Annotated in this window: 216 protein-coding genes, 7 tRNA genes and 1 pseudogene; 126 read left to right on the forward strand and 98 right to left on the reverse strand. The window is 71.5% G+C overall.

What is annotated here, in order from left to right; translation table 11 throughout:
• The 10 genes from dnaA to MON03_RS00050 all read left to right on the forward strand — a co-directional run bounded on the left by dnaA (window position 1) and on the right by MON03_RS00050 (window position 11,443).
• Complete coding sequence (gene dnaA / locus MON03_RS00005) at window positions 1-1,467, forward strand: chromosomal replication initiator protein DnaA (protein WP_175328980.1); 1,467 nt, start codon at window positions 1-3, stop codon at window positions 1,465-1,467.
• A 586-nt stretch (window positions 1,468-2,053) separates the two neighbouring features.
• The gene (gene dnaN, locus MON03_RS00010) at window positions 2,054-3,199 is read left to right on the forward strand and encodes a DNA polymerase III subunit beta (RefSeq protein WP_022904043.1); all 1,146 of its coding nucleotides are present in this window, start codon (window positions 2,054-2,056) and stop codon (window positions 3,197-3,199) included.
• A 70-nt stretch (window positions 3,200-3,269) separates the two neighbouring features.
• The gene (gene gnd, locus MON03_RS00015; protein ID WP_022904044.1) at window positions 3,270-4,157 is read left to right on the forward strand and encodes a phosphogluconate dehydrogenase (NAD(+)-dependent, decarboxylating); all 888 of its coding nucleotides are present in this window, start codon (window positions 3,270-3,272) and stop codon (window positions 4,155-4,157) included.
• A gap of 33 nt (window positions 4,158-4,190) precedes the next feature.
• Window positions 4,191-5,405, forward strand: a complete 1,215-nt coding sequence (gene recF / locus MON03_RS00020; protein WP_242089735.1) for a DNA replication/repair protein RecF — start codon at window positions 4,191-4,193, stop codon at window positions 5,403-5,405.
• Window positions 5,405-5,905: a DciA family protein gene (locus MON03_RS00025; protein WP_022904046.1), complete on the forward strand. Its 501-nt coding sequence runs from the start codon at window positions 5,405-5,407 to the stop codon at window positions 5,903-5,905. The genes recF and MON03_RS00025 overlap by 1 nt, the downstream gene beginning before the upstream one ends.
• A 132-nt stretch (window positions 5,906-6,037) precedes the next feature.
• Complete coding sequence (gyrB, locus tag MON03_RS00030) at window positions 6,038-8,014, forward strand: DNA topoisomerase (ATP-hydrolyzing) subunit B (RefSeq protein WP_022904047.1); 1,977 nt, start codon at window positions 6,038-6,040, stop codon at window positions 8,012-8,014.
• Window positions 8,015-8,145: 131 nt separating this feature from the next.
• The gene (gene gyrA, locus MON03_RS00035) at window positions 8,146-10,782 is read left to right on the forward strand and encodes a DNA gyrase subunit A (protein ID WP_022904048.1); all 2,637 of its coding nucleotides are present in this window, start codon (window positions 8,146-8,148) and stop codon (window positions 10,780-10,782) included.
• Entirely contained in the window at window positions 10,775-11,182 is a 408-nt protein-coding gene (locus MON03_RS00040) for a DUF3566 domain-containing protein (protein WP_022904049.1), read from the forward strand. The genes gyrA and MON03_RS00040 overlap by 8 nt, the downstream gene beginning before the upstream one ends.
• A gap of 76 nt (window positions 11,183-11,258) precedes the next feature.
• Window positions 11,259-11,335, forward strand: a tRNA-Ile gene (locus tag MON03_RS00045).
• A 35-nt stretch (window positions 11,336-11,370) separates the two neighbouring features.
• Window positions 11,371-11,443, forward strand: a tRNA-Ala gene (locus MON03_RS00050).
• Between the two features lie 140 nt (window positions 11,444-11,583).
• On the opposite strand, the gene MON03_RS00055 is transcribed toward MON03_RS00050, so the two are convergent.
• On the reverse strand, window positions 11,584-12,153 hold the full coding sequence (locus tag MON03_RS00055) for a hypothetical protein (RefSeq protein WP_022904050.1): 570 nt from the start codon (window positions 12,151-12,153) through the stop codon (window positions 11,584-11,586).
• Between the two features lie 116 nt (window positions 12,154-12,269).
• Here MON03_RS00055 and MON03_RS00060 point away from each other — a divergent pair, with 116 nt between their 5' ends.
• Together MON03_RS00060 and MON03_RS00065 are read left to right on the forward strand one after the other, a co-directional pair.
• Complete coding sequence (locus MON03_RS00060; protein WP_022904051.1) at window positions 12,270-12,809, forward strand: peptidylprolyl isomerase; 540 nt, start codon at window positions 12,270-12,272, stop codon at window positions 12,807-12,809.
• A gap of 5 nt (window positions 12,810-12,814) precedes the next feature.
• Entirely contained in the window at window positions 12,815-13,666 is an 852-nt protein-coding gene (locus tag MON03_RS00065; RefSeq protein ID WP_175328974.1) for a rhomboid family intramembrane serine protease, read from the forward strand.
• Window positions 13,667-14,019: 353 nt separating this feature from the next.
• Here the strand turns inward: MON03_RS00065 and MON03_RS00070 are convergent, their stop codons facing one another.
• Entirely contained in the window at window positions 14,020-14,274 is a 255-nt protein-coding gene (locus tag MON03_RS00070) for a cell division protein CrgA (RefSeq protein WP_022904052.1), read from the reverse strand.
• Between the two features lie 82 nt (window positions 14,275-14,356).
• Here MON03_RS00070 and MON03_RS00075 point away from each other — a divergent pair, with 82 nt between their 5' ends.
• Window positions 14,357-15,001 carry an anthranilate synthase component II gene (locus tag MON03_RS00075; protein WP_242089737.1) on the forward strand — a complete coding sequence of 215 codons (645 nt, stop codon included), beginning with the start codon at window positions 14,357-14,359 and terminating at the stop codon, window positions 14,999-15,001.
• Window positions 15,002-15,205: 204 nt separating this feature from the next.
• Here the strand turns inward: MON03_RS00075 and pknB are convergent, their stop codons facing one another.
• The 7 genes from pknB to MON03_RS00110 form a co-directional block, all read right to left on the reverse strand.
• A complete protein-coding gene (gene pknB, locus MON03_RS00080) occupies window positions 15,206-16,990 on the reverse strand; it encodes a Stk1 family PASTA domain-containing Ser/Thr kinase (protein WP_175328990.1) in 1,785 nt (594 codons plus the stop codon).
• Window positions 16,991-17,116: 126 nt separating this feature from the next.
• Complete coding sequence (locus tag MON03_RS00085) at window positions 17,117-18,871, reverse strand: protein kinase domain-containing protein (RefSeq protein ID WP_242089739.1); 1,755 nt, start codon at window positions 18,869-18,871, stop codon at window positions 17,117-17,119.
• The gene (locus MON03_RS00090; protein ID WP_242089741.1) at window positions 18,868-20,325 is read right to left on the reverse strand and encodes a peptidoglycan D,D-transpeptidase FtsI family protein; all 1,458 of its coding nucleotides are present in this window, start codon (window positions 20,323-20,325) and stop codon (window positions 18,868-18,870) included. Before MON03_RS00090 ends, MON03_RS00085 begins: the two co-directional genes overlap by 4 nt.
• Complete coding sequence (locus MON03_RS00095; RefSeq protein ID WP_022902557.1) at window positions 20,322-21,758, reverse strand: FtsW/RodA/SpoVE family cell cycle protein; 1,437 nt, start codon at window positions 21,756-21,758, stop codon at window positions 20,322-20,324. The genes MON03_RS00090 and MON03_RS00095 overlap by 4 nt, the downstream gene beginning before the upstream one ends.
• The gene (locus tag MON03_RS00100; protein ID WP_031272569.1) at window positions 21,755-23,101 is read right to left on the reverse strand and encodes a Stp1/IreP family PP2C-type Ser/Thr phosphatase; all 1,347 of its coding nucleotides are present in this window, start codon (window positions 23,099-23,101) and stop codon (window positions 21,755-21,757) included. Before MON03_RS00100 ends, MON03_RS00095 begins: the two co-directional genes overlap by 4 nt.
• Before the next feature lie 6 nt (window positions 23,102-23,107).
• The gene (locus tag MON03_RS00105; protein ID WP_031272570.1) at window positions 23,108-23,653 is read right to left on the reverse strand and encodes an FHA domain-containing protein FhaB/FipA; all 546 of its coding nucleotides are present in this window, start codon (window positions 23,651-23,653) and stop codon (window positions 23,108-23,110) included.
• Window positions 23,650-24,330, reverse strand: a complete 681-nt coding sequence (locus MON03_RS00110) for an FHA domain-containing protein (RefSeq protein ID WP_175328970.1) — start codon at window positions 24,328-24,330, stop codon at window positions 23,650-23,652. The genes MON03_RS00105 and MON03_RS00110 overlap by 4 nt, the downstream gene beginning before the upstream one ends.
• 86 nt (window positions 24,331-24,416) lie before the next feature.
• On the opposite strand from MON03_RS00110, the gene MON03_RS00115 reads away from it, so the two are divergent.
• A tRNA-Leu gene (locus MON03_RS00115) sits at window positions 24,417-24,503 on the forward strand.
• Window positions 24,504-24,669: 166 nt separating this feature from the next.
• On the opposite strand, the gene MON03_RS00120 is transcribed toward MON03_RS00115, so the two are convergent.
• Window positions 24,670-25,695: a LacI family DNA-binding transcriptional regulator gene (locus MON03_RS00120; protein WP_242089743.1), complete on the reverse strand. Its 1,026-nt coding sequence runs from the start codon at window positions 25,693-25,695 to the stop codon at window positions 24,670-24,672.
• 215 nt (window positions 25,696-25,910) lie between these two features.
• Here MON03_RS00120 and MON03_RS00125 point away from each other — a divergent pair, with 215 nt between their 5' ends.
• The 4 genes from MON03_RS00125 to MON03_RS00140 are packed head-to-tail and all read left to right on the forward strand — an operon-like array spanning window position 25,911 to window position 31,185.
• Window positions 25,911-27,941, forward strand: a complete 2,031-nt coding sequence (locus MON03_RS00125) for a beta-galactosidase (RefSeq protein WP_242089745.1) — start codon at window positions 25,911-25,913, stop codon at window positions 27,939-27,941.
• Entirely contained in the window at window positions 27,938-28,852 is a 915-nt protein-coding gene (locus tag MON03_RS00130) for a carbohydrate ABC transporter permease (protein WP_022902984.1), read from the forward strand. The genes MON03_RS00125 and MON03_RS00130 overlap by 4 nt, the downstream gene beginning before the upstream one ends.
• Entirely contained in the window at window positions 28,849-29,799 is a 951-nt protein-coding gene (locus MON03_RS00135; protein WP_022902983.1) for a carbohydrate ABC transporter permease, read from the forward strand. Before MON03_RS00130 ends, MON03_RS00135 begins: the two co-directional genes overlap by 4 nt.
• A gap of 48 nt (window positions 29,800-29,847) precedes the next feature.
• A complete protein-coding gene (locus MON03_RS00140; protein ID WP_242089746.1) occupies window positions 29,848-31,185 on the forward strand; it encodes an ABC transporter substrate-binding protein in 1,338 nt (445 codons plus the stop codon).
• Window positions 31,186-31,408: 223 nt separating this feature from the next.
• Here MON03_RS00140 and MON03_RS00145 read toward each other — a convergent pair whose 3' ends face one another.
• The 4 genes from MON03_RS00145 to MON03_RS00160 form a co-directional block, all read right to left on the reverse strand.
• The gene (locus MON03_RS00145) at window positions 31,409-31,900 is read right to left on the reverse strand and encodes a hypothetical protein (RefSeq protein WP_148286098.1); all 492 of its coding nucleotides are present in this window, start codon (window positions 31,898-31,900) and stop codon (window positions 31,409-31,411) included.
• Between the two features lie 103 nt (window positions 31,901-32,003).
• Window positions 32,004-32,858 (reverse strand): hypothetical protein, encoded by an 855-nt coding sequence (locus tag MON03_RS00150; RefSeq protein ID WP_242089748.1) that lies wholly within the window; start codon window positions 32,856-32,858, stop codon window positions 32,004-32,006.
• Between the two features lie 142 nt (window positions 32,859-33,000).
• Window positions 33,001-33,633: a TetR/AcrR family transcriptional regulator gene (locus tag MON03_RS00155; protein ID WP_242089750.1), complete on the reverse strand. Its 633-nt coding sequence runs from the start codon at window positions 33,631-33,633 to the stop codon at window positions 33,001-33,003.
• Between the two features lie 9 nt (window positions 33,634-33,642).
• A complete protein-coding gene (locus MON03_RS00160; RefSeq protein WP_242089752.1) occupies window positions 33,643-35,193 on the reverse strand; it encodes a PucR family transcriptional regulator in 1,551 nt (516 codons plus the stop codon).
• Between the two features lie 92 nt (window positions 35,194-35,285).
• Here MON03_RS00160 and gabT point away from each other — a divergent pair, with 92 nt between their 5' ends.
• From gabT to MON03_RS00180, 4 genes are all read left to right on the forward strand, one after another.
• Complete coding sequence (gene gabT, locus MON03_RS00165; RefSeq protein WP_242089754.1) at window positions 35,286-36,650, forward strand: 4-aminobutyrate--2-oxoglutarate transaminase; 1,365 nt, start codon at window positions 35,286-35,288, stop codon at window positions 36,648-36,650.
• Window positions 36,647-38,188, forward strand: coding sequence for an NAD-dependent succinate-semialdehyde dehydrogenase (locus tag MON03_RS00170; RefSeq protein ID WP_242089755.1), 1,542 nt, complete (start codon window positions 36,647-36,649; stop codon window positions 38,186-38,188). The genes gabT and MON03_RS00170 overlap by 4 nt, the downstream gene beginning before the upstream one ends.
• Window positions 38,185-39,555 carry a flavin monoamine oxidase family protein gene (locus MON03_RS00175; protein ID WP_242089757.1) on the forward strand — a complete coding sequence of 457 codons (1,371 nt, stop codon included), beginning with the start codon at window positions 38,185-38,187 and terminating at the stop codon, window positions 39,553-39,555. Before MON03_RS00170 ends, MON03_RS00175 begins: the two co-directional genes overlap by 4 nt.
• Before the next feature lie 110 nt (window positions 39,556-39,665).
• Window positions 39,666-39,821 (forward strand): hypothetical protein, encoded by a 156-nt coding sequence (locus MON03_RS00180; protein WP_242089759.1) that lies wholly within the window; start codon window positions 39,666-39,668, stop codon window positions 39,819-39,821.
• Between the two features lie 4 nt (window positions 39,822-39,825).
• Here MON03_RS00180 and MON03_RS00185 read toward each other — a convergent pair whose 3' ends face one another.
• Complete coding sequence (locus tag MON03_RS00185; RefSeq protein WP_242089761.1) at window positions 39,826-40,278, reverse strand: hypothetical protein; 453 nt, start codon at window positions 40,276-40,278, stop codon at window positions 39,826-39,828.
• Window positions 40,279-40,287: 9 nt separating this feature from the next.
• Window positions 40,288-40,881 (reverse strand): TetR/AcrR family transcriptional regulator, encoded by a 594-nt coding sequence (locus MON03_RS00190; RefSeq protein WP_022904100.1) that lies wholly within the window; start codon window positions 40,879-40,881, stop codon window positions 40,288-40,290.
• A gap of 78 nt (window positions 40,882-40,959) precedes the next feature.
• Here MON03_RS00190 and MON03_RS00195 point away from each other — a divergent pair, with 78 nt between their 5' ends.
• The 3 genes from MON03_RS00195 to MON03_RS00205 all read left to right on the forward strand — a co-directional run bounded on the left by MON03_RS00195 (window position 40,960) and on the right by MON03_RS00205 (window position 44,615).
• Window positions 40,960-41,697: an SDR family NAD(P)-dependent oxidoreductase gene (locus tag MON03_RS00195; RefSeq protein ID WP_175327478.1), complete on the forward strand. Its 738-nt coding sequence runs from the start codon at window positions 40,960-40,962 to the stop codon at window positions 41,695-41,697.
• A gap of 137 nt (window positions 41,698-41,834) precedes the next feature.
• Window positions 41,835-43,853 carry a glycogen debranching protein GlgX gene (gene glgX / locus MON03_RS00200; protein ID WP_242089763.1) on the forward strand — a complete coding sequence of 673 codons (2,019 nt, stop codon included), beginning with the start codon at window positions 41,835-41,837 and terminating at the stop codon, window positions 43,851-43,853.
• Window positions 43,854-44,057: 204 nt separating this feature from the next.
• The gene (locus tag MON03_RS00205) at window positions 44,058-44,615 is read left to right on the forward strand and encodes a hypothetical protein (RefSeq protein ID WP_242089765.1); all 558 of its coding nucleotides are present in this window, start codon (window positions 44,058-44,060) and stop codon (window positions 44,613-44,615) included.
• Between the two features lie 29 nt (window positions 44,616-44,644).
• Here the strand turns inward: MON03_RS00205 and MON03_RS00210 are convergent, their stop codons facing one another.
• The 3 genes from MON03_RS00210 to MON03_RS00220 all read right to left on the reverse strand — a co-directional run bounded on the left by MON03_RS00210 (window position 44,645) and on the right by MON03_RS00220 (window position 48,095).
• Entirely contained in the window at window positions 44,645-45,184 is a 540-nt protein-coding gene (locus tag MON03_RS00210) for a hypothetical protein (protein ID WP_242089767.1), read from the reverse strand.
• Window positions 45,185-45,288: 104 nt separating this feature from the next.
• A complete protein-coding gene (locus MON03_RS00215) occupies window positions 45,289-46,671 on the reverse strand; it encodes an NAD-dependent succinate-semialdehyde dehydrogenase (RefSeq protein WP_242089769.1) in 1,383 nt (460 codons plus the stop codon).
• A complete protein-coding gene (locus MON03_RS00220; RefSeq protein ID WP_242089771.1) occupies window positions 46,668-48,095 on the reverse strand; it encodes an APC family permease in 1,428 nt (475 codons plus the stop codon). Before MON03_RS00220 ends, MON03_RS00215 begins: the two co-directional genes overlap by 4 nt.
• Window positions 48,096-48,426: 331 nt before the next feature.
• Between MON03_RS00220 and MON03_RS00225 the strand changes: the two genes are divergently transcribed.
• Complete coding sequence (locus tag MON03_RS00225) at window positions 48,427-49,569, forward strand: alpha/beta hydrolase (protein ID WP_242089774.1); 1,143 nt, start codon at window positions 48,427-48,429, stop codon at window positions 49,567-49,569.
• On the opposite strand, the gene MON03_RS00230 is transcribed toward MON03_RS00225, so the two are convergent.
• Both MON03_RS00230 and MON03_RS00235 read right to left on the reverse strand, forming a co-directional pair.
• Entirely contained in the window at window positions 49,566-50,579 is a 1,014-nt protein-coding gene (locus MON03_RS00230; RefSeq protein WP_242089776.1) for an agmatine deiminase family protein, read from the reverse strand. The two genes, MON03_RS00225 and MON03_RS00230, sit on opposite strands and share 4 nt — an antisense overlap.
• Window positions 50,576-51,628, reverse strand: coding sequence for a nitrilase-related carbon-nitrogen hydrolase (locus MON03_RS00235; RefSeq protein WP_242089777.1), 1,053 nt, complete (start codon window positions 51,626-51,628; stop codon window positions 50,576-50,578). The genes MON03_RS00230 and MON03_RS00235 overlap by 4 nt, the downstream gene beginning before the upstream one ends.
• A gap of 64 nt (window positions 51,629-51,692) precedes the next feature.
• Here MON03_RS00235 and MON03_RS00240 point away from each other — a divergent pair, with 64 nt between their 5' ends.
• On the forward strand, window positions 51,693-52,133 hold the full coding sequence (locus tag MON03_RS00240) for a VOC family protein (protein ID WP_242089779.1): 441 nt from the start codon (window positions 51,693-51,695) through the stop codon (window positions 52,131-52,133).
• Window positions 52,134-52,226: 93 nt separating this feature from the next.
• Complete coding sequence (locus MON03_RS00245) at window positions 52,227-53,045, forward strand: SDR family oxidoreductase (RefSeq protein ID WP_022905117.1); 819 nt, start codon at window positions 52,227-52,229, stop codon at window positions 53,043-53,045.
• A 24-nt stretch (window positions 53,046-53,069) separates the two neighbouring features.
• Here the strand turns inward: MON03_RS00245 and MON03_RS00250 are convergent, their stop codons facing one another.
• The 5 genes from MON03_RS00250 to MON03_RS00270 form a co-directional block, all read right to left on the reverse strand.
• Entirely contained in the window at window positions 53,070-53,723 is a 654-nt protein-coding gene (locus tag MON03_RS00250; RefSeq protein WP_229728111.1) for a hypothetical protein, read from the reverse strand.
• Window positions 53,724-53,829: 106 nt separating this feature from the next.
• On the reverse strand, window positions 53,830-55,176 hold the full coding sequence (locus MON03_RS00255) for a flavin monoamine oxidase family protein (RefSeq protein WP_242089781.1): 1,347 nt from the start codon (window positions 55,174-55,176) through the stop codon (window positions 53,830-53,832).
• Window positions 55,176-56,540 carry an NAD(P)/FAD-dependent oxidoreductase gene (locus tag MON03_RS00260; RefSeq protein ID WP_242089783.1) on the reverse strand — a complete coding sequence of 455 codons (1,365 nt, stop codon included), beginning with the start codon at window positions 56,538-56,540 and terminating at the stop codon, window positions 55,176-55,178. Before MON03_RS00260 ends, MON03_RS00255 begins: the two co-directional genes overlap by 1 nt.
• A gap of 2 nt (window positions 56,541-56,542) precedes the next feature.
• A complete protein-coding gene (locus MON03_RS00265; RefSeq protein ID WP_022905113.1) occupies window positions 56,543-57,973 on the reverse strand; it encodes an aspartate aminotransferase family protein in 1,431 nt (476 codons plus the stop codon).
• Window positions 57,970-58,452 (reverse strand): Lrp/AsnC family transcriptional regulator, encoded by a 483-nt coding sequence (locus tag MON03_RS00270; protein ID WP_031274587.1) that lies wholly within the window; start codon window positions 58,450-58,452, stop codon window positions 57,970-57,972. The genes MON03_RS00265 and MON03_RS00270 overlap by 4 nt, the downstream gene beginning before the upstream one ends.
• Window positions 58,453-58,645: 193 nt before the next feature.
• Here MON03_RS00270 and MON03_RS00275 point away from each other — a divergent pair, with 193 nt between their 5' ends.
• From MON03_RS00275 to MON03_RS00295, 5 genes are read left to right on the forward strand one after another with little or no spacing between them, the layout of a single operon-like run.
• The gene (locus MON03_RS00275; protein WP_175327524.1) at window positions 58,646-60,085 is read left to right on the forward strand and encodes a gamma-aminobutyraldehyde dehydrogenase; all 1,440 of its coding nucleotides are present in this window, start codon (window positions 58,646-58,648) and stop codon (window positions 60,083-60,085) included.
• Window positions 60,086-60,123: 38 nt separating this feature from the next.
• Window positions 60,124-61,311: an ABC transporter ATP-binding protein gene (locus MON03_RS00280; RefSeq protein ID WP_083882214.1), complete on the forward strand. Its 1,188-nt coding sequence runs from the start codon at window positions 60,124-60,126 to the stop codon at window positions 61,309-61,311.
• The gene (locus MON03_RS00285; protein WP_242089785.1) at window positions 61,308-62,519 is read left to right on the forward strand and encodes an ABC transporter substrate-binding protein; all 1,212 of its coding nucleotides are present in this window, start codon (window positions 61,308-61,310) and stop codon (window positions 62,517-62,519) included. The genes MON03_RS00280 and MON03_RS00285 overlap by 4 nt, the downstream gene beginning before the upstream one ends.
• The gene (locus MON03_RS00290; protein ID WP_242089787.1) at window positions 62,516-63,430 is read left to right on the forward strand and encodes an ABC transporter permease; all 915 of its coding nucleotides are present in this window, start codon (window positions 62,516-62,518) and stop codon (window positions 63,428-63,430) included. The genes MON03_RS00285 and MON03_RS00290 overlap by 4 nt, the downstream gene beginning before the upstream one ends.
• Entirely contained in the window at window positions 63,427-64,317 is an 891-nt protein-coding gene (locus tag MON03_RS00295) for an ABC transporter permease (RefSeq protein ID WP_242089789.1), read from the forward strand. Before MON03_RS00290 ends, MON03_RS00295 begins: the two co-directional genes overlap by 4 nt.
• A 233-nt stretch (window positions 64,318-64,550) precedes the next feature.
• On the opposite strand, the gene MON03_RS00300 is transcribed toward MON03_RS00295, so the two are convergent.
• Window positions 64,551-65,735 carry a Fic family protein gene (locus MON03_RS00300; RefSeq protein ID WP_242089790.1) on the reverse strand — a complete coding sequence of 395 codons (1,185 nt, stop codon included), beginning with the start codon at window positions 65,733-65,735 and terminating at the stop codon, window positions 64,551-64,553.
• A gap of 97 nt (window positions 65,736-65,832) precedes the next feature.
• Here MON03_RS00300 and MON03_RS00305 point away from each other — a divergent pair.
• Window positions 65,833-66,891 (forward strand): annotated as a pseudogene (locus MON03_RS00305) (alpha/beta hydrolase family protein).
• A 36-nt stretch (window positions 66,892-66,927) separates the two neighbouring features.
• On the opposite strand, the gene MON03_RS00310 reads toward MON03_RS00305, so the two are convergent.
• Window positions 66,928-67,287: a hypothetical protein gene (locus MON03_RS00310; RefSeq protein ID WP_242089793.1), complete on the reverse strand. Its 360-nt coding sequence runs from the start codon at window positions 67,285-67,287 to the stop codon at window positions 66,928-66,930.
• A gap of 69 nt (window positions 67,288-67,356) precedes the next feature.
• Here MON03_RS00310 and MON03_RS00315 point away from each other — a divergent pair, with 69 nt between their 5' ends.
• From MON03_RS00315 to MON03_RS00360, 10 genes are all read left to right on the forward strand, one after another.
• Window positions 67,357-68,466: a GNAT family N-acetyltransferase gene (locus MON03_RS00315; RefSeq protein ID WP_242089795.1), complete on the forward strand. Its 1,110-nt coding sequence runs from the start codon at window positions 67,357-67,359 to the stop codon at window positions 68,464-68,466.
• A gap of 46 nt (window positions 68,467-68,512) precedes the next feature.
• The gene (locus tag MON03_RS00320; protein WP_242089796.1) at window positions 68,513-70,045 is read left to right on the forward strand and encodes a glycosyltransferase family 39 protein; all 1,533 of its coding nucleotides are present in this window, start codon (window positions 68,513-68,515) and stop codon (window positions 70,043-70,045) included.
• Between the two features lie 59 nt (window positions 70,046-70,104).
• On the forward strand, window positions 70,105-70,821 hold the full coding sequence (locus MON03_RS00325; RefSeq protein WP_242089798.1) for a GntR family transcriptional regulator: 717 nt from the start codon (window positions 70,105-70,107) through the stop codon (window positions 70,819-70,821).
• A 111-nt stretch (window positions 70,822-70,932) separates the two neighbouring features.
• Window positions 70,933-71,931, forward strand: coding sequence for a sugar phosphate isomerase/epimerase family protein (locus tag MON03_RS00330; protein ID WP_175327493.1), 999 nt, complete (start codon window positions 70,933-70,935; stop codon window positions 71,929-71,931).
• Complete coding sequence (locus tag MON03_RS00335; RefSeq protein WP_022905098.1) at window positions 71,928-72,881, forward strand: 3-hydroxyacyl-CoA dehydrogenase family protein; 954 nt, start codon at window positions 71,928-71,930, stop codon at window positions 72,879-72,881. The genes MON03_RS00330 and MON03_RS00335 overlap by 4 nt, the downstream gene beginning before the upstream one ends.
• An 11-nt stretch (window positions 72,882-72,892) precedes the next feature.
• Entirely contained in the window at window positions 72,893-73,654 is a 762-nt protein-coding gene (locus MON03_RS00340) for an SDR family NAD(P)-dependent oxidoreductase (protein ID WP_022905097.1), read from the forward strand.
• A gap of 109 nt (window positions 73,655-73,763) precedes the next feature.
• Window positions 73,764-75,206, forward strand: a complete 1,443-nt coding sequence (locus MON03_RS00345; protein ID WP_242089800.1) for an MFS transporter — start codon at window positions 73,764-73,766, stop codon at window positions 75,204-75,206.
• The gene (locus tag MON03_RS00350; RefSeq protein ID WP_242089801.1) at window positions 75,203-76,930 is read left to right on the forward strand and encodes a dihydroxyacetone kinase family protein; all 1,728 of its coding nucleotides are present in this window, start codon (window positions 75,203-75,205) and stop codon (window positions 76,928-76,930) included. The genes MON03_RS00345 and MON03_RS00350 overlap by 4 nt, the downstream gene beginning before the upstream one ends.
• A complete protein-coding gene (locus MON03_RS00355; protein WP_242089803.1) occupies window positions 76,927-77,421 on the forward strand; it encodes a ribose-5-phosphate isomerase in 495 nt (164 codons plus the stop codon). Before MON03_RS00350 ends, MON03_RS00355 begins: the two co-directional genes overlap by 4 nt.
• Complete coding sequence (locus MON03_RS00360; protein WP_242089805.1) at window positions 77,418-78,176, forward strand: triose-phosphate isomerase family protein; 759 nt, start codon at window positions 77,418-77,420, stop codon at window positions 78,174-78,176. Before MON03_RS00355 ends, MON03_RS00360 begins: the two co-directional genes overlap by 4 nt.
• Here the strand turns inward: MON03_RS00360 and MON03_RS00365 are convergent.
• The 7 genes from MON03_RS00365 to MON03_RS00395 form a co-directional block, all read right to left on the reverse strand.
• Entirely contained in the window at window positions 78,173-78,955 is a 783-nt protein-coding gene (locus MON03_RS00365; RefSeq protein WP_242089807.1) for a response regulator, read from the reverse strand. The genes MON03_RS00360 and MON03_RS00365 overlap by 4 nt on opposite strands.
• Complete coding sequence (locus MON03_RS00370) at window positions 78,952-80,157, reverse strand: sensor histidine kinase (RefSeq protein ID WP_148286311.1); 1,206 nt, start codon at window positions 80,155-80,157, stop codon at window positions 78,952-78,954. The genes MON03_RS00365 and MON03_RS00370 overlap by 4 nt, the downstream gene beginning before the upstream one ends.
• A 280-nt stretch (window positions 80,158-80,437) precedes the next feature.
• Complete coding sequence (locus MON03_RS00375; RefSeq protein WP_242089809.1) at window positions 80,438-81,124, reverse strand: SDR family NAD(P)-dependent oxidoreductase; 687 nt, start codon at window positions 81,122-81,124, stop codon at window positions 80,438-80,440.
• A gap of 124 nt (window positions 81,125-81,248) precedes the next feature.
• Complete coding sequence (locus MON03_RS00380) at window positions 81,249-81,548, reverse strand: hypothetical protein (RefSeq protein WP_242089811.1); 300 nt, start codon at window positions 81,546-81,548, stop codon at window positions 81,249-81,251.
• Window positions 81,549-81,561: 13 nt separating this feature from the next.
• Window positions 81,562-82,002 carry an Hsp20/alpha crystallin family protein gene (locus MON03_RS00385; protein WP_022905087.1) on the reverse strand — a complete coding sequence of 147 codons (441 nt, stop codon included), beginning with the start codon at window positions 82,000-82,002 and terminating at the stop codon, window positions 81,562-81,564.
• A gap of 188 nt (window positions 82,003-82,190) precedes the next feature.
• Complete coding sequence (locus MON03_RS00390) at window positions 82,191-84,320, reverse strand: Ig-like domain repeat protein (RefSeq protein WP_022905086.1); 2,130 nt, start codon at window positions 84,318-84,320, stop codon at window positions 82,191-82,193.
• Window positions 84,321-84,470: 150 nt separating this feature from the next.
• Window positions 84,471-85,730, reverse strand: coding sequence for a HupE/UreJ family protein (locus MON03_RS00395; protein ID WP_242089813.1), 1,260 nt, complete (start codon window positions 85,728-85,730; stop codon window positions 84,471-84,473).
• 158 nt (window positions 85,731-85,888) lie between these two features.
• On the opposite strand from MON03_RS00395, the gene MON03_RS00400 reads away from it, so the two are divergent.
• The 4 genes from MON03_RS00400 (at window position 85,889) to MON03_RS00415 (ending at window position 88,197) form a co-directional block, all read left to right on the forward strand.
• Window positions 85,889-86,608 carry a type 1 periplasmic-binding domain-containing protein gene (locus MON03_RS00400; RefSeq protein ID WP_242089815.1) on the forward strand — a complete coding sequence of 240 codons (720 nt, stop codon included), beginning with the start codon at window positions 85,889-85,891 and terminating at the stop codon, window positions 86,606-86,608.
• A 155-nt stretch (window positions 86,609-86,763) separates the two neighbouring features.
• Complete coding sequence (locus MON03_RS00405) at window positions 86,764-86,946, forward strand: hypothetical protein (RefSeq protein ID WP_031274557.1); 183 nt, start codon at window positions 86,764-86,766, stop codon at window positions 86,944-86,946.
• Between the two features lie 19 nt (window positions 86,947-86,965).
• Window positions 86,966-87,505 (forward strand): MarR family winged helix-turn-helix transcriptional regulator, encoded by a 540-nt coding sequence (locus MON03_RS00410; RefSeq protein ID WP_242089817.1) that lies wholly within the window; start codon window positions 86,966-86,968, stop codon window positions 87,503-87,505.
• 83 nt (window positions 87,506-87,588) lie between these two features.
• Entirely contained in the window at window positions 87,589-88,197 is a 609-nt protein-coding gene (locus MON03_RS00415; protein WP_242089819.1) for a TetR/AcrR family transcriptional regulator, read from the forward strand.
• 12 nt (window positions 88,198-88,209) lie between these two features.
• Here MON03_RS00415 and MON03_RS00420 read toward each other — a convergent pair whose 3' ends face one another.
• From MON03_RS00420 to MON03_RS00430, 3 genes are all read right to left on the reverse strand, one after another.
• Window positions 88,210-89,079, reverse strand: coding sequence for an alanyl-tRNA editing protein (locus tag MON03_RS00420; RefSeq protein WP_242089821.1), 870 nt, complete (start codon window positions 89,077-89,079; stop codon window positions 88,210-88,212).
• A 226-nt stretch (window positions 89,080-89,305) separates the two neighbouring features.
• Entirely contained in the window at window positions 89,306-90,421 is a 1,116-nt protein-coding gene (locus MON03_RS00425) for a Gfo/Idh/MocA family protein (protein ID WP_242089823.1), read from the reverse strand.
• Window positions 90,418-91,233, reverse strand: coding sequence for a sugar phosphate isomerase/epimerase family protein (locus MON03_RS00430; RefSeq protein WP_175327510.1), 816 nt, complete (start codon window positions 91,231-91,233; stop codon window positions 90,418-90,420). The genes MON03_RS00425 and MON03_RS00430 overlap by 4 nt, the downstream gene beginning before the upstream one ends.
• 268 nt (window positions 91,234-91,501) lie before the next feature.
• Between MON03_RS00430 and MON03_RS00435 the strand changes: the two genes are divergently transcribed.
• From MON03_RS00435 to MON03_RS00445, 3 genes are all read left to right on the forward strand, one after another.
• Complete coding sequence (locus MON03_RS00435; RefSeq protein WP_242089825.1) at window positions 91,502-92,818, forward strand: carboxylesterase family protein; 1,317 nt, start codon at window positions 91,502-91,504, stop codon at window positions 92,816-92,818.
• Window positions 92,819-92,956: 138 nt separating this feature from the next.
• Window positions 92,957-93,544, forward strand: a complete 588-nt coding sequence (locus MON03_RS00440) for a nucleotidyl transferase family protein (protein ID WP_148286310.1) — start codon at window positions 92,957-92,959, stop codon at window positions 93,542-93,544.
• Window positions 93,545-93,604: 60 nt separating this feature from the next.
• Window positions 93,605-94,051 (forward strand): NUDIX hydrolase, encoded by a 447-nt coding sequence (locus tag MON03_RS00445; protein ID WP_022905075.1) that lies wholly within the window; start codon window positions 93,605-93,607, stop codon window positions 94,049-94,051.
• A gap of 15 nt (window positions 94,052-94,066) precedes the next feature.
• Here the strand turns inward: MON03_RS00445 and MON03_RS00450 are convergent, their stop codons facing one another.
• Window positions 94,067-94,450, reverse strand: a complete 384-nt coding sequence (locus MON03_RS00450) for a VOC family protein (protein WP_242089827.1) — start codon at window positions 94,448-94,450, stop codon at window positions 94,067-94,069.
• A gap of 37 nt (window positions 94,451-94,487) precedes the next feature.
• On the opposite strand from MON03_RS00450, the gene MON03_RS00455 reads away from it, so the two are divergent.
• A complete protein-coding gene (locus tag MON03_RS00455) occupies window positions 94,488-95,129 on the forward strand; it encodes a nucleoside/nucleotide kinase family protein (protein ID WP_242089829.1) in 642 nt (213 codons plus the stop codon).
• Between the two features lie 148 nt (window positions 95,130-95,277).
• A complete protein-coding gene (locus MON03_RS00460; RefSeq protein ID WP_242089831.1) occupies window positions 95,278-96,111 on the forward strand; it encodes an SDR family oxidoreductase in 834 nt (277 codons plus the stop codon).
• Here the strand turns inward: MON03_RS00460 and MON03_RS00465 are convergent.
• The 5 genes from MON03_RS00465 to MON03_RS00485 form a co-directional block, all read right to left on the reverse strand.
• Entirely contained in the window at window positions 96,062-98,242 is a 2,181-nt protein-coding gene (locus MON03_RS00465) for a glycosyltransferase family 39 protein (protein ID WP_242089833.1), read from the reverse strand. The two genes, MON03_RS00460 and MON03_RS00465, sit on opposite strands and share 50 nt — an antisense overlap.
• Before the next feature lie 231 nt (window positions 98,243-98,473).
• The gene (locus MON03_RS00470) at window positions 98,474-99,727 is read right to left on the reverse strand and encodes an MFS transporter (RefSeq protein ID WP_242089835.1); all 1,254 of its coding nucleotides are present in this window, start codon (window positions 99,725-99,727) and stop codon (window positions 98,474-98,476) included.
• On the reverse strand, window positions 99,724-100,380 hold the full coding sequence (locus tag MON03_RS00475; RefSeq protein WP_175327514.1) for an HAD hydrolase-like protein: 657 nt from the start codon (window positions 100,378-100,380) through the stop codon (window positions 99,724-99,726). The genes MON03_RS00470 and MON03_RS00475 overlap by 4 nt, the downstream gene beginning before the upstream one ends.
• Window positions 100,381-100,497: 117 nt before the next feature.
• Window positions 100,498-101,193 (reverse strand): endonuclease NucS, encoded by a 696-nt coding sequence (gene nucS, locus MON03_RS00480; protein WP_242089837.1) that lies wholly within the window; start codon window positions 101,191-101,193, stop codon window positions 100,498-100,500.
• Between the two features lie 9 nt (window positions 101,194-101,202).
• A complete protein-coding gene (locus MON03_RS00485; protein ID WP_242089839.1) occupies window positions 101,203-102,669 on the reverse strand; it encodes an MFS transporter in 1,467 nt (488 codons plus the stop codon).
• A 147-nt stretch (window positions 102,670-102,816) separates the two neighbouring features.
• On the opposite strand from MON03_RS00485, the gene MON03_RS00490 reads away from it, so the two are divergent.
• On the forward strand, window positions 102,817-103,941 hold the full coding sequence (locus MON03_RS00490) for a LacI family DNA-binding transcriptional regulator (RefSeq protein WP_242089842.1): 1,125 nt from the start codon (window positions 102,817-102,819) through the stop codon (window positions 103,939-103,941).
• A gap of 139 nt (window positions 103,942-104,080) precedes the next feature.
• On the opposite strand, the gene MON03_RS00495 is transcribed toward MON03_RS00490, so the two are convergent.
• On the reverse strand, window positions 104,081-105,397 hold the full coding sequence (locus MON03_RS00495) for an MATE family efflux transporter (protein ID WP_242089844.1): 1,317 nt from the start codon (window positions 105,395-105,397) through the stop codon (window positions 104,081-104,083).
• Between the two features lie 32 nt (window positions 105,398-105,429).
• Here MON03_RS00495 and MON03_RS00500 point away from each other — a divergent pair, with 32 nt between their 5' ends.
• Window positions 105,430-106,092: a GAP family protein gene (locus MON03_RS00500; protein WP_242089846.1), complete on the forward strand. Its 663-nt coding sequence runs from the start codon at window positions 105,430-105,432 to the stop codon at window positions 106,090-106,092.
• 103 nt (window positions 106,093-106,195) lie between these two features.
• Here the strand turns inward: MON03_RS00500 and MON03_RS00505 are convergent, their stop codons facing one another.
• Window positions 106,196-107,533 carry a uracil-xanthine permease family protein gene (locus MON03_RS00505; protein ID WP_242089848.1) on the reverse strand — a complete coding sequence of 446 codons (1,338 nt, stop codon included), beginning with the start codon at window positions 107,531-107,533 and terminating at the stop codon, window positions 106,196-106,198.
• 121 nt (window positions 107,534-107,654) lie between these two features.
• On the opposite strand from MON03_RS00505, the gene MON03_RS00510 reads away from it, so the two are divergent.
• Together MON03_RS00510 and MON03_RS00515 are read left to right on the forward strand one after the other, a co-directional pair.
• Window positions 107,655-109,619 (forward strand): M13 family metallopeptidase, encoded by a 1,965-nt coding sequence (locus MON03_RS00510; RefSeq protein ID WP_242089850.1) that lies wholly within the window; start codon window positions 107,655-107,657, stop codon window positions 109,617-109,619.
• Entirely contained in the window at window positions 109,619-110,581 is a 963-nt protein-coding gene (locus tag MON03_RS00515) for a serine hydrolase (protein WP_022902960.1), read from the forward strand. The genes MON03_RS00510 and MON03_RS00515 overlap by 1 nt, the downstream gene beginning before the upstream one ends.
• 114 nt (window positions 110,582-110,695) lie before the next feature.
• Here MON03_RS00515 and MON03_RS00520 read toward each other — a convergent pair whose 3' ends face one another.
• Window positions 110,696-111,511, reverse strand: coding sequence for a phosphotransferase family protein (locus tag MON03_RS00520; RefSeq protein ID WP_242089852.1), 816 nt, complete (start codon window positions 111,509-111,511; stop codon window positions 110,696-110,698).
• Between the two features lie 212 nt (window positions 111,512-111,723).
• Here MON03_RS00520 and MON03_RS00525 point away from each other — a divergent pair, with 212 nt between their 5' ends.
• Window positions 111,724-112,404 (forward strand): hypothetical protein, encoded by a 681-nt coding sequence (locus MON03_RS00525; protein ID WP_022902958.1) that lies wholly within the window; start codon window positions 111,724-111,726, stop codon window positions 112,402-112,404.
• Between the two features lie 117 nt (window positions 112,405-112,521).
• On the opposite strand, the gene MON03_RS00530 is transcribed toward MON03_RS00525, so the two are convergent.
• On the reverse strand, window positions 112,522-112,935 hold the full coding sequence (locus MON03_RS00530) for a GNAT family N-acetyltransferase (protein WP_242089853.1): 414 nt from the start codon (window positions 112,933-112,935) through the stop codon (window positions 112,522-112,524).
• Between the two features lie 25 nt (window positions 112,936-112,960).
• Window positions 112,961-113,680, reverse strand: coding sequence for a DUF4232 domain-containing protein (locus MON03_RS00535; RefSeq protein WP_242089855.1), 720 nt, complete (start codon window positions 113,678-113,680; stop codon window positions 112,961-112,963).
• 122 nt (window positions 113,681-113,802) lie between these two features.
• Here MON03_RS00535 and MON03_RS00540 point away from each other — a divergent pair, with 122 nt between their 5' ends.
• A complete protein-coding gene (locus MON03_RS00540) occupies window positions 113,803-114,075 on the forward strand; it encodes a hypothetical protein (protein WP_242089857.1) in 273 nt (90 codons plus the stop codon).
• 13 nt (window positions 114,076-114,088) lie between these two features.
• Here the strand turns inward: MON03_RS00540 and MON03_RS00545 are convergent, their stop codons facing one another.
• Together MON03_RS00545 and MON03_RS00550 are read right to left on the reverse strand one after the other, a co-directional pair.
• Window positions 114,089-114,520 (reverse strand): NUDIX hydrolase, encoded by a 432-nt coding sequence (locus MON03_RS00545; RefSeq protein WP_229727963.1) that lies wholly within the window; start codon window positions 114,518-114,520, stop codon window positions 114,089-114,091.
• Window positions 114,521-114,585: 65 nt separating this feature from the next.
• Entirely contained in the window at window positions 114,586-115,905 is a 1,320-nt protein-coding gene (locus MON03_RS00550) for a glutamyl-tRNA reductase (protein ID WP_242089859.1), read from the reverse strand.
• A gap of 48 nt (window positions 115,906-115,953) precedes the next feature.
• Between MON03_RS00550 and hemE the strand changes: the two genes are divergently transcribed.
• The 11 genes from hemE (at window position 115,954) to hemL (ending at window position 126,034) form a co-directional block, all read left to right on the forward strand.
• The gene (gene hemE, locus MON03_RS00555; RefSeq protein ID WP_083882017.1) at window positions 115,954-117,114 is read left to right on the forward strand and encodes a uroporphyrinogen decarboxylase; all 1,161 of its coding nucleotides are present in this window, start codon (window positions 115,954-115,956) and stop codon (window positions 117,112-117,114) included.
• Window positions 117,111-118,520: a protoporphyrinogen/coproporphyrinogen oxidase gene (locus tag MON03_RS00560; protein ID WP_242089861.1), complete on the forward strand. Its 1,410-nt coding sequence runs from the start codon at window positions 117,111-117,113 to the stop codon at window positions 118,518-118,520. The genes hemE and MON03_RS00560 overlap by 4 nt, the downstream gene beginning before the upstream one ends.
• A 97-nt stretch (window positions 118,521-118,617) precedes the next feature.
• The gene (locus MON03_RS00565) at window positions 118,618-118,872 is read left to right on the forward strand and encodes a hypothetical protein (protein WP_031273499.1); all 255 of its coding nucleotides are present in this window, start codon (window positions 118,618-118,620) and stop codon (window positions 118,870-118,872) included.
• Window positions 118,869-119,327 carry a phage holin family protein gene (locus tag MON03_RS00570; protein ID WP_242089863.1) on the forward strand — a complete coding sequence of 153 codons (459 nt, stop codon included), beginning with the start codon at window positions 118,869-118,871 and terminating at the stop codon, window positions 119,325-119,327. Before MON03_RS00565 ends, MON03_RS00570 begins: the two co-directional genes overlap by 4 nt.
• Window positions 119,328-119,397: 70 nt before the next feature.
• Window positions 119,398-119,628 carry a DUF3618 domain-containing protein gene (locus tag MON03_RS00575; protein ID WP_022903643.1) on the forward strand — a complete coding sequence of 77 codons (231 nt, stop codon included), beginning with the start codon at window positions 119,398-119,400 and terminating at the stop codon, window positions 119,626-119,628.
• 95 nt (window positions 119,629-119,723) lie between these two features.
• Window positions 119,724-120,455 (forward strand): hydrogen peroxide-dependent heme synthase, encoded by a 732-nt coding sequence (hemQ, locus tag MON03_RS00580; protein WP_022903642.1) that lies wholly within the window; start codon window positions 119,724-119,726, stop codon window positions 120,453-120,455.
• Window positions 120,452-121,690, forward strand: coding sequence for a ferrochelatase (locus MON03_RS00585; RefSeq protein WP_022903641.1), 1,239 nt, complete (start codon window positions 120,452-120,454; stop codon window positions 121,688-121,690). Before hemQ ends, MON03_RS00585 begins: the two co-directional genes overlap by 4 nt.
• Window positions 121,687-122,778 carry a hydroxymethylbilane synthase gene (hemC, locus tag MON03_RS00590; protein WP_175327986.1) on the forward strand — a complete coding sequence of 364 codons (1,092 nt, stop codon included), beginning with the start codon at window positions 121,687-121,689 and terminating at the stop codon, window positions 122,776-122,778. The genes MON03_RS00585 and hemC overlap by 4 nt, the downstream gene beginning before the upstream one ends.
• A 132-nt stretch (window positions 122,779-122,910) precedes the next feature.
• Window positions 122,911-123,645, forward strand: coding sequence for a uroporphyrinogen-III synthase (locus tag MON03_RS00595; RefSeq protein WP_277927267.1), 735 nt, complete (start codon window positions 122,911-122,913; stop codon window positions 123,643-123,645).
• Entirely contained in the window at window positions 123,642-124,697 is a 1,056-nt protein-coding gene (hemB, locus tag MON03_RS00600; RefSeq protein WP_022903638.1) for a porphobilinogen synthase, read from the forward strand. Before MON03_RS00595 ends, hemB begins: the two co-directional genes overlap by 4 nt.
• A complete protein-coding gene (gene hemL / locus MON03_RS00605) occupies window positions 124,694-126,034 on the forward strand; it encodes a glutamate-1-semialdehyde 2,1-aminomutase (protein WP_242089866.1) in 1,341 nt (446 codons plus the stop codon). The genes hemB and hemL overlap by 4 nt, the downstream gene beginning before the upstream one ends.
• Before the next feature lie 54 nt (window positions 126,035-126,088).
• Here hemL and MON03_RS00610 read toward each other — a convergent pair whose 3' ends face one another.
• The 4 genes from MON03_RS00610 to MON03_RS00625 all read right to left on the reverse strand — a co-directional run bounded on the left by MON03_RS00610 (window position 126,089) and on the right by MON03_RS00625 (window position 129,806).
• Window positions 126,089-126,892, reverse strand: a complete 804-nt coding sequence (locus MON03_RS00610; protein WP_242089868.1) for an ABC transporter ATP-binding protein — start codon at window positions 126,890-126,892, stop codon at window positions 126,089-126,091.
• Window positions 126,893-126,896: 4 nt separating this feature from the next.
• A complete protein-coding gene (locus MON03_RS00615) occupies window positions 126,897-127,562 on the reverse strand; it encodes a GntR family transcriptional regulator (protein WP_242089870.1) in 666 nt (221 codons plus the stop codon).
• A gap of 99 nt (window positions 127,563-127,661) precedes the next feature.
• The gene (locus MON03_RS00620; protein WP_242089872.1) at window positions 127,662-128,642 is read right to left on the reverse strand and encodes an MDR family oxidoreductase; all 981 of its coding nucleotides are present in this window, start codon (window positions 128,640-128,642) and stop codon (window positions 127,662-127,664) included.
• 135 nt (window positions 128,643-128,777) lie between these two features.
• On the reverse strand, window positions 128,778-129,806 hold the full coding sequence (locus MON03_RS00625) for a 6-phosphofructokinase (RefSeq protein WP_242089874.1): 1,029 nt from the start codon (window positions 129,804-129,806) through the stop codon (window positions 128,778-128,780).
• Window positions 129,807-129,907: 101 nt separating this feature from the next.
• Here MON03_RS00625 and MON03_RS00630 point away from each other — a divergent pair, with 101 nt between their 5' ends.
• The 4 genes from MON03_RS00630 to MON03_RS00645 all read left to right on the forward strand — a co-directional run bounded on the left by MON03_RS00630 (window position 129,908) and on the right by MON03_RS00645 (window position 132,981).
• Window positions 129,908-130,873 carry a DNA-3-methyladenine glycosylase family protein gene (locus tag MON03_RS00630; protein WP_022903626.1) on the forward strand — a complete coding sequence of 322 codons (966 nt, stop codon included), beginning with the start codon at window positions 129,908-129,910 and terminating at the stop codon, window positions 130,871-130,873.
• A 74-nt stretch (window positions 130,874-130,947) separates the two neighbouring features.
• On the forward strand, window positions 130,948-131,136 hold the full coding sequence (locus MON03_RS00635) for a zinc transporter permease (RefSeq protein ID WP_242089876.1): 189 nt from the start codon (window positions 130,948-130,950) through the stop codon (window positions 131,134-131,136).
• 160 nt (window positions 131,137-131,296) lie between these two features.
• The gene (locus MON03_RS00640; RefSeq protein WP_022903624.1) at window positions 131,297-131,677 is read left to right on the forward strand and encodes a hypothetical protein; all 381 of its coding nucleotides are present in this window, start codon (window positions 131,297-131,299) and stop codon (window positions 131,675-131,677) included.
• Window positions 131,677-132,981 (forward strand): glutathionylspermidine synthase family protein, encoded by a 1,305-nt coding sequence (locus MON03_RS00645; RefSeq protein ID WP_022903623.1) that lies wholly within the window; start codon window positions 131,677-131,679, stop codon window positions 132,979-132,981. The genes MON03_RS00640 and MON03_RS00645 overlap by 1 nt, the downstream gene beginning before the upstream one ends.
• Window positions 132,982-133,089: 108 nt before the next feature.
• On the opposite strand, the gene MON03_RS00650 is transcribed toward MON03_RS00645, so the two are convergent.
• Window positions 133,090-133,947, reverse strand: coding sequence for an NAD-dependent epimerase/dehydratase family protein (locus MON03_RS00650; RefSeq protein ID WP_242089878.1), 858 nt, complete (start codon window positions 133,945-133,947; stop codon window positions 133,090-133,092).
• 184 nt (window positions 133,948-134,131) lie between these two features.
• Window positions 134,132-134,683, reverse strand: a complete 552-nt coding sequence (locus MON03_RS00655) for an MOSC domain-containing protein (protein ID WP_022903621.1) — start codon at window positions 134,681-134,683, stop codon at window positions 134,132-134,134.
• 78 nt (window positions 134,684-134,761) lie between these two features.
• Here MON03_RS00655 and MON03_RS00660 point away from each other — a divergent pair, with 78 nt between their 5' ends.
• Genes MON03_RS00660 through MON03_RS00670 form a run of 3 tightly spaced genes read left to right on the forward strand, consistent with a single transcriptional unit; the run spans window position 134,762 to window position 136,667 of the window.
• Window positions 134,762-135,460, forward strand: coding sequence for a YceI family protein (locus MON03_RS00660; protein WP_242089880.1), 699 nt, complete (start codon window positions 134,762-134,764; stop codon window positions 135,458-135,460).
• Complete coding sequence (locus tag MON03_RS00665; protein WP_022903619.1) at window positions 135,460-135,972, forward strand: sigma-70 family RNA polymerase sigma factor; 513 nt, start codon at window positions 135,460-135,462, stop codon at window positions 135,970-135,972. Before MON03_RS00660 ends, MON03_RS00665 begins: the two co-directional genes overlap by 1 nt.
• Entirely contained in the window at window positions 135,969-136,667 is a 699-nt protein-coding gene (locus tag MON03_RS00670) for an anti-sigma factor family protein (protein WP_022903618.1), read from the forward strand. The genes MON03_RS00665 and MON03_RS00670 overlap by 4 nt, the downstream gene beginning before the upstream one ends.
• 47 nt (window positions 136,668-136,714) lie before the next feature.
• Here MON03_RS00670 and MON03_RS00675 read toward each other — a convergent pair whose 3' ends face one another.
• Window positions 136,715-137,188, reverse strand: a complete 474-nt coding sequence (locus MON03_RS00675; protein WP_175327972.1) for a MarR family winged helix-turn-helix transcriptional regulator — start codon at window positions 137,186-137,188, stop codon at window positions 136,715-136,717.
• Between the two features lie 119 nt (window positions 137,189-137,307).
• On the opposite strand from MON03_RS00675, the gene MON03_RS00680 reads away from it, so the two are divergent.
• Complete coding sequence (locus MON03_RS00680) at window positions 137,308-140,880, forward strand: proline dehydrogenase family protein (protein ID WP_242089882.1); 3,573 nt, start codon at window positions 137,308-137,310, stop codon at window positions 140,878-140,880.
• 184 nt (window positions 140,881-141,064) lie between these two features.
• Here MON03_RS00680 and MON03_RS00685 read toward each other — a convergent pair whose 3' ends face one another.
• Window positions 141,065-141,388 (reverse strand): hypothetical protein, encoded by a 324-nt coding sequence (locus MON03_RS00685; protein WP_242089883.1) that lies wholly within the window; start codon window positions 141,386-141,388, stop codon window positions 141,065-141,067.
• Window positions 141,385-142,380 (reverse strand): SDR family oxidoreductase, encoded by a 996-nt coding sequence (locus MON03_RS00690; RefSeq protein WP_242089885.1) that lies wholly within the window; start codon window positions 142,378-142,380, stop codon window positions 141,385-141,387. Before MON03_RS00690 ends, MON03_RS00685 begins: the two co-directional genes overlap by 4 nt.
• 92 nt (window positions 142,381-142,472) lie before the next feature.
• Here MON03_RS00690 and MON03_RS00695 point away from each other — a divergent pair, with 92 nt between their 5' ends.
• Together MON03_RS00695 and MON03_RS00700 are read left to right on the forward strand one after the other, a co-directional pair.
• Window positions 142,473-143,123, forward strand: coding sequence for a hypothetical protein (locus tag MON03_RS00695; protein ID WP_242089887.1), 651 nt, complete (start codon window positions 142,473-142,475; stop codon window positions 143,121-143,123).
• Window positions 143,120-143,833 (forward strand): hypothetical protein, encoded by a 714-nt coding sequence (locus MON03_RS00700; RefSeq protein ID WP_242089889.1) that lies wholly within the window; start codon window positions 143,120-143,122, stop codon window positions 143,831-143,833. The genes MON03_RS00695 and MON03_RS00700 overlap by 4 nt, the downstream gene beginning before the upstream one ends.
• Here the strand turns inward: MON03_RS00700 and MON03_RS00705 are convergent.
• The 4 genes from MON03_RS00705 to MON03_RS00720 all read right to left on the reverse strand — a co-directional run bounded on the left by MON03_RS00705 (window position 143,805) and on the right by MON03_RS00720 (window position 146,214).
• A complete protein-coding gene (locus MON03_RS00705) occupies window positions 143,805-144,542 on the reverse strand; it encodes a YqjF family protein (RefSeq protein ID WP_175327967.1) in 738 nt (245 codons plus the stop codon). The two genes, MON03_RS00700 and MON03_RS00705, sit on opposite strands and share 29 nt — an antisense overlap.
• A complete protein-coding gene (locus MON03_RS00710; RefSeq protein WP_242089891.1) occupies window positions 144,539-145,360 on the reverse strand; it encodes a nitroreductase family protein in 822 nt (273 codons plus the stop codon). The genes MON03_RS00705 and MON03_RS00710 overlap by 4 nt, the downstream gene beginning before the upstream one ends.
• A 3-nt stretch (window positions 145,361-145,363) precedes the next feature.
• Entirely contained in the window at window positions 145,364-145,696 is a 333-nt protein-coding gene (locus MON03_RS00715; protein WP_175327965.1) for a hypothetical protein, read from the reverse strand.
• 80 nt (window positions 145,697-145,776) lie between these two features.
• On the reverse strand, window positions 145,777-146,214 hold the full coding sequence (locus MON03_RS00720; protein WP_022902800.1) for an Lrp/AsnC family transcriptional regulator: 438 nt from the start codon (window positions 146,212-146,214) through the stop codon (window positions 145,777-145,779).
• A 243-nt stretch (window positions 146,215-146,457) separates the two neighbouring features.
• Between MON03_RS00720 and ddaH the strand changes: the two genes are divergently transcribed.
• The gene (gene ddaH, locus MON03_RS00725; RefSeq protein ID WP_242089893.1) at window positions 146,458-147,348 is read left to right on the forward strand and encodes a dimethylargininase; all 891 of its coding nucleotides are present in this window, start codon (window positions 146,458-146,460) and stop codon (window positions 147,346-147,348) included.
• Complete coding sequence (rocD, locus tag MON03_RS00730; RefSeq protein WP_242089895.1) at window positions 147,348-148,583, forward strand: ornithine--oxo-acid transaminase; 1,236 nt, start codon at window positions 147,348-147,350, stop codon at window positions 148,581-148,583. The genes ddaH and rocD overlap by 1 nt, the downstream gene beginning before the upstream one ends.
• Window positions 148,584-148,753: 170 nt before the next feature.
• Here rocD and MON03_RS00735 read toward each other — a convergent pair whose 3' ends face one another.
• Together MON03_RS00735 and MON03_RS00740 are read right to left on the reverse strand one after the other, a co-directional pair.
• Window positions 148,754-149,746 (reverse strand): SDR family oxidoreductase, encoded by a 993-nt coding sequence (locus tag MON03_RS00735; protein WP_242089897.1) that lies wholly within the window; start codon window positions 149,744-149,746, stop codon window positions 148,754-148,756.
• Between the two features lie 58 nt (window positions 149,747-149,804).
• Window positions 149,805-150,449 (reverse strand): hypothetical protein, encoded by a 645-nt coding sequence (locus MON03_RS00740; protein WP_242089898.1) that lies wholly within the window; start codon window positions 150,447-150,449, stop codon window positions 149,805-149,807.
• Window positions 150,450-150,644: 195 nt separating this feature from the next.
• Here MON03_RS00740 and MON03_RS00745 point away from each other — a divergent pair, with 195 nt between their 5' ends.
• Entirely contained in the window at window positions 150,645-151,655 is a 1,011-nt protein-coding gene (locus MON03_RS00745) for an aldo/keto reductase family protein (protein WP_022902805.1), read from the forward strand.
• Between the two features lie 226 nt (window positions 151,656-151,881).
• Here the strand turns inward: MON03_RS00745 and MON03_RS00750 are convergent.
• The 3 genes from MON03_RS00750 to MON03_RS00760 form a co-directional block, all read right to left on the reverse strand.
• A tRNA-Phe gene (locus MON03_RS00750) sits at window positions 151,882-151,954 on the reverse strand.
• A gap of 1 nt (window position 151,955) precedes the next feature.
• Window positions 151,956-152,032 (reverse strand) — tRNA-Asp (locus MON03_RS00755).
• 72 nt (window positions 152,033-152,104) lie between these two features.
• Window positions 152,105-152,177 (reverse strand) — tRNA-Glu (locus MON03_RS00760).
• Window positions 152,178-152,479: 302 nt separating this feature from the next.
• On the opposite strand from MON03_RS00760, the gene MON03_RS00765 reads away from it, so the two are divergent.
• On the forward strand, window positions 152,480-153,757 hold the full coding sequence (locus tag MON03_RS00765) for a peptidoglycan DD-metalloendopeptidase family protein (protein WP_242089900.1): 1,278 nt from the start codon (window positions 152,480-152,482) through the stop codon (window positions 153,755-153,757).
• A gap of 34 nt (window positions 153,758-153,791) precedes the next feature.
• The gene (locus tag MON03_RS00770) at window positions 153,792-155,255 is read left to right on the forward strand and encodes a C40 family peptidase (RefSeq protein ID WP_242089902.1); all 1,464 of its coding nucleotides are present in this window, start codon (window positions 153,792-153,794) and stop codon (window positions 155,253-155,255) included.
• A gap of 110 nt (window positions 155,256-155,365) precedes the next feature.
• Here the strand turns inward: MON03_RS00770 and MON03_RS00775 are convergent, their stop codons facing one another.
• The gene (locus MON03_RS00775; RefSeq protein ID WP_022902808.1) at window positions 155,366-155,857 is read right to left on the reverse strand and encodes an inorganic diphosphatase; all 492 of its coding nucleotides are present in this window, start codon (window positions 155,855-155,857) and stop codon (window positions 155,366-155,368) included.
• A 50-nt stretch (window positions 155,858-155,907) separates the two neighbouring features.
• On the opposite strand from MON03_RS00775, the gene tilS reads away from it, so the two are divergent.
• From tilS to MON03_RS00850, 16 genes are all read left to right on the forward strand, one after another.
• Complete coding sequence (gene tilS, locus MON03_RS00780; RefSeq protein WP_242089903.1) at window positions 155,908-156,927, forward strand: tRNA lysidine(34) synthetase TilS; 1,020 nt, start codon at window positions 155,908-155,910, stop codon at window positions 156,925-156,927.
• Between the two features lie 9 nt (window positions 156,928-156,936).
• Window positions 156,937-157,488 (forward strand): hypoxanthine phosphoribosyltransferase, encoded by a 552-nt coding sequence (gene hpt, locus MON03_RS00785; RefSeq protein ID WP_031272831.1) that lies wholly within the window; start codon window positions 156,937-156,939, stop codon window positions 157,486-157,488.
• A gap of 135 nt (window positions 157,489-157,623) precedes the next feature.
• Window positions 157,624-159,609 (forward strand): ATP-dependent zinc metalloprotease FtsH, encoded by a 1,986-nt coding sequence (ftsH, locus tag MON03_RS00790; protein ID WP_242089904.1) that lies wholly within the window; start codon window positions 157,624-157,626, stop codon window positions 159,607-159,609.
• Between the two features lie 6 nt (window positions 159,610-159,615).
• Entirely contained in the window at window positions 159,616-160,611 is a 996-nt protein-coding gene (folP, locus tag MON03_RS00795; RefSeq protein WP_242089905.1) for a dihydropteroate synthase, read from the forward strand.
• Complete coding sequence (gene folB, locus MON03_RS00800; RefSeq protein WP_031273263.1) at window positions 160,608-161,006, forward strand: dihydroneopterin aldolase; 399 nt, start codon at window positions 160,608-160,610, stop codon at window positions 161,004-161,006. Before folP ends, folB begins: the two co-directional genes overlap by 4 nt.
• Entirely contained in the window at window positions 161,003-161,617 is a 615-nt protein-coding gene (gene folK, locus MON03_RS00805) for a 2-amino-4-hydroxy-6-hydroxymethyldihydropteridine diphosphokinase (RefSeq protein WP_242089906.1), read from the forward strand. Before folB ends, folK begins: the two co-directional genes overlap by 4 nt.
• Entirely contained in the window at window positions 161,614-162,102 is a 489-nt protein-coding gene (locus MON03_RS00810) for a DUF3180 domain-containing protein (RefSeq protein ID WP_242089907.1), read from the forward strand. Before folK ends, MON03_RS00810 begins: the two co-directional genes overlap by 4 nt.
• A 16-nt stretch (window positions 162,103-162,118) precedes the next feature.
• Window positions 162,119-162,640: a PH domain-containing protein gene (locus MON03_RS00815; protein ID WP_022903306.1), complete on the forward strand. Its 522-nt coding sequence runs from the start codon at window positions 162,119-162,121 to the stop codon at window positions 162,638-162,640.
• A 9-nt stretch (window positions 162,641-162,649) separates the two neighbouring features.
• A complete protein-coding gene (locus MON03_RS00820) occupies window positions 162,650-164,431 on the forward strand; it encodes a PH domain-containing protein (protein WP_242089908.1) in 1,782 nt (593 codons plus the stop codon).
• Entirely contained in the window at window positions 164,428-165,120 is a 693-nt protein-coding gene (locus tag MON03_RS00825) for a Rossmann-like and DUF2520 domain-containing protein (RefSeq protein ID WP_022903308.1), read from the forward strand. The genes MON03_RS00820 and MON03_RS00825 overlap by 4 nt, the downstream gene beginning before the upstream one ends.
• A 79-nt stretch (window positions 165,121-165,199) precedes the next feature.
• Complete coding sequence (lysS, locus tag MON03_RS00830; protein ID WP_242089909.1) at window positions 165,200-166,726, forward strand: lysine--tRNA ligase; 1,527 nt, start codon at window positions 165,200-165,202, stop codon at window positions 166,724-166,726.
• Window positions 166,727-166,963: 237 nt separating this feature from the next.
• Window positions 166,964-168,184, forward strand: coding sequence for a formaldehyde dehydrogenase, glutathione-independent (gene fdhA, locus MON03_RS00835; RefSeq protein ID WP_175327952.1), 1,221 nt, complete (start codon window positions 166,964-166,966; stop codon window positions 168,182-168,184).
• Between the two features lie 106 nt (window positions 168,185-168,290).
• Window positions 168,291-168,494, forward strand: coding sequence for a hypothetical protein (locus tag MON03_RS00840; protein WP_031273270.1), 204 nt, complete (start codon window positions 168,291-168,293; stop codon window positions 168,492-168,494).
• Window positions 168,495-168,570: 76 nt separating this feature from the next.
• On the forward strand, window positions 168,571-168,768 hold the full coding sequence (locus tag MON03_RS00845; RefSeq protein WP_242089911.1) for a hypothetical protein: 198 nt from the start codon (window positions 168,571-168,573) through the stop codon (window positions 168,766-168,768).
• 74 nt (window positions 168,769-168,842) lie between these two features.
• Window positions 168,843-168,974: a hypothetical protein gene (locus tag MON03_RS17335; protein WP_261976536.1), complete on the forward strand. Its 132-nt coding sequence runs from the start codon at window positions 168,843-168,845 to the stop codon at window positions 168,972-168,974.
• 346 nt (window positions 168,975-169,320) lie between these two features.
• Window positions 169,321-170,391 (forward strand): sigma-70 family RNA polymerase sigma factor, encoded by a 1,071-nt coding sequence (locus MON03_RS00850; RefSeq protein ID WP_022903313.1) that lies wholly within the window; start codon window positions 169,321-169,323, stop codon window positions 170,389-170,391.
• A gap of 171 nt (window positions 170,392-170,562) precedes the next feature.
• On the opposite strand, the gene MON03_RS00855 is transcribed toward MON03_RS00850, so the two are convergent.
• Window positions 170,563-171,495: an NAD(+)/NADH kinase gene (locus MON03_RS00855; protein WP_022903314.1), complete on the reverse strand. Its 933-nt coding sequence runs from the start codon at window positions 171,493-171,495 to the stop codon at window positions 170,563-170,565.
• Window positions 171,496-171,565: 70 nt separating this feature from the next.
• Here MON03_RS00855 and MON03_RS00860 point away from each other — a divergent pair, with 70 nt between their 5' ends.
• Window positions 171,566-172,057 (forward strand): Clp protease N-terminal domain-containing protein, encoded by a 492-nt coding sequence (locus tag MON03_RS00860; RefSeq protein ID WP_175327947.1) that lies wholly within the window; start codon window positions 171,566-171,568, stop codon window positions 172,055-172,057.
• Window positions 172,058-172,242: 185 nt separating this feature from the next.
• The gene (locus MON03_RS00865; protein WP_022903316.1) at window positions 172,243-174,741 is read left to right on the forward strand and encodes an ATP-dependent Clp protease ATP-binding subunit; all 2,499 of its coding nucleotides are present in this window, start codon (window positions 172,243-172,245) and stop codon (window positions 174,739-174,741) included.
• 328 nt (window positions 174,742-175,069) lie between these two features.
• Here the strand turns inward: MON03_RS00865 and MON03_RS00870 are convergent, their stop codons facing one another.
• From MON03_RS00870 to MON03_RS00890, 5 genes are all read right to left on the reverse strand, one after another.
• Window positions 175,070-176,089 (reverse strand): DUF8805 domain-containing protein, encoded by a 1,020-nt coding sequence (locus MON03_RS00870; protein WP_242089913.1) that lies wholly within the window; start codon window positions 176,087-176,089, stop codon window positions 175,070-175,072.
• Window positions 176,086-177,027, reverse strand: a complete 942-nt coding sequence (locus tag MON03_RS00875) for a hypothetical protein (RefSeq protein WP_242089915.1) — start codon at window positions 177,025-177,027, stop codon at window positions 176,086-176,088. Before MON03_RS00875 ends, MON03_RS00870 begins: the two co-directional genes overlap by 4 nt.
• The gene (locus MON03_RS00880) at window positions 177,024-177,482 is read right to left on the reverse strand and encodes a hypothetical protein (protein WP_242089917.1); all 459 of its coding nucleotides are present in this window, start codon (window positions 177,480-177,482) and stop codon (window positions 177,024-177,026) included. The genes MON03_RS00875 and MON03_RS00880 overlap by 4 nt, the downstream gene beginning before the upstream one ends.
• Window positions 177,479-177,952, reverse strand: coding sequence for a hypothetical protein (locus tag MON03_RS00885; protein WP_242089919.1), 474 nt, complete (start codon window positions 177,950-177,952; stop codon window positions 177,479-177,481). Before MON03_RS00885 ends, MON03_RS00880 begins: the two co-directional genes overlap by 4 nt.
• A 225-nt stretch (window positions 177,953-178,177) precedes the next feature.
• Window positions 178,178-178,630 carry an SRPBCC family protein gene (locus MON03_RS00890; RefSeq protein ID WP_242089921.1) on the reverse strand — a complete coding sequence of 151 codons (453 nt, stop codon included), beginning with the start codon at window positions 178,628-178,630 and terminating at the stop codon, window positions 178,178-178,180.
• 171 nt (window positions 178,631-178,801) lie between these two features.
• Here MON03_RS00890 and MON03_RS00895 point away from each other — a divergent pair, with 171 nt between their 5' ends.
• The gene (locus MON03_RS00895; RefSeq protein WP_175327941.1) at window positions 178,802-179,344 is read left to right on the forward strand and encodes an amino-acid N-acetyltransferase; all 543 of its coding nucleotides are present in this window, start codon (window positions 178,802-178,804) and stop codon (window positions 179,342-179,344) included.
• Window positions 179,345-179,395: 51 nt separating this feature from the next.
• The gene (locus MON03_RS00900) at window positions 179,396-180,061 is read left to right on the forward strand and encodes a hypothetical protein (protein WP_242089923.1); all 666 of its coding nucleotides are present in this window, start codon (window positions 179,396-179,398) and stop codon (window positions 180,059-180,061) included.
• 191 nt (window positions 180,062-180,252) lie between these two features.
• Here the strand turns inward: MON03_RS00900 and cspE are convergent, their stop codons facing one another.
• Window positions 180,253-180,459 (reverse strand): transcription antiterminator/RNA stability regulator CspE, encoded by a 207-nt coding sequence (gene cspE, locus MON03_RS00905; protein ID WP_022904520.1) that lies wholly within the window; start codon window positions 180,457-180,459, stop codon window positions 180,253-180,255.
• Between the two features lie 277 nt (window positions 180,460-180,736).
• On the opposite strand from cspE, the gene MON03_RS00910 reads away from it, so the two are divergent.
• Window positions 180,737-181,120 carry an SseB family protein gene (locus tag MON03_RS00910; RefSeq protein ID WP_022904519.1) on the forward strand — a complete coding sequence of 128 codons (384 nt, stop codon included), beginning with the start codon at window positions 180,737-180,739 and terminating at the stop codon, window positions 181,118-181,120.
• A 338-nt stretch (window positions 181,121-181,458) separates the two neighbouring features.
• Here MON03_RS00910 and radA read toward each other — a convergent pair whose 3' ends face one another.
• Together radA and MON03_RS00920 are read right to left on the reverse strand one after the other, a co-directional pair.
• A complete protein-coding gene (gene radA / locus MON03_RS00915; protein ID WP_242089925.1) occupies window positions 181,459-182,820 on the reverse strand; it encodes a DNA repair protein RadA in 1,362 nt (453 codons plus the stop codon).
• Window positions 182,821-182,830: 10 nt separating this feature from the next.
• The gene (locus MON03_RS00920; RefSeq protein ID WP_022904517.1) at window positions 182,831-183,796 is read right to left on the reverse strand and encodes an SGNH/GDSL hydrolase family protein; all 966 of its coding nucleotides are present in this window, start codon (window positions 183,794-183,796) and stop codon (window positions 182,831-182,833) included.
• Window positions 183,797-183,940: 144 nt separating this feature from the next.
• On the opposite strand from MON03_RS00920, the gene MON03_RS00925 reads away from it, so the two are divergent.
• Window positions 183,941-184,030: transfer RNA gene (locus MON03_RS00925), tRNA-Ser, on the forward strand.
• 110 nt (window positions 184,031-184,140) lie between these two features.
• On the opposite strand, the gene MON03_RS00930 is transcribed toward MON03_RS00925, so the two are convergent.
• The 6 genes from MON03_RS00930 to MON03_RS00950 all read right to left on the reverse strand — a co-directional run bounded on the left by MON03_RS00930 (window position 184,141) and on the right by MON03_RS00950 (window position 190,021).
• Window positions 184,141-185,628, reverse strand: a complete 1,488-nt coding sequence (locus tag MON03_RS00930; protein WP_242089927.1) for a hypothetical protein — start codon at window positions 185,626-185,628, stop codon at window positions 184,141-184,143.
• A 146-nt stretch (window positions 185,629-185,774) separates the two neighbouring features.
• Window positions 185,775-186,925 (reverse strand): IS3 family transposase gene (locus tag MON03_RS00935; RefSeq protein WP_242089928.1). Its coding sequence is split into 2 segments (ribosomal slippage): window positions 185,775-186,658 and window positions 186,658-186,925, totalling 1,152 coding nucleotides; the frame shifts between segments, so codons are not numbered across the junction.
• Window positions 186,864-187,082: a hypothetical protein gene (locus MON03_RS17420; RefSeq protein WP_350355099.1), complete on the reverse strand. Its 219-nt coding sequence runs from the start codon at window positions 187,080-187,082 to the stop codon at window positions 186,864-186,866. Before MON03_RS17420 ends, MON03_RS00935 begins: the two co-directional genes overlap by 62 nt.
• 120 nt (window positions 187,083-187,202) lie before the next feature.
• Complete coding sequence (locus tag MON03_RS00940; RefSeq protein ID WP_242089929.1) at window positions 187,203-188,462, reverse strand: glycosyltransferase family 39 protein; 1,260 nt, start codon at window positions 188,460-188,462, stop codon at window positions 187,203-187,205.
• A gap of 218 nt (window positions 188,463-188,680) precedes the next feature.
• Window positions 188,681-189,538 (reverse strand): hypothetical protein, encoded by an 858-nt coding sequence (locus tag MON03_RS00945; protein WP_242089931.1) that lies wholly within the window; start codon window positions 189,536-189,538, stop codon window positions 188,681-188,683.
• 108 nt (window positions 189,539-189,646) lie between these two features.
• Complete coding sequence (locus MON03_RS00950; RefSeq protein WP_242089933.1) at window positions 189,647-190,021, reverse strand: peptidase inhibitor family I36 protein; 375 nt, start codon at window positions 190,019-190,021, stop codon at window positions 189,647-189,649.
• Between the two features lie 1,228 nt (window positions 190,022-191,249).
• On the opposite strand from MON03_RS00950, the gene MON03_RS17340 reads away from it, so the two are divergent.
• From MON03_RS17340 to dapA, 7 genes are all read left to right on the forward strand, one after another.
• Window positions 191,250-191,372: a hypothetical protein gene (locus MON03_RS17340; protein ID WP_022904875.1), complete on the forward strand. Its 123-nt coding sequence runs from the start codon at window positions 191,250-191,252 to the stop codon at window positions 191,370-191,372.
• On the forward strand, window positions 191,372-192,202 hold the full coding sequence (locus tag MON03_RS00955; RefSeq protein ID WP_242089935.1) for a hypothetical protein: 831 nt from the start codon (window positions 191,372-191,374) through the stop codon (window positions 192,200-192,202). Before MON03_RS17340 ends, MON03_RS00955 begins: the two co-directional genes overlap by 1 nt.
• A 386-nt stretch (window positions 192,203-192,588) precedes the next feature.
• Window positions 192,589-193,986: a hypothetical protein gene (locus MON03_RS00960; protein WP_242089937.1), complete on the forward strand. Its 1,398-nt coding sequence runs from the start codon at window positions 192,589-192,591 to the stop codon at window positions 193,984-193,986.
• Window positions 193,987-194,475: 489 nt separating this feature from the next.
• Window positions 194,476-195,723 (forward strand): sialidase family protein, encoded by a 1,248-nt coding sequence (locus MON03_RS00965; protein ID WP_242089939.1) that lies wholly within the window; start codon window positions 194,476-194,478, stop codon window positions 195,721-195,723.
• Window positions 195,720-197,231, forward strand: coding sequence for an SLC13 family permease (locus MON03_RS00970; protein WP_242089941.1), 1,512 nt, complete (start codon window positions 195,720-195,722; stop codon window positions 197,229-197,231). The genes MON03_RS00965 and MON03_RS00970 overlap by 4 nt, the downstream gene beginning before the upstream one ends.
• An 11-nt stretch (window positions 197,232-197,242) precedes the next feature.
• Window positions 197,243-197,599: a hypothetical protein gene (locus tag MON03_RS00975; protein ID WP_242089943.1), complete on the forward strand. Its 357-nt coding sequence runs from the start codon at window positions 197,243-197,245 to the stop codon at window positions 197,597-197,599.
• A 39-nt stretch (window positions 197,600-197,638) separates the two neighbouring features.
• A complete protein-coding gene (gene dapA, locus MON03_RS00980) occupies window positions 197,639-198,535 on the forward strand; it encodes a 4-hydroxy-tetrahydrodipicolinate synthase (protein WP_022904881.1) in 897 nt (298 codons plus the stop codon).
• A 188-nt stretch (window positions 198,536-198,723) separates the two neighbouring features.
• On the opposite strand, the gene MON03_RS00985 is transcribed toward dapA, so the two are convergent.
• Window positions 198,724-199,695: an aldo/keto reductase gene (locus MON03_RS00985; RefSeq protein WP_242089944.1), complete on the reverse strand. Its 972-nt coding sequence runs from the start codon at window positions 199,693-199,695 to the stop codon at window positions 198,724-198,726.
• A 167-nt stretch (window positions 199,696-199,862) separates the two neighbouring features.
• Between MON03_RS00985 and MON03_RS00990 the strand changes: the two genes are divergently transcribed.
• The 3 genes from MON03_RS00990 to MON03_RS01000 are packed head-to-tail and all read left to right on the forward strand — an operon-like array spanning window position 199,863 to window position 202,996.
• Window positions 199,863-201,179 carry a four-carbon acid sugar kinase family protein gene (locus MON03_RS00990; RefSeq protein WP_242089945.1) on the forward strand — a complete coding sequence of 439 codons (1,317 nt, stop codon included), beginning with the start codon at window positions 199,863-199,865 and terminating at the stop codon, window positions 201,177-201,179.
• The gene (pdxA, locus tag MON03_RS00995) at window positions 201,176-202,198 is read left to right on the forward strand and encodes a 4-hydroxythreonine-4-phosphate dehydrogenase PdxA (protein ID WP_042726871.1); all 1,023 of its coding nucleotides are present in this window, start codon (window positions 201,176-201,178) and stop codon (window positions 202,196-202,198) included. Before MON03_RS00990 ends, pdxA begins: the two co-directional genes overlap by 4 nt.
• Before the next feature lie 33 nt (window positions 202,199-202,231).
• Window positions 202,232-202,996, forward strand: coding sequence for a DeoR/GlpR family DNA-binding transcription regulator (locus MON03_RS01000; RefSeq protein WP_242089946.1), 765 nt, complete (start codon window positions 202,232-202,234; stop codon window positions 202,994-202,996).
• Between the two features lie 335 nt (window positions 202,997-203,331).
• Here the strand turns inward: MON03_RS01000 and MON03_RS01005 are convergent, their stop codons facing one another.
• Window positions 203,332-204,249 carry a serine hydrolase gene (locus tag MON03_RS01005; RefSeq protein ID WP_242089947.1) on the reverse strand — a complete coding sequence of 306 codons (918 nt, stop codon included), beginning with the start codon at window positions 204,247-204,249 and terminating at the stop codon, window positions 203,332-203,334.
• Window positions 204,239-205,126 carry a LysR family transcriptional regulator gene (locus MON03_RS01010; RefSeq protein ID WP_242089948.1) on the reverse strand — a complete coding sequence of 296 codons (888 nt, stop codon included), beginning with the start codon at window positions 205,124-205,126 and terminating at the stop codon, window positions 204,239-204,241. Before MON03_RS01010 ends, MON03_RS01005 begins: the two co-directional genes overlap by 11 nt.
• A gap of 86 nt (window positions 205,127-205,212) precedes the next feature.
• On the opposite strand from MON03_RS01010, the gene bla reads away from it, so the two are divergent.
• Window positions 205,213-206,148: a class A beta-lactamase gene (bla, locus tag MON03_RS01015; protein ID WP_242089950.1), complete on the forward strand. Its 936-nt coding sequence runs from the start codon at window positions 205,213-205,215 to the stop codon at window positions 206,146-206,148.
• A gap of 7 nt (window positions 206,149-206,155) precedes the next feature.
• Here the strand turns inward: bla and MON03_RS01020 are convergent, their stop codons facing one another.
• Window positions 206,156-206,767 carry a TetR/AcrR family transcriptional regulator gene (locus tag MON03_RS01020; RefSeq protein WP_242089952.1) on the reverse strand — a complete coding sequence of 204 codons (612 nt, stop codon included), beginning with the start codon at window positions 206,765-206,767 and terminating at the stop codon, window positions 206,156-206,158.
• Between the two features lie 192 nt (window positions 206,768-206,959).
• Here MON03_RS01020 and MON03_RS01025 point away from each other — a divergent pair, with 192 nt between their 5' ends.
• From MON03_RS01025 to MON03_RS01060, 8 genes are all read left to right on the forward strand, one after another.
• Window positions 206,960-207,586, forward strand: coding sequence for a stage II sporulation protein M (locus tag MON03_RS01025; protein ID WP_242089954.1), 627 nt, complete (start codon window positions 206,960-206,962; stop codon window positions 207,584-207,586).
• Window positions 207,587-207,620: 34 nt separating this feature from the next.
• Entirely contained in the window at window positions 207,621-208,562 is a 942-nt protein-coding gene (locus MON03_RS01030; RefSeq protein WP_022904726.1) for a family 43 glycosylhydrolase, read from the forward strand.
• A 255-nt stretch (window positions 208,563-208,817) separates the two neighbouring features.
• Window positions 208,818-210,194: a purine-cytosine permease family protein gene (locus MON03_RS01035; RefSeq protein ID WP_242089956.1), complete on the forward strand. Its 1,377-nt coding sequence runs from the start codon at window positions 208,818-208,820 to the stop codon at window positions 210,192-210,194.
• A gap of 185 nt (window positions 210,195-210,379) precedes the next feature.
• Window positions 210,380-211,936, forward strand: a complete 1,557-nt coding sequence (locus tag MON03_RS01040) for a hydantoinase/oxoprolinase N-terminal domain-containing protein (protein ID WP_175327935.1) — start codon at window positions 210,380-210,382, stop codon at window positions 211,934-211,936.
• Window positions 211,933-213,069 carry an S-methyl thiohydantoin desulfurase family protein gene (locus MON03_RS01045; protein WP_242089958.1) on the forward strand — a complete coding sequence of 379 codons (1,137 nt, stop codon included), beginning with the start codon at window positions 211,933-211,935 and terminating at the stop codon, window positions 213,067-213,069. The genes MON03_RS01040 and MON03_RS01045 overlap by 4 nt, the downstream gene beginning before the upstream one ends.
• The gene (locus MON03_RS01050; protein ID WP_175327933.1) at window positions 213,066-214,181 is read left to right on the forward strand and encodes an S-methyl thiohydantoin desulfurase family protein; all 1,116 of its coding nucleotides are present in this window, start codon (window positions 213,066-213,068) and stop codon (window positions 214,179-214,181) included. Before MON03_RS01045 ends, MON03_RS01050 begins: the two co-directional genes overlap by 4 nt.
• Before the next feature lie 28 nt (window positions 214,182-214,209).
• The gene (locus MON03_RS01055; RefSeq protein ID WP_242089961.1) at window positions 214,210-215,289 is read left to right on the forward strand and encodes a DUF917 domain-containing protein; all 1,080 of its coding nucleotides are present in this window, start codon (window positions 214,210-214,212) and stop codon (window positions 215,287-215,289) included.
• Window positions 215,286-216,827, forward strand: a complete 1,542-nt coding sequence (locus MON03_RS01060) for a PucR family transcriptional regulator (protein WP_242089963.1) — start codon at window positions 215,286-215,288, stop codon at window positions 216,825-216,827. The genes MON03_RS01055 and MON03_RS01060 overlap by 4 nt, the downstream gene beginning before the upstream one ends.
• Before the next feature lie 198 nt (window positions 216,828-217,025).
• Here the strand turns inward: MON03_RS01060 and msrA are convergent, their stop codons facing one another.
• The 9 genes from msrA to MON03_RS01105 all read right to left on the reverse strand — a co-directional run bounded on the left by msrA (window position 217,026) and on the right by MON03_RS01105 (window position 228,721).
• Complete coding sequence (gene msrA / locus MON03_RS01065) at window positions 217,026-217,547, reverse strand: peptide-methionine (S)-S-oxide reductase MsrA (protein ID WP_242089965.1); 522 nt, start codon at window positions 217,545-217,547, stop codon at window positions 217,026-217,028.
• Window positions 217,548-217,629: 82 nt separating this feature from the next.
• Window positions 217,630-218,241 (reverse strand): biotin transporter BioY, encoded by a 612-nt coding sequence (locus MON03_RS01070; RefSeq protein WP_242089968.1) that lies wholly within the window; start codon window positions 218,239-218,241, stop codon window positions 217,630-217,632.
• Window positions 218,242-218,383: 142 nt separating this feature from the next.
• Entirely contained in the window at window positions 218,384-219,076 is a 693-nt protein-coding gene (locus MON03_RS01075; protein ID WP_229727954.1) for a TetR/AcrR family transcriptional regulator, read from the reverse strand.
• 23 nt (window positions 219,077-219,099) lie between these two features.
• Window positions 219,100-220,806 (reverse strand): allophanate hydrolase, encoded by a 1,707-nt coding sequence (gene atzF / locus MON03_RS01080; protein ID WP_242089970.1) that lies wholly within the window; start codon window positions 220,804-220,806, stop codon window positions 219,100-219,102.
• Entirely contained in the window at window positions 220,803-224,477 is a 3,675-nt protein-coding gene (gene uca, locus MON03_RS01085; protein WP_242089972.1) for an urea carboxylase, read from the reverse strand. Before uca ends, atzF begins: the two co-directional genes overlap by 4 nt.
• A complete protein-coding gene (locus MON03_RS01090) occupies window positions 224,474-225,166 on the reverse strand; it encodes an urea amidolyase associated protein UAAP2 (RefSeq protein ID WP_242089973.1) in 693 nt (230 codons plus the stop codon). Before MON03_RS01090 ends, uca begins: the two co-directional genes overlap by 4 nt.
• Complete coding sequence (locus MON03_RS01095; RefSeq protein WP_242089974.1) at window positions 225,166-226,005, reverse strand: urea amidolyase associated protein UAAP1; 840 nt, start codon at window positions 226,003-226,005, stop codon at window positions 225,166-225,168. Before MON03_RS01095 ends, MON03_RS01090 begins: the two co-directional genes overlap by 1 nt.
• 77 nt (window positions 226,006-226,082) lie before the next feature.
• On the reverse strand, window positions 226,083-227,693 hold the full coding sequence (locus MON03_RS01100; protein ID WP_242089975.1) for an APC family permease: 1,611 nt from the start codon (window positions 227,691-227,693) through the stop codon (window positions 226,083-226,085).
• A 206-nt stretch (window positions 227,694-227,899) separates the two neighbouring features.
• Window positions 227,900-228,721 carry an aldo/keto reductase gene (locus MON03_RS01105; protein ID WP_242089976.1) on the reverse strand — a complete coding sequence of 274 codons (822 nt, stop codon included), beginning with the start codon at window positions 228,719-228,721 and terminating at the stop codon, window positions 227,900-227,902.
• Window positions 228,722-228,757: the final 36 nt, after the last annotated feature.

Here is a 228,757-nt window from a genome sequence, read left to right on the forward strand (position 1 = left end):
ATGACGATGCCGGCCGACCCCGTCGAGGACCTCTGGTCATCCGTGCTCGGACTCCTCGCCGAGGACGACCGCATCACGCCGCAGCTGCACGGCTTCCTCAACCTCGTCGAGCCGAAGGGCGTCCTCGCCGGCACGCTCTACCTCGAGGTGCCGAACGACCTCACCCGCGGCATGCTCGAGCAGCGCATCCGCGTCCCCATCACCGAGGCCGTCTCGCGCATCGGCGACGACGCCGTCGCCAACTTCGCCATCACCGTCAACCCGGACATGGCGTCGGAGCCCCGGATGGACGCGCCGGCACCGACGCACGTCCCCGAGTACGCCGAACCCGTCCAGGGAGCGGTCGAGCAGAGCGCGGCGCCCCGGCAGTACATCGAAGCGCCGTTCGTCCCGAGCCAGATCGACTCCCCGGGAACCGGCGGTCGCCCCGAGTCCCGACTCAACCCGAAGTACAACTTCGACAACTTCGTCATCGGCTCGTCGAACCGGTTCGCGCACGCCGCAGCCGTCGCGGTCGCCGAGGCACCGGCCAAGGCCTACAACCCGCTCTTCATCTACGGCGACTCGGGCCTCGGCAAGACGCACCTCCTGCACGCGATCGGCCACTACGCCGAGAGCCTCTACCCGGGGATCCGGGTGCGGTACGTGTCGAGCGAGGAGTTCACGAACGACTTCATCAACTCGATCGCGAACAACCGGTCGAACCAGTTCCAGCAGCGGTACCGCGACATCGACATCCTGCTGATCGACGACATCCAGTTCCTCCAGGGGAAGGACTCCACGCAGGAGGCCTTCTTCCACACGTTCAACACGTTGCACGACCACAACAAGCAGGTCGTCATCACCTCGGACGTCGCCCCGAAGCACCTCACCGGCTTCGAGGACCGCATGCGCTCGCGCTTCGAGTGGGGCCTCATCACGGACGTCCAGGCGCCGGACCTCGAGACCCGCATCGCGATCCTCCGCAAGAAGGCACAGTCCGACCATCTGCAGGTGCCGGACGACATCCTCGAGTTCATGGCCTCGAAGGTGTCGAGCAACATCCGGGAGCTCGAGGGGACGCTCATCCGGGTGACCGCCTTCGCGAGCCTCAACCGGACGGCCGTCGACATGTCGCTCGTGCAGACCGTCCTCAAGGACCTCATCACGCTCGACGACGACAACGTGATCGCGCCGACGGACATCATCAACCACACCGCGGAGTACTTCAAGCTGTCGGTCGACGACCTCTACGGGTCCTCGCGGTCCCAGGCAATCGCGACCGCGCGCCAGATCGCGATGTACCTCTGCCGGGAGATGACCAGCCTGTCGCTGCCCAAGATCGGTCAGCTCTTCGGCAACCGGGACCACACGACGGTCATGTACGCGAACAAGAAGATCACCGAGCTGATGAAGGAGCGTCGGTCGATCTACAACCAGGTCACCGAGCTCACCAGCCGGATCAAGCAGGACCGCCGCTACCGCTGACGACGCGGGTCGCGTCGCGGGACGCGACCGACTGACGGACGGGAGGAACGGCGCGGGCGAGCACCGTGCCTCCCGTCCGCTGCGTCGCTGCGTTGCCGCGTCGTTCCGTCGCGTCGTTCCGTCGCGTCGCTGCGTCGTTCTGTCGCGCAGGTGACACGGCGCATGCACGCGACGCGCCCTCCGATCAGTGTGGATGCAGGCATGTCCACCATCTGAGACGGTTCCAGGCGGCGAGATTCCCACAGTGTGGAAAGCCTGTGGATAACTGTGGATGACACGCGGCCCGGTTGTTCACAGATCGGTACCCACCTGTGGAGACTGTGGATGGAAGTGGATAGCTGAGATTCACTCATCCAGACCTCGTGCACACACCACTCACAACTCACACCTGTGTAGTTCCCTGTGGAGAAGCGGGATGCACAGAGTTATCCACACTGTGCACAGGCGTTAACACCATTGATCCTGGTTAACGATGAATCTCCGCGGGACAACCTTGTGGACGGCGGATGACAAGAATCCGGCGCCCCCTCCGCTGTGCCACAATGGGGCGGCCGGACAGTCCAACCGATCGACAGGGGTCCCAGCTGTGAAGTTCGAGGTCAACCGGGACGTCTTCTCCGAAGCCGTCTCCTTCGCGGTGAAGCTCCTCCCACAGCGCACGACCCTCCCGATCCTCTCCGGCGTGCTGATCCACGCCGACGGCGATCGTCTGACGCTCTCGTCGTTCGACTACGAGGTCTCCGCGCAGACCTCGATCACGGCGCAGATCGACGAGTCGGGCACGGTCCTCGTCTCGGGCCGGCTCCTCAACGACATCGCGAGCCGCCTGCCGAACGCGCCCGTCACGTTCACGACCGAGGACACGAAGATCTCGGTGACCTGCGGCTCCGCGCACTTCACGCTGCTGTCCATGCCGGTCGAGGAGTACCCCACCCTCCCGGAGATCGGACCGCAGACCGGTGTCATCCCCGGGGACGCCTTCTCGGAGGCGGTCTCGCAGGTCGCCGTCGCTGCGAGCCGCGACGACGTCACGCCGGTCATCACCGGCGTGCAGCTCGAGGTCGGCGACAACGACCTCTCCCTCATCGCGACCGACCGCTACCGCGTCGCCGTCCGGACCATCGCGTGGGACTCGGGCCGCGTCGGCTCGGAGCCGCTCCACGCACTCGTCCCGGCCCGGACCCTGCAAGAAGTCGGCCGCACCTTCGGCTCCGCGTCGACGGTGTCCGTGTCGATCAGCGGCACGTCCGACCGCGAGCTCATCGCGTTCCACGCCGACGACAAGACGGTGACGTCCCTGCTCATCAAGGGCAACTACCCGCCGGTCCGCCGGCTCTTCCCCGAGACGGTCGACGACCACGCGGTGATCAACACCGCGGAACTCGTCGAGGCCGTCCGACGGGTCTCCCTCGTCCTGGAGCGCGAAGCAGCGCTCCGGTTCTCCTTCTCGGTCGACGGGCTCACGCTCGAGGCGATCGGGTCCGAACAAGCGCAGGCGTCAGAGTCGATCGATGCGTTGCTGACCGGTGAGGAAACGGTGGTCTCGTTGAAGCCCGCCTTCCTCCTGGACGGGTTGAACGCGGTGCACTCCGAGTTCGTCCGCATCTCCTTCACCAAGACGGAGAACCCCAACAAGCCCGGCCCGGTGCTGCTCACCGGCCAGACTTCGCAGGAAGCACCTGCCACGGACGGATACCGGTACCTGCTGCAGCCCAATCTCCTGCTGCGGTAAGCGCAACAGCCGAACACTGCGCTGACGCGCCCCACCTGCATCAGCGCGACGACGAACAGAAGAGGAAATCATGCACATCGGTCTTGTCGGCCTCGGTCGCATGGGCAACAACATGCGTGCCCGTCTCCGCAACGCAGGCATCGAGGTCACCGGGTTCGACGCGAACCCCGCCGTCTCGGACGTCGCCAGCCTCGCGGACCTCGCGGCCGCGCTGCCCGAGGGCCAGAAACTCGTGTGGGTCATGGTCCCGCACGGCAAGATCACCGACGACGTCATCACCGAGCTCGCCGAGGTCCTCGGCGAGGGCGACCTGGTCATCGACGGTGGCAACTCGAAGTGGCTCGACGACACCAAGCACGCCGAGCAGCTCGGCGCCGAGGGCATCCGCTACATGGACGCCGGTGTCTCCGGTGGCGTCTGGGGCAAGGACAACGGCTACGGCCTCATGGTCGGCGGTGACGTCAAGGACGTCGAGTTCGCCATGCCGGTGTTCGACGCGCTCCGCCCCGAGGGCCCGCGCGAAGAGGGCTTCTCGCACGCCGGCGGCGTCGGTGCCGGGCACTACGCGAAGATGGTCCACAACGGCATCGAGTACGCGATCATGCAGGCGTACGGCGAGGGCTACGAGCTCCTCGAGGCGAAGGACATCGTGCACGACGTGCCCGCCGTCTTCGCCGGGTGGCAGCGCGGCACGGTCGTGCGTTCGTGGCTGCTCGACCTGCTCGTGCTCGCCATCAACGAGGACCCGAAGCTCGACGAGCTCGAGGGCTACGTCGACGACTCGGGCGAGGGTCGCTGGACCCTCGAAGAGGCGATCGAGCTCGCGGTGCCGATGCCCGCGCTCTCGGCTGCGATGTTCGCCCGCTTCGTCTCGCGTCAGGGGAGCCAGTCCCCGACGATGAAGGCCGTCGCGGCGCTCCGCAACCAGTTCGGCGGCCACGCCGTCAAGAAGGCGTAGTTCAGGTCACCACCTGAGCTCGTCCCGGCCCGCGTGCACGTCGACCACCTGCAACTCACCGACTTCCGGAACTACCGGGAGGCGGAGGTCGACCTCGCACGCGGGCCGAACCTGTTCGTGGGCCGCAACGGTCAGGGCAAGACGAACCTCGTCGAGGCGATCGGGTACCTGTCCACGCTCGGCTCCCACCGCGTGCCGACGGACGCCGCGCTCGTCCGGCAGGGGTGCGACGCGGCGATCGTCCGCGCGCGACTGGCGCACGAGGACCGCAGCATCCTCGCGGAGGTGCAGATCAACCGGTCGGGATCGAACCGGGCGCAGGTCAACCGGGCGGCGATCAAGCCCCGCGAGCTCCCTCGGTACTGCACGAGCGTCCTGTTCGCCCCCGAGGACCTCGCGCTCGTCCGCGGCGAACCGGCCGGGCGCCGGCGGATGCTCGACGAGCTCCTCGGGCAGATCGCGCCGCGCATGCAGGGTGTGCTCGCCGACTACGACCGGACGCTCCGGCAGCGGAACACCCTGCTGAAGTCCGCGCGGGCCACCGGCTCCAAGGCCGGGGCGCTCTCCACGCTCGATGTCTGGGACGACCGGCTCGTGTCCTTCGGCGCCGAGATCATCGCCGCCCGGGACCACCTGACGCGGCGGCTCGCCCCCTTCGTGACGGAGGCGTACGCGACCGTCGCCGGCGAACGGCACGAGGCGACGATCACCGGCGTCCTCAGCGTCCGCGGCGGTGACCCGGAGGACGCGGCAGCGACGGACCCCGTGCTCGGGACCCCGGACGAGCCGGTCACGATCCCCGCTGCGGCCGAGGCGTTCAGGAGTGCGCTCGACCGCCGCCGCCGGGACGAACTCGACCGAGGACTGACCCTCGTCGGGCCCCACCGGGACGACGTGCTCTTCCAGCTCAACGGGTTACCCGCCCGCGGCTACGCCAGTCACGGGGAATCGTGGTCCTTCGCGTTGGCCGTGCAGCTCGCGAGCGCCGCGGTGCTGCGTGCCGAGTCGACGCTCGGCGACCCGATCATCATCCTCGACGACGTCTTCGCCGAACTCGACGAGTCCCGCCGGGAACGGCTCGCGAACGCGGTCGCGGACTACGAGCAGGTGCTCATCACGGCGGCGGTGTTCGGTGACGTTCCCGAGCAGCTGGCGGCGCACACCGTGCACATCGAGGCCGGCACGATCGTCGACCGGCCCGCGCCGGCCACGACCGTCGACCCGTCGAGCGCGGACACGGCGTCCTGATGCCGAAGCCCTGGAAGCCCACCGAGCCGTCCCGGTTCTACCGCCACCTGAAGGCCGTGTTCGGCGACCCGTCGCTGCGCACCGTGGACGCCCGGCGCCGCCGAGCCCGCGAAGTCGACGCGGACTCCGTGCCCTACGGCCGAGGCCGCGAACCGAAGGGGCTCGGCGACGTCGTCGGCTCCCTCGCGAACGAGCTCGGCTGGGTCGAGCCGCTCGCCCGCTCCGAGCTGTTCGTCGACTGGCCCGGTGTGGTGGGCGAGGAGCTGGCGAAGCACTCCCACCCGGTGACCATCGACGACGGTGCCCTCGTCATCCGGTGCGACTCCACGGCGTGGGCCACGCAGCTCCGACTCATGCGTTCGACCATCACCACGACGATCGCCGAACGGCACCCGCAGGCAGGGGTCGAGTCGATCCGGGTTTCCGGCCCCGACGCCCCCACCTGGAAACGCGGTCCCAGGACCGTCCAGGGGCGCGGTCCTCGCGACACCTACGGTTGAGGCGGCAATTTCATCCTGCCGGGCGAAAAAAGGCCCGTCAGCGGCCGGATTCCGCCTCGAACGAACGGGCGACGCGGTAGACTGGGGGGTGCAGTGTGCGGGCGTTCCGCGCGCAGGCAGGAGCTCTCTCGAATGACATCAGGATCTGACGACGCACAGAAGAACGAACCGTCCTACGGTGCAGACCAGATCCAGGTGCTGGAGGGCCTCGAGGCCGTCCGCAAGCGCCCGGGCATGTACATCGGCTCGACGGGTCCGCGCGGTCTCCACCACCTGGTCTACGAGATCGTCGACAACTCGGTCGACGAAGCCCTCGCCGGCTACTGCGACACCATCTCGATCACCATCCGGGAAGACGGCGGCATCCGGGTCGTGGACAACGGTCGCGGCATCCCCGTCAGCACACACCCGACCGAGGGCGTCTCGACGCTCCAGGTCGTCCTGACCGTCCTGCACGCCGGCGGCAAGTTCGGCGGTGGCGGGTACGCGGTGTCCGGTGGCCTCCACGGCGTCGGCTCGTCGGTCGTCAACGCGCTGAGCACCGAGCTCGACGTCGAGGTCGCGCGCGACGGGCACGTCTACCGCCAGAGCTACACGGACGGTGTCCCCGTCGCCCCGGTCGTCGAGGGCGAGGAGACCGACCGCACGGGCACCACGATCACCTTCTGGCCGAACGACGAGATCTTCGAGACCGTCGAGTTCGACTACGAGACGCTCCGCACCCGCTTCCAGCAGACGGCGTTCCTCAACAAGGGCCTGAAGATCGAGCTCCGTGACGAGCGCACCCCGGACGAGGGCGAAGAGGCCCGCAAGGACACCTTCCACTACGAGCGCGGGCTCATCGACTACGTCGAGTACCTCAACGCGCAGAAGAAGGCGGACAAGGTCCACGAGGACGTCATCTCGATCGAGTCCGAGGACAAGGAGCGTCAGATCGCGCTCGAGATCGCGATGCAGTGGAACACCTCCTACCAGGAGAGCGTCCACACCTTCGCGAACACGATCAACACCCACGAGGGCGGCACCCACGAAGAGGGCTTCCGTGCCGCGCTGACGTACCTGGTCAACAAGTACGCCCGGGACAACAAGATCATCAAGGAGAAGGACGACAACCTCACCGGTGACGACATCCGTGAGGGTCTGACGGCCGTCATCTCCATCAAGCTCGGCGAACCGCAGTTCGAGGGCCAGACGAAGACCAAGCTCGGCAACACCGAGGCCAAGGGCTTCGTGCAGAAGGTCGTCGGCAGCGAACTCGCGGACTGGTTCGACCGCAACCCCACCCAGGCGCGGGACGTCATCCGCAAGGCGATCCAGGCGTCGCAGGCGCGGCTCGCGGCCCGCAAGGCGCGCGAGACCACCCGCCGCAAGGGGCTCCTCGAGTCGGGCGGAATGCCCGGCAAGCTCAAGGACTGCCAGTCGAAGGACCCGACGATCTCCGAGATCTTCATGGTCGAGGGCGACTCCGCCGGCGGCTCGGCCGTGCAGGGCCGAAACCCGCTCACGCAGGCGATCCTCCCGCTCCGGGGCAAGATCCTGAACGTCGAGAAGGCGCGACTCGACCGCGCGCTGGCCAACCAGGAGATCCAGTCGATGATCACGGCGTTCGGCGCCGGCATCGGCGAGGACTTCGACCCGGAGAAGGCCCGCTACCACAAGATCGTGCTGATGGCGGATGCCGACGTCGACGGCCAGCACATCACGACGCTGCTCCTGACGCTGCTGTTCCGCTACATGCGGCCGCTCATCGAGCGCGGCTACGTGTACCTGGCGCAGCCGCCGCTCTACCGCCTCAAGTGGTCGAACTCGGCGCACGAGTACGTGTTCTCCGACCGGGAGCGCGACGCGCTGCTCCAGGCGGGCATCGCGGCCGGCAAGCGGATCCCGAAGGACAACGGGATCCAGCGCTACAAGGGTCTCGGCGAGATGGACTACAAGGAGCTCTGGGACACCACCATGAACCCGGACACCCGCACGCTCCTGCAGGTCACGCTCGAGGACGCCGCGGCCGTCGACAGCGTCTTCGCGACGCTGATGGGCGAGGACGTCGACGCGCGTCGCCAGTTCATCCAGCAGAACGCCAAGGACGTCCGCTTCCTCGACATCTAGTACCGGCCTGGAGGCGCGGTGCCAGCCGCGTCGACCAGTCCCGACCCCCTGTGGTCGCGCCCGGCGCGACCGACGGAACCAGTGCCTCCCGGCCGACGACCGGAGGGCCACCAGAAAGGTGACCACGCCACATGGCTGACGACAACGAGAACGGCGCCGACGAGCAGCCCGAGATCGTCCACGGCGACAGCGGGGACATCGTCGTCTCCGGCGACCGCATCTCGCAGGTCGACCTGCAGCTCGAGATGCAGCGGTCGTACCTCGACTACGCGATGTCGGTCATCGTCGGCCGCGCGCTCCCCGAGGTCCGTGACGGGCTCAAGCCGGTGCACCGCCGCGTGATCTACGCGATGTACGACGGCGGGTACCGCCCCGACCGCGCGTTCTCGAAGTGCTCCCGCGTCGTCGGCGACGTCATGGGCCAGTTCCACCCGCACGGCGACTCGGCCATCTACGACGCCCTCGTCCGCCTCGTGCAGCCGTGGTCGCTGCGCTACCCGCTCGCGCTCGGCCAGGGCAACTTCGGCTCGGCCGGCAACGACGGCGCCGCGGCCCCGCGGTACACCGAGACCAAGATGGCCCCGCTCGCCCTCGAGATGGTGCGGGACATCGAGGAAGAGACCGTCGACTTCCAGGACAACTACGACGGCCGCACGCAAGAGCCCGCGATCCTGCCGGCGCGCTTCCCGAACCTCCTCGTCAACGGTTCGGTCGGCATCGCCGTCGGCATGGCGACGAACATCCCGCCGCACAACCTGCGCGAGGTCTCCGAGGGTGCGAAGTGGGCGCTCGAGCACCCCGAGGCCACGCGCGAGGAACTCCTGACGGCCCTCATGCAGCGGATCAAGGGCCCGGACTTCCCGACCGGCGCGCAGATCCTCGGCACCAAGGGCATCCAGGACGCCTACCGGACCGGTCGTGGCTCCATCACGATGCGCGCGGTGGTCAACGTCGAGGAGATCCAGGGCCGGACCTGCCTCGTCGTGACCGAGCTGCCGTACCAGGTGAACCCGGACAACCTCGCGATCAAGATCGCGGAGGGCGTCAAGGACGGCAAGCTCGCCGGCATCGCGGACATCCGCGACGAGACGTCGGGTCGCACCGGTCAGCGCCTCGTCATCGTGCTCAAGCGCGACGCCGTGGCGAAGGTCGTCCTCAACAACCTGTACAAGCACACGCAGCTGCAGGAGAACTTCGGCGCGAACATGCTCGCGATCGTCGACGGCGTGCCCCGCACCCTCGCGCTCGACGGGTTCATCTCCGCCTGGGTCGACCACCAGGTCGACGTCATCGTCCGCCGCACCCAGTACCGGCTGCGCGAGGCCGAGAAGCGCGCACACATCCTGCGCGGCTACCTCAAGGCGCTCGACGCGCTCGACGAGGTCATCGCCCTCATCCGTCGCTCGCCCGACGCGGAAGAGGCCCGCTCCGGCCTCATGGAACTGCTCGACGTCGACGAGATCCAGGCGCGTGCGATCCTCGAGCTGCAGCTGCGTCGTCTCGCCGCGCTCGAGCGCCAGAAGATCCACGACGAGGCCGAGGAGCTCGAGCGCAAGATCGCCGACTTCAACGACATCCTCGCCAAGCCGGAGCGGCAGCGCGCGATCATCATCGAGGAGCTCGACGAGATCGTCGCGCGCTTCGGGGACGACCGCCGCAGCGAGATCATGCTCGGGTTCGACGGCGACATGTCGATGGAAGACCTCATCCCCGAAGAGGAGATGGTCGTCACCATCACCCGCGGTGGGTACGTCAAGCGCACCCGGAGCGACAACTACCGGTCGCAGCACCGGGGCGGTCGCGGGGTCAAGGGTGCGCAGCTCCGTGCGGACGACGTCGTCGAGCACTTCTTCGTGACGACGACGCACCACTGGCTCCTGTTCCTCACCGACAAGGGACGCGTCTACCGCGCGAAGACGTACGAGCTGCAGGAAGCCGGCCGCGACGCGAAGGGCCAGCACGTCGCGAACCTGCTCGCCATGCAGCCCGACGAGCAGATCCAGCAGGTCCTCGACATCCGCGACTACGAGGCCGCGCAGTACCTCGTGCTCGCGACGCAGCACGGGCTCATCAAGAAGACCGCGCTCACGGAGTACGACACGAACCGCACCGGCGGCATCATCGCGATCAACCTCCGCGACGGGGACACCCTCGTGCAGGCGCTCCTCGTCGACGAGCACGACGACCTGCTCCTCGTGTCGAAGCACGGCATGTCGCTGCGGTTCACGGCCTCGAACGACGCACTCCGCCCGATGGGCCGCTCGACCTCCGGTGTGAAGGGCATGTCGTTCCGCGACGACGACTCGCTCCTCGCTGCCCGGGTCGTGTCCGACGACGGGTACGTCTGGGTGATGACGGAGGGCGGCTACGCCAAGCGCACCTCGGTCGACCAGTACCGCGTGCAGGGCCGTGGCGGTCTCGGCATCAAGGTCGCCAAGCTGGCCGCCGATCGAGGGGACCTTGTGGGGGCTCTCATCGTCGGTGAGGACGACGAGGTGCTCGTCGTGCTGCAATCGGGCAAGGTGGTAAGGTCTGCCGTGGCCGAGGTGCCCGCCAAGGGCCGCGACACGATGGGCGTCGTCTTCGCGAGGTTCGCGGACAACGACCGGATCATCGCAGTGGCCCGGAACAGTGAGCGGAACCTGGACGACCAGGACGACGCCGAGATCGAGCCCGCGGGCCCGGTGGAGACGGTCAGCCCGACCGAAGCAGCCGACGACCAGCCCGCCGACCGCGAGGCCGGAGAGGATCAGTCAAGCAATGAGTAGTGTCGCCGAGAAGCTCCAGAAGAAGGCGAAGCGGCCCGTCGGCACCCGGCAGGTCCGCCTGCGTCTGGTGTACGTCGACTTCTGGTCGATGGTGAAGCTGAGCTTCCTCATCGCCCTCGCCGGTTCGATCGTCATCGTCGTCGCGACGGCGCTGGTCTGGGTCATCCTCAACCAGACGGGGGTGTTCACCCAGGTGGACGCCCTGCTCAAGGACGTCACGGGGCAGAACAACTACTCGATCATGGACCAGTTCTCGCTGGGACAGGTGCTCGGGTTCTCCATCGTCGTGGGCATCCTCAACGTGGTCGTCGGCACCGTGCTCGGCGCGATCGTGAGCGTCCTCTACAACCTCAGTGTGCGGATCACCGGCGGCCTGCTCGTCGGGTTCACGAACAACTGACACACCCGGGCCGGATGGGTCCGACCGCTCGATTTCGTTCTGCGAGGTCGGTACGGTAGGCTCTCATCTGGTCTGAGGGGCTATAGCTCAGGCGGTTAGAGCGCTTCGCTGATAACGAAGAGGTCCAAGGTTCAAGTCCTTGTAGCCCCACCATCTCCACCCACACCGGATAGCATCATCGGTGTTCCGGGGCCTTAGCTCAGTTGGTAGAGCGCCTGCTTTGCAAGCAGGATGTCGGGAGTTCGATTCTCCCAGGCTCCACTCGCAGAAGCCCCTGGTCGCGATTCCGTCGCTTCCCAGGGGCTTCGTTCTGCGTTCACACGCGCCGCCGCCCCCGCGCCGTCCCGGAGACGACGAAGGGCCCCGGCACGTGCCGGGGCCCTTCGTACGAACCGAGGAGGTCAGGCGGCGGGCTTCTCCGCCGTGTCCGCGTCGTCCGCGACCCAGAGGTCGTCGTCCGCGCGGAGGGTCTGGTAGGCCGCGTAGGCCGCACCGGCGACCGCGACGACACCGACGACGATCAGCGCGACGCCGCCGAAGCCGAGACCCTTCTTCTGGTGCGGCACGTACTTCTCCGCCGACTTCTTCGCCTTCTTGCCCTTCTTCTGGGCCTCCTTGACGATCTTCTTGACGCGCGGGTCGCTCGCGAGGTCCTTGACGCTCAGCACGGAGCCGGCGGTGGCGACGAGGCCGGGGACGACCTCGGTCTGGAACCGGTGCGAAGCGGTCTGCGCAGCGCTCTTCGTCGCGTGCACCCCCGTGGCGACGGCGGGACGGATCCCGTTGTCGATCGCGTTCTGCACCCGGGGTGCGATGTCCTTGCGAGCGGCGTCGGCAGCGTGCGAGCGCGCCTCGGCCAGGATGGCGTTCGCGTGCTCCAGGACCTTGCGCTGCTCACCCAGGAGCGAGGCGGTCTTGCCCTTGAGCTTCTTGATCTGCTTCCTGCGCTTGCGCGGGATCTCGATCGTCATCTGGTACCTCCACAGGATCGGCGTGTGCCCATCCTGCCACCGCGGCGGCTGACAGGTCACGGAGGCTTGCCTGTGCGTACCGTCTGTACGTCAGCAGTACATGCGAGAATCGGAACATGTCTCTGCACACCGCTGTCGCAACGATCCACACGAACAAGGGCGACATCCGCGTCAACCTGTTCGGCAACCACGCCCCCAAGACCGTCAAGAACTTCGTCGACCTCGCAACGGGCAAGCAGGAGTGGACGCACCCCGGCACGGGCAAGGTCTCGACCGACAAGCTCTACGACGGCGTGGTCTTCCACCGCATCATCAAGGACTTCATGATCCAGGGCGGCGACCCGCTCGGCCAAGGCATCGGCGGCCCCGGCTACCGGTTCGACGACGAGATCCACCCGGAGCTCACCTTCCAGAACCCGTACATCTTCGCGATGGCGAACGCCGGCATCCAGGGCGGCCGCGGCACGAACGGCTCGCAGTTCTTCATCACCACGGTGGCCACGCCGTGGCTGCAGGGCAAGCACACCATCTTCGGTGAGGTCGCTGACGACGAGTCGCGCGCGGTCGTCGACGCCATCGAGGGTGTGCCGACCGATGGTCGCGACAAGCCCCTCGAGGACGTCGTCATCGAGAGCATCGACGTCGAGGACGTCTGACCCCGTTGACCGACCCGGCGTCCAACCCGAACACCTGTTACCGGCACCCCGACCGGCAGAGCTTCGTGCTCTGCCAGCGGTGCGGTCGGACGATCTGCCCCGAGTGCCAGACGCCGGCGGCGGTCGGTGTGCACTGCCCGGAGTGCGTCCGTGAGCAGCGGGCGCAGTTCCAGGCGAACCGTCGTGCGTCCGGTGCTCCGAGCGGCCTGACCGTCGCGGGGCGTCGATTCGCCATGCTCGACCAGAAGGCAACGGTCGTCCTCGTGGCGATCAGCGTCGTGGTCTGGCTCCTCGACCAGGTGACGGGTCGAGCACTGACGGGTGCGATGCTCTACTTCGCTCCCGTGGCGGACACGCAGCCCTGGCGGATTATCACCGGGTTGTTCGTGCACTCGTCCTTCTTCCACATCCTGTTCAACATGTGGGCGCTGTGGATCTTCGGGCGGATGCTCGAGAACATGCTCGGGACCTGGCGGTTCCTCGCGTTGTTCTTCCTCTCCGGTCTCGGCGGTGACCTCGCGGTGACCCTGCTCGCGCCGAACACCCCGGTCGTCGGGGCGTCGGGGGCGATCTTCGGGTTGTTCGCCGCGTTCTTCGTGATCCAGCGGAGTCTCGGCTACAACGCCGTGCAGCTCCTCGTGATCATGGGACTCAACCTCGTGGTCGGGTTCCTCCCGGGGACGAGCATCTCGTGGCAGGCGCACGTCGGTGGGATCGTCCTCGGGTTCATCACCGGGTTCGTGTTCACGAAGACGCGGAACGTCCGGCAACGCGGGCTCCAGACGGCGCTGCTGGTGACCGAGGCGGTGGTCCTGCTCGTGGGGATCCTGCTCGGCGCCACGGGCGTCTTCGCCTAGGCGGTCCACCCCACGCCCTACTCCGGTCCTGAACGCCCCGTCGCTCCGTGCGGCGGGGCGTTCTGCACGTGCTCTGCAGGTCTCCCGCTGCCGGTCGTCCACCGGTTTCCACAGGCGAGCCCCGTACTTGTCCACAGCTGTGGACAGATCGGTGAGTTACACCGGTGTGATTATCCCCACTGTGGATTCACCTGTGGAAAACTCCGGGGCCAAGGTGTGGAGAGTGTGGAGAACTGTCGACAGGCGGTGGAGAGCTCGCTGCGGAGCCACCGAGGCCGTGCCGACCTTGTGGAGAAACGACGACGCCCGCCGTACCACGGGGGTACGACGGGCGTCGACGGAGACGGGCGTGGTCAGCGCCAGCGCGTGGTCATCAGGAAGCCGATGAACATGATGCCGAAGCCGATCAGGATGTTCCACGAGTCGAGCGACGGAACGGGCAGCGAGCCCTGGGAGATGTAGAACACGATCACCCAGGCGAGGCCGACCAGCATGAAGCCGAACATGACCGGCTTGAACCACACCGGGTTCGGGCTGTCCCCCGCAGTGTCGACCGAGTCGGCTCGGGTCCTCCGGGCGGGCTTGGTGCGGTCCTTGTCCTTGGCCATGGCCGGTATCCTACCGTCAACACAGGTGTGCAGAGGCCTCGCACCGACTGTGCAGATGCCCCAGGAGTACGGTGGACCGCTCATGACCAAGATCCTCGTCGTCGACAACTACGACAGCTTCGTCTACACGCTGAACGGGTACGTCCAGCAGCTGGGCGCCGACACGGACGTCGTCCGGAACGACTCGTTGCCGGAGGACGAGATCGCCGAGCGCATCGCCGACTACGACGGCGTGCTGCTCTCCCCGGGCCCCGGCACCCCAGCGGACGCCGGAGTGTCGATCCCCACCGTCCGAGCGGCCATCGCCGCCGACAAGCCACTGCTCGGCGTGTGCCTCGGGCACCAGGCGATCGCCGAGGCCCTCGGCGCCACGGTCACCCGCGCGGACGAGCTCATGCACGGCAAGACGTCGCAGGTGGACCACGACGACAGCGTCCTCTTCGCCGGCGTCCCGCACCCCTTCACCGCGACCCGCTACCACTCCCTCGCGATCGTTGACGGCACGGTCCCCGACGAGCTCACGGTCACGGCACGCACCGGCGGCGGAGTCATCATGGGCGTCGAGCACCGGGACCACCCGGTGTACGGGGTCCAGTTCCACCCGGAGTCCGTCCTGACGGAGGGTGGCTACCGGATGGTCGGCAACTGGCTCGAGACGACCGGTCTCGCGGGAGCGGCAGACCGCGCCACGGGCCTCAACCCCCTCATCGCAGCGCACCGTCCCTGAGTCAGGCCCACTCGGGGTCTGGCCTGTGCAGGGTCAGGCACACTCGGGGTCGGGCACACACGCGTGGTCCACGCCGGCGGGCCGGACCACGCCCGGCGCCCCGCGCCCCGCGCCCGGCCCGCACGTCCGGGCACGTGCGCTGACTCGGGAAACCGCCCCGGGCCTCCAGGGCGGACACTGCGCGCCTGCGTGGCCAGCCGTGCGTCAGCCGTTGTTGCGCTTGCGGTCCCGGTGGTTGCTGTCACCGGAGGGCGTCGGGTTGTCCGTCTGCGTCGAACCGGCGCAGTAGGTCAGCGTGACGGTGCTGCCCTGCGCGATGTCACCAGCAGGCTGGTCCTGCTGGGTCACCAGGCCGCCGGTGCAGGAGTACGACGGGTTCTGCCCGACCGTCAGTCCGAGGTTCGTGAGCGTCTGGTTGGCCTGGGTGAACTGCTGGTTGGTGACGTCCGGGAGCTGCACCTTGCCGTTGGAGACCGTCAGGTTGACGACCGTGCCCTTCGTGGCCGTGGCACCACCCGCCGGGTCGGAACTCAGGACGGTGCCCTCGGGGACCGTCGCGGAGTAGTCCGAACTGACCGCGCCGAGTTCGAGCCCGGCCGTCTGGAGCGCCTGCTGCGCCGCGTCCTGCGTCTGGTTCGCGAGGTTCGGCACGGTGACCTTCGCGGGTCCGGTCGAGATGACGACGTCGACCTTGTAGTTCCGCGGGACCGTGTTGCCCGAGCCGCCACCGGGTTCCGTCCGGATGACGAGGCCACGATCGACGTCGTCGGACGCCTCGGTCACACGGACCGGCGTCAGCTCGCTCTTCTTGAGGGTCGCGGAGGCCGAGGACCAGGTCGCGCCGACGACGTTCGGCACCGTGACCGAGGACGACACGGGCGCCTTGCCGGGCTGCAGGTTGGCGACGAAGAACACGGTGGCCGCGATGATCGCGACGATGAGGACGATCCCGACCCAGATCCACGCGACCGGGGGGCGGTTCTGCGTGCGCTGCGGACGGTGCTCGGCGGTGTCGTCGTCGAGCTCGCGGAACGCGACGGCCGGGTTGGACGTCGTGCGCGGGTTGACGCCGAAGAGCATGGTCGAGGCGTCGCTCGCGTGCTGCTGCTGCAGTTTGCGCGTCGACGACGGCACCTGTCCGGCAGCCGCCTGCTGCAGGTCCGTGCGGAACTCCGCGGCGCTCTGGAAGCGACGCGTCTTGTCCTTCACGAGGGCGTGCAGGGTGACGGCGTCGAGCGCGGGCGAGACCTCGGACGCAATGGTCGAGGGAGCCGCGGGCTGCTCGCTGACGTGCTGGTAGGCGACCGCGACCGGGCTGTCACCGATGAACGGCGGTCGTCCGGTGAGGAGTTCGAAGAGGACGACGCCGGTGGAGTACAGGTCGGTACGCGCGTCGACGGTCTCACCGCGTGCCTGCTCCGGCGAGAAGTACGACGCGGTCCCGAGGATCGAGGTGGTCTGCGCGACCGTCGCCGAGGTGTCGGTGATGGCCCGGGCGATGCCGAAGTCCATCACCTTCACCTGGCCGGTGTGCGTGACCATGACGTTCGCGGGCTTGATGTCGCGGTGCACGACGCCGGCGCGGTGCGAGTACTCGAGGGCGGTGAGGATGCCTTCGGTGATGCGCACGGCCTCGGCCGGGGCGACCGGCCCGTCCGAGATGATGTCCGAGAGCGGACGCCCCTCGACGTGCTCCATGACGATGTACGGGACCTGCACCTCGGCGCCGGAGGGCTCCCGGACGGTCTCCTCGCCCGCGTCGTACACGCGCACGATCGTCGGGTGGGCCATGCGGGCGGCCGACTGGGCTTCCTGCCGGAAGCGCGTGCGGAATGCAGGGTCGTTCGCGAGGCTCGGCTTCAGCAGCTTCACCGCCACCTTGCGCCCGAGCCGGGTGTCGTTGCCCAGGTGCACCGTGGCCATGCCGCCACGACCGATGACGTCACCGATCTCGTAGCGGTTCGCGAGGAGCGTGATCCCCGCGGTCACACCTTCTGGCACGTACTCCTCCGTCTGTCGTCCGAGCAAGTGTACGGCAGCAGGACCTGGTGAGACGCTGGTGGCGGGGGCTCGGACCGAACCGTTACGGAACGGTGTCGAGCCCCCGAGCGGGGGTCAGTCCTGCGGCCCGGAGGTCGGGTCGATGCCGGCGCTGGGGTCGGTCCCGTCGCCCGGGTCGGTCGTGTCCCCGACCGTCCACGTCGCTGTCGCCGCGTCGGACCCGGGGGACTTCGCGAGGTTGCTCCCGCCGGCACCGCACGTCACGGAGTACTTGAACGTGACGGGCTGGTCGGGCTCGTCCGCCTGGATGTTCACCGCGGTGGAGGAGATCGTGCCGGACGTGGCGCCGGACGAGTCCTTCCCGCCGGTCGCGATCCACGTGTAGGTGGAGACGGTGTAGCCGGTGGGGCAGGTCGCCTCGGCCCAGCTGAAGGTGACCGCCCCCGTGTCGGAGACGTCACCGGCCTCCGGCGCCGCCGGCTTCTCGACGGAGGGCGGCGTGGTGAACTGCCGGATCGTCACCGTGGCGCCCGGCTGCAGGCTGCCGGTCGGGTCGAGGGACTGCACCGTGTTCGGCTGGTCCGTGCCGGTCGCCGCGTCGCCGTCCACGACGTTCGTCGCGAGCCCGAGCTGGCTCAGTTCGGCCTGGACCTCGCTGGTCGGACGGCCGACGTAGTCGGACGAGTCGATGTCGATCCGGCTCACCGTCGGGGTCGCACTGGGCGTGCTCCGGGTCTGCGAGGGGCGGGGCTCGGAGCTGGTCGACGCGGACGGCTTCGGGTCGGAGGACCCGTTCAGCGCGAGCGCACCGACCACGGCCGCGATGGCGAGCAGGACGACGACGCCGACCACCCACCAGATCCAGGCGCGCCGCTTCTTCGGCTCCTCGTCCTCGACGGGCGACGGCGGGGTCCGGGGACCACCGACCGCGGCACCGGCCTGTGTGCCGATGAGGGCCGTCGCGGCATTGTCGCCCCGTTGCTGCGGCGGGTTGAAGGCGACCGTCCCGGCCTCGGCGAGCATCGGGACCGCGACGGTGGCGGCGGCGACGTCACCGCGGCGGAGTGCCTGTGCCGCCCGCGCGAGGTTGGCGGCCGTGGCGGGACGGTCCGCCGGCTTCTTGGCGATGCACGACATGACGAGCGCTGCCACCGGCTCCGGGACGTCGGCCGGGAGCGCCGGCGGCTGCTCGTTGATGTGCGCCATCGCGATCGCGACCTGCGACTCGCCGGTGAAGGGACGTCGGCCCGCCAGGCACTCGTACGCGACGATGCCGAGCGAGTAGATGTCGGTCGACGGCGACGCCGGGTGGCCGCTCGCCTGCTCGGGCGAGAGGTACTGGACCGTGCCCATCACCTGGCCGGTCGCCGTCAGCGGAACCTGGTCGGCGATCCGGGCGATGCCGAAGTCGGTGATCTTCACCCGACCGTCGGGCGTGATGAGGAGGTTGCCCGGCTTGATGTCGCGGTGCACCAGACCGACCGCGTGTGCGGCCTGGAGGGCGTTCGCGGTCTGCGCCACGATGTCGAGCACCTTGTCGACCGGGAGCGTGTGCTCGCGCTCGATCATCGTGGACAGGGCCTCGCCGGGGACGAGCTCCATGACGAGGTAGGCGCTGCCGTCCTCTTCGCCGTAGTCGAAGACGTTGGCGATGCCCTCGTGGTTCACGAGTGCCGCGTGCCGGGCCTCGGCGCGGAACCGCTCGAGGAACCCGGGGTCCCCGAGGTACTCGTCCTTGAGGATCTTGAGCGCGACGGTGCGGCCGATGACCAGGTCGGTCGCCTGCCACACCTCACCCATGCCGCCGATCGCGACGCGAGACGAGAGCTGGTACCGCCCACCGAAGGTGAGCCCGCTGGTGGGTCTCATTTGTTCAGCACCGCCTCCATGACCTTCTTCGCGACCGGGGCCGCGACCGTGTTGCCGACCCCGGACTGCCCGAGACCGCCGCCGTTGCCGACCACGACGGCGACAGCGACCTCCGGGTCCTTCGCCGGAGCGAAGCCCGTGAACCAGAGCGTGTAGGGATCGCCCGTCCCGCCCTCGGCGGTGCCGGTCTTCCCGGCGACGTCGACCCCGTCGATCTTGGCATTGGTGCCGGTCCCGGAGTTGACGACGCTCTGCATCGCCTCGGTCAGGTCCCCCGCCTCGGACGAGGACAGCGGGCTGCTGAACTCCTTCGGCGAGAACGACTGGACCGTCTTGAGGTCGCTCGTCGTGATCGAGTCGACCAGGGTGGGCTGCATCACCGTACCGCCGTTCGCGATGCCCGCGGACACCATGGCGATCTGCAGCGGAGTGACGCGGACGCTCGCCTGCCCGAACGCGCTCAGCATGAGCTGGGCGGTGTCGTCGCTGACGTCGGGGTACTGGCTGGCCGTGGCCTGCATCGGGACCTCGATCTGGTCGCCGAAGCCGTACTTGTCGGCCATGCTCTTGATCGCGTCGTACCCGAGCTTCTGCCCGAGCTCGGCGAACGGGATGTTGCACGAGTTCTGGATCGCTGTGCGGAGCTTGACCTTGTCCCCGCCACCGCAGCTGCCGCCCTCGGCGTTGTTGATGTAGGTGCTCGTGCCCGGCAGCTGCAGCCGCGACGGGTTCGGGAACGTCGAGTCGAGCGTGTACTTGCCGCCCTCGAGCGCCGCCGACGCGACGATGAGCTTGAACACCGACCCGGGCGTGTAGAGGTCGCCGGCGATCGCGCGGTTCTTGAGCGGCTGTCCGGCGTCCGCCTCGAGCGCCTTGTACTTCTCGACCACCTGCGACGTGTCGTGCGAGGTCAGGACGTTCGGGTCGTACGACTGCTTCGAGACCATCGCGAGGATCTTGCCGGTCTTCGGCTGGATGGCCACGACGGCGCCGGTGTTGTTCCCGAGGGCGTCGTACGCGGCCTTCTGCACGTCGGGGTCGATCGTCAGGTTGACGTTGTCGCCCTGGACGTCCTGGCCGGTCAGGATGGCGTTGAGGTTCTGGAAGAACGAGGCGTCCGAGTTGCCGGACAGCACGCCGTTCTCCGCACTCTCGATGCCCGCGTTGCCCTGGCCGATCGTGAAGTAGCCGGTGACGGCCGAGTAGAGGTCGCCGTTCGTGTACTTGCGCTGGTACTGGTACTGGTCGTCCGACGGGGTGGACTCGGCGATCGGGCTGCCGTCGACGAGGATCGCGCCGCGCTTCGTGGAGTAGCTCGCGAGGATCGTCCGGGAGTTCCGCGGGTCGGCGCGGAGTTGCTCGGCCGAGAAGAACTGGATCGAGGTCGTCGACACGAAGAGGGCGACGAACATGAGCACGATGACGGTGGACACACCGCGGAGTTGTCGGTTCACCGCGCGCGCTCCTTCCTGGTCGCCCCTCGTCCGCGTGCGGCCGGGATCGCTCCCTGCTGCACGCGCTGTTCCGCCGGGATCGAGTCGGTCAGTCGCAGCAGCATCGCCGCGATGATCCAGTTCGCGATCAGCGATGACCCGCCCGCGGCCATGAACGGCGTCGTCAGACCGGTCACCGGGATCACCCGGGTGATGCCGCCGACGACGACGAAGACCTGGAGCGCGATGATGAAGCCGAAGCCGACGCCGAGCAGCTTGCCGAAGTCGTCCTGCGCCATGAACCCGACGCGGATGCCGCGCGAGGCCAGGACGATGAACAGGGCGAGGATCGCGAAGACCCCGATGAGGCCGAGCTCCTCGCCGAGGGACGCGATGATGTAGTCCGCGTTCGCCACGGGGGTGATGTACGGGCGCCCCTGGCCGAGGCCGGTGCCGGTGATCCCACCGTTCGCGAAGCCGAACAACCCCTGCACGAGCTGGTAGCTGGCCTGCGTGTCGGCGTTGTAGATCGTGTTGTCGAACGGGTTGAGCCACTGCTCGAACCGGCCGTGCACGTACACGAGGACGGACTGGGCGACGAGGGCACCGCCGACGAAGAGGACGAGGCCGATGAGCACCCAGCTGAGCCGGGCGGTCGCGACGTAGATCATCACGAGGAACAGGCCGAAGTACAGCAGTGCGGTGCCCAGGTCGCGTTGGAACACCAGGACGCCCATCGCCGCCGCCCAGATGATGAGGATCGGGCCGAGGTCACGGGCGCGCGGGAGCGTCATGCCGAGGACCTTGCGGCCGACGATCGACAGCGAGTCGCGGGCGGTGACGAGGTACCCGGCGAAGAACAGCGCCATCGTGATCTTCGCCAGCTCGCCGGGCTGGAAGGTGAACGACCCGAGCTTGATCCAGACGCGCGCACCGTTCACGTTGAGGCCGATGATCGGCAGCATCGGCAGCAGGAGCAGCACGATGGTCAGCAGCATGAAGATGTAGCGGTAGCGCTGCAGGAACCGGTGGTTCCGCACGACGAGCAGGACGACGATCGCCGCCGCCATCGCCAAGATCGTCCAGACGATCTGCTTGACGCCGACCGCGGCCCACCCCGTCAGCCCGTTGTGGACGTCGATGCGGTAGATCTCGGCGATGCCGATGCCGTTGAGGACCAGGGCCACCGGCAGCACGAACGGGTCGGCGTTCTTCGCGACGACGCGCAGCACGACGTGCATGATGAGCGCGAGGCCGAGGATCGTCGCGCCGGTCCAGAGCACCGACGTGTCGAACAGCCGGCCCTTGGTGCCGAGCTGCACGAGCACCATCGCGCCGGCGCAGATGCCGCAGGCGATGACGAGGAGCACGAGCTCGAGGTTCCGGGCCCGCGCGGGTTCGCGCAGCTTGATCGTGATCGCCTGCGTGAAGGACTGGGCGGTCGCGTTGCTCATCGCTTCGTCCCGCGGGTGGGCGTCGGGGTCGGCGAGCTCGTGGCCGAGGGCGTGGCCGACGGCGACGACCCGCCGGTGCCTGCCTGGTCCTGCCCGGTCTCGGCGGCCTTCCGCAGCCGGTCGACGATGTCGCGTGCGTCGGAGAGGGACTGTGCGTTGATCGTCGAGCGGACGTTCTCGCGGGTGTAGTCGGGCAGGCCGCTGACGCGGATGTCGGTGTCCTCGTAGACGTCGGAGAGCGCGATCGGCCCGATCGACTGCTGGACGCCCTTGTAGATCGCGACGGTGCCACGGTCGGACCCGACGTAGTAGTGGTCCTGCGTGATGCGCCAGCCGAGGAAGACCGCGCCGACCAGGGCGGCGATCGCGACGACGAGCGCGATGCTCCAGGCCACCCGGCGACGGACACGGCGTCGGCGGTCCTCGGCGATGAGCTCGGCGAAGTACTGGTCGGACTCGGGCTCGAAGTGGGAGTCCTCGGGAGCCGTCGTGACCTTGAGCGGGTGCAGGAGGATCGTGGGGAGCCGGATCGGCTTCCGGCCGGTCGACGCCTCGAACGTCAGCGGCGCGGCCGCGGAGCCGACGGTCGTGGCCGCGTCGTCCTCGTCGACGACGTCGCCGTCGGTGACGTCCATGACGACGACCGTGACGTTGTCCGGGGCCCCGTGGTCGAGGGTCTCCTTCACGAGCCGCTGCGTCGCCTGGTTCGCGTCCATGTTCGACGCGAGCGCGTGCCGGATGCGCTCCTCGGCGAGGTACGACGAGAGGCCGTCGGAGCAGAGCAGCCAGCGATCGCCCGGCTGGATGTCCATGACGGCGGTGTCGACCTCCGGGGCGGCGTCGACGTCGCCGAGCACGCGCATGAGCACCGACCGCCGGGGGTGGACCGCGGCTTCCTCGGGGGTGATGCGGCCGCTGTCGACGAGGCGCTGCACGAACGTGTGGTCCGACGTGATCTGCTGGAGCTCGCCGTCGCGGTAGCGGTAGATGCGGGAATCGCCGATGTGTGCGATCGCGATCTGGTCGCCGACCCGGATGAGCGCGGACACCGTGGTGCCCATGCCGGTGAGCTCCTGGTGCTCGAAGACCGTCTCGGTGATGAGCTGGTTCGCGGCGATGAGCGCGGACTGCAGGGCGAACTCGGCGTCGTGCGCGGAGGGGAACTCGCGGTCGACCTCACGGATGCGGCGGATCGCGATCGCCGACGCGACGTCACCGCCGGCATGGCCCCCCATGCCGTCCGCCACCGCGAACAGGTGCGCCCCAGCGTAGCCGGAGTCCTGGTTGTTCGCGCGGATGCGCCCCACGTGGGACACAGCGGCGCTCAGCGTCCGTGCCGTCATCCGCGCCTACCGCCGCAGCTCGAACGTCGTCGTCCCGATCGTGATGGGCGTCCCCTCGGCGACGAGCACCGGGGCGGAGACCTTCTGACCGTTGACGAACGTGCCGTTGGTGGACTCGAGGTCGGTCACGACCCAGCCCTCGGCACGCAGATCGAGTCGGGCGTGGTTGGTGGACGTGTAGTCGTCGCGGATCACGACGTTGGACTCGCTGGACCGGCCGATCGTGATCGGACCGCCGCCGAGCGGCATCTCCATGCCCTCGCGCGACCCCTCGGTGATGACGAGACGGGTGGCGACGGGCGTGTTCGGCGCCGTGCTGCCGCCCTGGTTCAGGAGTTCGGTGAAGGCGCTCCCGGACGCCGACGCGGTGGCCGCGGTCGGGATCGACGGGGTGGTCGGGCCGGACGGACCCGCCTTCGGGTCGGTCGGGATGGTGCGCACGCGCTGCCCGAACAGGTCGCTCCGCAGGGCGAACACGATCACGAACACGAACAGCCACAGCACCGCGAGGAACGCGAAGCGCAGGACGAGCAGGGTCAGCCCCGTGGTCATCGAGCACCTCCGTCGTTGTCCGGGATCACCCGGAACACCATACGGGTACGACCGATCTCGATGGTGGAGTCCGGCTCCACGATCGCCTGCTGGAAGCGCTCGCCGTTCAGCTTCGAGCCGTTCGTGGACCCGAGGTCGTTCGCCTGGGCGTGCTTGCCGTCCCAGATCACCTCGACGTGCTTCCGGCTCGTCCCGGTGTCGGCGACCGTGATGTCGGCGTCCGACCCGCGTCCGATGACGGTGCGGCCCCGGTGGAGCTTGTGGCGCTGCGAACCGATGTCGAGCACGGCCACCCAGGCGAGGTCGCGCTGCACGGTCGAGGAGTCGATCTGCAGGATGCCGGTGGAGAGCGTGCCGTCCTGCTTGAGGGTGATCGACACCGGTCCGGAGAACGAGTAGTTCTGCGCGACCGCGTGCTGCTGCACCATCTGGCGGAGCTCGTCGATGAGCGGCTGGCCGATGTCCGTCATGCGCGTGCAGTCCGGCGGCGAGAGGCGCACGGTGAACTCGTTGGGCACGAGGATCCGCTCGCGGGAGACCACGGCGGCCTTCGTGTCGAGTTCGCGCCGGAGGGCGCTCGAGATCTCGACGGGCTGCACGCCGGAGCGGAAGGTCTTGGCGAACGCGCCGTTCACGGCACGCTCCAACCCTCGCTCGAAGCTGTCCAACAGGCCCATCGGTCTCCAGTGTTCTCGGTCACGGACCTCTGCATGGTAGTGGTTGGCGCCTGGCACCGTCTGTGCATGGTAGTGTTCTGGGGCTGGCGCGAGTGGCGGAATTGGTAGACGCGCACGGTTCAGGTCCGTGTGCTGGAAACGGCGTGGGGGTTCAAGTCCCCCCTCGCGCACCAGGCGAACGAGAGGCCCCCGGAGTGATCCGGGGGCCTCTCGCGTTCCGCCCGCGCCTTCGACACGTCGGCCGCGGCGCAGCCCCTCACCCGGCCTGGAGGCACGGCTCGGCCCCGCGGCGTCGGTCGCGTCTGCCGCGGCGCACCGTCGGCCCGACCGGGCCGCGCGTCAGGCGCTCGCCCGCCACACCACCTCGGTCGGCAGGACGAGCCCGTGCGGACCCTCGTCGTCGGTGCCGGCGATCTGGGCGAGGACCTGCCGGGCCGCCTGTTCCCCGAGGGTCTTCGCCGGCTGCCGGACGGTCGACAGCGGCGGGTCGCACCGGAGCGCCCAAGCGCTGTCGTCGAACCCGACGACCCCGATGTCCCGCGGCACCGAGCGGCCGGTCCGGTGGAGCACGTCCATCGCTCCGGCGGCGACGGCGTCGGAGGCGGCGAACACCCCGTCGACGTCGGGTGCCCGGTCGAGCAGCTCGCGCATCCCCTCGACCCCGGCGGTGTAGCTGAACAGGGGGTTCCCCGCGACGAGCGCGGGGTCGAAGCGGTCACCGAGCGCCTCGGTGAAGCCGGCGAGGCGGTCCTGGCCGGAGTCACGGTCGAGCCCGGAGGCGAGCATCCCGATCCGCTGCCGACCGGTCTCGACGAGACGACTCGTGATGGCGAAGGCCGCTGCGCGGTTGTCGATGCCGATCCACGACGTGTTCGCGGCGTCCGTCGGGTGGCCGACGAAGCACGCCGGGAGCCCCATCTCCTCGATCGCCCGGGTCACCGCGTCGCCGTCCCGGGCGGACAGCACGATGGCGCCGTCCACGAACCCGCCCCGGAGGTACTCGACGACGCGCTCGTCGTCGCGCGCCGAGTCGACCATGATCGTCACGAGCTGCTGGTCGGCCTCGGACAGCACGGCGTTCGTGCCGATGAGGATGTTGCCGATGTTGGGGTCGTCGAGCACCTGGACGGACGGTTCGTGCACGATGAGCGCGACCGCACCGGAGCGTCGCGTGACGAGGCTGCGGGCCGCGGCGCTCCGGACGTAGCCGACGCGGCGCACGGCTTCCTGCACGGCTTCGCGGGCCTTCGGGGAGACGTACGGTTCGTCGTTGAGCACCCGGGAGACCGTGCCGCGGGAGAGCCCCGCCTCGTCCGCGACGTCCTGGATCGTGGCGCGGGAGCGGGCGGTACGGACGTCGGACATGCGGCCACTGTAGCCGTCGGGCAGCGGCATCCCTCCACACCGGGCTTGACAACGGCCGTCGGACGGCGTTGACTCTGGGAGCGCTCCCAGACAGCTCCGGCCCCGCTCGGCTCGAGCAGACTGGGAGCGCTCCCAGAACACTGGGCTGCCTTCATCGTCGAAGGGTCTTCGGACGCAGACGGTGGCCGCCGCCCGCGACGGACGAGGACATCGACGTGACCACCACCCTCCCGGCCCCCGCCAGCACGGCGCTCGGCCTCGGCTCGACCGGCCTGGCGTTCGGGTGCGACTACAACCCCGAGCAGTGGGACCCCGAGGTCTGGGTCGAGGACGTCCGGCTCATGCGCGAGGCCGGCGTGAACCTCGTCGCGATCAACGTCTTCGGCTGGTCGCACGTCGAGCCGCGCCAGGGCGAGTACGACTTCGCCGCGCTCGACCGCGTGGTCGAGCTGCTGCACGACGCCGGCATCGGGATCGACCTCGGGACCGGCACCGCCTCCACCCCGCCGTGGCTCACGACCGCACACCCCGAGGTGCTGCCCGTGGTCGCGGACGGCACCACCCGGTGGCCCGGCGGCCGCCAGGCGTTCTGCCCGAGCTCCCCGGTCTACCGCGAGCACGCCCTCGCGCTCGTCCGCGCCACCGCCGAGCGCTACGGGGACCACCCGGCGGTCAAGCTCTGGCACGTCTCGAACGAGCTCGGCTGCCACAACGCGCACTGCTACTGCGACGTCTCGGCCGAGGCGTTCCGCGGCTGGCTCCGGGCCCGCTACGGCACCGTCGAGGAGCTCAACGCCGCCTGGGGCACCGCGTTCTGGAGCCAGCGCTACTCCGCGTGGGAGCAGGTCCTCCCGCCCCGCGCCACGCTGTCGTCCACGAACCCCGGCCAGACGCTCGACTTCGACCGGTTCTCGTCCGACGAGCTGCTCGCCCACCACCGCGCCGAGGCGGCGGTCCTGCGCAGCCTGAGCGACAAGCCCGTGACGACGAACTTCATGGTCGCCGCGCACATCACCGCGATGGACTACTGGACGTGGACCGGCGACATGGACGTCATCGCCAACGACCACTACCTCGACCACCGCCTGCCCCGGCCGCACGTCGAGCTCGCCTTCGCCGCCGACACCACGCGGGGCCTCGCCGGCGGCGCTCCGTGGCTCCTCATGGAGCACTCGACCGGCGCCGTGAACTGGCAGCCGCACAACGTCGCGAAGGCACCGGGGGAGATGCTCCGGAACACCGCGGCGCACATCGCCCGCGGTGCCGACGGCGTCTGCTTCTTCCAGTGGCGCGCGTCCGTGCAGGGCAGCGAGAAGTTCCACTCCGCGCTCCTCCCGCACGCCGGCACGGCGTCCCGGACCTGGCGCGACGTCGTCGAGCTCGGCGCACTCGTCGAGCGCCTCGGTGAACTGCGCGGCTCCCGCGTCGCCGCGGACGTCGCGCTCGTCTTCAGCTGGGAGAACCAGTGGGCGGCCGACCTGGAGGCGCACCCCACCACCGCGCTCCGCTACCTCGAGCAGGTCCACGCGTTCCACGGCGCGCTGTGGGACCTCGGCGTCACGGTCGACGTCGTGGCGCCCGGCGCGCCGCTCGACGGCTACGCCGTGGTGCTCGTCCCCGAGCTGTACCTCGTGCGTGACGAGCACGCCGCCGTCGTCGCGGACCACGTCGCCGCCGGTGGCCGGGCGGTCGTCACGTGCTTCAGCGGCATCGTCGACGAGCGCGACCGGGTGCGGACCGGCGGCTACCCCGGCGCCTTCCGCGACCTCCTCGGCGTCCGGGTCGACGAGTTCCTCCCGCTCGCCGCCGGTGGCGAGATCGCCCTGTCCGACGGGTCCGCGGGCACCGTCTGGAGCGAGCCCGTGGCCCTGCACGGTGCCACCAGCGTGCTCGACTACGCCGCCGGCCAGCTCGCGGGTCAGCCGGCCGTCACGCGGAACGACCACGGCGCCGGCGCCGCCTGGTACGTCTCCACGGTCCTCGCTGCCGACACCCTCCGCACCCTGCTCGGCGACGTCCTGGCCGAGGCCGGGGTCACGCCGGACGCTGCCGCACGGCCCGGGCTCGAGGTCGTCCGCCGCCGCGACGACCAGCACGAGTGGGTGTTCCTGCTCAACCACACGGACCAGCCCGTCCAGCACCACGAGGCGGGCCACGAGCTCGTCGCCGACCACGCCGTCGCCGGCACCACCACCATCGCCCCCGGTGGCACCCAGATCATCCGCACGGACAGGAAGCGTTCATGACCACCACAGCCCAGCGACCCCGGGTCGCACGACGTCGGCCCGGCGGGGGCTTCCGGTACCGCCGCGCGATCGCGGTCTTCATCGTGCCGTTCGCCGTGCTCTTCACCGCGTTCTACCTCGTGCCGATCCTCTACGCGGTGTGGGAGTCGCTGCAGAAGATCGAGCGTCAGGGCACGTTCGGCGCACCCACGCAGGTGTTCGGCGGGCTCAGCCAGTACGTGCTCGTGTTCCAGAACAGCGAGTTCTGGGGCTCCGTGCTCCGCGTGCTGCTGTTCGGCATCGTCCAGGTGCCGGTGATGCTGCTCCTCGCCCTGGTGTTCGCCCTGCTGCTCGACTCCCCGCTCCTGCGCGGCAAGCGCTTCTTCCGCCTGGCGTTCTTCGCGCCCTACGCCGTGCCCGGCGTCATCGCCGCGATCATGTGGGGCTACCTCTACGCGCCGAACCTCTCGCCGTTCTCGGCGGTCACGAGCCGGTTCGACCTGCTCGGTGGCGGCACGGTGCTGTGGGCCGTCGCGAACGTGGTCACGTGGGTCTACGTCGGCTACAACATGCTGATCATCTACTCGTCGCTCCTCGCGATCCCGACCGAGATCTACGAGGCGGCGAAGCTCGACGGCGCCTCGCAGCTGCGCATCGCCCTGTCGGTCAAGATCCCGATGGTGATCCCGGCGATCGTCCTGACCGCCGTGTTCTCGATCATCGGCACCCTGCAGCTCCTCACCGAGCCGACGGTCTTCCGCCAGTTCACGTCGACCATCTCGTCGACCTTCACGCCGAACATGCTCGTCTACTCGACGTCGTCGGTCCCGAACTTCAACCTCGCCGCGGCGTTCTCGGTCGTCCTCGCCGTCGCCACGTTCGTCCTGTCGATCGGGTTCCTCCGACTGACCCAGCGGAAGGAAGCCCAGTGACCGTCAACGCCCCCAGCCGACGCGACCTCGCGGGGGAGGCGGGCCGACCGCTCGAGCCGAACCGCGCCTCCCGGCCGCACCAGCGCGGAGCGCGGGGACCGCGCGAGAGCGTCATCTCCCGCTCCGCAGCCATGCTCGTCATGGGTGTCTTCACCGTCTACTTCCTGCTGCCGATCTTCTGGCTGCTGGTGTCGTCGACGAAGACCGCGACGAACTTCAACACGACGTTCGCCCTGTGGTTCAGCGCGTCCTCGCTGCAGGACGTCGTGACGAACCTCGGCCAGCTGTTCACCTACCAGGGCGGCATCTACCTGCGGTGGATGGCGAACAGCATCGCGTACGCGGCCGTCGCCGGCCTGATCGGCACCGTGCTGTCCGCGATGTGCGGGTACGCCCTCGCCAAGTACCGGTTCCGTGGTCGCGAGGCCCTCTTCAACCTGTTCCTCGGCGGTGTCCTCGTGCCCGCCACCGCGCTGGCCCTGCCCCTGTTCCTCATCTTCAGCCAGGTGGACCTGACCGACACGTTCTGGTCGGTGTTCCTGCCGAGCATCGTCAGCCCGTTCGGCGTGTACCTGTCCCGCCTGTTCGCGGCGTCGAGCGTGCCGGACGAGATCATCGAGGCCGCGCGCATCGACGGCTCGGGCGAGGTCCGCACGTTCTTCACCGTGGCCGTGCGGCTCATGTCGCCCGCGCTCGTGACCATCTTCCTGTTCCAGTTCGTCGCCATCTGGAACAACTTCTTCCTGCCGCTCGTGATGCTCCGCGACTCGTCCCTGTTCCCGGTCACGCTCGGCCTCTACACGTGGAACTCGAACGTGAGCCAGTACCCGGACCTCCGGACCCTCGTGCTCATCGGGTCGTTCCTCTCGATCATCCCGCTGCTCATCGCGTTCCTCTCCCTCCAGCGCTTCTGGCGGTCCGGCCTCGGTGCCGGCGGCCTGAAGTAGCCACCGACCCTCCTGACGCACCACCTCTCACTCCCGAACGGAAACAGCATGAAGACAACGAAGTTCCTCAGCGTCGCCGCCGTGGCGGTCGCCGCGACCGTGGCCCTCGCCGGCTGCAGCGCCGGCGGCAGCGGCTCCGGTGGCGGTTCCGACCCCGCGGCTGCGAGCTGCAAGCCGTCGAGCGGCAAGGTCACGCTCGACTTCACCACCTGGGTCCCGAACATGGACAAGGTCGTGGCGATCTGGAACAAGGAGAACCCGGACATCCAGGTCAAGGTCTCCATCGTCGCCAGCGGCAACAGCGGCACCTACCAGAACTTCTTCAACCAGCTCAAGGCGAAGCAGGCCCCGGACATCGGGCAGGTCGAGTACGACTCGCTGCCAGCGTTCCGCGTGCAGGACGGCCTCGAGGACATCGGCGCGTGCGCCGGCGTCGCGGACGCGAAGAAGGACTTCTCCGAGGGTCTCTGGAACCAGGTGACGTTCGGCGACTCGAAGTCGGTCTACGCGATCCCGCAGGACTCCGGCCCCATGGCGCTCTACTACCGGAAGGACCTCTTCGAGAAGGCCGGTCTGTCCGTGCCGAAGACCTGGGACGAGTACGCCCAGGACGCCGTGAAGATCAAGGCACTCGGTGGCAACATCACCAACTTCGCCAAGGGCGACGTCAACCAGTTCGCCGGGCTCGTCTCGCAGGCCGGCGGGCAGTGGTTCTCGAACTCCGGCTCCGACTGGACCGTCAACCTGACCGACGGCGCGTCGAAGAAGGTCGCGAACTACTGGCAGGACCTCATCGACAAGAAGCTCGTCAACACGCTGCCGAGCTTCTCCGACCAGTGGAACAGCGCCTACGACAAGGGGCAGGACTGGACCTGGGTCTCCGCCGTCTGGGGTGCGAACACCATCTCGAGCGGTGCGCCGTCGACCTCCGGCAAGTGGGCCGTCGCGCCGATGCCGCAGTGGACCTCGGGTGAGACGAAGTCCGCCGCCTGGGGTGGTTCGTCCAACGTCGTCTTCAGCGGGAGCAAGCACCCGGCCGAGGCGTCGAAGTTCCTGGTGTGGCTGAACACGTCGAAGGAGGCGCTCGCCGCCCTCAACAAGCAGGCCAACCTCTACCCCGCGTCCACCACCGGCGCCGACCTCCCCGCACTGACCGAGGGCCTGCCGTTCTACGGCGACCAGAAGATCTACGAGGAGTTCGCCACCGCCGCGGAGAACATCCAGCCGTTCACCTGGGGTCCGACGATGACCCAGACGTACTCGGACATCTCGGACGGGTTCGGCCAGGCGGCGTCCGGACAGGGCACGCTCCTCGAGGCGCTCGAGTCGGGGCAGTCCAAGACGGTCGCGGCGCTGAAGGCGCAGTCGATCCCGGTCAAGGGCTGACGCGCTGACGCGCTGACGGACGGGAGGCACGGTGCCAGCTGGCACCGTGCCTCCCGTCCGTTCTGTGGTCCCGTCACGCGCTGCGCCGCGCGGCTGCGGCTGCGGTGCTTCGCAGCGCTGCTTCCGGCTCCGTGCGAGGTTGTGCGCACCGTGCGAGGGGAATGCCCTGCCACCGTGTGCGGAACCTCGCACCGTGCACGACGCCGTGCCCACTGCGGTGGCGTCAGCCGATCCGATCGAGGTCCGGCTGCCACCCCCGGCGCGTGATCTGCGCCGACCAGAGCGCCCGGCCCGACCGGTCGGACGTCTCGGCGTCGAGCTCGATGCCGTCCACCCTCCGGTCGACGGTGATCGGGAGTCGCGCCGTCGCCCCGCACGGGACGTCCCGCTCCGCGAGGGCCTCCCCGGGGTGCAGGTCGTCGCCCTCACCGTCCTTCGTCGAAGTGAAGGCACGGACGCTGATCCGCACGGTCGCAGTGGATCGACAGACGGCGAGCACATCGTACGATCCCGGCGACACCGAGGACAGCGCGGCTCCGGCGAAAGCGCGTCCGTCGTCGCCGACCGTGAGCCGGCCACCGGCACCGCCCTGGCCGTGCGCATCGCTCAGGGCGGACGACATGCGGTCGAGCCACGCCTGGCCGTAATGGTCCGGCGCCGGATCGTGCTGCGAGCAGCCCGTGAGCAGGAGTGCGGTGGCTACGACGGTCCCCACGAGAGCGATGCGGGCGGGGACGCTTGTCAGCACGTCCCGAGCATGCCCGTCGTCGAACCCGTACCGCAACGCCCCGTCCGGGGCCGTCGCAGCTTCCGCGACCTCAGCCCAGCGGGTCGTCCTCGTGGACCTCGAAGGCCTCCAGCCGGGGGTCGCCGAGGATCGCCTCGACGAGGGCCCGTGATCCGGCGACCATCGTCGAGTCGAGGTCGATCTCCGTCGCCATCGCCCACGCACGGTCTCCGGGCCACAGCAGCTGTGGCGTGTGCCGCAGCGGGTGGCCGTCACCGACCGTCGCCCGATCGGTCCAGGTCGGGTCGGCGAGCTCCGAGGCGTTCGTCGCGAAGCAGATGAGGTCTCGCCCTGGCCACTGCAGGCGCGGCCCGGCGAGCGCGGCCACGAGGGCGTCCTGCTCGGCGCGGCGCCGGTCGGCGTCCGCCTGTATCGCGACACGCTCGGCGTGCGTCGGCCCCGGTTCGTCGTCGGACCGCTGCCAGCCGACGACCAGCATCCCACTGCCGTCGAGGTCGCCCCACCCGTCCCAGATCCCGGCGACGAGGTCGTCGGGCGTCGACGTGGCTGCCGCCAGGTGACCGATGAGGACCGCGAGCACGGACGGGTCGAGCCAGCCCTCCTGCGGGGGTTCAGCACGCCAGCCGTCCGGGAAGGGAAGGTCCGACTCGTCGTCCAGGCCCGTCAGTCGGTCCCAGCGCGTCCGCGCGTCGACGGTGCCGCCCGTGCGCGCCGCGACGTCGGCCCAGCGCCACGTCGCCGTCTCGAGCACGGGATGCTCGCCCCACCGATCGGTGGTGCTCCGGTCGTCGCGGTGCGCGGTCACCGGGTGGAGCACCCGCGCGCACGCGGTGAAGCCCGTGCCGACGACGCCCCCGATCGTCGACCACGCACCGGCCCGCCGGACGAGCCAGTCGCCGCGGCGGACGTCGGTGAGGAGTTCCACGCCGCGAGCGTAGCCGTCCGGTGCGGCTCCCCGCGCGCTGCGGCTCCCTACTCGGTGCGAGGTTGTGCGCACCGTGCGGGGCGAAGGCCCTGCCACCGTGCGTCGAACCTCGCACCGAGTGCGCGGCGGGCACGAGCGCGGGTCAGGCGTCCGGGCCAGGTGCGTCGAGCGCGCGCGGGTCGAGGCCGACGGCGCGGGCGATCGTGTCGCGCACGAGGCCTTCACGCGTGGGGCGGTCGAGGTAGTCGACGAGGGCGTACCCGTTCGTGGCGTCGACGAGGGCGAACAGCAGCCGGCCGATCCCCGCCGGGTCCTCGGTCCGCATGACACCAGCGTCGACGCCGTCCGCGACGACCCCCGTTGCGAGGCGCTGCCAGTCGTCCATGACGTCCCGCGCGGCAGTGGCGAGGACCTCGTTCGTCCGACCCAGGCTCCACGCGTCGGCCCAGAGCACCGCCACGTCGTCGCGCGCCGGGTCCGCGATCGCGGCGAGCAGCACGGACAGTCGTTCGACCGGGTCGGCCCGGCGCTCCACGAGCCGACGGATCTCCGCGACCTCGGCCTCGGCGATCGCGCGGAAGGTGTCACCGACCAGGACGTCCATCGACGGACGGTAGTGCGCGACGAGGGACGGTGCGACGCCGACGGCCGCGGCCACCCCCCGCAGCGTGACCGCGGCGAGCCCGTCCGCGCGTGCGACCGCCGCGGCCCCGGCGGTGATCTGCGCCTCGCGCTCGGCGGGCCCGAGGCGCCGGCGGGCGGGTGGGGTCGGCACGGGCACAGCCTAGAGGGCGGTCGCGCCCGGGCCGCCGTCGACGACGAAGGCGGCCCAGAGGTCGGCTCGGGTGGCGAACGCGGAGAGGTCCCGCTCGAGCAGGCGTCCGGCGTGCTCGACCCGGGCGCGGGCGGTGTGCCGGTGCACGCCGAGGGCCTGGGCGGTGCGGTCGTACTCGCAGTTCTGCTCCAGCCAGGTGCGGACCGTCCGGGTGAGCTCGGTGCCGGCGGCCCGGTCGTGGTCGAGCAGCGGGGCGAGGAACGCACGGGCGACTGCCCCCGCGTCGACGTCGACGTGCGCGAGGTGGGCGAGCACCCCCTCACGGGCGAGGTCGCCGAACTCGGTGGTGCCGGGACGGCCCTCACGTCGACGGTCGAGCGCCTGCACCGCCTCGGTCCGCGCCCGGCCGAAGTACCGGTACGTCGCGCCGTCCGAGAGCCCGGCGTGCAGGTCGAAGCGCGCGACGAGCTCGTCGACGACCCCGGTGTCCTCGGCGCCGATGCAGAGGAAGACGGCGTCGTCCACGGCGAAGAAGAGCCGCCCGGGACGGTCCTGGACCCACAGTTCGAGCAGGTCCACGACGGTGTCGAGGTCGTGGTCGGGCACCTCGACCGCGGCGATCCGGACGGGCTCCTCGGGCAGCGGCCCCCACACCTCGCGCGAGGTCGAGTCGACGACGGCCGGGTCGCCGACCGAGAGCATCGTCAGGAGTCCGGTGCGGAGGAGTCCGCGGGCCCGGGCGAGCTCGCGGTTCTGCTGCAGTGCGAGTCCGGCGAGTGCGATGACGGCCGTGACGACCTCGCGGCCGGCCCGGTCGAGCGCGCCCCCGTTCGCGATCGCGAGGACGCCGCTGAGGTGTCCACCGCTGCCGAGGGTCTGCAGGGTGTACCCGGTGCGGTGCTCAGTCGTGACCGGCAGGCTGGCCCGCTGTCCTGCGCGCAGGAGCCGCAACGCCTCGGACCGGAGCACGTCGAGGTCGGCCTCGGGGACCGCGCCGTCGGGGTGCCCGCGGTCGAGCCGGCCGGAGAGGTCGAACAGCCCGACCCAGCCGTCGAGTTGCCGCGAGAGCTCGGCGATCGTCGCGCCCAGCCCGTCCGGACGCATCGCCGCGAGCGAGATCGCCCGCTGGGCCGAGAGCGCCCAGGCGTTCCGGGCGTTCGCCTCGCGGGACACGGCGTCCGCGTTCGCCTGCGCGACCGCGATGAACGACGTCTCGTAGGGCACCTCGAAGAGCGGCAGCCCGTGGACGCCGCACGCGTCGACGAGGGACGCCGGGGTGCCGGCACGGACGACCTCGGTCCCGAAGCCGAGTGCCACCACCCCGCGACGCCGGAGTCGTGCGACGTAGGCCTCGGCGACGGTCGCGCTCACCTCGTCCTCGTCGAACTGGGTGCCGGTCGTGAGCAGTCCCTGGCCGTCGGCGAGGAACGGCGTCGGGTCCTCGAGGTCGGAGCTGTGCAGCCAGGACAGCGGGGCGTCGAGCGCGTCGGCGTCGTCCCGGGTCAGCAGCCGGAGGTGCAGGTCGGCGCGGTGGAGCAGGGAGCGCAGCGTCGCGGGCATGCACGGACTCTATCCGCTGTGGCGATCCGGAGCAGGGCTGCTGTACGTGAGGGACAGTGGGGGTCGGGGTGGTCGGCTCCTACGATCGCCGCATGACCTCCACCGTCGCCCCCTCGACCAGCGCCGCCACGGGTGGCCCCTCGCTGCCGCAGGAGCGGCGGCTCGTCACCGAGGTGCCGGGCCCGCGCTCCCGCGCGCTGCTGGAACGGAAGGCCGCAGCGGTCGCCGCCGGCGTCGGCGTCGCGGTGCCGGTCGCGGTCGTCGCGGCCGGGGGCGGGGTCGTCGTCGACGCGGACGGCAACTCGCTCGTCGACCTCGGCTCTGGCATCGCCGTGACGAGCGTCGGCAACGCGCACCCCCGCGTGGTCGAGGCCGTGCAGCAGCAGGTCGCCGCCTTCACGCACACGTGCTTCACGATCGCCGCGTACGACGGGTACGTCGAGGTCGCCGAGGCCCTCAACCGCCTCACCCCGGGCGACCACGCGAAGAAGACCGCCCTGTTCAACTCCGGCGCCGAAGCCGTCGAGAACGCGGTCAAGATCGCCCGGAAGCACACCGGCAAGCAGGCCGTCGTCGTGTTCGACCACGCGTACCACGGCCGCACCAACCTCACGATGGCGCTCACGGCGAAGAACCAGCCGTACAAGAACGGCTTCGGGCCGTTCGCCCCCGAGGTCTACCGCGTGCCGATGTCGTACCCGTACCGCGACGGCGGGCTGTCCGGCGCCGAGGCCGCCAAGCGTGCGATCACCCAGATCGAGAAGCAGGTCGGCGCCGAGAACACCGCCGCCGTGCTCATCGAGCCGATCCAGGGCGAGGGCGGGTTCGTCGTCCCGGCGCCCGGGTTCCTGGCCGCGCTCTCGGCGTGGGCCACCGCGAACGACGTCGTCTTCATCGCCGACGAGGTCCAGACCGGCTTCGCCCGCACCGGCGCGATGTTCGCGAGCGAGCACGAGGGCATCGTCCCCGACCTCGTCACCACTGCGAAGGGCATGGCCGGCGGGATGCCGCTGTCCGCCGTGACCGGTCGCGCCGAGATCATGGACTCCGCGCACGTCGGCGGCCTCGGCGGCACGTACGGCGGCAACCCCGTCGCCTGTGCCGCAGCGCTCGCCGCCATCGACGCGTTCGAGCACGACGGCCTCGTCGAGCGGGCGGCCGCGATCGGCGACCTGCTGCTCGGACGCCTCCGCGCCGCGCAGGCCGAGGACCCGCGCATCGGCGACGTCCGCGGTCGCGGCGCCATGGTCGCGGTCGAGCTCGTCGACCCCGCGACCGGCGAACCCGATGCCGCACTCACCGGGCGTGTGGTCAAGTACGCGTACGAGCACGGCGTCATCGCCCTCACCGCGGGGACGTACGGCAACGTCCTCCGCTTCCTCCCCCCGCTCGCGATCGACGACGCCCTCCTCGGCGAAGGCCTGGACGTCGTCCTGGAAGGACTCGCCGCAGCATGACCGACACCCAGACCGACCACAGCGCGACCGACACGCAGCAGGCCACCCGCACCGCCGCCGAACGCGCGCTCCTCGCGAAGGTCCCCACGGGCCTCCTGGTCGACGGCACCTGGCAGCCGGCGGCCGACGGCGCGACGTTCCCCGTCGTCGACCCGTCGACCGGCGAGACGCTCCTCGAGATCGCCGACGCAACCCCCGAGGACGGTGTCCGAGCCCTCGACGCCGCCGCAGCAGCCCAGCAGGCGTGGGCGACCACCCCGCCGCGGCAGCGTGCCGAGGTGCTCCGGAAGGCGTTCGACCTGCTCCAGGAGCGCCGGGCGGACTTCGCGCTCCTCATGACGCTCGAGATGGGCAAGCCCCTCGCCGAGGCGAACGGCGAGGTCACCTACGGCGGCGAGTTCCTCCGCTGGTTCTCCGAGGAGGCCGTCCGGATCGGCGGCTCCTACGGCACCAACCCCGAGGGATCCGGTCGGGCGATCGTGACGCACAAGCCCGTCGGGCCGACCTTCCTCATCACGCCGTGGAACTTCCCGCTCGCGATGGCGACGCGCAAGATCGCCCCGGCGCTCGCCGCCGGGTGCACCGCGGTCGTGAAGCCGGCCGAGCTCACCCCGCTCACGACCCTGCTGTTCGCGGACCTCCTGCTCGAGGCCGGGGTGCCCGCCGGGGTCGTGAACGTCGTCCCGACGAGCCACGCGGGAGCGCTCTCCGAACCGATCATCAGCGACCCCCGACTCCGGAAGCTGTCGTTCACGGGGTCGACCCCGGTGGGCCGGACGCTCCTCGCGCAGGCCGCGCAGAACGTCCTCCGGACCAGCATGGAGCTCGGCGGCAACGCCCCGTTCGTCGTGTTCGAGGACGCCGACCTCGACCTCGCGGTCGAGGGCGCCCTCGCGGCGAAGTTCCGCAACACCGGACAGGCCTGCACCGCGGCGAACCGGTTCATCGTGCAGGAGTCGGTTGCCGAGGAGTTCGCCCGGCGGCTCACCGAGCGCGTCGAGGCGATGACCGTCGGCCGCGGGACCGAGGACGGCGTGACGATCGGCCCGCTCATCGACCAGCGGGCGGTCGACAAGGCGCACCGGCTCGTCACCGACGCGCTCGACCGGGGTGCCACTCTCCGCACCGGCGGGCAGCCCGTCGACGGCCCCGGGACGTTCTACGCGCCCACGGTGATCACCGACGTGCAGCCCGGCAGCGACCTGCTCCGCGACGAGATCTTCGGACCGGTCCTCGCGATCCGCACGTTCGCGACCGAGGACGAGGCCGTCGCCGCCGCGAACGACACCGAGTACGGCCTCGTCGGGTACGCGTTCACCGAGGACCCCGCCCGCGGCCAGCGCCTCATGGAACGGCTCGAGACCGGCATGCTCGGACTGAACACCGGCATCGTGTCGAACGCGTCCGCGCCGTTCGGCGGCGTCAAGCAGTCCGGCCTCGGGCGCGAGGGCGGCGGCGAGGGCCTGCACGAGTACCTCGAGACCATGTACACGCTGACGCCCGACCCCTTCGGGCGCACGAAGGGAGCGCAGCGATGACGATCGAGAAGGACGTCGTCGTCATCGGGGCCGGCGTGACCGGACTGATCGCGGCGAACCGCCTGGTCGCCGAGGGCCACACCGTCGCCGTGCTCGAGGCCCGTGACCGGGTCGGCGGGCGCACCTGGACGAACGACATCGAGGGCGTCACGCTCGAGATCGGCGGCCAGTGGGTCTCCCCGGACCAGACCGCGCTGCTCGAGACCCTCGACGAGCTCGGCCTCGAGACCTACGACCGGTACCGGGAGGGCTCGAGCGTCTACATCGACCAGCACGGCTCGCGCACGGAGTACACGGGCGACATCTTCCCGCTGCCCGAGGCGACCGCGACCGAGATCGAGCGGCTCGTCGCCGTCGTGGACGAGTACGTCGCGAAGGTCGATCCCGACCGTCCGTGGGAGACCCCGGACGCCGCGGCGCTCGACGAGCTCTCCTTCCGCGAGTGGCTCCGTCGGCTGAGCGACGACCGGGTCGCGACCGAGAACGTCGAGCTGTTCATCGCCGGCGCCATGCTGACCAAGCCCGCCCACACGTTCTCGGCGCTGCAGGCGCTCCTCATGGCGGCGTCCGCCGGGAGCTTCTCGAACCTCGTCGACGCCGACTTCATCCTCGACAAGCGCGTCGTCGGCGGCATGCAGCAGGTCTCCGAGCGACTCGCGGCGAAGCTCGGCGACGACGTCCACCTGAACGCTCCGGTCCGCACGCTGCGCTGGGACGACGAGGGCGTGGTCGCGATCGCCGACGGCGGGGTCGAGGTCCGTGCCCGGCAGGCACTCGTGGCCGTGCCGCCGCCCCTCTACTCGCGGATCTCCTACGAGCCGCCGCTGCCCCGGCGTCAGCACCAGCTCCACCAGCACCTGTCGATGGGCTTCGTGATCAAGGTCCACGCCGTGTACGACCGGCCGTTCTGGCGGGGTGCGGGACTCTCCGGCACCGCGTTCAGCCCGTACGAGCTCGTGCACGAGGCGTACGACAACTCGATGCACGGCTCCGAGCAGGGCACCCTCGTCGGGTTCGTCTCCGACCAGCACGCGGACGACGTCTTCGCGCTGTCGGCCGAGGACCGCAAGGCCCGCGTGCTCGACTCCCTCGCGCACTTCTACGGTGACGAGGCCCGCCGCCCGGTCGTCTACTACGAGAGCGACTGGGGCACCGAGGAGTGGACCCGCGGCGCCTACGCCGCGAGCTTCGACCTCGGCGGACTCGTCCGGTACGGCGCCGACCAGCGCGCTGCGGTCGGGCCGCTGCGGTTCGCGTCGAGCGACCTCGCCGGGCACGGGTACCAGCACGTGGACGGGGCGGTGCGGATCGGTCGCGAGGTGGCCGCCGAGATCCTCGCGGACCTGCCGCAGCCGGCGGTGCGGTAGACGGGACCGGACGACCGCCTGGAGGCGCGGTGCCGGCCCGCACCGCGCCTCCAGGCCTCTTCCTGGTCGCCTGGGTGGGTGCGACGCTCGCTGCGCGTACCGTCCCGGCCATGAGCGACACCACGAGCAGCCAGCCGTCCGACGCGGAGCGCGAGTACACCGAGGACCTGCCGGACGGTTCGCCGTCGGGCAACGCCACCGAGGACCCGTCGCAGGACAGCGACCACGACTCGGGCGGCGAGCCCGCGGAGCCCGCGGCGGACTAGTCCGTCACTCGCTCGCGCGGACGGGCTCGCCGGTCTCCGGGTCCCAGCCGACCACGCGCGGCTGCTGCGCCTTCGGAGCGCGCGGGGGCCGCGGCGGGAACCAGGCGCGCGCCGGCGGGAGGTACGGGAGCACCCCGGCGAGGGCCGCGGCCACCCGCTCGGCGGTGGTCAGGCCGTACGGCGGGACGACGGCGCCGAGCAGCCCGAGCGCGGCGAGCACCGCCAGCCAGAACCGTGCGCGGCCGGAGCCCCGTGCCAGTCGGACAGCGCCGAAGACGACGAACCCGATGAGTCCGAACCCGACGACGTACACCACGACGAACCACGGGCCGTACAGTGCAGCGGTCCGGCCGATCATCAGGGCCTGTCCGACGAGCTGGACGGCGCACACGACGAGCCAGAGGACGACGGCAGCGGTCACGAGGGCGGGACGGGAGCGCCGAGCACCGGTGGTCATGAGCCGATCCTAGAGCCGTGCGTCCGGGATGCCGAGGACCCGCACGGCAGCGCTCCGGGCCGCCGCGGCCCAGGGACGTCCGGGGTCCGCCTGCGCGCTCGCCATCGCGCCGTCGTAGAGCAAGCAGAGTTGGAGTGCGGTCGCCTCCGGCCCGGGGTCGCCGGCTTCGGTGAGGAGAGACTCGAACAGCCCGCGCACCCATTCCCGGTGCTCGAGGGTGACCTCGTGCGTCGGGTGTCCGGCGCCGTACTCGGCTTCGACGTTGATGAACGGGCACCCGCGGTAGCCGGGCTCGTCGAACCACTCGCCGAGCAGGTCGAACACGGCCAGCACGCGCTCGGCCGGCGTCGAGCCGCGCCCGGGGAGCTCGCGCGCGACGTGCTCCTGCCAGGACGCGCTCCGACCGCGGAGGTACCCGAGCACGAGGTCGTCCTTCGTGCGGAAGTGCGTGTACAGGCTCGCCTTCGAGATGTCGGCCTCGGCCGCGACCTGGTCGACCCCGACGGCGTGGATGCCCTGCTCGTAGAACAGCCGGTCGGCGGTCGCGACGGCCCGCTCGTACGCAGGGCGCCGTCGCGGGCGGGAGGCGGGTGCGTCGGACATGGTTTGACTTTACTGCACCGATCTGTACAGTTACCAGCGCAACGCTAACCGTACCGATCTGTTCAGTCAGGAATCGCCATGACCACCACCACCGCACTCGTCACCGGATCCACCAGCGGCATCGGCCGCGCCACCGCCGAACTCCTCGCCGCCCGCGGCGTGCACGTCGTCGTCTCCGGGCGGAACGCCGAGCGCGGCGCCGCGGTCGTCGACGGCATCCGAGCCGCCGGCGGCACCGCGGACTTCGTCGCAGCCGACCTGCGTGACGCCTCGAGCGCCCGCGGACTCGCCGCCGAGGCCCTGCGCATCGGCGGGGGCCGGGTCGACGTCCTCGTCAACAGCGCGGGCATCTTCCCGTTCGGCGCAACGGCCGACACCACCGAGGAGGGGTTCGACGAGGTCTTCGACATCAACGTGAAGGCGCCGTACTTCCTCGTCGCCGCGCTCGCGCCGGGGATGGCCGAGCGCGGGACGGGTGCCGTCGTGAACGTCACGACGATGGTCGCCGAGTTCGGCGCCGCCGGCATGGGCCTCTACGGCTCGACCAAGGCGGCACTCGTCCTCCTCACGAAGTCCTGGGCGGCGGAGTTCGGTCCGTCCGGCGTCCGCGTGAACGCCGTGAGCCCCGGCCCGACCCGGACCGAGGGGACCGCTGCGATGGGCGAGGCACTCGACCAGCTCGCCGCTGCCGGCCCCGCCGGACGGCCGGGCACGGCCGAGGAGGTCGCCGAGGCGATCGTCTTCCTCGCGACCGATGCGGCGTCCTTCGTGCACGGCGCGGTCCTGCCCGTCGACGGTGGCCGGATCGCGGTCTGACGCGGCCCAGCACCGGACGGGAGGCGCGGGGCGGGCCCGCACCGCGCCTCCCGCCCGCACCGCCCCGCCGGGGCGCACCGTCAGCCGGGGTACGCACCTCGGCGCAGGTCCCAGCGTCCGACCGGTACAAGGACGACATGACCACTTCCTCCCGGACCCCGCTCGGCGTGACGCTCGTCGACGGCGGCGCGAACGTCGCACTCTTCTCCAGCACCGCCGAGCGCGTCGAGTTCTGCCGCTTCGACGAGGACGGCACCGAACACCGCACCGAGCTCCGGAACCGCACCGGCTACACCTTCCACGACGTCGTCCCGGACGTCACCGTCGGCACCCGCTACGGCTTCCGCGTCCACGGCGTTTGGGACCCGGCGAACGGCCTGCGGCACAACCCGGCGAAGCTGCTGCTCGACCCCTACGCCATCGCCGTGGACGGCTCCTACGAGTGGGGGCAGGCGCTCTTCGGGCACGACATGGAGCACCCGGACCAGCGCGACGACACCGACTCGGCGGGCGCGATGCCGAAGTCCGTCGTCGCGGACCGTGACTTCGACTGGGGCGGCGACACCCGACCGGCGACCCCGCTCACCGACACCGTCGTGTACGAGGTCCACGTCAAGGGCTTCACGAAACAGCACCCCGACGTGCCCGAGGAGATCCGCGGCACCTACGCCGGCCTCGCCCACCCCGCCGCGATCAAGCACCTGACGGACCTCGGCGTCACCGCCGTCGAACTCCTGCCTACGCACCAGTTCGTCCAGGACTCGACGCTCGCCGACAAGGGCCTGCGCAACTACTGGGGCTACAACAGCATCGGCTTCTTCGCCCCGCACGACGAGTACTCGTCCTCGGGCACCGCCGGGCAGCAGGTCGCCGAGTTCAAGGAGACGGTCAAGGCCCTGCACGCCGCCGGGCTCGAGGTCATCATGGACGTCGTCTACAACCACACCGCCGAGGGCAACCACATGGGCCCGACGCTGTCGTTCAAGGGCATCGACAACCAGGCCTACTACCGGCTGGTCGAGGGCGACGAGGCGAACTACTTCGACACCACCGGCACCGGCAACAGCCTCAACGTGTCGCACCCGTCCGCGCTCGGGCTCATCACCGACTCGCTCCGCTACTGGGTCGAGGAGATGCACGTCGACGGCTTCCGCTTCGACCTCGCCACCACGCTCACCCGCCAGGACGGCGAGGCCGAGAAGCACTCCGCGTTCCTCGACATCATCCACCAGGACCCGGTGCTCCGTGAGGTGAAGATGATCGCCGAGCCGTGGGACACCGCGGGGTACCAGGTGGGCGGCTTCCCGGCCGACTGGTCCGAGTGGAACGGCAAGTACCGCGATGACCTGCGCTCGTTCTGGCGCGGGGACGAGGGCACCCTCGGCGACGCCGTGCAGCGCACCCTCGGCTCCCCCGACGTCTACGAGGGCTCCCGGCGCTCCCCGCTCTGCTCGGTGAACTTCGTCACCGCACACGACGGCTTCACGCTGGCCGACCTGACGATGTACGCCGAGAAGCACAACGAGGCGAACGGCGAGGACAACAACGACGGCGAGAGCAACAACACCTCGTTCAACGGCGGCATCGAGGGCCCGACCGACGACGGCACGGTGAACGACTACCGCGACCGCCAGCGCCGGAACTTCCTCGGCACGCTCCTGCTGTCGGCCGGTGTCCCGATGATCCTCGGCGGTGACGAGATCGCACGCTCGCAGGGCGGCAACAACAACGCCTACTGTCAGGACGACGAGATCTCCTGGTTCGACTGGGCCGCGGCCGACCAGGACCTCCTCGCGTTCACGACGGCGGCGATCGCGTTCCGTCGCGAGCACCCGGCGCTCCGGCCGGAGTGGTACCGGACCGCGCCCGGGGACTCGGAGTCGACCGTGCAGGTGCTCCGTGCCGACGCGCAGGGCTTCGAGGACACCGACTGGGCCGACGGTGGGAACCGCGCCGTGACGCTCGTGCTCACGCAGGGCGACGACACGGTCGCGGTGCTGCTGAACGCCTCGGAGACGACGGTGGAGTTCACGCTGCCGGAGAAGCCGGGCGGGGGCAGCTGGTCGCTCGGGCTGTCCAGCGACCAGGAGCAGGCGGTCGGCGGCGACGCCGCGTCCGTGCTGGTGCGGGACGCGTCGTTCACGGCGTTGGTCTAGACGGCAGGACGGACGGGAGGCGCGGTGCCAGCCGGCACCGCGCCTCCCGTCTCTCTGCGCCCGAAGCGTCCCTCTGCTCAAGGTGCGGAGGTCGAGCGTCGGCAGGTGCCACGAGGAGCGACCGGGGGTGGTTGGCGAACCACCCATCCCATGTCCACTATGTTAACGGTGGAATGTCAGCATGGCGCTGGCGGGGAGGAGATCATGTTCACCAAGGGGTTCATCACGGCGATCGCGGCCGTCGGGGGCGCGGTCCTGGTCGGTGCCGTCATGGCCACACCGGCGAATGCCGTGTCCGGAACGTCACACGGAGTGGGACACCCTGGGCGATCCGTAGAGGAAGCGGCAGACCCGTCCGGATCAGGCGCGACGGCGCGGGGTGGCTTTGCGTCCCGGCCGGTCGGCTCCTTCTCGTGGAGTTGGAAGGGCGCGACCATCAATGTGCCAGCAGGGTGCTTCTTGAACCTGTCCGTCCGCGGCAGTGGCTTGAGTCTGACCGGAACGACAGCAGGTGTCGACTGCATCGGGCCAGCGGCGATCATCCCGGGCATGTTCTGCAACTGGAGTGGGCGGTACCAGTTCAAGGACACGTCGAACCGTGTCTACGCGACAGAGACCACCGCAGTGCGATCCGGATGCGGCCAAGCGTCGTTCCACATCCCGGGCGCGAAGAAACGCACCATGCGGACGGGGAGTATCTGCCTGCAGTTCCGGAACAACGGTGTCGTCCGCGGCACGACCTGCATGGCGGTGTTCAAGTAGCAGGTGCGGGGCCGGTGCTGGCGGACGCGTCAGCTCCGCCCCCGCATCATGACAGAACGAGTCGCGATCAGCAGGGCGACGAACACCCCGGCGAGGACGCTTCCTTGCACGAGGGCGGAGAACCCGACGCTCAAGTCGCCGGCTCCGAACACGACGCATGCTGCGGTGATCGCCGACAGGCCGAACGATGCGGTGACGGTCTCGCGTCGAGCTCCGCACCGATCCGCTGTGACCCCGCACGCGAGCGACAGGATCGGGCTCACCGCGAGCACTGACAGCGACCCCGCGAACACGAACGCTCCCGCCACTGCGCCGATGAGGATCGTGATCGAGAGTGTCGCCCAGCGGCCGGCTTCCCACGGTGCTGCAGAGAGCCGTCGGACGCTGTTCCGAATCGTCAACGTGGCGGTGACGATGACGGACGTCGACACCAGGGCAATGCCGATTCCCCACCACGACGCAGCGCTCGACCCCGCCAGGGACAGCCCGAGCACCGCGAGTCCGATGATCTCCGGGCGGTACGGGGACGGGCCTCCTGCTCCTCGAGCTGCGAAAGCGCCTGGTGCCATGAAACGAAACATACCGGACATCAGGCCCGCAAGGCGACGGAAGACGGGAGGCGCGGTGCCAGCCGGCACCGCGCCTCCCGTCCGCTGCTGGTCCGGTCGGATCGTCAGCCGATGCGGATGAGCTTCTTGTTGACGAACTCGTCGGCCCCGAAGGGGCCGAGCTCCCGGCCGAAGCCGCTGGCCTTGACACCACCGAAGGGCAGCTCGGGGCTGTCCGCTCCGACGATGTTGACGTAGACCATGCCCGCCTCGATCCGATCCGCCACACGCAGCGCCTGCTCTGCATCGGTCGTGAACAGGTACGAGCCGAGGCCGAACGGGGTGTCGTTGGCGATCGCGATCGCGGCGTCCTCGTCGGCGACGCGGTGGACGGCGGCCACCGGGCCGAAGAACTCCTCGCGGTACGCGTCGTTGTCCGGGGTGACATCGGTGAGCACCGTCGGCGTGAAGGCGTTGCCGCGGCGCTCGCCGCCGGTGACGACGCTGGCGCCCTGGTCGACCGCGTGGCGGAGCTGCTCCTCGAGGCGGTCCGCCGCGGTCGGGGAGGAGAGCGGACCGAGCTCGGCGCCGGAGACGCTCGGGTCGGTCGGCTCGACGGCGGACATGGCGGCGGTGAACTTCGCGAGGAAGTCGTCGTACAGGTGGTCGGCCACGAGGAAGCGCTTCGCGGCGTTGCAGACCTGGCCGTTGCCCTCGAGGCGGGTGGCGACGGCGGACTCGACCACGGCGTCGAGGTCGTCGGTCGAGAGCAGGATGAACGGGTCCGACCCACCGAGCTCGAGCACGACCTTCGTGAGGTTGCGGCCGGCGATCTCGGCCACCGCGGCACCGGCGCGCGCGGAGCCGGTCAGCGAGACGCCCTGCACCCGCGGGTCGGCGATGACGTCGGCGACCTGGTCGTTCGTGGCGAAGACGTTCGTGTACGCCCCCGCGGGGAAGCCGGCGTCGTGGAAGACCGCCTCGATCGCGAGCGCGGACTCCGGGCACTGCGGCGCGTGCTTGAGCAGTACCGTGTTGCCGATCACGAGGTTCGGGCCGGCGAACCGGGCGATCTGGTACGCGGGGAAGTTCCACGGCATGATGCCGAGCAGCACGCCGACGGACGACTTCCGGACGAACGCGCTGCCCTCGCTGCCCTCGGCCAGGGTGATCGGCTGGTCCGCGAGGAACTCCTCCGCGTGGTCGGCGTAGTAGTCGTAGATGTCCGCGCAGAAGTCGACCTCGCCGTAGGCCTGGTCGATCGGCTTCGCCATCTCGCGGACGATCGTCGTCGCCAGGGCCTCCCGGCGTTCGCGGTAGAGCTCGGCGACGCGGTGCAGGAGCGCAGCCCGCTCGGCGACGGTGCTCGACCGACCCCAGGCGGCGTGCGTGTCGTCGGCCGTGGCGATCGCCTGCCGCAGCTCGTCGTCCGTGATCGTCGGGAAGGTGGCGAGGACCTCGCCGGACGCCGGGTCGGTGACCGCGTAGGTGGTGGCGGTGTCGTTCATCGTGTCTCCTGTCCGTGCTCGTCGGTGAGCTGCTTGTTGACGCCCGTGACGGGCTGGTTCTCGTCGAAGCCCTTCGGCTGCACCCGGAAGCCCTTCGTGATGACCAACAGGTACACGAAGCCGATCGCGGCCCAGACCCCGCCGGCGATGAGCGCGTCGGCGTGCAGCTGTGACCAGAGAACACCCGTCAGGAGCATCGCGACGCCCGGCAGCACGATGTACGTGACGCAGTCGCGGACGGTCCGGCGGCGGCCCTCACGCCATGCGAAGTGCACGATGACCGTGAGGTTGACGAAGGTGAAGGCGATGAGGGCGCCGAAGTTGATGTACGACGAGATGGTGTCGAGCGAGAACGTCATCGCGAGGAGGGTCACGGCGCCGACGATGACGATGTTCGGGATCGGCGTGCGGGTCTTCGGGCTGACGTAGCCGAAGACCTGTTTCGGCAGGACGTTGTTCCGTCCCATCACGAGCAGCATGCGGGCGACGCTCGCGTGCGAGGCCAGCCCGGACGCGAGGGCGGCGACGAACCCGGCGGCGACGAGGATCGCCTGGAACACCGGGCCGCCCACGAGCAGACCGATCTGGGGGAGCGGGTCGTCCGTGAACTCGCCGAAGGGCGCGTTGGTCGGGAAGCGGAGCTGCGCGAAGTACGAGGACACGAGGAAGATCAGTCCGCCGAGCAGGACGGTCATCAGGATCGCCTTCGGCATGATCTGGATGCTCTTGGCCTCTTCCGTGTACATCGTGACGGCGTCGAAGCCGATGAACGAGAAGCAGACGACGGTCGCACCGGTGAGGAGTGCCGTCATTGTGACGCCGTCGTGGACGAACGGCTCGGGACTCACGATCGTGCCGGCACCGGCGCCGCGGGTCAGCTCGATCACGGCGAAGACGACGAACGCGATCATCGCGAGGATCGCGCCGACGAGCAGCACCATGTTGAGGTTGGAGGTGCCGCGCATCGACAGGCAGATCACGGTGGTGACGAACAGCGTGTAGACCACGACAGTCACCCACGCCGGCAGTGCCGGGAAGACCTGCTCGAGGTAGAGCCGGATGATGAGCGCGTTCACCATCGGCAGCAGCAGGTAGTCGAGCAGCGATGCCCATCCGACCATGAAGCCGGCGTTCGGGTGGATCGACTCCCGCACGTACGTGTAGGCCGAACCGGCGGCGGGGTAGACGCGCACCATCTTCCCGTAGCTCACCGCCGTCAGGAGCATGATCACGAGCGCGACGAGGTACGCGCTCGGCACCGCACCGTTCGTCTCGTCGGACACGATGCCGAAGGTGTCGAACACGACGGTCGGGGTCATGTAGCCGAGGCCGAGCCCGACGATCGCCCAGAGGCCGAGGTTCCGCTTCAGGGACCCGCCCCGCGCGGTGGTGGGCGGCGCGGTGACCAGGGTGGGTGTTGCCAAGGGAGTTCCCTCCTGCTCGCGGCACTGCCGCGGGGCCGGGGCCGGGGCGACGGTGCCCCGGCCGGTGCGGGTACCGGCCGCCCGTCGGGTGGTCCGGTTCGCCGACGATACCGACGTCGAGGCACCCACCTGACTCGACGCCGAGTACACCGTGCTGACGGTGCTTGTACGTCATGTCGCTTGCTCGGAGGACGCCAGACGGTCGCTGTGAGCCGGATGGGGAGGACGCTCAGCCGTTCGGTCCCGGACGGCAGCCGGTTCCCGGACCCGATCCCTACGCTCGCGGCCGAAGCGGACCGTTGCCGGAACGCACGGAGGACGAGGACGACCGATGGCACGCACACCCACCACACCCCGCGCACGACGTGGCGGAGCACTCCTCGCCGGGGGGCTCGGCATCGGGCTCGTCGTGGGGCTCGCCGTCGGGGGGCTCGCCGTCGTCGGGCTCGGCGGCTGGAGTGCGAGCCACGCGGTGGCGGTGTCGGGCGGGCAGGCAGCGGCGACCTCCACCGCGCGGGCGCAGTCCTCGCCGCGACCCGTCCCCACGTACACACCCGTCCCGACCTCGTCCCTGGGCATCCCCGCGACCGAGTCACCCGCGGGGTCGACGGCTCCCGGCAGCGTCGACCTCGCGACCACCTGGACAGCGCCCGCGGACATGCCCTCCGCGGGGCGGTTGCTCCACGAGACGATCCCGGCCACCACCAGCCACTTCGTCGCCCGCCAGGCCCTCGTCTACCTGCCCCCGGCCGCGCTCACCGCCGACCCGCCGCACCTGCCGGTCGACGTCCTGCTGTCCGGGCAGTCGCGCGGTGCCGGCCCGAACGACGTCCAGAGCGGCGGGCAGATCGAGCAGACGATGAACGCGCTCGCGACCGTCGACCGCGGTCTCACGCCGATCGTCGTGGTGCCCGACCAGCTCGGCCCCCGGTCGGCGAACCCGATGTGCGTGGACGGCGAGCTCGGGAACAGCCGCACGTACCTGACGAAGGACGTCCCCGCGTGGATCACGAGCCACCTCACGGTGCAGACCGCCGCGTCGGCGTGGACGATCGGCGGCTTCTCGCAGGGCGGCACGTGCGCCATCCAGCTCGGCGCCGGTGACCCGTCGCGGTTCGGCAACCTCATCGACGTGTCCGGGGAGGACGGTCCGACGCTCGGGAACACGGCGGAGACGATCGCCGACGGGTTCGCCGGCAGCCGCGCCGCCTGGCTCGCCGCCCAGCCCGAGGCGCTGCTCCGCGCGAACGCCCCGTACCGGGACACCAACGCGTTCTTCGCGGTCGGGCAGCTCGACACCACGTACGGGTCGGTCATGCCCGTCCAGGCGGCACGTGCCCGGGCAGCAGGCATGCACGTCGCCACCTGGGTCGTTCCCGGCGACAAGCACAACTGGACGACCGCGCGGGCGGCACTCGCGGCGGGACTGGCGTGGATGCAGTCGCGGATCGGGTTGGCGCCGGCCGACGGTTAGCGGTCCCCGACGCTCGGCTGCTGCTGGGTGATGCAGTGCAGCCCGCCGCCCCGGGCGAACACCTCCCGCGCGTCCACCGACCGCACCTGGCGCCCCGGGTACACGTCGGCGAGGATGCCCCGAGCCCGATCGTCCGCCGCCGGTTCCCCGAAGGCGCACGCGATCACCGCACCGTTCACCACGACGTGGTTGACGTAGTTCCAGTCGACCGGGCCGTCGTCGTCGGTCAGGGTCGGCGGCGCCGGGAGCTCGACGATCGTCGCGTCCGTCGCCTGCTCGAGCGCCGCCCGGACCTGCGGCATGACGAGGTGGTCGGGGTGGCCGGCGTCCGGCTGGGCGTGCAGCAGCACGACGTCCGGGGACGCGAAGGTCGCCACCATGTCGACGTGCCCGCGCGTCCCGAGGCCGTCGTAGTCGCGCGTCAGGCCACGGGGGAGCCACACGACGTCCGACGCCCCCACCGTCCGCGCGAGCTCCTCCTCGACCCGTGCGCGGTCGGCGTACGGGTTGCGACGAGGGTCCAGCTGCACCGTCTCCGTCACGAGCACGGTGCCCTCGCCGTCGACGTGGATCGCACCGCCCTCGTTGACGAGCAGCGACGGGATGCGTTCCGCCCCAGCGGCCTCGGCGACGACCGCGGCGATGCGGGCGTCGCGGGTCCAGGTCGACCAGGCGTTCGCGCCCCAGCCGTTGAAGACCCAGTCCACCGCGCCGAGGCGCCCGTCGTCGAGCACGAACGACGGTCCGGTGTCGCGCATCCAGAAGTCGTCGAGCGGTGCCTCGAGCACGTCGACGTCGCCGGACAGGAGCCGGGCGGCGTCCGCCCGGGCGACCGGGTCGACGACGACCGTGACCGGCTGGTGATCGACGATCGTGTTGGCCGTCGTCGCCCACGCTGTCCGTGCGGCCTCGGCGCTCGCCGCGTCGTCGCCGAGGGTCGCGCCAGGACGCGGGAAGGCCATCCAGGTCCGGGCCTGGGGTGCCGTCTCCGCCGGCATCCGCCAGCTCATGCGCCGGCCGCCGCGGTCTGCGGGCCGCCGGCCCGGTGGGTGGTCGACGCATCCGCCAGGGAGGCACGGATCGCCTCGTCAGCGCCGTACCCGTCGCGCAGACGGTCGACCGGCGCGGTCAGGGTGGCGTAGAGGTCCGGTCTGCGGGTCACGTAGAACGGGAACAGCCGGAGCCACTCCGCGCGCGCGTCGAGGTCCAGGTCCGCCACGAGCACCGCGTCCGCGTCCCGCGGAGCCTCGACGAGGACCCGGCCGAACGGATCCGAGATGAACGACGAGCCGTAGAACGTGATCGCCCCCTCGTCGCCCCAGCGGTTCGGCACGACCATGAACTGTCCCGCGGTGATGCCGTTCGCGACGATGACCTGCCGCCAGATCGGCGCCGTGTCGAAGTCGGGGAAGGTCGGCTCGGAGCCGATCGCCGTCGGGTAGGCGAGCACCTCGGAGCCGGCGAGTCCGTAGGCCCGGGCGACCTCGGGGAACCACTCGTCCCAACACGTCGGCAGGCCGACCCGGGCACCGAGTCCCGCCGGGTCGTGCACGGGGAAGGGGTCCGTGTCGGGTCCGGGGCGGAAGTAGGTGTCCTCGTAGTACCCCGCGCTGATCGGGATGTGGGTCTTCCGGGTACGGCCGACCAGCGTGCCGTCGGGAGCGACGAGCACCGCGGTGTTGTACCCGCGCGGGTCCTCGGGCTGGTCGTCGTCCGCGGGGCGCTCGTACAGCGACGCGTGCACGAAGACGCGGTGGCGCCGTGCCTGATCGCGGACGAAGCGCATCGTGGGGCCGTCCTCGATCGACTCCGCGCCGTCCTTCGGCACCCCGCCGGCGGGGGTGTCACCGGGGTACCGGGAGAGCGTGAGCTCCTGCAGGAACACCGCGGTGGCCCCGTTCGCCGCCGCAGAGGCGATGCCGTCGGCGAGTGTGCGTTCGTGCTCGTCGGGGTCCTCGTGCCAGCGCGTCTGGACGAGCGCGACACGGACCCGGCGGCGAGCCGCGCCGGTGTCCTGGTGCAGGGGGGACGGCTGGTCTGCGGCGGTGATCACGTCCATCCCGTCATTGTTGACCATACGATCAACGATGACAAGAGCGCCGAGGTCCGAGTTGTATCGAGGCATGACCGGAGCGATCGTGAACCCCCTCGGCTTCTCCCACGTCCGGCTCACCGTCACTGATGTCCGTCGGAGCAAGGCGTTCTACGAGCTGCTGTTCGGGATGCCGCCGGGGAGCGACTTCAGCGACGAGATCGACGACCCGACCATCCACGACGACCCGTGGCGCACGTACGGCGGCTGCTCGTTCACCTTCGGCGGACAGACCCTCGGGCTGCGACCCGTCGCCCCGGTCGACGACCGGTTCGACCCCGATCGGGTGGGTCTCGACCACGTCAGCTTCCGTGTGGCGAGCGCGGATGACCTGCATGCGGCGGTCGACCGACTCGACGCCGCTGGGATCGAGCACGGTCTGGTCACCGACCTTCCTCCGTTCGGGCTCGTCATCCTGTCCGTCCGCGATCCGGACGGCATCAACCTGGAGTTCGCGGCGCCGCGTCCCTGACTGTCCGGAGTCCGCGCACGTCCCCCGGACGTCCACGCGGCGCGGAGCCGTCCGGGCGTTGTGTGGTCCGGTCACGACGCAGGAGGAGACATCATGAGCAAGACCTGGTTCATCACCGGAGCATCGAAGGGCTTCGGCCGCGAGTGGGCGGAGGCGGCGCTCGGACGCGGTGATTCCGTCGCCGGCACGGCCCGCAACCCCGATGACGTGCGTGACCTCGAGGAGCAGTACCCGGAGACCTTCCTCGGGCTGCGACTGGACGTCACCGACCACGACGCCGACACCGCCGCGGTTCGGCGCGCAGCCGAGCACTTCGGCTCGCTGGACGTCGTCGTCAACAACGCCGGGTTCGGCCACTTCGGCATGGTCGAGGAACTCACCGAGGACGAGGTGCGTGCACAGCTCGAGACGAACTTCTTCGGGGCGCTCTGGGTCACGCAGGCCGCACTGCCGATCATGCGCGAGCAGGGCTCCGGCCACATCGTGCAGGTGTCGAGCATCGGCGGGATCAGCGCGTTCCCGACCGTGGGCGCCTACCACGCCTCGAAGTGGGCGCTCGAGGGCCTCTCGCAGTCGCTGTCGCAGGAGGTCGCGGACTTCGGCATCCACGTGACCCTCGTCGAGCCGGGTGGGTTCTCGACGGACTGGTCCGGACCCTCGTCGAAGCGGAGTGCGGAGCTCGACGCCTACGACGACGTCCGCGAGGCAGCATCGAAGCGTCCGTCCGCCGCGGACCCCGGCAAGCCCGAGGCGACCCGCTCGGCGATCCTCGCGGTCGTCGACGCAGACGAACCACCCCTGCGCGTGTTCTTCGGCAAGGCTCCGCTCGGGATCGCGGAGCGGGACTACGAGTCGCGGCTGGCGACGTGGCGCGAGTGGCAGCCGGTCGCCGAGCAGGCGCACGGGTCCTGATCGCCCGTCCGTCACGACTCCGGGTCAGTTGATGATGTTGACCGCGCGCGATATGACGAGCGCCAGCAGGATGAACCCGCCGACCGCCTGGTAGGCCATGATCATCTTCGCCCGGACGGTCAAGGGCATCGTGTCCGTCGGACTGAACGCCACCATGTTCGTCATCGCCACGTAGAGGTAGTCGAGGTAGACGGGTCGCCACGACGCCTTGCTCGGATCGGACTCCTGCGGGAACAGGAAGTCGGCCTCGTCGCTCGCCCAGAGTTCCGGCTGCCGACGCGCGACCGGGCCGCCGCGGTCCAGCTCCCAGTACACGAGGCCGAACGCGATGATGCTGCTCACCCAGACCTGCAGCGCCGTGAGGAGCACCGCGCCGCCGTCGGGGTGACCGTGCAGGAGTTGGTCGACCGTTCGCACGACGGTCGACTGGTTCGCCACCGTGAGCAGGACGGCGAGCCCCGTCGAGAGCCAGCGCGACCAGGTCGTCTCGCGGGTGAGGCGTCGGGGGTTGAAGACGATGAGCGGTGTCAGGAGCAGGACCCCGAGCAGCGGGACGACCCACGACGGGAAGAACAGCACCTCGTCCGGCAGGAAGAGGCTCAACGCCAGGTTGACCAGCACGGCGACGGCGACCGGTGCGCGGTGCTCGTGCTGGTGGAGGGGCCGCGTCGTCGTCACGGTCCGAGTGTGGCACCGCTGCAGAGGTCGGCGGCGGTGCCATCCGTGCGGACCCTCTCAGCCGACCGCCCTCCACTCGCCGGGGCCGGGGACGGGGACGGGGACGTCAGACGCGGAGCGGCCCGGCGAGGGACGCCGGCGTGACGTCGTGCCCGAGCAACCGCCCGGCAGCCCGCAGCCCGGACAGCAGCGCCCCGTGCACTGTCGCAGGGTCGTCGCCCCAGGTGGCCTCCCCGGCGAGCTGGACCCGGCCGCACCGCCCGCCGAGCCGATCGTGGTCGTCCGTGGAGGCCCCGACGCGCAGGAACGAGTACGACCCGAGGGCGAACGGGTCAGCCGCCCACCGGGTGACGCGCACCGCCTCCGGCTCCGGGACCGACGGGCCGAACATCCGCCGCAGTGCGGCCAGCCCTTCGTCGACGATGATGGCGTCCGGCAGCGACTCGATGCGCCGGGCGCCCGCTCCGCCGAGCAGCGCCGCGAGCACCGGTTCACCGGTCACGCGGGACATGTCGTACCAGGAGTGCCAGTCGACCCCGGCGGGCCCCTGCTGGCGGACGACCCAGTCGTCGCCCCAGAACCGCTCGGGGAAACGCAGGAACACCTTGTCGTAGACCCCCATCCCGAGCCGGCCCATCGCGTCGAGGACGTCCGGCTCCAGCGGCGGCTCGAACGTGACCGAGCCGGCCTGCAGGACACCGAGCGGCACGGTGACGACGACCTCGGCAGCGGTGACGACCGTGCCGTCGGCGAGCTCGACGGCGGCGCCCTGCGGCGACTGCCGGACGGCGCGCACGACCGCGCCGAGCCGCACGTCGAGCCCGTCGGCGAGGGCCCGCGCGTACTGGCCGTACCCGCCGGGGAACACGACCTCGTCGCCGGGCACGTGCTCCTCGTCGAGCCCGTGCGCGTCGAGCACCGTGACGGGTGCGCCGCAGAGGTCCTCGGAGCGGTGGGCGGTGTACTCGCGGACGCGTGCGGCCCGGTCGCCCTCGATGTGGAGGTCGCGCAGCACCGTGTTCACCGCCACGGCGTACGTGGCCGGGGGCGGGGCGTGTCCGACGACCGCGGGCAGCGCGGCGTCGAGGGCGCGCAGGTCGGCGACGAAGGACGCTGCCTCGGCGTCGGTGAGCCGGCGACCGGACGGCGCGTGCCACCCGATCGGCCGACCGTCGAACTGGAAGCTGCCGACGGTGAACTCGACGGTGTCGATGCCGAACGCCGGCGCGAGCTCCCAGAGCGGGTTGCCGTCGACGCCGTGGATCCACGAGGCGCCGAGGTCGACCGGCACGCCGAGCTCGTCGTCGGTCCAGGTGCGGCCGCCGATGCGGTCGCGGGCCTCGAGGACGACGACCCGCTTCCCTCCCTGCGCCAGGGCACGTGCCGCCGCGAGACCGGACACGCCTGCCCCGACGACGACGACGTCGGCACCCGGACCAGGGACGTCGGACATCAGTGCCCTCCCGTCAGGGGCGCCATGAGCCGCGCCGCGAGGCTGGGCCGGCCGGTCAGCGCTTCCTCGCGGTCGGCGAGGTCGGTGGCCACGAGTCCGGCGTTCGTGCCGAGGAACCGGAGCGGCTCGGGCTCCCAGTCCGGCGACCGGTGGTTCACCCACGGCAGCGCGGTGAGCGGCGAGGCGACCCCGCGCACGAGGTCGGCGAGCGTCCGCCCGGCCAGGTTCGTCGTGGAGAGTCCGTCACCGACGTAGCCGCCGGCGGTCCCGACGTGGCCGTCCCAGGTCACCGAGGCGCACCAGTCGCGCGGGACGCCGAGCGGGCCGCCCCAGGTGTGGGTGATCGGCGCGTCGCCCACGGCGGGGAAGAGGTCGACGAGGGCCTTCCGGAGGTGCTCGAACACGCGGGGCACCCGGTCGTGGCCGGGCTCGATGGACGACCCCCAGTGGTAGCGGGCACCCCGTCCGCCGAAGGCGATGCGGTCGTCGGCCGTCCGCTGCCCGTACACGAGGAGGTGCCGGTAGTCGGAGAACGTCTGCCCGTGCTCGAGGCCGATGCGGTCCCACACCCCGGCGGGCAGTGGTGCGGTCGCGATCATGAGCGAGTACAGCGGGAGGATGCGCCGTCGGGTCTGCTCGAGCTGCGCGCCGTAGCCCTCGACGGCGATGACGACGGCGCCCGCCGTGACGGTCCCGCGTGACGTGACCACGCGGCCGCGGTCCCAGGACGAGGCGGGCGTGTGCTCCGCGATCCGCACGCCCCGTGCCTCCAGGGCGGCCGCCAGGCCACGGACCAGCGCGGCGGGCTGCACCCGCGCGCAGTCGGGGGTCCAGGCGACGCCGGCGGTGCCCGCCGCGTCGCCCGGACGCGCGTCCCGGTACGTCATGTCGTCGCCCCAGGCGACGGAGGCGGCGACCTCGTCGCGTGCCGCGCGCTCCTGCACGGCGGAGCGCGCGTACAGCACGGTCCCGCCCTTGACGAAGTCGCAGGCGACGCCCGCCTCGGCCGCGGCACGGCCGACCTCGTCGACCGTGCCGCGCATGGCCGCGCGGAGCGCCAGGGCTGCGTCCCGACCGTGCCGTTCGGCGATGGACGCCGCGGACGCCGGGAAGAGCGCGGAGCACCAACCGCCGTTCCGTCCGGAGGCGCCGAACCCGGCGATCTCGCGTTCCACGACGACGATCCGGAGGCCCGGGTCGGCCTGGTGCAGGTACCACGCGGTCCAGAGACCCGTCAGTCCACCGCCGACGATCACGACGTCCGCGGTCGTGTCGCCGTCGAGCGGAGCCCGGGGCGTGAGGTCGTCACGCCCGCCGGCGACGAGCGCGTCGAGCCAGAACGAGACGCCCCGGTACCCCGACATGGTCAGATCTTCGTCCAGGCCTCGGTCAGGACGCTCCGCAGGATCGACGTCATCTCGCGGAACTCCGGCTGCCCGATGGTCAGCGGCGGCGCGAGCTGCACGACGGGGTCCCCGCGGTCGTCGGCGCGGCAGTACAGCCCCGCGTCGAAGAGCGCCTTCGACAGGAACCCGCGCAGCAGGCGCTCCGACTCGGCGTCGTCGAACGTCGTCTTCGTCGCCTTGTCCTTCACGAGCTCGATGCCGTAGAAGTACCCGTCGCCGCGGACGTCGCCGACGATCGGCAGGTCGCGGAGCGTGTCGAGCTCGGCCCGGAACAGCGGGGCGTTCTGCTGCACGTTCTGCAGCAGCCCCTCCTCCTCGAAGATGTCGAGGTTCTCCATCGCGACGGCGGCCGACACCGGGTGCCCGCCGAACGTGTACCCGTGGTAGAAGGTCGTGTCGCCCTTGGAGAACGGCTCGAACAGCTTGTCGCTGATGATCGTCGCGCCGATGGGCGAGTACCCCGAGGTCATCGCCTTGGCGCACGTGATCATGTCGGGCACGAAGTCGTAGGTGTCGCACGCGAACATGGTGCCGATCCGGCCGAACGCGCAGATGACCTCGTCGGACACGAGCAGCACGTCGTACTCGTCGCAGATCTCGCGGACGCGCTGGAAGTACCCGGGCGGCGGGGTGAAGCAGCCGCCCGAGTTCTGCACCGGCTCGAGGAAGACCGCGGCGACGGTGTCCGGACCCTCGAACTCGATCATCTCGCGGATGCGCTCGGCCGCCCAGAAGCCGAACTCCTCCTCCGAGCCACCGGCGAAGCCCATCTCCTCGGCGCGGTAGTAGTTCGTGTTCGGGACCCGGAAGCCACCGGGCGTGAGCGGCTCGAACATCTGCTTCATCGCGGGGATGCCGGTGATCGCGAGGGCGCCCTGCGGGGTGCCGTGGTACGCGACCGCGCGGGAGATCACCTTGTGCTTCATCGGCTTGCCGCGGAGCTTCCAGTAGTACTTCGCGAGCTTGAACGCGGTCTCGACGGCCTCGCCGCCGCCGGTCGAGAAGAACACCTTGTTGAGGTCACCCGGGGCGTGGTCGGCCAGCCGGTCGGCGAGCTCGATCGCCGCCGGGTGCGCGTACGACCAGATCGGGAAGAACGACAGGGTCTCGGCCTGCTTGGCGGCCATCTCCGCCAGGCGCTTCCGACCGTGCCCCGCGGCGACGACGAACAGGCCGGAGAGCCCGTCGATGTACTGCTTGCCGTGGCTGTCGTAGACGTGGTGCCCCTCGCCGCGGACCATGATCGGCACGTCGGCGCCCGCCTGGTTCGCGCCGTGCCGGGCGAAGTGCATCCAGAGGTGGTCGCGCGACTTCTGCTGCAGCGCGGCGTCGTCCACCGGGGCGAACGGATCGTAGGACCCCAGGCGTGCACGTGGTTCGGAGATGGTCATCGCGTTCCCCAGTCGTAGAGCTGTTTGCGGAGTTGCAGGTAGACGAAGGTCTCGGTGCCGGCGACGCCCGGGATCGCCCGGATCGTGCCGTTGAGCAGTTCGATGAGGCCGTCGTCGTCCTCGCAGACGACCTCCACCATGAGGTCGAAGCTCCCGGCGGTCATGACGAGGTAGTCCACCGCCGGGAGCCGTTCGAGTGCATCGGCGACGGTTCGGGTGTCGCCGCTGACCCGGATGCCGATCATCGCCTGACGGTGGAACCCGAGCTGCATGGGGTCCGTCACCGCGACGATCTGCATGACGCCGGTCTCGGTGAGCTTCTGCACACGTTGACGGACCGCCGCCTCGCTGAGACCGACCGCCTTGCCGATCTCGCCGTACGGGCGGCGTCCGTCTGCCTGGAGTTGCTCGATGATCCGTTTCGAGGTCTCGTCGATCGGTCCCGGACGTCGTGGTGCTGCCGCCATGCCGGACAGCATGGCAGCGGCATCCCGACCGCGCAAGGGATTTCGTTGTGAACACGATGTTTCGCGACGATTTCCGTTGTTACGGTTCTCCACAACCCGCGGAATCTTCTTCCGGAGCAGCGCATTCCGTGCCAGTATCGCCGCCATGCTGGACAGTGACACAGCCTCCCCGGGCCGCGCGACGGCGGTCTCGGGCGCTGCCGCGATGGGCGGGACGGCCAGGGGCGTGCTCCGGAACGTCATCGGGGGCGAGCAGGTCGACGCGCGCGGCGACGCGACCATGGACCTCGTCGCACCGACGGACGAGCACGTCTACGGCACCTCGCCGGTCTCCACCGCCGAGGACGTCGACGCCGCCTTCGCCGCCGCGAGCCGCGCGTTCGACGGGTGGCGGCGCACCACCCCAGCGGAGCGGCAGCTCGCCCTGTTCCGGATCGCCGACGCGATGGAGCAGCGCGCCGAGGAGTTCGCCGACCTCGAGGCCCTCGACACCGGCAAGCCGCGTGCGACCCTCGTGCAGGACGAGATCCTGCTGTCCGTCGACCAGATCCGCTTCTTCGCCGGGGCCGCACGGAACCTCGAGGGTCGCAGCGCCGGCGAGTACACGCCGGACCACACGTCGTTCGTCCGCCGCGAGCCGATCGGCGTCGTCGCCCAGGTCACCCCGTGGAACTACCCGCTCAACATGGCGGTGTGGAAGGTCGCCCCGGCGCTCGCCGCGGGGAACACGACCGTGCTCAAGCCGAGCGACACCACGCCGCTCTCGACGCTGCTGCTCGCCGAGGTCGCTGCGGAGTTCCTGCCGCCCGGGGTCCTCAACGTCGTGCTCGGCGACCGGACCACCGGCGCCGCGATGATCGACCACCCGACACCCCAGCTGGTGAGCATCACCGGCTCGGTCCGGGCCGGCATGCAGGTCGCCCGCGCCGCCGCGTCCGACCTCAAGCGGACGCACCTCGAACTCGGCGGCAAGGCCCCCGTCATCGTGTTCGACGACGCCGACGTCCCGTCCGCCGTCGCCGGCATCGTCGCCGCGGGGTTCTTCAACGCCGGCCAGGACTGCACCGCCGCCACCCGGCTGCTCGTGCAGGACGGCATCCACGACGAGTTCGTCGCGGCCCTCGTCGCCGAGGCCCGGACGAACGCCCGGACCGGCCCGGACGTCGCGGACCCGTCGTTCGGGCCGGTCAACAACGCCGGCCAGCTCGCCCAGGTCCGGTCCTTCGTCGACACCCTGCCCGACCACGCCACGATCGAGACCGGCGGGCACCGCATCGGCGACCGCGGCTTCCACCACGAGGCGACGATCGTGTCCGGGCTCCGGCAGGGCGACCGCGCCGTGCAGCAGGAGATCTTCGGCCCGGTGCAGACGGTGCAGCGCTTCTCGACCGAACAGGAGGCGCTGACCTGGGCGAACGACGTCGAGTACGGTCTCGCGAGTTCGGTGTGGACGACCGACCACGCCAGGGCCATGCGCTTCGCCCGAGACCTCGACTTCGGATGCGTGTGGATCAACACGCACATCCCGATCGTCGCCGAGATGCCGCACGGCGGCTTCAAGCACTCCGGCTACGGCAAGGACCTGTCCCAGTACGGGTTCGACGACTACACCCGCATCAAGCACGTCATGTCCTACATCGGCTGATCCCGACCCCGACCCGCGCACCAGCAGCAGGAGGCACCATGGCAATGACCGGCACGTTCGCCGAATCCGGAGCCGATCTGCGGCTCGAGCAGATCACCAAGGCGTTCCCGGGTCACACCGCGGTCGACGCGCTCGACCTCACCGTGCCCGCCGGCTCGTTCTTCGCCCTGCTCGGCCCGTCCGGCTGCGGCAAGACGACCACGCTCCGCCTCGTCGCCGGGCTCGAGGAGCCGACGAGCGGGACGATCACCATCGGCGGGCGCGACGTCACCGACACCAAGCCGTACCAGCGGCCGGTCAACACCGTGTTCCAGAACTACGCGCTCTTCCCGCACATGAGCGTGCTCGAGAACGTCGCGTTCGGCCTGAAGCGGCGCCGTATCCCGGACCCGATGACGAAGGCGACCGAGGCGCTCCGGCTCGTCGAGCTCGAGGGATCCGCATCGAAGCGTCCGGCGCAGCTGTCCGGCGGCATGCAGCAGCGCGTCGCCCTCGCACGGGCGATCGTGAACCGCCCCGCGCTCCTGCTCCTCGACGAACCGCTCGGCGCCCTCGACCTCAAGCTCCGGCACCAGATGCAGTTCGAGCTGAAGTCGATCCAGGCCGAGGTCGGGCTGACGTTCCTGCACGTCACCCACGACCAGGAAGAGGCGATGACCATGGCCGACACGGTCGCGGTCATGAACGGCGGCCGGATCGAGCAGATGGGCAGCCCGCAGGAGCTCTACGAACTCCCGCGCACCGCCTTCGTCGCGAACTTCCTCGGCCGGTCGAACCTGCTCGAGGGCGAGGTCCGCGGGACCGACGGCGAGCTCCTGGTCGTCACGACCGGTGCCGGGACGCTCGCGGTCCCCACCGCTCGAGCCGTCGCCACGACCGGTCGCGTCGTGGTCGGCGTCCGACCCGAGAAGCTCAAGATCCGCACCGCGGAGCCGACGCCCGAGGCCGGTCGGAACATCCTCGGGCCCGGCCGCGTCGTCGACGTCTCGTTCTCCGGCGTGAGCACGCAGTACCTCGTGGACGTGCCCGGCGCCGGGCACGTGTCCGTCTTCGCCCAGAACTCCAAGGGCGGCCCGCGGATCGCCCCCGGGACCGAGGTCTGGCTGACGTGGGGCGTCGACCACGGGTTCGGCCTGGAGGCGCACCACGCGTCCGACGCGACCGTCACCACCCAAGCCGGTCCGGGCCTCCAGTCCGAGCCGGCGACCGCAGGAGCGGTCGCGTGAGCAGCCGCCCCGACCTGGTCCGCGGACTCACGTCCGCGCGCGTCAGCCGGCGCGGGTTCCTCGCCGGCGGCGGGGCCGCCGCGGTGGCCGCACTGCTCGCCGGCTGCAGCATCAAGGGATCGGCGGCCTCGCTCGCGGGCACCGAAGTCGACTGGAAGCGGTTCTGGGCCGACGCGACGGCCACGAAGCAGCTCAACTTCGCGAACTGGCCGCTCTACATCGACTCCGACAAGGGCAAGTCCGAGTCGCTCCGGCTGTTCGAGAAGGCCACCGGGATCACCGTCGACTACCAGGCGGTCATCCAGGACAACGCGACGTTCTACGCGACCGTCTCGCCGATCCTCCGGGCACAGGGCGCGACGGGCTACGACCTCGTCGTGATGACGAACGGGTTCGAGCTCACGCAGATGATCAAGAACGGGTTCGTGTGCGAGCTCGACCACTCGCGCCTGCCGAACTTCGCGAAGTATGCCGGCGACTCGGTCAAGGACCCGACCTACGACCCGGACAACAAGCACTCCGTGGTCTGGCAGACCGGCTTCACCGGGATCGCCTACAACCCGAAGTACATCGACCGGGAGATCACGTCGTTCCAGGACCTCCTCGACCCGGCGTTCGCGGGACGGGTCGGGCTGATGAGCGACAACACGGAGCTCGGGTCGCTCGGGCTGCTCGCCACGGGCGCCGACCCCGAGACCTCCACGCCGTCGGAATGGTGGACGGCCCAGGAGTGGCTGCGGAAGCTCCGGCCGAGCGTCACCGGGTTCTACGACCAGAGCTACATCAACAAGCTCGAGAACGGCGACACCTGGATCACGCAGGCCTGGTCGGGCGACGTGTTCCAGGCACAGCAGTCGGGGTTCGAGCACCTGAAGTTCATCACGCCGGAGGAGGGGCAGATGATGTGGCACGACAACCTCATGATCCCGAGACAGGCGGCGAACCCGGTGTCGGCGCTGGCCTGGATGGACTTCTACTACACGCCGGAGATCGCCGGGATCGTCGAGGACTACGTCAACTACGTGTGCCCGGTGCCCGGCGCCCAGGACTACGTCCGCGACGTGCTCGACGACCCGACCGTGGCGGACAGTCCGCTCGTCTTCCCCTCGACGGACGTGCTCGAGCGGTCGCACGAGTTCCGCGTGTTCCAGAACTACGACGAGTACTCGGAGTGGAACGGCATCTTCAACGCGGTGGTGCAGTCGTGACGGCCGTCGGGACCGCGGCGATCGCTGGCGTCGGCGCCGGACCGGGCCGTCGTCGGTTGCGGGTGCCGTTCCTGCTCGGGATCGTCGGCACGGCGTACCTCTGCGTGTTCTTCGTCATCCCGCTCGTGTCCGGGCTCATCGTCTCGCTCATGTCGGGCAACCCGGACGACGGCTACACCTTCACCTGGAACTTCGGGATCTACTCATCGCTCTTCGTCGACCCGCAGGTGCCGTACCTCACGTTCCTGCTCCGGTCGCTCTGGTACGGCCTGGCCGCGACCATCGTGACGATCGCGGCCGGGTACCCGGTGGCGTACTTCATCGCGTTCCGGGTGTCGCCGCGGTGGAAGAACCCGCTGCTCATGCTCGTGTTCATCAGCTTCCTGGTGTCGTTCGTCATCCGCACCGACATGTGGGCGTTCGTGCTCGCGTCGCAGGGGCCCGTCGTGACGACCCTGCAGGCGATCGGGCTCGCGGGGAAGGACTTCCACATCCTCGGGACGTCCGGCGCCGTGATCTTCGGCAACGCGTACAACGACCTGGCGTTCATGGTCCTGCCGATCTACGCCGCCCTCGAGCGCATCGACCCACGCCTCGGCGAGGCCGCGCACGACCTCTACGCCGGGCGGTTCCGGGCGTTCTGGCACACCACGCTGCCGCTGTCCCGGTCCGGCATCTTCGCGGGCGTGCTGCTCGTGTTCATCGACTGCGTGGGCGACCCGGTGAACTCGGCGCTCCTCGGCGGGACGAACACGTACACGATCGGCCAGGCCATCCAGGACGCCTACTCGGGCAACCAGCAGTACAACGTCGCCGCCGCGCTCTCGACCGTGCTCATGGTCGTGCTCGGCATCATCCTGTTCATCTACGCCCGGGTGTCCGGCACCGACGACCTCGAGGACCTCGTATGACCGCCGTCACGCCGACCCGGGCCGGGTCGACCGCCCCCGTGTCGCCCCTCGCCGCCGGCGCTGCCGAGCGGCCCGTCCGACGCCGTCGCGGCGGCGCGACCCGGCGCGGGCCGTGGCTCGCGATCGTGTACTGGGTGGTCATCGCGATCACCCTCGTGCCGATCGTCTCCATGATCGCGTACTCGTTCAACGACGCCCCGACGAACCGGCTGACCTTCGCGTGGCGGGGCTTCACGACGTACTGGTACCAGAACCTCTGGAACGTCTCGGGGCTCGGTGCGGCCTTCGGCACCTCGGTCGCCGTCGCGTTCCTCGCGGCGATCGTCTCGGTGGCGATCGGTCTGCCGTTGGCCCTGGCACTGGAGCGGTACCGGTTCCCCGGCCGCGGGGTCGTCAGCTCGATCGTGTTCGCCGACATCGCCGCACCGTCGATCGTCGTCGGCTCGGCGTCGCTGTCGTTCTTCCTGTCGATCGGGCTCGGCACCGGCTTCTGGACGATCCTCCTCACCCACGTGGCGTTCGACGTCGCGTACGTCGTGGTGGTGCTCCGAGCGCGGATCGCGGGGACGTCGAAGGTGCTCGAGGAGGCGGCGAGCGACCTCGGCGCGACCCCGTTGCAGGCGTTCCGGCTCGTCACGTTGCCGCTCCTCGCCCCGGGCATGCTCGCCGCCGGGCTGCTGGCGCTCGCGATGTCGATCGACGACTACGTCATCACGTCGTTCGTCGCCGGACCCTCGGTCACATTCCCGCTCTTCGTGTACGGCGCCGCGAAGGCCGGGATGCCGCCGCAGGTGCTCTGCTTCGGGACGCTCGTGTTCGCGGTGGGCCTGCTCGTGGCGTTGCTGAACGGTGCGCTGAACCGGCGGTTGGCGCGCACGCGGGGGTAGGCCCGGTCGCCGCGGTGGAAGAACGCGGCGCTTCGACGTCGCACGCGTCGATCGACGCGTGCGACGTCGGAACGCGCGCGTTTCCACCCCTGGTCGGAGCCCGCTGGTCTCGAAAGTCGATTGTTCCTCGGCGGCACCCGGACACAGACTCAATGTACGACGTCAAGTAGCGGGGAGACACGAGCGGGCTGGTGGCTCCGGACACCACGCCCGCTCGCGTGTCGACGAGCGGGTCAGGCGGTGGGGACCTGGCGACGCCCACTCCGCGCTGCGAACGCGTCCAGTGCCTCCACGACCTCATCGTTCACCCACACCCGGTTCCGCTGCTTGGAGTTCGCAGGTCGGAGGACACCACGGTCGACGAGTTGCGCGAACCCGTTCGCGACGGCTGGTGCACTCGACCCCGTCCGTTCGATCGCGAGGCGCGCGTTCAGTACCGGGTGCTCGATCGAGAGCCTCGCGATGCGGCGTGCGGTGGCGTCGGTCCTGAGGCCGGCGAGTCGCCCTCCCCACTGCTCCTGCAGCCCGCGGATGTCCGCTGCCAGGGTGCTCGCGTTCCGGAGTCCGGCGAGCGACGCCGACGAGAACACGTCGATGATCGGCTCGACCTTGCCCGCGCGGTAGGCGTCGAGGGCGCCGAAGTAGCCGTCGACGTCGGTGAGGATCCCACTGCTGACGGGGATGGTGAGGTGCCGCAACAACCCACCCCGACGCAGGATCGCCTGCACGAGCGCACGACCGGTGCGGCCGTTGCCGTCCGGGAACGGGTGGATCGTCTCGAACTGCGCGTGCGCGATCGCGGCCAGGACGAGCAGGGGGAGGTCCGTCCTCGACGTGAAGGCGATGAGGTCGTCCATCGCGGCGGGCACCAGCTCCTGGTGCGGCGGGACGAACGCGGCCAGGTGTGGCAACGAGCCGCCGATCCAGACCTGCTGGTCACGGAAGCCGCCGACGAGGTGCGGCGTCTGGTCGCGCAGCAGTTCCTCGTGCATCGCGATGATCGTCTCGATCCCGAGGTCGTCCGCGAGTGCGACGGCCGCTTCCATCGCCCGCACGTTCCGGACGATCGACGAGGCGTTGCCCTGCACCCGTTCGTCGATCTCCGCCTCGGCGATGGCACGCGCCCCGGCGGTGAGGTGCTCGATCTCCGAGCTCGATGCCGACTCACTCCGCAGGAGCACCGCCGCGAACGGGACCGGGAAGGAGGCGTACTCGGCGTCGAACCGCGCGATCGCCCTCGTGGCGTCGTCGGCGTCGGAGAGTGACCGGGAAGCGATGGTGAACTCGGCGGCCGCGATCTCCGGAGGGACCGCCGCCCGGTACGGTTCGCCGCGCAGCGCTCGGATCCGACGGGAATCGAAATCCGGGTTCTCCGGCCGGGGCAGCCAGCGTTCCTCCCAGTCGAGTCTCGTCGGCACGCGCGCACCCTTTCGTCCGGTTCGTCCTTGTTGAAGTTTACGGCACAACCTTCAATGACGGCCCACGAGAGCGAAGCTTCGCCATCGTGTTACGAGCATGAGTCAGTCGGGGCGGCGGTGCGCCTCGTCTGGAACGTGGACTGCCGCGCACGACGCGTCGCGGACCCCGGTTCCGGACCTGCCGGGCGCCGTCGTCACCGACCCCGTGCTGAGCCGCGACGGCCGGAGCGTGCTGCTCGCCGTCGAGGGCCCGACCCGTCCGCGTGAGCTCTGGCGGCTCGACACGAACGCGCTGACCTGGAGCCGCGTGACCGGCGTGCCGGAGCTGCCGGACGTGCCGCTCGTCGAACCGACCCTCGAGCGGTTCGCCGCACGCGACGGACTGGAGCTGACCGGCTGGCTGTCCCGGGCCGTGGAGCCGACCGACCCGTCGGCGGACGCCGATCCGTCGACGCGCTCCGTGCCTCCCGGCCCGCGCGCAGCGCTCGTGCACCTGCACGGCGGACCGGAGTCACAGGAGCGACCGACGTTCTCGCCCCAGCACCAGGCGCTCGCCGCTGCGGGCGTCACCGTGTTCGCGCCGAACATCCGCGGGTCCTCCGGCTCCGGCCACGAGTTCGTGCACGCCGACGACCTCGCGCTGCGGTGGAACGCGCTCGCCGACGTCGTCGACTGCGCCCGGTACCTCGTGGCGAACGGGTACGCCGAGCGCTCCCGGGTCGCCGTCGAGGGTCGCTCCTACGGCGGGTAGGCGACGCTGGCGTCGCTCGCGTTCACGCCGGACGTCTTCGTCGCCGGGGTCGCCGTGTGCGGCATGAGCGACTTCGCGACGTTCCACCGCGACACCGAGCCGTGGATCGCGGCCGCGGCGGCGACGAAGTACGGACACCCGGTCGAGGACCGGGCCCTGCTCGCCGCCCTGTCCCCGATGCGGGCGGTGGACGAGATCGCGGCGCCCCTCCTGGTCGTGCACGGCGAGCTCGACACCAACGTGCCGATCGGCGAGGCGCACCAGGTGGTCGCGGCACTGCGGGAACGGTCGCACGACGTCGAGTACCTCGAGCTCGAGGGCGAGGGGCACGAGTACCGGCGGACGTCGTCGCGGGCGCTGCTCGTGCGGCGGATGGTCGAGTTCCTGGTGGCGCGGCTGGGCTAGCCGGATCGGGCTGCGTGTTCTCCGGGCGCGCGGGGACTAGCGCCGGGTGAAGAACGGGCGCGCGGCCGGGACGAAGAGGAGGACGGCGGCGGCCGCGGAGAGCGCCGTGAGCAGGAGCGTCGACGGCCCGTTGCCCAGGCTGAGCAGCGCCCGTGCGACCGCCACCACCACGAGGACGATGCGTGCCGTCGCCGAACCCCGCGAGACGCGGAGGACAGCCCACGCGACGAGGCCCCAGACCACCAGGGAGAGGACGACGGAGACGACCGTCACCAGGACGCTCGACGGGAACTCGACGAAGCCGACCACGGACGCGAGCACGCAGCCGACGAGCCACACGAGCCAGAGCACGACCGAGATCGTCACGATGCGGGGCCGGGGGTTCGCTGCGGTCACGCGAGCAGCGTAGCCGTCACGGTCCGCAACGATCCGTCGGACACCGCGCCGGGGTCGGAGACTGGGGGCATGACCACCTCGCCCGTCACCGTCGTCCGTCGCTCCGCCACCGCCGACCCCCGGGTCGAGCGGTGGACGCACGACGACCAGGGCGCGGGCGACGGGCCGGGCGACGCCGTCGCGTCGGGCGCGGTCGACGGGCGCGGCGACGCCGTCGTCTCGGGTGCGGTCGTCGAGTCGAGCGCTCCGGGTGCGCACCTCAGCGCACTGACCCGCCCCGGCGAGGTCGAGGTCCGAGCCGGGGTCGACGCTGTGGGACCGGCGCTCGGCGACCTCGTCGACGCCGCCGTCGACGCCGCGACCGTGCGCTTCGCCTCAGCGGTCGTGGTCGACACGGCCGGCCTCACGGACGGCGTCCGACGGCTCCTCGGGGAACGGGGGTTCGTGCCCGACGCGCGCGGTGCCACGGTGCGCACGCTCGACCTGACCACCGCGGAGGACGGCACGCCGACGCGCATGCTCGACAACCCCGCCCTCGCCTCCCTGAACGGTGTGCACGCCCGCTTCGCCGAGCGCCGTGGCGAGATCGTCCGGTACCGCCCCGACGTCTCGGTGTGGACCGGAGTCCCGGTCCACCCCACGGAGCAGGACTGGGCGGACATCGCGGCCCTGCTCGGCCCGGGCGCCGGCTTCCGGGTCGATCCGTCCGCCGCCCTACCACCGGGGTGGAACGAGCTGGACGGTGCTGCCGGGGAGCAGCTCACGGGCGAAGGGGTGGCGGGAGCACCGGATCCGGAGGCGGTCGTGCTCACGGCCGACGACGTCCCCGAGATGCTCGACCTCGTCGCCAGGACGAAGCCCGGACCGTTCCTGCCCCGGACCATCGAGCTCGGCACCTACCTCGGCATCCGCCGCGAGGGCCGACTGGTCGCCATGGCCGGGGAGCGCCTGCACCCGCCGGGATGGACCGAGATCAGCGCGGTGTGCACGGACGACGGGTACCGCGGGCAGGGCCTCGGTCGGCGCCTCGTGCTCGCGGTGGCGCACGGGATCAGGGAGCGCGGGGAGGTCTCGATGCTGCACGCCGCCGCGACGAACACGGGCGCGATCCGGCTGTACGAGCACCTCGGCTTCCGGCTCCGGGAGCGCGGGGCGATCCGGTTCGCCCAGGTGCCCTGACGAGCGGCGGCCCGCGGCGCCGTCCCGGTCCCATACGCTTGCGGGCATGCACGTCGACGTCCGCCGGACCAGCCGCGGGAGCGCCAGGTGGTTCGTCGCCGGGGCCGCGACCCTCTTCGGCACGCTGATCAGCCTCGTCGCGATCACCCACCGCACCGTCTGGTTGGACGAGACCGCCACCATCGCGGCGTCGACGCGCTCGTGGGACGCCCTGCAGGACCTGGTCGGCCGGATCGACCTCGTGCACGCGGCGTACTACGTCGGGATGCACGTCTGGTTCGACCTGGTCGGGTACAGCCCGTTCACGCTGCGGTTCCCGTCCGCCGTCGCGATCGGGCTGGCCGCAGGACTGCTCGTGCTGCTGGCCGAACGGTTGTTCTCCATCGCCACCGCGACGGTCGCGGCGATCGTCATGCCGCTCCTGCCCGTGGTGGCCGCCGCCGGCACCACGGGCCGATCGCCCGCGTTCGAGTTGCTGCTCGCCGTGCTCTCCACCGTGCTCCTCGTGCACGCGCTCGACGTCTCCGATGCCCGGAGACCGCCCCTGGTGGTCGTCGCGTGGTGGCTGCTGTACGTCGTCGTCGCGTACCTCTCCGTGCTGGTGTTCCTGTGGGCGGCACTCGTCCTGGTCGCGCACGCCCTCAGCGTCTTCCTGCGGTTCGTCTCGGCGCCGGGGCGACGGTGGGTCGGTCTCGCCGCCGCTGCGACGGCGCTCGTGGTGGTCGCGGCGGCGTCGCTGCCGTTCGTGCAGGCCGCGATCCCGCAGTCACGCCAGATCGCGTGGCTGCAGGCCCCCTCGCTGCGCGGCGCGATCGAGAGCTCGTGGCGGCTGCAGTTCTTCGACTTCGCCCTGGTGGACACGACGCGGACGTTCGTGACCGCGGTCGCGGTGGTGTCGTGGCTGCTCGTGCTGCTCGCCGTCGGGTCCGCGCTGCGGCGCCGTTCGGAAGCGCTCGTCGTGCTGCTGCCCTGGCTGGTGCTGCCGACCGTGGTGCTGCTCGCGGCGTCCCACTTCGGCAAGCCGGTCTACAGCGGCCGCTACCTGACGTACTCCGCTCCGGCGCTCGCGATCCTGGTCGCCGCTGGCATCGTCGCCCTGCTGCCGTACGCCAAGGGCGTCATCAGCGGCATCCTGCTCGTCGCGTTCCTGGTGCCCGCCGGGCAGGTCTGGTGGAGCGTCCGGTACGCGTCGCCGAAGACGACCGACCTGGCCACGGCCGCGCAGGAGCTCACCGACGCACGGCAGGACGAGGTCGGGCCGGCCGGGCTCATCCTCGGCAAGATGCGGCGGCCCGCCGACCAGCTGACGATCGCCTACCCGTCCTCCGTCGCCGGCCTGCGTGACCTGTGGACGAAGACGGACTCGGTCGGCATGAACTACTTCTTCGCCCGGATGCACGGCGCGGTGAACGCGGCGAAGGAGACCGACGGGCTGCGCACCGTCTGGTACGTCGGTGACGATCCCGCGGAGCTCGACCAGGTCGCCGCGGTCCTGCGTGCCGACGGCTTCGACGAGCGCACGCCCCTGCGGTTCGGCGGTGGCGGGGAGCAGAACGTCATCGTGGAGTTCACGCGTTGACTCGCGGGTCGGCGGGCATCCGCCCGGGTCGGTGATCGTCGATTCTCTATGATCGGACCATGACGAGCACCATGGCCGGGTTCGGCAGCGAGCGGATCACGCAGCTCGGACTCCGCGACCGGGTCTACGACCGCGTGCTCGAGTTCCTCATGGGTCACGATGTCGAACCGGGCATGCGCCTGTCGATCGACGGACTGGCGCGCACGCTCGGGGTCTCGCCGACGCCCGTCCGCGAGGCGCTCGTGCAGCTCGAGCGGACCGGGCTCGTCACGCGCGAGGCGAACAAGGGCTACCGGGTCGCGCCACCGCTCGCCGGCGACCAGCTCGAGGCGCTGTTCGACGCCCGGCTCATCGTCGAGAGCGGCGCCGTCGAACTCGCTGCCCGCGGGGACGTCGACGCCCTCCGGGAGCGGTTGGACGCGGCGCTCGCGGTGCAGGCCGAGGTCGCCGCCGAGGTGGCCGCGATCGAGGTCGGAACCGTGCCGGACGAGCTGATGGCCCGGTTCTTCCGCAGCGACTGGGACTTCCACCAGGTGCTCTTCGACGCGACGCACAACCCGTTCCTCGAGGAGATGTCCGAGATCATCACCACCCGGGTGCACCGGATGCGGCAGATCCTCGGGGGCGGGGACGACGACACGTCGCGCGCCGTGGCCGAGCACCGGTCGATCCTCGACGCCCTCGCGATCAGCCCGTCGGCCGCGGTGTCCGCGATGCGGGTGCACATCGACAACGTGCGGGTGCGGTCCCGGGCGGACGCGTCACACGGGGCCTGACCGCAGCCTGATCACGCGGACGGGTTGCGCTCCGGCCGTTTCCGAGTATCTTTCCTATAGGAAAGAGGTTCAGGGCTGAACCGCACCGCACGACTGCGAAGGAGCATGCACGTGGCATCACCACAGGACTGGGTCACCCAGGATTGGGACCCGACGACCTGGACGGACGAGACGTGGCCCATCGCCGCGTGCCTGCACGGCTTCGCCCAGGTCACCCGCGAGGGGACGGCGTTCCACGATGCCCCCGCCGAGGTGTGGGACGACGTCTTCGCGCAGATCGCAGCCGCGGGCTTCTCGCTCGCCGAACTCGCCGACAGCCACATCCGCCCCGCCGACCTCGAACGCTCCCGCCGTGACGAGCTCTTCGCGATCGCCGCGGCGCACGGCATCGGCATCCCGTCCGTGCACCTGCAGCGGAAGAGCGTCATCCAGCCCGGGCACGAGGAGGACAACCTCGCGTACGCCCACCGCACGATCGACGCCGCGGCCGAGTGGGGCATGCAGGTCTTCTCGACCGGCTTGCACCAGCCCTTCACCGAGGCGCAGCGGAAGGCCCTGTGGTTCTGGACGGCGCCGGGCCCGAAGGACCCGGACGACCCGGAGGTCTGGGACGCCGCCGTCAAGCGGCTGCGGGAGCTCGGGGAGCACGCCGCCAGCGTCGGCCTGCCGATGGCACTCGAGCTGTACGAGGACACCTACCTCGGGACCGCCGACAGCGCGGTCCGCCTGGTCGAGGAGATCGGCCTGGACACCGTCGGGCTGAACGCCGACGTCGCGAACCTCATCCGCCTGCACCGTCCGGTGGAGGACTGGCGGGAGCTGTTCGCGAAGACGCTGCCGTACACGAACTACCTCCACGTGAAGAACTACACGCGCGACGAGGCCGGGGACGGCTCCTGGGCGACGAGCGCGCCGAGCACCATGGAGACCGGGCTCATCAACTACCGGCAGGTGCTCCGTGACGCCGTCGCCGACGGGTTCCGCGGGATCGTCATGACCGAGCAGTACGGCGGGGACAGCCTCGGCGTCTGCGCGACCAACCAGCAGTACATCCGATCCGTCCTCGCCACCTCGGTGGTCGGGGCGACGAAGCAAGGAGCAACTCGATGAGCACCCTCGACATCGCCGTCGTCGGGTCCGGCTACATGGGCGGCGGGATCGCCCAGGTCCTCGCCCTCGCCGGCCACACCGTCCGGATCGCGGACGTCTCGGCCGAGATCGCTGCGTCGAACCGCGCCCGGCTCATCGCGGAGACGGAGCAGTTCGTCGCGGACGGCCTGTTCCCCGCGGACGCCGTCGCCCGCGTGGACGCACACCTCAGCGCTGCAGCGTCCATCGAGGAGGCGGTCGCCACGGCCGACTTCATCGAGGAGGCCGTTCCCGAGAAGATCGAGATCAAGCACGCGACGCTCCGTCGGATCAGCGAGGCTGCGCGACCCGACGCCGTGATCGGGTCGAACACGTCGACGATCCTCATCGAGTCCCTCGCGGAGGCCGTCACCCGCCCCGAGCGGTTCCTCGGGGTGCACTTCTCGAACCCCGCGCCGTTCATCCCCGGCGTCGAGCTCATCCCGCACCCGACCACGAACGAGCACGCGATCGAGGTCGGCGAGGCCGTCGTCGCCGCGACCGGCAAGCAGTCGGCCCGCGTCACGGACTCGACGGGGTTCGTCCTCAACCGCCTGCAGTACGCGCTGTTCGAGGAGGCGACGAAGATCGCCGACGAGGGCATCGCCACCCCCGACGACATCGACACCATCGTGCGCACCACGTTCGGCTTCCGCCTGCCGTTCTTCGGCCCGTTCGCGATCGCCGACATGGCCGGGCTCGACGTCTACGCGTTCTGCTTCGAGTCGTTGCAGACCCGTTGGCCGGAGCGCTTCGCCACACCACCGTCGCTGCAGCAGCACGTCGACGCCGGCGAGCTGGGCACGAAGTCCGGTGCCGGCTACCTGGACGTGCCGGCCGACCGCACACCCGAACTCGTGGCCTACCGGAACAAGGCGTACGTCGCGATGCAGAAGCTCCTCGACGAGCTCGGCCCGGCGCCGATCCACTGAGGGGACACGTCATGAGCACCGAACAGCAGACCGTCGTCCTCACCGGCGCAGCATCACCCCGCGGCATCGGCCGCGCCACCGCCCACCACCTCGCCGAGCAGGGGTGGAACGTCGGCGTCATCGACCTCGACCAGACCGCGAGCGAGCAGGTCGCCGCGGAGATCCGCGAGCAGCACGGCGTGCAGGCGGTCGGGGCGGGCGCGAACGTCGCCGACGAGGCAGCCGTCCGCGCCGCGTTCGACACCATCGAGGCCGCGCTGCCGCCGATCGCCGCCCTCGTGAACCTCGCCGGCGTCTCGTCCGCACACGCCTACCTCGACCTGCCCGAGGGAGAGTGGCACCGCGTGCTGAGCATCAACCTCGACGGCGTGCACTTCGCGAGCCTCCGGGCGGCGCAGTCGATGGTCCGGAACGGCTACGGCCGCATCGTGAACCTGTCGTCGGTGTCGGCGCAGCGGGGCGGCGGGACGTTCAGCAAGACGCCGTACTCGGTCGCGAAGGCCGGCGTCGTCGGGCTCACGCGGGGCATGGCCCGCGAGCTCGGACACCAGGGGATCACGGTCAACGCGATCTCCCCCGGCCCGATCGACACCGACATCATGGGCGGCACGCTCTCGGAGGAGCGCAAGACCGCGATGGCCGCCGACGGCGTGCTGCCGCGCATCGGCACCCCGCGGGACATCGCCGCCGCGATCGCCTACCTCATCAGCGAGGACGCCGGGTTCGTCACCGGCCAGACCCTCAACGTCGACGGCGGCCTCTACATGCACTGAAGCGCCCCGGGCCCAGCCCCACGACCAGAGCGAGCCGACGTGCTCGTCGCGTGTCGTGCCTCCAGGCCGTGCACCGGCCACAGACCAACCCGATCGCGAAGGAGCGACCGTGTCCGCAACCAGCCCCGCCCTGGGGTCCACCCACGATCCCGCCCTCAGGTCGGCGATCGGCAAGGCGACGAAGCACCTCATGCCGATGCTCGTCATCCTGTACTTCGTCGCCTTCCTCGACCGCACGAACGTCGGCTTCGCCGAGGAGGCCCTGAGCGTCGACCGGAACATCTCCGACGCCGCCTTCGCCCTCGGTGCCGGGATCTTCTTCATCGGCTACGCGATCTTCGAGATCCCGTCGAACCTGCTGCTCAAGCGGTTCGGCGCCCGCTTCTGGCTCGCCCGCATCGCCGTCACGTGGGGCATCGTCGCCGCGCTGTTCTCGTTCACGACGAACGACACGATGTTCATCGTCCTGCGGTTCCTGCTCGGCGTGACCGAGGCTGGCCTGTTCCCCGGCGTGATCATGTACCTGTCCGAGTGGTTCCCGAACAAGGTCCGCGTGCGGATGTTCGCGATCTTCTACCTCGCGCAGCCGTTCTCGCAGATGATCGGCGCTCCTCTGTCCGGCGGGCTCATCAGCGTCGGCGACCAGGTCACCCCGTTCCACGGTTGGCAGGTCATGTTCTTCGGCGAGGGCATCCTGGCGGTGCTCGCCGGGATCGCCGCGCTGTTCTTCCTGACGAACAGCCCGCAGCAGGCGAAGTGGCTCGACGACGGGCAGAAGGCGTCCCTCACCGCGGCGATGGCCCGCGAGGACCACGCGCGGAACGAGGACGGCCCGAAGGGCATCTGGAAGGCGATGGCGAGCGGCCGCGTCTGGTACTTCACGATCATCTACTTCTGCCTGCAGGTCGCCGTGTACGGCACCACGTTCTACCTGCCGCAGCAGGTGTCGTCGCTCCTCGGGCAGGACGTCGGCTGGCAGGTCGGCCTCGTCGCCGCGATCCCGTGGCTCGTCGGGCTCGTCGCGTGCTACCTCGTCGGCTCGAAGGCCGACACCGTCGGACGCCGGCGCCGCTGGGGCACGATGTTCTACGTCACCACCGGACTGTCGATCCTCGGGTCGGCGTGGGCGGGCGCGAACGGGCAGCCGATCCTCGGCATCCTGTTCATCACGCTGGCCGTCGCGAGCTTCCTCGCCGTCGGACCGATCACGTGGGCGTACCCGACGGCGTTCCTGACGGGCGCCGCGGCGGCCGCGGGCATCGGCCTCATCAACTCGCTCGGCAACCTCGGCGGGTTCGTCGCCCCGATCATGCGGACCGCGATCAACGAGGTGGTGCCGACCGACAGCGGCGCGTTCGGCATCGTCTCGCTCGGTGTCCTCGCGTTCGTGGCGGCCGTGATGATCTTCTGCACGAAGTTCTTCCGCGGGGCGAAGGCGGACGAACTGCTCGACACCTCCCACGTGGCGACGACCCGGCCGCGCGGGGCTGCGGAGCGCGCGGAGGACCCGCACGCCGCCGCGACGCGCTCGACGAAGGAGACGAACGCATGACCAGGCTCTTCAACGACCCCGCGGACTTCGCGGACGAGGCGGCGGACGGCTTCGTCCTCGCCAACCAGCGGTGGGTCCGCCGCGTGCACGGCGGGGTGGCGCGTGCGACCACGAGCCCCGACGGCACGGTCGCGGTCGTCATCGGCGGCGGTTCCGGGCACTACCCGGCCTTCGGCGGCCTGGTCGGGCACGGCCTGGCCGCCGGAGCGGCCATGGGCAACCTGTTCGCCAGCCCGTCCGCGCAGCAGGTCGCCGGGGTGGCCCGCGCAGCCGAGCACGGTGGCGGGGTGCTGTTCTCCTACGGCAACTACGCCGGCGACTGCCTCAACTTCGACGCGGCGGCCCGCACCCTCGAGGCCGAGGGCATCCCGGTGCGGACGATCCGGGTCACCGACGACGTCGTGTCCGCCCCGGCCGACCGTGCCGCGGAGCGCCGCGGCATCGCCGGTGACCTCTGCGTCTTCAAGGTCGCGGGTGCCGCCGCTGAGGAGGGCCGCTCGCTCGACGACGTCACGGCCGTGGCCGCGCGGGCCAACGACCGCACCCGCTCGTTCGGCGTCGCCTTCTCCGGCTGCTCCCTGCCCGGCGCGGCCGAACCGCTCTTCGAGGTGCCGGAGCGTCGCATGGCGATCGGTATGGGCATCCACGGTGAACGCGGCATCGACGAGACCGACGTCCCGACGGCCGAGGGACTCGCGTCGCTGCTGGTCGCGCGCCTGCTCGACGAGGTGCCCGACGGCGTCGACGCGGCGGGAGCGCGGGTCGTCCCGATCCTCAACGGCCTCGGCAGCGTCAAGTACGAGGAGCTCTTCGTCGTCTACCGCTCGGTCGCCCGACTCCTCGAGGAGGCCGGTGTCGTCGTCGTCGAGCCCGAGGTCGGGGAACTCGTCACGAGCTTCGACATGGCCGGCGTCTCGCTCACGCTGTTCTGGCTCGACGACGAGCTCGAGCGGCTCTGGGCAGCGCCCGCCGACACCCCGGCGTTCCGGAAGGGCGGCGCGGTCGTGTCCGAGCGGTTGCCGGAGTCCGAGCTGGAGGCCCCCGACGGCATCGACGTCGGCACCGGTTCCCCCGAGTCGAAGGAGGTCGCGGCGCGGATCGCCGCAGCGCTCGCCGCCGCCCGCCGCGTCGTCGACGAGCGCGTCGACGAGCTCGGGGAGATGGACGCGGTCGCCGGCGACGGCGACCACGGGATCGGCATGCAACGCGGGGTGCACGCCGCTGACGCGGCCGCCCGGGAGGCGCTGGGTCGCGACGTCGGGGCGGGCGGACTCCTCGCCGTGGCGGCCGACGCGTGGTCGGACAAGGCCGGCGGCACGTCCGGTGTGATCTGGGGCGCCGCCCTGGAGGCACTGGGTCGCGTCGTCGGGGACACGTCGCGTCCGTCGTCGGCGCAGGTCGCGGAGGCCGTGCACGCTGCCACGTCGGCCGTCCTCGCCTTCGGCGCGGTACCGGGAGACAAGACGATGGTGGACGCCCTCGTGCCGTTCGACGAGGCCTTCGGGTCCGCCGTCCGGGACGGCGCGTCCGTCGCCGACGCCTGGCGTGCCGCCGCATCGGCAGCCCGAGCGGCCGCGGACGCGACCGCCGACCTCGTGCCCCGCAAGGGACGCGCGAAGACCCACGCCGACCAGGCGGTGGGGACGAGGGACCCGGGAGCGGTGTCCTTCGCGTTGATCGTCGAGACGGTGACGGAGGTCATCGAGGAAGGAGCAGCACGATGACGCTGCGACTGGTGGTCGGGTCGGACGATGCCGGCTTCGAGTACAAGGAGGCCATCAAGGCGGACCTGGCCGGTGACGACCGGGTGGCCTCGGTCCACGACGTCGGGGTGGATGCGGACGGGCACACCGCCTACCCGCACATCGCGGTCGACGCCGCGCGCATGGTCGTGAACGGGGAGGCCGACCGGGCGATCCTCATCTGCGGGACGGGCCTCGGGGTGGCCATCAGCGCGAACAAGGTCCCGGGCATCCGAGCGGTGACCGCCCACGACAGTTACAGCGTCGAGCGGTCGGTGCTGTCGAACGACGCCCAGGTGCTCTGCATGGGGCAGCGGGTCATCGGCCTCGAGCTCGCACGTCGGCTGGCGACGGAGTGGCTCGGGTACGAGTTCGACACCTCGTCCGCGAGCGCCGAGAAGGTCGCGGCGATCTGCGGGTACGACGGTTCCGCGGCCGAGGGCCTCGACGCGTCGGGGGACGACCGCGCATGACGCTCGTCGGGGTGTCGCTCAAGATGTACTTCTCGCACGGCCGGACCCTGGCGTGGGTGCGGGACGTGGTGGGCATCGCCGAGCGGCACCCCGCCGTCCGGTCCGGCGCGGCCACGCTGTTCGTGGTCCCGACGTTCCCGGCGCTCGTCCCCGTGCGCGCGCTGCTGGACGGGTCGCCGGTGCTGCTCGGGGCGCAGGACCTGGCGTGGGCGGACGAGGGGGCCTTCACGGGGGAGGTCTCCGGAGCCGAGCTGCGCGAGATCGGGGTCGACCTCGTCGAGATCGGCCACGCGGAGCGGCGTTCCCTGTTCCACGAGACGGACGACGAGGTCGCGGGGAAGGTGCACGCGGCGTTCCGCAACCACCTGCGGCCCCTGGTCTGTGTGGGGGAGGCGACGCTCCCCGCCTCCAGTGCGGACGCAGTGGCCGAGGTGACCGCGCAACTGGACCGGTCGCTCGCCACCGCGACCGCGGACGGACTCGCCGGGCCGCTGATCGTGGCGTACGAGCCGGTCTGGGCGATCGGCGCTCCGGCGCCCGCGCCGGACGACCACATCGTCGACGTGCTCGCCGGGATCGAGGCGCACCTCGCCACCCGCCCGGAGCTGGCGGGCAGCTCCGTGATCTACGGCGGCAGTGCCGGACCAGGGCTCCTCACCCGGGGGCATGGGCGGATCGGCGGCCTGTTCCTCGGGCGGTTCGCGCACGACCCCGCGGCGATCGCGACGATCCTCGACGAAATCGGGCCCGCCTAAGCGTCGTCGCGCGCGCCGGCGAGCCCGTGGTCGTGCGCGTAGACGACGAGCTGCACCCGGTCGCGCAGCTGGAGCTTGCCGAGGATGCTCGAGATCTGCGTCTTCACGGTCGACTCGGTGACGAACTCCTTCGCCGCGATCTCGGCGTTCGACAGACCCCGTGAGGCCCACCCGAACACGATGCGCTCCCGGTCGGACAACGACTGGAACTCCGTCGGCTGCGGCTTCGGCGCACGCTCGACGTCGGCGCCGAAGAGCTGTGCGAGGTCGTTCGGGGCGATGACCGAGCTGCCCTCGTGGACGGCCCGGATGGCGGCGAAGAGGAACGGCGGGGTCGTGTCCTTGAGCAGGAACCCGCTCGCACCGAGGCGGATCGCGGTCGCCGCCGCCGGGTCGAGGCCGAACGTCGTGAGCACGATGACGCGGGGGACCGGGGCGGGGAAGCTCCCGGAGAAGAGGTGTCGGACGGTCTCGACCCCGTCCATGCCGGCCATCCGCATGTCGAGGAGCACCACGTCCGGGCGGACGGCCGGGATCGCGGTGAGGGCCTCCGCGCCGTCCGACGCCTCGCCCACCACGACCATGTCGTCCTGCGCGTCGAGCACCACGCGGAGGCCGGCTCGGAAGAGCGCCTGGTCGTCGGTGAGGAGGACGCGGATGGGGCGCGGGGTCGCGCCCGCCGGGGCGGCTGGCTGGTGGACGTCGTCGGTCGGTCGTGCCGGGTCGGCGCCGCCGGTCGGGCGTGCCTGGTCGGCTGGCTCGTCGGTCGTGTTCGTCATCGGTTCCCCCCTGGGATGTCGATCGGGATGCGGGCGCGGGCCACGAACACGTCGTCGAGGACTGCGGCGTCGAAGGAGCCGTCGAGCGCGGCGAGCCGGGAGCGCATGCCGTCGACCCCGCGGCCCGAGCCGCCGGTCGCGCCGCTGCCGACGACGTTCTCGACCTCGAGGACGAGGTCGGCGGACCGCCACGTCTCCCGGACGGTGACGGGCATGCCGGGGGCGCCGTGCCGGAGCGCGTTGGTGAGCATCTCTTGCAGCACCCGTCGGGCGGCCGTCCCGGCGTCGTGGCCGAACGGTCGGGGACCGCCGCGGACGGCGTGCTCCACCGGGACGCCGGCGTCGCGGATGCCCTGCACGATCTCGTCGAGCGTCGCCGGGCCGGAGTCGCCGGTGCCGTCGATCTGGCCGAGGACCTGCCGCACCTCCATGAGCGAGCTCCGGGCCGTGCTGGCGATCGTGGCGCTGACCTCGCGGACCCGTGCCTCGTCGGCGAGGAACGGCACCGAGTCCGCCTGCGCGATGATCACCGCGAGCGAGTGTCCCACCACGTCGTGCACGTCGCGGGCGATCGCCGCACGGATGCGTTCCGACTCCGCGACGTCGATGGCGCGGGTGGCGGTCGCCTCGGCCTCGGTGGCCACGGCCTCGGCGCGGGAGCGGGCCTCCTCGGCGTGGGCGCGGCGCTCGGACTCGCGGTCGCGGGACCGGAACGCGCGGACCGCCAGGCCGCCCGCCCACACCGCCAGGAGTGCCGCGGCCGGTGCCGCCATGGCGAGGAAGGCCTGGTCGCGGGGACCGTTCACGAGCACCGCGAACCGGAACCCGGTGACGGTGAGGTAGAGCGTCGCGCCCACGCCGGCGACGAACGCCAGCAGTCCGGAGAGGACGACCTCGGCGCGGGTGCCCACGATCGCGCTGGTGCCGATCACCACGAAGATCGCGAGGTCGACGAGGGACGGCCGTTCGCCGCCGGCGACCTGGACGAAGCCGAGCGTGACGACCAGGAGCATCGCGACCGACGGCGAGATCCGTCGCACCGCGATGGCACCGGCGGCGGCGACCACGGCGAGGATGCTGGCGTGCTCGAGCTCGAGGTCGACCGGGGCGAGGAAGGCGAGCGCCGCGACGACCGCCCAGACCACGTCGACGACGATCGAGCGCGTGGCGAGCGGTCGGATGAACGTGCGCCCTTCCGTCACGGCTCCGATCATCGCACGGGGTCGTGCGCCGCTCGGCCGTGGGCCGCGTCGCTCCCGGTGCTCACGCCACCGGGGACATCGCGATGAGTGCCCACGCGGTGACGGCGACGATCCCGGCGCAGACCGACAGGGTGGCGATGACGTGCTTGATCGAGGAGTCCATGGTGTCAGCCTGGGGGACCGACCACCCGTCGGGCATCGGGCGGGCGGCCGAAGCGCATCCGTCCCGAGGACGAACGGGTCGTCCCCCCCGCCCGCCGTCGTGGGACGCGCCCCGGGGTCAGACCACGACGGACCCGAGCATCCGGTGGGCGATCGAGACGGACTCCCCGCTGAGCGCCGACAGCGGGGACGAGAGGAACGCGACGAGGTCCGCGATCTGCTGCGGGCTCGACTCCCCGCCCGCACCGTGCTGCACCTGGGCCGCCGGCTCGTCGGTCACGGTCCCCGGGTTCACCACGTTCACGCTGACGCCCGACCCGGCGAGTTCGTCGGCGAGGTTCTTCGCGATCACGTTCGCGGCCGTGTTCCGGAGCGACGCGGTGATGTTCCCCGAGATGTAGGCGTTCTGGCCGCTCACGACGACGACCCGGCCGAAGCCGGCCTCGCGCTGGTGCGGGACGACGGCGTTCGCGACGCGCAGGAAGCCGAGTGCCTTGCCGTCGATCGCCGCGGCGACCTGCTCGGGGTCGGACTTCCGCGCGGGGTCGAGGGTCCGTGCACTCGGAGCCGCCGTCACGACCAGGACGTCGATGCGCCCGTGCCGCTCGACCACCGTCGCGACCCCGGCGTCGACGGACTCCTGTGACGCGGTGTCGATCACCACGCCGTCCTCGTCGTCCCCGGCGCTGCGCGAGGCCACGACGACGGTCGCCCCCTCGGCACGGAGACGGTCCACGACCGCGCGGCCGATGTAGCCCTTCCCCCCGACGACGAGCGCGACACGATCCGAGAGCTGCAGGTCCATGCGCTGCACGCTAGCCGAACAAGGAGGAGTCGTCCCACGGAACGCGCGCGTCCCGTGCTCCCGTGCAACGAACGGACTGGAGGCGCGGTGCCAGCCGGCACCGCGCCTCCAGTCCGTCTTCCGGTCACCGCCTGGTCGTCGCGACCGTCCCGGTGTCGTCCGCCGGTTCCGGCGGCGGCGCGAAGACGCCGTCGTACAGCCGGACCGCGCTCCACCCGGCCACGAGCGCCGCGGTCCCGAGGACCGACGCGACCCAGGGCACCGCACCCGACCACGCGGCCGGGGCGGCGACCCAGGCGAGGAACGACCCGACCGTGCTGCCGGTCGCCCCGAGCACGAGCGCGACCCGGCGGTCGAGGCTCGTCACCGTCAGGCCGGCGGTGACGACCGCGATCGCGAGGAGCGCGTTGAGCAGTCCTGCCATCGCGCCCCCGGGCCTACTCGGAGGTGCCGCCGGCGACGGCGAGCTGCTGCGAGCCGGTGCCGACCGCGACGTCGATCTTGCGCGGCTTCGCGGACTCCTTCACCGGGATGGTGATGCTCAGCACGCCGTTGTCGTACGCGGCGGTGATGCGGCCGGCGTCGAGGTGGTCGCCGAGCGTCAGCTGCCGGACGAACGTGCCGGGCTGCCGCTCGCGTGTGATCCACTGCGAGCCCTCGGGAGCGCCGAGGGTGCGCTCGGCACGGATGGTGAGGACCGAGCCGTCCACGTCGACGTCGACGCTGCCCGGGTCGATGCCGGGCAGGTCGACGTCGAGGACGAAGTGGTCCCCGGTGCGGTACAGGTCCATCGGCATCGAACGCGGCCCGCCGGCGCTCCCGAGCAGGGAGCCGGCGAGGCGGTCGAGCTCGCGGAACGGGTCGAAGTTCATCGTCATCGTCGTCAACTCCTTCGTGGTGTTCTGTGTTGAGTCCCCTCGACTCAACTGCTTCTGTTCTAGCACTCGAACCCAGAGAGTGCCAACAGATCGCTCAGTGTCAGCTGGGAGTCCGGCGGAGAGCGACAGCGGATGCGGAAGGCCCCGCGACGGCTGTCGCGGGGCCTCCGGTCGTGCGGGGGTCGGGTCTACTTGACGACGACCGTGACGTTCGGGCTCGTGCTGGTCGTGAGCTGGTCGGTCCCGGCGAAGACGGCGTGCAGCGTGTGCGTGCCCTTCTGCAGCGGCAGCGCCACCGTCACCGTGCCGGACTTCACCGTGACCGTCGCCAGGCGCTTCGAGCCCTGGTAGATCCGAGCGGTGCCGTTCACCGTGACCCCGGTCGCCTTGACCTGCACCGTCGCCTTGCCGGCGCTGTACTTCACGGCCGTCCGCGACGGGGTCTTGGCGACCTCGAACGCGGTCGCGCTGGTCGTGGCGGAGGAGGCCCCGGCGAACGCCGAGGTGCTCGTGAACGTGGCGGAGAGCGCGTGCTCGCCCAGTGCCAGCGAGGCCGGCAGGGTCAGCGTCGCCGAGCCCGCCTCCAGGTCGACCGTCCCGAGTGCCGTGCCGCCGTCCGAGAAGGTCACCGTCCCGACCTGGGTGCCGATGCCGCCGTCGACGGTCGCGGTGACCGTGGCGGGCTTCGCGGTGCCGAGGGTCTGCTCCGGGGCCGAGACCGAGAGCTTCGTGGTCGTGGCCGGCAGGGCCGCGTCGAGCTGGAAGCGGTCGACGGTCGACCCGATCGGGGCCGGGTCGGCCGAGGCCGTCGGCTGGAGCGTGACACCGCAGTCGGACACCTTGCCGTGGGTCACGGCGGCGTTCGGCGCGGAGCAGTCTCCGGCGCGGATGTCGTGCACGTCGAGTGCGTCGTCCGTCACCGAGACCTTGACGTACGTCCGCACGTGCTCCTGGTTCTCGACCGAGTTGGCCCAGTGGCGCTTGCCGGTCGGGTCGAGCGGGTCCGCACCGTAGCCGCCCTTGGTGGCGTCCGGAGCGGTCAGGTCGTAGTACTTCGAGCCGGATGCCGAGTTGGCGGTGATGTAGATCACGCCGCCGGGGCCGGAGAAGACCTCGGGGGCCGCCGGCTGCTCGTCAGGGTTGGCCTTCTTGCCGTTCTTGATCGCGTAGCTGCGGGAGTACGAGTGGTCGTGGCCCTGCAGGACGATGTCGACGCCGAGGTCCGAGAACGCCCGCGTGAAGTCGAACCGTCGCTGCTGGTTGTCGGCGTCGTTCGCGTGGTCGGCGGGCGAGTAGATCGAGTGGTGGTAGACCAGCGCGGTCCACTTCGCGTCGTCGCCGTAGCGGTTGATGACGTCGCGGACGTACGACACGTGTGCCGCGTCCGAGCCACCGGCGTAGGCGTTCGAGTTGATGTCGATGAACAGGACGCCCTTGTAGGTGTACCAGTAGTCACCGCCCGAGTTCGCGGTGCTGTTGCCGCCCGGGTAGAAGTCCGGGACCTTGAGCGAGTTCGGGACCTGGTTGTGCTGCTCGTACGCCTTGCCGCCGACGTCGTGGTTGCCGATCGTCGAGGCCCACGGGTACTGCTTGAGCACGTCGCTGCTGTCGGCGAACGCGCCCCACTCGTACTCGTTGTTGGCGTGCTCGACCTGGTCGCCGCCGGAGACGAGGAGCTCGGCCGCGGGGTCGTTCCGGGTCGCGTACTCGAGCGTGTCCGCCCAACCCGCGCCGTCGTCGTCGACGAAGCCCGACGAACCGATCTGCGGGTCGCCGAAGAACAGGAAGTCGAAGTCGCCGCTGAAGCGCTTCGTCGTGAAGGTGTACGTCGACGACCACGCCGAGCCGTCCGCCGCACCCACGTGGTACGTGTAGCTCGTGTTCGGCTCGAGGTCGCTGATCGTCGCGTGCGCGTTGATGTAGCCGGACTCCGCGGCGATGCCGGCGATGCTCTTGGTGTCGGAGTCGGTGGTGCTCGTGTCGGCCGCGGTGTTGGCGGCCTTCGAGGCGGCGATGGTCTTCTTGGCGCTGGTGAAGGCGCCGTCCGCCAGGTCGGCGGTCTTCTCGATCTCGAGCGACTGGTCGACGTTGGTCGGGAAGTACCAGGAGGCGATGCGCTGGCTCTCGGTGGCGCCGACGCCCAGCAGGACGTGGATGGGGCCGCCGGTCGAGATGTTCGTGGTCGGGGTCGTCGGCGCAGCCGTCGCCGTACCGGTGCCCGTGAAGGCCGCGCCGGCGACGAGCGCGGCACCCAGGACGGCCCCGCCGAGGCGGAGGGTCGTGCGACGCCGTGCGGGCGTGCTGGACAGGAGACTCATGATCGTGATCCGTTCAGGAACGAGAGGAACGTGCACGGGAGACTCTGGGCGCGCCGTGGAACCCCTCGGTGAACGCTGTGTGTACGGACAGACCCGGTTTGCTGAGGACCGTCACAGGGTCGCGACGACGGCGCTGAGGCTGCCGCTGCCTCAGCCGGCGGCGAGGCGCTGCACGAACCAGATCATGCCCATGACGAAGACGCCGGCCGTGATCGCCCCGGTGACCCAGAGGGACGCGATGTGGGCTCGGCGACGCAGCAGCGCGAGCGGCGGGAACACGATCGCGATGATCGCGAGCTGCACCGCTTCGATCCCGACGTTGAAGATGAGGAGCGACACCAGGAGCTGCCACGAGAACGCCTCGTGGATGCCGAGCGCCCCGGCGAACCCGAGCCCGTGGACGAGCCCGAACGCGAACACCACCGCGAGCCGGGACCAGCCCGAGCGGTCGAGGGCGAACCGGCCCTCGGTGCCGACGGCGAGCTCGTCCGCGCGGGAACGGCGACGCCAGAGGCGCCAGAGGTACCAGCCGGCGACCGCGGCGATCGAGAGCGCGATGAGTGGCTCGACGACGATCGACGGCGGGCTCACCACCCCGAGGGCGGCGAGGATGAACGTGATCGAGTGCGCGACGGTGAACGCCGAGGCCGTGTAGACGACCTCCCGGAGTCGCCGGGACCCGGCGATCAACGCCACCAGGAACAGGATGTGGTCGATGCCGGTGAGCAGGTGCTCGGCGCCGAGGGTGAAGAACTCCCAGAACCGCTGCCCGGCGGACTGCTCGGTGGAGAACGACGGGCTGTCCGTGGCCAGTGTGGCGGAGCCCTGCTTGCCGTCGACGTCGTACGTGACGATCGTCTTCGTGCCGGTGACGAACGACTCGTGGTCCGGGAAGAGCGTCGAGGACACCACGTGCCCCGAGTCGGTGCGACCGGGGTCGGGGCAGGTGAAGTCCGCCGTCACCTCGGCGTACGGGACCTCGTCCTGCATGTCGACCGTGACCGTCGGCTCCAGTTCGCCCACGCACGCCCGGCCGCCGGAGGTCACGGTGAACCGGTCGAGGACGTACGCGCCGAGTGACTCGAGGTGGGCCTCGGCGGTCTTCCGCATCCCGGGGAAGTCCCCGTCGTCCCACGCGGCCTGGCCCGCCCGGTAGAACGGGTCGTCGTGCTCGCTCGTCCCCACGGACACGAGCATGAGGTCGTACTCGAGGCCGAGCCGCGCGCGCACGGTCCCCGCATCCCTCGAGTCGACGTGCGCGTAGACGACCGAGCTGAAGCCGTGCGCCGACGCCGGGCCGCCGAGGGCGAGGAGGCCGACGACGGCGACGACGGCGAGCAGCACCGCGGCCACGATCCGGTGTCGGAGGATCGGGGTGCGGTGCGGGGAGCGGGTGGTTCCGGGGGTCACCGGGCAGACGATCTCCGGTCGAGGCAACCGGCAGGTGAACAGTCGGCGACCGGTTGCCGACCGACCGCGGATCAGCGCGCCCACGCCTCCCGCAGGTGCCGCGCGTCGTGGTTCCATGGTCCGGCCCTGCTCGCCCCGTCATGCCCGGAGGCCCCACCGTGAACCGCATCCGCTCCCGGACGCCCGTGCTCGCGTGTGCGCTCGCCGTGACCGTCGCGGGCGCGCTCCTGCTGACGGCGTGCTCGTCCGGTCCGAGCGGGGAGGCCGGAGGGGTCCCGACCACCCGGTCCTCGTCGTCGGACGCCGCCGGCACGCTCGGCGCCGGCTTCGTCGACCCGAGCAGTCCCCCGTCGCCCGAGGCGACGATCAGTCCGGCCCCCGGCTCCTGGGACGGCACCCACCCGCCGGCCGACTACGACGTCGTGCTGCTGTCGCCGGGGGAGTACGGCGCGGGTGACGATGCCCAGACCGCGACGCTCGCATCGGCGGTCCGGAGCTGGGCAGCCGCCGAGGGGGTCACCGTGACCGACGTCCAGCCCGCATCCGCCGACGGCATGACGGACGCCGTGCTCCAGGCGGTCGCGGACCGGGCCGACCTCGTCATCAGCGTCGGGAACGCGATGGTCGACCCCGTCGCAGCGATCTCGCCGAGCGCGCTCCACCAGCAGTTCCTCGTGCTGGGCGCGGAGATCGCCGAGCCCACCTCGAACGTGACCGCCGCCGACTGGACCGGGGCGGGGTTCCGCGGCGAGGGGCTCGGGGCCTCGAGCCACCACGACCCCTCGACCTTCACGCCCGAGCGTGCTGGGCGGGCACTGCGCGCGGGGGTCGCCGCTCTGCAGCACGACCTGAACGGCACCGTCGTCTGGGTCGACTGACCGGACCCCGCGAACCGTCCGAACGGTTCAGTGCGCGAAACGTCCAAAGTGCGAACAGTTCGTTGCGCGAATCGTTCACGTCGTGAAAGAGTTCGGAACGTCCACGAGGACGACGTCCACGAGGATGCAGGGATCGACGGAAAGGCGGGTCTGACATGCACAGCACGTACACGGGGATGCCGCGGCAGGCGAGCGTCGGCCGGAGCCACCCGCGGGTGGGCCTCACGGACCAGGCGGTCATCGACGCTTTCGTGCAGCGCCGCATCAACGACCCGTCGCTCCTCTCGACGCGCTCCGAGCCGTCGTACGCCGACTTCTTCACCGCACCGACCGCTTGACCCAGGAGCGCATGACCACATGCCGTTGACCATCGTCCGCCGAGAGCACAACCACCTCTACGCCCGCCAGCCGCGGTCCGCCGCCGCACGGAGCGCCGTCGAGTCGATCCTGCGGCTGCAGCACGCCGAGGAGCAGCAGGTCGAACAGGCCCGGATCGAGAGCGGGTTGACCAAGAACGAGTCGCTCGCGCTCCGGTACCTGCTCCAGGCGGAGCGCGACGCCCGGCCGATGGGGCCGAAGGACCTCGCGGTCATGCTCACGGTGTCGAACGCGTCGGTCACGAAGATCGTCGACGGTCTGGTGGAGAACGGTGACCTCGTGCGCGATGCCCACCCCACCGACCGGCGGCAGCAGGTGCTGCGTCCGACCCCGCAGGCGGCGGCGAAGATCGACGGGTCCTACGCGCGGTTCCACGAGGCCGTGGTCGGCGTGCTCGACAACCTCGACGACGCCGACAACGAGGTCGTCGCCCGGGCGCTGTCGTCGATCGTGGATGCGCTCACGGCCGGGATGCCCACCCCGGTCGACGAGTACACCGTCGCCGCCGGGCAGGCCTGATCGCTCCACGGACCGGCCCTGTCGTCGTGTGACCGGGGGCTCGGGTGCTCGCGCGGAAAACCTTCCAGCGGTAAGTTGGCGGGATGACCTCCCCGCCGGACGACGACACGGCCCCGCAGCGCCGTGGGTACCGCAAGGGTGCCGAGCGTCGGGCGCAGATCCTCGACCAGGTGATCCGCATGGTCGCCGAGCAGGGCGTGGACGCGTCGTCCCTCCGCTCGGTCGCCGAGTCGCTCGGCATCACGCACGCCGCCCTCCGGCACTACTTCCCGAGTCGTGACGAGCTGCTGCTGGCGGTCTACCACGAGCACGAGGTCCGCGAGCAGGGCGCTCCTGACCGGGTGAAGTCCGCGGTCGGCGACATGCGTGACAGCGCGGTCCGCAACCGCGCCGTCCCGGGGCTGGTGCAGCTGTACACGACCCTCTCGGCCGACGCGGTGCAGGAGGGACACCCGGCGACGCGCGAGTTCGTGCGCGAGCGGTTCACGGGTCTCCGGGCCGAGCTCGCCGAGTCCATCGCGTCGGACCAGGCTGCGGGCCGCATCCGCCCCGACCTCGACGCGGTCGACCTGGCGAGCCTGTGCATCGCGGCGTCGGACGGTCTGCAGGTGCAGTGGTTGCTCGACCCCGACGCGGTCGACGGCGAGCGGGTGCTCCGCCTGCTCGAACGGTTCGTCCCGCCGGTCGACTGAACCGGGTGCGGCTCAGCGGGGGGTGAGCGTCGTCGTCATCGTGACCACGCGAGCCCCCGGGACGTCCTCCACCGAGATCGCGACCGTCGGGTCGACGAGGTCCGAGAGCGCGTCCGGGTGCGTCCCGCCGCACGGGATCTCCGCCACGCCGTCGGGCAGCTCGCACCGCCACTGCCGACGAGCGGACAGCCGGGAGTCCTCCGCCACGACGTGGATCGGACCCCCGGTCGCCGTCCACGCGCGGAGCAGCCCGGTCACGCGGTCCGCGATGCCGTCGGCGTCGTCGAAGGCGCCCGGGTCGAAGCCCTTCTTCCGGAGCGACTTCCCGATCCGGTAGACGTCCTCGGAGCGGTACTCGCCGATCGACGACCGCACGATCGCGAGGGAGTCGAACGCCGGCCGGCCGAGCGAGTCCTCCGGCACGGGCTTCGACCAGCGGTCCGTGAGCACGGCGTCGAGGGCGAGGGCCGCGAGGTGGCAGGCGCTGTGCGCGACGCTGAGCGCCGTCCGGAACCCCCGGTCGACCGTGACCGTCGCGCGGTCCCCGAGTGCCGGCGGGTCCGCGTGCACGACGTGGGCGACCGCGAACACCCACCCCTCGGTGCCGGTGCGCACCGGGAGGTCGTCACCGACGTGGACCGTCCCGTCCTGGACGCCCGCGACCCGGACCTCGACGCCGTCGTACTGCGCGTCCGGCGTCGAGAGCGTGACGCGGTCTGCCGGCTGGTCCGGCCAGGCGGTGTCGACCGGGTGAGCTGCCGTCCGGTCCAGGAAGACCGCCCAGCGGTCGCCGCCGACCGGCTCGACGTGCACGACCGTGCCCTCGCTCGTGACCGCCCCGGCGGGGTAGGTGACCTCGGTGTCGATCGTCGGTGCTGCCATGTCCGTCCTCCTGCCGCACCGTACCGCTCGGGCGGCCAGTCGCGCTCCCGCGGACCAGCGCGTCGCCGGGACGCGCACGCGCGGTCTCGCTGGGCGCCCGTCGCTGACACCGCGGCCCGCGGTACCGAGCCGAGCCGCGCCTCCAGGCCGGGACGGCGACACCGTCGCCGGACGCACGAGCGGGGCCGGGCCCTGTCGGGACCGACCCCGCTCGGTGGCAGCGTGGCTACGCGGTCACGCCCTCCGCGAGCACCGCCGCCGAGGGGTCGAAGTCCTCGGGCAGCGGTTCGGGCTTGGTGATGCGCGAGGCGATCTCCACGGGCTGACCCGACTCGGCGGCGTCGCGGATGCCGAGCATGACGTCGAGCGCGTGCGACGCGACGGCGCCGGAGGCGCGCTCCGGCCGACCCTCGGCGATCGCGCGGGCCAGCTCGACGACACCCGTGCCACGGCCCCAGGTCGAGCCCGTGTGCGTGAGCGTCGTCGGCTCGTCCTCGCCGAGCGTCCACAGGGTGCTGTCGCCGTCGAAGACGTTCGGGTCCGGCAGCACGATGGTGCCCTCGGAGCCGTTGATCTCGACGAAGCCGTTGCGGGGCAGGGCGTGCTGGAACGACAGGGTCGTCTGCGCGGACTGGCCGTCGGCGAACGAGATGAGCGCGGCGTGGTGCGTGGGCACCTCGACGGGGAACTCGGTGCCGGCGCGGGGACCCGAACCGATCACGCGGGTCTCGCGCGACTTCGACGACACGGCCTGCACGCGCGAAGCGGAGCCGAACGCGTGCAGCAGCGTCGTGACGTAGTACGGGCCGATGTCGAACAGCGGACCGGCGCCCCGGGCGTACAGGAACTCGGGGTCCGGGTGCCACTGGTCCGGTCCGGGCACGTGGAACATCGTCGTCGCGGTGAGCGGCGTCCCGATGTCACCGCGGGCGATGGCGCGGATCGCGGTCTGGATGCCCGCGCCGAGCACGGTGTCCGGCGCGGTCGCGTAGCGGACGCCGGCGGCCTCGGCGGAGGCGAGCAGGTCCTGCGCGTCCTCGGCGGTCGTGGCGACGGGCTTCTCGCTCCAGGTGTGCTTGCCGGCGGCGATGATCTGCTGGCCGACCTTCGCGTGCTCGGCCGGGATCGTGATGTTCACCACGATCGAGACGTCGTCACGGGCGAGGAGCTCCTCGACCGTGCCGTACGAAGCGACGCCGTACTTCTCGGCCTGGGCCTTCGCGCGCTCCTGGATGAGGTCCGCGACGAACAGGACCTCGACGTCGGCGAACTGCGTGAGGTTCGTCAGGTACTGGTCGGAGATGTTGCCGGCACCGATGATGCCGACGCCGACGCGGCTCACGCTGCGCCCCCGGCGGTGTCGTTCTCGCGCAGCCACTGCAGCGACTCGGTGATGCCCTCGAAGACGTCCCCGGCGTAGGCGTCGAACTCGACGACGCGGATGGCCTGCGGCGCGGCGGCGAGGATGCCCGCGACGTCGACGTCGCCCTGGCCGGCCGGCTTCTGGTTCTCGAACGCCCGCTGGAGCGCTTCCGGGACGATGAGGGCGCTCTCGGCGGAGGGGAGGGCGGTGAGGATGTCGCCGTCGACCTTGCCGTCCTTGACGTGGATCGCGACGACGCGGTCGCCGAGCGAGCGGAGCACTGCCGGAGCGTCCGCGCCGCCGACGGTGGCCCAGAAGGTGTCGACCTCGAGGACGGTCTCGGGGTGGAGCTGCGCGACGAAGTGGTCGTAGACCGTGCGGCCGTCGACCTTGTTCGTGAACTCCCACTGGTGGTTGTGGTACCCGAACTTCAGGCCGTGCCCGGCGGCTTCGGCGGTGAGCTCGTTCACCCGGTCCGCGATCTTCTTGACGTCGTCGGCGGTCTGCCAGCGGTCGGTCGGGATGAACGGGTCGATGACGGTCTCGATGCCGAGGCGCTTCGCGGCGTCCCAGATCGGGGCGGTGTCCTCGGCGTCGATCACGGCGACGTGACCGGAGGGCGCCGTGAGGCCGTTGGCCTGCAGTGCCCGCTCGAGGTCGTCGACCCGCTCGACGAACGCGTACGGCTCGACGTTCTCGTAGCCGATCTCGCGGACCCGGGCGATGGCCGTGTCGAGGTCTTCGGCGATGGCGTCGCGCAGCGAGTAGAGCTGCACAGAGGTGGTGGGCATTGCGGAGTGCTCCTTCGGTCCTGACTGGTGTCGCGGCACTGGATGTCGCAGCCCGTCGAGGAGCGATGCTCCACGGCGAGATCGATGACGACGCTACCGGAGAAACCACCCGCTGTGTAGTTTTCGACGCCGTGTTGCGTTCCTCGCACCGCGGAAGGCTGCGCCGGCGGGGTCGTCATCGGGCTCCGGGCCCGTCCGCGCCCGGGGGCACAGCCCGTCATCGGGCTCCGGGCCCGCGCCCGGGGCCCGGCCCGCTAGCGTGGACGGCATGCCCGACCTGCGCGCGTTCGACACCCCGGTCGGCACCGTCCTGGCCCGCGTGGACGGCGACGTCGTCCGGGCGCAGGGCATCCCGTACGCGACCGCCGAACGGTTCCGTCGGCCGCTGCCGGCGCCCGCGTTCGCAGAGCCCTTCGCCGCGGTCACCCCGGCCCCGGTGGCGCCGCAGCCCCCGGCGGCGTTCGTCGACGAGCTGCTGCCGCCGATGCAGCACCTCGCCGTCGACGAGGACTGCCAGCGTCTGACGATCACCCTGCCCGCGGACGCACACCCCGACGAGCGCCTGCCCGTCATGGTGTGGGTGCACGGCGGCTCGTACGTCATCGGCGGCGGCGACCTCCCGATCCACGACGCCCACGACCTCGTGGCGGAGCAGCGCGTGGTCGTCGTGTCGGTGACCTACCGCCTCGGGGTGCTCGGCTTCCTCGGCGACGGCGAACGCGTCCCGGCCAACCTCGGGCTGCTCGACCTGGTCGAAGCGCTGCGGTGGGTGCGGGCGAACATCGGGTCGTTCGGCGGCGACCCCGACACCGTCACCGTGTTCGGGCAGTCCGCGGGCGGGGACGCGATCGCGCACCTCATGATCAGCCGTGGCGCAGAGGGCCTCTTCCGACGGGCGATCATCCAGAGCGCACCGCTCGGCATCTCCCGACGGCGCGCCCGGATGAGCCGCGCGGTGCTCCGAGCCGTCGGTGCCGTCGACGCGGCGACCCCGCTCGAGGACGTCCTGGCCCGGCAGCTGGCGGGGACGCGGGCCGGAGCGCCGTTCGGCCTCCGCGGCGGGATGCCGTTCGGCACGCAGTACGGGCAGGACCCGCTGCCGACGGAGTCCCGTGCAGCCGACGCGTGGCGTGCGGTGGCGCCCGACGTCGACGTGCTCATCGGGTCCGCGGTCGACGAGGCGGCGATGTTCGTCCGGTCGGTGCCCGCGATCGCCGCCGTCTCCCGGACGCGGGTGCTGCGGCCGCTCGTGCGCTGGTGGCTCGTCCGCCCGCTGTCCGAGGTGGTCTACGGCCGTGACGTCCGGCGGTTCCGCGACCGGCACCGGGCCGCGGGCGGGCACGCGACCTCCTACCGGCTGCTGCGGGGCACGACGGCGCGGCCGACCGGCGCGGTGCACATGAGCGACCTGCCGATGCTCCTCGGCGGGCGGGCCGCCTGGGCCGGCTCGGCCTTCGTGCCCGAGCGCGACTGGCCGGCGGTGGACGAGCGCGGGCGGCGCATCCGCACAGTGTGGGCCGAGTTCGCCCGGACGGGTCGCGTGACGGCTCCCGACGACGACACGATCACGTTCGACCGGGGCTGAGCGGTGCGGGCCCGCTACGCGTACCGCACCGGCACCGGCACCGGCACCGGCACCGGCATGGTCGGGACCGCACCGGCCCCACCTCGTCCCCCGGACTGGGCGGTGCCCCGGCTCCGCCGCCGCCCCAGAATCGACGGCATGTCCGATTCCGATGCCGAGCTCCGCTCCCGTGTGGTGACCGGTGCGATCGCGGCCTACCGTGCCGGCGACTTCCACAGCGTCGGTCACGTCGAGATCGCCCGGGCGGCCGACCTCGACGTCGACGACGTGCGGCGCGCCTACCCCATCTGGGACCTCCTCGTCGTCGCGGTGATGGACCGCTGGAACAACGGGAGCCGCCGGGCGCTGTGGAGCGTGGCCGAACGGGACGGCGTGGTCGCGTACCTCCGAGCGCGCCTGCAGGCCGGGCTGGACGAACCGTCGCTCGTCCGGCTGCGGATCGCCCTCCTCAGCGCGGCGTCGACGCCGGGCCACCCGGCCGAGGGCTGGTTCCGTGCGCAGTACGACCACTCGTTCGAGGACATCACCCTCGGCCTCTCCCGCGACGTCGTCGCCGGTCGTGAGCCGGAGGGGACGTCCCCGCGGCACGCCGCCGAGCAGCTCGTCGCGCTGTACGAGGGCCTGCAGCTCCAGGCCCTGCTCCGTGACGACACCGAGGTCATCGGCGGGTTCGACCGTGCGGTGGCGCGACTCCGGGTCGGCTGGCGGTCGAGCGCGACGGTGTGACGGCCGCAAGGCGCGGCGCGGCTGAGCGGGTCGCGCTCGCGTTCCTGGCATGGTCGGGTGATGGAGTACACCGACTACGACACCCGACTCGCGGCCTACGCCGTGGTCACGGAGGGCGACCGGGTGCTCCTCGCGCGACTGCGCTTCCCGGAGTCCGGCACCTGGACCCTGCCCGGTGGCGGCGTCGAGTTCGACGAGACCGTCGAGCAGGCGGTCGTGCGGGAGGTCCGGGAGGAGACCGGACTCGAGGCCAGGGTCGGCGCCCTGCTCGGTGTCCGCCACCACGTCGTCCCGCCGGAGCGCCGGATGCACGCGGGCGCGCGGGGTCGGCCGATGAAGGCCGTGCAGGTCGTCTTCCGCGCGACGATCGTCGGCGGGGAGCTCCGCGACGAGGTCGACGGCTCCACGGACGAGGCCCGTTGGGTCCCGATCGCGGAGCTGCCGCACCACCGGCACGGCCTGCTGGTCCCGATCGCGCTCGGCTGGGCGGGCGCGCTCACCCGCTGACGGGGACGTGGCGGCTCACCGGCTCGGGCCGGACCCCTGCTCCACGATGCTCAGCACGTTGCCGGACGGGTCCGTGAACCAGGCGATCAGCGGTCCGCCGTTCCGGTTCACCCCCCGCTCGTCGGTGACGCCGTCGTACTGCAGGAACCGCACGCCCGCGGCGGTGAGCTCGTCCACGGCGGCGTCGACGTCCGGCACCGGGAAGTTCAGCACCGTGAACGACGCCGGCTCGTGCGCGGGACCCTTCGGGTAGACGAGCACGTGTGTCCCACCCACCTGCAGGGAGAGCATGCCGTGCTCCTCGGTGACCGGGACCCCGAGCACACCCTCGTAGAACGCCCTGGCCTCCGGCACGTCCCGGACCGAGAACCCGCTGAACGCCGTCGTCGCATCCACCATGCGGCCAGTGAACCACCGGGCCTGCCAGGATGGCACCGTGTCCCAGCCCCGGATGAACGTCGACGAGGCCGTCGCGCGCGCCGTGGACCTCGCGTCCGGCCCCGACCGGGTGGTGCTCGGCATCGCCGGGGCCCCGGGAGCAGGCAAGTCGACCCTCGCCCGGCGCATCGTGACGGCCGTGGACGACCACGCCGGACGTGGGACGGCGGTCCAGGTCCCGATGGACGGCTTCCACCTGGCGAACGCGGCCCTCGACGCCCTCGGACGGCGCGACCGCAAGGGCGCGATCGACACGTTCGACGCGGGCGGCTACGTCGCACTGGTCCGTCGCCTCGCGGTCGCCGACGAGCCGGTCGTCTGGGCACCCGACTTCGACCGTCGGGTGGACGAGCCGGTCGCGGGCAGCATCCCGGTGCCGCGCAGGACCCGTCTCGTGGTGACCGAGGGCAACTACCTGCTCGACGAGGACGCCCCCTGGGCGGACCTGCCGTCGCTGTGCACCGAGACCTGGGCGTGCGTCGTCGACGACGCCGTGCGCGTCGACCGCCTGGTGGGCCGGCACATGCGGCACGGCCGCGACCACGACGCCGCGCGCGCCTGGGCGCTCGAGGTGGACGGCGTGAACGCCGCGAGGGTCGCTGCCACGGTGATCCGTGCCTCCCGGACGGTCGCGACGTGACCACCCGCACGGCGCGACCCGGCAGACGTCGTCACCCGCACGGCGCGACGCGGCACGCGGTCCCGCCCGGACGACGCGACGGTCCGGACGTCACCACCCGCACCACGCGGCCCGGCAGGCGGGTCCGCACCCGACGGAAGGACCGACCATGACCATCGCCGTCACCGGGGCCACCGGCAACATCGGCGGCGCGGTCGCCCGGGCGCTCGCCGCCGACGGCGTGCCGTTCCGCATGCTCGTCCGCGACCCGGACCGCGCCCCGCGGTTGCCGGGCGCCGAGGTCGCGGTCGCGACCTACGGCGACGCCGGGGCGAGCCGCGCCGCGCTCGACGGCGTCGACCTGCTCCTCATGGTCTCCGGAGCGGAGGCCGAGGACCGCCTCGCGCAGCACCGCGCGTTCGTCGGCGCCGCGGCGACCGCCGGGGTCCGGCACGTCGTCTACACGTCGTTCATCGGCGCCGCGGCCGACGCGACCTTCACGCTCGGGCGCGACCACTGGGCGACCGAGGAGGCGATCCGTGCGACCTCGATGGCGCACACGTTCCTCCGTGACTCGTTCTACCTCGACTTCGTGGAGGACCTCGTCGGCGAGGACGGCGTGATCCGTGGCCCGGCCGGCGACGGCGCGATGGCGGCGGTCGCCCGGGCCGACGTCGCGCGGGTGGCGACCGCCGTGCTGCGCGGACCGTCCGCGCACCTGGACCGCACGTACGAGCTGACGGGCCCCGCTGCGATCACGCTCGACCAGGCTGCGGCGACGGTCTCGGCGGTGCGCGGCACACCGGTGCGGTACCACCGGGAGACCGTCGAGGAGGCGTACGCCTCACGGGCGCGGTGGGACCCGGAGCCCTGGCAGGCGGACGCGTGGGTCAGCACCTACACGGCGATCGCCGAGGGGGCGCTCGCGCGCGTCTCGGACGACGTCGAACGGGTCACGGGGCGGCGACCGCTCTCCTTGCGTGACGTCCTCGAGCAGGGCTGACCAGCACCTGCACGGGGCCGTGCCCGTCGGCGGGGTGCACGAGCACCCGGCCGACCGAGGGACCGGGCAGCCCGCACCGCCAGACCGACCACGCCACCGGCGGGACGCGCCCGGCACGGCGTCCGAGCAGGACCGTGTGGTGGTGGCGGAGCGTCGGCGAGCGGTGTGCGACGACCATCCGGCAGCCGCCGTCGAGCGCGGCACGGAGCACCGGGTCGTCGCGGTCGCTGCCGGCCCGGATGACGAGCACGTGCAGACCGTGTGCGATGCGCTCACGGACGTCCTGGGCCGTGAAGACCGGCACCCTCCCCGAGAAGCCGCCGTCGGTCAGGACCGGCAGCCCGGTCGCGGAGATCACCAGTGACGAGATGCGCCAGGTGTCGGTGAGGAAGAGCGGCAGGCCGGGGGCCTGGTGCGCGTCGAGGCGCTCGGCCTCCGCGACGAGCCGACGGACGTCGGTCGGGTAGTACGTCGGCTCCCCACCGCGCCACTCCGGGGCGGACACCGCGAAGGGGGTGTCCGGTCGGTGCCGCCCCACCGACGCGTCGAGACCGCTGCCGTCGCGTGCCGCGTCGAGCGCCTGCAGCGAGAAGGCGGCCGGTCCGGCCACGACGGCCAGTCCGGTGACGACCGCGACGACCGCCCGGGAGGCACGGAACGGGTCCGCCCCGCGTGTCACCACCGAGCGTGGCGGCAACACCACCGCGACCAGCGCCGCGACGACCGTCGCCGTCGCGATCGTCGTCGCCGGGCGGGTGAGGACCGCGGGCGCCTGGCTGCCCTCGGCGAGGTACTGCCACCACCAGGCCTGGCCGACGGCGAGGACCACCGGCACGGCTCGGACCCAGACGACGTGCGACCGCGCGAGGGCGACAGCGGCCCGCCACCCGACCGCGCCGAGGACGGCGAGCTGCACCCCGACGGCGGCGAGGTACGCGGTGTGCGGGATCCGCGTCACGGAGAGGACGCCGGCCGCGGTGACCAGCCAGACGGTGACCACCACGAGGGTGACGGCGCCGGTGCGGGGGGCAGCGGCCGCGCCGGTGGTCGTGCCGGTGCCGGCCGTCGTGCCGGTGCCGGCCGTCGTGCCGGCGCCGGTGCTGAAGAGGCCGCCGAGTGCGTCGGCGGCGAGTCGACGACCCAGGCAGAGGACGACCACGCCGACGAGGACGGCGAACACGGCCGCGGGCAGCATCCACGAGACCTGCGAGCCGAGGTGCGGTTCGAGCAGCTTCGTGATCCGCCCCGGGTCCCCGGCGGACGAGGCGGCCGTGGTCGGGCGCACCGCCACGGACCCGGGCCAGGCGCCGGCGTGCAGCCGATCGAGCCCGTTGTAGCCGAACACCATCGCCCAGGGGTCGTCGTCGGTGGAGCCGTCGACGTACGGCCGGGCCCCGACGGGCGTCCGCGCCAGCCCGACCACCCACACGAGCGACGCGGCGCCGGCCACGACGCCGAGCACCGTCGTCCGCGCGAGGCGCCACCACACGCCCCAGTGCCGACCACCCGGGCGGGCGGTGGCGAGCAGGGTCCCGAGGAGCAGCGCCGGCAGCACGAACCACGCCTGCAGCATCTTCGCCTGGAACCCGACGCCCACCGCGAGCCCGGCGGCGACGAGCGGCCACCACCGTCCGGTGATCGCGGCCCGCTGCCAGCAGAGCAGGGCGACGGCGAGGGCGGCCGTGACCATGCCGTCCTCCATCGGGTGCGCGAACATCGAGACGAAGACCGGCGTCGTCGCGGCGGCCAGGGCGGCGACGAGGCCGGTGCCGACCCCGCCCCACCGGAGCCCGACGACCGAGCAGGCCCACACCGTGACGAGGCCCTCGAGGAGTTCGGGCAGCGCGATCGCCGTCGTGGAGTCCCCGAGCAGCCGGATGCTGAGCGCCTGCGGCACGAGGAACCCGGCGAGCTTGTCGAGGGTCACCGTCGCACCGGGGTCGAAGGCGCCGGACAGCATCGCGGGCCACGACTCGGACATCGACCGGGCGGCCGCCGCGTAGAAGGGAGCGTCGCCGCCGCGGGCGAGGTTCCAGCCCAGCAGCACGGTCGCACCGAGCAGCACGAGGAGCAGTGCCAGCCGCGCTGCGAGGTGTTGGTCGGCCCAGCGGGCCGGTCGTCCGGTGTCCACACCTGGACCCTGGCCGTCCGGGATGACGGTGCACCGCGATCGAGCCGCCAGCACGCCCCGAACACACGACCTCCGCTGAGCCGACGTGCGGCTCGTCCGGTCATCGTCCAGGACACGCGCAGCCAGGACCGAACAGGGTCTCAGGCGTTCCCGAGGTGCGAGGCCCCGGCCGACCTGCTCGCGGTTGCCCCGCGGCGGCCGGAGGTCCTGGTGGGCGCGGTCGCCCCGGGGTCAGTCGACCCGACGCGCGGCGATCGACCCGACCACGCCGAGGACGAGCACCGCCACGAGCACGACGAGCAACGGTGCCGTCCAGTCCCCGGTGGCCCCGTGCAGCGTGCCGGCGACGAGCGGTCCCGCGCTCCCGATGAGGTACCCGCCGCCCTGCACGAACGCGGACATCCGTCGGGCGTCGGCGTCGCTCGACACGATCCGGACGATCACGATGAACACGATGGTGATGCCGCCGCCCTGCGCTGCGCCGCCGAGCACTGACCAGAGGAGCCACAGCTGCGGCGCGAACAGGAGTCCGAGCGGCATCGCCAACCAGAAGAACGCGACGAGCGCGATGATCGCCCGGGGTCGCCACCGCGCCGCCAGCACCGGGACGCCGAGCGCGCCGATGACGGCGAGGATCTGGAACACCGACGAGCTCGCGCCGGACGACTCCTTCGAGAAGCCGATCTCGTCGTGCAGGAGCGTCGGGATCCAGGCGGTGAGGGCGTAGTACGAGAACGCCTGCCCGCCGAACGCCAGGGTGAGCCCCCACGTGATCCAGCGGCGGGCTGGCGCCGGCGTCGGGGCGGTCGCCTTCCGCTCGTGGTCGGTGTCGAGCACGAGGTCGATCGGCCCGGTGTGCGGGACGGGCTCGACCACGGACGGCCGACGCCAGGCCGCACGGGGACCGACCGTGAACGTCCAGCCGATGCCGGCGAGCACCGCCAGGACGCCCCACACCGCGATGGCGACCGGCCAGCCCCAGACGGCCGCGATCGGCGCGGTGCCGAGCGAGGTGATCATCGACCCGACGTTGAGCGCCGACGTGTAGACGCCCGTCACGAGCCCCACGCGCTCGGGGGCGGTGTCACGGCGGATCACCACGGGGATGACGACGTTGCCGATCGTGATGCCGATGCCGATCACCGCGGTGCCGACGAGCAGCGCCGCCGACGAGGGCAGCGACCGGACGACCGTGCCCACCAGGACGACGACGAGCGAGAGGGACACCGCGCGTTCGGGGTCGGCCTTCGCGATCACCCAGCTCGCGAGCGGCGTGGCGAGGGCGAAGCACAGCACCGGGATCGTCGTGAGGAGCCCCGCGATGCCCGCGGTGAGCCCCAGGTCGGCGCGGACGTCCCCGATGACGGGAGCGGTCGCGACGATCGGGCCGCGGAAGTTCAGTGCGATGAGGACCACCGCGGCCGGCAGCAGCCAGGCGGCGTCGCGCAGGCGAGCGGTCCGGCCCGTGGCGCCCCTGGCGGTCACGGCAGCAGGATCGGCAGGAGGTCCAGCGGGGTGGCCGCCTGCGCGACGGTGCCCTCGGCCTCGGCGGGGGAGCCGTAGCCCCACGCCGCGAAGATCGTCGGCACCCCGTGGACCGCGGCGCCCTCGACGTCGTGCTTCCGGTCGCCGATGAGCACCGGACGGCTGACGTCGAACCCGCGGGCGTCGAGCCGGCGCAGCGCCTCCGCGACCACGTCGGCCTTCGAGCTCCGGACCTCGTCGTCGCTCGCGCCGGTGATGATGTCGATGTCGCCGGTCAGGCCGTAGTGCTCGAGGATGTACGTCGCCGGGGTCTCGGGCTTGCTCGTCGCGGTCGAGATCGGCAGGCCGGCCTCGTGCAGGGTGTGCAGCACGACGTCGATGCCGGGGAACATCGCCGAGTCGAGGGCGCCGTGCGAGAGGTAGTGCTCGCGGTAGACGGCGAGCGTGTGCTCGGCCTGCGCGGTGTCCATGCCCATGGCGTCGTGGAAGGTGTCGAGGATCGGCGGTCCGACGAACGACATGAGCGTCGCGTGGTCCGGCACGGGGACGCCCACCGTGGTGAAGGTGTGCGTCATGCTCTCGAGGATGCCCGGAGCGGAGTCGCTGATGGTGCCGTCGAGGTCGAAGAGGATGGCGGTGAACGGGCGCGTCATGTCCTGCCCAGCCTAGCCGGGGCCGTGGACGCGCCCGTCCGGGTGCCGCGCCGGCGGGACGGAGGCGACCCGGGCCTCCCGACCGTGCGCGTTCCGACAGCCGGCCCGGCCCCCGCCTCAGAACAGGCGGGTGTGCCCGCCCTCGATGCCCCGCATCGCGTCGTAGTCGAGCACGAGGACGCGGATCCCGCGGTCCTCGGCGAGGGTCCGGGCCTGCGGGGCCACCGTCTGCGCGGCCAGCACGCCCTGCACCGGGCGGAGCAGCGGGTCGCGGTTCATGAGCTCGAGGTACCGCGTCAGCTGCTCGACCGCGTCGATGTTGGCGTTGCGCTTCATCTCCACCGCGACGCTCGCCCCCGCGTCGTCCCGCGCGAGGATGTCGACCGGGCCGATGGCGGTCATGTACTCGCGGCGGACGAGGGTGTGGCCGTCGCCGAGGAGCTCGATCTGCTCGGCGAGGAGCTGCTGCAGGTGTGCCTCGACGCCGTCCTTCACGAGCCCGGGGTCGACGCCCAGGTCGTGCGACTCGTCCGCGATCACGTCGTACAGGCTCACGACGAGCTTGTCCTGCGTCTTCTTCTGCGTGACCGTCCACACCTGCGTGATACCGGCCTCGGCCTGCTCCTGGCTCGGCTCACCCATCTCGATCGAGCAGGGCGGGCTCATCCAGTTCAGCGGCTTGTAGCTGCCGCCGTCCGAGTGCACGAGCAGCGAGCCGTCCGCCTTGAGCATGAGCAGGCGCGTGGCGAGGGGGAGGTGGGCCGAGAGTCGCCCCGCGTAGTCGACGGAGCAGCGGGCGATGACGAGACGCACCCGGCGATCCTAACGGTCGGTGCGTGCCCCGGTCGTGTCGGCGCCGGCCCGGTCGGTCGACGCGGCGGTGTCGGTGCCGGCCCGGTCGGTCGGCCCCGCGCTGTCGGTGCCGGCGCGGGCGGTCGACGCGGCGGTGTCGGCGCCGGCGCGGTCGGTCGACCCGGCCTGGAGGCGCGGTGCGGCCCCGCCGTCCGTCGTCGCGTCCTGCGGGTGGTCGCCACCACGGCCGGTGTCGGCCGCACGGGCACGTCGTCGCCGCAGCGTCTCGGCGGCTGCGCCGGTCTCGCGGGCTGCGCCCGACGCGAGCCCGGCGCCGATGATGAAGACGAACACCACGAGCAGGGCACCGAGCAGGCCGATGTGCTCCCCGAGGAACCCGATGAGCGGCGGTCCGGCGAGGAACGCCACGTAGCCGATCGTCGCGACGGCGCTGACCTTGAGCGCGGCCGAGCGTGGGTCGTCCGCCGCGGCCGACATGCCCATCGGGAAGCCGAGGCTCGCACCGAGTCCCCACAGCACGACGCCGACGATCGCGATCGGGATGACGTCCACGAAGATGAGCAACCCGAGGCCCACCACGGCGACGGCGGCGCTGACCCGGAGGACGGGGACGCGGCCGAACCGGTCGATGAGCGGACTGCCGGCGATCCGGCCGGCGGTCATCGCCGCGAGGAACACGGTGAGCACGGCGGACCCGGCCGCGTTGTCGAGGCCGTGCCCGTCGATCATGGCGAGCGGCAGCCAGTCGTTGGCGGAGCCCTCGGCCAGCGCCATGCCGAGCACGATGACGCCGATGAGCAGGGTCGACGGCTGTGCCCACACCTGCCAGCGGGTGAGCTGCACGGGGGTCGGGCTGGTCGTGGTGCTCTCGTGCTCCTCGTACCGGTGCTCGTCGCCGAAGCGGGCGGCGGCCGCGAGCATCACCAGGCAGGTCACGACCCCGAGGGCCGCGAAGTGCAGGACGACCGGGACCTCGAGGGCCTCGGTGAGCGCGCCGATCCCGGCACCCGCGAGGGTCCCGACGCTGAACGCGGCGTGGAACAGCGGCATGATCGTGCGGCCGCCGGCCTTCTCGGCGGCGGCGCCGGAGACGTTCATCGAGACGTCGACCAGGCCGTTGCCGAAGCCGAACGCGACGAGGCCGACCCAGATCGCGGCGAAACCCCATCCGAACGTGACGGCGAACCCGGCGAAGACGATCCCCGCGGCCAGGCAGAACGCGGCGACCTGCACCCCGCGCCGGGCACCGACCTTGGCGACGATGTGTCCGGCGAAGGTGAGCCCGCCGATCGAGCCGACCGCCATCCCGAGCACGAGCAGCCCCATCTCGAACGTGCTCGCGCCGAGCGAGTCGCGGACGCTCGGGATGCGGCCGAGCCAGGTCGCGATCGCGAGGCCCGACATGGTGAAGGCCACGAACACCGCGGTGATCCAGCCCCGGGTGGTCGGGGCGGTGCGGGCGGACGTCGTCGTCATGCTGCTCTTCCGGTTCTGCGTGTCGGTTCTCGGTGACGGTGCTGCGCGTCGGTCTTGCGCGTCGGTTTTGCGCGTCGGGCGCGTTCTCGCGTGTCGGGCGAGCGGTCGAATCGATTCGACCGCGGGTGACAGTTACGCTAACGGGCGATGGACGAACCGGCAACCGCGAACGGCGCGGCGCGACCCGACACGGGGAGCCGTGCCGCACGCCCGACCCTCGCCGCGGTCGCGCGGGCCGCAGGGGTCGCGCCCTCGACCGCCTCACTCGCCTTCAGCGGGGCCGGCCCGGTCTCCGAGGAGGCCCGTACACGCGTGCTCGCCGCCGCCGCGGAACTCGGTTACGGCGGTCCCGACCCGCGTGCACGGTCCCTCCGCCGCGGTCGGTCCGGGGTCATCGGGGTCGTCATGGACGAACGGCTCAGCGACGCCTTCCGGGACCCCGTGAACGTCCTGACGCTCGACGGCATCGCCGAGGTCGCCGGCGAGGCCGGCACCTCCCTGCTCCTCGTCCGGAGCCCGCTCGACGACGCCGGGCTCGTCGGACCGCTCGTGGACGCCCCGGTGGACGCGGTCGTGCTCATCGGGTGCAACGTCCGGATCGACCCCGCGGTCGCCGTGCTCCGTCGACGGAACATCCCCGTGGTCGCGATCGAGGCGGACGAGATCGAGGGCGCCGTGCCCGTCCAGCTCGACAACCGCGAGGCCTCACGGCGCGCAGCCGCGTTCCTCCGCGATCTCGGGCACACCGAGGTCGCGGTCGTGACGCTCCCGCTCGACGGCACGCACCAGCGCGGTCCGGTCAGCGCCGAGCGCGAGGCCGCTGGCATCGCGCACACCTCGCTCGAACGACTCCGCGGCGTCCGGGGCGTCTACCCGTCCGCGCCGGCCTGGGAGGCGGCGGGCAGCTCGGTCGAGGAGGGCCGGATCGTCGGCGCCGCGCTCTTCGCTGTCGACGCTCCGCGTCCCACGGCCGTGGTGGTGCAGAGCGACGTGCTCGCCGTCGGGGTGATCTCGGCCGCGTTCGACGCCGGGCTGCGCGTGCCGGAGGACGTCAGCGTCGTGGGGTTCGACGGCATCCCGGTCGACGACAGCCTGTTCCACCGCACGCCGATCCGGCAGCTGACCACGCTCGTGCAGCCCTTCGTGCAGAAGGGGCAGGCGGCGGCCCGGGCGGCGATCGCCATGCTCGAGGGTGCTCCGGCGCAGCCCGCGGCCTTCCGGTCCGAGCTGCGCATCGGCGACACGACGGCGCCGCCGCCGGCCGCGCGCTGACGCGGCCGCGCCGCCCGCGCCCCGAGTCTCGTGCTGAGCGACAGTTCTCGCGGCTGATCGCGCGAGAACCGTCGCCCACGCCGAGTCTCGCGCCCGCTTGGCCGAGTCTCGGGCCCGCCTGGCCGAGTCTCGCGCCCGCTCAGCGCGCCAACGCCGCCGCGATCCAGCCGCGCCGGTGCGCCCGCACACCGAGCGTCACCGCCCGCACCCCGATGTACCCGAGGGCGAAGGCCGCCCACAGCCCCGTGAGGGTCCCGCCCGCCCACCACAGCAGCGGCAGGTACACGACCAGGTTCACCCCGCCCGCGATCGCCAGGTACCGTGCGTCCCCCGCGCCGATGAGCACGCCGTCGAGCACGAACACGTACCCGGCGACCGGCATCCCCACCGCGACGATGAGCAGGACAACGGGCAGCGCGTCCTGCACCGCCGACGCGTCGGAGAACACCGGACCGAGCACCCCGCTCACCGACGCCGTCACCAGCCCGAGGAGCACCCCGCCCGCGATCCCGAGCAGCACCAGCCGACGCGTCACCAACCGCACCCGATCGGGGTCCCGCGCCCCGAGCCCGTGTCCGACGAGCGCCTGACCGGCGATCGCGAGGGCGTCGAGCGCGAACGCGAGCGTGGAGAACACCGTCAGCCCGACCTGCGTGGTGGCGAGCCCGGTCGTCCCGAGCCCGGCGGCGACCGACACGGTGGCGAGCATCGCGACCCGGAGCGACGCCGTCCGGAGGAACAACCACGCACCCGATCGCAGTGCGCGTGCGACGCCCGAGGCACCCGGTCGCAAGGGCGCACCCGCCGCCCGCGCTGCCCGCACGGCGATCACCACGTAGACCGCTGCCATCGCCCACTGCACCAGGACCGTTCCCGCCGCCGACCCTTCGACGCCCCAGCCGGCACCGTAGATGAGCACCGCGTTGAGGAGCCCGTTCGCGACGAAGCCGACGGTGGCGACGACGAGCGGGGTCCGCGTGTCCTGGAGCCCACGGAGCAGCCCGGTCGAGGCCGTCACCACGAGGATCCCCGGCAACCCGACCAGGGAGAGCGTCAGGTACGCGGTCGCCGCCCTCGAGACGTCCTCGGAAGCGCCGAACGCGTCGACGAGCGGCGCGGCGAGCGGCCACCCGACGAGCGCGAGCACGACCCCGAGCACGAGCGCCAGCCACATGCCGTCGATGCCCGCGTGCACCGCACCCCGTCGGTCACCGGCTCCGAGGGCCCGCGCGACGGCCGGAGTCGTCGAGTACGCGAGGAAGACGAGCAACCCGGTGACGGTCTGGAGGACGGCGCTCGCGATGCCGACGGCGGCGAGCGGCGTCTGCCCGAGATGCCCGACGAGCGCGGTGTCCGTGAGCAGGAAGAGCGGCTCGACCACGAGTGCCCCGAGCGCGGGGACGGCGAGGCGGACGATGTCCCGGTCGACGCGGCGGGTCTCGGAGCCGTGGGTCACCGGTCCATTCTGGCGGCGGTATCCTCCGGGCTGTGGACGCCCTCGCGCTCGTGCCGGCGGCCGTCGGCATCGCGCTGAGTCCGTTGCCGGCGGCCTCGGTCGTCTTCCTGCTCGGCCACCGGCGTGGTCCAGGGTCCGCGGTCGGACTCGCCGCGGGGTGGACGGCGACCATCGCGGTCGGCCTCGCCGTCGCGGTGCTGCTCGGCGAGCGTCTGCCTCCGGAGACGTCGGGCGGCACGACGGTCGAGGCCGTGATCGCACTCTGCGCCGCGGTCCTGCTGTTCGCGCTCGCCGTGTGGCAGTGGGTACGACGTCGACTCCCGGACGGGTCACCTGCGAGCTCGCGGTGGGCCGACCGCGTGGATGCGATCGGCAGCGCGCACGCCGTCGGGCTCGGCGCCCTCCTGACCGTCAACCCGAAGGTCGTCGTGCTCGTGCTGTCGGCGGGCCTCGTCTTCGGCGAGGCAGACCCCGCTGCTGGCTGGACCGTCCTCGCCGGCGTGTGCTTCGTCCTCGTCGCGGCGCTCCCCACGGTGCTCCCGATCGGGATCGCGGTGGCGCTCGGCCGTCGCGCGCAGCCCGTGCTGGACACGCTCCGCGAGTGGATCGCCCGCTGGGGATCGCTCTCGCTCGTGGTCGTGCTCGTGGTGCTCGGGACCGTCCAGCTCGTGACGGGGCTGGCCGGCCTGCGCTGACGGTGCGGCACCGCGCCGGCCGGGAGGCGCGTGGCGGGCCCGCACCGCGCCTCCAGGCCGTCACCTGGAGCGTCCCGCGCGTCGGGACCCCGAGGACCGTCGTTCAGTCGGCGCGCGGTTCCGCGGGGACCGCCGCGGTCGCGGCGTGCGCAGCGTCCGACGCTGCGGGCGTCGCCGGATCGGTGCCCCGCGCCCGACCGATGAGGTCCATGACGTGGAACACGACGATCGCCGCGACCGTGCCGACGATGATCCCGCCGAAGGTGGCGCTGCCGAAGGAGAACGTGAAGTCGGCGATGCCCATGATGAGCGCGATGCCGGCGGTGAGCTGGTTCTTCGGCTTCGCGAAGTCGACGCGGTTCTCGACCCAGATGCGGATGCCGATGATCCCGATCAGGCCGTAGAGCGCCGTGGTCGCTCCGCCCAGCACCCCGGCAGGGACGGACGAGATGATCGCGCCGATCCTCGGCGAGAGCCCGAGCAGGACCGCGACGATCGCTGCGACCCAGTAGGCGGCGGTCGAGAAGACCCGCGTGGCAGCCATGACGCCGATGTTCTCGCCGTAGGTCGTCGTGGCGGAGCCGCCGCCCACACCGGCGAGCACGGTCGAGATGCCGTCGGCGAAGAGCGCGCGACCGGTGAGCGGGGTGAGGTCCCGGCCGGTGAGCTGCCCGACGCCCTTCACGTGGCCGACGTTCTCGGCGACGAGCGCGAGCACGACCGGCACGAAGCCGAGGTAGATCGCGAGCTGACCCGCGTCGAACGCCGGCGCGGTGAACGTCGGCAGGCCGACCCACGGCGCCGCAGCGACCTTCGAGAAGTCGACCTCGCCCGCGAGGACGGCGGCGACGTACCCGACGACGACGCCGATGACGATCGAGAGCCGCCCGATGAGCCCCTTGAAGAGGACGGTCACGAGGATGATCGTGAGCAGGGTGATCAGCGCGACCGCCGGCGCCTTGACGAAGTTGTCGCGGGCGGCGGGCGCGAGGTTGAACCCGATGAGCGCGACGATCGCACCGGACACCACCGGCGGCATCACCCGGTCGATCCACCCAGCACCGGCCAGGTGCACGACGAGCCCGACGATGGCGAGCAGCGCTCCGACGACGATGATCCCGGACAGGGCGAGCGGGATGCCGCCGATCTTCGTCGCTGCGCCGATCGGGGCGAGGAACGCGAACGACGAGCCGAGGTAGCTCGGCAGCCGGTTCCCGGTGATGAGCAGGAACAGGATCGTCCCGATGCCGCTGAACAGCAGGGTGGTCGACGGCGGGAAGCCCGTGATGAGCGGGACCAGGAAGGTCGCGCCGAACATCGCCACGACGTGTTGGACACCGAGACCGACCGTCCGCCCCCAACCCAGGCGCTCGTCGGGGGCCACGATCGTCGTCGCGGAGACGGTCCGGCCGTCACCGTGCAGCTTCCAAGGGAGTCCCATGCCGGAAACGGTAGTGGCACCGGGACTCGCGTGACGAGGCCCGGGCCCGACCTGTGGACGACCGCGAGGCCGTCCACAGGTCGGGGACGGCACCCGGGCAACGGTGGCTATCGTGGACGCCATGACCGACGTCGCAAGCACTTCCGGCATCCACACCGACGAGCTCGACGCAGGTGTGCGCCCCCAGGACGACCTGTACCGCCACGTCAACGGCACGTGGGTCGCCGCCACACCGATCCCGGACGACAAGGCGCGGTACGGCGCGTTCACGATCCTCGCGGAAGAGGCCGAGCTCGCCGTCCGGGACATCGTCGAGCGGTCCCAGCAGGCCGCGCCGGGCACGGAGGAGCGCAAGGTCGGGGACCTCTACACCGCGTTCACGGACGAGGAGCGCCTCGAGGCGCTCGGCACCGGGCCCATCGAGCCGCTGCTCGCGGAGATCGACACCGTCGACTCGGTCGAGGACGTCCTCCGCACGGTCGGACGCTTCGAACGCCTCGGTCTGCCGGGCTTCCTGCAGCTCTTCGTCGACAACGACCCGGGTGACCCGGAGTCCTACGTCGTCTTCCTCGAGCAGAGCGGCCTCGGGCTGCCCGACGAGTCCTACTACCGCGAGGACCGCTTCGCCGACATCCGGACGAAGTACCGCGAGTTCGTCGCCGCCATGTTCCCCCTCGCCGGGTTCGACGATGCCGGCGCCCGCACCGACGACGTCATCGGGCTCGAGACCGCGCTCGCGGCGCAGCACTGGGACAACGTCACGACCAGGGACAGCCAGAAGACCTACAACAAGCTGCCCTGGTCCGAGGTCGCCGCGCTCGCCGAGGGCATCGACCTCCGCGCCTGGTGGGAGGCCATCGACGCCCCGGCCGGTGCGTTCGAGACCGTCGTGGTCCGCGAGCCCTCCTTCATCACCGGCTTGGCCGCGCTCCTGGTCGCCGAGCCGATCGAGGCGTGGAGGAACTGGCTCCGCTGGCAGGTCGTCCGTGGATCGGCCGCGTACCTGACGAGCGCGTTCTCCGCGACGAACTTCTCGTTCTACGGCACTGCGCTCACCGGCGCGCCGAAGCAGCGCGAGCGCTGGAAGCGTGGCGTCTCCCTGGTCGAGGGTGCGATGGGCGAGGCTGTCGGGCGCATCTACGTGCAGGAGCACTTCGACGAGACCTCGAAGGCGACGATGGACGAGCTCGTGGCGAACCTCGTGGAGGCCTACCGGCAGAGCATCACCGGCCTCGACTGGATGACCGACGAGACCCGGGCCCGCGCGCTCGACAAGCTCGACAAGTTCACGCCGAAGATCGGCTACCCGGTGCGGTGGCGCGACTACTCGGCGCTCCAGGTCTCCGCGGACGACCTCATCGGCAACGTCCGGGCCGTCGCGAGCTTCCAGGTCGACCGCGAGCTCGGCAAGATCGGCAAGCCGATCGACCGCGACGAGTGGTTCATGACGCCGCAGACGATCAACGCCTACTACAACCCGGGCTTCAACGAGATCGTCTTCCCGGCCGCGATCCTGCAGTTCCCGTTCTTCGACGCCCAGCGCGACCCTGCCGCCAACTACGGCGCGATCGGTGCCGTCATCGGCCACGAGATCGGGCACGGCTTCGACGACCAGGGTTCGCAGTACGACGGGGACGGTCGCCTGGAGAACTGGTGGACCGAGGCCGACCGTGCGGCGTTCGAGGAGCGCACGAAGGCCCTCATCGCGCAGTACGACGCGCTCGTGCCCACCGAGGTGCCCGACGGTCACGTCAACGGCGCACTCACGATCGGCGAGAACATCGGTGACCTCGGCGGTCTGTCGATCGCGTGGAAGGCGTACCTGCTGTCCCTCGACGGTCAGGAGCCCCCGGTCGTCGACGGGCTCAGCGGCGCCGAGCGCTTCTTCCTGAGCTGGGCCCAGGCCTGGCGGATGGCGATCCGTCCGGAGGAGGCCGCACGCCTGCTCAGCATCGACCCGCACTCCCCGAACGAGTTCCGCTGCAACCAGGTCGTGCGGAACATCGACGGCTTCTACGACACGTTCGGCGTGACGGAGGGCGACTCGATGTACCTCGACCCGGCCGAGCGCGTCGCGATCTGGTGATGGCCGAGCCGGACGCGGCTCTGCCGTCCCGGCGTCGCCGTCCGGACCGGAGCGGCGTCGGCGGTGCGGGCGACCGCCCGCGCGGCGGCGGTCGCGACCACGGGCGCCACCGCGGCGGTGCGGACGACCGGTTCGGAGCCACCCTGGAGGCACTGGGCGGCCTGGCCAGGGACGGTGCGGCGGTCAGCGCCTCCGTCATCGACACGTCGTCCGGCAAGGCGCTGCTCGCGGTCGACGACACCCTCGTGCAGCCGGTCGCGAGCCTCGGGCGGGTGCTGCTGCTCATCGAGGTGGCGGCGCAACTCGAGGACGGTGGCCTGCACGGCGACCGCCTGCAGCGGATGGCCCGGGACACCGCCACCGGTGCCGGACTGTGGCAGTTCCTGCAGGAGTCGACCATGCAGGTGTCCGACCTCGCGACCCTGGTCGGTGCCACCGCAGACGCGTGGGCGATGAACGCGCTGCTGTCGACCGTCGGCATCGACGCCGTCCGGGAGCGTGCGGAGTCCTTCGGCATCGAGCGGACGGCCCTCATCGACCGCGTGCGGGACCGACGGGGTCCGGACGACGCCCCGGATGCCTCCGTGGCGGCGACCGGGGAGCTCAGCTGGCTGTTCCGTGGCCTCGCGCTCGGCGAGGTCGTCGACGAGGCGGTCTCGAACCGGGTCCTCGGGTGGCTGTCCCTGTCGAGCGACCTGTCCCTGGTGGCGGGGTCCTTCGCGCTCGACCCCTTGGCCCACCGCTCGCTCGACCACGGGCTGCAGGTGGTCTCGGTCACCGGCTCGTCGCTCGGCGTCCGGGCCGAGGCGGGCATCCTGCGCGGACCGGCGTCGTCGGTGAGCTACGCCGTCACGGTGACCTTCGACGACGCCACGCTCCAGCGGCGCCTCGCCGTGGTGGACGCCCTGCGGACCATGGGCACCGAGGTGCTCGAGGCCGTGCACCAGCCCGCGCGCCGCTGACCGCCCGGCGCGCCGTTGACCGTCCAGCGCGCTGCTGACCAGCCCGCGCGCCGCTGACCAGCCCGCGCGGCCACGGCCGGGCGCGCGCCGCTGCCCGTGCCGCGAGACCCCCGCTCAGCCGAGCAGCAGCCGCACCCACGCGTCGAAGCGCTGCCGGATGACCCGCGCCGTCACGTCCGGCCGCCCGATGCCCGCGTAGTTCGGCTCCCAGGTCTCCACGTACGGGTCTGCCCGTGCGGCCGCGAGCACGTCCCACGCCCACACGTCGCCCACCCGCACACCGGAGTGCTCCTCGTACGCAGCGAGGAACCGGTCCGCGGCGTCCGGCGCCCCGAGCAGCACGAGGTCCTGCCGGCACCACGCGACGTCGACCCCGCGTGGGGCGGACACCGCGCCGGACCAGTCCACGATCCCGGTCAGCCGGTCGCCCTGCCACACCGCGTTGCCGGTCCAGAAGTCACCGTGCGTGAGGACGCGTCGCTGGTCGGTCGTCGGCCACGCGCCGGCGGCAGCACGTGCGAGCCGCCCGGCGGCGCGGTTCGGTGCCCGCCCCTCGTCGGGCAGTCCGACGGGGTCGAGCGCGTGGACCCGGGCGAGTGCGGCACCGAGTGCGGCCGCGGCGGCGTCGAGGTCGAGGTTCGCCGGCGGGGTCGTCCCGGGCATCGCGGTCGTGACGATCGTCGGGACGCCGGCGACGGTGCCGTGGGCGAGCAGCCGCGGTGCGAGGTCACCGAGCGGTCCGAGCCGTTCGAGGACCGCGGTCTCCCGGTCGACGGCGTCGTCACCGCGGGGGAAGGTCCGGACGACCACGGGCCGGCCGTCGTCGTCCGCGAGCGCCGTCCGCGCGTGCTGACCGCCGGACAGCGTCCGGACGAGCCGCAGCGGTCGGCCGAGGAGGACGCTCCCGGCGTCGACGGTCCCGTGGTCCACCAGTGGAGCGTATTGAGCGTGTTTGTCACGGAACGGTAACGGCACTGACTTCACCCAAACCAGTTCGGCACGGGTGCCGAATCCCCTGCACAGACCGGGAACCACCCGGAGCGCTCACCAGCCGCAGCTGCTGGTTCTCTCCACCCGTCATCGGGTGGGTTCGGCGCGCCATCGAACGCCGCGCCGAGCGCGACACAGCAAAGGAACTCATCATGCGCAAGAGCCTGAAGACCACGATCACCCTCGCCACGACCGGCGCGCTCGTCCTCGGTGGCGCCGCGTTCGGTGTCGGCGCCGCGAACGCGTCGACCCCGGCGGTCCACACCGTCTCCTCCAGCTCGTCGAAGATCCCGGCGCCGGTCGCGTCGGTGCCCGAGGTCCTCGGTGGCACCACGGCCGTGAAGCTCGACTCGGGCTTCACCGACGCGCTGACCGCGCTGAAGCTGACCCCGGGTGTGTCGGGCAACGCCAAGCTCGCCGACGGGTCGGTGTCGTTCCCGATCACGGCCGGTTCGGTGACCTACTGGAACCCGGAGGGCAACTACCGTCCGTACGTGCAGGGGCTGCTCAACCACGACGACTCGGGGCTGACGCTCAAGGCCGGTGACACGACGGTGACGCTGGAGAACTTCGTGGTGAACCCGGGTTCGTCCAAGCTCTACGGTGACGTGCTGGTCAACGGCAAGGTCGCGGTCGCGAACGCGTACCTGTTCGAGCTCTGGGGTGGCACGCTCAAGCCGCTGCAGCTCGAGGGTGACAACGCGGTCCTGACCGGCACCACGGTCCACATCTCCGAGGACGCTGCCGGCCTGCTGAACAAGACCTTCGGCACCGACGCCGTCAAGCGCGGCCTCCTCGTCGGCACCGCCACCATCACCGCCAAGATCAAGTAACACCCCGCGGACACCACCCGCACCGCACGCACGAAGCGCCGCCCCGCACGATGGGGCGGCGCTTCCGTGTGCGACGGGACGCAGCGCAGCAGCAGCGGACCCAGCGAAGCGGGACGCTCAGCGCAACAGCACGAACGAGCGCAGCGGATCCGGTGCCACGTCGCGCGCCTCCGCGAACCCGAGCGATTCGTAGAAGGCCCGCTGACCGGGCTCGTCGTCCGTGAGCAGCACGGTCTGCCGGACGTGCGCGTACCGGCGGAGCACCTCGCCGAGCAACGCCCGGCCGACGCCGGTCCGCTGGTGGTCCGGGTGCACGAGGACGTCCTGCACGTACAGGATCGTCGCCCCGTCGGACACCGTCCGGGCCAGGCCGACGAGGACGCCGTCCTCCCGGGCCGTCACGACACCGTGCGAGCCGGCGACCGCCGCGACGAGCAGGTCCGGGTCGCGGGTGTACGCCGACCAGCCGACGGAACGGTAGAGCTCGACGAGTTCGTCCGGACCCGGTACGGTCCACGCGATGGTCACCACCGGGTCATCGTGGCAGACCGGACCGTCAGGAGGTCGCCTGGCCCTCCGGCACGAACGCCTGGACGCTGAGCAGCGGCGCGTCGGCCGCCCGGCAGGCCTGGTGTCCCGAGTCCTTGAGGAACAGCGACGTCTTCGAGCCCGGCGGGTAGACGCGGAAGCCGTCCGGGGTCACGGGCGAGCAGTCCGCCGTCGAGTAGTTCCCGGCTTGCCCCACCTTGAGCGGTGCCACGGCGACCTGACCCGGCTTCAGTGTCACGGTGGGGTGCGGGGCCGACCGGTCGAGGGTCGCCGCTGCACCGATCTGCTTGCCCGTGCCACCACCGACGAACGAGACCCCGGGCCAGCCCTGCAGCGTGCAGGTCGTCGACCCGGTGTTCTCGAGCGTGATGTGGAAGACGGTGCTGCCCGCGGCGCCCCCGCTCCCGGGCTCCTCTCCCACCGCCAGGGCGGACGTCGCGCACCGAGCCGACCCGGCCGCGGACGACGACCCCGACGACCCCGATCCGGACGAGGACGACCCCGACGACCCGGACCCCGACCCGGACGAGGACGACCCCGACCCGGCCGACCCCGAGGCCGACGGGCCCCCGGACGCACTGGTGGGCGCGGTGGTCACGGCGCCCGTCGACACCGACGTGGCGGTCGGACCCGTCGTCGATCCACCCCCGGCACACCCGGCGAGGACCCCGACGGCGAACACCCCGACGGCGACGGACACGAACGAGCTTGCTGTCCTGCGCTGCATGGACCAACGCAACCACCGCCCGGCAGCCCTGTCTCGGGCAGTGTCCAGGCACCGCGAGCACACTCGCGGGCACCGGCACGGGGAACCGTGCACCACCAGCACCACGGACGACGGAGACCGCCATGACGGACAAGCACGAGCAGGCACGCGGCGACGAGGGTCGCGCGGACGGTGTCGAACCCCGCGCCGGAGCCTTCACGGACAGCGAGATCCCGGGCGAGGAGCACGTGGCCAGCAGCGAGCCGGTGGGGGAGTTCGTCTCGAGCGACATCCCGGGCGAGGACCGTCCGACGCCCGACGGTGAAGAGGGCGAGTACGTCGAGAGCGACATCCCCGGCGAGCCGGAGCCCGCCGGTCCCGAGGGCGTGGGTCACTACGTCGACAAGGACGAGTGACCTGAGCAGACGTTCAGTCGACGAGGTCCGCGGCGACCAGTCGGCGGAGCGTCTCGACGCCGGCGGGCGGACAGCGGTCCGCGTCTGCTGAGGTGACCCACTCCACCTCGTCGACCTCCGCGGAGGCGACGGGCGTGGCGGAGTCGAGCGTGCCTCCCGGCCGGACCAGGAACAGCGCCATCGCGACCATCGTGCCCGGCGCCTGCCCGTGGGCCGGTTCGAGGACGGTGCCGAACGGTTCGACGTCCTGCTCCGTCAGCCGGAGGCCGGTCTCCTCACGGGCTTCGCGGAGTGCGGCCTCGACGTCGGTCTCGTGCGCCTCGGCCTTGCCGCCGGGCAGGTAGAGCACGTCGCGCCCGCGCGCGCGCACCATCAGCACACGGCGGTCACGGACCAGCAGGAGCGCGCTGACCCGGAGCGTCACCGGGTCGGACGGAGGGCCCACGCGCCCCGGTTCCGCCGCGCCGCGGAGCTTGCGGAGCGGCGTGGCGGCCGAGGGCGTGGGGCGGCTCAGCTCGCGTCCGCCTCGTCGGTGCGGTCGGCGTCCTCACGGACGGGCGCGGCGCGCTCCGCGAGCGGCACGACGGGGCTCGGCACCTCCGCCTCGGGGGCGGGCTGCACCCCGTACAACGCGTCGAGCGCGCCGACGAACTCCTCACCGCGTCCGGCGCGACCGAGTTCACGGGCACGGACCGACGGACGGTGCAGCAGCACGCCCACGAGGTGCCGCAGGGCACGCTCGGTCTGCTCGACGGACTCGGGGTCCGGGTCGCGACGCTTCGCGCGCTCGATCTCGTCGTCGAGGATGTCGAACACGTGCTTGCGGAAGGCGACGAGGGCGGGGGTGGTCGACTGCTCGAGCGCCTGCGCACGGAAGCGGGAGACCGCGTCGTCGACCATCGCGCGCGCCTCGGACTCGGCGTTCAGCTCGGAGATCGGGGCGTGGATGCTGATCGTCTCGAGGTCGAGGAGCTCCACACCGTCGACGGCGGCGGCGGCGGGGTCGACGTTGCGGGGGAGTCCGAGGTCGATCACGATGCGACGGACGCCGTCGTCGAGGTCGGCGGGCGCGACGACCGGGACCTCGCTCGAGGTGCAGGTGATGACGACGTCGCTCGAGCCGATGGCCTGGCGGAGGTCACGGGCGGCGACGAGGTCGTGCTTCGCGGCGAACCAGGCGGCGCGGCCCGAGGGCGAGAAGACCTGGATGTTCACGGCGCCGCGGTCGCGGAGGGCCGCGATCGTGGTCGCGGCGTAGCTGCCGGTCCCCACCAGGAGCACGCGGGTCTCGGCCCAGTCGGTCACCCGGGAGGACGCGAGCTGCAGACCGAGCCGCACGAGCGACCGGCCGGCGGCGCCGATGCGGGTGCGGGTCTTGACGCCGCGCGAGGTGTGCGCGGCCTCTTGGAACAGGCGTTCGAGGTCGGAGGTCGTGGTGCCGTTCGAGCGGGCGTCCTCGAGGGAACGCCGGACCTGCCCGGAGATCTCGGTCTCACCGACGACGACGGACTCGAGCCCGCTCGACACGGCGAAGAGGTGCTGCACGACGTCCTTGCCACCGAGGACCCGGACCGAGTCGCGGAGCTCGGCGGGGGCGAGGTCGCTGGCGGCGGCGACGGCGTCGACGGTGGCCGAGACGGCGGAGTCACGGTCGTCCCCCGCGATGTCGAGGTAGGCCTCGAAGCGGTTGCACGTGGCGAGGACGACGGCTCCGTCCAACACGTCGGAGTCGGTCACGAGACGGCTCGCGGCGGTCGGTGCGCCGATGCTCAGTCGCTCCAGGAGGTCGAAGCTGGCGTTGCGGTGCGACGCCGTGAGACAGATGAGCACGTGTTCCATGGTAACCCGCGCTCGGTGTGCCGGCTGCTGGCTGCACGGATGTGCGGGAACCGTCCGGTCAGCCGGTGCGAGAATCGTCCGGTGACCGACGCCACCAGCACCGCCCTGCCCGGGACGCACCCCCTCGCCGCCGGCCTGACCAGCGGTTCCCCGCTCGTCCGCGCGCTCCGGGGCGACCGCCCCGAGACGCTGCCCGTGTGGTTCATGCGGCAGGCCGGACGGTCGTTGCCGGAGTACCGCGAGCTGCGGGTCGGCACCGCGATGCTCGACGCCTGCCTCGACCCGGCGCTCGCGTCGGAGATCACGCTGCAGCCGGTACGTCGGCACGGGGTGGACGCCGGCATCTTCTTCAGCGACATCGTCGTGCCGATCAAGCTCGCCGGGGTGGACGTCGAGATCGTCCCCGGCCGCGGGCCGGTCCTCGGGTCCCCGATCCGGAGCGCGGCGGACGTGGACGCGCTCGGACAGCTCGACCCGTCCGCACTGGCGCCGATCACCGAGGCCGTCCGCCGAACGGTCGCCGAGCTCGGCAGCACCCCGCTCATCGGCTTCGCCGGGGCGCCCTTCACGCTCGCCGCGTACCTGGTCGAGGGCGGCCCCTCGAAGGACCACATCCGGGCGCGGACGCTCATGCACGCGGACCCGGAGACCTGGTCGCGCCTGCTGGCCTGGGCCGCTGACGTGTCCGGGGCGTTCCTCCGGGCGCAGGTGCTGGCCGGGGCCTCGGCCGCGCAGCTCTTCGACTCCTGGGTGGGTTCGCTCTCGCGGGCCGACTACCTCGAGCACGTCGCACCGCACTCGGACCGTGCGCTCTCCCACGTGGCCGACCTCGGTGTCCCGCGCATCCACTTCGGCGTCGGCAGCGGTGAGGTCCTGCATGACATGACGACCCTCGGCGGCGAGCGGGTTGTGGTCGACGGCGTCGGCGTCGACTGGCGCATCCCGCTCGACGAGGCCGTCCGTCGCGTCGGCACCGGCGTGACCGTGCAGGGGAACATCGACCCGGCGATGCTCTCCGCTCCGTGGCAGGTCCTCGAGGACCACGTGCGCGACGTCGTCCGTCGCGGCGGTGCTGCCCGGGCGCACGTCGTGAACCTCGGGCACGGGGTGCCGCCCGAGACCGACCCAGCCGTCATCACGCGCGTCGTCGAGCTCGTGCACTCCCTCGGCTCCGGCCGGGACGCGGGGGAGCCGGCGTGACCGACGTCGTCGTGGTCGGCGGCGGTGTCGCCGGCCTCGTCGCCGCCCGTGACCTCGCGAAGGGCGGCGCCAACGTCGTGCTCGTCGAGGCGTCGGGCGTCCTCGGCGGCATGGTGCGCCGGCACACCGTCGCGGGGATCGACCTCGACATGGCGGCCGACTCGTTCGCGACCCGCACCGACGCGATCAGCAGGCTCGCGATCGAACTCGGGCTCGGCAACGACGTCGTGACCCCGGACCAGCGCGGCGCCTGGCTGATGACCCGGGACGGACGGACCTCCCCCATCCCGGCCACCGGTCTGCTCGGGATCCCCGGCACCCCGATGGCGGCCGACGTCCTCGCCGTGGTGGGACAGAAGGGAGCGCTGCGCGCACAGATGGACTCCCTGCTCCCCGGTCCCGTCGGGTCGAAGGCCCCGTCCCTCGGTGAGCTCGTGCGCCGGAGGATGGGGGAGCGGGTCCTCGACGACCTCGTGGTCCCGATCGCCGGCGGCGTGCACTCGACCCACCCGGACCGCCTCGACCCCGACCGCGTGGCGCCCGGACTCCGCGCCGCACTGCTCCGCGACGGGTCGCTCGCCCGCGCCGTGCTCTCCCTGCGGTCCCGCGCAGCGGCCGGCTCCGCCGTGCAGGGCATCCGCGGCGGCATCGTGCGCCTCGTCGACGAGCTCGTCGCCGACACGGAGACGTACCACGTGGACGTCCGACTCCACACGACCGCGACGGCGGTCGAGGAGCACGCGGTCGAGGTGACGGGGCCCGACGGTGTCACCGAGCGACTCGTCGCCGACCACGTGCTGGCGTCCACGCCCGACCCGCGGCGTGCGTCCGCCGCCGACCGGACCGGGATCGAGCTCGTGACCCTCGTCGTCGACGAACCCGCCCTCGACGCCGCGCCCCGCGGGACGGGCATGCTCGTGCACCCGGACGCCGAGTCGGTGGCGGCCAAGGCCCTGACGCACGCGACCGTGAAGTGGCCGTGGCTCGCGGAGGCGGCGGACGGCCGGCACGTCCTCCGGCTCAGCTACGCGACCCCGCCGGACGGTCCTGCGGGGGCCCGGGCAGACGGCGCAGCGGGGTCCGGGCCGCACGGCGCGGCGGGAGCGGTGTCCGACGCGGGCGGTCCGGCGGGCGTGGCCACGAGCCTCCCGGTCGATCCGTCCGACCCCGTCGGGGTGCGCGCCCTCCGCGACGCCAGCACCCTGCTCGGCGTCCGGATGGGCACGGACCGTGTGCAGGGTGTCGCACGCGTGCGCTGGTACGGACCCGACACGACAGCGGCGGGTCTGGCGGACGGCGTGGTGGGCATCGGGGAGGCGTCCACCGGCCGGGGGCTCTCCGGCATCGTCGCGGGAGCCCGCGCGGCCGCGGAACGCATCCTGGAGGACGCCGACCTGGGAACCTGAGCGGACCCGGCGGTGCCCGAGGGCTACTGTTGTGGAGACGCCGGACGTATTCCGCTCGGCGCATGACCACTGCACACTGACCCACGGAGGATCGCACATGCGAGGCAAGCTCCTGTTCGTCGCCGGCGCCGCACTCGGGTACGTCCTGGGATCGCGAGCCGGACGGGCGCGGTACGAGCAGATCAAGACCGTCAGCGGCAAGGTCTGGAACAGCAACGGCTTCCAGAAGGGTGTCCACAAGGCGGAGGACTTCATCGCCGACAAGACGCCGGACGTCGCCGAGTTCGTCGGCGAGCAGACGAAGAAGGTCGTCCGGAAGGTCGGGCAGAAGAAGGACGCCCACACCTCATGACCGACACCCGCGACCGCAAGTCGCGTTCGCTGTTCGGCCTGCTCGGTGACGTCCCGAAGCTCGTCAAGGAGCTCGTGACGGGCGAGCTGAACCTGCTCAAGGCGGAGATGCTGGCGAAGGTCAAGGTCTTCGCGCTCGCAGCCGGTCTCCTCGTGGCGGCGCTCGTGATCGTGCTCTACGCGATCGGCGTGCTGCTGACTGCGGCGGTCATGGGCCTCGCGACCGTGATGCCGGCGTGGCTCGCCGCGCTGGTCGTCGCCGTCGTCATGCTCGTCGTCGCGGCGATCCTCGGCCTGGTCGGGTGGAAGCGCTTCAAGAAGGGCCTGCCGATCACCCCGAAGCGGACGATCGACAGCGTCAAGAACGACGTCAACGCGGTGAAGGGCCTCGGCAAGAAGCCCACACCGACGCAGCGCCACGGCAATCGGACTCCGGACGTCAGCGGACGGTTCTGACACCGTCCCTCGTGACGACCCACGCACCAGCACAGCCGGATCCGGCACCAGCACCACCGACGGAGGAACCGTGACCGACCAGCACGACGAGATGGCCGACCGCGTCGCGGCGACCCGCGCGCAGCTGTTCGACACCCTCGACGCCATCGAGGACAAGCTCAACGTCCCCAAGCAGATCGGCATCGCCGCCGCCGGGCTGAAGCGCCGCGCGGACGAGAACCCCGTCCCCTACCTGGCCGGGCTCGCAGCGGGCGTTGCGGTGGTCGGGGGTATCGTCGTAGCGGTGCTCCGACGGCGGTGACCGGCCGACGCCACGCCGCCGTCCGGGTCCTCCACGTCGGGCGCTCTTCGGCAGGGGCCGAGGTAATCCCTGGCAACCGATAGGACAAAGGACCCATGAGTTCCACCGTGCCCGCTGCGGGCGACGCACACGAGACCGACCCGGCCTCCGGCATCGACCCGAACCTCCTGACGGCCTACGCCCTGTGGGCCGTCTTCCGACGTCCGGTGGGGTCCGTGCCCCGTGCCGGTGACGACGCCGTCGCCGAGCTCGACGCCGTGGTCTCCGCGGCTGCGGAGCGCGGTGTGACCACCCGCGGCTTCTACGACGTCTCGGGCTTCCGCGCCGACGCCGACGTGATGATCTGGCTGCACGGCGACGACGCCCAGGCGATCCAGGCAGTGCTGCGCGACGTCCGCCGCACCGCCCTGTTCCAGGATGCCGAGCCGGTCTGGCACGTCATGGCGATGCACCGCGAGGCCGAGTTCAACAAGCGTCACACCCCGGCCTTCCTCCGCGGCAAGGACCCCGAGGCGTGGATCACGGTCTACCCGTTCGTCCGTTCCTACGAGTGGTACCTCCTGCCGGAAGAGGAGCGCTCGACGATGCTCCGCGACCACGGCATCGCCGGTGCGAAGTACCGCCGTGTGCTCACGAACACCATCGCGACCTTCGCCCTGAGCGACTACGAGTGGATCCTGCCGCTCGAGAGCCCGGACCTGGTCGACCTCGTCGACCTCATGCGCGACCTGCGCTACACCGAGGCACGCCTCCACGTCCGCGAGGAAGTGCCCTTCTACACGGGTCGTCGCGTGACGACCGCCGAGCTGCCGGAGGTGCTGTCGTGACCGACACCAGCAACATCACGAACGGACGCGGAGCCGTCCTCGCGGCGACGCCCGCCGCGGTCGACGGGCCCGAGCACGTCGAGGTGCCGACCGCGTACGACGCGATCCTGCTCGCCGGCTTCGGCGGACCCGAGGGCCAGGACGACGTCATCCCGTTCCTGCGCAACGTCACGCGCGGTCGGGGCATCCCGGACGAGCGGCTCGAAGAAGTCGCGCACCACTACCGGCACTTCGGCGGCGTCAGCCCGATCAACGCGCAGAACCGCGCGCTGAAGGCCGCGCTCGAGGCCGAACTCGCGAAGCGCGGCATCGACCTGCCGGTGCTGTGGGGCAACCGCAACTGGGACCCGTACCTCGAGGACGCGTTCACGGAGGCCGCCGACCGTGGCCTGACGAACCTCATCGCGATCGCGACGAGCGCGTACTCGTCGTTCTCGAGCTGCCGGCAGTACCGCGAGGACTACGCCCGCGTGCTCGACGCCACCGGCCTGATCGACACCATCAAGATCGACAAGGTCCGACAGTTCTTCGACCACCCCGGCTTCGTCCGGCCGTTCGTCGACGGCGTGCGCGACGGCCTCGCGAAGGCGATCGCCGAGAACGAGGGCCTCGACGTCGCGACCGAGCTGCACGTGCTGTTCTCGACGCACTCGATCCCGTCCGCCGACGCCGCCCGCTCTGGCCCCGACTTCCGCGGGTTCGACGAGCACGGCGCGTACGAGGCGCAGCACCTCGCCGTCGCCGAGGTCGTGCTCGACCAGGCGTGGAGCGAGCTCCTCGAACAGCCCGAGCACGCGCACCTGCAGGGCACGTCGAAGCCCGCGTGGAAGCTCGTCTACCAGTCGCGCTCGGGCCCTCCGACGCAGCCCTGGCTCGAGCCGGACATCAACGACTACATGAACGAGGAGCTCCAGGGCGGTCCCACCCGCGCCGTGCTCATCGTCCCGCTCGGCTTCGTGAGCGACCACATGGAGGTCATGTGGGACCTCGACGAAGAAGCCACCGAGACCGCGCAGGAGCTCGGTTTCTGGTCGGTCCGCACGCAGACGCCCGGCGTCGACCCGGCCTACGTCGCCGGGTTGATCGACCTGGTGCTCGAGCGCGTGAACGGAGTGCCGACGTCGGAGCGCCCGCACCTGACGGACCTCGGCCCCTGGTACGACGTGTGCCGTCCGGGGTGCTGCGAGAACGTGCGCGCCGGGTTCAAGCCCGCGGCTGCCGGTCTGGCTCCGTGACCGAGCAGCAGCGCACCGAGCAGGACGGTCCGGCGCCGATCCGGCTCGGCACCCGCGCCAGCCGGCTGGCCGTCGCGCAGTCGCAGGACGTCGCCGACCGCCTCGCGAAGGCGTCCGGCCGTCCGGTCGAGCTCGTCGAGGTCACGAGCGAGGGCGACACGAACCGCGCCTCGCTCGCGAGCCTCGGCGGCACCGGGGTGTTCGCCAGCGCCCTGCGCGAGGCCCTGGTCGCCGGTGAGGTCGACGTGCTCGTGCACTCCCTCAAGGACCTCCCGACCGCTCCGTACCCGGGGCTGTCCATCGGAGCCGTCCCGAAACGCGCCGACGCACGTGACGTCCTGGTCGCCCGCAACGGCGCCACGGTCGACTCGCTGCCCGAAGGAGCGAAGGTCGGCACCGGGTCACCCCGACGTGTCGCCCAGCTCAAGGCGAAGCGTCCCGACCTCGACGTGGTGGACATCCGCGGGAACATCGACACCCGGCTCGGCCGCGTGGACGACGACCTCGACGCCGTGGTGCTCGCCGCCGCGGGGCTGACCCGCATCGACCGGCTCGACGCGGCGACCGAGCTGCTCGACCTCGGCTTCTGGCCGAGCGCGCCCGGCCAGGGTGCCCTCGCGGTCGAGATCCGCTCGGACGAGACGGACAGGAACCTGCTCGCCGCGCTCCGCAAGCTCGACCACGCGCCGACCCGCCTGACGGTCACGGCCGAGCGCGAGGTCCTGGCGAAGCTCGAGGCGGGCTGCTCCGCACCGATCGGCGCGACCGCCGTCGTCGACGCCGAGATGCTCCTCGTCTCGGCGACGGTCTACCGCCCCGACGGCTCCGAGTACCGGACCGCCTCGCACGCGGCGGTCCTGGACGGCTCCGCACAGGACCGTCTCGACGAGGCGCTGGCGCTCGGTGGGCGGGTCGCGGCCGAACTCCTCGAGAACGGCGCGGCCGACCTCGCGGACCTCGCCACGACGGTCGCCGAGGCACCGGCCGACGGCGACCACTCGGCCGGGCCCGGCCTGGCGACCCCGGCTGCGGCGCAGCCTGCCGACGACGACTCGACGGCCGCGCCGCGGACGACGGGCACGGACTAGGCGGTCACCACGGACGACACCGCTCCCGCGCGGGACGAGGCCCGGCTCCCGGTCGTCCTCGTCCCGCGCGGCGGTGCGTGGGGCGCCGCGGTCGCGGACGCCGCCCGGGCACGCGGTCTCGACCCCGTCGTGGTGCCCCTCATCACCGATGCACCGCCGGAGGACCCCGCTGCACTCGACGCGGCGCTCGGGCGCCTCGTTGGAGCGGCCGGGAGGCACGTCCCGGCACCCGGGGACGGGCCCGTTCCCGGCGGGGCCGGGTCGACCGCCCCCTGGCTCGTCGTGACCAGTGCGACGGCCGTGCGGGCCGTCGCCGGACGCGCACCGCGCCTCCCGGCCGGTGTGCTGGTGGCGTGCGTCGGCCAGGCGACCGCACGCGCCGCGCGGCAGGCCGGGTGGCGGGTCGACCTCGTGCCGGAGGTCGAGTCGGCCGCCGGCCTCGTGTCGGCGTTCCCGGGCACGACCGGCCGTGTCCTCTTCCCGCGCTCGGAACTCGCCGCCCCCACCCTCGTCGAGGGGCTCCGCGCCCGCGGGATCGACGTCGAGGACGTGGTCGCGTACCGTACCGTGGGGACCGGCGACGAGCCGGTCCGCCTCGACCGGGTGCCCGACGCGGTGCTCGTCACGAGCGGCAGCGTCGCCTCCGAGGTCGCCCGCCGGCTGGCCCCGCTCGATCCCCGCACGCGCATCGCGTGCATCGGTCCCGGCACCGCCGCGGCCGCGCGCGAGGCCGGTCTGCCCGTGCACGTCGTCGGGCGCAGCCGCTCCGCCGAAGCCCTCCTCGACGCCGTCGCCGAGGCCCTCCACCCCGAAGCACCCGAAGCACCCGAAGCACCCGAAACACCACGATCAGGAAGGTCATCGTGACCGGACAGTTCCCCCAGGTCCGCCCCCGCCGTCTCCGCGCCACCCCGGCGATGCGTCGGCTCGTCGCCGAGACCCGCCTGCACCCCGCCGAGCTCGTGCTGCCGATGTTCATCCGCGAGGGTGCGACCGAGGCCGTCCCGATCTCGAGCATGCCCGGGGTGGCGCAGCACTCGCTCGACTCCTTCCGCCGGGCGCTCGTCGAGGCGGCGGAGCAGGGCGTCGGCGGCGTGAACCTGTTCGGGGTCCCGACGTCGAAGGACGCCGAGGGCTCCGGTGCGACCGACCCGGACGGCATCCTCAACGTGGCGATCCGCGTCGCACGCGAAGAAGTGGGAGACGCCCTCGTCGTGCAGTCCGACCTGTGCCTCGACGAGTTCACCGACCACGGACACTGCGGGGTCCTCGCGGCCGACGGGTCGGTCGACAACGACGCGACGCTCCTGCGGTACCGCGACATGGCGGTCGTGCAGGCCGAGGCCGGCGCCGAACTGGTCTGCATGAGCGGGATGATGGACGGTCAGATCGCTGCCGCGCGCGACGCCCTCGACAGCACCGGTCACGCCGGCACCGCGTTGCTGGCGTACTCGGCGAAGTACGCCTCGGCCTTCTACGGCCCGTTCCGGGAAGCCGTCTCGTCGTCGCTCCAGGGCGACCGCCGGACGTACCAGATCGACGCGGCCGACGGGCGGCAGGGCCTCCGTGAGGTCCTGCTCGACATCGAGGAGGGTGCCGACATCGTCATGGTGAAGCCGGCGATGAGCTACCTCGACGTGCTCGCCCGCACCGCGGACGTCGCCGAGGTGCCCGTGTGGGCGTACCAGATCAGCGGCGAGTACGCGATGATCACCGCGGCCGCGCAGAACGGCTGGATCGACCGGGATGCCGCCGCGATGGAGGCCCTGGTCGGCATCAAGCGCGCCGGCGCTGATGCGATCCTCACCTACTTCGCGGTCGACATCGCCCGGAAGCTCAACCAGGAGGCCGGCCTGCGCACGTCCGGCAGCACCGCGGCGGTGTCCGGCGTCGCCTCGACCGGGAAGGCCCCCGAATGACCACCACGACGACCAACGAGCAGCTCTTCGGACGCGCGAAGAACAGCATCCCCGGCGGCGTCAACTCGCCCGTCCGCGCCTACGGCTCGGTCGGCGGGACGCCCCGGTTCCTGACCGCCGCGAAGGGCGCGTACGTCACCGACGCCGAGGGGCGCGAGTACGTCGACCTCGTCGCGTCGTGGGGGCCGGCGATCCTCGGCCACGCCCACCCCGGGACGGTCGAAGCCGTGCAGCAGGCGGCCTCGCGGGGCCTCTCGTTCGGGGCGTCGACCCCGGGGGAGACCGAGCTCGCCGAGCTCGTCAAGCAGCGGGTGTCGGTCGACGGTGACGGACCGATCGAGAAGATCCGCATGGTGTCGACGGGCACCGAGGCCACGATGACCGCGATCCGGCTCGCCCGCGGGTACACCGGTCGCGACCTGCTCGTGAAGTTCGCCGGGCACTACCACGGTCACTCCGACTCGCTCCTCGCCGAGGCCGGGTCCGGTGTCGCGACGCTCGCGATGCCCGGGTCGGCCGGCATCACCGCCGAGACGGCCGCGCAGACGCTCGTGCTGCCGTACAACGACCTCGACGCCGTCCGTCGCGCGTTCGACGAGCACTCGGAGCGCATCGCCGCCGTGATCGTCGAGGCCGCCGCGGCCAACATGGGCGTCCTCGCCCCGGAGCGCGGGTTCAACCGTGCCCTGTCGCAGATCACGTCCTCGCACGGTGCGCTCCTCATCGTCGACGAGGTCCTGACCGGCTTCCGCGTCGGCAGCGCGGGGTGGTGGGGCCTCGAGGCGTCGAAGGTCGTCCCCGACGGTGCCGGATGGAAGCCCGACCTCGTGACGTTCGGCAAGGTCATCGGCGGTGGCATGCCCCTCGCCGCGCTCGGCGGCCGCCGCGAGGTGATGGACTTCCTCGCGCCGCTCGGTCCCGTGTACCAGGCCGGCACGCTCTCCGGGAACCCGCTCGCCGTCGCCGCGGGCATCGCCACGCTCCGTGCGGCGACGCCCGAGGTGTACGCGCACCTCGACCGGACGGCGGCGACCGTCGCGACGGCGACGAGCGAGGCGCTGTCAGCGGAGGGCGTCGCCCACACGGTGCAGCACGCCGGGAACCTGTTCTCGTTCGCGTTCACCGACGTCGCCCCGCGGAACTACGACGACGTGCGGGCGCAGGAGACCTTCCGCTACGCGCCGTTCTTCCACAGCATGCTCGAACAGGGCGTCACCCTGCCGCCGAGCGTGTTCGAGGCGTGGTTCGTCACGGCGGCGCATGACGACCGTGCCGTCGGGCGGGTGCTCGACGCGCTGCCGGCGGCAGCGAAGGCGGCAGCGGCCGCCACCGCGTAGCGCGCGTTGCCGTCCGCCGGCGCGCGCCCGGGACGGCCTGGAGGCGCGGGTCGCCTACGCCGCCCGGCGTGCGTGCCAGCGTCCCTCGGACCGCACGATCGCGAGCGGGAAGTCGAACGCGTGGGAGATCGCCGACGACGTGATGACCTCGTCCGCGGTGCCCTGCGCCACGACCGCCCCGTCGCGGAGCAGCATCGCGTGCGTCGTCGAGGCGGGCAGGTCCTCGAGGTGGTGGGTCACCATCACGCTGCCGAGCGCGGGGTGCCGGTGGCGGAGCGCGTCGACCGTCTCGAGCAGGTGCTCGCGGGCGGCGACGTCGAGTCCGGTCGCGGGCTCGTCGAGCAGCAGCAGCCGCGGTTCCGCGATGAGCGCCCGAGCGATGAGCGCCCGGCCGCGCTCACCCTGGGACAGCACCGGCCAGCGGGCGTCGCGTCGCGCCGTGAGCCCGACGTCGGCGACGTGCTGTTCGGCGGCCGCGACCTGCTCGGCCGTGGGGGTCCAGCGCAGCATGAGGTCGGTCGTCCCGGTGACGCCGGTGAGCACCGTCTCGAGCACCGTCAGCGGGGAGAGGACGCGGTGCCGCGGGTCGACGTGACCGATGCGTTCGCGGAGTTCCCGGACGTCGACGCGCCCGAGCCGCCGCCCGAGCAGGTCGACGGTCCCCGCACTCGGGTGCCCGGTCGCACCGAGGACCGCGAGGAGGGTGGACTTGCCGGCGCCGTTCGGCCCGAGGAGCGCCCAGTGCTCGCCCGGCCGCACGGTCAGGTCGACGTCGCGGATGAGGTCGCGTCCGGACCGGGTGACCCGGACGCCGGTGGCGGCGACGAGCGTGTCCGCCGACCGCGCACCGGCGTCCACGGGCTCAGTTCCCGCTTCGGAGGCGCTGCAGCAGGTCGGTGAGGGTGACGCCGAGGGCGCGGATCACGGCACCGCCGGCATCGCCGTCGCGCGAGCGCACGGCCGCGATCAGCGGGTCGATGGAGAACCGCCCGTCCCAGAACGTGAACCGGCTCTCGGCGAGGGCGATGAACTGCAGTCGCGGGATGATCGCGTGCGAGAGCGTCTCGAGGAGGGAGTTGTCCGAGTACCGGATCGCGGCTTCGACGAACTGTCGGACATCGGTGTTCATCGCCTTGTCCTCGGCTTCGGCGTGCATCCGGACGCGCTCCAGGATCTCCACGAGCTCGGCGACACCGGCGTCGTCGAGCTTGGGGAGGGACCACCGGGTGGCGAGCTCGGCGATCCCGGTGAAGACCTGGAGGGCCTCATCGAACTGCTCGGCGGTCGGAGTCGCGACGCGCGTGTAGCGGTTCGCCTCCATCTCCACCAGGCCGTAGTCGACGAGCTTCGCGATCGCCTCGCGGATCGGGGTGCGACTGACGCCGAGCCACGCGACGAGTTCGTCGTCGTTGAGGCGTTCGCCGGCCTGGAGCGTGCCGTCCTGGATCGCGGCGAGCATCTTCTCGAGGACGACGTCCCGCAGGAGCTTCCGCGGCGAGTTCTCGACGGTGGACTTCGGGACGGGCATCGGCGCTCCTCACGGATCGGGCGTTTCGTACTCCAATCCTAGGGTGTTCAATGTGCAAACGTTTGTGAAATGGTGGTGTAGCAATATGTCGGCACCGTCTCACGCGGTGGCGACGTCCACCACCGTCCGGCCGTGCACCCGTCCCGCGACGACCTCGGCGCCGACCTCGATCGCCTCCGACAGCGACACCGTGCGGGTCACCTCGGCGAGCAGCGCGGGGTCGAGGTCGGTCGCGATCCGGTCCCATGCCCGCTGCCGGAGGGCGTGCGGGGCGTCGACCGAGTTGATGCCGAGCAGCGACACCGCTCGGAGGATGAACGGCATCACGGTCGTGGGCAGTCCGGCGTCCTGCGCCAGCCCGCAGGCGGTCACGGCGCCACCCCACCGGGTCGCGGCGAGGACGTTCGCGAGGGTGGCGCCGCCGACGCTGTCCACCGCCCCCGCCCAGCGTGCGCGCTGCAGCGGCTTCCCGAGCTCGGCGAACTCCGCGCGGTCGACCACCTCGGCGGCCCCGAGTCGTCGGAGCGCGTCGGCGTTCGTGGTGCGGCCGGTCGACGCCGTCACGGTGTAGCCGCGGGCGGCGAGCAGGGCGACGGCGACGCTCCCGACCCCGCCCGAGGCGCCGGTGACGAGGACGGGGCCGTCGTCCGGCGCGACCGTCCGCTCGAGCGCGAGCACGCTCAGCTGGGCCGTGAACCCGGCGGTGCCGACCGCTGCGGCGAAGACGTCGCCGACGCCGTCCGGCAGGACCACGAGGGCGTCCGCGGGCACCACGGTGCGCACCGCCCAGCCGCCGTGCCGGGTCTCCCCGAGTCCGGCCCCGTTGCACGTGACGCGGTCGCCGATCGCCACGTCGTGCACACCGGGGCCGAGGGCCGACACGGTGCCGACGACGTCGATGCCCGGCACGAGGGGGTCGACCCGGGCCACCCCGGGGTTCCGGGCGAGCGCGAGCCCGTCCTTGTAGTTGACGCTCGACGCCGTGACGTCGACGAGCACCTCGCCCTCGGCGGGGTCGGGGAGGTCGACCTCGGTGACGGCGGGCGGTGCGGAACTGGAGACGAGGACGGCGCGGGTCACGCGTCGGACGCTACCCCGTGCCTCCAGGCCGTGCCGCGAGGCGAGTCTCGCGGTCAGCGACGTTCCTCGCGCCGGACGGCGCGAGAGCCGTCGCCCAGCCCGAGTCTCGCCGCCGCACCCGCGCCCCGCGGCGCCTCAGCCGAACATGATGGCGGCCTCGTCGTACCGGGCCTGCGGCACGGTCTTGAGCTCGCCGAGCGCCTCCTCGAAGGAGACGTGCTCGATCTCGGTGCCGCGCAGCGCGACCATCCGTCCCCACCGCTCCTCGACGACCGCGTCGATCGCCGCCAGCCCGAGCCGGGTGGAGAGCACCCGGTCGTACGCCGTCGGGGTGCCGCCGCGCTGGATGTGGCCGAGCGTGGTGGCCCGCGTCTCGATGCCCGTCATCTCCTCGATGAGCGGCGCGAGGCGCTCCCCGATCCCGCCGAGGCGCGGCCGCCCGAACGCGTCGAGCCCACGCTCGGTGTGCGCGTTGTCCTCGTGGTCGGGGACGAAGCCCTCGGCGACGACGACGAGCGGCGCCCGGCCACGGTCGTAGGCCGCCCGGACCCACGCGGCGATCTGCTCCATGCTCGTCTTCTGCTCGGGGATGAGGATCGCGTGCGCGCCGGCCGCCATGCCCGAGTGCAGGGCGATCCAGCCGACGTGCCGGCCCATGACCTCGGCGACCATGCAGCGCGAGTGCGACTCGCCGGTCGTGCGGAGGCGGTCCATGGCCTCGGTCGCGATGGCGACGGCGGTGTCGAAGCCGAAGGTGTAGTCCGTGGCGCCGAGGTCGTTGTCGACGGTCTTCGGCACGCCCACGATCTTGAGACCGGCGTCGGTGAGTCGCTTGGCCGCCGCGAGGGTGCCCTCGCCGCCGATCGCGACGATCGCGTCGATGCCGTGCCGCTCCAGCGTCTTCTCGATGTTCTCGACGCCGCCGCGCTCGCCCTCGAACGGGTTCGTGCGGCTCGTGCCGAGGATGGTGCCGCCCTGCTTGGCGATGCCCTGGATGTCCTTGCGGCCGAGCGGGACGATGTCGCCGTCCACCACGCCACGCCACCCGTCGCGGAAGCCCACGAACTCGTGTCCGTAGATCGCGATGCCCTTGAGCACGATGCCGCGGATGACCGCGTTCAGGCCGGGGCAGTCGCCGCCGGAGGTCAGGATGCCGATGCGCACGGGAACAACTCCATCGTCGGTGGGGTGGACCACGGTGGTGGGTCACGGTGGTGGGACACGCCCATCATGACTGACGGTGGTTCCGCATTACCATCCTGCGTGTGTCCCTCGCTGCGCCCGCCTCCGCCGACGGTCGCGTCGACGACGCGGCCACGCGCGTCGACACGGTGTACCGACCGGGAGGCCCGGTGGACGTCCGCGCGACCCTCCGGCCGCTGCAACGCGGCTCCGGCGACCCCGCCTTCCGGGTGGTCGGCGCCGACACGTGGCTCACGGTGCGCACACCGACGGGTCCCGCGTCCGTGCTCGTCCGCCGCGACGGGTGCGACGCGATCGCCGTCTCTGCCTGGGGCGACGGTGCCGAGTGGGCGGTCGCGCACGCGCCCGAGCTCCTCGGCAGGGGTGACGACTGGTCGGACCTCGACGTCTCGGCGCACCCGTTCCTCGTCGATGCGCTGCACCGGCAGCCGGGGCTGCGGTTGCTGCGGACGAACGCCGTGTTCGCCGCGCTCGTGCCGGCGATCATGGAGCAGAAGGTCACCTCGCGGCAGGCCTGGCGTGCCTGGCGGTACCTCCTGCGGCGGTTCGGTGAGCCCGCTCCCGGTCCGGCGCCCGCCGACACCTGGGTGCAGCCGACCGTGGCCGGCTGGGCCGCGATCCCCAGCTGGGAGTGGCACCGGGCCGGCATCGAACCCGGTCGGTCGGCCACGGTCATGCGGGCGGTACGGGTCGCACCCGCGCTCGAACGCACGCTGGCGCTCGGTCGCGGCGGGCCTCGCGTCGCCGAACGGCTGCAGTCGGTCCCGGGGATCGGGAAGTGGACCGCCGCCGAGACCGCCCAGCGGGCCCACGGCGACCCGGACTCGCCGAGCGTCGGCGACTACCACGTGCCCGCGCTCGTCGGGTGGGCGCTCACCGGCGGCCCGGTCGACGACGACGGCATGCTCGAGCTCCTCGAGCCGTACCGGGGGCACCGGGAGCGGGTCGTCCGACTCATCGGCGGATCGGGGTTCCGGAAGCCGTCGTTCGGTCCGCGCATGACGATCCAGGACCACCGGCACCACTGAGCGAGGACACAGCTGCCGGACACGCGCCGCGCGCTGCCGTAGCCTCTTGTTGAGAACCGATCTCAGGAGGAATCATGACCGACAGCACCCCCACTCCGGCAGCCGACGACGCCGAGCACCGTGTCGCCGAGCACGACGTCACCGAGCACGACCACGAGCACGACGGTGGCGAGCACGAGACCGTCGAGCACGGCGACCACGTGGACTTCGTGCACGACGGCCACCGGCACGCCCGTCACGAGGACCACTACGACGAGCACTGAGCGTCGCTGACGCGACCAACAGATGGTCGGAAGGCCCGTGGCGCCGCCGCCACGGGCCTCCCGACCGCGTCCTGCGCACGCGCGGTGTCCGATCCGCTGCCCGCAGCCAGCGGCGGATCCGTCGTGCCGCGGCGCTCCCGACGGCCTAGTCTCGACGTTCGTGAGTTCCGATCGTCATCGTCGTCGCGCGTCCCGGGTCGTCTCGATCGGCGTCGTCGCCGCGCTCGCCGCATCCCTCACCGGCTGCGGCGAGGGATCGGGTGTCGACGCTGACTACGCGAAGATCTGCCGTGACAACAGCACGCAGAAGCGGCTCCCGGACGACGACTGCAACAACCACGGCGGCCACGCCGGCTGGTACTACCTGCCCGTGAGCAGCAGCCGGACGACGAAGGTGCCCGCCGTCGGTGACACCGTCGCGGGCGGCCGGAGCTCGCTGCCCGCGGGCAAGACCGCCCAGTCCGGGCTGTCGTCGCGCGGCAGCTCGGTGTCGAAGGGCGGGTTCGGCGGTTCCGGCGAGCACGGCGGGTTCGGCGGCTGATGGAGCGCGTCGAGTTCACCGAGCGGCCGGACTGGCGGCGGCGGATCCAGCAGACCGGTCTGGTGTACTCACGGTCGGTCCGCGAGGACGGCAGCGAGGTCGAGTACTGGAACGACGGGGCGGCCTACGTCTTCACGCTGCCCGAGGTCGAGGCGCTCGAGCGGCAGACCGAGGAGCTGCACCGCATGTGCCTCGAGGCCGCCCGGTACCTGGCGTCCGGCGAGCTCGGCACGCTCGGGCTCACGCCGGACGGCTTCGAGCTCGCGTCCTGGTCACTGCGGCACGACGAGCCCGACGTCTACGCCCGCTTCGACCTCGCGTACGCCGGTGACGGGTCGCCCGCCAAGCTCCTCGAGTACAACGGGGACACACCCACGGGGCTGATCGAGGCGTCGGTCACGCAGTGGCACTGGTTCCGCGAGCGCGTCGAGTCCGGCGAGCTGCCCGCCGACACCGACCAGTGGAACGGTATCCACGAGGCGCTCGTCGCCCGGTGGCGGACCCTCCTGCACGCGTCACTGCGGGCGGAGGACGGCGGCCGACTGTTCGTCGCGCACTCCGACCTCGACACCGCCGGCGAGGACTGGGACACCGTCGCGTACATGCGCGACCTCGCCGGCGAGGCCGGCTGGGAGCACACCGGCATCGAGATGAAGGACATCGGCTGGCACGCCGCGGCCCGGCAGTTCGTCGGCAACCAGGAGCCCGCCGGGTCCTCCCGGAGCGCCTTCACCCTGCCCGGGGACGACCCCGGGACGCAGTGGCCGGTCATCCGGAACATCTTCAAGCTCTACCCGTGGGAAGACCTCGTGTCGGGCGACGACCGTGCCTCCGGCGACCAGGAGTTCGGCGCGTTCCTCGTGCGGGACCGGGGCCGGCTCGGGCACTGGTACGAGCCCGCGTGGAAGATGTTCCTGTCCAACAAGCTGCTGCTCGTCGCCCTCTGGCGGCTGTTCCCCGGTCACGAGAACCTGCTGCCGTCGTACGCCGACGGGCCGAACGGCATGACGGACTTCGTCGTGAAGCCGGTCTTCGGCCGCGAGGGTGACGGCATCGCCGTGCACCGGGCCGACGGCTCCGTGACGACCAACGGCACCGAGTACCGCCGCGCGGGCACGAACGGCGAGCGGGTCTGGCAGCAGTACCACGAGCTGCCCGACTTCCCGGGGCGGAACGGGCACAACCACCCGGTGCTCGGGTCCTGGGTGGTCGACGGCGAGTCCTTCGGTGTCGGCATCCGGGAGTCGGACGGGCCGATCACCGACTACTGGTGCCGGTTCGCCCCGAACCTCATCCGGGCCTGACCGGCGTCACGCGACCCATCGGGCGGTCGGGAGGCCCGTGGCGGCGCCGCCACGGGCCTCCCGACCGCGTCCTTGCGGGGCGATCGCTCGGCCCGCGGTCTCGCGCGGTCAGGGGTGGCGGGTGCCCTCGCCCGCGAGCACCGCGCGGTACCCCTCGCGGAAGGTCGGGTACCGCGGTGCCCATCCGGTGGAGCGGAGGAGGGCGTTCGAGAGCCGCTTGTCGCCACCTGCCTGTCGTCCGTCGCCGTCACCCCGCACCGGCTCGTCCACGCCGAGCTCGTGCGCGAGGAAGCGGAGCACGTCGTCGAGGGGCACGGGCTCGTCGTCCGTCCCGAGGTACGTCGGCGCGGGGTCCACCAGCGTCGCGAGGTGGACCAGTGCGGCAGCGGCGTCGTCCCGGTGGATGCGGTTCGTGTGCGGTGACCGGCCGGGGGCGAGCCGGGCGCTGCCCGACCGCACCTGGTCGACGAGCCGCTCGCGTCCGGGGCCGTACACGCCGCTCAGCCGGAGCAGCACCGCACCCGGCGCACGGCGGCGCAGCAGTTCCTCGGCCTCGACGAGCACGGCCGCGGTCGGTGTGCTCCCGCGCACCGGGGTGGCCTCCGTGACCTCGGACCCGTCGTCGACGTCGTACACCGCGGTCGAGGAGACCACGACCACCCGCGGTGTGGCGGCGGAGGCGTCGATGCCGACGAGGACGTTCCGCAGCCCGTCGACGTAGGTCGCGCGGTACTCGTCGACGTCGCGGTTGCCGGCTGCCGTCGCGACGACGACGACCGCGGTGTCGTCCGGGATCGTCGGGACGTCGTGGCGGAGGTCGGTGCTCCGTCCGGTGAGCGGTGCAGGCAGGAGTCCGGCGCGGCGACGCAGACCGATGACGGGGTGGCCGAGGGCGGCGAAGCGGAGACCGGCCTCGGTCCCCAGGTCGCCGCAGCCGGCGACGACGACGGTTCCGTGGTGCTGCACGCTCCCACTGTGCCAGCGCGCGCCGGCGGCCGCGCGCCGGCGGCTGCGCACGCCGAGACTCGGGCAGCCAGGCAGCCAGGCAGCCAGGCAGCCAGCAAGCCAGCAAGCCAGCCAGCCGGCCAGGCAGCCAGGCAGCCAGCGAACCAGCCAGCCAGCCAGCGAGCCGCCCGGCCCGCTCGACCGCTCAGACGGGCTGCAGCGGCTCCGGCGCCCCGGCGGGCAGCTCGACCCGCACGGCGTCACCCGGCCGCACGGCCCCGCCGGTGAGCACGACCGACATCACGCCGCCCTTCCGCTCCACGGACCCGTCCTCGTCACGGCCGAGCACCGCCTTGAGGAGCCCCGGCTCGAACCCGTTGATCTGCTGGCAGGGGTTGCGGAGGCCCGTCACCCGCACGCTCGCCGACTCCCCGAGGTGCAGGACGGTGCCGGTGGGCAGCCCGAGCAGGTCGATGCCCCGCGTCGTGACGTTCTCGCCCATGTCGCCGGGACTGACCGCGAACCCGGCCGCGGCGACCTCGTCGAACAGCTCGGCGTGCAGCAGGTGCACCTGCCGCAGGTTCGGCTGCGAGGGGTCCCGCGCGACCCGGGACCGGTGTTGCACCGTCGTGCCGGCGTGGGCGTCGCCCTCGATGCCCCACCCCGCGACGAGCACGACCTCGTCCGCGAGCGGCTTGCTGAAGTGGTGGCCCTCGTCACGGGCCACGGCGACGACGACCGACGGCTGCGCTTCCACACCCCGAGCCTGGCAGAGATCGACACGCCGGGCGAGCCCCGCGGTGAACGATCCGGCCCGCTGTCTCGTCGTCAGGGCATGGGACTCCGCACACGCACCAAGGTCATCATCGGCATCGCCTCCGGCGTCGTGGTCGTCGGCGCCGCGGCCGCGATCGCCGGCCCGGTCATCTACGCGAACACCGTCAACGGCCAGGCCGCGGCAGCGCCGTCGGTCAGCGCCGGGACGTCGGGCGGCGCCGGGAAGCTCAGCGCGTCCGAGGCCGACGGCACCTGGACCTCGACGGGGGACTCGTTCGCCGGGTACCGCGTGCACGAGGTCCTGCAGGGGCAGGATGTGAACGTGGTCGGACGCACGAAGGACGTCGAGGGCACGGCCGAGGTCAGCGACGGCTCCCTCACCAAGGCGACCGTCACCGTGCAGGTCGCGAAGATCAGCACGCCCGAGGCCGCCCGTGACGAGTACTTCCGCAACACCGCGCTGCAGACCGACCAGCACCCGACGGCCACGTTCACGCTGACCGAGCCCGTCGACGTGTCCGGCGCCCTCGACGGCTCCACCCAGGACGTCACGCTGACCGGCACGATGGACCTGCACGGCGTCGAGAAGCCCGTCACCGCCGACGCCCAGGTCGCCGTCGGGAAGGACGGCACCGTGCAGGTCGCCGGCAGCATCCCGATCACGTTCGAGGACTACGGCGTGCAGGCACCGTCGCTCGGCTTCGTCACGGTGGACCCGAAGGGCTCCGTCGAGTTCTCGCTCGACCTGGACAAGTGATGGTCACCGGCAGGGGAGCCGACGAACTGCTCGCCACGCTCTACCGCGAGCACGGCGAGGCGCTCACCCGCTACGTCCGGCACCTCACGCGGGACGGCCACACCGTCGAGGACGTCGTGCAGGAGACGATGGTCCGCGCCTGGCAGCGGCCCGCCGTCCTGGAGCGGACACCCGACAGTGCCCGCGCGTGGTTGTTCACGGTCGCGCGGAACCTCGTCGTGGACGAGGCCCGGTCGGCCCGGAACCGCCGCGAGCACGGGACCGAGCACCCGGTCGACCGCGCGGAGGCCGACCGCACCGACGCCGTCCTCGACCGCATCGTCGTCGCCGACGCGCTCGCGTCGCTCAGCCCGGAGCACCGCCGCGTCGTGGTCGACGCGTACTGGCTCGGCCACACCGTGCCCGAGATCGCCCGGCGGCACGACGTCCCGGAGGGCACCGCGAAGTCGCGGCTGCACTACGGTCTGCGGGCCCTCCGGCTCGCACTGCAGGAACGAGGAGTGACCCGATGAGCGAGGACCGCTACGCGGAGTGGGACGCCGCCTACGTGCTCGGCTCGCTGCCGGCCGACGAACGGCTCGAGTACGAGCGGCACCTCGAGACCTGCGACCGGTGCACCGCGGCGGTGGCCGAACTGGTCGGCCTGCCGGGCCTGCTCGCGAAGCTGCCCGCCGACCAGGCGATCGAGATCGCGGAACCGGACGGGAGGCCCGACACGCGTCCCGAGAGCTCCCTCGCCTCCGTCGCGCACCGCGTCCGCACCCGTCGTCGTCGCCGTCGGGTCTGGGTCACCGCCACCGCGGCGGCGGCCGTGCTCGCGGCCGTCCTCGGCGGTCTCGCGGTGGGCACGGCCCGGGTCGACCCCGCCACCGTGCCGGCTGCCTCCGCACCGACCGCCGACCGGTACGCGCTGGTCGGCGACCGTGGCCTCGACGTCGACCTCGCCGTCAGCGGCGAGCCGTGGGGCACGCGGTTCGACTGGGGCTGCTCGTACGGTGGGAGGTCCTGGTCGCCGGACGGCTCCGTGATGTACGACCTCGTCGTCGTGCGCGACGACGGCACGGCGGAGACGATCGCGTCCTGGTCGGCCGCCGGGGAGGACGCCCGCGGACTGTCGGCCTCGACGAACGTCCCGCGGGAGGACATCGCGAGCGTGCAGGTCCGGCTCCGCGGCGACGACCGCGTCCTCGCGGACGTCGACCTCTAGCGGTCCTCGACCACCGGCGGTCCCCGGCGGTGAGCGGTCCTCGGCGGCTAGCGGTCCTCGCCGTCCGGGTCCACCGGACCGATCGCGGTGTGGACGCGCGCACTGACCGACCGCAGCGTGTCCGCGTCCGTGCCCACGGGCCTCCAGAACAGGTCCTCGAGCGCACCCGTGTGCGCACGGATGCCGGACAGCACCGCCCGGCGGCCGTCCGGGGTCATCGACACCCAGCTCCCGCGGCCGTCCGTGGGGCAGTCCGCCCGCTCCACCAGACCGCGCGCCACCATGCGCGTGACCTGGTGGCTGACGCGGGACTTCTCCCACCCGATGCCTGCCGCGATGTCCCGGACACGGAGTCGGTGGTCGGGGTCGCGGTGCAGTCCGATGAGGATCTCGAACTCCGGGATCGAGATCCCCGCCCCGGCCTGCACGGCGTGGTCGAGGGCGCGGTCCAACCGCCGCCAGGCGTCGTGGTAGGTGTCCCACGTGACCCAGTCGTGCCCCTCGTCGTCCTGCGTCGCCATGCTCGACAGCGTATCCACGCCACACCCGGCCCGACGCCGGTTCCATCCCCGGGACGACGCTCCGCGAACGCACGGCGCGCTCCGAGGGAGCGTCGGTGCGGCAGCATACGATCGGAGGCATGCCCACCCCCCGCATCGCCGACTGCACCGACGACGCCGTTGCGCTCGTGCGCCGTTGGCTGGCGGCCTCGGCGGGGTCGAAGCCGGACGCCGGTGCCGTGCGGCTGGCGGGCGTCCTCCGCGACGAGCAGGGGCTCGACTTCACGCGCGGGTTCGTCGACCGGGTGATCCGACCGGAAGACCCGCGGGTGGCCGCGCGCAACCTCGAGAAGCTCAGCCAGGACGTCCCCGAGTTCCTCGCCTGGTACCTCCGCGGAGCCGTGACGCTGGGCGGCGGGTTCGCCACGATGGCGCCGTGGGCGGTCATCCCCACCGCACGCCGGATCCTCCGCCGGATGACCGGGCACCTCGTCATCGACGCGACCCCGGCCAAGCTCGGTCCGGCGCTCGCCCGGATCGGGGGCGAGGGCACGCGCCTCAACGTCAACCTCCTCGGAGAAGCCGTGCTCGGCAGTGCCGAGAGCGACCGCCGGCTGCAGGGCACGACGGACCTCCTCGCCCGCGACGACGTCGACCACGTCTCGATCAAGGTGAGCTCGGTGGTGCCGCAGACGTCGCCGTGGGCGTTCGACCAGACCGTCGAGCGCGTGGTCGAGCGGCTCGTCCCGCTCTACCGGCTCGCGGCGGCCCCGCTCGCCGACGGTCGACCGGCGAAGTTCATCAACCTCGACATGGAGGAGTACCGCGACCTCGACGTCACCCTCGCGGTGTTCACGACGCTCCTCGACCGGGACGAGTTCCTCGGGCTCGAGGCCGGCATCGTGCTGCAGGCGTACCTCCCCGACGCTGCCGGCGCCCTCGACCGGCTCACGGCGTGGGCGCAGGAGCGACGTGCTCGCGGTGGCGCTCCCGTGAAGGTGCGGCTCGTCAAGGGCGCGAACCTGGCGATGGAGCACGTCGACGCGATCCTGCACGAGTGGCCGCTGGCAACGTGGGGGACCAAGCGCGAGACCGACTCCGCCTACCTCCGGATGCTCGAGACCGCCCTGGTCCCCGAACGCACCGACGCCGTCCGGATCGGCGTCGCGGGCCACAACCTGTTCGACCTCGCCACCGCGTGGGTGCTCGCCCAGCGCCGCGGGGTCACCGACGCGGTCGACGTCGAGATGCTGTTGGGCATGGCGTCCACGCACGCCGACGCCGTCCGCGCCGACGTCGGACGCCTGCTCCTGTACACCCCGGTCGTGGCGCCGGAGGAGTTCGACTCCGCGATCGCGTACCTCGTCCGCCGCCTGCAGGAGAGCGCCAGCCCCGAGAACTTCATCTCGGGCGCCTTCGACATCGACCGGGACGCCAGCGTCTTCGACCGCGAGCACGGACGCTACCTGGCGTCCGTCGCGGCCCTCGACGAGCCCGTGCCCGCCACCCACCGCACGCAGGACCGCCGCCGGCCCCTGGGCGAGGCCGAGCACCGCGACGGGTTCCGGAACGCGCCCGACACCGACCCCGCCGTCGCGGCCAACCGGGCGTGGGCGCTCGACGTCCTCCGCCGGGTGCCGCGCTCGCAGCTGGGCGCGCAGACCATCCGCCGCGCCCGGGTCGTGGACCGCTCGATGCTCGAGCGCATCGTCGCCCGCACCGCCCAGGCCGGCGTGAACTGGGGACGGCAGGACCCGCACGACCGCGCCGAGCTCCTCGACCTCATCGGGCACGAGCTCGAGACGCGCCGCGCCGACCTGATCGAGGTGATGGCCGCCGAGACGGGCAAGACCCTGACCGAGGCCGACATCGAGGTGACCGAGGCCGTCGACGCAGCCCACCACTCCGCCGAGAGCGCCCGGCAGCTGGCGGCGATGGACGGCGACGGCGCCCGCTTCGTCCCGCCCCGGCTGACCGTGGTCGTGCCGCCGTGGAACTTCCCGGTCGCGATCCCGGCCGGAGGGGTGCTCGCGGCGCTCGCCGCCGGGAGCGGCGTGGTCCTCAAGCCCGCTCCCGAGGCCAAGCGCTCCGGAGCGCTCCTCGCCGACGTCCTCTGGGACGCCGGGGTGCCGCACTCCCTGCTGCAGCTCGTCGACCTCGACGAGGACGACCTCGGCCGTGAACTCGTGGCGCACCCCGCCGTCGACCGGGTGCTGCTCACCGGCTCGGCCGACACCGCACGGTCGTTCCGCTGGTGGCGCGCCGGACTCCCGCTGACCGCCGAGACGAGCGGGAAGAACGCGATCGTCGTGACGCCGAGCGCCGACCTCGACCTCGCCGTGCAGGACATCGTGCAGTCCGCGTTCGGGCACGCCGGGCAGAAGTGCTCGGCCGCCTCCCTGGTCGTCCTGGTCGGGTCCGTCGGCGAGAGCGAGCGGTTCCGTCGGCAGCTGGTCGACGCGACGCGGACGCTGCGGGTGGCCTGGCCGGACGACCCCGCGGCGCAGATGGGTCCTCTCATCGCCGAGCCCTCCGGCAAGCTGCTCGCCGGGCTGACCGAGCTCGGGCCGGGGGAGTCCTGGCTCGTGCAGCCGGCTCCGCTCGACGACTCCGGCCGGCTCTGGTCGCCCGGCATCCGCGACGGCGTCCGGCCCGGCAGCGACTTCCACCAGACCGAGTACTTCGGGCCGGTGCTCGGCATCATGCGCGCCGAGACCCTCGACGAGGCGATCGCGATCCAGAACGGCACGGAGTTCGGGCTCACGGCCGGCATCCACTCGCTCGACGTGGACGAGGTCGCGGACTGGCTCGCGTCCGTCCAGGCGGGCAACCTGTACGTCAACCGCGGCACGACGGGTGCGGTCATCGGCCGGCAGCCCTTCGGCGGCTGGAAGCGATCGTCGGTCGGTACCGGCACGAAGGCGGGTGGTCCGATGTACGTGGCCACCCTCGGGCGGTGGGAGCGCACGGAGCGGCAGGTCCACAAGAGCATCCAGCTGCACGGGCTCCCACCGCGCGTCACCGCCCTGATCGAAGCGGCCCGGAGTGGTCTCTCGTTCGAGGAGTTCGACCAGGTGCGTGCCGGGGCCCTCAGCGACGTCCGAGCCCGCGAGTCGCACTACGGCCGCTCACGTGACGACTCCGGGCTCGTCGTGCAGCGGAACGTCCTGCGCCACCGTCCGCAGTCCGTGATCGTCCGCCACGCCGAGGACTCCGCGACCGGGGACCTCGTGCGTGTGCTCGCCGCCGCGACCGCCGCCCGGGCACACGTCATGCTCAGCACGGCTCGGCCGCTGCCCGGGCCGCTCACCCAGCTCTTCGCCTCCGCTCGCTCCCCGCTCGACGTCGTCGACCACCTCGTCGAGAGCGACGATGACTTCCTCGCGCGTGCGGCGTCCGGCGCCGTCTTCGACCGTCGGTGGAGCGACGCGGACGACGAACCGCAGGACGCACTCGAGCAGGTGCTCGCACAACCCGACCGGCCCCGGCACACCGCGTTCGGCGGTCCCGGCAGCCGCATCCGGTTGCTCGGCGGCGACCCGCTCGCGCTCGAGGAGGCCCTCGGAGCGAGCGTCGACACCGCCATCCACGACGCTCCGGTGGTGGAGTCGGGACGCATCGAGATGCTGCCGTTCCTCCGCGAGCAGTCCGTGTCGATCACGGCGCACCGCTTCGGCGACCTCGACCCCGACTTCCAGGAGCTCCGGGTCTGACGACGGCGCAGTCCTCGTCGACGGCCTGTCACCGGGCGAACGGGACGACGGCCGCGGGCGGGTACAGGTCCGCGGTCGGGGGCCGCGATCCTGGGCCTGCGGTGCCGGGCGGTCCGGGCTCAGGTGGCCCGCCTGGAGGCACGGCGCGTGTTCCGTGCGGACGTCGCCTGACCGGCGGGCCGGGTCAGCCGCGACCGCGACCGCGGCCGCGGCCGACGGCGGTCACCTCCGCGACGGCGAGTGCCGCCGCGAGGACCACCTGCACGGCGGCGAAGCGGCGCAGGCGTCCACCGAGCAGCGCGACCGGGACCATCGACACGCCGTGCAGCACGTCCACGACGGCGCTCGCGGTGTGGGCGTCCGGCGAACCGGAGCGTGACACCAGCACCGCCTGCGCCGTCTGTCGCACCGCGAGCACCGCGTCGAGCACCGGCGTCCTGCGCGGTTCGAGGAGCCGGACCGCGTGGCCACCGGCGACCGCGAGCCGCAGGACCTCGACCGTCCTCACTTCCGACGCCCCGCCGCGAGCGCCACTGCCCCTGCGACGCCGAGCACTGCACCGATGATGCCGTTGCCGAGCCGTCGGTGCTCGACCCACCAGGTCTGCGGCGACCAGGCGTGCGCCGAGTCGTCGAAGACGCCGTGGGCGCCGTGGTCGCCCGGGATCGGCTCGGAGAGGTTGACGCCGAGCGCGGCGCCGTCCTTCTGCGGCGCCTGTTGCCCGGACACGAGCGTCTTGGCGGCGTACCAGTCCGCGAGCCGTGCGCTGATCCGGTTGCCGAGGATCGTGTACACGGTCGACTCACCGACCCACGTGCGGCGTCGGGGCCGCTCGGCCGTCGCGGCGATCGCTCGTGCGCCCACCTCGGGCTGGTAGATCGGTGCGACCGGCTGTGCCTGGTGCGGCAGCTTCGACTTCACCCACTGGAACTGGATCGTGTTGAGTGCCGGCATGTCGACCCGGGAGATCGCGACCCTGCTGCCCTGCTCCTCGAGTTCGGACACGACCGACTCGGTGAACCCGACGATCGCGTGCTTGGCGCCGCAGTACGCGGCCTGCAGGGGGATCCCGCGGAAGCCCAGTGCCGAGCCGACCTGGATCACCTGGCCGCGATCGCGGGGGACCATGCGGGACAGTGCCGCTCGGGTGCCGTTCACGCAGCCGAGGTAGGTGACCCGGAGCGCCCGCTCGAAGTCGTCGGGGTCGGTGTCGAGGAAGCGCCCGAACACCCCGACCATGACGTCGTTCACCCAGAGGTCGATCGGCCCGAGCTCGGCCTCGACCCGGTCGGCCGCGGCCTCGACGGCCTCGCGCTCCGAGACGTCGACGAGCACGGCCAGCCCGCGGCGTCCCGCTGCCTCGACCTCGGCGACCGCGGCGTCGACACCGTCCTTCCCGCGGGCGAGGACGGCGACGTCCCAGCCCCGGGCGGCGAGTTCGCGCACCGTCGCCCGTCCGAGCCCCGCCGATCCACCCGTCACCACTGCCACACGTGTCATGACCCCGTTCTACCGATGCGAGCACGGACCCTCACCCAGCCGGTGTCCCCTGGAGCGGCGCGCGGGAGGCCGGCGACGAGGGTGATGGCCCCGTGGACACCCGAGCAGAGGACACGGTCGACGAGGCGCCGCCGCCCGGCTGGGTCCTCGACACCCCCACCCGACACCGCGAGGTCTGGACGCTCCCGGCCTGCGCGGCGGCCCTCGCCGTCCTCCTCGCCCTGCTCGGCACGCAGTTCGGTGAGACGCTCGGCCTGGTCGTCTGCACGGCGAGCGCGGTCGTCGTCGCCGCGGGCGCGGTCGCCCTGGCCGTGGCCGGGCGGACGGCCTACGCGGAACAGACGGTCGCAGCGACGTGGCGGCTGCACGTCGTCCGCGTGGTCGTCGGGGTGACCACGACGTCGACCATCGCGGTCGGCTCCCTGGTCGTCGGGTTCCCGCTCGGCTGGTTCTTCGGGGCGGCGGCGTGGGTACCGATGTCGTTCCGACTGGCCCGGTCCGTCCCGCGCACCGACCGGGTGATCGTCGCCTGGGCCTCGGTGTCCCTGGCGGTGGCGTGCCTGACCCTGTCCGTCGTGGGCTTCACGGTCCACGACCTCCCGCAGCGCTTCTCGGTGACGTGGATCGGTCCGGGCGCGATCCTGGGCGCGCTGGCCCTGGCGATGGCGGTCGTGCAGTTCGCCCTCGCCGAGCGGACGCCGCCGGACCCGTTCCTCGCCGAGCAGGACGGAGCCGACACGTGACGTCCGATCGTCGACCGGCCGACGACGACGCCCGCGCCCGCGACGACGCCCGCGCGGACGACGACGCCCATGCCGACGACGACGCCCGCGACGACGCGGAGCTCGAACCACGGTGGGTCCGCCGGACACCGATCCTGCCCGAGCAGTGGTGGGCCCCTCCCGCCGGGCTGGCCGTCGCAGCGCTGGCGGTCCTGGCGATCGGCGTCTGGCTGCGCCGCGCCGCGCTGCCCCTGGCAATCGTCGTCTGCGTCGTGGGCCTGGTCGGCGCGGTCGTGCTCGCCGTGGCCGGACGGCACGCGTACTGGTCCCCGAGTCGGGCGGCGGCCTGGCGTCTGCACCGCACCCGGGTCGTGGCGTGGAGCTCCGCCGGCGTCGCGCTCGTCGTGTTCGGGCTCGCGATCGGGGCGCAGGTGGTTCTCATCGGCCTCGTGGTCGCGGGGACGATGGTGCACACCCTGCGGCGCGACGACCCGACGCGCTTCGAGCTCCGCGGCCGGGCGGTGGCATCGGTCGCCGTCGCGGTGGCGTCGGCAGTCCTCGCGATCGTCGCACTGACGGTCCCCGGCATCGACGACCGGTCCGCGGCCCGGTGGTCCGGATGGGGGCTCCTCGTCGTGCCGGCCGCCGCGGTCGTCGCGCTGGTCTCCTGGCGCGCTGCCGGCCGCCGCGACGACGACCCGCTCAGCGCCCCAGACCGAACCGCGTCGTGACCTTCGGCGCGTAGAGGACCGAGTCCGGCTCGAGCTCCGTCAGCCCGAACGGCAGCCCGGCCGCCCCGGCGAGGTCGTCCCGGAGGTGCACGATCGTCGCCCGGTGCAGCGGCCACGGCTCGTGTTCGTTCGGCCAGAACCGGGTCCGGCCGGCGCGGCGCACGTGCATGCCCCAGCGGGCGGTGAGGAACGTCTCGAGGGCGGTGGGCTCCGCGATCGGCGAGCCGATCCGCACGTCGACCATCGACCGGGTGTGCGTCCCGTGCCGCCGCATCGCGTAGGCGGCGCGGTCGGGCTCCGGACGACGGAACTCAGCGTGCGCCCACCAGTACGGTAGCGCGGTCGCGACCCGGGCCCCGATGGTGGGCAGGAGCTTCCCGGCGTCGAGCGACAGGAACACGACACCGTGCCGCCCCTGGTCGTCGACCGTGTAGACGCGGATGTTCACCTCGACGAAGTCACCGACCCGGCCGACGCGGACCGGCGGGAACGCCGTGTCGGTGAAGCGGAACGCGATGAGTCCCACCCACGTGGTCGCGCCGTCGTCGACCCCGTCGGCCCCGAGCGTGTCCGGGCGGGTGCCGCGCGGCAAGTGTGGTGCGACCGCCGAGACGTCGACCCGCCAGTGCACGAACACGACGTCGCGCCAGTCCTGCTGGATCCACGGGCGGCCGGTCAGCCCCGGGGCGGCCGCCGAGATCGCGGTCATCGGAGGTCCTCCCCGCCGGCGGGCGCGACGTCGTCCCAGCCCTGCTGCGGTGTGTCGCAGGTCCCGCGGAAGACGTACTGGGACGGACGCTTCCGTTCGCTCGAGGTCCAGTCGATCGCCGGACGCCGACGCTCGGGCGGCAGGTACCCGATCCGGTAGACGGCCATGAGCTCGAGGGACGGCGGGACCCGGAGCAGCCCCTCGATCTCCTCCCACGCGCCGGGGGTCTCCATCGGGAACGAGACGAACTGGATCCCGAGGCCGAGCTCGGTCGTGGCGAGCCAGACGTTCTCCATCGCCGCTCCCATGCTGAACACCGAGTAGAAGCCCGACAGCTCCTCCTTCCGGTACTCGTGCCGGTCGAGCATCACGCCGAGCAGCAGCGGCGACCCGGCGACGAGCTTCCGGTTCTCCTCACCGAGGGTGTGCGGCACGCGCAGGGTGTTCATGAGCAGCTGCCCGCGCTTCGTGAAGACCTGCTTCGTGAACGGCTTGAGCGGCCCGGGCAGCTTGTCGAACAGCATGCCGTCGCGCCGCTCGTCCATCTCGGCCTGCGAGAACCGGAAGTACGGCTTGTACCGCTCGAAGAAGGTGCCCTCGGCCATCGTCCGCGTCATCGAGGACCCGCTGATCTGCGCGACGCGATCGATCGTCGAACGCTCCTCGACGAGCACGAACCGCCAGGGCTGGCTGTTCAGCTGCGACGGCGCACGCCCCGCGAGCTCCATCAGCACCCGCTGGTGTTCCTCGGAGACGGGGTCGGGCAGGAACGCCCCGTTGGTCGTGCGTCGGCGTCGGATCGCCTCGAAGAGCTCCACAGCTCACCTCTCTCGTCGGCCGCGCGCGAGCAACGCCCCGAGGTAGGACGGCGCAGCGGCGACCGCGACCCTCCAGTGTGCTCCGGCACGGGGATCCGTCCTCGGAGCGACGGCCAGCGGGACGAGCGCGGGCAGCAGGAACAGGGCACTCCGGTCGCGCGTCCAGGCTGGTGTCGTGGCCGCCACCCCGGTCAGGGTCGCGGTCACGACGAACAGCCCGTGGTGCACCACCCGGAGCTTCCGCGTCCGGATGAGGCGCACGGCCACGGCCGTGCCCCAGAGGCAGTTGGCCGCGTACGCGGCGCAGGCGGCGGCGACCAACCGCCGGGCCGTCACCGACCGTCCTGGAGGCGCGCCGTGCCTCCCGGCTGTCGTCGTCCGTCCCACAGGGGCGAACCTACGCGCCGGGGGCGGGCTCAGGCCGAGTCGCGGGTGACCAGCTTCGACAGCACGATCGCGGACCGCGTGTGGTCGACCTGGGGCGCGAGCCGTACCCGGTCGAGCGCCTCCTCGAGCGCGGCGAGGTCCTTCGAGCGCATGTGCACGACCGCGTCGGCGCTGCCGGTGACCGTGCCGGCGTCGATCACCTCGGGCACGCTGTCGAGGAGCGATCGGAGCTCGTCGGGGGAGACCGTGCCGCGGCAGTAGAGCTCGACCCACGCCTCGGTGCCGCGGTCCTCGACGGCGGGGTCGACCTTGATCGTGAAGCCCTGGATCACCCCGTCCGCGACGAGTCGGTCGACCCGGCGCTTCACGGCCGAGGCCGAGAGTCCGACCACCGACCCGATGTCGCCGTAGCCGGCGCGGGCGTTGTCCCGGAGCTGATCCAGGATGCGGTGGTCGAGCGAATCCATTGCGCCAATGCTACGCGTGCTTCTTGCACGCCCGGTGGCTGCGGCGCACGAAACGTGCGTGCCCACAACGGGTGCCAGGCCGTGACCACCTCGTGACTGCACTGAGCGGACGGTGTGTGCAAGACTCTCGATCGGCGTCGACCTGGTCCGCTACGGCGAGTGAGCCTGCATCTCGCCGGAGCTCTGCAACTCGTCCAGTGGTGGTTCCTGGCAGGCTCGGGCCCCGGTCCCCCAGGAGGACTGATGTCGAACACCGCTCCCGAATCCCTCGCCACCCCGGCCCGTGTCGCGACCAAGCGCACGATCCTCATGTGCAAGCCGACCCACTACACGGTCAGCTACCGGATCAACCCGTGGATGCACCCGGAGGACCCGACCGACACGTCGAAGGCCGTCCAGCAGTGGCAGTCGCTCGTCGACGTCTACGAGCAGCTCGGCTTCGACATCTCGTACATCGAGCCGATCGAGGGCCTGCCCGACATGGTCTACGCGGCAAACGGCGGCTTCGTGCTCGACGGTGTCGCGTACGGCGCCAAGTTCCAGTACCCCGAGCGCCAGCCCGAGGGCCCCGCGTACATGGACTGGTTCCGTGGCGCCGGCCTGACCGTGGCCGAGCCGGAGGAGACCAACGAGGGCGAGGGCGACTTCCTGCTCATCGGGGACACGATCTTCGCCGGCACCGGCTTCCGCTCCGACAGCAGCTCGCACGAGGAGCTCGCGCGGATCTACGGCCGCGAGGTCGTCACGCTCAAGCTCGTCAACCCGAGCTTCTACCACCTCGACACCGCGATCGCCGTGCTCGACCCCGAGCCCGATGCGTCCGGCCGGAGCAACATCGCCTACCTCGAGAGCGCCTTCGACGAGGCTTCGCTCGAGATCCTGCGCAAGCGCTTCCCGGACGCGATCATCGCCACGGAGGAGGACGCCGCGATCCTCGGCCTGAACTCGTACTCGGACGGCTACAACGTCGTGATCGCGTCGCGCGCCGAGCGGTTCGCGGAGCAGCTGCGCGAGAAGGGCTACAACCCGATCGGCGTCGACCTGTCCGAGCTCCTGCTCGGCGGCGGCGGCGTCAAGTGCTGCACGCTCGACCTGCACCCGGTCGGCACCGGCAACTCGGTCGCGCGGTCCTGATGGCCACCGCGATGTCCGCGTCGCTCGGTGCGGCGACGGCCGCCGCGCTCGCCGTGGAGGACCGCTCCCTCGCCCACAACTACAGCCCGCTGCCCGTCGTCATCGCGTCGGGCGACGGGGCGTGGGTGACGGACGTCGACGGCAAGCGCTACCTGGACGGCCTCGCCGCGTACTCCGCGGTGAACTTCGGCCACGGCAACCAGCGGCTGCTCGACGCCGCCCGGACCCAGCTCGACCGGGTGACCCTGACGAGCCGCGCGTTCGTCAACGACCGGCTCGGGCCGTTCGCCGCCGCGCTCGCGGACCTGACAGGCACGGACATGGTGCTCCCGATGAACACCGGGGCCGAGGCCGTCGAGTCCGCGATCAAGGTCTCGCGCGCCTGGGGCTACCGCGTCAAGGGCGTCCCGGCCGACCGGGCGACGATCATCGTCGCGTCCGGGAACTTCCACGGCCGCACGACCACGATCGTGTCGTTCTCCGACGACCCGACGGCCCGGAACGACTTCGGACCGTTCACGCCCGGGTTCCGCACCGTGCCGTACGGCGACGCGGACGCCCTCCGCGCCGCGATGGACGAGACCGTCGTCGCCGTCCTGCTCGAGCCGATCCAGGGCGAGGGCGGCGTGGTCATCCCGCCGGCGTCCTACCTGCCCGCGGTCCGGGAGGTCTGCGACGAGTTCGGCGCCCTCCTCGTCGCCGACGAGATCCAGTCCGGCCTCGGACGCACCGGCCACACCCTCGCGGTGCAGCGCGTCGGGGTCACGCCGGACCTGATCACGCTCGGCAAGGCGCTCGGCGGCGGCATCGTCCCGGTGTCCGCCGTGGTCGGTCGCCGCGACGTGCTCGGCGTCCTGCGTCCGGGCGAACACGGCTCGACGTTCGGCGGCAACCCGCTGGCGGCGGCCGTGGGCTCCGAGGTCGTGGCGATGCTCGCCGAGGGCACGTTCCAGCAGCGGGCGCTCGACGGCGAGCCCGTGCTCCGAGGCCTCCTCGAGGACCTCGTCGGTCACGGGGTCGTCGCGCACCGCGTCGCCGGACTCTGGGCCGGGATCGACATCGACCCCGCGCTCGGGACCGGCAAGGAGATCGCGCACGACATGGCCGACCGGGGCGTCCTCGTGAAGGACACCCACGGGTCGACGATCCGCTTCGCGCCGCCGCTCGTCGTCACCGACGACGAGGTGCGGCACGCGATCGGCGCGCTCGGTGAGGTCCTGCGCGCCCGCAGCTGACCGGGCGGGCGCACGCCGTGCCTCCCGGCCGGTGATCCTGTTCGTATCGCCTCCGCACAACCGAAATCACCCGGAACCACGCGATCACGTGGTTCCGGGTGTCTTTCGTTGTGCGCCGTCGCGTGGCGCGGCCCGCGCGCCGCGGTCCGCGCGCCGCGGCGCAGCGCGCGCTACACCGCCCAGCGCTCGGCGAGTTCGTCCATCAGCCCGTCGAGCCGCTCGTCGACGACCTGCTCCTCCGGGTGCGCCTCGTACCAGGCGATGACCTCGCGCACACCCTGCCGGTAGGGGATCCGCGGCCGGTACCACGGCACCAGGGACCGCACCTTGCTGTTGTCGAACACGGAGCTGTTCGCCTTGTCGCCGAGGAGCGCCGCACCCCACTCCGGGTCCACCGCGTTGATCGCGTCCGCGGGCACGTGCACGATCTTCAGATCGTCGACGCCGGCAGCCGCCGCGATCTCGTGGGCGATCTGGTTCCAGGTCGGCGCCTCGTCGCTCGTGATGGTGAAGGCTTCGCCGATCGCCGAGGCGTTGTCGAGCAGCCCCGTGAAGCCGACCGCGAAGTCCCGGCTGTTCGTGAGGGTCCACAGCGACGACCCGTCACCCGTGATGATGACCGGCTTGCCCGCACGCATGCGTGCGACCGCGGTCCACCCGCCGGTCAGCGGGAGCTTCGTCTCGTCGTAGGTGTGCGACGGTCGGATGATCGTGACCGGGAAGTCCTGCTCCCGGTACGCCTGCATGAGCAGCTCCTCGCACGCGATCTTGTCGCGCGAGTACTGCCAGTACGGGTTCTTCAGCGGCGTCGACTCCGTGATCGGCAGGTGCGTCGCCGGGGTCTGGTACGCCGAGGCCGAGCTGATGAAGACGTACTGGCGCGTCCGGCCGGCGAAGGTCTCGACGTCCGCCTGCACCTGGTCGGGCGTGAACGCGATCCAGTTGATGACGACGTCCCACCGGCGGTCGCCCAGCACCTCCGCCAGTGCGGCGCGGTCCGACACGTCGGCCTGGAGGCGCGTCACCTGATCCGGGATCGGCCTGCCCCCGGTGGTCCCCCGGTTGAGCACCGTCACGTCGAACCCCTGCTCGACGGCTTCGCGGACACATGCGGCGCTGATCACCCCGCTGCCGCCGATGAACAGCACGCTCGCTCCCGACATGGACGCTCCTTCGCTCCCGGCGGTGCCGCTGTGCACCGCGCCCCTGCGATCCTGCACCTCATGCGCTGGGTCGGGTGGCGAGGACCGCGCGGAGCGACGTCGTGCACGCTGCCCACTCGGCGGCGACGGGGCTGATCCAATCGAGGAGCTCGATGGCGTAGTCGTGGTCGCGGTGCAGGTCGCGAGCGTGGATCGGCTCATGGTGCGCGGCGCGGTTCCGGACGAAGTGCAGCTGCTGGAGTCGCCGTGTCACCTCGCTCCGCCGCACGCGGAGGTTGTCCGGCCCGTGGGGGAAGGCCCTGTGGAGATCCGGTACCCAGAGCGAGGTGTGGTGCCGCGACTCGACGAGGTACCGCCAGAACCCGAAGGTGAGTTCCGCGATGACCCGGCCGTGGACTTCGTCGAGACGTGCGTTCCGACCTGCACGCGCTCGAGCCTTCGCCAGGTCTGCAGTGCCACGGGCGTCGGGCGGAGCCACGTCGAACCACGGTCGCCCGGAGCGGGCGGCCGCCCAAGCGCGAAGTTCTCGGTCGAGTGCGTTGCGGGCAACGACCTCGACGACGCCAGCGAGTTCCATGACCGACGCTGAGGCTCGCATGTTCCACGTGGACAGCCCCAGCGCACCGGCCGACGATCCCGTCACCTCGGCGTACGACCGGAGTCGTTCGGCCGTGAGCAGACGCTCGAGCACGTCCTCCCGCATGATTCCCCCATCTGCTACCGTTGATCGCGAAGACCCCGGAACGATCCCTGGCCCAGGCCACATCGCCGGGGTTTCGTCTTTGCCGGCCCATTCGTGAAACATCAGCGTACAGTCATCCGCTCGCACGGAGCTCGCGAAGACTACCGTCACGGTTCGGACCGCACCGACGCGGCCCACGACAGGAGTGACACGCACATGGAGTACCGCTACCTCGGGAACTCGGGCCTCAAGGTCTCCGAGATCACCTACGGCAACTGGCTGACCCACGCCTCCCAGGTCGAGAACGACGCGGCGATCGCCTGCGTCCGGGCAGCGCTCGACGTCGGCATCTCGACGTTCGACACCGCCGACGTCTACGCGAACACCGGCGCCGAGACCGTCCTCGGCGAGGCCCTCAAGGGGGAGCGCCGGCAGTCGCTCGAGATCGCGACGAAGGTGTTCGGCCCCACCGGGCCGAAGGGGCACAACGACACCGGTCTGTCGCGGAAGCACATCCTCGAGTCCATCGACGGATCGCTCGAACGGCTGCAGACCGACTACGTCGACCTGTACCAGGCGCACCGCTACGACTACGAGACGCCCCTCGAGGAGACGATGCAGGCGTTCGCGGACGTCGTCCGCCAGGGCAAGGTGCTGTACGTCGGCGTCAGTGAGTGGACCGCGGACCAGCTCCGTGCCGGCGCGGCACTGGCGAAGGAGCTCGGCTTCCAGCTCATCTCGAACCAGCCGCAGTACTCGGCGCTCTGGCGGGTCATCGAGGGCGAGGTCGTCCCCACCTCGAAGGAACTCGGCATCTCGCAGATCGTCTGGTCGCCCATCGCCCAGGGCGTGCTGACCGGCAAGTACCAGCCGGGCCAGCCGCTGCCCGAAGGGTCCCGTGCCACCGACGACAAGGGCGGCGCGAAGATGATCTCCCGGTTCATGAACGACGAGGTGCTCTCGGCCGTGCAGGACCTGAAGCCCGTCGCCGACGAGCTGAACCTGTCGATGGCGCAGCTCGCGGTGGCGTGGGTGCTGCAGAACGAGAACGTGGCGTCGGCGATCATCGGGGCCTCGCGGCCGGAGCAGGTGCACGACAACGCGGGCGCCGCCGGGGTCACCATCCCCGCCGAGCTGCTGACGCGGATCGACGACGCCCTGGGTGGTGTCGTCGAGCGCGACCCGGCGAAGACGAACGACAGCAGCCCGAAGGCGCGCGAGGCGTAGTCGCGGGGGCCGGCGCGCCGGTTCGACCTGCGTTCGCACAACCGGAGTCAGTCGGAACTGCGCCGAACCGCGGTGTGTGCTGACTTTGGTTGTGCGAGCACGGTCGGCAGCGCTGACGCCCCGCGCGTCCGGGGACGCGACGAATCCGGGGGACGAGGCAGCCCGGGCACGCGGCAAGTCCGGGAACGCGAAAAGGCCCCCTACCGGAGTAGGGGGCCTTTCACCGTGGCTGGACACGGCATCGATCCGTGGACCTTTCGATTTTCAGTCGAACGCTCTACCAACTGAGCTATCCAGCCGTGGCGACCCTGACGGGACTTGAACCCGCGACCTCCGCCGTGACAGGGCGGCACGCTAACCAACTGCGCTACAGGGCCATGTGTTGTTGTGGGTACTGCGTTGTGTGTACTGCTCGGTGGTGCTCTGCTTGCCTGCTCACTCACGAAGAGTGACCCCAACGGGATTCGAACCCGTGCTGCCGCCGTGAAAGGGCGGTGTCCTAGGCCACTAAACGATAGGGCCGCAAGCGGTGCAGTGCGCTACCGATGGACAAGCATACGGATGCCCCACGGGTTTCACAAATCGAGCCCCCTGAGCGCGTCCTCCCCGGCGTGTCGCGCCTGCCCCAACCGGCGGCGGGCCTTCACTCAGCGTGGGGCACCAGGCCCCGATTCGTGCTGTCGATGCCCGGGTGCGAGCATCGTCGTCGCCACTGGCTGCCCCTCGCACGAGGGGTGACCGGTTGCGACACCTGTTGTTACTGTTGCGTCTGTTAACAGTGTTACGTGCGTGAGCCTTGCCGCGCTGTTACGAAATCGAGACACATGTCGACCTCACCAACGCTGTCCCTCCGCCACCGCAGCCGCGTCATCGCCGCAGCGGTCGCGGTCGTGCTCGCTGCCGGTGTCCTCGCCGCGCTCACGCCGAGCGGCCCGGCCAGCGCGACCACGTACCCCAGCTGGGACGACGTCCAGAACGCCAAGTCGTCGACCCAGGCCCAGCAGGACAAGGTCAGCGAGATCAAGTCGCTGATCTCCTCGCTGCAGGCCGAGGCGAAGGCGAAGCAGCGGGCCGCGCAGTCCGCCGGCGAGGCGTACCAGGCCGCACAGTCGAAGTACGACGAGGCGACGCTCCGGCAGAAGTCGCTCCAGGGCCAGGCCGACGACGCGGAGAAGACCGCGAGTGCGTCCGAGGCGCAGGCGGGACAGCTGGCGGCCCAGCTCGGGCGCGCGAGCTCGAACACCGTCACCACGGACCTCCTCTCGCACCCGTCCGACTCCGGTGACCTGCTGTACGAGCTCGGCGCGATGTCGAAGCTCAGCGAACAGGCCGACGGCATCTACGCTCAGGCCTCCCAGGACCGTGGGACGGCCCAGGGCCTCGCGGACAAGGCGGACGTCGCGAAGCAGGCGCTCGGCGCACTGGCCGCGACCGCGCGCTCGAAGATGCAAGAAGCGCAGGGCGCCGCCGAGGCCGCACAGGACGCCGTCAGCGCGCAGACGGACAACCAGACGCGACTCGAGGCCCAGCTGACGCTCCTCACCACGAAGCAACGGGGGGTCGAGGCCAGCTACAAGAAGGGCGTCGAGGAGGAGAAGAAGCGGCAGGCGCGCATCGCCGCCGCTGCCGCCCGTGCTGCCGCTGCCGCCGCCGCGACGAGCCAGGGTGGGACCGGGGGCGGCTCCCCGAACGCGTCGGGCTGGGTCCGACCCGCCGGCGGCTACCAGACCAGTGGCTTCGGCATGCGCGTCGATCCGTACACGCACGCCGTCGCGCTGCACGCCGGGGTCGACCTCGCACCCGCCTGCTACGCACCGATCTACGCCGCACACGACGGCACCGTCGTCTTCGCCGGGAACGGCGGCGGCTACGGCAACGAGGTCGTGCTCGACAACGGCGGCGGCATCTCCACGGCCTACGGGCACATCGTCGACGGCGGGATCCTCGTCGCGAACGGCCAGCACGTCTCGGCCGGGCAGCAGATCGCGAAGATCGGCTCGACCGGCTGGTCGACCGGGTGCCACCTCCACTTCGAGACCCGGATCAACGGCGCCGCCACCGATCCGGTCCCCTTCATGGCAGCGCGGGGGATCTCGGTATGACCACGAGCGTCGCCAGGAGGCGTTGACCCGACCCATGAAGCAGCCCGCTCGCACCCTCACCTGCACCGCGGTGGTCGCCGTCGTCGGCATCGGCCTGTCGATCGCCCTCGCCGGACCGGCGCAGGCGGCCCCGTCGGCACCCAGCTGGGCCGACGTGCGGGCGGCGAAGTCGAACGCGGCTGCGGCGCAGCGGACCGTCGACGAGCTCGGGACGCGTCTCGATGCCCTGCAGACCAGTGCGGACCGGGCCTCCATCGTCGAGCAGCAGGCCGCGCAGACCTACGCGCTCGCCGCGTCCCAGCAGCAGCAGGCGCAGGCCGACCTCGACGACCTCGCGGACCAGGCGAAGCGCGCGAAGGCGACGGCTGAGGCCTCGGCGGGGCAGGTGGCCGGGCTCGTGGTCGAACTCGCCCGCACCGGTGGCGGGGACCTGTCGACGTCGATGCTCGTGGACGCCCGGGACTCGAAGGACCTGCTCTACCGGGTCGGGACGATGTCGCACCTCTCCGAGCGGTCGGCGAACGTGCTCGCGAAAGCCCAGGCCGACCAGAACACCGTGGACTCGCTCGCGGCCCAGCAGCGGCAGGCGACGACGGCGCTGGCCTCGGCGACGGCGACGACGAAGTCCGCGCTCGCCGACGCGAACGACGCCGCGTCCGCCGCGCAGGGTCGCCTGCAGCGCGAGCAGGACCAGCAGAGCCAGGTGCTCGAGCAGCTCGCGTTCCTCAAGGGCACCAGCGTGGCGACCGAGACGGCCTACTGGAACGCCCAGCAGGCGAAGCAGGCCGAAGCGGCCCTGGCGTCGCACACGGGTGGGACCACCTCGTCCGGGCAGAACGCGTCCGGTGGGAGCGCGTCCGGCGGGAGTGCAGACGGCGGGAGCGCGTCCGGTGGCGGCACGTCCGGTGGGAGCACGTCCGGCGGGAGCGGATCCGGCGGGACGACCACCACGAACCCCGGCACCTCGACCAACCCGAGCCCGTCGAAGCCGAGCCCGAGCAACCCGACCCCGTCGCAGCCCACGCCGTCGAAGCCGAAGCCGACGACCCCGTCCCCGAAGCCGACCACCCCGACGCCGACCCCCACCCCGGTCCCGAGCAGCCCGTCGAAGGCCGCGGGCGCGATCGCCTTCGCGAGGGCCCAGCTCGGTGACGCGTACGTCCTCGGCGGCGCCGGCCCGAACACCTGGGACTGCTCCGGTCTCGTGATGATGGCCTACGGCTCGCAGGGCGTCGCGACCGGTGGGCACAACGTCGTCTGGCAGTACAACTACTTCGCCTCGATCGGCCGGCTCGTCCCGCTCTCGCAGCGCCAGCCCGGCGACATCCTCTTCTACTCGAGCAACGGAACCGCCAGCGGTGGGTACCACGACTCGATCTACACCGGGAACGGCCAGATGGTCGAGGCCGCGCGACCCGGCGTCGGCGTGGTCGAGCGTGCGGTCTGGCTGCCGAACCAGCTCCTGCCGTACGTCGCCCGCCCGACCGGCTCGCTCTAGCGCGACGCCGTTTCGCGCCCCACGACGAAGAACGCGCCCCGCAGCAGCGGGGCGCGTTCTTCGTCAGGGGGCGCGACCGCGGTCTCGTGTCCGCGGTCCGGTGCCCGTCGTCAGTGACCGGCGGGCACGTACGCCTTCTGGCCGGCCTGCACGATCTCCTCGGCCTCGGCGGCGTCGCCCCAGCCGTCGGCCTTGACCCACTTGCCCGGCTCGAGGTCCTTGTAGCGCTCGAAGAAGTGCGCGATCTCGGCCTTCGTCTGCTCGTCGACGTCCGAGATGTCCTGGATGTGCTGCCAGCGCGGGTCCTTCGCGGGGACCACGAGCACCTTCGCGTCGCTGCCGGCCTCGTCGCTCATCTTGAAGACGCCGACCGGGCGGACCTTCACGCCCACGCCGGGGAACGCCGGGTACTCGAGGAGCACGAGCGCGTCCACCGGGTCGCCGTCCAGCCCGAGGGTGTTCTCGAAGAAGCCGTAGTCGGTCGGGTAGACGAACGACGTGAAGAGCACGCGGTCGAGGTAGACGCGACCGGTCTCGTGGTCGACCTCGTACTTGTTGCGGCTGCCCTTGGGGATCTCGATGACGACGTCGTACGCGGCCATGTGCACTCCTGGTCTGTCGGTGGTTCGGTGAGCGCGGCTAACGTTACCGGGTGAACTCCCCGCGTCCCCGGTTGGACCCTGCGACCGCCGAGACCCGCCGTGCGGTGCGGGTGCTGCTCGAGACGGCCCGTGCCGACGGCGTCGTCACCGAGGGGGACCTCGTGCTCGTGGCGCTCAGCGGCGGCGCGGACTCGCTCGCGCTCGCGGCGGCGACCGCGTTCGAGGCGCCGAAGCAGGCGCTGCGCGCCGGCGCCGTGGTGGTCGACCACGCGCTCCAGGAGGGCTCCGCGGAGGTCGCGATCCGCGCCTCCCGGCAGGCCGCGTCGCTGGGTCTCGACCCGGTGACGGTCCGCAGGGTCGCGGTCGGTTCCGCAGGCGGTCCCGAGAACGCCGCCCGGGAGGCACGGCACACGTCGATCGCGGAGGTCGCGTCCGCGACCGGGTCGCCGCTGGTGCTGTTCGGGCACACGCTGGACGACCAGGCCGAGACGGTCCTGCTCGGGCTCCTCCGCGGGAGCGGGCCCGACGCCCTGTCGGGCATGCCGCCGCTCGCGCGCCGCACCGTCGGACCGGCCTACGGACGACCGCTGCTCGGCGTCCGCCGCCACACCACCCGCGCAGCCTGCGTCGCCGCGGGCCTCGCGCCGTGGGACGACCCGCAGAACGACGACCCCGCGTACGGCCGCGTGCGTGTCCGCACCGCCCTGATGCCCGCGCTGGAACGGGAGCTCGGCGCCGGTGTGCCGGAGGCCCTCGCCCGCACGGCCGACCAGCTGCGCGAGGACTCCGCCGCGCTCGACCACTTCGCCGAGGAGATGGCGGAGGACCTCGCCGAGCACTCCGAGGCCGGCATCTCGCTCTCCGTGCGGCAGCTCGCCGCGAACCCGCCCGCCCTCCGGCAGCGGCTCGTGCGGCTCGCGGTCGAGAGCGAGTTCGGGGTGACGCTCTCGCGCGTGCAGACCCTCGAGGTGTGCCGCCTCGTCACCGACTGGCACGGACAGGGGCCGATCGCCCTCCCCGGGGTCAGCGCGTCCCGCGACGGCGACCGCTTGGCCTTCGCCGCCGGTTAGAGTGCTGTGGTGGAACTCTCCGACGTCCAGGCAGACCTGTCCGAAGTGCTCTTCACCCCCGAGCAGATCGACGAGAAGCTCGCCGAACTCGCCGCGGTGGTCGACCGTGACTACGCGGGCAAGGACCCGCTGCTCGTCGGCGTGCTCAAGGGCGCCGTCATGGTGATGGCCGACTTCTCGCGCCACCTCAAGATGCAGGCGCGGATGGACTGGATGGCGGTGTCGTCGTACGGCTCCGGCACGAAGTCGTCCGGCGTGGTGCGGATCCTCAAGGACCTCGACACCGACCTGCACGGCCGCGACGTCATCATCGTCGAGGACATCATCGACTCCGGGCTGACGCTGTCCTGGCTCAAGCAGAACCTCGAGTCCCGCGGTGCCGCGAGCGTCGAGATCGTCGCGCTCCTCCGCAAGCCCGAGGCGGCGAAGGTCGAGGTCGACGTCAAGTACGCCGGCTTCGAGATCCCGGACGCCTTCGTGGTGGGGTACGGCCTCGACTTCGACGAGCGCTACCGCAACCTGCGCGGCATCGGCGTGCTCGCGCCGCACGTCTACTCCTGAGCGCGTTCGGCTGACCCCGGCGGATCGTGGAGTTCGCCCGCAGAGGACACCCATTCTCGCCACAGAATCGCGGCCGTATGCTGACCTGCACGCAACTTCGGCAGAGAAAGGTGTCGGGCGTCCTGCCCGGATCACATGGACTTCAAGCGAATCCTCCGCGGGCCGTACATCTACATCCTGATCGCGCTCGTGGGGATCTGGATCGGGTGGGCGGTCATCAGTCAGGCCGGCACCCAGCAGATCGACACCCAGAAGGGCCTGCAGCAGCTCGCCGACGACAAGGTCTCCTCCGTCGTCGTGAACTCCACCGAGCAGCGGGTCGACCTCAAGCTCAAGGACGGCGCGACCGAGCAGTTCTACTACGCGACCCCGCGTGGTGAGGACGTCATCAAGGCCGTCGACGCCGCGAACCTGCCGGACGGCTACACCGACCGCGTGCAGCAGGGGAACTGGTTCCTGTCGCTGCTCAGCGTCCTCCTGCCGTTCCTCATCATCGGCGCCCTGTTCTGGTTCCTCCTCGCGAACGCGCAGGGCGGCGGCTCGAAGGTCATGCAGTTCGGCAAGTCCCGCGCGAAGATGAACAACAAGGAGAACCCGCAGGTCTCCTTCGCGGACGTCGCCGGCTCGGACGAGGCGATCGAGGAGCTCCACGAGATCAAGGAGTTCCTGCAGGAGCCGGCCAAGTTCCAGGCCGTCGGCGCGAAGATCCCGAAGGGCGTGCTGCTCTACGGCCCTCCCGGCACCGGCAAGACGCTGCTCGCGCGTGCCGTCGCGGGCGAGGCCGGCGTGCCGTTCTACTCGATCTCCGGTTCGGACTTCGTCGAGATGTTCGTCGGTGTCGGTGCGAGCCGTGTCCGTGACCTCTTCGACCAGGCGAAGCAGAACGCCCCGGCGATCGTCTTCATCGACGAGATCGACGCCGTGGGTCGTCACCGCGGCGCCGGCATCGGCGGCGGCAACGACGAGCGCGAGCAGACGCTGAACCAGCTCCTCGTCGAGATGGACGGCTTCGACGGCAAGACGAACGTCATCCTCATCGCCGCGACGAACCGTCCCGACGTGCTCGACCCCGCGCTCCTGCGCCCGGGCCGTTTCGACCGCCAGATCGGCGTCGACGCCCCGTCGCTCGACGGCCGCAGGCAGATCCTCGAGGTGCACGCGAAGGGCAAGCCGCTCGCCGCGAGCGTCGACCTCGGGCTGCTCGCCCGCAAGACGCCCGGGTTCACCGGTGCCGACCTCGCGAACGTGCTGAACGAGGCCGCGCTGCTGACGGCCCGCTCGAACGCGCAGCTCATCGACAACCGGGCCCTGGACGAGGCCGTCGACCGCGTCATGGCCGGTCCGCAGCGCCGGACGCGCATCATGTCCGACCAGGAGAAGCTGATCACGGCGTACCACGAGGGTGGTCACGCCCTGGCGGCCGCCGCGATGCGCCACACCGACCCGGTGACGAAGATCACGATCCTGCCGCGCGGCCGGGCCCTCGGCTACACGATGGTGCTCCCGCTCGAGGACAAGTACTCCGTCACGCGCAACGAACTGCTCGACCAGCTCACCTACGCCATGGGTGGCCGCGTCGCCGAGGAGATCGTCTTCCACGACCCGACCACGGGTGCGTCGAACGACATCGAGAAGGCCACGTCGACCGCGCGCAAGATGGTGACCGAGTACGGCATGAGCCGTGCGGTGGGTTCGGTGAAGCTCGGGTCCGGCTCCAGCGAGCCGTTCGTCGGTCGTGAGATGGGCGGCGGATCGGGGCGCGACTACTCGGAGAACATCGCCGAGACGGTCGACGCCGAGACCCGCGCGCTGCTCGAGGCCGCCCACGACGAGGCCTACCAGGTGCTCAACGACAACCGCGACATCCTCGACCGCCTCGCCGGTGAGCTCCTCGAGAAGGAGACGCTCGACGCACCGGAGCTCGTCGAGATCTTCAAGGACGTCCGCAAGCTGCCCGAGCGCCCGCAGTGGCTGTCGAGCGACAAGCGGCCGGTGTCGAACCTGCCGGCGATCGAGTTCCCTGGCCGGGCGGCTTCGACCGCAGCCGAGCCGAGCGACACCGAGTCGTCGACGAAGCCCCGTCGTCGTCCGTTCGGCAATCCCGGTATCGCCCCCGCGTAGGCCGGCATGACCGACCTGCCGACGAGACGCTCGCGTCGCCTCGCCGAAGCGGACCGTGCGCGCGCCGAGGAACACCGGGCGCGCGCCGCCGCGGCGGAACCGCCGACGGTCGCGATCGACCTCCGTGCACCTGCCCCGGTGCCGGAGATCGTGACCGGCGGCCGGCGCGACCGCGAGCGCACCCAGACGCCGACCGACGGCACGCGGGTGATGGGCATCCTCAACGTCACCCCGGACTCGTTCAGCGACGGCGGCCTGCACCAGGCCTACGACGCCGCGCTCCAGCACGCGCGGGACCTCGTCACCGCCGGCGCCGACCTCGTCGACGTCGGGGGCGAGTCCACCCGCCCGGGTGCCGAGCGCGTCCCGGTCGAGGTCGAGCAGGACCGCGTGCTCCCCGTCGTGCGCCAGCTGGTGTCCGAGGGCATCACCGTGAGCGTCGACACGATGAACGCCTCGACCGCCGAGCGGGCCGTGGAGGCCGGAGCCGCGATCGTCAACGACGTGTCCGGCGGGCTGGCCGACGACGACATGGCGCGGGTCGTGCGCGACACCGGTGCCGGCTTCGTCGTGATGCACTGGCGCGGGCACAGCGACCGGATGTACCGGAACGCGGAGTACGCGCACGCGGTGGACGAGGTCCGCCGCGAGGTCGAGCACCGCGTCGCCGAACTCATCATCCTGGGCGTGCGTGAGGAGCAGGTGGTCATCGACCCCGGCCTCGGGTTCGCCAAGCAGGGAGTGCAGAACTGGGAGATCCTGGCGGGCTACGAACGCTTCGCCTCGATCGGGTTGCCGGTGCTCGTCGCCGCCTCCCGCAAGCGGTTCCTCGACGGGGTCGGCAGCGCTGCCGGGGCCCCGCCGCGCGACCGCGACCTCGCCACCGCCGCCATCAGCCTGCTCGCCGCCGAACGCGGCGCGTGGGGGGTGCGCGTGCACGACCCCGCACCGACGCGTGCGGTGCTCGACGTCTGGGACGCCTGGAGGGCAGCACGATCGTGAACGACACCATCCGACTGACCGGGGTCCGCGCCCGGGGAAACCACGGCGTGTTCGACCACGAGCGCGCCGACGGGCAGGACTTCGTCGTCGACGTCGCCGTCGAGGTCGACGCCCGGGTCTCGTCCGGTTCGGACGACCTCGCCGACACCGTCCACTACGGCGTGGTCGCGGAGCAGGTGGTCGCCGAGATCGAACGCGACCCCGTCGACCTCATCGAGACGCTCGCCGAGCGCATCGCCGCAGCCGTGCTCACGCACCGAGCGGCCCGCGCGGTCGAGGTCACGGTGCACAAGCCGCAGGCGCCGATCACGGTGCCGTTCACGGACGTGTCCATCACGATCCGGCGGACCCGGGGCGGTGTACTGCCCGACGACCGCACCGAGGAAGAAGAGTGAGCCGCGCCGTCATCGCGCTCGGCGCCAACCTCGGCGACCGGGGGAGCACCCTCCGCGCAGCCGCGTCGGCGATCGCCGCGCTGCCCGGCGTCCGGCCCGTGGCCGCCAGCCGTGAGGTCGAGTCCGTCGCGGTGACGCTCGCGGGCCGGGACGAGTCGAAGCCGCGGTACCGCAACGCCGTGGTCGTGGTCGACACCGACCTGGAGCCGCAGGCCCTCCTCGACGCCCTCCACGGCATCGAGGACGAGCACGGCCGTACCCGCGAGGTCCGGTGGGGCGACCGGACGCTCGACCTCGACGTGGTCGCGATCGACGACCTCGTGCTCGACACGGACACCCTCACGGTGCCGCACCCGCGCGCGGCCGAGCGGGCGTTCGTGCTCGCACCGTGGGCGGACGCGGACCCGGAGGCCGTCCTGCCGGGTGCCGGACCCGTGGCCGAGCTGCTCGCCGCGCTCGGCGACGACACCGAGCGCGTCGACGAGCCCCGGCTCTTCGACGAGGTGACCGGGCCGGCCGACGCGACCCGCGCGAACGACGCGATCGGGCCGGACGACGCGACCCGAGCGGTCGACCCGACCCGCGCCTCCCGGCCGGAGACGCGACCGTGAGACCGACCCGCGCCTCCGTCCTCGCGAGTGTCGCGGCCGTCGCCGCCGTCGCGGGCTTCGCGGTCGACGCCGTCCTGGCCTCCCGCGGGGCACCCACGCTCCTGCTGTCCGTCGCCCTCGGCCTGACCCTCGCGTTCATCGGCATCGCCGTCGTGCTCATGGCGCGTCCGGTCCGCCGCCACGCGAAGGAGGGCGTGCTGCGGCAGCGCCCGGTCGACCCGCTGTACGCCACGCGCGTGGTCGTGCTCGCGAAGGCCTCGAGCATCGGCGGCGCGCTCTTCGGCGGCTTCGGTGCGGGCCTGCTGGTGTACCTCCTGACCCGGAGCGTGACGCCTTCGCTAGGCTCGACCCTGCCGAACGCCGTGGCGTTCGGCGGCGCCGTCGTCCTGACGGTCTGCGCACTGGTCGCCGAACGCATGTGCATCGCTCCTCCGGGCGACGACGACCGCGACGACCACGGCGGCGGCTCGACGGCCACCAACTGAGGGAGCGGAGCCCGCGATGCCGAGAGAACGACTCGACGAGCCGGGCCTCGGCCTGACCGGGACCACCTGGACGAGGGTGTCGCCCAAGCTCGTGTGGACGGAGCTCGTCACCACGGTGCTGATCGGCGTCGTCGTCACCGCCGGCTGCGTGCTGCTCGGTGTCGTGAACGGCGGCTTCGGCCGACCTGCCGGGGTCGTCTGGACCTCGGTCGCGATCGTGATCGGCGTCGCAGCCCTGGTCACGGTCGTCCTGACCCCGCGCCGGGTCCGGTCGATCGGGTACGCGCTGCGCGACGACGACCTGGTGTTCCGGCGCGGCCTCATGTGGCAGCGCTTCACGGCCGTGCCCTACGGCCGCATGCAGCTCGTGGACGTCGCCCGCGGTCCGCTCGACCGCGCGCTCGGCATGAGCGAGCTCAAGTTCGTGACCGCGGCCGCCGCGACGAACGTCCGCATCCCGGGCATCCCCGCGGCCGACGCCGACGAACTCCGGGACCGGCTGGTGGAGCTCGCCGAGTCCCGCCGCGCCGGGCTCTGAGGTGGTGTCGTGACCTTCCGCCCCGGCCCTGCGCTGCCGACCCCGCCGGGTCAGGTGGGCAACGCCGCCGCCGCCGCGCCCCTCACCGACGGCGAGTGGCACCGCCTGCACCCGCTGACCCCGCTGCTGCGCGGTGGCATCTTCCTCATCGTCGTGCTCGGGTACGTGCTCAACAGCCTGCGCGACCAGCTCGTCGAGTTCTTCATCCCCGGGGGCGGTCCGCAGGACGACGGCGACCCGGTGCGCTACGTGTACGAGCACGGCGCGGTGGGCTGGGTGCTGCTCGGCATCGTGGTGCTGCTCGTGGTGCTCATCGGGCTCTTCTACCTGTCCTGGCGCATGCACGAGTTCCGCGTCACGGGCGAGATCGTCGAGGTCCGTTCGGGCGTGCTCTTCCGCAACCACCGCAAGGCCCGCCTCGACCGCATCCAGGGCATCAACATCTCCCGGCCGATCGTGCCCCGGCTCCTCGGCACCGCGAAGCTCGAGATCGCCCAGGCCGGCAACGACGCCAACGTGCAGCTCGCCTACCTCGGGTCGAAGCCCGCCGAGGACCTCCGGCGGCGGATCCTGGTGCTCGCCTCCGGTGCGAAGGAGGACGACCAGCAGGGTCCGGAGCGCGCCTCGTACGGTGTGCTGCAGGACCGGCTCGAGGAGGTCTTCTCGCCCGAGCTCGACCCCGAGGCCGTGCGCGCCACCCGGATCGTCAAGGTGCACCCGGGTCGCCTGATCGCGTCGATGCTGCTCTCCACGACGACGGTGTTCCTCGTGCTCCTCGTCGTCGCCATGGTCGTGAGCATCTCGGTGACCGGCGAGTACGGCATCCTCCTCGCGCTGTTCCCGGCGGTGATCGGTGCCGGCGGCTACTACGTCCGGAAGTTCTCCCGCTCGCTGCAGTACACGATCGCCGAGACCCGTGACGGCATCCGCATCGGCTTCGGCCTGGTCTCGACCTCGAACGAGACGCTGCCGCCGGGCCGGATCCACGCCGTGAGCGTCGCCCAGCCGCTGCTCTGGCGGCCGTTCGGCTGGTGGGACATCCGCATCAACCGGGCCACGAACGCCGGCAACGGCCAGTCGACGAACCAGCAGGCGTCGTCGATCGTGCTCCCGGTGGGCCGCGCCGAGGACGTCCGCGAGGTGCTCGACATCATCCTCCCCGGGCTCGTCGGCACGGCCGTCGCGGGACCGCGGGCGTCGCAGGAGCAGCTCCGCGAGGGCTCGGCCGAGGCCGTTGGGGTCGTCGACGACAGCCTCACGACGTCCGGCGACCGCGGCGGCTTCGTGCACTCGCCCGGTCGCGGCGCCTGGTTCCGGCCGCTCTCGTTCCGGCGCAACGGCTACCGCTTCGTGCAGGGCGCGGTGCTGTTCCGGCTCGGCGCCGTGTGGCGCTCCCTCGTCATCGTGCCGCTGCCGCGGGTGCAGAGCGTGAAGGTCTCCCAGGGCCCGCTGGAACGGGTGCTGCGGCTCGCCTCCGCCCACGTCCACACCGTCCAGGGGCCGGTCAGCGCGCACATCGGCGCGCTGGACGCGCGCGACGCGCAGCAGCTGTGGTCGGAGACCGCTCGGCGCGCGGTCGAGGCGGCCGCCGTCGACACCTCCCACCGGTGGCGCGAACGGGAGGCGCGGCTCGCGTCCGCCACGGCCGCGGCGGGCGTCGACGGGGTCGCCCCCGGCGCCGCCCCGGCCACCGGCCCCGGAGCACCCGCCTGGCGGGCGCAGGACGGGCCTCCCGGCTGGGACGGGCCTCCCGGCTGGGACCACGCACCGGACCCCGGAGCGGTCCGGTGAGGGCAGGACGGCTCGGCGTCGGGATCGTCGGCGCCGGACGGGTCGGCCCGGTGCTCGGGGCCGCGCTCGCGAACGCGGAGCACGCGGTCGTCGGGGTGACCGCCGTGTCGGACGCGGGCCGCGACCGTGCCGAGGCGATGCTGCCGGGCGTGCCGGTCCTCGCGACGCCGGACCTCGTCGAGCGGAGCGAGCTCGTGCTGCTCGCGGTGCCCGACGACCAGCTCGCCGAACTCGTGCAGGGCCTCGCGGACGCGGGCATCTGGCAGCCCGGGCAGCTCGTCGTGCACACGAGCCCCGACCACGGCACCGAGATCCTCCGACCCGCGCTGGCGGCCGGCGCGATCCCGCTCGCGATCCACCCCGCGATGGTCTTCACGGGCACCAGCGTCGACCTCACCCGGCTGCGGGACGCGTACTGCGCCGTCACCGCGCCCGGGCCGGTGCTGCCGATCGCGCAGGCGCTCGTGGTCGAGATGGGCGCGGAGCCGTTCGTCGTCAGCGAGCGGGACCGGCCCGCCTACGCCGACGCCGTCCGGGCCGCCGCGAGCTTCTCCACCGCGATCGTCGAGCAGTCCGCCGGGACCCTCGACGGCATCGGGGTCGAGCACCCCGGCCGGGTCCTCGGCGCCCTCGTGCGGAGCGCCGTCGACAACGCCCTCGCCGCCGCGGACGGTCAGGCGCGGCTGTGACGGGAGCGGTTCCTGTCGGGACGCCGGCGCCGGGTAGCATTTCCGCATCCCCCACGACCCCACCGGAGCCGCACCCTTCATGAGCGAAGCAACCGCCGCCGACGCCACGTCCGCAGACCTCGCCGCCGACCTCGAGGCCGCCGAGACCAGCGAGCAGCGGCAGGTCCGGCTCGACAAGCGCGCGAAGCTGCTCGACGCCGGGGTCGAGGCCTACCCCGCGGCGCTCCCCATCACGGCGACCATCCCCGAGGTCCGTGCGCAGTACGCGTCGCTCGAGACCGGCGAGGAGACCCAGGACGTCGTGGGCCTCGCCGGACGGATTGTGTTCTCGCGCAACACCGGCAAGCTCTGCTTCGCGTCGCTGCAGTCCGGCGACGGATCGCGAATCCAGGCGATGGTCTCCCTCGCCGAGGTGGGCGAGGACTCGCTCGCGCGCTGGAAGGAGTTCGTCGACCTCGGCGACCACGTCTTCGTGCACGGCCGGGTCATCTCCTCCCGTCGCGGCGAGCTGTCGATCATGGTCGACGACTGGCAGATCGCGGCGAAGGCGATCCTCCCGCTGCCGAACCTGCACAACGAGCTGAACGAGGAGACGCGGGTCCGCCAGCGCTACCTCGACCTCATCGTGCGCGAGGACGCCCGCAAGACCGTCCGCGCCCGTGCGGCCGTGATGGCCTCACTCCGGCAGACGTTCGCGTCCCACGAGTACCTCGAGGTCGAGACGCCGATGCTGCAGACCCAGCACGGCGGGGCCTCGGCGCGGCCGTTCGTCACGCACTCGAACGCCTTCGACACCGAGCTGTTCCTCCGCATCGCGCCCGAGCTCTTCCTCAAGCGGGCCGTCGTCGGCGGCATCGACCGCGTGTTCGAGGTGAACCGCAACTTCCGCAACGAGGGCGCCGACTCCACGCACTCGCCCGAGTTCGCGATGCTCGAGGCCTACCAGGCGTACGGCGACTACGAGCAGATGGCCGACCTCACGCAGGAGCTCGTGCAGAACGCCGCCCGCGCCGTGACGGGCGGGTCGCTCGAGGTCACCTGGGCCGACGGCACCACGTACGACCTCGGCGGCGAGTGGCCGCGCATCGACATGTACGGTTCGCTGTCCGAGGCGGCCGGCCGCGAGATCACCCCGGAGACGCCGCTGTCCGAGCTGCAGGCGCTCGCCGACGCCGAGGGTGTCGAGGTCGCCCACGCCACGCACGGCAAGTACGTCGAGGAGCTCTGGGAGCACTTCGTCATCGACTCGCTCGACCGCCCGACGTTCGTCATGAACTTCCCGGTCGACACCTCGCCGCTGACCCGGGAGCACCGGACGCGTCCGGGCATCGTCGAGAAGTGGGACCTCTACGTGCGTGGCTTCGAGCTCGCGACCGCGTACTCCGAGCTGGTCGACCCGGTCGTGCAGCGCGAACGGTTCGTCGAGCAGGCGAAGCTCGCGGCGGGCGGCGACCCCGAGGCGATGCGGGTCGACGAGGAGTTCCTCCGCGCGCTCGAGCACGCGATGCCGCCGTCGGGTGGCATGGGCATGGGCATCGACCGCCTGCTCATGGCCATCACGGGCCTGGGCATCCGCGAGACGATCCTGTTCCCACTGGTCAAGTGACCGCGAGGAGCGGGGGCCGCTCGCGGTGCGGTCTCCGCTCCCGGAGCTCCCGGAGCTCCCGGTCCGGCTGCCGTTCCTCGCGGTCCTGTTGCCGGTTCCCGCGCACGGAGGCCACACACCAGCGTCGCGCGTAGTGTCCGGGACACCGCCCCGTCGGAGACCACTCCCACGACGGCGTGGGTGCGACCGCTGGTCGGTCGTCGGCCCCGGGGCGCCAAGGGATCGAGGAGGATCACCATGGCAACGAACCACGCGGTCGCCTACAAGGGGCCCGGACAGGTCGAGGTCATCGAGACCGAGTACCCGACCTTCGAGCTCAAGGACGGACCCGGGGTCAACCCCGCGAACGTCGGGCGGAAGGTGAACCACGGCGCGATCCTGCGCACCGTGGCGACCAACATCTGCGGCAGCGACCAGCACATGGTCCGTGGTCGCACGACCGCGCCGTCCGACCTGGTGCTCGGGCACGAGATCACCGGTGAGGTGGTCGAGGTCGGTCCGGACGTCGAGTTCATCAAGGTCGGGGACCTCGTCTCCGTGCCCTTCAACATCGCCTGCGGGCGCTGCCGGAACTGCAAGGAGCGCAAGACCGGCATCTGCCTGAACGTCAACCCCGACCGGCCCGGGAGCGCCTACGGCTACGTCGACATGGGCGGCTGGGTCGGCGGCCAGGCCGAGTACGTCCTCGTGCCCTACGCCGACTGGAACCTGCTGAAGTTCCCGGACCGCGACCAGGCGCTGGAGAAGATCCTCGACCTCGCGATGCTGTCCGACATCTTCCCGACCGGGTTCCACGGCGCAGTGACCGCCGGGGTCGAGGTCGGCTCCACCGTGTACGTCGCCGGCGCCGGCCCGGTCGGCCTCGCCGCGGCCACCGGTGCCCTCCTGCTCGGCGCGAGCGTCGTGATCGTCGGGGACATGAACGCCGACCGACTGGCCCAGGCCCGAACGTTCGGCTGTGAGACCGTCGACCTCACCAAGGGCGACCCGGCGGACCAGATCGACCAGATCCTCGGCGAACCCCTGGTGGACTGCGGCATCGACGCGGTCGGCTTCGAGGCGAAGGGCCACGGCGCCGGATCGGACCACGAGGCCCCGGCAACCGTGCTCAACTCCCTGATGGACATCACGGCGGCCGGCGGCGCCCTCGGCATCCCGGGGCTCTACGTCACGGGGGACCCGGGCGGCATCGACGAGGCGGCGCAGAAGGGTGCCCTGTCGCTGAGCCTCGGGACCGGCTGGGCGAAGTCGCTGTCGTTCACGACGGGGCAGTGCCCGGTCATGAAGTACAACCGGCAGCTGATGATGGCGATCCTCCACGACCGCACGAGCATCGCGAAGAACGTGAACGCGAAGGCGATCGGTCTCGAGGACGCGCCGCGCGGCTACGCGGAGTTCGACCAGGGCGCGGCGACGAAGTACGTCCTCAACCCGAACGGACTCATCCCGGCTGCCTGATCGACGGCATCCGTCGGACGACGCAGCCGCGTGCCCGCGCCGTCCGACGGACCACGGCCCCACCGGGGACACCGTGCTCCACGGGGAGGGGCGTTAGGATGCTGCCGTGCCGCATGGAGTCGTGACCGGGATCATCTTCGCCCTGACGCCGACCGTCATCGTCGGCCTCATCTTCTGGTTCGTCATGCGCGCCATCATGCGGGCGGACCGCACGGAACGAGCCGCCTACGCCAAGGTCGAGGCGGAGGAGCGCGCCCGCTTCGAGCGTGAACACGGGCGCCCCGCGCCGTCCCCCGCCTCCGCCGAGTAGCGATCGGGTCGCTCCGCGCGCCGACCCGGCCGGGTCGGTTCACCGGTGGTTCACGCGCCGGTGCTGCACTGACGGCATGACCGCCGTCACGCCGGGCCCCGCCGACCGCGAGAACACCGACCGCCGTTCCGTCGTCGACGCGAACGACCTCGGCGCCGACGTCGGCGATCTCGACGCGGTCGAACCCGAGGACGCGTTCGGCCACCCGGTGCTCGGCGACCCCGTGCGGGACGAGCCGTGGGCGGACGGCGACGAGGACGACGTCGACGTCTGACCGTCCGGGCATCGTCACCCGCCGTTCACCGGCCCGATGCGCGGCGGTCGCGTCCCGGGGCGACGATCGTCCGCATGCCCAAGACCCAGTTCCCCCTCGGCCGCAGCCTCGTCGGCGACATCGAGAGCGAGTACGACGAGTTCGACCGCGACGCCGACCTCGAGGTCTCGAAGCGCCGGGACGGGTGGCTCGAACCCTCCTGGTGAGCCCCATCTGATCGCTCTTCGGGGTACGACGTCCGGATGTCCACGATCCGGAACGCCGTACCCCTTTTCCGTGTCCACTGGGCGCTGCCGATCGGGGTACACCCTCGGAAACGGGGAAGAAACACCACTGCAACGGCGGAAACATCGCGCAATGCCCTTGATCTGGGGCCATCCGCCGGGCCAGACTGGCTTCACGCTGTACCCCGTGGGGGACGGTTCCGATGGCCAAGCACGGAGATCCCTGGGAATCGTTCGGATCGATTTGTGGGGTACACCTCGCAACCGCTTTACTCATCAGCACCCCCACCGAGGCCCCCATCACCGTCGAACGCAGGGAGAGAGTCAGATGACGATCGCAACGGCAGCACCGACCACGAACGGCACCAGCGCCCGCCGCAGCACGACGAAGAAGGCCGCAGCAGCGAAGGCCGCCGACGCGACCGTCGAGACGACCACCCTCGACACCGAGGTCGAGGCGGACGAGCAGCTCGCCGGTGTCCGCGGTGCATCCGTCGACCAGGTCGGCGACTACCTCCGGCACATCGGCCGGCTCTCCCTCCTCACCGCGGAGGAAGAAGCGCAGATCGCCCGCCGCATCGAGGTCGGCCTCTTCGCGGAGGAGAAGCTCACCACCGAGCCCGGGCTCGACAAGACCCTGCAGCGTGAGCTGCGCTGGCTCGTCCGCGACGGTGAGCGCGCCAAGGAGCGCATGATCACCTCGAACCTCCGCCTCGTCGTGAGCATCGCGAAGCGGTACTCGCAGCGCGGCCTCCCCTTCATGGACGTCATCCAGGAGGGCAACCTCGGCCTGGTGCGCGCGGTCGAGAAGTTCGACTTCACGCAGGGCTACAAGTTCTCGACCTACGCGACGTGGTGGATCCGCCAGGCCATCTCGCGTGGTCTCGCCGACAAGGCGCGCACCATCCGCATCCCGGTCCACACCGTCGAGCTCATCAACAAGATCAGCCGCACCGAGCGCGACCTCACCGTCGACCTCGGCCGCGCCCCGATGCCCGACGAGGTCGCCGCGGAGCTCAGCATGAGCGTCGAGGAACTGCTCGACCTCAAGGGCCGCTCGCACGAGCCCGTGTCGATCCACACCGTCGTCGGCGACTCGGACGACAGCGAGCTCGGCGACTTCATCGAGGACGAGGACGCCGCGAGCCCGAACGAGCTCACCGAGACGACCCTGCTGCACCGCGACATCCGCTCGATCGTCGCCGAGCTGCCGAGCGACGAGGCGAACGTGATCCGCATGCGCTACGGCCTCGACGACGACAAGCCGATGACGCTCGACGAGATCTCGAAGATCGTGCACACGACCCGCCAGGCCGTGAGCCGGGTGGAGTCGCGCGCCAAGCTGCGCCTGTTCGCCAAGGCGGTCTCGCAGGACATGCAGCTGTACCTGACCGACTGAGGTCAGTGGACTTCGGCCGGGGCGACAGCTCCGGCTCGGGGAACCGGGTCGTCCTGTGGGAAGGCGGCCCGGTGGGGTGATGGGAAGGCCCGTCCCGGCGATGCCGGGGCGGGCCACTCGTCGTTCCGGGGCGTCGGAGGCTCCGACCGTCCCGTGGTCACCCCGCTCGGCTCACTCCTCGAGGTCGTGCGACAGCTTCTGCCGGAGGTCCTGCGGGATGAGCTCGATGAGCTGGTCCGGCCGCACGGGCAGGTCGAGCAGGCTGAGCTTCACCCGACCGGTCCGACCGTGCCGTGCCGCGTCGAGCCGGACGACGCTCGACGCGTCCTTGCGCAGTCTGACGTCGATCTGGGCGCCCGTCGCGACCTCGCCCACCACGAGCCCGTCGACCTCGAGTGCCGCGCTCCGGGTGCCCTCGGCGATGTCGAGCCGGTAGCGCTCGCGCGCCGCGAGGACCACGGACCGGTCGATGCCCGCCATCGGAGCGACCGGCGTGACGACGGACCCGGACAGCGCGGGGGAGAGGACCGGGCCGCCCGCCGCGTAGTTGTAGGCGGTGGAGCCGGCCGGGGTCGACGCCACGATCGCGTCCGCGCGGTAGTAGCCGTACCCGAGCCCGCCGACACTGAGGTCCGCCGAGACCTGCCCGGCACCCGGGCGTCGGACCACGGTGAGGTCGTTGAACGCCAGGTACTCGGTCCGCGCACCGCTCCACGACAGCTTCGCCTCGAGGGCGTGGTGCGGTTCGAGCTGGTAGTCGCCGGCGGACAGGCGTTCGAGTGCCGCCTCGAGCTCCGGCGGCTCGATCTCCACGAGGAAGCCCACGTTGCCGTAGTTCACGCCGAGCACGGGGACCGGCCGCCGGGCCACGAGACGCATCGCGCCGAGCATGGTCCCGTCGCCGCCGAGCGCGACCACCAGGTCGACCCGATCGGTGAAGTCGTCCTCGTCGACGACGTCGATCGTGCCGCCGAGGCGCCCGGCGTCCGCCCGTCGCGCGATGAGCTCGCCGCGGCCGGAGGCGTTCCAGCGACGCAGGGTCTCGACGGACTCCTGCACGTTCTTGGTCGGGTGGACGACGAGGCCGACGACGGGCTGCTCCATGCCCGGATCGTACCGGGCGCCGCTGTCGGGTCGGCAATGCGATCAGTCGCTATGATATTCTAGATACATCATGTCGATCACGCTCTCGCCGCCCCAGCTGTCCGTCGCGCTGCCGACCGTCCGCCGGGGGCGTGAACTCGTCCTGCTCGCCGACCTCGAGGCGCACGAAGCCGGGTCACCCGTCGTCGACGTCGAGCACCTCCTGCTCGCCGCGGTGGTCCTCGCCCACGGCATGCCCCACTTCCGGCCTGTCCTCGACCGCTTCGGCGTCACCCCCTCGGCGGTCCGCGCGCGGATCACCGTGCCCGTCGCGGCACGGCACGCGTGCCCCGCCGAGCACGACCGGATCACGTGCACGGTCGCGGTCGAACGACTGCTCGCGCGCGCGACCGTGCTCGCCAGCCCGATCGACCGCGTCCGTCCGGTGCACCTCCTGCTCGCGGTCCTCGACGGCGACTCCGGGGCGGCGCTCCGCGCTCGGAGCACCCTGCTCGTCGAGCACCGTCGCTTCCGTCGCGCGCTGCGTCGTGCCGCCCGACGAGCGGGCCACACCAGCCGCTGACGGCCGGCGCGCCGCGGGGCGGACGGGAGACACGCGGCGGCCCCGCCACGCGCCTGGCGTCCGCCCTGCGCGCACGAGCGCAACCGAGGTCACGCCCACGGCGAACAGGGGCAGACCACTCGGGGTCGGCTGGTTAGTCTCGATGTACGTCACCGGGCCAGTACCGGTCCGGCAAGGGAGAGCACATGTTCGAGAGATTCACCGACCGAGCCCGTCGTGTTGTCGTCCTCGCTCAAGAAGAAGCGAAGATGCTCAACCACAACTACATCGGCACCGAGCACATCCTCCTCGGCCTCATCCACGAGGGCGAGGGCGTCGCCGCCAAGGCGCTGGAGTCGCTCGGCATCTCGCTCGATGCCGTCCGCGAGCAGGTCCAGGACATCATCGGGCAGGGGCAGCAGCAGCCGACCGGGCACATCCCGTTCACGCCGCGCGCCAAGAAGGTGCTCGAGCTGTCCCTGCGCGAGGCGCTGCAGCTCGGCCACAACTACATCGGCACCGAGCACATCCTCCTCGGCCTCATCCGCGAGGGCGAGGGCGTCGCCGCCCAGGTGCTCGTCAAGCTCGGCGCGGACCTCAACCGCGTCCGTCAGCAGGTCATCCAGCTCCTGTCCGGCTACCAGGGCAAGGAAGCCGTCGCCGTCGGTGGCGAGCAGCAGCAGAACGCGCAGCAGGGTTCGCAGGTCCTCGACCAGTTCGGTCGGAACCTCACCCAGGCCGCGCGCGACGGCAAGCTCGACCCCGTCATCGGGCGCGAGAAGGAGATGGAGCGGGTCATGCAGATCCTCTCCCGCCGCTCCAAGAACAACCCCGTCCTCATCGGTGAGCCCGGCGTCGGCAAGACCGCGGTCGTCGAGGGCCTCGCCCAGGCGATCGTCAAGGGCGACGTGCCCGAGACGCTGAAGGACAAGCAGCTCTACTCGCTCGACCTCGGGTCGCTCATCGCCGGGTCCCGCTACCGCGGTGACTTCGAGGAGCGCCTGAAGAAGGTCACGAAGGAGATCCGCACCCGCGGCGACATCATCGTCTTCATCGACGAGATCCACACGCTCGTCGGTGCCGGCGCTGCCGAGGGCGCGATCGACGCGGCCTCGATCCTCAAGCCGCTCCTGGCCCGCGGTGAGCTCCAGACCATCGGTGCCACCACGCTCGACGAGTACCGCAAGCACTTCGAGAAGGACGCCGCACTCGAGCGTCGCTTCCAGCCGGTGCAGGTGAACGAGCCGTCGCTGCCGCACGCGATCAACATCCTCAAGGGCCTCCGCGACAAGTACGAGGCGTTCCACAAGGTGTCCATCACCGACGGGGCCATCGTCGCCGCGGCGAACCTGGCCGACCGCTACGTGCAGGACCGCTTCCTGCCGGACAAGGCCATCGACCTGATCGACGAGGCCGGCGCACGCCTCCGTCTGTCGATCCTGTCGGCGCCGCCGGAGCTCCGCGAGTTCGACGAGAAGATCTCGACGGTCCGCGGGTCGAAGGAAGCCGCGATCGAGGAGCAGGACTTCGAGAAGGCCGCATCGCTCCGCGACGAGGAGAAGAAGCTCCTCGGCGAGCGTCTCCGCCTCGAGAAGCAGTGGCGTGCGGGTGACGTCGCCGCGTCCGGCACCGTCGACGAGGGCATCATCGCCGAGGTCCTGGCGCAGGCCACGGGCATCCCGGTGTTCAAGCTCACGGAGGAGGAGACCTCGCGTCTCGTCTTCATGGAGAAGGCGCTGCACGAGCGCGTCATCGGACAGGAGGAGGCCATCTCGGCCCTCTCGAAGACGATCCGCCGCACCCGTGCCGGCCTCAAGGACCCGAACCGTCCCTCGGGCTCGTTCATCTTCGCCGGCCCCACGGGCGTCGGGAAGACCGAGCTCGCCAAGGCGCTCGCGGAGTTCCTCTTCGACGACGAGGGCGCGCTGATCTCCCTCGACATGTCGGAGTTCGGTGAGAAGCACACGGTCTCGCGACTCTTCGGTGCCCCTCCCGGGTTCGTCGGGTTCGAGGAGGGCGGCCAGCTCACCGAGAAGGTGCGCCGCAAGCCGTTCTCCGTGGTCCTCTTCGACGAGATCGAGAAGGCCCACCCGGACATCTTCAACTCGCTCCTGCAGGTCCTCGAAGAGGGTCGCCTGACCGATGGTCAGGGCCGCGTCGTCGACTTCAAGAACACCGTCATCATCATGACCACGAACCTCGGTTCGCAGGGCATCGCCGGTGGCCCGGTGGGCTTCCAGGTCGAGGGTGACTCGGGCGTCGGCTACGACCGCATGCGCTCGAAGGTGAACGAGGAGCTCAAGAAGCACTTCAAGCCGGAGTTCCTCAACCGTGTCGACGACACGATCGTGTTCCCGCAGCTCTCGCAGGACGAGCTCCTGCAGATCGTGGACCTGTTCGTGAAGCGTCTGGCGGACCGCCTGCTCGACCGCGACATGACGGTGGAGCTCACGCTCGCCGCCAAGGAGCAGCTCATCAAGGTCGGGTTCGACCCCGCCCTCGGTGCTCGCCCCCTGCGTCGCGCGATGCAGCACGAGGTCGAGGACCAGCTGTCCGAGCACATCCTGCAGGGTGAGCTCAACGCCGGCGACCACGTGAAGGTCGACTTCCACGACGGTGCGTTCCAGTTCGAGACCGGGCGTCAGCCGGGTCGCGAGGAGGTCCTCACCGGCGCTGCCGAGCCGGCCGGCGAGATCGAGTCCTAGGACGCGACCACCTTCTCTGACGGGAGGCGCGGTGCCAGCTGGCACCGTCCTCCCTCGCAGGCTCGGTCGGCGCGCCCCGCGCAACGCTTCGCGTTGCAGTCGAGCGGGGCGCGCCCGTCCGTCCGGCCGGTCACGGCCAGTCCGTATCCCGTCACGTCCTGTGGATTCATCGCCACATCGGACCTCCTGGCGCGGTACGGTGGTTCCACATCCGAGGCGTTCCCCCCAGCTCCTCGGATGTGTGCGGTTCGACTGTTCCCCCCAACGTGTCGAACCGCTGACGGCCCCGGTCCTTCGGACCGGGGCCGTCCTCCGTTCCGGGGCGGCCTCAGGCCGGCAGTGACTCGGCGAAGGCGCGCACGGCGCCGTCGAAGCGCTCCGGGTCCTCGTTCCACTCGAGCGTGTGCGGCGCGGTGCGGAACGACACGACGGTCGAGCCCCGTTCCACCGCGTCCGCGACGTCGGCCGCGGCGACGAACGCATCGGCCGTCGAGCGGATCAGCAGTGTCGGGGTCCCGGACGGCTGCCACGTCGACGTCCGCACGGGCGACGCGGCACCGGCGAGGCGCGACAGGGTCGGCGTGGTCGCGATCCGGGCGGCGACGCTTCCGACGAAGCGCGGGAGACGGAACGCCCCGACGGCACCCCGGAGGGCGGACCGGACGTCGAGCAGCGGCGCGACGCCGACGAGTCCGTCGACGGGGATCCGCGCTGCGGCGATCGAGCACGCGAGCGCACCCGCGGACCAGCCCTGGAGCACCACCCGGCGGGCGCCCCGCTCCCGCGCCGCGCGGACCCGGGCGACGATGCGGTCGGCGGCTCCGGGGTCGAGGGAGCGGAGCGGCAGGTCGGTCGTGTCCACGATCTCGGACGACGCGCCGAGGCCCGACCAAACCGGGACCCCGCGAAGGACCTGCCGGGGGCCGAGGGACTGCCCGTGCACGTGGACCACGTGCGTGTCCGCGACCGCCTCGTCCGCTCCCGTGGCGGGACCGGGGAGGACCTCCGCGACGATGTCGTGCATGAGGGCGTCCCACGCCCAGGCGCCCGCGGCCGGCTCGGGTCCGTCGACCAGGGCCCGACGGACGGCATCCGGCGCCGACCCGTCCCCGAGGACCGCGCCGACCCGGACCGACGTGCTGCCGCGGGTGATCCGGTACGTCCCGGGGAGGCGCGTGTCGCGGGTGGGGGCGAACACGACCTCGGTCGGGGCGGCCGAGCGGACCGTGGCCGTCGCGGTGTACGGGGACGGGAACAGCAGGCGCCGGGCGACGAGTGCGCCGAGGCCGAACGTCCCCGCGGCGCCGACGGCGGTCCCGACGGCGGTGGTGCGTGCTCCGGTGGTCATCTCGCTCCTGACGTGTCGTGTTCGGCGGCCGCCGGGACGCTCAGGCCGGCCTCGCGGGCACGGTCCTCGATCTCGACGGCCAGGCGGTGCAGACGGCTCCGCCACTGGCGACGCTGCCACACGATGGTGAAGTACAGGCCCTGGTTGCCCGAGGCGGACTCGAGCCGATGCAGCTCCGGCTCGAGTGCCCGGAAGCGCCGACGGGCACGGCGCCAGTCGCGGAACTCCCGGACCGCGTCGGGCAGCACCCCGCCCGCCGAACCGAGTGCGAGCAGCACCATCGACCCGAGGAACACCGGGGTGTACACGACGGACAGCGCGCCGACCACGTCGTCCTGTCCGAGGACGTGCATCGCGTCCATCGCGACCGCGATCACCGCGAGCAGCACCATCGCGGCCGCTCCGACGACGAAGAGCCAGTACATGCGACCCATGTCCTCGCCCCGGCGGAACGCGGCGAGGACGGCGACCGCGGACCGGGCGATGACGACCGCGATGTAGGTCATCTCGACGGCCGAGTAGACCGCGGTCGGGACCTGGTCGCCGTAGACGACCATGAACTGCGCCGTCGGGTGTGGGGCGTCGATCAGCGAGAACAGCACCACGAGCGTGACGAGGACCGCCACGCAGCCGATGATCCGGACCGGACGCAGCAGCCGGGCCGAGCGGGCTGCGGCCTCGACCGACTGCGCGAGCGCGAACATGCCGCAGACCATCAGGCATCGTCCGATCACGTCCGCGATGTTCGGGACCCCGGTGGCGCCCGCCAGCACCGCGAGCACGTCGGGCTGGTTGATCGAGAGGCCGACGGCGACGAAGGCGCAGCAGACCGTCAGCCACGTCACGCTCGCGGACTGCGTGCGGACGACCCAGAGCCGCGCGAGCAGCACCACGAGGACGGCCCACACCGGCAGCGATCCCCAGACGTGCAGCGTCACCGGAAGATCCCGGGCGCACGCTCGTCGGGGTCGAGCAGGCCGATGTGCAGCGCCAGCTCGTCGGCGACGAGCTCGACCGTCTGCTCGTGCGGCGTGTCGAGGGACCGGGTGAACGCCGTCCGGCCGGAGAGGAGCCCCGTCCACGCCTCGTGGTCGCAGCCGTGGTCGGCGAGGAAGACGTGGGCGAGCTCGTGCAGGACCGACGCCGTGCGCGACCGGTCGGACAGCCCCGTCCGGGTCTCGAGCAACGCGTGGTCCCGGCGCTGGATGAGCCGCGCCGAGAGGTCGCCCGGGAGGTCGGCCGTCCGGACCTCGATCCGCTTGCCGAGGGTCGCCTCCGCGCGCTCGACGAGCTGCGAGAGGGTCAGTCGCCGCGGGAGCCCGAGCTGCTGCACCCGCCGCCGGGCGTCGGCCTGGAGCCGGAGGGTCGCCGCCCGGTCGCGCGCGGTGCTCACGACGTGACCCCCGGGCCGTCGAGCGCCCGCAGGTGCTCGGTGAACTCGCGGATCTCGTCCGCGGAGGCGAACTCGCCGAGCCGTCGGGTCGCGAACGCCACGACCTCGCGCTTGCGCAGCTCGAGCACGAGTTCGAGCTGCGCCTGCACCCGCGCCGGGACGTCGGTGCTGCCCGCGGCGTCGGTGAGGTACGCCGCCGGCACGCCGAAGAACACCGCGAGGGCCTCGAGCAGTCGCCGATCACGGACGGCCGGCCCGTTCCCGCCGAGCATGTAGCCCCAGCGCGGTCGGCTCATCGACGCGCCCTGCGCCTCGATCTCCGCCGCGATCTCCTTGTACGACGGCCGCTGCCCCGAGTTCGCCTCCACCACGTCCATGAGGAGCTGCAGTTTCCGCGACAGCTCGCGACGGTGAGCGTCGTCGTCCGTGTACTCGATCACGAAGTCCCCTCCCATGCCTGTCTCAGACATGGTAAAACGGTCTCGGAAGGATCGACCGCTCGTTCTACCCTGCCACGGACGGCCGGTCCTGTCAGGTCGGCATTTCGTGGGGGGATGCCGAGCCGACCAGCGGACGGACGGGAGGCACGGTGCCAGCTGGCACCGTGCCTCCCGTCCGGATCGTGGTCGCGTCGCGACCCGCTGAGCCCGTCGTGGCCCGCCGGTCCCGTCGCGCCCGCCGGTTCCGTTCCCGGATCAGGCCGGGACGTCGCCGCGCCAGCCGGGCTCCGTCGGAGCCGACTCGACGCGCTCCTTGAAGTTCTGCAGGTCCTTCTTCACCGCGTGACCACCGACGCCGACCGCCGAGCCGAGCTTTTCGAGGAGGCCCGACGGCTGCCAGTCGATCTGCGCCGTCACCCGGGTCGTCGTGTCGGAGAGCTTGTGGAACGTCACCGCGCCGGCGTGGTCGGTGTCGCCGTCCTTGACGGTCCAGGCGACGCGCTCGTCCGGGTGCTGCTCGGTGATGACGGCGCGGAAGTCGCGCTCCTGACCGGCGACCTCGACGGTCCAGTCCGTGGTGGTGTCGTCGACCTGGACGATCTTCTCGACCTCGTCGAGGAACTCCGGGAACTCCTCGAAGCGGGTCCACTGGTCGTAGGCCTGGCGGACGGGGACGTCCACGTCGACGGTCTCGATGATCTGGGGCATGGTGCTCCTTCTCGTGTTCGGTTCCGATTGCCCCCGTGACGGTATGCGGGAGCCACTGGGTGTCCGTCCGGGTTCCGCGTCCCCCGGTTCGCTGCCCGTTCGGTGGTCGGGCCGCTCGCTGCCCGTTCGGTGGCCGGGCCGCTCGCTGGCGGGGCCGCTATCGTGAGGTGGATGAGCGAACACGGCCGGCACGCCTTCCACGAACGCGACGAGCACGGGATCCTCGTGCGACCGGCCGTCGCCGCCGACGTCCCGCACATCCAGCGCCTCATCGCCCCGTACGTCGACCGCCGCATCCTCCTCGGCAAGGAGAACGTCGCACTGTACGGCTCGATCCAGCAGTTCCGGATCGCCGAGGGCCCCGACGGCGTGCCCATCGGGTGCGGTGCGCTCGCCGTGTTCTGGGACGACATCGCCGAGGTCCGCACCCTCGCGCTCGACGGCGACTGGATCCACAAGCGCGTCGGGCACCGGATGCTCGAAGCGCTCGAGCACGACGCCCGGGAGCTCGGGGTCGCGCGCATCTTCTGCCTCACGTTCGAGGTCGACTTCTTCGCCAAGCACGGGTACCTCGAGATCGGCGAGAGCGTGGTCTCCCCGGACGTCTACGCCGAGCTCGTCCGGTCGTCGGACGAGGGGGTCGCGGAGTTCCTCGACCTCGCCCGGGTGAAGCCGAACACGCTCGGCAACACCCGCATGCTGAAGATCCTCTGACGCGTCGCGCGGCATCCCGGCGCACGGGGCGGCCCGCCCTACCCTGTGCGCATGTCGTCGTTCCGTCACCCCGTCGGACCCGAACGTCCCAGCGTCTACTGGCGCCGTCGAGCCATCGCGCTCGGCGCGGTGATCGTGGTCGTGGTCGTCGTCGTGCTGATCGTCGTCGGTCGGGGGAACGGTGCCACCCCCGTGGCCGCGCAGTCGACGGCTCCGGCCGCACGGACCTCGGACCGCGCCACGGCCGCGCCGTCCTCGTCATCCGCCCGTCCGTCGCGCTCCCCGTCGCCGTCCGCGTCCGCTGCTGCGGACGGCGCGACGTGCACGAAGGACCAGATCGACCTCGAGCCCGTCGTCGACAAGACCGCGTACGGTCCCACCGAGGACCCGAAGATCGCGATGTCGATCACGAACACCGGGTCGAACTCGTGCCACATGGACCTCGGGTCTTCGCAGCAGGTGCTCACCATCAGCTCGGGCGAAGAACAGTACTGGACGTCGAAGGACTGCCAGACGAACGGCACGAACCAGGACGTGACGATCAAGGCCGGGCAGAAGCTCACCACGCCGTCGATCGCCTGGGACCGCACCCGTTCGTCGACCGCCACGTGTGACTCGTCCCGGCCGTCGGTCACCGGCGGGGGAGCGAGCTATCACCTGCAGGTCGCGGTGGGGAACATCGAGTCCGCGAAGTCGGTGCAGTTCATCCTGCAGTAGCGGTGCATCGGGTGCATCGGGTGCATCGGGTGCTCGGGTGCCCGTGCTGGTGCGCGTGGTCTCGTCTCCGTGCCGGTGCCGGGGCCGGTGCGGGGGCCGTGGCGTGCTTGCAGCCGGTCGCTGCACGCTGCCCACATGCAGAACGGGCCCGCCGTCCGGAGACGACGAGCCCGTTCAGGGTGTTTCGGTGATCAGCCGATGACCGAGATGTTCTCGGCCTGCGGGCCCTTGCGGCCCTCGGTGATCTCGAACTCCACCTTCTGGTTCTCTTCGAGCGACTTGTAGCCGTTGCCAGCGATCGCGGAGAAGTGGGCGAAGACGTCAGCGCTGCCGTCGTCCGGCGCGATGAAGCCGAAGCCCTTTTCGTTGTTGAACCACTTGACGGTCCCAGTTGCCATGATGGCGTTTCCTTACTTTCTTGCGGGGCGACAATTTCTGCCGCTGATCCGCCGACGGTCGTCGTCGGATCGATGCGTCCCGCGGGCATGGGCCGGCGGAACGGGTTCGGGGCCAGGCGACCTGGGAAGGTCAGTGACCGATGGCGCTCGAGGTGCGCTGCGCACCGGAAGAACGATGGACTCCCGCCGAAGCGGTTGGTACCAACTTACCGTGCTCTGGCCACAACGGAAGAGCAGAGGTCGCAATCGGACCCATGAATCTGGTGGACTAGGGGTGATGGCAGACAAGGAACAGCGCTTCCGGAGCGAACAGCTCGAGGAAGCCCTCGCGAAGCAGGACGTCGCAGCGGTGGCGTTCGCGCTCCGGAACGACATCGTGATCGTCCCCCGGCTCGTGACCGGCAAGAAGGACATGCAGGTGCGGGTGTTCGGGCGCGAGGGGTCCGACAAGCGCATCCTGCTGCTCTTCTCGTCCGCCGACGCGTACACGGCGATGGTGCCGAACGAGAAGATCCGGCAGGTGATGGTCTACGACGGCGCGCGCCTGGAGGCGTTCATCGCCGAGCACCTCGACTCGCTCGAAGGCGTGTTCTTCGACATCGCCGGGCCCAACACGATGCAGTCGACGCCGGAGGACCTGCTCGCCGCGCTGCGCGCCTAGCGGATCACCCGGCCTGGAGGCGCGGTTCGCCTCCGCCATGCCGCTCGCCTCCGCGATGGCATTCGCGGTCCGGTCCGGCCCGGCGGGGTGTGCTCGCGTCACGCGACGCGGTGGGGTCGCGGGACAGCGTTGCGGCGCGGTCGCGGTGCGTCGGAGCGTGGCCCGGCCGTGTCACGGTGCAGTGCCGTCGAGTGAAGCGGCGGCGGGGTGGCGCGACGTGGTGCGGTGCGGTGCGGTGCGGTGCGGTGCTGTCGCGTCGCGCGTTGCGCGTTGCGCGTTGCGCGTTGCGCGTCACGCGTCGCGGTGCGATCGCGACGTGGGGCGGTCGCCTGACAGCGTCAGAACGCGCGATCGAGCTCGCGCTCGCGCGCCGACTTCGTCATCGAGAACGCCACCCGGAGCGCTTCGCGGAGGTGCTCTGCGCCGGAGCCGAGCACGGTCGTGAAGCCGAGACGCGAGGCCTCGCCCGCCCGCTGCTTCGCTCCCGTCGCCGGACGGATCTCGCCCGCGAGGCTGATCTCACCGATCGCCGCCAGCGTGTGCGGGTACGGGCGGTCCCGTGCGGCGCTCGCGAGGGCCAGCGCGATCGCGAGGTCGGCGCCCGGCTCGGTCAACTTCATCCCGCCGACCGTGGAGACGTAGACGTCCGCGTCGGACAGCTTCAGCCCCGCACGGCGTTCGAGGACCGCGAGCAGCATCGCCACACGTGAGGCGTCGACCCCGTTCACGACCCGGCGTGGCTGCGGCGCCGAACTCGGGACGACGAGCGCCTGCACCTCGACCGGAAGTGCACGCCGGCCTTCGAGTGCCACCGTCACACACGTCCCGGACACCGGCGCGCCGTTCCGGGACATGAAGAGGCCGCTCGGGTCCGGGACCTCGTGGATGCCGTCGCCGCCCATGTCGAAGCAGCCGACCTCGTCCGTCGGCCCGAAGCGGTTCTTGAGCGCCCGGACGAAGCGGAGCGCCGTCTGCCGGTCGCCCTCGAAGTGGCAGACGACGTCGACGAGGTGCTCGAGGAGCCGAGGCCCGGCGATCGTGCCGTCCTTCGTGACGTGGCCGACGATGAGCACCGGGAGCGCTCGCTCCTTCGCCACCCGGATCAGCGTCGACGCGACCTCACGCACCTGCGACGTCCCGCCCGCGATGCCGTCGATCGCGCCCGACGAGATCGTCTGCACGGAGTCCGCGATCAGGAGGTCGGGCTGCACCTGGTCGATCTGCCCGAGGATCACGCCGAGGTCGACCTCGCTCGCGAGGTAGAGGTCGTCGTGCATGGCACCCGTCCGCTCGGCCCGCAGCCGCACCTGGTCGACGGACTCCTCGGCACTGACGTAGAGGACCCGCTTGCCGGTCGCCGCAGCCCTGGAAGCGACCTCGAGCAGCAGTGTGGACTTGCCGACGCCCGGCTCGCCGGAGAGCAGGACGGCCGCGCCCGGGACGACCCCACCCCCGAGGACACGGTCGAACTCGCCGATGCCGGTCTGCCAGCGCTGGACGGACGTGCCACGGGCCTCCGTGATCGGACGTGCGATCCGCGCACCGGCGACCGCAACTGCCGCGGTGCCGCGGGAACTCGCCGACGCGGCCGCAGTGTCCTCCACCGTGCCCCACGACTGGCACTCACCGCAGCGGCCGACCCACTTGATGCTGGTCCAGCCGCACTCGGTGCAGCGGTAGAGGGACTGGGGGCGCGCCATGGAGGTCAGGCTAGGCCGAGCCGCCGACATCGCCGGCGTGGCGCTCGGCATGATCCGGGAGTGGGACGGAGCCGGTCATGCGGCGTCGGAGGCGGTCCACGCGACCCGGGCGGTCGGCGTGGTCCAGCTCGCTGGCGTCGTCGGTGTCCTGCTCGGCGCGAGCGGCCGCGACCGCTCCAGCACCGGTGCCGAGCTCTTCCGCCTCGCGCGCGGAGAGGTACTGCCGGATCGCGGCGACCGTGTCCACCCGGGCGTCCACCGCCGGTTCGAACGCGCTCGCCCAGATCTCGTAGCCCCGGTCGTTCGGGTGGAAGAGGTCGCCGTAGCTGTTGAAGAACGTCCGTCGGATGCCCACGCGCTTGGTGATGACGTGCAGCGGCGCGACGGTCAACCCGAACTCGGCGGCCACCCGGTGCACGATCTCGTTGGCGACCGCGACCTTGCGCTCCCGGTCCGGCACGAACATGCACGGCAGCTCGGCCACGATCGCGTGCGACGGCACCGCGCCGTAGATCTCACGGATGTTCCGCTCGAACTTGTCCGCGTCGAACTCGGCGATGTCGTTCGCCCCGATCGACACGGTGCAGATGTCGGGGGAGTACCCCCTCAGCTTCGGGAGCTGGTCCTTCTTCGCCGCCCACGTCGTGGCCCCGGACACGCTGAGGTTCACCACGCGGACCGTCATCCGCGACCGGTGCCGGATGCGTCGGGCCAGGAGCCCGACGTACCCGCGGTTCGGGACCGTCGCTCCGACCCCCTGTGCCGCGGAGTCGCCGATCGCGAGGTAGGTCAGCTGTCCGTCGTGCTGCAGGTGCTCGCGCCACCACTGGGCGTTCACGGGCAGCATGTCGACCACCCGCTGCGAGGCGGCCCGTTGCCCGCGGATCCCGGCCCGGGCGCCGAACAGCCCGGCACCGACGACCGTCATTCCGCCGAGGATCGACGAGAGCAGGGCGACGATGGTGCGTGATTTCATGCCGTGGACGGTACGCGGGCCCGTTCGACCGTTCTCGGTGCGATGGCTGAACAGTGGACGAGTCCACCCGATCAGTCACCTGTGGAGGACGGGCGGACCTGTCGGTGGTGCGGCGGGCCTCCCAGATCGTGTAAACTCTATCCCGGTACCGTGTCCGAGCGGCCGAAGGATCATGTCTCGAAAACATGTGTGGGGGCAACTCCACCGTGGGTTCAAATCCCACCGGTACCGCCAGAGGGCCGTTTGCGAATCAGAGCAAATCTGTTTGCGAAACTCAGCCCTATAGAAGAGCCCCCAGCATCCGCTGGGGGCTCTTCTTGTTGTCACGTGTTGCCGCGGTTGGGTTACGGCTTCGGCGGCGTGCCGACGGTGGGGACCTTCTTGGCGTTGCGGCGGTAGTTAGACCAGCCGTTGCGGTCGCGGCTGCGGAGCTTCTTCTCGGTGGGCTTGGCCTTTTTTGGTTCGCGGACGGGAGTGGTACTGATGTTGTTCGAGTTCGGCACGGTGACCTTCACGTCGGGGCGGATGGGGGTGATGATTGCGCGTCGTTCTGCGCGGTCTGCCTTCCGGAGCTGGTCGCGGGCGTAGTCGGCGATGCGCTTGTAGTTGAGCGCTGCGACCTTGAACGCGAACACGTACTGGTTCGCGGCGAGCCCTCGCATGCGTCGGTCGCTGCTGACGTCGATGTCGAAGTCGGCCTTCAACTTGTCGTTGACCGACTCGATGGTGTTCCGGTCGGTGCGGTACACGGCGAGCCACTCATCGGAGCCGTATCGGAGCATCTGGGTCTCCTCCAGGAACTCGTTCGGGTCGATGGTGACGGAGTCCTGGCAGCACACGGCGGTGTTCTGCCACCGCTTCGGCACGTTCACGTCGAGGACCTGGCCGGGTTCGGTCTTCCCACGGAACGCCTTCGGGTGTGACTTCCGCACCGGGCAGACGACGGTTGCGGACGGGCCGAGTGCGGGGCAGCTGAGCCGGACCTTGCCGTTCGGCTTGACGTCCTTGAGGTGCAGGGCGAACTTCCACCGTTCGGAGAGGTCCGCTCGCCATGCGTTCTCGCTGATGTCGCCCTTGGCTCCGTCGTAGCGGACCGTGGCGTCGAGGTGTTTGGGTGCGGTGACGGGGCAGTAGTAGTCACCTTCGACGAACTTGGTGCCGCCGACGCCGTTGGTGATGCCCTTCTGCTCTTCGCGGTAGTCCTGCACGTTGGGGATGCCTCGGTCGAGGAGTCCCTTGTGGAATCCACCGGACATGGCGTGGTTGTAACCGCGGTCGAAGGTGAGGCGGGTGATGTCGTAGCCACGCCGCTGCATGGAGTCGAGCAGGTCGAGGGTTGCCTCGCCGACGCGCTTGTTCGGAGTGCCGAGGCTTGCGGCGCGGATGAGCAGCGGTGGTTCGTCGGTGTGGTCCACGGTCGGGTCTTCGCGGGTGTCCACGATGATGTTCGCGACGAACGCCATCTCCCATTCGGAGACGACGAACTTGTCGACGCCGCTGGGGTCCTTAACTGCGGCGCCCTTCGCCTTCGGGTAGAGGCCCGCTTCCAGTTCAAGAACCGGGCGGGCGATTTCCTCGCCGGTTTCCTTGTTCCAGCGGCGGAGCTCCTCACCGGTCTTCTTGTCGCGCGGCCACGGGCGGCGCTGGCTGCCGGCGCGGACGGAGGTCTGGTCAACGGACAGGGACACGCTGGTGCGCTGGTGCTCTTCGGGCTGCATGCTGATGATGAGGTCGAGGAGGATGGCGGTGAACTGTTCGCCGCGGGCTCGCTTCTTCGCGGTGTGCGCATCGTCGCGGCCCTCCTTGATGGCGGTGCGCTCGTCCAGCAGCATCAGCTGCTTGGGTGCGACCCAGCCGTCGATGAGGTCGATGATGCGGTGCAGCCCTCGGTAGGCGATGTGGTACCAGTCGCGGTCGCGGCTGTAGAGGTGCGTGATGCCGAGGACGGGGCTGCTGTCGATTCGGTTGACTCGTTGATTTAGGCCGCGAGTGCGACCTGTGGGTTGATGATTGCTTCGTACTCGATGGGCGTCAACTTCCCGAGCCCGCGTTGCCGACGTTTCCGGTGGTAGGTGCCCTCGATCCAGTGCACGGTCGCGAGGCGCAGCTGCTCCCGCGACGCCCACCGGCGCCGGTTGAGGACGTTCTTCTGCAGGAGCGCGAAGAAGGACTCCATCGCCGCGTTGTCCGCGCACGCGCCGACCCTGCCCATCGACCCCAGGAGCCCGGCGTCAGAGAGCGCCCGAACGAACCGTTTGGAACGAAATTGACTGCCCCTGTCCGAGTGGACGACCGTGCCGGACGGGTTCCGGCGCGAGATCGCCATTTGCAGCGCCGCAACCGCGAGGGAGGACCGCATCCGGGCGTCGATCGAGTAGCCGACGATGCGGCGGGAGCAGGCGTCCTTGACGGCGCAGAGATATAGCTTGCCCTCGGCCGTGTTGTGCTCGGTGATGTCGGTCAACCACAGCCGGTCCAGGTCCGGGGCGGTGAATGCCCGCCGGACCCGGTCATCGTGCACCGGCGGGCCCGCTTTCCGAGTCAGTCCCCGTTTCTTGGCATGCAATGACCAGAGCCGCTGCTGCGAGCACAACCGCCACACGCGTCGCTCCGAGACTCGGTGGCCGGCGGCGGCGAGGTCGTCGGCGATGAACCGGTACCCGAACGTCGGGTCGTCACGGTGCGCATCGACGGCGGCGTTGGTCAGGTGCGCGTTCTCCCAATCACGACGACTCACCGGGTCCCTTCGCCAGGCGTAGTACGCCTGCTTCGAGAAGCCCAGCACCCGGCAGGTCACCGCGACCGGGATCCGGTCGGCGGCGAGTTCACGGACCAGCGGGTACATCATTTTGGGAGGTGCGCTTGGGAGAGATACGCGGCGGCACGGCGGAGGATCTCGTTCTCCTGCTCTAGCAGCCGGTTCCGTTTCCGAAGCTCTCGCAGCTCGACGTTCTCGGTCGTCGTGGTCCCAGACCGAACCCCGTCGTCGATGTCGGCTCGACGCAGCCAGTTCGTCACGGTCCCCTCGGAGATCCCGAAGTCCTTCGCGACCTGCGTCAACGGGATCTCACCCCGTCGCGCGACCGCGATCACGTCGCGTCGGAACTCCTCCGGATAAGGCTTGGCCATGATCGACATCCTTCCAGCGAGGACCACGTCCCCCCAGGTCAGGAGTCAACCGAACCGACAGCAGTCCCGACAGTCGGCTCAAGCCAGCGGACAGTCGGCTCAAGCCAGCGGACAGTCGGCTCAAGCCAGCGGACAGTCGGCTCAAGCCAGCGGACAGTCAGCAGGGGATTCTGCGTGCCGGTGTCCGTCGTCACCTTCACGGGCTTCCGTCGCATCGTCGCGTTTCAAAGGATGACGACGGCCGGTCACAAACGAATCGTCCTCCGTCACCGGAGACTCAGGCGCGAACCCACTCGAGAACCTTCATTTCGCCAAATCGTTTCACTCGCACGTGGAAGCCCTCGGCTCGAAGAACAGAAACCGGAGCGCCGGGCATGACTCTGTCCGCCCCGACTACGACCCACACGCGTTCGTGCTTCAACTCCGCGGCAGCAACAGCCTGTTCCGGCTTCAACCGGTCGCTGTAGCTACCAGTCTCCGGCCATGGGTCCCGCAGCGCGATGTCGTCGAGGTGTTCAAACTGCCGCGGGTACGCGGCGAGAGCGATCCGAGGGCGAAGAGAGACGGTACCGGAGGCGCCAAAGAGTATGGCGTCTCCTGGGGTCGCATGCTCCCCAATGAATCCGGCGACTTCCCGAAGGGGCTGGCCGCCTGGCTTACCGTCCTCGCTTCGTGCCTGCAAGTACGACGGTAGTGCGGCGACGACGAGTGTTACCGAGACTGCCGTTCGCCATTGCCTGCGTAACGTTGCTATCGAAAGTCCGACGAGTGCGCCAATAGCGGGGGACACGAAGCTGAGGTACCGCGGCGTGAATAGGGGACCCGCGATCAAAGTAGCAAGAAGGATCGAGACGACAGGAATCGCGGTCCATAGGAGGAAAAGGAGCCAGGGAGATCCTAGGAGGGTTGAGCGCGTCATCATTGCGCCGACGAGGATGAGCGCGAGAACTGCTCCTGCAAGCCACCAGGCGTTGGCGAAGAAGCTCTCAATGCCGATCGTGTAGGGATTCACCTGTTGATTACGAAGCCAGGCCACCTGTCCGCGTTGAGTGGAGGCGAGGATCGTCAAGGGAGATGTAGCGAGAAGCGCGGTCGCCGACGCCGCAATGACTAGCGTGAGCAGGCGCACTCGCCGCGCCTGGTCGAGGAGAACCCAGGCGGCGAACACTAGTACCATGAGTGCTGAATAGAGAAAGAGTGCTACCGCAAGAGCAAGAAGGATGGTGAACAGTGCCCACCACCGTCGGCTGGCAGCGGGGCGCTGCGCTAGAAGAAACACGAGCACGGTCGCAGTTACGGCCGCGGTAGCGAAAGCGAATGAGCGAGCATCGATTCCCATCGCGGTTACGCGGGGGAGAAGGAGGAAGGCGACCGCAGCAGGGACCGCCGCTCGCCAGGATCCTATGACACGTAGGATGCTGAAGAGGGCTGCGGCGGTGATTCCCACGGCCACCGCGGAGGGGAATCGGACCGCGAGTTCGCTTTCCCCAAACGCTGCTATCCAATAGTGCATGAAGAAGGCGTACAGCCCATGCACTGCGTCTTTCTCTTGAAGAAAGTGCAGAAGAGCGTCGGGTGTTAAACGAGCAAGCTGCAGCGTCGCGGCTTCATCGTTCCAATACGACGGACGCCACGCTCCCCCTAGCGTGACCGCAGTTCCTCCCGCAGACAGGAGAACCACGCCGAGCCAGCGCCGACTAGTTGCCGCACGCCGAGTGCCCGCTCGCGGTTCTGTTTCAACCTCCGACTTGGCGATCATTCATCCTTCCCGTCGAGTATGAATGCGGCCTTCGGGGCCGCGTCATCCACGATCGACGATGCGCGCTGGATTTGCTCCTGATGATCTCGAAGCCACGTCTGAGCGGTTTCGTACAACGCCGAGTCAAGGGTACTGCTCAACTTCGCACGGGCCTGGCATCCGGCGTCTTCAGCCGCCAACTTCGACTCATGACTCGAGGGCGCTTCACCCGGTTGTCGGTACTGGCCGAGCGATGCTCCGACAGTCTCGGCCGCGTTCAGCCCGGTGACACCCACTCCCCGCTGCGCCATGCAGCGCTGGTACTGCGGCAGCCGCTCCCGTAGCGCCCGTTCGATGGCAGGATTCGTGGCGAGCATGAGGATCTCGTTTTGGATCACCTCCACACGCAGTTCGTCCTTTACGGAGCCGTAGACTGCTTCCAAAGCCCTTCCCGAGCAGCCGCCGCTCGGCTTCGACGCGGTCGCGCCATTGCTCAGCGTGATTTTTACGACATCCTTCGGGTCACCGAGGAGCGCGCGGTCAAAGCGCTTCCGATCCTGCCCTGAAAGGGTGGCCCGATAGCTGTCTAACGGCGCAGCTGAGGGCGCCTTGATAGTCGTGCCATACCCTTCGCGTTTCGCCTCCGCGGTTGACGTGAAAAGACCCGTGTACCCGGTTATTGAGGGCCTAACCTCATATACAGGTGCCGCTACCGTAGGGACCTTAAATCCGTCCTGATCCAAACACTTGGCAGTGAGCAGGTCAGTGGCGGCGGTGAGCTCCTCTCGCGGTGTGGCCGCATTCTTGGTCGCGACCCGTAGCGACTCCGACACGCCCGTCGAGTCCGCAGCGCAGCCGCTCAAGAGGGTAAGCACGGCGAACGCCGAAGCAGCTCCGAGCAATGATCGAAAAGTCAAAGGTGACCTCCAGGGGCACTACCGGGCAGGCAGTGGGGAGTGAGCCAGCTCCCCACTGCCGATGGATCAACAGGTCCCGGCGGTTCCAGCCCAGAAGAAGTCGATGGTGTCGTTGTACGGCGAGAGGTCTGCGATGTTAGTGTTCGCCTGCCAGCGCGAGCGAATGACGTTACCAGTCCCCTCCACGTTCACACCGCACCACTTCCGGTTCTGACGGTTCTGACCGCTGGCAACGCGGTTGTCGGCGACGTCGACTGTGGCGTTCGCGGTTGTCGAGCTGTCAACCATCACGCTTCCGGCGTAGTTCCGTCCGTCGTACGCGCAGAAGTGCCCCGAACTGCACGCTGCGGAAGCGGCCTGCGCCGATACCACGCTGCCGCCGAGGATAGCGCCGGCCACTGCGACGGTCGCTGCAAGGCGGCGAAGGTTCATGTTTTTCATTTGTTTCCCCTCAATTCACTGAGTGAGCATCACTTCAGCTCGCTTAAGGTATTGCTGTTCGCAGTGCGTTGAAAGTCCGTACCTTGGGGGACCCTCCATGTACCCCCTTCGGAGGGGCTCGGGAGGACGACAGGTCGGTCCGGCCGTCAGTCACGACCACGGCAATGCACGCGGCGGTCGAGTTAACGGTTGTACGAGCAGTGCAGGTCCTCGTGCTGGTGCCCGGCCTGTCTTCGGATGCTCACCATCGCCTGAGCTGCCGATATCGACCGCGCCAGCGGGTTGCGAGTGTCCCGTAGGAGGGGAGTTGGTTGTGACCTGACGGGTGTGACAACTCTCGCGGTCGGCGACCTCTCTTGACATGAAGTTCTCGCAGAAGAAGTAGGCAATCGCGGGCCTCCGATACGCCCGGATGGCGGAAACCAGTAACGCCGATGTCTTGCGAGGCGTAGGCATCACCGAGTGCGCGCTCGTCCGTTGCGCCAGCGTTGCCCACCGCACGCGAAACAGCCGGGCCGTTTCCCCTGAAATGCACTTCCCCCGCATGGCGAACCTGAGTCAAGCGGTGCTGGGCGGACTTCTGCGATGGCTCGACCTGGGGCCGAGAGCACGAACGAGCTGCGCAAGATGTCTGCTGAACAGGGCTTTCGGCGGTGGGGGGAATGGCTCCGGTTGGCGGGGGAAACCCAAGTCTCGATGACCAGAAGTAGCCGTGCGCCACATGGCAAGCAGAGGAAGCGCAAAAAGCCCACCAACGCGAAGAGCCCCAGATCCCCGTAATTACGGGGATCTGGGGCTCTCTTGTTTCACTCCGGCGGATCTGCCAGTAACTAAGCGGTAACGGAGCTTCTCGCAGCAGTTGTGAGCAACCGCCACCACAGGTCGCTCGATCGCGGGGGTCGAACCGACCGCGTCGACATAGAAGCCCGCTTGCCGGGCGCCAGATGCGCCCCCAAAGTCGACCCCGAGCAGTAGGTAGCTCCCCGCCGCAGGGGTCCCGTGCAGGAGCCAACCCCGTACAACGCTGGACGCCGGGCTTGTCTCCGCGCAGAAGACGGTCGAACGGAAGGGTGTGCTCCGCGGCAGATTCAGTCCGCCAGGCGGATTCCGATAGCAGGGTGCGGATCGCCAGAACCAGGGCTGAGCCGGATCGAGCCACAGCTCGTTCCTGTCGCTAGTTCCCACTGCGGGCGCATCCACCGCCTCACCTGACCCTCAAGGAGCAGCCGTGCAGATCACCTTGTCGACCGTCGAGATCAACCGAGACCTGACCACCCTCGTGCCGCAGATCATCGTCAATTGGACGTTCTTCCAGTCGCGCTTCGACCGGAAGAAGGCCACGCTGAATTGATGGGCACGACCACGCGCACCGACAAGGAAGTCCGTTCCCGTGCCGGAAGCCTCTGGAAGGGCATCGAGCGGGGTGCCGATGCGCTCGCGGCCGAGATCCGCAGCAGGGATCTCGATTGGGACGGGCAGATCGATCCAGACTTCGTGCTGTCGCAGATGACAGCGATGAACCTGTTGGCGGTCGGCGACCATGCGCGAACGATGAAGACCCTCATCCTGAGTCCGAAGCTCGGACCGTCGTCGGCCACGATTGCCCGGGGCGCAGTCGAGTCGCTGGCACGGATCCGCTGGGTCACGATCGGTGCGACGGCGGACGAGGTGCGTGTGCGTGCGCTATCGGTTCTGCACTCGGACGTGAACAAGTCAGCGTTCGCGACTGAGTTCGTCGGTGTCGAGGGGGAGCTTGATCGCCGCGAGTACCTCGACCTCGTGACTGCGCAGAAGCGAGCGATCAACGCAACAGCCCCAAGCTGGGCGCTCAGCACCGCGGTGCGCGAAGCTGCGGCGGACGCGTGGGGCAACGCGGACCTGGACGAATGGACCCCCTACTCGCAGCTCTCCTCATTCGCCCACGGCATGATGCCGGCGCTCGGCGCGCTCCTCGCAGATGGCCAACTGCGGCTTCCGCGCCAGGAGATCGTGAACCATGCGGCGTTCGTTCTTGGCATTGCAGATCGCGCCGTCCACGTTTTGGGACGCTGTCCGCTCCCGCTCCTCCCTGAGGGGACCGTGGCACAGCTCTGGGAATCGATCACTTTGCGGCTCGAGCCACTCCGTCGCCAGCTTGCCGAGGAGGATAACGGGGACCGTCCGTTCCGAGTGCAGGGCTGACCTGGCAGCCCTAGCCCTCCTCGTGCCCGGCGTCGTGCTGAGTGCACGACGCACCGGGGTAGTTGACGCGGAGAGGCCAACTCCAGCCCCGCAAAGTTGCGATAAGGGCCATTACCGTCGGTGTGGGTCACACCCCTTGAAGTGCCCTGATGCTGCCTTTGTCTGCGGATCCGGACGGGTCGTCGGTTCCAGGGCAAGTTGTCGCGGTGAAGGGCACGTTGTCGCGAGTGCCCGACTCGGTCGCGTGGTCGACGTCGAGCCACCAGGGCCGGCGGCTGACGCGGTGCTTCTGGGGGCCTGGCACGCCGCACCATCGAGCCGGCGGGCTGGAGCGTCGTGGGCAGCGCGGTCGTGACCAGGCGGTCGCCGCTCAGTAGCGTTGGCGCGTGAGCTTCGACGCATCAGATGGATCCGCGCTCGTCCGCGCCGTGCACGATGCGTGGGACCGACGCCTGCGCCTGGTGCACAGCACCATCGTGGACGAGGACGGCGACGGCTACCCGTCGTTCGACGTCGACCGCTGGGCGATCGAGGTGCGCGTGCCGCTCACGGACGACGAGGCGGAGGCTGCCCCCGTCGCGCAGGTCACGGCGTTCACCGTGCGCGCACCCGACGAGGTCGACGAGATCGTCGAGGCGCTGGAGACCTCCGACGCTCAGGGCTCGTACTCGAGCGTGGTGACGGGCACCGGTCCGGGTGGTGGTCCGTTCGCCAGTCTCTTCGCCGGCGCTGCCGAGGTCCTCGAGCGTGACGACCTGCTGATCATCGACCGCCTCGAGGTCGAAACCGGCTTCGAGGACCTGCCGCACCTGGTGCCGGCGATCGTCTCCGCCGTGCAGAACGGGCCCGCTGGCCGCACGGCGGCGTTCGTGCTCGCCGACCCGGCGCAGTGGAACGTCGCGCTGTCCGACGACGACCTCGAGGCGATCAACCTCGCTCAGTGGGCCGACGCCGGCGTGCTCGTCGGCGTCAACGCGGATCCGCACGAGGCGCACGAGCGCGCCGCGGACCTGATCGCCGCGCGCACCGCCGAGGACGCACCGACGCCCGGTGCCCGTCACAGCGACACCTGGGTCAGCGAGATCCTCGACCGCGCAGCCGAGGAGCCGGCCCTCGCGGTGCCGTTCGCGCTGCCGCCGGCGCTGCCAGCGGACGTCTGGGCTGCCGCTCCGGCGGGGATCCTTCACGTGGACGCTGATCCGGACACCGGCACCCTCGCCATCCAGACCGACGAGGGGGAGTTCGAGGTCGTCGGGCTCCCCGGCAACGCGCCGCAGCTCGTCGGCGCAGCAGTCGGCACCTCGAGTCAGACGCAGGCCTGGCTCCGCGCCGTGCACGAGCGGTGGTGGACGTACCAGCCGACGCTCCATGACCGTGTGCACGAGGTCATCGACCAGTTCCTCGACGGCACCCTCGAGCTCGCGATCGACGACAGCGAACCGCACCTACACATGTCGAACGTCGAGTTGCAGCGTTCAGCGTGGCCGCTGCCCGGCGAGCTCACCGTCGAACCGGTCCACGAGGACGCTGAGCCCCTCGTGCTGAGTGTGCGCCTCGACGAGGACGGGATCAGGGAGAACGTCGGCGCGATCATCGTGCACGAGAACGGACAGGTCGAGGCGTTCCTGCACGACGAGTGGCAGCCGTGGCTGCAGGACCACGAGGCCGCGGTGCAGCACCTGCTCTCGCTCGGCACCGAGGAGTTCATCGTCGGCGTACTCCACGAGGAACTCGACGCGGGTGTCACCGGCGCGATCCTGACGGGCGACGTCGACGGGCACTGACGGTCGAGGCGGCCCTCCATGCTGTCGCCTGGCCCGGAGCTGACGTGTCCGGTGCCGCGATCGAAGCGGTAGCCGATCGCGGAGCTCGAGAACAGGGCGCCGCCCTCGAATCGGTCGCCGATCTCCCCGGCGGAGGTCTGGGCCTCCTCCGACGTCTCGAACACTCTGAGCACCGTTTTGTGTACTGACTCGTCGTGCTGCACGATCCACACTTCTGGTGCCGTGCGCCAACGGGACGTCTCCTGTTCCCGTGACTGGGGAGGCCGAAAGTGGCTCCCTGAGCGCGGGGGCGACGAGCGGCCTTCCCGATCGGTCGTCCCGAAGCCGATCGCGTACTTCGAGCAGCCACCACGCGATCCCACCGGCAGGACGGCACTTGTATGCGTACTACGCGCATGGCTATTGCGCACTTCGAGCAATACTGCCAGGATGAACGCTCAGCACCGATCCGTCGGTGCCCACCGTCAACGTCGACTGGAGGACCCCCGCATGCATGACTTCGACGGGCTGTTGCGAGCCCGGTCCGACGGGGGCGCAGAAGCGCTCCTCCCGACCCCGACGGTGCAGTGTCACGCGGCCAACCTCGCGTTTCTGCCCGGGGGAGATCTCGCCTGCGTGTGGTTCGGCGGTACCCAGGAAGGTGTCTCGGACATCTCGATCCACCTGTCCCGCCTTCCCGCCGGCACGGACCGCTGGCTCGACCCGGTGCAGGTGAGCTTCGACAGCGCGCGTTCCGAGCAGAACCCGATCCTGTTCACGGCGCCGGACGGGGCCGTGTGGTTGCTCTACACCGCGCAGCTCGCCGGGAACCAGGACACCTCCGAAGTGCGGCGTCGGATCTCCCGCGATGGCGGCGAGACCTGGGGAGACCCGACGCTGTTGCTCGGCCCCGATGCACCGGTCGGCGTGTTCGTCCGTCAAACCCCCGTCGTGCTCGAGAGCGGTCGGATCCTGCTCCCGGTCTTCAACTGCCGCACGGTGCCCGGTGAGAAGTGGGTCGGCAACGACGACACCGCCTCGGTCTGGTACTCGGACGACGGCGGACTGGCCTGGTCCGAGGTCGCCGTTCCCGACTCGACCGGGTGCGTGCACATGAACATCGTGCCGCGCGAGGACGGGGCGCTCTGGGCGTGCTTCCGCTCCCGCTGGGCGGACCACGTGTACGAGTCGACGTCCACGGACGGCGGGATGACGTGGGAGCCGTGCCGTCCGATCGACCTGCCGAACAACAACTCCTCGATCCAGGCGCGGTCCCTCGACGACGGCCGGATCGCGATGGTGATGAACCACTCGAGCAAGGAGGACGCGACGAGCCGCCGTGTCTCCCTGTACGACGAGATCGACGACGAGGGCCTGGCGTCGGACGCAGCCGGAGCGGGACCACAGATCGCCGAACCTGCCCTGGACGCGGACGGACCCACGGCCTTCTGGGGCGCGCCTCGCGCGCCGATGACGCTCGTGGTCTCGAGCCCCGACGGCCGATCCTGGCCGACCGCACACGACATCGAGAACGGCGACGGCTACTGCCTCTCGAACAACAGTCGCGAGTCACGCAACCGCGAGTTGTCCTACCCCTCGGTGCTCCCCGACCCGGCCGGGGGACTGCACATCGCCTACACCTGGCACCGCAAGTCGATCAAGCACGTGTACCTGCCTGCTGACGTCCTCGCGGAGATCGTGTCGACGCCGTCCTCCTCCGCCGGTCCGGACCTCTCTGCGAAGGAGCAGCGAGCATGACCCTCCCCATGGTCTTCGCACTCGCGATCACCGTCTTCATGATCGTCCTGATCATGATCGATCGTCTCCCGTTCGGCGTCCCCCCGTTGATCGCCTGCCTGTTGATGGTGGTCTTCGGTGTCGTGCCGATCAACGTCGCCTTCAGCGGGTTCGCGAACGCGACGATCATCATGCTCGCGTCCTTCATGGCGGTGATCGCCGCCTTGCAGAAGACCGACCTCGTCTCGGGCTTCAAGAGCATGATCACGCGACTCGGGACCAAGGGCGGGTTCCGCGCCTACGTCCTCATCGTCGTGTTCGTCATGGTCGGCTGCAGCATCTTCGGCACCGGCTCGACGGCCTACTACGTCCTGGTGATCGGTCTGCTCTCGACGCTGGCCTACAACAAGAAGCTGCCGCCGTCGAAGGTGTTGATGCCTGCCGGCTTCGCCGCCAACCACCCGATGCTCCCGTTCAACGTGGCCCTGCAGTACGGCATCGTCGTCGCGGTGCTGGAAGCGGCGGGTGTGCGCGAGTCGATCGACCTCGTCCGGTTCTCGATCGTCAACCTCGTGCTCAGCCTCGGGTTCCTCGTCTGGTGCCTCATCGCGTACCGGCTGCTCCCCGACCACGCGATCTCCGACGAGGAGACCGGCACGGTGAACGCGACCGAGGCGAAGGAACCGGCCCTGGCCGGTGCCACCTCCGGGAAGCACGCCGGTGCCACCTCCGGGACGCACGCCGGTGCGACGTCCGGGACGCACACCGGCGCCACCTCCGGGACGCACACCGGCGCGTCCACCTCCGGGACGTACGTGGACGCGGTCGCCGACCCTGCCACGCCCGGCCCACACGCCGCCGAGGCGAACGCCGCCGCCGTCGCCGCGTCGAGCGCGACCGCCACGGTGACCGCGCCGACGCTGGACCGACGGAAGCAGCTGGCGACGTACGCCTGCTTCGTCCTGGCCATCGCCGGGATGATCTCGTACAGCTACATCGGCGACGCGGGCTACGCGATCACCGGGCTCTCCGTGGCGCTCCTCCTGGTGATGAAGGTCCTGGACTTCACCGAGATCCGCGACGCCATCAGCCAGCCGATCATCATCATGTCCGCCGGCGTCATCGGCATCGCCGAGGCGCTCGGCGCGACCGGACTCACGAAGCTGGTCGGCGAGTCGGTCGCCGGTCTGCTCGGCGGGAACGTCAGCCCCTTCCTGCTGGTGTTCGCGTTCTGTGTCCTGACGAGTGTCCTCGCGACCCTCACCGGGTCGACGATCGGCACGGTCTACGTCTTCGCGCCCCTGGCGATCGCGACCTGTGTCAGCCTGGACCTCAACCCTGCGGCCGCGGCGATCGCCATCGTCATCTCCGGGTGGAACGGACACTTCCTCCCCATCGACGGGCTCCCCGCGATGGTGATGGGCGTCGGGAAGTACTCGCTCCTGCAGTTCTGGAAGTTCACCATCCCGATGTACTTCATCCGCCTGCTGGCGCTGACCGCCGGCGCGCTCCTCCTCTTCCCGATGTGATCGGAGTCCCCGTGAAGAACACCTTCGAGCTCGCGCACGTGGGCATCAACACCCCCGACGCAGCGGCCGCGCAGGAACTGTGCGACCTGTTCTGCCTCATGTTCAACCTCGACTCCCGCCAGGGGAAGAAGTCCGAGTTCGCCGGCACCTTCTTCGAGTGCGTGCGCTCGCAGTACCTCGGCACGCACGGGCACATCGGCATGTCGACCGGCGATCTCCAGGCCGCCGTCGAGGAACTCACCGCGAAGGGCTTCGGGTTCGACCAGGAGACGGCCGCGCACTTCGAGGACGGACGCCTGCAGAACATCTACCTCGCGGGGGAGTTCGGCGGCTTCGCCGTCCACGTCATGCAGCGGCCCACGCTCTGACCCGCCCCCGTCCCAGCCAGCCTGCAAGGAGCACCTGAAGTGACCACCACGATCCGCGGCAGCATCCACGCCCTCGTCACCCCGTTCCACGACGACGAGTCGCTCAACCTCGACCGGATGCGCGCGCACACCGACCGTGCCGTCCAGGCCGGCGCCGACGGCGTCTTCTGCCTCGGCACGAACGGCGAGTTCTTCCAGCAGACCGAGGACGAGCGGCTCGCCGTGCTCGAAGCGGTGGTCGACGCCACCGGTGGCCGCGTCCCCGTCTACGGCGGCGCCGGTGCCGTCGGGACGAAGGAGACGGTCCGGATCGCCCAGCGCATGCAGGCGGCGGGCGCGGACGTGCTCTCGGTCATCACGCCGTACTTCGCGGCCGCGTCGCAGGACGAGCTGTACCGGCACTTCGCCACGGTCGCCGAGGCCGTCGACATCCCGGTCCTCATCTACAACATCCCCGCGCGGACGGGCAACACCATCACACCCGCGACCGTCGCTCGGCTGGCGGAGCTCGAGAACATCGCCGGTGTGAAGGACTCCTCGGGCAACTTCGACGCGATCCTGCAGGTCATCGAGCTGACCGATCCCGAGCACTTCGCGGTGCTCGCCGGGACCGACTCGCTGGTCCTGCCGACCCTGCAGGCCGGCGGTGCGGGCGGCATCACCGCCGTCGCGAACGTCTACCCGCGCACGATGGTCGAGATCTACCGGCGTTGGGCCGCCGGTGACCTGGACGGCGCGCGCGCCGCGCAGGCGTCGATCCGCCCGCTGCGCAACCTGTTCGCGCTCGGCAACCCGAACACGATCGTCAAGGCGGCCACGAACGCCGCCGGCGAGGCCGTCGGTCCGTGCCGCGCCCCCTTCAACCTGCTCGGCGACGCGGCCCTCGCGAAGATCGCTGAGACCGTGCGCGCCGACCAGGCGGCCGGCCTGGGCTGAGGCGCGGCACCACCGCGACCGATCGAGGGCCTGGAGGCTCGGTGCCAGCTGGCACCGGGCCTCCAGGCCGTCGATGGTCGCGCCGCAACGGACCATCACGGGCTCACGAGACGACCAGCCGTCTCGTCGCCACGCGCACAGGCCGTCCCGGCGGGCCGGCGGCGGATGCCACCGACCCCGCGCACCCGTCAGCGGTTGTACGCCGGCATCGGCCCCCGGAGCGACGCGGCCACGTCGTCGACGGCCTGCTGCACGTCCTCCGGCAGGGCACCCGCGGCCAGCGCCTCGAGGTTCGCCGCGATGTTCGTGACCTGCGACCCGCCGATCAGTACCGCGTCGACGACCGGACGCCCGATCGTCCACCGCAGCGCGAGCTCGGCCATCGGGAGTGCTGCGCCCTCGGCGATCGTGCGGAGCTGCTCGACCGCGGCGAACACCTCGTCGTTCCAGTAGCGCGTGCGGTACATGCCGGCGAGGGGCGAGGAGCCGAAGCGTCCCTCCCCGGGCTGCTCGTCCGCACGGTGCTTCCCGGTGAGCAGACCACCGCCGAGCGGGTTGTACACGATCGTGCCGAGGCCGGTGCTCCTGGCGTACTCGGCGTACTCGTCGTCGATCCGGGTCGCGATGACGCTGTAGACCTGCTGCCCGAGGACGGGCGCGTCCAGCCCGAGCCCCTCGGCGGTGTGCCGGAGCTCCGCGATCTGCCAGGCCGCGTAGTTCGAGACGCCCCAGGCGCGGACCGCACCGGAGTCGACGAGCCCCTGCACAGCGGAGAGCGTCTCCGCGACGGGCGTCGACCGGTCGGGCTGGTGCAGGTACAGCACGTCGACGTGGTCGGTCCCGAGCCGGCGGAGGCTCGCGTGCACGCACCGCTCGATCGCCGTGGCGGACAGGGGGGCGGCGCCCTCGGCGTTCGGGTTGGGGATGCCGACCTTCGTCGCCAGCACGACGTCGTCGCGGCGTCCGGCGAGCACCGATCCGAGGATCTCCTCGCTGCGGCCGCCGGCGTACCCGTTCGCGGTGTCGATCCCGGTCCCGCCGGAAGCGAGGAAGCGGTCGACCATCTCGGCTGCGGTCGGCTCGTCGACACTGTCGCCGAACGTCATGGTGCCGAGGACGGCGGGAGTGAGGCGGCGGCCTCGGATGTCGATGTCTCGCACTGGGTTCCTCTCGGTCGGGCACCGTCCGGCGACTCGTCGTCGTGTCGCGTCTGTGCCGATCCGATGCGCACACCACTATTGCGTGTTTCACGCAACTCGTCTAGCGTGTTTCGTGCACGCCGTCGCTCCGCCGACCGTACCGTCCACCGAGCCCGAGGAGGGGTCCGATGTCGAACCGCCTCGCCGCGATCGCCGACGACCTGTCCGGCGCCGCCGAGGTGGCCGCGGTCCTCGGTCCCGACCCCGCGACCGTCGCCCTCACGCTCGCCGGAGTGCTCGGACACGTCGCGCGCTCCTCGTCCGATGTCGTCCTCGACTGCGACACCCGAGCACTCGACCCCTCGGCACGCCGTGCGGCCATCGCGCAGGCTGCACTGCAGATGCGCGGCGCCGGCGCGCCCGTCGAGCTCGTGAAGACCGATTCGCTGCTGCGCGGCGGGGTGGGTGACGTCGTCGACGGGCTCACCGACGCCGGCGCGCGCGTCGTGGTCGCCGCTGCGCTCCCGGCCCTCGGACGGGCGGTCGTCGACGGCCGACTCCTCGTCCACGGCAGGCCGGTGGCGGAAGCGGGTCTGCACGGTCTGGAGGCCCGGGTCGTCCCCGGCCCGCTCGCTGCGGTCGGACGTCGGGCCCGTTCCGTCCCCCTCGCGGTCGTCCACGCCGGGACCGACGCCGTCCGCGACGCGGTCGTCCGGGCACTCGACGTCGGCGACGTCCCCGTGCTCGACGCCCGCTCGGACGAGGACCTCGACAGGATCGCGTCCGCCCTCGACGGGACCGACTGCACGGTCGTCGGATCGGGCGGGATCGCAGCGGCGGTCGGCCGACGTCGCGGAGCGCGCTCGTCCGACCCGACCGCACCGGCGCCGGTCGACCCCGTGCCCGTCGCCCGACCGGACCTCGCCGGAGCACGCTGGCCCGTGCTGCTCGTGGTCGGGACGGCCAGCGCGGAGGCGACCAGCCAGCTCGAGGTGCTCGCCGCCAACGGCGTCCCGGTCGTCCCCGTGCCACGGGAGGTCCTGCTCCGTGCGGTCGACCGTCGCGAGGTCGACGACATCGACCACCCCGCAATCGCCGCGGCGCGGTCGGCGTTGCGCGCAGGAGCCGTGGCGATCTGCGTCGAGGGCCGGCACGAACCGGTCCCGCACCTCGCCCGCCGACTCGCGGACGGACTCGGCATCGTGACCGCCGCCGTGAGCGGACGGTCCGCCCTGGTCCTGACGGGCGGGGAGACGGCCCGGTCCGTCCTGACCCGCCTCGACATCACGACCATCGTCCCCGAGGGTGCCGTCGAGGTCGGCTGCGTCGTCTCGCGCGCCGACGACGGCCGTCGTGTCGTCACGCGACCCGGCAGCTTCGGGACCGCCACCAACCTGCTCGACGCGGCCACGTTCCTCCAGGCCGTCCGAGACGATCCGTCCGCGGCCACGAGCCGTGTCGAAGCGGCCATGGGCCGCGTGAACCGAAAGGCAGCACTGAGATGAACGCCACTCCGATCGTCGCCGTCACGATGGGCGACGGGGCCGGCGTCGGCCCCGAGGTCGTCGTCGAGGCCGTCGTCTCCCCGGACGTCCTCGCCGTCTGCCGCCCGGTCGTCATCGGCGACCTCGCCCGCCTGCGCCAGGCCGCCGCGATCCGCGGCGTCGACGCCGCGTTCAACGTCGTCGAGGACGTCGCCGACGCCGGTCACCGTGCGGGCGTCGTCGACGTGGTCGACCTCGGACTCCTCCCGGAGGACCTGCCGTGGGGGCAGCTCTCGCCGATCGCCGGCGACGCGGCCTTCCAGTACATCCGCGTCGCGTGCGAGGCGGCGACGGCCGGGAAGGTCCAGGCGATCTGCACCGCGCCGCTGAACAAGGAGGCGCTGCACGCCGGTGGGCACGTCTTCCCCGGCCACACCGAGATGCTCGCGGAGCTCATGGGCGTCGGCGAGGTCTCGATGATGCTCTCGACGGCGAAGCTGAAGGTCGTCCACGTGACCACCCACGTCGGGCTCATCGACGCCGTGGCGCGCATCGAGCCGGGGCTCGTCGAACGGACGATCCGGCGGGGCAACGACGCCCTGGTGCGTGCGGGCAACCCGCACCCGAAGATCGGTGTCGCGGCGATCAACCCGCACGCCGGTGAGAACGGCCTGTTCGGCTACGGCGAGGAGGCCGAGAAGATCGCTCCGGGCGTCGAGGCCGCGCGTGCCGACGGGATCGACGCCGTCGGACCGCTGCCGGCCGACACCCTCTTCTTCCTCGCCGGCCGTGGAGACTACGACCTGGTCGTCGCGATGTACCACGACCAGGGACACGGCCCGGTGAAGGTCCTCGGGATCGAGGCCGGGGTGAACATCACGGTGGGTCTCCCGGTCATCCGCACATCCGTCGACCACGGGACGGCGTTCGACATCGCGGGCACCGGCAAGGCCGATGTCGCTAGCATGATCGAGGCGCTCCGGCAGGCCGCCGAACTCGCCCCGACGTCGGGCGCGCCGGTGCCGGCCCGGGGTGCCTGACAGGTCCCCCGCCCCCTCGTCCGAAAGGTGCCCGTGTCGATCTCGGCGAGAGCTCGACGTGACGCGATCGTCACGCTCGCGACGACGGTCGGACTCGCGAGTGTCGACGAGCTCTCCGAGCGGTTCGGCGTCACGGCGTCCACCATCCGGCGCGACCTCGCGACCCTGCAGGAGCAGCGGAAGCTCACCCGGACGTTCGGCGGGGCGATGGCGGTGGCCGCGCACCCCGAGGCTTCGCTGCGTCAACGGCTCGGTGAGCACTTCGACGCGAAGCGGGACATCGCCAGACGTGCCGCCGAGACGGTGGAACCCGGGGCGTCGCTCTTCCTCGACAACGGCTCGACCGTCGCGGCCTTCGCGCACGCACTACCGGTCGACGCCGAGCTCACCGTCACCACGACCAGCGTCGGGGTCGTCACGGACATGGCCGACCGTGACGACGTCCGACTCGTCATGCTCGGCGGTGAGTACCGGGCGCTGAGCAACGGGTTCGTCGGGCCGCTGACCGAGGCAGCGCTCGAGTACCTGACGTTCGACGCGGTGTACCTCGGGGCCGACGCGGTGTCGCCGGAGCGCGGGATCTGCGAAGCGGACCTCGGTCAGATCCGTCTGAAGGAACTCATCGCTCGTCGTGCGGCGGCGGTGTACGTCCTCGCGGACTCCTCGAAGCTCGCGCGCTCGGAGTTCCACGCGTGGACACGGCTCGGCGGAGCCTGGACCCTCGTCACGGACGACGGCATCGCACCGGAGCTCGTCGAGCAGTTCACGACGGCGGGCGTCGACGTGGTGACGGCCTGAGGGCGCGTCGTCCGCGCCGCCACCCCACGGTTCGTCGACTCCGGTCGGGGCCGTGCGCGTCTGACACGATCCGCGTCATCGCGGTCAGCGCGACGTGCCCCGGCGGCGACCGCTGTCACGCGGATGGCCCGCTGATGCTCGTCCACGCCCGGTGCAGGAGCGGATCCAGCGACGACGCGCCGATCGCCGATCGGCTCCTGGACACCTCCGTAATGCCCGCCAGGACGGATGCGGTCAGTCGCCGACGCTCCCGGGTGTTCCACGGCACCGAAGTGTCCTCCGTCGGGCAGACGGGTGAAGCGGTCCGGGCAGCAGCCTGTCGGCTGGTTCGGTCCTCACGCACGAACCGGCGGCAGATCGTCCCGCAGCCGGTCGTGCAGGTCCCGGGCGGTGGCTCCGAGGGCAGCCTCAGCCGCTGATTGCGCCGTGGCCGGCACGCTCGAACTGCTCAGCGCCACGACGACGAAGCGACCGCCGTCGGCGTGCTCGACGACCCCGATCTCGTGCCGCAGGTTCAGGAGCGTCCCGGTCTTGGACGACCACATCGAGGCATCCGAGCTGAAGTCGGGCGCGAGTCGGTGCCGGATCACGTTGCCGCGGAGGTGCTCTCGGAGTCGCGCCGCGACCCGCGGTCGAACGCCACGTCCGAGCCAGATCGCCGTCAGCAGGTCCGCCCACGCGCGTGCCGAGCCGACGTTCGTCCGCGCGACGTCGAGTTGTCGGACCGGGTGACCGTCTGCCGGGGTGGATCCGCGGATCGCGAGCGTGAGCGCGAGGTTCGCTTCGTCGGGCGCGAACCGTTCGAGGGGCGTGTCGGAGAGCTCGCCGAAGCCGTGGCGGACGGCGATCCCGTCGATGCGCATGGCCTCGAGGTCAGCAGACACCGCGCCGGTCGGCAGGGTCCCCAGCAGCGCGTCGGCAGCACTGTTGTCGCTGATCGTCAGGGCGAGCGCGACGAGGTCGTCGAGCGCGATGGTCGACGGATGACGGAACCGTGCCGTTCCCGGGGTGCCGTCGAGCGGGTCGCCGGCCGCGAGGGTGACGGGGTGTGCGCCGTCGAGGAGGCCGTCCTCAACACGGTTCAGGACGGCGAGGGCGATCGGGAGCTTGGCGAGGGACGCGGCGGGGAGGGGGCGCTCGGGGTCGATGCTGAGTTCTCGTCCGGTCGCGAGGTCACGCACCAGCAGCGAAGCCCGGAGGCCGGCCTCGTCCAGCCGGCCGCGGATGTCGGCGAGGAAGCGTTCAGACGACATCCGGTACTCCGAGCGCGACCGCGAGTTCGTCCGCCACCGCAGCTTCGATTCGTCGAGCGTCCTGCGGGCTCTCGGCCGCGAGGGCGTACCCCCGCACCAAGCGCAGGTCGACGATCGCGCGCCAGTGCAGGCCCAAGCTCGTCGCCTCGGCTTCGGAACAGAGCAGCAGGTCGCCGTCTCCGAGCACCGATGCGAGGGACGAGGTCAGCGACGTGTCTGTCGGGAGCTGCGACGGTGCCAGGCCGGCGACCTCGCCTGCTCTCCCGAGTGGGTCGCGGACGTGCGCGACGCTGTCCTCCGGACCCGTCCGGAGTCGGTTGCCCGCGTCGTCGTCGTGACCGCGACCACCACGGCGTCGGCGGAGCGCTTCGATCCGGAACGGTCGGTCGGTGGCTCGTCGGCCGGCGACCCCGAGTGGGACGTGCCAGCGAGCTGCGTCGGCCGGGACCGCGAGCAGAGCAACCCGCACGGCTCCCGTGGTCGCCAGCTCGACCCGTCGGCTCGGGTTCTCCCGGCGCAGGTCGAGGTGGCACCCTGCACTGCGTGCTGTTGCTTCGAGGACGGCGAGGTCCCGGAGCGCGCAGGTCTCGGGGACGGCGACACTCACGGGGTCGCTGCGAGCGCGGTCCGCACTGACTTCCAGCTCGTCGGCGAGCTGCACCAGTCGACGCGCGGTCGGGACGAGTGTCCGTCCGAAGGGGGTGAGGACCGCGGCGCGAGCGTTCCGTTCGAGGAGCGGGGCACCGAGGTGGTGCTCGAGCGCAGCGACTCGTCGACTGGCGACTGACTGCGCGATGCCGAGTGCTCCAGCAGCGCGCGTCACGCCGCCACGTTCGCTGACCTCGACGAGCACTCGGCAGGCAGCGACGACGTCCACGGCGGCAGCCTAGGCCATGCCGAACGCGCATGGGACCGCTCGATCTGGTCTTCGACAGCATGGACTCGTCCGGCGACGCTGGTCCGATGCGACTCCACTCCAAGATCCTCACGGGCACAGCGATCCTCATCACCGCAGCGTCGGCGGCGGGTTGCTCGATGCAGGTGCCTGCTGGCGGCAGAGCTCCTTCCGCCTCCGCCGCGACCTCGGATTCGCACGACTCGTCGTCCGGATCGCTCCGCACCGTCCACCGCGCCTTCGCGGCGCTCGAGCGCCGGCACGACGCGCGGCTCGGCGTCGCGGCCATCGACACCGGCTCCGGTCGCGAGGTCACGAACCGGGAGGACGAGCGCTTCCCGTTCGCGTCGACGAACAAGGTGTTCATCGCGGCAGCGGTCCTCGCGGCGAGCACCGACGCGGACCTCGACACCGTCGTCCACTTCGGTCGGGACGACCTCCTGGCGTACGCACCGATCACCAGCCGTTCCGTCGATTCGGGTATGACGGTCCGGGAACTCATCGATGCGGCCCTGCGGTTCAGCGACAACACGGCAGCGAACCTGCTCGTGGAACGGCTCGGGGGACCGGCCCGGGTCGAGGAGTACCTCCGGAGCATCGGCGATCGGACCACCACCGTGGACCGGGTGGAGCCCGACCTCAACGCCGCCACCCCGGGTGACCCGCGCGACACGGCGACTCCGGAGCAGTTCGCGGTCGACCTTCGCCGCGTCGTGCTCGGCACCGTCCTCGGGCGGTCCGACCGGACCCTCCTGCGGGACACGATGCTGGACAACACGACGGGTGCGGCGACGGTCCGCGCGGGCGTCGACAGTGCGTGGCCGGTCGCGGACAAGACCGGTACCGGCGAGTTCGGCGTCCGGAACGACATCGCCGTCGTCTACCCGGCCGGTCGCGCTCCGATCGTGGTGGTCGTCATGACGCGGAAGGACACGCCCCACGCCGCGACGGACGATGCGCTCGTCGCGGCGGCCACCCGGACCGCGGTGGGGGCGCTCCTGTGACCGTGCCTCACGTCGCGTCGTGGTCCTTCGACAGGACGGCGGCCACGGCGAGCCGGAGCGTGCTGGTCTCGAAGGACAGCCGGGTTCGGGCTCCGGGCAGCGCCCGCTCCACGGAGAGCCCGTTCACGACGGAGTGCAGGAACCGGGCGCACGCGTCGACCTCTCCGGCTGTCCCGACGCCTTCGTCCTGCAGTGCACCCAGCCACCGTTCGAGCCGGCGGATCCCGAGGCGCTCGAGCGAGAGGAACGCCGCAGCGGAAGTCTCCGGCGCCGGCGGAGCGATGTAGGAGTCGTGCAGGGCTGTCCAGTTCTGCCGTGCTGCAGCGCCGTGTCCACCGCTCGCGAGGAGGAGCTGGAGGCAGGCCTCGAGGCGCTCCGCCGGGCTCTTCGAGATGTCGGCGATCGGGTCGTCCGGGATCTCGAGTGTCTGCAAGCCGGCGACGACCGTGTCGAGCAGCTCCTGTTGCGTCGGGAAGAAGTGCCGGAGCGATCCGGTGCTCACCCCGGCACGTGCGGCGACCGCGCGGACGCTGAGTCGTGCCATGGGGTTCTCACCGAGCATCGTCGCCGCGGCGACCAGGATCCGCGATCTCGTGTCCGAGGTTGTCGGTTCGTCCATGACGGCAATCCTCCCAGAACCGTGTCACGCTGTGCTAGCGTGCCATCCACACTAGTACAACGTACTAGTTCGACGTACTAGCAAACGGCTCGTCCTGAGCCTGATCCTGCAGGAGTGAGCACGGTGGACCGACACGAAGAACCCGCCCGAGGGGCGACCGACGTCGCTCTGGGGAGCGCATCGAGGAGACCCGTGGCGACGGCCTGGCGGCGGCCCGTCGAGATCGTCCGCGAGAACTCGCGCGTCCACCTCGTCCTCAACGCGGCGACCTACGGCCTCCTCCTGGTCGGCTTCGCGCTCGGGATGCTGTTCCCCGGACTCAGCCAGGCTCGGGCGACCGCACTCGAGGACGACGGGACAGCGGCGCTCGTCGGTGCGGTGTTCCGTCAGCCCGCGCTGTTCGCCCTGGTGATCCTCGCTGTGAACGTCTTCCGGCTCAGCCTGCTCACCATCGTCCTCCCGTCGTTGGTCGTCCCGTTCGCGGGCCTGGTGACGTTCGGCTACTGGCTCGTCCAGACCGGCATCACCCTCGTGCCCGGCACGGCAGAGGGATGGGTGGCGCTCATCCCGCACGCACTGACCGTCCTGATCGAGCTGCAGGCGTACATCACCGTGGCGCTCGGTGTCTTCCTCGTCGGCAAGCACTGGACCCGACCAGGGACAGCCGGCGTCGAACGGCGACGCGACGGGTACCTGGCGGGCCTGCGGAAGCTCGGACGACTCAGCGTGCCGGCTCTGGTGCTCTTGGTCCTCGGAGCGGTGTGGGAGGCGTACTCCTTGCGGTACCTCGTCCACCCGCTGGGTCAGTGGCTTGCATGAGGAGGCCGCGGCCGCCTCGGTGCACAGTGGCCTCATGAACGATGACGCTTCCGTCCGCCTCCTCGGCACCCCGTGGGGCGACACCTCCCGCCGCGGCCGTCCCTACGCCAAGGATCCCTCCGTCATCCGGTTCGGCGGCCGGTACCTCCTGTATTGCTCCCTCCCGTCGGCGAGTGACGACGATCCCGAGGGCTGGTCGGTGGGCGTCGCGGAGAGTGACGACCTCGTCTCGTGGCGCACGGTCGCCGTGCTGCCGCCGTTCGGTGAGTACGACCGCAGTGGTGCGGCGGCGCCGGGCGCGGTGGTGATCGACGGCCGGGTGCACCTCTTCTTCCAGACGTACGGCCGTGGCCGTGCGGACTCGATCTGCCACGCGGTGAGCGACGACGGCCTGACGTTCGCCCCGAACCCGCAGAACCCGGTGTTCCGGCCGTCGGGCGACTGGACCTGCGGCCGGGCGATCGATGCGGACCTCGTCGTCGCGGGGGAGTGGCTGCTGCTGGGGTGGGTGACGCGGGACCCGACGATGACGACGCAGCTGTTCGGGACCTCGCGGGCACGCATCGGCAGCGCCTACGGCCCGGACGACTGGGAGCAGTTGTCCGTCGACGGCCCGGCACTCGCCCCGGAACTGCCGTGGGAGCAGGACTGCATCGAAGCGCCGGCGCTGCGGTGGGACGGCGAGCGGTTCACGGTGTTCTACGCGGGCGCGTACAACAACGCGCCGCAGCAGATCGGGTGGGCGACGAGCCCGGACGGCCGCACGTGGACCCGCGGATCGGACGTGCCGCTGCTGCCAGCAGGACCCGAGGGCAGCTGGAACCACTCGGAGTCCGGGCACCCGGGGTACCTCCGGGACGAGGACGGCCGCGAGTACCTCTTCTTCCAGGGCAACCCGGACGACGGGCACACGTGGTTGATCGCGGCGACGGAGCTCACGTTCATCGACGGGGTGCCGGCGGTCACGAGCGACTGAGCCGGGGAGACGGACGCTCCGCTGGGGCAACCGTCGGACGGGAGGCGCGTGGCGGGCCCGCCACGCGCCTCCCGTCCGCCCTCCGGCGCGATCGGCGATCGCCGATCGATCGGAACGCGGGAGTCGAGTTGTGCAGAGTGCACGAGTTCACATGCCCTTCACGACATTCTGCCCGTTCTGTGGATCCGTACCGCTCACTACCGTTGCCCCAACCCGGTCGCCCCGACCGGCTCCCCATCCCCCAGGAGCATCCCGATGGCCAGTGCAGCGTCAGCACCACCAGCCCCGTCCGTCGTCGTCGACGACTACTCCCTGTCCCGTGTCCCCCGCTCGGCCCGCTACGGCTGGTTCCAGGTCGCCGTCCAGCGCTTCGGCCAGATCTCCGCGCTCTCCCAGTTCCTGCTCGGCGCCACGCTCGGCTTCGGCATGGGCTTCTGGCAGGCCTTCTGGGCGATCACGCTCGGCGCGGTGATCCTCGAGGTCGTGTCCGTCTTCGTCGGCGTCATCGGCATGCGGGAGGGCCTCAACACCTCGGTCATCGCGCGCTGGACCGGGTTCGGCAAGGCCGGGTCGGCGCTCGTCGGGCTCGCGATCGGCCTCAGCCTGATCGGGTGGTTCGGCATCCAGTCCGGGGTGTCCGCGGCCGGGCTCGTGTCGATCCTGCCGATCCTCCCGGCGTGGGCGTGGTCGCTCGTGTTCGGCCTGGTCGTGACCGCGATCGTGCTGCGCGGGTTCCACTCGATGCAGTGGCTGGCGAACGTCACGGTGCCGCTCTTCCTCGTGCTGGTCGGCTGGGCCGTCGTCGTCGAGCTGAGCCAGCACTCGATCGCCGAGCTCGTCGCCAAGGCCCCGGCCGGTCCCCAGCTGAGCTTCGTCGCGGGCACCACGCTCGTCGCCGGCGGCTTCATCGTCGGCGCGGTCATCACGCCCGACATGACCCGCTTCAACCGCTCGGTCGGCGACGTCGTCAAGCAGACCGCGCTCGGCGTCACGCTCGGCGAGTACGCCATCGGCCTGGCCGGCGTCCTGCTGGCACACGCGGTCGGGTCCTCGGACATCACCCGGGTCATCACGTCGAGCGTCGGTTGGGTCGGCATCCTCGTGATCCTGCTCGGCACGTTCAAGATCAACGACTGGAACATCTACAGCTCGAGCCTCGGCGTCACGAACTTCATCGACGTCGTGTTCGGCCGCAAGGTGAACCGCGGCGTCGTCACGCTCGTGCTCGGTGTCGTCGGGTCGGTGCTCGCCGCGGTCGGGTTCCTCGACGCGTTCACGCCGTTCCTCATCGTGCTCGGCGTCGTGTTCCCGCCGATCGCCGGCATCATGGTCGCCGAGTACTTCGTCGTGAAGCGCTGGCGCCGCGAGCTGAGCGAGAGCGAGTCGCTCCCGGCCACGAGCCCGACCTGGGTCCCCGCGACCCTCGTCATCTGGGCGATCGCCGCGGTCGTCGGGTACTTCGTCACCGTCGGCATCCCGTCGATCAACTCGGTCGTGATCGCCTTCGTGCTGTACGTGGTCGCCGGCAAGGCCGGCTGGGTCCGCGGACTCGGCGTCAGCCGCACGGAGCAGCCCGCCGACACCGCCCCGGCAGCCGCGCCCGCCCCCGCCGCCGCGCGCGCCGCGCAGTAGCCGCCAGACCGGCGGACGGGTCCCTCTCCCGGCCGCCACCCCCCGGCCGGTCGTCCCGCCGCCACCTGATCCGGTGGCGGGGCGGCCGGTCCCCCCGGCAGGAACCGGCACCCCGGACACCACCGCCCTGCCCCGGACACCCCCGCTCCGCCCCGAGCATCCCCGCACCACCGGAAGGAACCCCCATGCGCATCGGCATCGACGTCGGCGGCACCAACACCGACGCCGTCCTCATGGACGGCAGCACGGTCGCCGCCGCCGTGAAACGGTCCACGAGCCAGGACGTCACCTCCGGCATCGTCGCGGCGCTCGCCGGCCTCCGCGAGCAGCGCGACTTCGGGTCGGCCGACGTCGACGGGGTCATGATCGGCACCACGCACTTCATCAACGCCCTCATCGAGGCGCGCGGCCTCGCACCGACCGCGGCCGTGCGGCTCGGCCTGCCCGCCACGGCCTCGCTGCCGCCGTTCACGGACTGGCCAGCACACCTCGTCGGAGCCGTGCAGGCCCGCGCGTTCCTCGCACACGGCGGACACGAGTTCGACGGCCGCGTGATCTCCGAGCTGGACCCCGACGAGCTGAAGCGCCACGCCGCGGCCATCGCCGCGGCGGGCATCCGCTCCGTGGCGATCTCGTCGGTGTTCTCGCCGATCAACGACGAGTTCGAGCAGCGCGCCCAGGAGATCCTCGCCGCCGAGCTCGGTCCGGACGTGGCGTTCTCCCTGTCGAGCGAGATCGGCCGGATCGGACTCCTCGAGCGGGAGAACGCGACGATCATCAACGCTGCGCTCCGGGAGCTCGCGGACGGCATCGTCGACGGCCTGTCCGCGTCGGTGTCGTCGAGCGGCATCGAGGCCCCGCTCTTCCTCAGCCAGAACGACGGCACGCTGATGGACGTCGAGTACGCCCGCCGCTACCCGGTCGCCACCTTCGCCTCCGGCCCGACCAACTCGATGCGCGGCGCGGCCGTGCTGTCCGGGTTCGACACCTGCGCGGTCGTCGACGTCGGCGGCACCACGAGCGACGTCGGCGTCCTGACCGGCGGCTTCCCGCGGGAGGCGACCGGCGAGGTGGCCGTCGCCGGCATCCGCACGAACTTCCGCATGCCCGACGTGCTGTCGATCGGCATCGGCGGCGGTTCCCGCATCCGCGAGGACGGCGCACTCGTGGGACCGGACTCCGTCGGGTACCGCCTCACCCAGGAGGGGCTGGTCTTCGGCGGCGACACCCTCACCGCCACCGACGTCGCCGTGCGCGGCGGGCGCGGGGTGATCGGCGACGCCTCCCGGGTCCGGGGCGTCCCCGCGGAGGTCGCCGAGCGTGCCCTCGCGGTGATCGCGGACCGCGTCGCGGACGTCGTGGAGCGGATGCGGACGTCGTCGGCCCCGCTGCCGGTCGTCGCGGTCGGTGGCGGGTCGGTGCTGCTGCCCGACGAACTGCCCGGGCTCGGCACGGTCCACCGCCCCGAGCACTACTCCGTCGCGAACGCCATCGGCGCCGCGATCGCGCAGGTCTCCGGCGAGGTCGACAAGGTCTACGCCATCAGCGACGGCAAGCGGGCGAGCGTCGTCGACGAGGCCCGGCAGGAGGCCGTCGACCGTGCGGTCGCCGCCGGGGCGGACCCGTCGAGCGTCGCGATCGTCGACTTCGACGAGGTCCCGATCCCGTACCTGCCCGGCAACGCGACCCGCATCCGCGCGAAGGCCGTGGGCGACCTCGCGCTCGGGGCGCTGGTCCGATGAGCACGACCGAGGCCGCTCCGGTCGTGGGGACACGCCGCCGCCTCACGGAGATCGGCCCGGACTGCTCGGCCCTGGCGCGCGGCGCCGCGATCCTCGGCACGGGTGGTGGCGGCGACCCCTACATCGGCCGCCTGCTCGCCGAGGCCGCGGTCCGCGAGCACGGGCCCGTCCCGGTCGTCGCGGTCGAGGACCTGCCCGACGACGCGGTCGTGCTCAACGTCGCGATGATCGGCGCCCCCACGGTGATGGTCGAGAAGCTCCCCTCCGCCGGCCAGTTCGCCGAGGCGATCCGGAGCCTCGCGACGCACCTCGGGGTCACCCCGACGCACATCGCCTGCATCGAGGTCGGCGGCGTCAACTCCACCAGCCCGATCGTGGCCGCGGCCGAGCTCGGACTGCCCGTCATCGACGCCGACGCGATGGGCCGCGCCTTCCCCGAGGTCCAGATGGTCCTGCCGACCCTGTCCGGGATCAGCGCGACGCCGATGGCGCTCGCCGACGAGAAGGGCAACACCGCCGTCTTCGACACCGTCGACAACCGCTGGGCCGAGCGGCTCGCCCGGACCGCGACCGTCGAGATGGGCTGTTCGGCGATCACCGCGCAGTACGCGATGTCCGGCGCGCAGGTCAAGGAGTCGTACGTGCGCGGCAGCCTCTCGCGCTGCGTCGAGCTGGGCGAGGCCCTGGCCGACGCCCGCGCCGCCAACGAGGACCCGGTCGCCGCCGTCGCGGCGGTCCTCGGCGGCACCGTCGTCTTCGAGGGCAAGGTCGCCGACGTCGAACGGAAGACCGTGACCGGCTTCGCGCGCGGGACCGCCCGGATCGTGGGGTCGGGACCCGACACCGGCCTGGAGGCACGGCTCCGGTTCCAGAACGAGCACCTGCTGGTCGAGGTGGCCGGCTCGGTGCGCACCACGACCCCGGACCTCGTCGTCACGCTGGACGCCGAGACCGGCGAGCCGATCACCACCGAAGGACTCCGGTTCGGCGCACGCATCCGCGTCGTCACCGCGCCGGCCGACGAGCGGTGGCACTCCGCCGGCGGCCTCGGCCTGGCCGGCCCGACCTACTTCGGCTACGACACACCGGCGGTGCGCCACGACGGCACCGTCAGCGAAGGAGCGACCCGATGAGCTGGACCATCGACGTGGACGACCTGCCCGACCTCGCCCGCGGCGCCGCGCTGCTCGGCACCGGTGGCGGCGGCGACCCGACCATCGGGATGCTGCTCGTGAAGGCGGCGATCGAGGAGCACGGGCCGGTCACGATCCTCGACCCGTCCGAGCTCGACGACGACGCGCTCGTCATCCCGACCGCCCAGATGGGGGCACCGACGGTCGTGCTCGAGCGGATCCCCGCCGGGCCGGAACCCCTCGGCGCGCTCCGGCGGCTCGAACAGCACCTGGGCCGGACCGCGACGGCGACCATGCCGATCGAGTGCGGAGGCATCAACTCGATGATCCCGCTGCTCGTCGGCGCCACCGGCGGGCTGCCCGTCGTCGACGCGGACGGCATGGGCCGGGCGTTCCCGGAGCTCCAGATGGAGACGTTCTCGGTGTACGGGGTGCCCGGCTCCCCGCTCGCGATCAGCGACGAGAACGGGCACGGTGTCGTCATCGACACCGGCCACGACAACCGGCAGATGGAGTGGCTCGCACGCGGTGTCACGATCCGGCTCGGCGGTGTCGCCTACATCGCCGAGTACGCGATGACCGGTCGGCAGGTGAAGGACACCGCCGTGCCGCGGACCCTCTCGCTCGCGCTGTCGGTCGGCCGTGCCGTCCGGCAGGCCCGCGAGGAGCACCGCGACCCGGTCGCCGCGCTCGCGGAGGCGTTCAGCCAGACCATCTACACGCACCTGCGGGAGCTGTTCGACGGCAAGGTCGTCGACGTCGAGCGGCGCACGGTCGACGGGTTCGCGAAGGGTCGTGCCGTCGTGCAGGGCGCCGACGGTTCGGCGCTCGAGATCGCGTTCCAGAACGAGAACCTCGTGGCGCGTCGGGACGGCCGCCTGGTCGCGGTGGTGCCGGACCTGGTCTGCGTGCTCGACGCGGAGACGGCGGAGCCGATCACCACGGAGCGCCTGCGCTACGGGCAGCGTGTCCGCGTGATCGGGGTCTCCACGCCCGACCTCATGCGCACGCCGGAGGCCCTCGCCGTCTTCGGCCCGTCCTGCTTCGGCCTCGATGACGCGTTCGTGCCGGTCGAGGACCTGCACGACCGGGTGCCGGCGGGGGCGCGCTGAGGCGCGCCGATGCGCGAGGATCGCTGGTGTGCACCAGGGTGAGCAGCGTGACGGCGGCGTGACGGGCCTCCAGGCCGGCGACGTCGAGGAGTTCGGCCGCGGAACCGCCCTGCTCGGGTGCGGTGGTGGCGGCCAGGTCGACCACATGGTGCACGTGCTCCGACGGGCGATCGGCGACGGACAGGTCCCGGTCGTCGCCCTCGGACCGGCGACACGGTCCGTCGTGGCCGTCGGGCTCGTCGGGTCGACGACCGTGCTCGAGGAGAAGACGCCGAGCGGTCGTGAACTGCCCGACGCCCTCGCCGCCGTCGAACGGTGGACCGGTCGACGCGCCGACGCGGTCGTGGCGGCCCAGATCGGTGGGGTCACCGGGCCCGCCGCCGCCCTCACGGCCCACGCCGCCGGGCTGCCCCTCGTCGACGCCGACCTCGTCGGTCGGGCCACGCCGCGCATCGACCAGCTGTCCCTGTTCGTCGACCCGCTGCCCGCCGTCACGGCCGCCGCGGTGACCTCGAGCGGGCTCCGGATCGTCGTCGACGCGCCGGACCCGCGCGACCTCGAGACCGTCTGGCGCGAGGCCGTCTCGCACAGCGGCGGGTGGGCCGCCTTCGCGATCGGCCCGGTCGACCGCGACGTGCTCGCCGACCGGGCCGTCACCGGCAGCATCGGCCGGGCACTCCGGGTCGGTCGTGCGGCCGCGTCGGCGACCGGGGTCGACGACCTCGTGCGGCGGATCGGCGGGCGGCTCCTCGCCGAGGGCCGGGTGCTCGACGTCCAGCGCGGCGGCGACGCGGTGGCGTTCGTGCACGGGTCGATGGCGCTCCGCGACGCCCGCACCGGAGCCGTCGCGCGGATCGAGGCCGGCAGCGAGTGGGTCCACTGCCTCGTCGACGGCGAGCCGGTCGCGAGCACACCGAGCTGCATCGTCGTCGTCGACGCCCGGTCCCTGCGGCCCGTCTCGACCGATCGCGCACGGATCGGCGACGAGCTCGCCGTGCTCGTGCTCCCAGGGGCGCCGTGGTGGTGGGCCGAGCCGCGACGCACGGCCCGCGTGGCACCCCGCGCGTTCGGCATCGACGCCGACCCCGTCCCGGAGGTCGTCGCGTGATCCCCGTCGCCGAGTTCCTCCCGCTGCTCGGTGCGCAGGCGGTCGTGCTCGCCGGACCCGTCACCGGGCGGGTGTCCGTCGTCCGCGGGGTCGCCGGGACCCCGGCCGAGGTCGGTCGGACCATCACCGACGCCGACGACGCGGTCGTGCTGCTCTCACCGCTCGAGCGGTTCGACGCCCGGTTCGACGTGCTGCTCCGGCGTGCGTCGACGTCGGGCGTGCCCCTGCTCGTCGTCGCCCCCACGGACGACGCACCGCCGGTCGGTGCCGGGACGGCCGCGCTCGCGGACCGGCTCGGTGTCACCGTGGTGGGCACCGCGGACCCCTGGGCGGCGTCCGTCCGACTGCACGAACTCATCGGGACCGGCGACGCCCCCGCGGCCCGCGCCGCCCTCACCGCGGCGCGCGTCGGGCTCGACGCCGGACCCGAGCTCGAGGACCTGTTCACCCGGCTCGAGTCCGGCCTCGGGCACGCCCTGCGCTTCCTCGACGCCTCCGGACGGGCGCTCCGCGGTGCTCCGGTCGCGCCGTCGACCGCCGCGCTCCTGGCGCGCACGTCCGGCACGAGCGAACCGGTGTGGGCGTCGGACGACACGGGTGAGACGGTCGTCGCGGTGCCGGTGCCGACCGGCATCGGCGCGCGGGCGTGGCTCGCGGTCGGGCTCACCGCGCCGCTCCGGGCCGAACGGGCGACCGTCGCGACCGCGCTCCGGGTGGCAGCGGTCGCCACCGGACACCGCCTCGTCCTCACGCGGCTCGACGACGAGCGCGACGCGCGGTACCGGATGGCGATGCTCGACGACCTCCGGGCGGCGGACGGCGCACCGGCCCCTGCGCTCGTGCAGCGCACCATCGCAGCCGGGTGGCGGCTCGACGCGTGGCACGTGGGCATCCGGCTCGTGGCGGCGCGCGGCTCCGGGGAGGCGGTGGACGCGGTCGCCCTGCGCGGGGCGGTGGAGTCGGCCTTCGCGGCGCACGACCTCGCCGTCACGGTCGTCGAACAGGCCGACGGGTGGGCGCTGTGGACCTCCGCCGAGGACGAGCTCGACCAGGCCGCCGTCGCCGCGCTCGCCGCCGGTGCCCGCGCGGCCCAGAACACCCTGCGGCAGGCGGTCGACACGAACGTGGGCGTCGGGAGCGTGCACGCCGGCCCCGCGGGACTCCTCCGGACGCTCGGCGAGGCCGGCGACGCGGTCCGTCTCGCCGCGGCCCGACCCGAGTCCGGCTGGTTCGTGCACGTCGACCGGCTCGGGCTCGCCCAGCTGCTGCTCGCGTGGACGCAGACCGACACGTTCCTCCCGGCGGCGGAGCAGCTCCTCGCGCCGCTCGAACAGGGCGGTGGGGCGCTCCGGGAGACCCTCGCGGCCTACCTCGACGCCGAGTCGTCGATCGCCGAGACCGCTGCGGTGCTCGGGGTGCACCGCAACACCGTGGCCGACCGCATCGACCGGGTGGAGCGACGGCTCCGGGTCGACCTGTCCGACCCGGAGACCCGCCTGGCGCTGCACCTGGCGACGCGAGCGCTCGGCGGTGCGTGAGCGGACCGTGCGCCGGACCGCCGGACCGCCGGACCGCTGGCCTGCCGGTCTGCTTCCGGACCGCGGGCCTGCCGGACTGCCGGACCGCCGGACCGCCGGCCTGCTTCCGGACCGCGCCGGGAACGGACCGGAGGCCCGTGGCGGGTTCGCCACGGGCCTCCGGTTGCGTCACACGGTCACGCCGTCAGGCGTGCGCACTCACGCTGAAGCGGCCGCCTCGTCACGGTGCGGGAGCTTCCAGCCCGGGCGCACGAAGTGGCACGTGTACCCGTGCGGGTGCTTCTCGAGGTAGTCCTGGTGCTCCTCCTCGGCCTCCCAGAAGTCACCGGCCGGCTCGACCTCGGTGACGACCTTGCCCGGCCAGATCCCGGACGCGTCCACGTCGGCGATCGTGTCGAGCGCGACCTGGCGCTGCTCGTCATCGGTGAAGAACACCGCGGACCGGTAGCTGCGCCCGACGTCGTTCCCCTGGCGGTCCTTCGTCGACGGGTCGTGGATCTGGAAGAAGAACTCGAGCAGGTCGCGGTACGAGATCTGCGACGGGTCGAAGACGATCTCCACGGCCTCGGCGTGGTCACCGTGGTTGCGGTACGTGGCGTTCGGGGTGTCGCCCCCGGAGTAGCCGACGCGCGTGCTGATCACGCCCGGGCGGCGACGGAGGAGCTGCTGCGCTCCCCAGAAGCACCCGCCGGCGAGGATGGCGGTCTCGGTGGTGGTCATGCTGGCCTCCTGGGCTTCGTCGTTGCCGCTGGCTGCGGCATCACCCGGTGCAACCGGCGACGGCTGCCGACTGTTCCCGCGGTCAGTCCATCGTGCCCGGGGCCCGGCGCGGACGGAGGGCTGCCGTCCAGCCGAGGGACGTCACCCCCGCGCCGACCAGGGCTTTCGCGAGCCCGCCGAGCACGAAGGGGTACAGGCCGTACTCGAGGGTGTGCCGCAGGTCGAGGCCGAGCGCCACGGCGAGCCAGACCATCCCGACGGCGAAGGTGGCGACCGTGCCGAGGGCGAACGACAGCAGCGCGGCAGTGAACCGGCGGTCGCCGAACCGCTCGGCGACCCGACCCACGAGCGCGGCCGCGGCGACGAACCCGAGCAGGTACCCGCCGCTCGGACCGAGCAGCACGCCCGCGCCGGACGCGCCGTCGGCGAACACCGGCAGTCCGACGAGCCCGAGCAGGACGTAGAGGACCATCGACAGCGCGCCACGCCGGGCCCCGAGGGCGCTGCCGACGAGCAGGACGGCGAGGGTCTGGCCGGTGATCGGCACGGGCCAGAGCGGGACGGACACCTGGGCGGCCCCGGCGGTGAGGAGGGCTCCGCCGACGACGAGCGCGGTGCTCACGGTGGCGGTCCTCGGGAGCAGGGCGTCGGCGAGGGGACGGGGTCGGGCGATCGGGCTCATGGCGGTGGTCACGGGGTCCTCCACGTGGTCGGGGCGTTCGGGGCACCCGCGCAGGGCGCGGGCACGTGGCGGGGCACCCGCGCAGGGCGCGGGCATGTGGCGCGGGCGTGCGGCGCGGGCCTCCGGCGTGGGGGCTCGGTCGGGGTGGTCGACGTCAGACGGCGACCGTCGCGAGGAGCGACGCCGCGTCCCGCTGCGCGGCGTCCACCGCGGCGGGGTCGAGGCCGCACACCCGCAGGCAGCTGCTCGTGATGGCGGTGCGGTCGTGGTCGCCCACCTCGCCGACCCGGCGCAGCTGGATGACGGTCTCGACGAGCTGGATGAGGATCCCGCCGAGCTGGGCCGCTGCGACGGTCCGGGCCACGTCCGGGCTCGCCGCGAGCGTGCCGAGGCGGCCGTACACGTCCTGCAGCGCCTGTCGGTCGGCACGGAAGCCGGCGAACCGCTCGCCCTGGGCCTCGGGCAGCAGGTAGAGCGTGCCGACGTTGTGCGGGGTGCGCGCCAGGGTGCCGACGTCGAACGCGACGAGCGCGGCGAGGGCCACGGCCGCCGGGACCGACCGGGGGACCCGTTCGTCGAGCTCGCGGGCGACCACGAGGCTCGGGCGGACGGACGTCTCGAGCAGTTCGACGAGCACGTCGTCCTTGCCGGCGAAGTGGTAGTACAGCGACGCCTGCCGGATCCCGACGCGGTCCGCGATCGCCCGTGTCGAGGTCGCCCCGAACCCGTGTTCGACGAACAGCGCGGCGGCGGCGTCGAGGACCTGGTCGCGGGGGCTCAGTGCCGAGGAGGCGTCCGGGACGGCTCGCGGTCGGCCCGGGCGGGCGGGGCGGTCGTCGGCGGGCACGGTCCCATCCTCGCAGGCCGACCTCATGCGGGTGCTCCGGCCGGCTGCTCCCGGTACGCGCGCCACCCGCCGTGGTGGGTGATGTCCTCCGCGCCCTCGACCGCGTACGGCTCGACGAGGAACCCGGTGACGTCCGAGCCGTCGTCGAGCGTCACGGTCCCGATCGTCATCGGCGCGGGCAGTGCGGCGACGAAGGTGGCGAAGCCCCGCGCGGGCAGGCGCCAGACCTCGCCCGCGATGCCGGTCGCCGTGTCGGTGGTCGCGGTGTCGGTGGGCGTCTCGTCGGGGCGGTGGACCAGTCCGGGCTTCGGCGGCACCGTGTCGAGCGCGTACAGCCGGTAGTCCGGTGCCGTGCGGACCTCGCGCACGAAGGTGCCGCCGGCCGCGACGAGCTGCCCGTTGAGCGGCTCGTCCCGGAGGTGCGCGCCGACGACGAGCAGGTCGACGGTCGGGTCCGCGAACGCCGCGGCGAGGGCCGCGAGGCGGCGGTCGGTGAACGCCGGGCCGGTGAGCATCACCCCGAACGGCAGCCCGTCGACGAACCCGGCGGGGACGGCGAGAGACGCCATGTCGAGCAGGTTCGCGAAGTTCGTGTAGCGACCCATCCGGCTGTTCGCACCCACCGGGTCGGCGGCGACCTCGGCGAGCGTCGGGTGCCACGTCGTCGTCGGGGTGAGGAGCGCGACGGTGCCGTCGAGGGCGGCGCGTCCGGCCGCCCCGAGCGTGTCGAGGCGCTCCTGGTCGGCGAAGAGCTCCGCGGCGGTGGGGCGGGCGCCGCCGAGCACGATCGACGCGACGGTCGGGTCGAGGTCCTCGCCGACCCGGTCGCGGTGCGCCTCGATGTGCGCGCCGACCGCCGCGTACCGCTCGGCCACGAACGCGCCGTCGTAGAGCAGGGTCGCGGCGTCGAGCAGCGGGGCGATGTCGACCTCGACGACCTCGTGCCCGAGGGCCCGGAACCGGTCGACGGCCCGCTCGAACGCCGACGCCCAACCCGGTGCCAGGCCCTCGAGCTGTGACGGCAGGGGCACGGCGATGCGGGGGACGGCGGGCAGGTCGGCCAGCGCGAGGTCGGCGCGGGCGAGGGGGTCGCGGCCGTCCGGTCCGGCCATCAGCTCGGCGGCGGTCCGCGCGAGGTCGAGGGACCGTGCGAACACGGTGACGCAGTCCTGCGACCGGCAGGCCGGCACGACACCGGTGTTCGGGACGAGCCCCTTGGTCGGCTTCACCCCGACGAGGTGACCGAGCGCCGCCGGGACCCTGCCGGAGCCGGCGGTGTCGGTGCCGAGTGCGAAGTCGACGACGCCGAGCGCGACCGCGGTGGCGGAGCCGCTCGACGACCCGCCGGAGATCCGCGTCGGGTCCCAGGCGTTCCGGACGGCGCCGAAGGGGGACCGCGTGCCGACGAGGCCGGTGGCGAACTGGTCGAGGTTCGTCTTGCCGACGACGACCGCACCGGCGGCCCGGAGCCGGGCGACCGCGGTGGCGTCCTCGTCCGGTGTGTACGCGTAGGACCGGGCGGCCGCAGTGGTCGGCAGGCCGGCGACGTCGATGTTGTCCTTCACCGCGAAGAGCAGTCCGGCGAGGGGGAGCGACGGGTCGACGGCCGACGCCTCCGCAGCGACGTCCGCCCGGTCACGCAGCGCGATCCAGACCTCCGGTCGGTCGACGGCCCCGATCCGGTCGAAGGCGTCGTACACCCGAGCAGCCGCGTCGCGGGCCCCGCTCACGCCGCCGCTCCGATCGCGGCGAGGACCTGCCCCGGCGCCACCTGGTCGCCCGGCTTGATGTAGACCTCCAACACGTGTCCCTCCACCGGTGCGTGCACCATCGACTCCATCTTCATCGCCTCCACGGCCAGCAGCTTCTGGCCCTCGTCCACACGGTCGCCCGGGCGGACGTCCACCTGCCACACGGTCGAGGTGAACGGCGCGGTCACCGCGGTCGCGCCGGCCGGCAGGACCACCTCGTCCGGCAGCACCACGGCGGGCTCGTCGCGGACGTCGAACTCACCGGAGGCGCGCCAGCGCTCCTTCTCCTCGTCGAACGCCCGGGCCTGCTGTGCGCGGAAGTCGGCGATGGACGACGCGTTGGACGCCAGGAACCGGTTGTACGAGGCGATCGAGAACTCACCGTCGACGGTCTCGAAGTGCCCGCGTCCGGCGTCCGTCTCGGCGCGGAGCTCGAGCAGCTCCTCGGCCCCGACCGGGTACCACTCGATCCGGTCGAAGAACCGCAGCGCCCACGGGTCCTCCTGGAACAGCCCGCCGCGGCGGAACCGGTTCCAGATCTGCACGGTGCGGCCGACGAACTGGTAGCCGCCCGGCCCCTCCATGCCGTAGATGCAGAGGTACGCGCCGCCGATGCCGACCGAGTTCTCGGCGGTCCAGGTCCGCGCGGGGTTGTACTTCGTCGTGACGAGCCGGTGCCGGGGGTCGAGCGGTGTCGCCACCGGGGCGCCGAGGTACACGTCGCCGAGGCCGAGCACGAGGTAGCTCGCGTCGAACACGGTGCGGAACACGTCGTCCACGCTGTCGAGCCCGTTGATCCGCCGGATGAACTCGATGTTCCACGGCGTCCACGGTGCGTCGTCCCGCACACCCGCCATGTACCGCTCGATCGCCAGCCGGGTCGCCGGGTCGTCCCACGACAGCGGCAGCTTCACGGTCCGTGAGGGCACGACGAGCTGGTCGGTCGGCGGGATCTCGTCCTCGAGCTCACGGAGGAGCCCGGCCATGGTGCTCGCCTTCAGCACGCTCGTGTCGGTGTGCACCTGCAGGGACCGGATGCCGGGCGTGACGTCGACGATCCCCGCCGGTGCCTCCTCCTGCAGCTTCGTCATGAGCGCGTGCACCCGCATGCGCAGTGCGATGTCGAGCGTCATGTCGCCGTACTCGACGAGGACGTTGTCGTCGCCGTCGCGCCGGTACGCGACGCTCGGACGTGCGTCCGTCGCGTCGAGGCGCGCCAGGACGCCGTCGTCGCCGTCACCCCCGGTGCGCGGCACCGACCGGGAGGCACGGTGCGCGTCGAGCGCGGCGGCGTCGGCCTCGCGGACGGGGACGAACCGCACCGTGTCACCGGGGCGGAGCTGGCCCAGCTTCCAGAGGTCGCCGCTGGCGACGACCGCGGGGCAGACGAACCCGCCGAGCGAGGGGCCGTCCGGTCCGAGGATGATCGGGGTGTCCCCGGTGAAGTCGATCGCACCGACGGCGTACGGGGTGTCGTGGATGTTCGACGGGTGCAGCCCCGCCTCACCGCCGTCCGTCCGCGCCCAGCCCGGACGGGGGCCGATCAGCCGGACCCCCGTGCGTGCGGAGTTGTGGTGGACGACGTAGTCGGTGGCGTAGAAGACGTCGAGGTCGTCGCGCGTGAAGAAGTCGGGGGCGCCGTGCGGGCCCTCGGTGACGGCGACCTCCCACGCGTCGGTCAACGCCGTGCGGCGGTCGGCCGGGGTCGGGCCGCCGACGAGGCCGAGCCGGGCACCCGCGGGGAACGCCGGGTGCGGGGCGTCGGCGTCCGGTGAGCCGGGCCGCAGGACGTCCCCGGCCAGGAGCGCACGGCCGGCGTGACCGCCGAACCCGCCGAGGGTGAACGTGGCGGTCGAGCCGAGGTACTGCGGCACGTCGAACCCACCGCGCACCGCCAGGTAGGCCCGGAGCCCCGGGCCCACCGCGGTCCCGACGGCGATGGTCTGTCCGGCGGCGACCTCGACCGGCTCCCACATCGCGACGGTCTCGCCGTCGAGCGTCACCGGCACCGGGGCGCCCGTGACCGCGACCACGGCGCTCGCCGAGAAGCGGAGGGTCGGTCCGGACGCGGTGACCTCGAGCGCGGGTGCGCCGTCCGGGTTGCCGACCGCCCGGTTCGCCTCGGCGAAGGATGCGCCGTCGAAGGGGCCGCTCGGCGGGACACCGACCTGCCAGTACCCGGTGCGGCCGGGGAGGTCCTGGATCATCGTCATGGTGCCGGGCACGACGACGTCGATGCGGGGGTCCGGGTCCTCGGTCTCGTCGAGCGTCGACGTCGAGTGCGTCGCGGTCCGGAGCTCGAGGTCGTCGGTGAGTGTGCGGAGGAGACCGGCGTTCGTCACGATCCCGTCGATCCGGGTGTCCGCGAGCCCGTCGCGGAGCAGGTCGAGGGCGTCGTCGCGGGTCTCGCCCGTCGCGATCACCTTGGCGAGCATCGGGTCGTAGAAGGCGGACACCTCGGAGCCGGTCTCGACCCACCCGTCGACCCGGAGGCCGGCACGGTCCGGGAAGACGGCCTGGGTGACGAGCCCGCTCGACGGCAGGGAGCCCTTCGCCGGGTCCTCGGCGTACACCCGGGCCTCGACCGCGTGACCGTCCGGCGTCCACTCGCGCTCGAACACGTCGTCGCCGATGCCGGCGGCGCCGTCACGGGCGAGCCGCAGCATGAGCTCCACGAGGTCGACGCCGAAGACCTCCTCGGTCACCGGGTGCTCGACCTGCAGGCGCGTGTTGACCTCGAGGAAGGACGCCTCCTCGCGCACCGGGTCGTAGACGAACTCGACGGTCCCCGCGCTGCGGTACCCGACGCTCTCGGCGAGCCGACGGGCGGACGTGTGCAGTGCCTCCCGGACGGATCGGGGGAGTGCCGGGGCCGGCGCCTCCTCGATCACCTTCTGGTTCCGGCGCTGGAGCGAGCAGTCGCGGTCGCCGATCACGGCGACGCGACCCTCGCCGTCACCGAAGAGCTGGACCTCGACGTGGCGCGCCGGCCGGACGAGCCGTTCGAGGAAGATCCCGGCCGAGCCGAAGGCGGCGGCCGCGGTCCGTTCGACACTCGCGTACGCCGTACGGACCTCGTCGAGCGTCGCGCACGCCTGCATGCCGATGCCCCCGCCGCCCCCGGTGGCCTTGAGCATGACCGGCAGGCCGATGCGTCCGGCCTGGTCGACGGCGTCCTCGACGCTCGCGAGCAGCCCCGTGCCGGCGAGCATCGGGACGCCCGCGGCGGCTGCGAGTTCGCGTGCGGTGTGCTTGGCGCCGAACTGGACGATCTGGTCGGCGGTCGGGCCGACGAAGCGGATGCCGGCCGCCTCGCAGGCAGCGGCGAACTCGGTGTTCTCGGAGAGGAAGCCGTAGCCGGGGTGGACGAGTCCGGCGCCGGTGTCGACCGCGGCCTGGACGACCGCCTCGATGCGCAGGTACGACTCGCGAGCGGGCGCGGGGCCGAGCCGGACCGCGGTGTCGGCCTCGCGGACGTGCGGGGCGGCGCGGTCGGCGTCCGAGTAGACGGCGACGGTGCGCATGCCGAGCGCCTTCGCGGAGCGGATCACGCGGCGGGCGATCTCGCCGCGGTTGGCGACGAGGACGGTGTCGGTGGAGAGCGGGGGTGTCACGGTGTCGGTCCCGGTGGGGTCGGGCGCGGTGGTCACGGCTGGACCACGATCATGCGCAGCGGCGTGCAGGAGAAGTCGTTGCAGGGGTTGTTCATCTGCGGGCAGTTGGACACGATCACGAGGACGTCCCGCTCGGCCCGGACCGCGACGCGCTTCCCGGGGGCGCTCATGCCGTCGACGATGCCGAGGGCGCCGTCCTCCTCGACGGGGACGTTCATGAACCAGTTGAGGTTCGACACGAGGTCGCGGGCACCGAGCCCGTGGCGGCCGGCCTCGGCGAGGAAGTTCTCGCGGCAGCCGTGCTGGTACTGCGTGTGGTGGCCGTAGCGGAGCGTGTTCGACTCCTTCGAGCACGCCCCGCCGATCGTGTCCTGCCGGTCGATCTCGTTGCCGACGACCGTCATGAGCGGCCGGCCCTCGTTCGACATGAGGACCGTGCCGGTGCGGACGTAGGCGTTGCCCTGGGCGACGAGGGTGTCGGGCACGCTGTACCGCTCGTCTGGGTCGGACGCGTCGTAGAGCAGGCAGTCGGCGCTCTGGTTGCCGCCGACGTCCACGATCGTGAGGACCTCGCCGGCGCGGACCACGGCGGACCAGGGTGCGAGCGGTGCCACCCGGTCGTCGCGGACGACGGTCCCGGGGACGAGGGACGTGCCCCAGTCGAGCGGTACGTCGGGCGCATGGACAGCGCCGACGGGGACGGAGGTGGTCAGGGTCGCGGTCATCACAGGCCTCGCGCTTCCGCGTAGTCGATCGAGTTGAGGTGGGCGCGGTGCAGCTCGGGCGTCGCCGTGGCCCGCGGGTCCGTCGCCGCCGTGGCCGACCCGCGCCAGGCGTGCACCCGGAGCGGACCGACGGTGTACCCGGGGCGCGGGTCGAGCGGGTGCGCGACGTTCGCCACGAGGACGAGCAGCGGCAGCTCGGCGACGAGGGTGACGTGACGGTCCGGCCCTGCGGAGCCCGTCGGCGTCAGGGTGCCGTCGGGCTCGACGTGGACGCCCTGGAAGAACGAGACACTCGGCGGCAGGTCCCGCTTCGACAGGCCGTGCTTGGCCGCCGCCTTCGCGAACAGGGAGCGGCCGCTCGGGCTCGGTCCCTCGGGAGCGGCGTCGCCGTACTTCCCGTCGTTCCACGCGTCGGTCGACGTCCCGCAGAAGGCGTCGTGCTGCCCGGACGTGTCCTCGACGATGCTCGCGAGGACGCGTCCGTCGCCGCTGAGGAGCGGCGAGCCCTGCCCGAGGTACGCCTGCCACGGGATCTTCTGCGTGTCCGCGACGTTGAGGCGTTCCCACGGCTCGAGGGCGTTGAACACGAGGACGTTCGCGCACGCGTCGCCGGTCGGGTCGTCGAACCGGAACCGGGTCCCCCGCGCGAGCACCCGGTGCGTGTAGCCACCAGGGGCCACCGTCTCGGCCCACACCAGTTCGGTCGGGTCGACGCCCTCGGGGGTGAACGGGGACGTGGACGCGGGGAGGTACGGCATCCAGTCGGAGGTCGCGCCGCCCTGGGCCCGGGCGTCGGAGCGCGAGGCGGTCACGCTGTCGGTCTGGTGGAGGTCACGCACGGTGGTGCCTTTCGGTGGTGCGGGTGCTGCGGGGGTGCGGGCGGTGCGGGAGGGGCCGGTGCCGGTGCCGGGTGCCGTCAGGCGTCGACCGGGGTGGGGGCGGTCTGCGGCACCTCCGCGAGGGTGAGCGGACCGTGTGCCCGGTGGCGCCAGGAGGACCACGCCCAACCGACGAGCAGCACCCCGCCGATGAACAGCAGCGCGCTGTACTGCAGCCACCACGAGTTCCCGGTGAGGTCGTAGATCTCCGGACGGGGCCAGATCAGGTTGACCGCCATGCCGACCTGGAAGAGCACGGCGAGGGCGTTGAGCGGGATGCCCCAGCGGCCCAGCGTGAACAGCGGCTTCCCGTCCTCGTCGACCCCGGTCGGCAGCCCGGTGCGACGGGTGCGGATGCGCTCGACGAGGAGCGGCCCGGTGACGCCGAGGTACGCGAGGTAGAGCATCGCGATGCAGAGGCTCGACAGGGCGGTGAAGATCGCGGACTGGCCGATGTTCACCGCGAGGGCCAGCCCGGCGCCGACACCGACGACGATCGACGCGGCGATCGGGGTGCCCGTCCGCGGCGAGACCCGGGACAGGACGCGGTGGAACGGCAGTGCGCGCTCCCGGGCCATCGAGTAGACCATCCGGGCACCGGCGGTCTGGACGGCGAGCGTGCAGGCGAACACCGCGACGGCCACGCAGCAGAGCAGCAGGCGACCGAAGACGTCACCGAGGGTCGAGGTGATCACCCACGCGAGTCCCTGGGTGGCGAGGTTCCCGTCGGTCAGGCTCGGCGCGGCGACGAGGGCGCCGATGATGAGCAGACCGCCGCCGAGGCCCGAGACGGTGAGTGCACGGACGATCGTCTTCGGGGTCGTGCGACGCGGATTGTGGGTCTCCTCGGCCAGCTCACCGGCGGAGTCGAACCCGACCATGACGTACGCGGCCATGAGCGAGGACGCCAAGAACGCCCACATGTACGGCTCGGTGCTCGTCGAACCCGCGGTCGAGAACACCACGGCGGGGGAGCGGTGCGGCAGGACGAACAGGGCGGCGATGAGGACGACGACCCCGACGATCTCCACGAGCACGCCGAAGCTCGTCACGCGGGCCATGAAGCGGACGCTCACGATGTTCACGACCGTCGTCAGCACGAGCATCACCAGCCCGAGCACCACCGCGTTCGCGGCTCCCGTCGGCGAGGCGACCGAGGCGTTCGCCCCCGGACCCCCGACGATCTGGAAGCCGTTCCAGATCGACGGCAGGACCGCCTGCACGGCGATGGCGGCGACGGCGACGGTCAGGACCTGCCCGATGATCATCGTCCAGCCGGTGAACCAGCCGAAGCGGGCGCCGGCGAGCCGGCTCGACCACTGGAAGATCGCGCCGGAGATCGGCCAGCGCGCCGCGAGCTGCGCGAAGTTGAGCGCCACGAGGAGCTGGCCGGCGAAGACGAGCGGCCACGCCCAGAAGAACGCGGCGCCGCCGAGCATGAAACCGAGACCGAACAGCTGGAACACCGTGGTCAGGATCGACACGAACGAGAACCCGGCGGCGAAGGACGAGAACGACCCGACACCGCGGTGGAGCTCCTGTTCGTAGCCGAGGGCGGCGAGGTCGGAGGCGGCGGTGGACGGGCCGGCGGCGGGGCCGGAGGACGTGGTGGCGCGTGGTGCGTGGAGCGGAGCTTCGGGAGAGCGCATGGCTGCAGGACCTTTCGCGGCAGTACCTGTCGGGCGACAGGTAGTACGAGTGTCGTGCGGCGCTGTGTCGCGGCCGTTGCCCGTCTGTTTCGTCCTCGTGTCGGGGGCCGTGCGCATGTAAACAGTGCGCGACGACGGACGGGAGGCCCGCGGCGATCCCGCCACGGGCCTCCCGTCCGTCCTCTGGTCGCGTCAGCGACCGCTGCTCACGCCGTCGTGTCCTCCAGCGCGTCGAGCGCCGCGACGTCCTCCGCCGACAGCACGAAGTCCACGTCCGCGTTCTCCGCGATCCGGGACGGCGTCGTCGACTTCGGCAGCGGCAGCACGTCCTGCTCGAGCAGGTAGCGGATCGCGACCTGTGCGACGGACTTGTCGTACTTCGCGGCGATCTCTGCGATCGTGCCGTTCTCGAGCAGCCCACCGGTCGCGAGCGGCGAGTACCCCTCGGTGAGGATGTCGTGCTCGCGGTCGAAGGCGGTCGTCGCGTCCTGCGTGTTCCCGACGAACCAGCGGATCTGGTTCGCGTGCGGCACGACGTCGGTGCGGCCGAGGAGGTCCTCGAGGTCGGCGACGGCGAAGTTCGAGACGCCGATGCTCTTCGTGCGGCCGGCGTCGTACAGCTCCTCGAACACCTTCCACACCTCGACGTTGCCGTCGCGGTGGTCGGACCCCATGTCGCTCCAGGGCCACGGCGCGTGGATCAGGTACAGGTCGACGTGCCCGAGGTCGAGGTTCCGGGAGGACTCCTCGAAGGCCTCGCGTGCGCCGGACGCGGTCTTCACCTCGGCGGGGAGCTTCGTCGTGATGAAGAGCTCGTCGCGGGGGACACCGCTGTCGCGGACGGCCTCGCCGACGCTGGCCTCGTTGCCGTACGCGAGTGCGGTGTCGATGTGGCGGTAGCCGGCCTCGATGGCGGTCTTCGTGGCGTCGTAGGCATCGCTGCCGGACGGGATCTGCCAGGTCCCGAAGCCGATCTTCGGGATGTGCAGACCGTTGGACATGGTGAACGTGTCGGTCAGTGCGGGCATGCGCCGCACACTACGCCGCGCGACGCAGCGGACTCC

This window comes from Curtobacterium sp. DN_7.5 (genome assembly GCF_022655355.1).
GTDB classification, from domain to species: domain Bacteria; phylum Actinomycetota; class Actinomycetes; order Actinomycetales; family Microbacteriaceae; genus Curtobacterium; species Curtobacterium luteum.

Bases quoted from the DNA above. Each gene is read 5' to 3' on its own strand.
- MON03_RS00340 (WP_022905097.1), top strand. From the start codon at position 72,893: ATGAGCACCGAACAGCAGACCGTCGTCCTCACCGGCGCAGCATCACCC.
- MON03_RS00855 (WP_022903314.1), bottom strand. From the start codon at position 171,495: ATGGAGCAGCCCGTCGTCGGCCTCGTCGTCCACCCGACCAAGAACGTG.
- MON03_RS00955 (WP_242089935.1), top strand. From the start codon at position 191,372: ATGGGCACGACCACGCGCACCGACAAGGAAGTCCGTTCCCGTGCCGGA.
- MON03_RS00845 (WP_242089911.1), top strand. From the start codon at position 168,571: ATGACCGCCGTCACGCCGGGCCCCGCCGACCGCGAGAACACCGACCGC.
- MON03_RS00160 (WP_242089752.1), bottom strand. From the start codon at position 35,193: ATGCCCGCGACGCTGCGCTCCCTGCTCCACCGCGCCGACCTGCACCTC.
- MON03_RS01090 (WP_242089973.1), bottom strand. From the start codon at position 225,166: ATGACCGCGACCCTGACCACCTCCGTCCCCGTCGGCGCTGTCCATGCG.
- MON03_RS00675 (WP_175327972.1), bottom strand. From the start codon at position 137,188: ATGGCGACGCAGGACGACGAGGGGCACGACTGGGTCACGTGGGACACC.
- MON03_RS00095 (WP_022902557.1), bottom strand. From the start codon at position 21,758: ATGAGCAACGCGACCGCCCAGTCCTTCACGCAGGCGATCACGATCAAG.
- MON03_RS00705 (WP_175327967.1), bottom strand. From the start codon at position 144,542: ATGACCGCGATCTCGGCGGCCGCCCCGGGGCTGACCGGCCGCCCGTGG.
- MON03_RS00735 (WP_242089897.1), bottom strand. From the start codon at position 149,746: ATGTCGGGAGCGAGCGTGCTGTTCATCGGCGGCAGCGGGGTGATCAGC.
- MON03_RS00170 (WP_242089755.1), top strand. From the start codon at position 36,647: ATGACCGACACCCAGACCGACCACAGCGCGACCGACACGCAGCAGGCC.
- MON03_RS00885 (WP_242089919.1), bottom strand. From the start codon at position 177,952: ATGTCTGAGACAGGCATGGGAGGGGACTTCGTGATCGAGTACACGGAC.
- gnd (WP_022904044.1), top strand. From the start codon at position 3,270: ATGCACATCGGTCTTGTCGGCCTCGGTCGCATGGGCAACAACATGCGT.
- MON03_RS00565 (WP_031273499.1), top strand. From the start codon at position 118,618: ATGCGAGGCAAGCTCCTGTTCGTCGCCGGCGCCGCACTCGGGTACGTC.
- MON03_RS00105 (WP_031272570.1), bottom strand. From the start codon at position 23,653: ATGACCACGGGGCTGACCCTGCTCGTCCTGCGCTTCGCGTTCCTCGCG.
- folP (WP_242089905.1), top strand. From the start codon at position 159,616: ATGACCGACCTGCCGACGAGACGCTCGCGTCGCCTCGCCGAAGCGGAC.
- MON03_RS00280 (WP_083882214.1), top strand. From the start codon at position 60,124: ATGGCAATGACCGGCACGTTCGCCGAATCCGGAGCCGATCTGCGGCTC.
- MON03_RS00720 (WP_022902800.1), bottom strand. From the start codon at position 146,214: ATGGATTCGCTCGACCACCGCATCCTGGATCAGCTCCGGGACAACGCC.
- pdxA (WP_042726871.1), top strand. From the start codon at position 201,176: ATGAACGCCACTCCGATCGTCGCCGTCACGATGGGCGACGGGGCCGGC.
- MON03_RS00420 (WP_242089821.1), bottom strand. From the start codon at position 89,079: ATGGCAGCACCGACGATCGACACCGAGGTCACCTACCCCGCCGGGGCG.
- MON03_RS00055 (WP_022904050.1), bottom strand. From the start codon at position 12,153: ATGACGATCGAGATCCCGCGCAAGCGCAGGAAGCAGATCAAGAAGCTC.
- gabT (WP_242089754.1), top strand. From the start codon at position 35,286: ATGACCTCCACCGTCGCCCCCTCGACCAGCGCCGCCACGGGTGGCCCC.
- MON03_RS00380 (WP_242089811.1), bottom strand. From the start codon at position 81,548: ATGGCAGGACTGCTCAACGCGCTCCTCGCGATCGCGGTCGTCACCGCC.
- MON03_RS00275 (WP_175327524.1), top strand. From the start codon at position 58,646: ATGGGCGGGACGGCCAGGGGCGTGCTCCGGAACGTCATCGGGGGCGAG.
- MON03_RS00680 (WP_242089882.1), top strand. From the start codon at position 137,308: ATGCCCACCCCCCGCATCGCCGACTGCACCGACGACGCCGTTGCGCTC.
- msrA (WP_242089965.1), bottom strand. From the start codon at position 217,547: ATGACCACCACCGAGACCGCCATCCTCGCCGGCGGGTGCTTCTGGGGA.
- MON03_RS00040 (WP_022904049.1), top strand. From the start codon at position 10,775: ATGAGTAGTGTCGCCGAGAAGCTCCAGAAGAAGGCGAAGCGGCCCGTC.
- MON03_RS00515 (WP_022902960.1), top strand. From the start codon at position 109,619: ATGGCCGAGCCGGACGCGGCTCTGCCGTCCCGGCGTCGCCGTCCGGAC.
- glgX (WP_242089763.1), top strand. From the start codon at position 41,835: ATGACCACTTCCTCCCGGACCCCGCTCGGCGTGACGCTCGTCGACGGC.
- MON03_RS00445 (WP_022905075.1), top strand. From the start codon at position 93,605: ATGGAGTACACCGACTACGACACCCGACTCGCGGCCTACGCCGTGGTC.
- MON03_RS00690 (WP_242089885.1), bottom strand. From the start codon at position 142,380: ATGACACGTGTGGCAGTGGTGACGGGTGGATCGGCGGGGCTCGGACGG.
- dnaA (WP_175328980.1), top strand. From the start codon at position 1: ATGACGATGCCGGCCGACCCCGTCGAGGACCTCTGGTCATCCGTGCTC.
- MON03_RS01030 (WP_022904726.1), top strand. From the start codon at position 207,621: ATGAACGATGACGCTTCCGTCCGCCTCCTCGGCACCCCGTGGGGCGAC.
- MON03_RS00335 (WP_022905098.1), top strand. From the start codon at position 71,928: ATGAGCACCCTCGACATCGCCGTCGTCGGGTCCGGCTACATGGGCGGC.
- MON03_RS00510 (WP_242089850.1), top strand. From the start codon at position 107,655: ATGACCGACGTCGCAAGCACTTCCGGCATCCACACCGACGAGCTCGAC.
- MON03_RS00895 (WP_175327941.1), top strand. From the start codon at position 178,802: ATGAGCGAACACGGCCGGCACGCCTTCCACGAACGCGACGAGCACGGG.
- MON03_RS00390 (WP_022905086.1), bottom strand. From the start codon at position 84,320: ATGAGTCTCCTGTCCAGCACGCCCGCACGGCGTCGCACGACCCTCCGC.
- MON03_RS00535 (WP_242089855.1), bottom strand. From the start codon at position 113,680: ATGCAGCGCAGGACAGCAAGCTCGTTCGTGTCCGTCGCCGTCGGGGTG.
- MON03_RS00085 (WP_242089739.1), bottom strand. From the start codon at position 18,871: ATGAGACCCACCAGCGGGCTCACCTTCGGTGGGCGGTACCAGCTCTCG.
- MON03_RS00900 (WP_242089923.1), top strand. From the start codon at position 179,396: ATGTCGTCGTTCCGTCACCCCGTCGGACCCGAACGTCCCAGCGTCTAC.
- MON03_RS00665 (WP_022903619.1), top strand. From the start codon at position 135,460: ATGGTCACCGGCAGGGGAGCCGACGAACTGCTCGCCACGCTCTACCGC.
- MON03_RS00130 (WP_022902984.1), top strand. From the start codon at position 27,938: ATGACCACCACAGCCCAGCGACCCCGGGTCGCACGACGTCGGCCCGGC.
- ddaH (WP_242089893.1), top strand. From the start codon at position 146,458: ATGTCGAACACCGCTCCCGAATCCCTCGCCACCCCGGCCCGTGTCGCG.
- MON03_RS00635 (WP_242089876.1), top strand. From the start codon at position 130,948: ATGACCGACAGCACCCCCACTCCGGCAGCCGACGACGCCGAGCACCGT.
- rocD (WP_242089895.1), top strand. From the start codon at position 147,348: ATGGCCACCGCGATGTCCGCGTCGCTCGGTGCGGCGACGGCCGCCGCG.
- MON03_RS01020 (WP_242089952.1), bottom strand. From the start codon at position 206,767: ATGGACGAACCGACAACCTCGGACACGAGATCGCGGATCCTGGTCGCC.
- MON03_RS00850 (WP_022903313.1), top strand. From the start codon at position 169,321: ATGACGATCGCAACGGCAGCACCGACCACGAACGGCACCAGCGCCCGC.
- MON03_RS00315 (WP_242089795.1), top strand. From the start codon at position 67,357: ATGACCACCTCGCCCGTCACCGTCGTCCGTCGCTCCGCCACCGCCGAC.
- MON03_RS00670 (WP_022903618.1), top strand. From the start codon at position 135,969: ATGAGCGAGGACCGCTACGCGGAGTGGGACGCCGCCTACGTGCTCGGC.
- MON03_RS01005 (WP_242089947.1), bottom strand. From the start codon at position 204,249: ATGTCGTCTGAACGCTTCCTCGCCGACATCCGCGGCCGGCTGGACGAG.
- MON03_RS00190 (WP_022904100.1), bottom strand. From the start codon at position 40,881: ATGTCCGACGCACCCGCCTCCCGCCCGCGACGGCGCCCTGCGTACGAG.
- MON03_RS00230 (WP_242089776.1), bottom strand. From the start codon at position 50,579: ATGAGCTGGCGGATGCCGGCGGAGACGGCACCCCAGGCCCGGACCTGG.
- MON03_RS00660 (WP_242089880.1), top strand. From the start codon at position 134,762: ATGGGACTCCGCACACGCACCAAGGTCATCATCGGCATCGCCTCCGGC.
- MON03_RS00615 (WP_242089870.1), bottom strand. From the start codon at position 127,562: ATGCCCGTCCCGAAGTCCACCGTCGAGAACTCGCCGCGGAAGCTCCTG.
- MON03_RS00415 (WP_242089819.1), top strand. From the start codon at position 87,589: ATGACCTCCCCGCCGGACGACGACACGGCCCCGCAGCGCCGTGGGTAC.
- MON03_RS01035 (WP_242089956.1), top strand. From the start codon at position 208,818: ATGGCCAGTGCAGCGTCAGCACCACCAGCCCCGTCCGTCGTCGTCGAC.
- MON03_RS00060 (WP_022904051.1), top strand. From the start codon at position 12,270: ATGTCTCTGCACACCGCTGTCGCAACGATCCACACGAACAAGGGCGAC.
- MON03_RS01040 (WP_175327935.1), top strand. From the start codon at position 210,380: ATGCGCATCGGCATCGACGTCGGCGGCACCAACACCGACGCCGTCCTC.
- MON03_RS00430 (WP_175327510.1), bottom strand. From the start codon at position 91,233: ATGCCCACCACCTCTGTGCAGCTCTACTCGCTGCGCGACGCCATCGCC.
- MON03_RS00570 (WP_242089863.1), top strand. From the start codon at position 118,869: ATGACCGACACCCGCGACCGCAAGTCGCGTTCGCTGTTCGGCCTGCTC.
- gyrB (WP_022904047.1), top strand. From the start codon at position 6,038: ATGACATCAGGATCTGACGACGCACAGAAGAACGAACCGTCCTACGGT.
- MON03_RS00490 (WP_242089842.1), top strand. From the start codon at position 102,817: ATGGACGAACCGGCAACCGCGAACGGCGCGGCGCGACCCGACACGGGG.
- MON03_RS00365 (WP_242089807.1), bottom strand. From the start codon at position 78,955: ATGACGAACACGACCGACGAGCCAGCCGACCAGGCACGCCCGACCGGC.
- MON03_RS00240 (WP_242089779.1), top strand. From the start codon at position 51,693: ATGACCGGAGCGATCGTGAACCCCCTCGGCTTCTCCCACGTCCGGCTC.
- MON03_RS00910 (WP_022904519.1), top strand. From the start codon at position 180,737: ATGGCAGACAAGGAACAGCGCTTCCGGAGCGAACAGCTCGAGGAAGCC.
- MON03_RS00320 (WP_242089796.1), top strand. From the start codon at position 68,513: ATGCACGTCGACGTCCGCCGGACCAGCCGCGGGAGCGCCAGGTGGTTC.
- MON03_RS00025 (WP_022904046.1), top strand. From the start codon at position 5,405: ATGCCGAAGCCCTGGAAGCCCACCGAGCCGTCCCGGTTCTACCGCCAC.
- MON03_RS00405 (WP_031274557.1), top strand. From the start codon at position 86,764: ATGCACAGCACGTACACGGGGATGCCGCGGCAGGCGAGCGTCGGCCGG.
- MON03_RS00920 (WP_022904517.1), bottom strand. From the start codon at position 183,796: ATGAAATCACGCACCATCGTCGCCCTGCTCTCGTCGATCCTCGGCGGA.
- MON03_RS00355 (WP_242089803.1), top strand. From the start codon at position 76,927: ATGACGCTGCGACTGGTGGTCGGGTCGGACGATGCCGGCTTCGAGTAC.
- MON03_RS00225 (WP_242089774.1), top strand. From the start codon at position 48,427: ATGGCACGCACACCCACCACACCCCGCGCACGACGTGGCGGAGCACTC.
- MON03_RS00890 (WP_242089921.1), bottom strand. From the start codon at position 178,630: ATGCCCCAGATCATCGAGACCGTCGACGTGGACGTCCCCGTCCGCCAG.
- MON03_RS01105 (WP_242089976.1), bottom strand. From the start codon at position 228,721: ATGCCCGCACTGACCGACACGTTCACCATGTCCAACGGTCTGCACATC.
- MON03_RS00215 (WP_242089769.1), bottom strand. From the start codon at position 46,671: ATGAACGACACCGCCACCACCTACGCGGTCACCGACCCGGCGTCCGGC.
- MON03_RS00965 (WP_242089939.1), top strand. From the start codon at position 194,476: ATGCATGACTTCGACGGGCTGTTGCGAGCCCGGTCCGACGGGGGCGCA.
- lysS (WP_242089909.1), top strand. From the start codon at position 165,200: ATGAGCGAAGCAACCGCCGCCGACGCCACGTCCGCAGACCTCGCCGCC.
- MON03_RS01045 (WP_242089958.1), top strand. From the start codon at position 211,933: ATGAGCACGACCGAGGCCGCTCCGGTCGTGGGGACACGCCGCCGCCTC.
- MON03_RS00120 (WP_242089743.1), bottom strand. From the start codon at position 25,695: ATGTCCGACGTCCGTACCGCCCGCTCCCGCGCCACGATCCAGGACGTC.
- MON03_RS00110 (WP_175328970.1), bottom strand. From the start codon at position 24,330: ATGGGCCTGTTGGACAGCTTCGAGCGAGGGTTGGAGCGTGCCGTGAAC.
- MON03_RS00970 (WP_242089941.1), top strand. From the start codon at position 195,720: ATGACCCTCCCCATGGTCTTCGCACTCGCGATCACCGTCTTCATGATC.
- MON03_RS00075 (WP_242089737.1), top strand. From the start codon at position 14,357: ATGACCAAGATCCTCGTCGTCGACAACTACGACAGCTTCGTCTACACG.
- MON03_RS00770 (WP_242089902.1), top strand. From the start codon at position 153,792: ATGAAGCAGCCCGCTCGCACCCTCACCTGCACCGCGGTGGTCGCCGTC.
- MON03_RS00540 (WP_242089857.1), top strand. From the start codon at position 113,803: ATGACGGACAAGCACGAGCAGGCACGCGGCGACGAGGGTCGCGCGGAC.
- MON03_RS00100 (WP_031272569.1), bottom strand. From the start codon at position 23,101: ATGACGGCACGGACGCTGAGCGCCGCTGTGTCCCACGTGGGGCGCATC.
- MON03_RS01050 (WP_175327933.1), top strand. From the start codon at position 213,066: ATGAGCTGGACCATCGACGTGGACGACCTGCCCGACCTCGCCCGCGGC.
- MON03_RS00435 (WP_242089825.1), top strand. From the start codon at position 91,502: ATGCCCGACCTGCGCGCGTTCGACACCCCGGTCGGCACCGTCCTGGCC.
- MON03_RS00205 (WP_242089765.1), top strand. From the start codon at position 44,058: ATGTTCACCAAGGGGTTCATCACGGCGATCGCGGCCGTCGGGGGCGCG.
- MON03_RS00950 (WP_242089933.1), bottom strand. From the start codon at position 190,021: ATGAAAAACATGAACCTTCGCCGCCTTGCAGCGACCGTCGCAGTGGCC.
- bla (WP_242089950.1), top strand. From the start codon at position 205,213: ATGCGACTCCACTCCAAGATCCTCACGGGCACAGCGATCCTCATCACC.
- MON03_RS00930 (WP_242089927.1), bottom strand. From the start codon at position 185,628: ATGCTGCTGGACGAGCGCACCGCCATCAAGGAGGGCCGCGACGATGCG.
- MON03_RS00180 (WP_242089759.1), top strand. From the start codon at position 39,666: ATGAGCGACACCACGAGCAGCCAGCCGTCCGACGCGGAGCGCGAGTAC.
- MON03_RS00325 (WP_242089798.1), top strand. From the start codon at position 70,105: ATGACGAGCACCATGGCCGGGTTCGGCAGCGAGCGGATCACGCAGCTC.
- MON03_RS17335 (WP_261976536.1), top strand. From the start codon at position 168,843: ATGCCCAAGACCCAGTTCCCCCTCGGCCGCAGCCTCGTCGGCGACATC.
- MON03_RS00450 (WP_242089827.1), bottom strand. From the start codon at position 94,450: ATGGTGGATGCGACGACGGCGTTCAGCGGGTTCTCGGTCCGGGACGTG.
- MON03_RS00270 (WP_031274587.1), bottom strand. From the start codon at position 58,452: ATGCTGTCCGGCATGGCGGCAGCACCACGACGTCCGGGACCGATCGAC.
- MON03_RS00860 (WP_175327947.1), top strand. From the start codon at position 171,566: ATGTCGATCACGCTCTCGCCGCCCCAGCTGTCCGTCGCGCTGCCGACC.
- MON03_RS00815 (WP_022903306.1), top strand. From the start codon at position 162,119: ATGCCGAGAGAACGACTCGACGAGCCGGGCCTCGGCCTGACCGGGACC.
- MON03_RS00440 (WP_148286310.1), top strand. From the start codon at position 92,957: ATGTCCGATTCCGATGCCGAGCTCCGCTCCCGTGTGGTGACCGGTGCG.
- MON03_RS00245 (WP_022905117.1), top strand. From the start codon at position 52,227: ATGAGCAAGACCTGGTTCATCACCGGAGCATCGAAGGGCTTCGGCCGC.
- MON03_RS00460 (WP_242089831.1), top strand. From the start codon at position 95,278: ATGACCATCGCCGTCACCGGGGCCACCGGCAACATCGGCGGCGCGGTC.
- MON03_RS00260 (WP_242089783.1), bottom strand. From the start codon at position 56,540: ATGTCGGGGTACCGGGGCGTCTCGTTCTGGCTCGACGCGCTCGTCGCC.
- MON03_RS00525 (WP_022902958.1), top strand. From the start codon at position 111,724: ATGCGCAAGAGCCTGAAGACCACGATCACCCTCGCCACGACCGGCGCG.
- MON03_RS00295 (WP_242089789.1), top strand. From the start codon at position 63,427: ATGACCGCCGTCACGCCGACCCGGGCCGGGTCGACCGCCCCCGTGTCG.
- MON03_RS00255 (WP_242089781.1), bottom strand. From the start codon at position 55,176: ATGTCCGACGTCCCTGGTCCGGGTGCCGACGTCGTCGTCGTCGGGGCA.
- MON03_RS00505 (WP_242089848.1), bottom strand. From the start codon at position 107,533: ATGGGACTCCCTTGGAAGCTGCACGGTGACGGCCGGACCGTCTCCGCG.
- hemE (WP_083882017.1), top strand. From the start codon at position 115,954: ATGTGCGGGAACCGTCCGGTCAGCCGGTGCGAGAATCGTCCGGTGACC.
- cspE (WP_022904520.1), bottom strand. From the start codon at position 180,459: ATGGCAACTGGGACCGTCAAGTGGTTCAACAACGAAAAGGGCTTCGGC.
- MON03_RS00070 (WP_022904052.1), bottom strand. From the start codon at position 14,274: ATGGCCAAGGACAAGGACCGCACCAAGCCCGCCCGGAGGACCCGAGCC.
- MON03_RS00740 (WP_242089898.1), bottom strand. From the start codon at position 150,449: ATGCGGGAGGACGTGCTCGAGCGTCTGCTCACGGCCGAACGACTCCGG.
- gyrA (WP_022904048.1), top strand. From the start codon at position 8,146: ATGGCTGACGACAACGAGAACGGCGCCGACGAGCAGCCCGAGATCGTC.
- MON03_RS00475 (WP_175327514.1), bottom strand. From the start codon at position 100,380: ATGACGCGCCCGTTCACCGCCATCCTCTTCGACCTCGACGGCACCATC.
- MON03_RS00990 (WP_242089945.1), top strand. From the start codon at position 199,863: ATGTCGAACCGCCTCGCCGCGATCGCCGACGACCTGTCCGGCGCCGCC.
- MON03_RS00485 (WP_242089839.1), bottom strand. From the start codon at position 102,669: ATGACGACGACGTCCGCCCGCACCGCCCCGACCACCCGGGGCTGGATC.
- MON03_RS00645 (WP_022903623.1), top strand. From the start codon at position 131,677: ATGGAGCGCGTCGAGTTCACCGAGCGGCCGGACTGGCGGCGGCGGATC.
- MON03_RS00765 (WP_242089900.1), top strand. From the start codon at position 152,480: ATGTCGACCTCACCAACGCTGTCCCTCCGCCACCGCAGCCGCGTCATC.
- MON03_RS00775 (WP_022902808.1), bottom strand. From the start codon at position 155,857: ATGGCCGCGTACGACGTCGTCATCGAGATCCCCAAGGGCAGCCGCAAC.
- MON03_RS00140 (WP_242089746.1), top strand. From the start codon at position 29,848: ATGAAGACAACGAAGTTCCTCAGCGTCGCCGCCGTGGCGGTCGCCGCG.
- hemQ (WP_022903642.1), top strand. From the start codon at position 119,724: ATGAGTTCCACCGTGCCCGCTGCGGGCGACGCACACGAGACCGACCCG.
- MON03_RS00385 (WP_022905087.1), bottom strand. From the start codon at position 82,002: ATGACGATGAACTTCGACCCGTTCCGCGAGCTCGACCGCCTCGCCGGC.
- MON03_RS00185 (WP_242089761.1), bottom strand. From the start codon at position 40,278: ATGACCACCGGTGCTCGGCGCTCCCGTCCCGCCCTCGTGACCGCTGCC.
- MON03_RS00195 (WP_175327478.1), top strand. From the start codon at position 40,960: ATGACCACCACCACCGCACTCGTCACCGGATCCACCAGCGGCATCGGC.
- hemL (WP_242089866.1), top strand. From the start codon at position 124,694: ATGACCACCACGACGACCAACGAGCAGCTCTTCGGACGCGCGAAGAAC.
- MON03_RS01100 (WP_242089975.1), bottom strand. From the start codon at position 227,693: ATGCGCTCTCCCGAAGCTCCGCTCCACGCACCACGCGCCACCACGTCC.
- ftsH (WP_242089904.1), top strand. From the start codon at position 157,624: ATGGACTTCAAGCGAATCCTCCGCGGGCCGTACATCTACATCCTGATC.
- MON03_RS00360 (WP_242089805.1), top strand. From the start codon at position 77,418: ATGACGCTCGTCGGGGTGTCGCTCAAGATGTACTTCTCGCACGGCCGG.
- MON03_RS00265 (WP_022905113.1), bottom strand. From the start codon at position 57,973: ATGACCATCTCCGAACCACGTGCACGCCTGGGGTCCTACGATCCGTTC.
- MON03_RS00235 (WP_242089777.1), bottom strand. From the start codon at position 51,628: ATGGACGTGATCACCGCCGCAGACCAGCCGTCCCCCCTGCACCAGGAC.
- MON03_RS00745 (WP_022902805.1), top strand. From the start codon at position 150,645: ATGGAGTACCGCTACCTCGGGAACTCGGGCCTCAAGGTCTCCGAGATC.
- MON03_RS00375 (WP_242089809.1), bottom strand. From the start codon at position 81,124: ATGGACCTGCAGCTCTCGGATCGTGTCGCGCTCGTCGTCGGGGGGAAG.
- MON03_RS00865 (WP_022903316.1), top strand. From the start codon at position 172,243: ATGTTCGAGAGATTCACCGACCGAGCCCGTCGTGTTGTCGTCCTCGCT.
- radA (WP_242089925.1), bottom strand. From the start codon at position 182,820: ATGGCGCGCCCCCAGTCCCTCTACCGCTGCACCGAGTGCGGCTGGACC.
- MON03_RS00210 (WP_242089767.1), bottom strand. From the start codon at position 45,184: ATGGCACCAGGCGCTTTCGCAGCTCGAGGAGCAGGAGGCCCGTCCCCG.
- MON03_RS00175 (WP_242089757.1), top strand. From the start codon at position 38,185: ATGACGATCGAGAAGGACGTCGTCGTCATCGGGGCCGGCGTGACCGGA.
- MON03_RS00350 (WP_242089801.1), top strand. From the start codon at position 75,203: ATGACCAGGCTCTTCAACGACCCCGCGGACTTCGCGGACGAGGCGGCG.
- MON03_RS00870 (WP_242089913.1), bottom strand. From the start codon at position 176,089: ATGACCACCGGAGCACGCACCACCGCCGTCGGGACCGCCGTCGGCGCC.
- MON03_RS00410 (WP_242089817.1), top strand. From the start codon at position 86,966: ATGCCGTTGACCATCGTCCGCCGAGAGCACAACCACCTCTACGCCCGC.
- fdhA (WP_175327952.1), top strand. From the start codon at position 166,964: ATGGCAACGAACCACGCGGTCGCCTACAAGGGGCCCGGACAGGTCGAG.